We start from the raw sequence: 197,833 nt of genomic DNA, 5'->3' as shown, positions 1-197,833 counted from the left end.
GGCGAGTTAGGGTCATGCAAGCGTCGTGAACGAGCTTGAATACTCGTTTGAGCGATGGGCGCTGGACGGGATTGGGGTCCTTGGCGCGACGTACGGTATTTTCTGCCGCTTTGAGTTGTTCTCTCAAAGCGGCAATTTCTTTTTCTAGCCGCTCGATTAGGTCTGCTTGTTCTTCATTGCTCATATTTTTGTTGTGGTTGGACGCGAGGAGCGTATCCCCAGAAATGCCACTGCGATCGCTACGGCTTACGGGCATGGTTGCTGGGTGAGAAACTAAGACAAAAGGACAGGCATTAATAAGTATTTACTCTTGCTGGAGGCATCTACAAAATGCCTGCTCTTTTTGTTGTCTACCTATGTCTCATTATGATGCCTCAACTTTACAAGTGTCAAGTAGATGCCTCAGATTGAGACTTCAAAATGATAATATGAACTCAAGAAGTAAAAGACAAAAACAGGAGAGTCAGTCACCATTGGAGACTCTAAGAATAGAACGTACAAGGTATAACCAGGATGAATTTGCTATGCGTTGTGGTATTCCAAGAGCTACCTATCAACGCTGGATATCAGGGAAGGCAGAACCTAGATTAACGCTTGTTCAATTGAAAACTATCTGCCATGAACTAGGTATTGAGCGGGTAAACGATCTACCTGATGACTTCGGTCCACCAGGTCGCAGTTCGCAAACCCAATAACAACAAAAAGCCGCTCAAATCTGCTTTCTGATTTGAGCGGTTGTTATTGAACATTTTGAAAGCAGCTTTGATTAGTCCGTACACCTAATAATTATGAGCAAGAAGCACTCAATCAGCCAACTGATAAGGGATGAGGTGGAGCAGCAAGAGCTATTTAAGCTTGATGCCTATACCAGCTATACAACAGACTGGCAGCTAGATACTTGTTCTGGAGCAACCATAATTTCTGCTCCAGAACAAACCCAAAAAGTTGTTCTGGAGCAAGCCCCCCCACCTGCCCCAGAACAACCTGCTCCAGAACAAACCACATCTGCTCCAGAACAAAAACATTGGGTAGAGATTTACTCGCCTTCAAAGCGAAAAAACTACTCTTACTATCGCTATGTATGGATGGAGGGGCGAAAGCTCAAGCACCTGCACATAGGAGGCAGCAGCACAAGCTTGAGGGCGATCGCGCTTAAGGAGAAGGTGTTGGATGCGATCGCGCACCTTAAAGCTCCCCAGGAGATAGTCAAGCTAATCAAAGGTGGCAATGGCTAGTTATTTAGATACAAAGATGTTTACCGAATACGAACTAGCATCAATCTGCTACGATTGCGGATTTTATAGCTACGAACTTATTGAAGGGCTTTGCCCTTACTGTTATGGTGGCGCTCTGGAGAGAGAAGAATATGATGAAGAAGACGATTATGATGAGGACGATCCTTAGATGCGATCCAACGGGTCCGATAATGTAGGTCTAGTCATCACATCTTTATATACGCGGCGATCGCGATAGATCCGCTTTGACCTTATCTGAAATAGGCTCAACTTCTATATGACCTAGCGATTTAAACGTACAAAGGCGCTCGTAAGTATTCTCACCCCGCTCGTCCTTGCCAATGCAACGACTAAACCAAATGGCAGCGGCGAACTTATTGTTAGGGCTGCGGCGAAAGAAAGGCTGCCCGCGCCAATTGACTACAGTAGGACCAGATTCATCCTTTTGAACTACAACCACCCCGATACTCGCCCAATCAAAAGTAGCAAATTGGGAAATATCGAAAACGACATCGGGAGCCTTAGCCGGAAGCATCCTATCTATAAGGAGCGCTATCCGCTCCAAGGTATCGGATACTTTAAGCATCTTTTCCATCATTGCCGTCAGCTTCTCTATGGCATCGGCAATGCGGTTAGTCGCTTCGATTTCCAATCGCTGGTGGTTGATGTAGGTCTGGAACTCTTGCGGGGTCATAGCTTATCTAACGTGCGCGATCACGCTGCTTTTAGTCTATACGGTTTTACAGTAGAGCCAAAGCCGTTTTGATCCGATTGGGGTCGGCATCGATGTAGCGGACCAAAGCTTGCGGGTCCTTGTGCCCGGTGAGCAATTGAATCGTGTGCAAATCGACCCCAGCTTCCCAAAGCCGAGTAATGAAGCTGCGCCGCGTCGAGTGAGTAGAAAAGCCCTTGTGAGAAAGGTTCGCCGCCTCCACCGCGCCTCGTAGCATCAAGTCGGCGGCGCGAAGTGTAATGTGAGTATCGGGAAGAATACGGCTCTCAAACAGCCAACCCTTCGCACTGGTGGGGCGGTAAGCGCTCAAAATTTCGTGCAGCGCTGGGTGAACCGGAACAGTGCGCGTGTGGCGCTTGCCCTTGGTATCGGCTTTGCGGATGCCACTAGGGAAAGTAATGAATTCAAGCGGATTGCCGTTGGCATCAAAAATATCTTCAATTCTTAGCTGCACGATCGCTCCCCAGCGCTCTCCCGTGAACCTAGCGATATCGAGCAGCAACTTATATTTTTTACTTTTCAAGCACTTGCGAATTTTTTGATATTCGACATCGGAAATAATAGCAGCCTGACCGTGACGATTGTTCTTCACTAATTCGACCTTCCACTTTTATCAAATATTCAACTTCTGCTTTTATCTAAATAACAATTAAAAGTAGAACAAACGTCTAAATAACTATTAATTAAAAGCACGTTAAATATAGCTCAGATAACTATCGCAGCGTCATCAGTGATATTCCGGTTTTCCATAAAACTAGAAAGAGTCATCAATTTTAGAGCGCGGATAAACTGGGGCAAATACTTACGTAAATTCGCTTAAATCTATGACGGCTCTAAATATTTCTACCGATATTCCTTCGCAAATCAACACCCTAGAAAAATTAGCAGCCTGGGCAAATCTTGCCTTAGCCAATATCAACCCAGCCCTCACAGCAATTGAAGGAGTAGGCTACACCGAGCGCACGGCTCAAGCAGGCGTATTTTACGTCGCGGCGGACAACAAATATAGGTTGTTGGGTCGCTCCTCAATTCAAATGAGTCCAGACTATTTAGCTGGAGGCGCAAAGATGTGGACATACGCTCAAGAACTCAGTAACACTGCATTGCCAGCCACCTTCAAAGCTAATTAGGGGTAATAAATGCCTCTAACTCCTGACGAGCAGAATTTAGTTAATCGCCTAAACGAGCAATTTCCGCGACCAGGCGATCGCAGTTACGAGCGAGAGTTTCAGGACAATACAGTCGATCGCCAAGTAGACAACTTGATGCGCGATGCGTTAAATCTCAAGAAGTTTAACGATAATCGTCTGACGGTCCCCAGCGATGCCGAATTGCGGTATCGCGCTGGACTTCCCGTTAATGAGCCTATCATTCCCAAGGAACCTTTATCGGAGGGATTGCTGAAGCGCGATCGCCCCAACCCCACCCCGCCAACAACGCCGCCACCAAGCGCAGACGTACCGCCATCGGGACCGAGAACAAGCCCCGCATCGCCGCCGCCCACACCTCGAACGAGCGGCGGTAGTGGCAATGTGGTGAATATGGAAGCCGCTCCACCAACCGCATCGCCCAGGCAAACATTAGCAGGTCCTAACCCCGCACCAGGCGCAAAGCCATCGGGATTACCTGGAGTACCAGGCAGACTAGCTTATCCAGCAGCAGGCGCGGCGGTTGACTTTGCGTTTCGCATTGCAGCAGGGCAGCCATTAGGGCAAGCAGCAGCGGGAGCAATAGGCAGTGGAATTGGTAGCGCCGCTGGCTTTGCCGCCGGAAGCGCCCTTGGTCCGATGGGCGGTTTTTTGGGTGGTATGGTCGGTGGCTACCTTGGCGGTATGGCAGGAAGCGCCTTATACAATTTAGCTTTTCCGTCAACTGCTGAAGCCCCGCGCGGGCAATTCGATCCAAAAGTTGGCAAGTACCCGTTTCAGGGTGGTCAAACGCCAAGGGTACTTTACAATGCTTATCTGGAATACACGATGACGCAGGGCGTAGGGCAGCCCGATAGAGTACAGAAAAGAGAATTTAGTTGCTATGGACCTATTGTTGGGGTTTTCTTTGAATTACTTTCTGATGGAAATTGCGTGTACATAATCAGACATCATGGGACCTTTGCCAGCGGTCCTGTTTCCTTGCCAATGAATAGTTTCATTGCAAACAGCTACCATTTGCAAAAAGCATCTATAGAAATTACCAACATAATTATTCTAGATGGCAGCGCTAATTTAGGTGGAAATCCTCCCTCTTTGCCAATTCCCCAGGATAATCGCACCCCCGACTCGCTAGAGCATCCAGGTAATACAAACTATGCGCCCCCAAGTGCAATTCCTCAAATAATCAATATCACCAACAATAATGTCACTTCCTCCCCAGCGCTCAATAATTACGCTCCTGGTGGATTTCTAAGTAAAGCAGGGGGTACTCCAAGGGGAGATTCGCCCGACTGGATACCTAAAGGAAATCTAGGACCCGAGGAGCATCCTGATTTTTCACCATTGCCTGTTGCGTTATTACCTGATGCTGCACCTAGCGGATCTCCTAGCAGTATTGGAGCGCCTGCATCAGCAACTCAAGGAGTGCCAAATAAATCGCCATTTACTTTTAATCCTGATGGCAGCCTAGAGATTGTTACTCCTGGCAGCCCCACCACTACAGGCAATCCTACAACTAATCCTGCCGATCGAAGCTTCCCAGGAGCGGGATTTCAGCCCACAATCTTACAGCCTAACCCGCTTACAGCCAATCCTGGATTTAGCTCAAGCCCTAACCCCAACACCGCGCCGCCGTCGGGACTGCCAACCACTACTCTTAATAATCCTACGCCCGATGCAGTGCGCCCAACTCCAACTGTGCCGCCGCCAACTCCAACGCCCGCACCTACCCCAACGACAAGCCAACCAGACTTTGACGATCTGAGAAATAAATTAAATCAACTGGAGCTACTGATAGTTGGAGCAACTGTATTGCTCAACCCAATCGCCAACAACACAACACCCGAAGCTTTGCGCGATGCAGCGGAAACCGGAACCTGTCGGACAACACAACCAGGCGGTTGCTCGTACAACATGGTGAACGATGCCGTAAGTAGAGGCAATGCCCCCATCAATGAGAAGTTAAATGGATTGGGGAATTTAGCCAACTTGGCAGCAAACTTAAACGAACTAGCTTTGCTTAAGCCAATCAAAGAAGGCGTGGATCTGGCGAACAATAAACTTGGTCCCTTAATGAAGGGAGCAGATGGAATATCTGGATTTTTGGGCAGGCTTTCCAGTTCTCTCGGCATCGATCGCGCCCTCAACTTAATTGCGATCGCATCCAGCTTGCATAATGCAATGATGCTCAGTGCCAGCCTAAAAATCACATTGCTAGAAGTTTTATCAAGCGTAGGCAACGCTACAGGCTTGCTGCAAACGTCCGAGGGCGACAACGTAGATTTGAATGCCGTGTTTAACCAAGGTATAGAAAAATTCATGACGTTGCTGCTAGGCGAAGAAAACTATGCAGGGTTAAAAGTTGGCTTGCGAAAATACAATGCAATTTATCGCGCCGCAACCAATAGTCTTAATGCTACCGCCCAGATGTTTAATTCGATTGGCGAAGCAATTGAGACGGCAGCGGAATATACGGGAAAAATCGGCAACGCGCTTAGAGCAGCTAGCGTAGTCCGCGAAAATGCCTACAACTTTATGAGCGAACGCATTACCGTTAAAACCTCTAAGTTCATGGTTTTTCAGACCAAAGTTGGCGACGTAACGCAAGTATTAGAAACCATAAACGAGATTGCCGAGAATGTTGTTGAAGGGCAAGAGCAATATACTGAAGCCGTCAAAGCTACCCAAGACTTTAAAAAAGCACTAGCTGATGCGGATAGACCCGAAGCAATTGATAACAAATTGATTAAAGCAGAAGCCGAAAAAATCAAAGCCAATTTAGTTGCAGATCCTACAGGTGAGGACGAAACAGGCTTACTTAGTTTTTTAACCGACCGATAAAGTTATGGCATTACCAGAACCATTTAGCGACATCGAACACCTGCAACTGGTTGTTAGGCGCTATCTCAACAAACAAATCAGAGCAGACTTTAAAGACATATTTGGGGATGGCGACACCTGGGAGCCGGAAGTAGGAACAACTCGCGGCGCAATGCTACGAGCGCTGCTGCACGAAGATAGCGATCCAATTGCCGTCACAACAGTAAGAATGATGCTGTATTACTTTACTTTTGGCAAGGCGAGGGATCTACAAACACCTGTCTACGGCATTCCTACAACTTTCTACCAGCAAGAAGCACTCGTTCATATCCCGCAAATCACGCTGCACTTCAAGGAAGATCTAGAAGATGTAGAGCCAGGTTACTCGCCTGTTGTCGGGGAAATAGCCTTTAGAGTTTCTGGGGAAACACACGAAACAATTACAGAAACTAAATTACGGGTGTTAGCTCAGAGAGTTAAGACTAATTTTGGAGCTAACAACGGGTTTGTCTGGCGTAAGGGAAAAGTAAAGTGCAACTATAGCGATCGCAGCAAACCATACTTCCTGCAAATACTCAGTCGCGATGTCACTCAAGGCAAGCGAGTAATAGAACAAGTATTAGATATCCAGACAGATACACCTGACTGGAAATATTTAAATGTCAGGGAAAATCAAGAAGCATCACAAGCTTACCCAACAATTCCACCAAATAAGCGAATCTTGGGTTCGTCAAGGCGATTGCCAAGACGTAGACCTATAGCTGATGTCCGCTTTGTTAAGGCTGAGTGTCACATTTACGGTATGCCAGTACCCGTAATTTTGTACGACCGTACGAGCATTAATGGCAAGGCTCTAGTCAAATGAAGGTACAAGCTAGAACCCTATAGGGTTCCGGTAAACAAGAACGGAGAAAACTATGAGCTAAGTTTAATGCGTACTTATTAAGCATGAGGTAAAAAGTGTGGCTGTACCAAAATTTCATCGAGTTCTTAGAGGCGAAAGAGGCGAAGCAGCAAAGCAGAAGTATTTAGCGTACCTTAATAGATTAAGCCCAACTCTTGAGGATTCTAAAGTTGGAACTGGGGGCAATAGACCGGAATCTAAAAAGTTGTTTTTACGGCTTTTTAATTACGATCTACCAGGTACTATTTTTGCTGAAGCTAGCGCGACTGTACCCGCTTGGGAGACGGTAAAAGGTGTTACAGCAGTAAACGCTCGCGTTAAGGACAATATAGCAGCCCCAAACGTATCTTTGAAATTCAAGAAAGTTAAGCCTGCTAGAGTAATTTACCGAACGCTCAATGATACTTCGGGGACAGCTTCAACCAGTCATTTAACGGGATTGCGGTATTTAAAATACAACAACAAAACGATCAGTTTTCCTTTTGGTAAAGCTTCAGATACAGACACTTTCGCTGAGGCTGTAGCTGCTTTGAAATTGCAAATTCCTTCAACAGCTAAACCTAGATTTCAAGACGAAGATGCCTAATATATGGATGTATTAGAGCCATTTTTACTAGACTTTAATAGTTCGTCAGAACTCAACAAGTCTGATATCGAGCAAGAGATTATTCGTTTAGACGAACAGCGAAAAATTGCGCTTGCATTATTGAAAGGTGAAGTTCCCTTAGAAGTTTTACTTGATTGCGTAGCTGATTTTAAGATTGATGCTTACGAGTATTTGGATTTAGTAGAAGAAGTTATCGATAGCGTAATTGATAATCAAACTGTTATTGATGATGCTAGCTTGATTTTGCCCTCACTGCCTTAGGTGAAACAAAGCGTGGATTTTGCCAATAACCTCAACTGGGATTTAGTACTGAGGCGCAATTATGTGGCAAATCCCACACCAAACGAGCCACAAGGATTTTTACCAATTCCCCCAATAACAGTCTCAGTAGATCGCTTTACGTTGCTGATTGGGGCAAGTTCCAATTCTGCTAAACCTACATGGCGGTTGGCTGCTTTTGTCAGTCCTCGATTGCTATTTTCTCCTAGCAGCACGTCCGATTACATTAGCGCGGTGCAATCGGAGAAATCGCAAGCAGTTCTGTTGAACAGATTGAATTTAATTGCGTTTACCGACTTTGGTTTGTCTCCTTACCTATTAGAAATTAGTATTCCGCGTTGGTATCGGGAGATCGATTTAGAAATCTGGAAGTACACAGAGAGCGCGACATGAACGCCTTAGTAGTATGGGCGGGGTTAATCGGCAGCGTTTTAGGCATCCTCACTAGCGCGATTGGCATTGCTGCAATATATCGCGGCTCGGTGATCAAAGGCTACGCGGCAGAGCGCGATTTTAATCATCTCAAAACCTATTACCAAAGTTTGGCGGAGGCGTTTAAATTCCAAACCGACACCTTTGAAAAAGAGTTTAGAGAAAGCAGAAAGGATTTAGATACCAGGTGCGATCGCATTGATAAAGACCTTACAGAGATCAAAGCCTTACTATTTTCAGATTTGCGCTCCAGGAAGGAAGATGATTAAGCTCAACAAAAATCAATTAGATTTGCTATCAACCATTTTTGGAGCGTTAGCCGGAATTTGCACGGTACTTACTATTCAACAAGTGGGAAACGCCAAAATTGTGGGTACTATAGGCGGCGTATCTACCGTGCTATTGGGTATCGTTACTCAACGTCCCGCTAGCGCACACCCCACAACTGAGGATGTAGAAGAAAAGGAGAATAAGTGAATCTCGTTTTAGCATCAACGTTAGATAAGTCCTTTGCCAGTTCGATTGTCCGCTGGATGGCAGCAAAGAAGTATCAAGTCTTTACGGGTCCTAGGCGCTATAACATCGTGTATGTTGAGGGCTGCAATGCCGACGGCAGCCTCAACGCCGATCGCCCTAATGAATTTAACGATCGCCGCTTGGTAATCGAGATTGTCGATAAACCTGTCATTCTTGGTAATTGGGATGCAACCACAGAACCAGGTGACTACTATACGCAGCATCCAATGAACAGCAAGGGCGCGGCGCGGATCGCTTTTGGGCAGTACGAAGGCTGGAGTATAGGCTTTCACGGCAAAAGAGACGCGCACGAAGCTTTAGTCCAGGTACTACCAATCGCTGTCTACCGCGACTACAACAAAGACTATCGCCGTACTGGAGATTTTCTCGATCGCGGTTTATTTGGCGTAAATCAGCATTGGGGCTACGACCTACCAGTAACTAAAGTATTCAATGCCTCGGCTGGCTGTTTGGTTGGTCGCACTAGAGAAGGACATAAACAATTTATGCGATTGTTGAAGCAAGATGCTCGATATGATAAGAATTACAAATTTTGGACCACGATTATTCCTGGTGACGAGCTAATCAAACAATTCCCCCTATAGATTTGTGGGGATTCTTATTAATCTTTACGACCAATCAATAGCCGAACTTGAAGTTACAAAGCCTAAAACCTTTACTACATAAGGAAAATCTTTAGATTAGAAAAAGTTATAGCTGTCAAAAGAAATTCAAAAGACTGCTTTTGTTTGTCTACAGAAGTTGTAGGCAATAATGAAGCCATAAGAAAAACCAATTGCAGAAGTAGCAACTTGAACTAAGGAGTCAGCGATTATGAGTTTTATTGATTGCTTGTTTTTGACAGTAGTAAACGCTGCAATTTGCATTGCTTTACCTAAAAGTTTATCTTTGATTCTCGGTCGCAAGCCTAACAGCGCTATTTAGCTATTATTTTTACACTGCCACCAAGCTCTTACTAGCTTAATCTCGTCGTAGGTGTAGCTTTCGCCCAAATGTTCGTATATAGGTCTAAGTGAAGCTGCACCAATGGTTTGAATTGCTTTGATAATGAATTGCTGGCGTACTGGAATTACTAATAAATCTAGCTCTACAGGTTGATTCATCGCAATTAACTCAGCTAAGTGAGTAACAACTGTAGCAATACTTAAGTTACGTTTTTGGGCAATTTCTTCAATAGTTAGTCCTTGTCTGTGTAGTTGTAGAGTTAGTAACTTACTATCAGAAGGGAAAGCAGCGGCTTTTGATGCGCTCGCACTACTACTTTGCATCTGCTGAGTATATTCTTTAATCTCTGCAACAAATTTCTCTCCATATTGGGCTAATTTGTGGCTACCTACTCCAGAAACTTTGCTAAATTCAGCTAAGGTTTGCGGCTGCACTTGTGCCATCATTTTCAAGCTGGAATCGGCAAATACCATGTAGGGAGCTAGCCCTTGTGCGTCAGCTACTTGTTTGCGCAAGCTACGCAACTTTTGAAATAGCATTTCTACATCAGCAGCTTTAATTGAACTACGACTATCTACTTCAGGTTTCGGCGTAGCAGGAACGGCAATAGAGACAGTCTTTTGCTTACGCATTACTTCCCAACTAAGCGCATTTAGCCGCAAAATAGAGTAACCATCAGTAGTTTGCTCTAATAAGCCTTGATGTAACAAACTCCGCCCCAAAAAGCGCCAATCGTCCGCACTTTTGTCTTTACCAATGCCGTACGTAGATAATTTGTCGTGTTCGTACTGCAAAACTTTCTGATTTTTTGAGCCGCGCAGTACGTCTACAATATGAGCCATGCCAAATCTTTCTTTGCAACGAGCAACGCAAGAAAGAAATTTCATAGCTTCGATTGTCCAATCTTCTAATGGTTTGGGGTTGCAGCAGTTATCGCAGTTATTGCAATTGCCCTCAAACCGTTCGCCAAAATAGCCAATTTGGATAGTTCTACGACAAACTGTACCTTGAGCGTAATCGATAATTTGCCGCAATTGTTGTTTAGCTATTCGTTGTTCTTGAACATCAGCTTTTTGCTCGATTAGATACTCAACTGTCTTGACATCGCCGTAGCCAAAAAAGATCGTACACCGCGCTGGTTCGTTGTCTCTACCTGCCCTTCCTGATTCTTGATAATAGCTTTCTAAGTTGCGAGGTAAGTCGTAGTGAATCACAAATCGCACATCTGGCTTATTGATTCCCATGCCAAAAGCGATCGTTGCTACCATTATTCGTACATCATCCCGAATAAAGCGCGTTTGGTTTTGCTCTCTTTCTTCGTCGCTCAATCCTGCATGATAAGGTAATGCTGAAATACCCTCTTGTTGCAACTTTTGAGTGATATCGTCAACTTTGCGGCGGCTGAGACAGTAAATAATGCCCGATCCTTGGCTTTGATTTATCGCTTGCAGTAATTGGCTGTAACTTTGTTTCTGCTTAGGTTGTACTTCGTAGTAAAGATTTGGGCGATTGAAGCTAGCGACGTGGATATTAGGTTTATTTAAGCCTAGTTGTTGAATGATATCTTGACGGACGCGATCTGTAGCTGTTGCCGTCAGTGCTATGGTAGGAACGTCTGGGTAACGTCGGCGCAGCGAATTTAGTTGGCGGTATTCTGGGCGAAAATCGTGTCCCCATTCTGAGACGCAATGGGCTTCATCAATAGCAAAAGTAGAAATACCGACTTGATGCTGTACTAAGTCGAGAAACGGTAAAAAGCGATCGCTTAACAACCTTTCTGGGGCTACGTATAGCAGTTTGACTTTACCATTAAGTATTGCTTCTTCGCGCGATCGCACTTTATAAGCGTTGAGCGTACTATTGAGGAAAGTTGCGCCAATCCCGTTATCGCGCAGGGCTTGCACTTGATCTTGCATCAAAGCAATCAGCGGTGAAACGACTACAGTTAAGCCTTTTTTCAGCAACGCAGGCAATTGAAAGCACAAAGATTTGCCGCCACCAGTAGGCATGACAACTAGCAAATCTTGGTTAGATAATGCTTGTTCGATAATTGGTTGTTGCCCAGGGCGGAAGCTAGTGTAGCCAAAATAATGCTTGAGGGCAGATTCTAGAGAGTCAAACTGAGGCATAGTTGCCGTTGTCAAGAAGATGCTAGTTCTATTTTCGCCTGATAATAGTATTTGGACAGTTTCTTAATTAAACAAATATATGCCGAAAGCAGTTTGGAATGGTACAGTTATCGCCGAAAGCGATCGCACCGAGGTTGTCGAAGGAAATCATTACTTTCCTGCTGACTCGATCAAAAAGGAATACTTCCAAGAAAGCAACACTCATACAACTTGTCCCTGGAAAGGGCTTGCTAGCTACTACAATGTGGCTGTAGACGGGCAAGTAAATAAAGATGCTGCTTGGTACTATCCTAGTGCCAAGGAAAAAGCCAAGAATATTGAGGGTTACGTCGCTTTCTGGCGCGGCGTGAAAGTCGAGTCGTAAGTAGTTGGGGGCGTTATGCCCCCTATAAAGTGCGATCGCAGCATAAGCAAGATGTAGTAATGGGAATAATAAGTTCTATATGAAAACTATTCGGCACTTTACAGCTATTATCGAACGTGAAGGCGATGAATATGTTGCCTTCTGCCCTGAATTAGATATTGCTAGTCAAGGAAACACATTAGAGCGAGCAAAAAGTAACCTAGCAGAAGCTTTAGAGTTATTTTTTGAAGTTGCCGATCCTTTAGAAATACAAAACCGTATTTTTGAGTTAACACAGTAGTTAGCCTAACAACTCATCTACATTTAAATTAATCTCTGGGAAAGCTTGAATAAATAAGCTTTGACCCCTTTGAAAAGTTTGAATATGCTGATAGCCATCAGATGCAGGCTGTCTGTAAACTTCGATATTTTGCCCATTGATATCTACTATCCAAGCTTCAGAGATATTACTAGCTGCATATAAAGGCATTTTGACGCTGCGATCGTAGTCAATAGTAGTATCGGCAACTTCTACTAGCAACAATACATCTTGTGGTTGGGGATGGGCAGTAGCGTAGAAATCAGTGCGGCGTTTGAGCAATGCGATATCTGGTTGAGGTTCAGAATAGTCGCTTAATTGGACTGGATCTTGTGCCGCAACTATAACACTAGCGCCTAGTATTTCGGCAAACAAGTTAATTAGTCGTTTAACTTGGGCAGCGTGAAGAGTACCAATTGGTGACATTTTGATAATTTCTCCTGCTATCAGTTCTACACGCTCATCTTCTTTGAGAATACCTGCCTTCACCATTTGGTGGTAATCCCAGACTGTAAATTGTTTCCTTAGTAGTTCGACAGACATAAATTACCTCATGAATTTGCGATCGCTTTATGGCAATAGCTAAAAATCTCTGCTATGATGGTTAAGCCAAATAAGCGGATGTGGCGGAATTGGCAGACGCGCTAGATTTAGGTTCTAGTTTCGCAAGAAGTGAAGGTTCAAGTCCTTTCATCCGCATTATCTCTCTATTACAGGAAGAAACCAAAGGGATCAGTTTTTATTATTACGCCTGATTGTGGGCTGCAACTGAGCTTCTGGTTTGGAGCGTAGAGGTACTGTTTCTCATTAGGTTTTCCCGACACACAAACGAGCAAAAATTGGCTGGTTAGGGTGCATAGTATCTTAACAAGGCTTGTAAATTAAGGGATTGGGAGCTAACTGCTAAATGCGATCGCTAAGTCCAGTAAAATTAGCTTTTTGATGCAGCATTCCCTAAACAGCAGGCTAAGAAATTAGTATATAGCCTATATTATTACTAATCCTTGACATTTCAGTACGCTTAAAAAATACGAGTATTTTATTTTCTCGGTAAAAATACAAAAATGCCTACTCGCTTAAAAATTTTGAATTTTCCCCTGTAATATTACAGCCGTATATTTACTTATTTGAAATTTCAACTTTATTAAGATTACTACGAATGTAGATGATTTTACAGAAGATAAAGAGCATATCATCACCAATCATCTTGTTTTCGCTATTTATTTTTCTTGTTTGCATTTCCGTACAAACTCTGAAGGCGAGAGCAAAATTCCAAAGTTAAATTTGTATTATAAATCAGTAAAAACAACGTGGTTTACATACTGGAACTAGCTAGAAATAAATATTACTTTCAATAAAATTTTATCCATTTTATAAAACTAGACATAAATTTGAACTGCAATATAAAAATTGAAGCTATGTTTCTAAACGCGTGATTTTTAATGACTAACCGCGCTTACAAGTAAAAATAATAAGTTTTTAGTGTAATTAATAGTTTAGTTTGGCTGCGACGTATCAACGTTGAGCGGTTATGCTTTGCTGCGCGGTAGGTTCACCATATTTAATCTCCCGTTATGTCAGCATCATTAGAATTACAAAAATCTATAGAAATATCACTTCAGAATCTTAAAAATCTAGATGGGCTTAAAAAGCTATTTTGGAGTCAGTTAAATTACGATCGCGTTAATAAAGCACTTTCTCGTCGAGCCTTACCTGTCAAAGTTGATAATGAACTAGAGGAAGATCCATTATTATTAGCTTCTGGGGGAGTCAATAAAGATTTTTATATTATTTATACTCGGCTAAAGTCAGAGCAGCTATCAAGAGAACAAGAAAGAAATATTGTAGACTACCTTTTACAAAAGCATCCATATTCTCTGTTTGTTTTTTCCAATAAAGCACAATCACAATGGCATTTTCTAAACGTTAAATATGACAGTACAATTCAAAGGCGAAAGCTTTTCCGGCGTATTACTGTTGGAGAAGGAGAGCAATTAAGAATAGCAACGGAACAAATAAGTTTACTGGATCTTGAATCTATAAAATCAGATGCATCACCTTTCGACATTCAGCAACGCCATGACGAAGCATTTGATGTTGAGGTAGTCACTAATAAATTTTTCGACCAGTATCGTATAATTTTTGAGAAAGTTGAAAGGCTAATTCAGCCGACTCTTAAAGATGACGAGCGCCGACGGTTATTTACCCAAAAGTTGTTTAACCGTTTGATGTTTATTGCTTTTATTCAGAAAAAAGGTTGGCTGAAGTTTAATGGTAAAACTGACTATTTATCAGCCTTGTGGCAAGATTATCAGAAGGATAACAGTAATAATAAGAATTTCTACCGCGATCGCCTATCGCACCTCTTTTTTGCAGGACTCAATAATCCTCAACAGCAAGACATAGCTGGTATCAATAATGGCGGCTATCTTAAATACTTAATTGGTAGAGTGCCTTATCTAAACGGTGGGCTATTTGAAAGAGACGAAGATGATAAAGACTCTCGAATTATTGTATCAGACGAGTGTGTAGATACTATTCTTCATGACCTTTTTCAGCGCTTTGCTTTTACCGTCACTGAGAGTACGCCCCTAGATGTAGAGGTAGCAGTAGATCCCGAAATGTTAGGAAAGGTGTTTGAAGAGTAGGAAAGGTGTTTGAAGAGTTGGTCACAAATAGACATGGTTCTGGTAGTTATTATACTCCTAAACCAATTGTTTCTTTCATGTGCCGAGAAGCATTGAAGGGCTATCTAAAAACTCAGGTTTCAGGAGAGTTACCGGATGCAATAGATCGATTTGTTGATGACCACGATCCAATAGATTTAGGGAATCCAGAAGCTATTTTAGAAGCATTACGGTGGGTTCGTACCTGCGATTTAGCTTGTGGTAGCGGGGCATACTTATTAGGAATGTTGCATGAATTATTAGATTTACGGCAATGCTTGTTTAATGCTAAAAAGCTTGACTCAAAAACTACATATCAACGAAAGTTAGAAATTATAGAAAATAATATTTATGGAGTAGATATCGATTTAATTGCTGTTAATATTGCTCGTTTAAGGTTGTGGCTATCTCTAGCAGTAGAATATGAGGGAGATGACCCCAAACCATTGCCAAACTTGAAATATAAAATTGAAATGGGAGATAGTTTGATTGCACCTAATCCTAGAAGAGTAAGTTCGATTCAAGACATATGCATCCAGCAATATCGAGATGCTAAAGCTCGTTATATGAAGGCACACTTAGGAGGTGAGAAGAAGGCTTTACAAGAAGAAGTTATAAGACTGAAAACAGAGATTGCCCTATTAACTCATGGTAGCAGTAAAGTATCTGGCTTTGATTGGGCAGTAGAATTTGCTAAGGTATTCGCAGATGGTGGTTTTGATGTTGTAGTAGCGAATCCACCCTATGTCCGGCAAGAATTAATTAAACATTTAAAGCCTACACTACAAAAGGTTTATCCAGACGTTTATACCGGAACCGCTGATTTGTATTGCTACTTTTACGCCCGTGCTTTGGAATTACTACGTCCCAATGGAATGTTAACGTTTATTTCTCCTAATAAATGGTTTCGGGCTAAGTACGGTTCAAAATTACGGCAGTATATTGCTGAAACTTCCCAGGTTCATAGCATTACAGATTTTGGAGAGTTACCAGTATTTAAAAGTGCTGCTACGTTTCCAATGATTTTTATTGCCCAGAATGGAAAAACAGTTAGTAAATCAACTATTTTTACTCAAGTTAAATCTTTAAAATCTCCCTATCCTAATGTTTTATCAGTTATTCGGGAGAGAGGGCAAAGTTTACCACATACAGCTATAAGTGGATCAAATTGGTTACTAACTGACACCACTTCTGCTAATAAACTCAAAAAGATGGAAGCAGCAGGGATTCCATTAGTTGAGTATGTCAATGGTCAGATTTATTATGGTGTCAAGACGGGGTTCAACAAGGCATTTGTTATTGATGAAGCAAAACGAGCAGAATTAATTGCCCAAGATCCTAAAAGTGCAGAAATTATCAAGCCACTAGCTGTAGGTGACGACATTCGCAAATGGCGCATAAACTATCAGAATAAGTGGTTAATATTAACAAAGCATGGTATTAACATAAATGCTTACCCTGCTATTAAAGCTCATTTATCTTGTTGGCAAGCACGGTTAACACCAAAAGAAACGGGAAAAGAATCTCAAGGACGAGCGCGTGGTGATTATAAATGGTACGAACTCCAAGCTAGTCCTGGGGACACACATAGATTTGAGAGAACTAAGATTATGTATCCCGTTATTGCTAAACAATCTCGTTTTACTCTTGATACTAAAGGTTTAGTACCTAACGACAAAGCTTTTATTATACCTGTAAATGATCTTTATCTTCTTGGCGTGCTAAATTCTACCCCTACATGGGTATATCTAAAAAATAGTTGTTCTGTACTCGGTGATGCGGAAAAAGGTGGAAGACTAGAATTAAGAGCAATTTATATAAATAAAATTCCTATACCTAAAGCTTCTGCCACCGAACAAGAAGCTATATCTAAATTAGTACAAAAATGTCTAAATGCTAAAGGAGTTGGATGTGAAGCATGGGAAAAAGAAATAGACGATCGCGTCACTACCCTATACGGACTGTAGGACAATAGAGAAAAGAGTAGATCTCGCCTTCCTTATTAATAATTGCTAAGGTAAAAACCATGCTATCCTCTATAAACTTTTTTGGCGTTGAAGAATACTTGCAATTAGAGAAATCTAGCGAAATTCGTCACGAATATCTTGGCGGTCAAATCTTCGCAATGTCAGGTGGTAGTAAAGAACATAATTTGATTGCTGGAAATATCTACTCTCACCTACGTTCTCATTTGCGGGGTAGTTCCTGTAGCGTCTTTATGGCTGACATGAAAGTCAAGATAGAACTAGCCAATAAAGCAAATGGTATATTTTACTATCCTGATGTTGTAGTTACTTGCAACTCCCAAGACCAAGACCGCTTTTTTTTAAATTATCCTTGTTTAATCATAGAGGTATTATCACCAAGCACAGAAACTACAGACAAACGAGAAAAACTTGTTAATTACCAAACTTTAGAAAGCTTACGAGAATATGTATTAGTATCTCAAGATGAAATCAAAGTAGAAGTTTATCGTCAAGATGCTCAAGGAAATTGGTCAGTGCAAACTTTGAGTAAGGGTGATGACATAGAATTAAACTCAGTAGGGTTAACCCTAACAATGGCAGACATTTACGAAGATGTATTCACTTTTTAAGGTTGAATAAATTATGCAATCGGCTTTACACATCACAACCAAAGTATTACCAGGAAACAAAATAGAAATTCAAATTCCCGAAGCTGCAATCGGCGATCGCGTTGATGTATTTGTCGTTCTACCAGAAAAACCCGAATCTAAACGGCATTGTGTCGTAGATTTAATAGAAGAAATCCGCAGTAAACGTCTCTCCTTCAGAACCACCGAGGATATAGATCGGCAAGTACGAGAGGAAAGGGAATCATGGGACAGCTAGTAATGGCTTCCTCTAGCATTATTTACATAGACACATCTATATTTATTTATACCGTAGAAGGCAATCCTGATTATTATTCACTACTGCAACCACTATGGTCGAAGTTTCAATTAGGTGAAATTGAAATTATTAGCAGCGAACTAATACTTATGGAAACCCTAGTCGTACCCTTGAGAAATGCGAATAATGCGCTGATTGCAGACTACGAACAACTGCTATTGTCATCAGATATGAGACTAATTTCTATTAGTCAATCTGTGCTAAGTCAAGCTGCAACTCTCAGGGCTACTACTAACCTAAAGACACCTGATGCCATTCATGCAGCTACAGCCTTATCTGTAAATTGTACCCAATTTATTACCAATGATAAAGCTTTTCGTAATGTGTCCGGCTTGCCCGTTGTTGTTCTCAGCGAAGTCTTAGCATCTTAAACAGTATTTAATTTAAACCTCAAATATTTATATTTACCCGCGCATTTCAGCCAACTTTTGAGTCAGCCGTTGGCGCGTCCATACTTGCATTTTCCAGTAAAAAATATGCCTACACATGACATTATAGATAACCGCAATCAGAAATTAGTAGATCAAATAAATTGCATTCTCGACTCATCATCAACCGCTCATTTTGCAGTAGGTTATTTCTTTCTTTCTGGCTTTACTGCGATCGCCGATCGCCTGACCAATATAAAAGAACTACGCCTACTAATTGGCAACACCACCAACCGCGAAACTATCGAACAAATCGCCCAAGGCTACCGACAACTAGAATTAATTAGCGATCGCATCGAAGCCCAAACCTACCCCAAACGCACTGAAGTTGAACAAATGACAACGGATACAGCAGCTAATATCCGTTCCAGTATAGAGCTAATGGATCAGACCGATGAAGCTGAGACACTGGTAAAAAACTTAGTGCAGATGATTGAGGAAAAACGGCTTCATGTGAAAATTTACACTAAAGGAACATTACACGCCAAAGCTTATATTTTCGACTACGCTACTGTCTTCAACGAGCGAGGTAGACCCCTAGAACGGTCAGAAAACGGTATTGCTATTGTTGGGTCATCTAATCTTACCCTGTCCGGTATCTCCAATAATACCGAACTCAATGTAGTAATTCATGGCAATAATAATCATGCAGAATTAACCCACTGGTTTGCAGAACTTTGGCACGAAGCAGATGATTTCAACGAAGCCTTGATGCGCGAGATGCAACAGTCTTGGGCTGCTACTCTCGTCCGTCCTTATGACGTTTACATGAAAACTCTGTATGCATTGGTGCGCGATCGCTTAGAAGATACCACGCCAAAAGACATTATCTTAGAAGACGAAATTACCAAACAGTTAGCAGAATTTCAAAAAGTCGCCGTTAATCATGCCATCCAAAACATCCGAGATTACGGCGGGGCTTTTGTTTCTGATGTCGTAGGACTAGGTGAAAGCTTTATTGGGGCAGCAATTGTTAAACGTTTTGAACAAACAGAACGCGCCCGTCCCTTAATAATCTGCCCTCCTCCATTAATCGAAATGTGGGAACGCTACAACGAAGTTTATCAACTAAATGCTCGCGTCCTTTCAATGGGGCTGCTGAAGGAAGATGATGAAAATGGGGTAATGGTTCTTTTAGATGATTTCAGGTATAAAGATAGAGACTTCGTACTAATTGACGAAAGCCATAACCTGCGAAATAACACTACACAACGGTATAAAGTCTTAGAGACATTTTTAGCTGCTGGTAAACGTTGTTGCTTGTTAACAGCTACTCCTCGTAACAAAAGTGCTTGGGATATCTATCACCAACTCAAACTATTCCATCAAGATGACAAAACAGACTTACCTATAGATCCGCCCGATTTAAAAGAATACTTCCGGTTAGTCGAGAAAGGCGAGAAGAAACTACCAGAGTTACTATCTCACATTCTGATTCGACGCACCCGCAATCATATCTTACGTTTTTACGGATTCGACGCAGCAACCCACGATCGTGTAGATCCAACTAACTTTGGCGAGTATCTAAGTGGAAAACGACAGGCTTACGTCATTGTTGGGAGTCAGCATCGCTTTTTCCCTAAGCGAGAACTGGAAACAATTGAATACAGTATTGAGGATACTTACCAGGGGCTTTACCAAGAATTACGTCAGTACATAGGTAAACCACGTAAACGTCAATTAGGTAAACCACCAATTAACGAACTCAGTTATGCCCGTTATGGACTCTGGAATTATGTTTTAAAAGATAAACAGCGGCAAGAACCTTATATTACATTACAAAGGGCGGGCGCAAATTTGCGTGGTTTGATGCGAGTGCTGTTATTTAAGCGCTTCGAGTCTAGCGTTTACGCCTTTCAAGTAACAATTGATAGATTGTTGCTGGTGCATCAACGATTTTTCCACGCACTATCTCAAGGATTTGTCCCAGCAGGAGAAGAAGCACAAACTCTTTTGTCTGAAGATTGCGATCGCGCTGAAGAACAAGACTTGATGGATGCTTTACGTCAAGTCTCAAATAAATACGATCTAGCTGATTTTGATGCCGAAAAATTACAACAGCATATCGAGCATGACATTCATATTCTCAAACAAATTCAGGAATTAGTTGCACAAATTACTCCTGACAAAGACGCTAAATTACAAACCCTTAAAAAGTGGTTATCTAAGCCTCCTCTCCAAGGTAAAAAAAGATTAATTTTTACTCAATATGCTGATACAGCCAAGTATCTGCATGACAACTTAAAAGCGCAAGGCAAGCAAGATGATATCGATGTAATTTATAGTGGTAGCAGCAAGAATAAAGCTCGTGCAGTTGGCAGATTTGCACCTAAAGCTAATAAAGAATACAAATTTAGACTCGGAGAATCAGAACTAAATACCCTTATTGCTACTGATGTTCTAGCAGAAGGCTTAAACCTTCAAGATGGTGACTCAATAATTAACTACGACCTGCATTGGAACCCAGTTAGATTAATTCAGCGTTTTGGTCGAATTGACCGCATTGGTAGCGAGAAAGATATAATTTATGGTTTTAACTTCTTGCCAGAATTAGGCATTGAACGTAACTTAGGTTTGCAGCAGAAACTTAAAAATAGAATTCAAGAAATTCACGATACTATTGGTGAAGACTCTGCCATTCTCGATCGCACTGAGCAACTTAATGAAGAAGCTTTATATGCTATTTACGAGCAAAAAGGCAAACAGTTGAGTCTGTTCGATCCTGAAGAGGAGGAAGAATTTTTAGATTTAAATGAAGCTGAGGAAATTCTTAGGCAGCTACAGAATAACGATCCTGTTGAATTTGAGCGCATTGCTACATTACCCAATGGTATTCGTACAGCTAAGGTATCAATGCAAAAGGCAACATACGTATTTTGTGAAGCATCAGATCCAAATCGACCGCATATTAAAGGCTATCAGCAGTTGTTTTTGGTAGACTCTCAAGGACAGGTAATTTCTAGAGATATCCCTCGTATATTAGGCGCAATTAAGACCGATGTAAATCTCCCCGCTGCTGCACTCCCCAAAAACCACAATACTACTGTCATGCGTGTAAAGCGTCAGTTTGCCGAAGAAGTCAAGCATCGCCAAGCTGAAAAGGAATACAACCAGCGTTTAACTTCGGGGCAAAGATATATTCTGCGAGAACTAAGAATCTATTTTAAGGCGATCGCAGATGAGGAAGTAAAAGCCCAAGTTAATATCTTAGAGCGAGTGTTTCGTGGTTCAATCACTCAAGCAATCAGCCGTGAGATAAATACGTTACGACATAACGGCATAACAGATCGAGATTTATTCAACCAACTATTGAAGATTTACAATCAGCACAATATGCGTGAGTGGTTAAACAATAACAGTATGCCGACACTATCTAATCCAGTCCCTATCATTGTTTGTAGCGAAGCTTTAATTTAAGTTCACTCAATTTTGCCCCGCTTCTGAGAGTTTGCCATTGCCGTAAAAGACGTGAAACACTTTAGCCATAATAGTCAGTTGTCAACTAACTCAACGTTTTTTCTGCACTTGCTGCCATTTTTGTTGCAAATGCTTTAACGGTGGAACTTTACCCCCATAGCGCCAGCTAACATACGCTTTGCAAATTTCCTCAATTACTTGGGCTATAGCTGGGGGTTGTTGTAGTTGTGCGGCTTGAGAGTATTCTAGCGGGGTTTGGTAGGGGGGTTTGCGATCGCCTTTTTGAGCAGTCCAAGCTAGCATTTGTTGATACAATCTTTCCATTTCTGGAAGTTTTGCTAAACGATGGCGGTAGCGCCATGCTTGCAATTGTTGCCAAGCTAGCCAAGATAAAAACCCCATTCCAGTAGCAATAGTTAGCCCTGTTATAATACCTGCCCAACCTTGGGTAAATAGACTTAAAAATAGAGCGATCGCGCCAAATATCCAAGCAAATATATTAGTAAGTAAACCACTAACAGGAGTTGGCAACCAGCCAGCGATCCAAGCCCAAAATTGTCGCAATACGCCGAATGTTTGCGTTTCTTCTACTGAAGGCGGAATTAAGGGATGATTTGGAATTGGATCGAATGCAAACCAGCCATACTTAGGGAAATAAACTTCGCTCATCGCATAAGCATCGGTATTTCGCACTACGTATAGCCCTGTAAATGGGTTAAATTGCCCAGGGCTAAAGCCTGCTACTAACCGCGCTGGGATGCCGATAGAACGCAGCATGATAGTTAAAGTAGTGGAAAAATGATCGGGATAGCCGCCTTGATTTTTAAATAAGAATGTTTCGACTAAATCCTCGTTGTCAGCCAAGGGCGGTAAACCAAAGGGATTGTCAGGAATGGAGTAGCGTTGCTTGAGATACTGAGCTAGATATAAAGTTTTTTCGTATGCTGAGGTTAAGGGTTTAGTCGATTTGGCTACTCTTTCTTGGTTGTAGTTATCTAAAATTTCTAAAGTGCGATCGCGCACCCGTGACAAAATTGCTGGCGGAACTTGCAAATAATAGTCTTGGATACGTTGCGGATAATTATTACCAGCTTGCTGTAAAGACGTGCGATCGCGAAATGGTACTTCTGAAACTACTGTATAAGTCATATCTTCAACTAATCCTACAGGCGCTCGCAAACCTCCTTCTAGATCGATTGCTACTTCGGCTGTGGGAAAATACAGTTGTTTGGGATCGGCTAATGCTGGAATTAAATTCGGCAAGTCTGAGACTACTGTGTAAGTTTGGACTACTTCCTTGGTGCGTCCTCTAGATATTGGCAAAGGTACAGACATTTGGTAAGACCAACTAGAACGAGTAATTTTTTGTACTTGTTCGTTGCGAGAAATCTCCCAACCTTTACCTGTATAGCGATCGAAAGCCAAAACTCGCCAAAATCCCTCAGCTTGCGATCGCACTCTCATCACTATTTTGGGTTTGAGAAAACCCCGTAAATTCTGGTCAATAGTGCTATTAAATCCATAATAAAAGGTATCGTCTAGTTGACCTGGTTGCCTCTGCGTACCGCCTCTTCCAGTTCCATTACCCGTTCCATTACCTTCACGCACGTAGCCAGGATTGGTAATGCTGCGCCCGTCAAACTGCCCTTGATAATTGATAGATTGACTAACTGGAAACGTCCGCAATTGATAGCCTGGAAAGCGGGGTAAAAAGGCAAAAATAACTAATCCTAAGCCCAAAACCACCAAAAATATCAATCCCAAGTTTTTTGCAGTTACAGGTATTTTGGCTTTGAGAGAACTTGCTGGCTGGCGGATACCCAAACGCGAACGATAATCTAAAACTAATATAGGTAGAGCGATCGCCAAAAACACGAGTAATATTGGTGCAAAAGCTAATGTTTGGCTAACAGTACCAGCAACGCCCAATAAAATTAGTCCGATAACAATGGAATAGCCTAAATCTTTACGCCTGGGTAAATCGAAACTATGAAATACCTGGATTTGAATTAATAAATCTGCTAAAACTAGCCTAGTATCGTTTAGATTGCCCAAAATCCGCCCAAAAAAGGCTCCCAAAGCTACTAGCATTCCCAGCGCGATACAGAATTTCAGGGTAATATTGCGATCGCGGCGACGATACCAACTCCAGGATGCGCCAACAATACTAGATGGTATTGCCCATAAGCTATTTTGCGTCTGTGCCGCAATATCGACAGCAATAATTCCTACTATTACCAACGCTTGCACCAATACTCGCAGCCAGATGGAATCTTCGACATCTTTACTAGGTACGTATTGGGGTAATCTTAGCGGCAAGAGCGATCGCATTATTGTTAAGCTACAGGGCGATTCGATAATGGCACATAATTTTAGATTTGCCATTATCTAGGTGTGTCCCTTTTGATAAAACAAGCTATGAACTTAGATCGACAAATTCAATCTTTAATTGATGATGCGCCTGACGATGGCATTACACCGCGCATTGTAAACGCGATCGCACCTGGGCTTAAACAATTAGCTGCAAAGTTACGCCACGAGCAGTATTACATTGTACAAAGCTTAGAGGGAGAATGGGTAGTAACGACAATAAGCGATCGCCAAAAGCCCAAAATCCAACGGTGCGTTATTTACGCCTTTCCCACCCTCCAAGATATCCCTAAAACTACAGATACCCAATTAATTGCTGTACCCATCGCCGTCACCCATATTTTGTTTCAGCTATTATCTTTAGAAACAGTTGATAGCATCGTCTTTTTGGAAATCCCAGGTGACGCTAATACTGGCTATGAGATTAAACGTGCAGATATGCAGAAGTTAGTCCAAGTCCAACTCAATCCAAAATCTCTATTTAACCAAATACCACCCGATATCGCTTAACTTCTAGTACATCCGGCTTAAAACATAGTCAGTCATATCAACCAAAGCTTGCTTAGACTCAGAAGCAGGTAAATCGGCTAAGTGTTCTACTGCTAAATGGGCGTGATGGGCTGCAAGTTCGCGCGACTTCTCAATTCCGTGACTATCTTGAATCAGGGCGATCGCTTGCTCCAAATCCCCCGCTTTTTCAAACTGTCTAGAAATCAATGTTTCTAAATAAGGCTTTTCTGCTAAAGCATACAACGCTGGGGCGGTAAGATTGCCAGAGCTAATATCGGCAAGTGCTGGTTTGCCTAAACTACTGGTAGAACCTGTAAAGTCTAAAATATCATCGACAATTTGGAATGCTAGCCCCCAATGCTTGCCATAACCGTATAAATGTTCGGCTGTTTCTCTAGAAACATCGCTAAGTAAAGCCGCCGCTTTAGCACTGTTGGCGATTAAGGAAGCAGTTTTATAATAACTTTTGTCTAAATAAGCTTCGATTGTTACTTCAGGGTCAAATTTCGTCATTCCTTGCTGAATTTCGCCTGTAGCGAAGTTCATAATTACTTCTGACAGCAGTTTGACGACTTCCAAGTTATCTAAGTTGGCTAAATACCAAGAAGATTGAGCAAATAAAAAGTCTCCAGCTAGCAAGGCTACACCATTACCAAATAGACTATTTACAGTCGGTACGCCGCGCCGCATCTCTGATTCGTCTACCACATCGTCGTGGACTAAACTTGCCGTGTGGATCATTTCAGTAATTTCAGCTAGCCTGCGATGGCGATCGCTTATTTCTTTTCCTGCCATTGTCGCCCGTGCTGCTAGTAGTACAATAGCTGGGCGCACTCGCTTTCCCCCAGCGGCGAACAAGTGTTTGGCGGCTTCGTAGAAAATCGGGTGTCGAGTACCTACGAGCTTAATTAAATTCTCTGACAGCAAACGCAGGTCTGCTTCAACTGGGGAAAAGAGAGAGGTTGCTGAGGTCATAGGTGAGCCGACTCTGAGTTTATTTTACGAAAATTTACATACTCTATACTTATTTTAAGCTATGCGTCGGCTAGGGGGAAGTTGCATTTATAGCTAATTCGTAATTCGTAATTCGTAATTCGTAATTTACGTAGTAACACGCAGGAAACCAGGGGTAATTCGTAATTCGTGATTCGTAATTCGTAATTTACGCAGTAACACACAGGAAACCAGGGGTAATTCGTAATTCGTAATTTACGCAGTAACACACAGGAAACTAGGGGAAGCAGAGGAAGCTTAAATTATTTTCTTCCTTGTCTTCCTTATCCCTACTCTTCTAACTCAAAATTCAAAACTCAAAACTACTTACAACCAATTCTTCGCTAAACTGACATATTGAGAAATTGAGGAACGCTGCACATGGCATCCATCCGCGAGTTGCACCACCAACTAATTAGTAAAGAACGTTCTGCCCAAGAAATTGCCCAAGCAGCCTTGAATCGCATCGCAGCGTTAGAACCAAAATTGCATAGCTTTTTGTGCGTGACAGCAGAACACGCTATATCGCAAGCGAAAGCCGTTGATGCCAAAATTTCTGCTGGAGAAGAAATCGGGCTACTAGCAGGCATTCCTATCGGCATCAAAGACAATATGTGTACTAAAGGCATCCCCACAACCTGCGCCTCGAAGATGCTGGCAGATTTTGTCCCGCCTTACGAATCAACAGTAACGCAAAAATTAGCCCAAGCTGGGGCAGTAACCGTAGGTAAAACAAACCTCGATGAGTTTGCAATGGGTAGTTCTACAGAAAATTCTGCCTATCATGTCACAGCTAATCCTTGGGATATTACGCGAGTACCAGGAGGCTCTTCAGGCGGTTCAGCCGCCGCTGTAGCTGCTGATGAGTGTACGATCGCTTTAGGTTCGGATACGGGTGGTTCTATTCGCCTTCCGGCTTCATTTTGTGGCGTAGTTGGGATGAAGCCGACTTATGGATTAGTATCGCGGTTTGGGTTAGTAGCTTTTGGTTCTTCTTTAGATCAAATTGGACCTTTTGGACGCAGTGTAGAAGATACGGCAATATTGTTAAATGCGATCGCTGGATACGATCCCAAAGACTCAACTAGCCTCAAAGTAGATATTCCTGACTATACTCAATCGTTAAAGCCTGACTTAAAAAATCTCAAAATCGGCATTATTAAAGAGACTTTTGGCGATGGCTTAGATCCGGTAATTGCTACAGCAGTAAATAAAGCTATAGAACAACTCAAACAATTAGGTGCAGAAGTTCGAGAAATTTCTTGCCCTCGTTTCCGTTACGGCTTACCTAGTTACTACATTATTGCGCCTTCGGAAGTATCGGCAAATTTAGCTAGGTATGACGGCGTTAAGTACGGTTTCCGCACGCCAGATCCCGAAAACTTGCTCTCAATGTACACAGATACTCGCGCTGAGGGTTTTGGTACTGAAGTCAAGCGGCGGATTATGGTAGGAACTTATACGCTATCTGCTGGTTATTACGACGCTTACTATCTCAAAGCCCAAAAAGTCCGTACTTTAATTAAGCAAGATTTTGAGAAAGCTTTTGAACAAGTTGATGTTTTAGTATCGCCGACTGCACCAACTACAGCCTTTAAAGCTGGGGAGAAGAATGCCGATCCTTTGAGTATGTATCTCACTGATTTGATGACAATTCCTGTAAATTTGGCTGGTTTGCCAGGAATTAGCGTTCCTTGTGGCTTTGATGATGGTGGTTTGCCAATTGGGTTGCAGCTAATTAGTAATGTATTGCGGGAAGATTTGTTATTTCAGGTAGCTTATGCTTACGAACAGTCTACTGATTGGAAGACGCATACACCACAATTGTCATAAAGAAAAAGGCGAGGAGTGGAAAAATCTCCAGATTTCATTCCTCGCTAGGAGATCGATCTGTGTTGCAAAAATTATGGGTTAAATTGATAGTAGTTACAGGAATTTTAACTGCGATCGCCTATTTGGCTGCTTGTTTCTTGCTTTATTTCCTGCAAACTCGTTTCATTTTCTTTCCCTCATCTGTTATTGAAATAACGCCCAAGGCTTTCAACCGCAAATATCAAGATGTATGGATACCTGTGCTTGCAGCATCAGGTAAGGTGGAAAAAATGCATGGTTGGTGGATTCCCGCAGCTACATCTAATGCTAATGTACTACTTTATCTACATGGTAATGGCGTAAATATTGGGGCTAATGCTGCTCATGCCGATCGCTTTCACCAGATGGGTTTTGCTGTGCTAATAATAGACTATCGCGGCTACGGGCTAAGTGAAGGTAGCTTTCCCACTGAAAAGAGTGTTTACCTTGATGCTACAACTGCGTGGGATTACTTAGTCACACAAAGACATATTCAACCTAGTAATATCTTTATTTACGGACATTCTTTAGGTGGTGCGATCGCAATTGATTTAGCAGTGCAACAACCACAAGCAGCAGGAATAATTATTGAAAGTTCTTTTACTTCTATTCAAAACATAGTAAATATTCGCGGTCAATTTAGATTATTTCCTGTTAATATCATTCTCAATCAGCACTTTGATTCTATTAACAAAGTGAAAGGTTTACAAATGCCAGTCTTATTCATTCATGGTACTGATGACTTTGTAGTTCCAGTTGATATGAGCAAACAGTTATACGCTGCTGCGCCAGAACCAAAGCAGTTAATAATAGTACCAAATGCCGGACATAACGATGTTGCTGAAATTGCAGGTTTACAATACTTCCAAATAGTAAACAAGTTTGTTCGGCTAGCTGAATGATAAAATAAATATATCTGCTTAAGCAGTAATATTTGTATTTATACTTATTATGTCCTTTGTTGGTTTACATATCCACAGCGATTACAGCTTGCTTGATGGTGCTAGTCAATTACCAGCACTGGTAGATCGAGTAATAGAGTTAGGCATGAAAGCGATCGCGCTTACCGATCATGGTGTAATGTATGGTGCGATCGAATTAATCAAAGTTTGTCGCAGTAAAAATGTCAAGCCAATTATTGGCAACGAAATGTATGTAATGAACGGCGATATTGAAAGTAAAGAACGCCGTCGAGTTCCTAAATATCACCAAGTTGTTTTAGCTAAAAATACTCAAGGTTATAAAAACTTAGTTAAGTTAACTACTATTTCTCACCTCAAAGGTATGCAAGGTAGCGGGATTTTTGCCCGTCCTTGTGTTAACAAAGAATTACTCGCACAGTATCGTGAAGGCTTGATAGTTACTAGCGCTTGTTTGGGTGGAGAAGTACCACAGGCAATTTTAGCAGGTAAACCAGATGTTGCTAGAAGAGTAGCACAGCAGTACAAAGATATATTTGGCGATGATTATTACTTAGAAATTCAAGATCACGGTTCGCCAGAAGATCGAATTGTTAATGTTGAAATTATTAAAATTGCCCGTGAATTAGGGATAAAGTTTGTTGCAACTAATGACTCGCATTTTATCTCTTGCTATGACGTTGAAGCACACGATGCGCTGCTATGCATTCAAACCAAAAAACTAATTAGTGAAGATAAGCGGATGCGCTACAGCGGTACAGAGTATCTCAAATCCGCTGAAGAGATGAAACAGCTATTTCGCGATCACTTACCAGAGGATGTAATTGCAGAAGCGATTGCAACTACAGTAGAAGTTGCCGATAAAGTCGAGCCGTATAATATTATGGGGGAATCTCGCATCCCTAATTATACAGTTCCTCCTGGGCATACCGCCGATACATATTTAGAACACGTTGCTTGGCAAGGATTATTTGAACGCTTCAACCGCAAATCCCATAATGAAATCGATCCTGTCTATAGAGATAGACTAGATTACGAACTGAAAATGATGCAACAGATGGGGTTTTCTACCTACTTTTTAGTAGTATGGGACTACATCAAATATGCTAGAGATAATAACATCCCAGTTGGTCCAGGTAGAGGCTGTGTTTTAGGCGATACGAAAGTGATGCTGGCAACTGGCAAAGAAGTTAATATTGAAGACATTCAAATCGGGCAACAGGTAGTAACTCATAAAGGAAATATTTTATCTGTTACTAATACGCACAAATACGAGTGTAACGAAGAAATAGTAAAAATCGGCGTAGCAAATGAAGAATTATGCCTAACGAAAGATCATAAAATCTGGGCAATAAAAGCTGAAAAATGTATTGTAAATAGTGAAAAACAAGCTAACGTATGTAAGCCAAGTTGCACACGATACTGTTCTGCGAAGCCGTATCAAGAGTATCAATTAGAATGGATAGAAGCAGGCAAACTCAGGAAAGATGATTTTGTTGTATTCCCTAGAGTCAAGTCTATAGAAAAAGAAATTAAATTTGATTTACTAGATTTTGTCGAATTAAAATCTTATCTCAAATATGATGCCAATTTTATTTGGTATGAGATTGGCACAAATCATTTACAGACCAAAAAGATTCCTAGACACATAGAATTTAGTGAAAATTTGGCTCGATTACTAGGTTATTACATTGCCGAGGGTTGGTCTAGACTAGGAGAAAGAGAAAATGCTATCGGCTTCGGTTTGTGTAGTGATGAAGTAAATTTTGCCCAAGAAATTACTATACTTTTAGAAAGAATCTTTGGTTTAGAAAGTAAAATAGTTTTTCATCTAACCAAAAAGTCATTACAAGTTCTTAGCTACTCAAGAATTGTTGGTGAGTTTTTAGCAGCTTTGTGTGGAATAGGCGCAAATCATAAGCATATACCTTGGGAAATAGTAACTAAAGGTAACTCAGATTACATCAAGATATTGATTGCTTACATCTTCAGAGGAGATGGTCATTCTGGAACGAAAGATAAGACAATTAATATAAAATGCACAACTACATCGCCTACACTAGCATCGCAACTAAGACTACTACTAGCACGTTTTGGTTATTGGTCATCTATTCTTAAAAGCCAGAAGCGTCACGAAAACTGGGCAGTAGAATACTCAGTTAAATTGTCAGGAAAGCAGCTTTTAAACTGGAATGCTGACTTTATGGACTTTCCTGTTGGTATTAAAACCCAAAGCTTTTATCGCAATGATAGTTTTTATATAGATGAAGACTACATTTACCTGAAAATAAAAAGCATAGATAGAATAAAGCACACAGGATATGTTTATGACATTAGCGTTCCTGGAGATACTTCTTATGTAGGCAACTCCATTGCTATTCATAACTCTGCGGCGGGTTCTTTAGTTGCTTATGCGCTGCGAATTACTAATATCGATCCCGTACATCATGGCTTGTTATTCGAGCGATTTTTGAATCCAGAACGCAAGTCAATGCCAGATATTGATACTGATTTTTGCATTGATAAACGCGACAAAGTTATTGATTACGTAACAGAAAAATATGGCGCTGATAAAGTAGCCCAAATTATTACTTTTAACAGGTTAACATCTAAAGCTGTATTAAAAGATGTTGCTAGAGTGTTGGATATTGCTTATGGGGATGCCGATCGCATGGCAAAATTAATTCCGGTAGTGCGGGGAAAACCGACTAAATTATCGGTAATGATTTCTGATGCTACACCAGAAAAAGAATTTAAGGAAAGATATGAAAGCGATCCTAACGTTCGCCATTGGGTTGATATGGCGCTGCGGGTAGAAGGAACGAATAAAACTTACGGAGTTCACGCAGCCGGAGTAGTAATTTCTTCAGAACCTTTAGATGAAATTGTCCCTTTACAAAAGAATAATGATGGTTCGGTGATCACTCAATACTTCATGGAAGATTTAGAATCGCTGGGACTATTGAAGATGGACTTTTTGGGATTGAGAAATTTAACTTTAATCCAAAAAACTGTAGATTTAATTAAACAAAATAGACATATAGATATCGATCCTGATGCACTGCCTTTAGAAGAAAGAAGAGTACAAAAAATACTTGCTAAAGGTGAAGTAAAAAGAATGCCTAAAGAAGTGCAAAATACTTACAAAATATTGGAAGCAGGCGAATTAGAAGGTATTTTTCAGCTTGAATCTTCAGGGATGAGACAAATAGTTAGAGATTTGAAACCATCTTGCATTGAAGATATCTCTTCTATATTGGCATTATATCGACCAGGACCTTTAGATGCAGGCTTAATTCCTGAATTTATCGATCGCAAACACGGTAGAGCGAAGATAGAATATCAAACTCCTTTGCAAGAATCTATTTTGGAAGAAACTTATGGAGTTTTAGTCTATCAAGAGCAAATTATGAAACAAGCTCAAGACTTAGCTGGGTATTCTTTAGGACAAGCAGATTTACTCAGACGAGCGATGGGTAAAAAGAAAGCCTCGGAAATGCAAAAACACCGAGAAACTTTTGTTGATGGTGCAGCAAAAAATGGAGTAAGAAAGCAATTAGCTGAATTTCTCTTCGAGCAAATGGTAAAGTTCGCTGAATATTGCTTCAACAAATCCCATTCAACAGCTTACGGATATGTAACTTATCAAACTGCTTATTTAAAGGCAAACTTTCCTGTTGAATACATGGCGGCGCTACTCACATCAAATAGCGGCGATACAGATAAGGTACAGAAATACATCGCTAATTGCTTGGCGATGAATATTACTATAGAACCAGTAGATATTAATCGCTCGATTATCGATTTTAAACCTTTAGAAGCAAGTATATTGTTTGGATTTTGTGCAGTACGAAATCTCGGACAAGGCGCGAGTAATTGTATTTTAGAAGCTAGAGAAAACGGCGGCGAATTTAAATCTTTATCTGATTTGTGCGATCGCGTAGACTTACGCACAGTCAACCGCCGCGCTATGGAAACCCTAATTTACTGCGGCGCTTTCGATCGCATCGAACCTAACCGCAATCAATTAATTCACGACTTAGATTTAACCTTAGATTGGGCGCAATCACGCCTCAAAGAACGCGCTAGCGGGCAAGTAAACCTATTTGACTGGGGTGGATTAACAAATAACGAACAAAACACTAATAGCTTTGAAGTAGCGCCTAAAGCCCAGCCAGTAGCCGACTTTTCGCAGCAAGAAAAGTTACACAAGGAAAAAGAGCTACTAGGGTTCTATGTATCCGATCATCCCCTAAAATCAGTACGTTCGGCAGCCCAAGTTTTAGCACCGATTAATCTTACTGACTTAGAAACGCAAAGTAGAAAAGCCCTACTGTGTGCAGTCGTCATTATCACCAGTATTAAACCGATAGTAACTAAAAAAGGCGATCGCATGGCGATCCTCAAACTCGAAGACTTGACAGGGCAAATAGAAGCGGTAGTATTTCCCAGAGTGTACGAGCAAATTGATTCGTTGCTAATTGCTGACGCGCGGTTGATTGTCTGGGGAAAAGCAGATCGTAAAGACGACGACGCGCTGCAGCTAATTGTCGAAAATGCCCAAGCGATTGAAAAAGTAGAAATGTTGATGGTAGAACTAACCATCGATCAAGCAGTTGACTTGCAAAAGCAACAATACCTAAAAAGCATCCTCCAAGAACAATCTGGCGACAAAGATAAAGCGCTAACACCAGTAATTGCGATCGTTACAGCCGCAAATCAGCGCCAGTTAGTCCGTTTTGGTCGTCAATATTGGGTGCAAAACTGTCATACTGCGATCGCTGCCCTCAAAGCTGCCAACTTCTTAGCCTACGCTCAACCTTTAGCACAATAAGTAAAATAGAAGCGATCGCCGACTTCATCAAAAACTCATGGATGACTCAATATTTATTATTTTCATCGCCTTCGGCTGTTTGTGGGCGCTAATGGGAATTGGAATATTAGTGCTATTTTTCCGCAGCGACAAAGAACAAGAAATGCCTTCAGGTAAATGGGGATTGGTAGTTGCTCTACCAATTATAATTCCGATGGCGATCGCTTTTGTCTATGCAGCAATCAATCGCGCTCCAGGCTAATAAAAGTCGCCTGAATCTTTTAAAGACTTAGACGATTTTCAATCTAGCCACCGCCTAGAGCAACGTTGTGGCAGTTTGCGTAGCAGCAATATTGAAAATATCTTTACAAGCGATCGCTAATTTGCGTACTGGATTTGACAACAATTTCTTGAAGTTTATGCGTATTATTTTATCAAAAAAATTTAATACTGACTAGGCAATATTACTTCAAAGCTACTTCTCATATAGGTTTAAATACACAAAAAATCCTCAATATGTACGAGTAATTACAGCAGGCAAGTATAAAGTTGCAGTAAAGCTTAGGGGTAAATACAGATAAAGAGCCAGAATTATGAGATATTTTAGCCAAAGATGACACAATAACTACTCAGAGCTACGAGTATCTACGAATACTGTAGGAACTGAGTAAAGTCGTCGCTAAAATAAAAGTGTGGAGACTTTATGGATCTAAGAGCAACCGCTTTACTTGCAGGCTTGGGAGTGGCGTTAACTATCAGTCAAGCAACACCTAGTACAGCACAGACATTTTCAGGAAATTCTAGCGGTACTTTTGGTACTCCTAATGCAGGATCTTATAGCAATCCAGTGTTTTCCGGCGTTGGAACTAATACATTTAACTGGGGATCGCCAGCAGGAACACCTGCAAATGAACTTAGTTTTACTGGAAACTCGTTTTCTGGCGAGTTAGATTCTTTGTTTGCAGTAGGCGATTTAACTTATTTCAACGGTACAGTTTCTTCAGATACTTTGGTTGATTCCGTACCTCTAGATATTGCCTTAGATTTTGGTCAGCCTGATAAAGCTAGTCAAGTTTTCCGCTTTGACTTCAGCCTATTTAGTACCCTAAATACTGGTACAGATGAGGAGAATGCTGACTTTGTTACTCCCATCAACAGTTTTGGCGATCGCAGTATTAGCTTTGGCGGTACTGAGTACACCTTGCAACTAACAGGCTTTAGCCAAGATGGCGGAAATACAATCGTTGACAGATTCAACGTCTTGGAAAATGAAAGCACTACAGCCGCTATTTACGGCAAAATTACCACTAAACCAGTTCCCGAACCTAGCTCTGTATTAGGTATTTTGGCACTAGGCGCGTTAGGTGGTGGTTCTATGCTCAAGCGCAAGCAACAAAAGAAAGCGGTCAAAATTTAAGTTAAGCTGAAAATTTAGATTGCTTTGGATTATTCGCGATCGCTACAGCGATCGCGAATATTTTTGTTTGAGTTTAGCGATCGCGTAATATTTGCCTAACTTCCATCAAAATTAAGCCCAGCATATTTTTCCCACTACCATCAGCACCGCAACCCCAGTAATAATCTCCTAGTGCATTTTCAACAATCAATTTACCGCCAGTAGATAGTAGCACCTCGCGAATATTGCTATGAGTTTCAAATTTTTTTAACACAGCTTGGCGCATGATATCGTCTTTTACTTGTTCCCAATCAGCACGCAAAGGGCGATCGCGCGATCTTCCCATATTGGCAGCATCCTTTGGTGTTTTTGCTTGTCTAACCTCTTCTAGATAAGGTGTACCAGCAAATTTTTGAGCTTGAAAGTAGTGTTCGCTAGTAATCCACCAAGCATTATCTAACTCAAAACCATGTAAAGAAAAGTTAGAAAAACATCCGTATTGTTCGCGGACGCTATAAAAGTATATTGTCATTAGCAAGTTTTAAGTCTTTAGGCTAAGTCTTCTTTTCGCACTCAAATTTTTCTAAATCGCAAGGAGGAATTTGGTTTGCTGTTAAAGTAATAACTCGTTCGTCTTGCCATACACTGATTGACTGCCCTAATTTGCGGTGCTTTTCTATTGCTTCTGCGATCGCTAACTTCACACCTGCATCAATTTTTTGATGTATCTGAGTTAAAGTTTGTTTATTCATTGGCGATTCTTATCATTTGATTCCAGATTTCAGCTTGATAAATAACTGGTTCTTGTTCGATTCCACAAGCTGCAACTATTTGAGGATTTGTTCGAGAATTATCATATACTATCCAACTATCGCATACTGGTATATACAATTGCTTTAAGTTTTTAATGCCTCTTGTATAGCGGCGACGGATGACAGGCTCAGGAATATTATGTCCGCCGCTTTCTACTCGCCTGCGTACTCGTTCTATAGCTAATTCGGGGCTGCGTAGCCAGAAGAAAATTAAGTTAATATTATAACTTTTCAGCTTAGATTTTTTCAAAAAACTAGCAAAGTGTCGAGCAGCAAGAGTAGTTTCAAAGGCAAAATCAACACCAGATGCAGCAAGCGCTTCTAACCTTGCTAACATTAACCTTCCAGCAAGAATAGCCACCGATTCTGAATTAAACATTGAAAGGCCTGTAGCAATTTCATCAGCATTAACATATTCAAAAACTTCTAAAAAATTTGGCAGTATTATTTGGGCTGTAGTTGTCTTACCCGAACCGTTTGCACCGCCAACTACATAAATATTAGGCATTGTCAATACTTTCAATAAGTTTGTGGCTGATTGAATTAAAAATTTAGTAGGATACGTTTATCTTAATATTTTAATAAAAATGGTTATAGTAACAGAATCAATAGCCCTACCAAGCTTGCCAGAACTAATTGATGGATTGCCAAATTTTTGCGGTTGGGAATCATTAGTAGATGAAGTAGTAAAAAGCGATCGCCCAGTATTTCTACCCACAACTAATCTAAAAGTAGAAAATATCAATGCCTGTTTTGCGATCGCCCTACATATGCAGCAGCCAATGATTCCAGCAGGAAACGATGGCTCATTAATTAGCAATTTGCAATATATGTTCGAGCATCCCCAAGAAGGCGACAACCACAACGCAGAGCCGTTTGCTCATTGTTACAGCCGCATGGCAGATATGATTATCGAACTTGTCGAGGGAGGCAAAAATCCGCGCGTGATGTTGGATTACTCTGGTAATTTGCTGTGGGGATTGCGGCAAATGGGGCGCGGGGATATATTAGAAAATCTCAAACGGATAACTTGCGATCGCACTTACCAGCCTTATGTAGAGTGGTTGGGGACAATGTGGAGTCATGCTGTAGTTCCTTCTACCCCAATTCCCGATATTAAATTGCATATTCGTGCTTGGCAACACCATTTTGCCGCAATTTTTGGTTGGGAAGCTTTAGCACGAGTCAAAGGCTTTTCGCCGCCGGAGATGCATCTACCCAACCATCCAGATACTTTGTTTGAATTTGTCAAAGCACTACTAGATTGCGGCTACCGTTGGCTAATGGTGCAAGAACATTCTGTAGAAACTCTAACAGGGCAACCATTACAGTACAAGCATTTACCGCATCAGTTAGTTGCGCGTAATTCCCAAGGCGAGACGTTGAGTATTACAGCTTTAATTAAGACACAAGGATCGGATACAAAATTAGTCGGGCAAATGCAGCCTTACTATGAGGCAAAAACATTATCAAAACAAGAATTAGCAGGCGTTCAGATACCGCCAATTGTTACGCAGATAGGAGATGGGGAAAACGGCGGCGTAATGATGAATGAGTTTCCCAGTGCATTTATGCAAGCTTGGCAGGAAGTCGGACAAAATGGGATTGTTGGGGCGACAGGGACAGAGTATTTGGAGTTAATTGAGTCAATCGGCTGTAAATCTGATGATTTTCCTACTTGTCAAGCTGTAGGACAACATTATATTTGGCAAAAAGTACAGTCAGCTAACCTAGATACAGTGGATGAGGCGATCGCTCAACTCAAGCAAGAAAACCCCAATTTTCATGTAGATGGCGCTTCTTGGACTAATAATCTTAGTTGGGTAAAAGGCTACGAGAACGTTTTAACTCCAATGAACGAACTTAGTGCGTTGTTTCATAAAACAGTAGATCCGGCGCTTTCGCAGCAAACTAGCTATCGGAAGGCATTGCTATACAATCTGTTGTTGCAAACCAGTTGTTTTCGTTATTGGGGACAAGGTGCGTGGACAGACTACGCGCGGGAAATTTATCGGCGCGGGGAAAAGGCGTTAACAGATAATTTTTAACAACAGCAAGGCGATCGCTGCTCGACTGAGCAACAACATCTTCTTTCAGCATAAACTCTTTGTAAGTATTTTTAGCTGAATATAGATGTGCCTGAATTAGTCCCAATTCTAATTATTCTGTTACTGATTGCCACTAGCGTCGCCTTGGTTTCTCGGAAACTAGGAATACCTTATGTTACGGGATTAGTGCTAGCAGGTTTGCCCATCAATGAGTTATTGTCTCGTCGCGTGGGCTTAGACCCATACCTAGTATTAAATCTTTTTCTGCCAATTTTAATTTTTGAAGCTGGCATTAATACAGATGTCAGCCGCCTCCGCAGCACTTTCAAACCAATTGCCCTTTTAGCTGGTCCTGGGGCGGTAGCAAGCTCTGCTATTATCGCTGTGCTATTAAACTTTGGGCTGAGACTAGACTGGATATCTGCCTCACTTCTAGGCGTAATTTTGGCAAATACAGATACAGTATCGATGATTGCTGTATTTAAAGATATTCCCGTTCCGGCAAGACTTTCTACTATCGTCGAAGGCGAAACTCTATTTAACGATGCCGCCGCTTTAGTTTTATTCAACCTAATTTTAAAAGTATATTCTACAGGCTCCCTAACGTTTGTAGAAGGCATCCAAGAACTGCTATTTGTTGCTTTAGGAGGCAGCTTAGTAGGATTAGTTTTGGGCTACTTGAGCATCCCTGTATTTGCGCGTTTAAACGATCCTTTTAGCAGTCTCTTACTAACTGTTGCCGTTGCATTAGGAACCTCTCAGGTGGGGCAATTTCTTGGTGTGTCTGGTCCTGTAGCAGTTGTTGTAGCTGGGTTAATTTTTGGGAATCTGGGACTTTCTCAGACCGATTCAGCAGGCGATCGCCTATCACTACTAAGTTTCTGGGAATATGCCAGTTTTGGGGTCAACACTTTTATATTTTTGCTCATTGGTATAGAAATAAACCCAGTCACGCTAGGTAAGATTCTGCCAGCAGTTTTATTGGCATTTTTAGCTTATCAAGTAGGGCGCATTTTTACTGTCTACCCCTTACTTGCTGGAGTGCGTTGGATCGATCGTGCCATTCCTTGGCGCTGGCAACACCTACTGTTTATCGGCAATATCAAAGGTTCGCTCTCAATGGCTTTAGCGTTGAGTTTGCCTACCAACTTGCCAGGGCGAGAAAATTTAATTGCTTTAGTTTATGGTTGCGTGTTGGTATCATTGGTAGGTCAAGGCTTGAGCTTGCCCTGGCTAGTAAAACGCTTAAAATTAGCTAAATTTTCCGAAACTCGCCAGCAAATTGAAGAACTGCAAGCCCAGTTAATGACAGGCAAAGCCGCACAAGATGAATTAGATAGCTTATTGAGAGCGGGAGTATTGCCCAAAGCCGTGTACGAAGAAATGCGGGCAAGTTATCAAGTGCGAGTAGCAGGGGCAGAAAAAGCACTGCGAGAAATATATAACCGCCGCCCTGATACACTTGACGCTACTAAAGGCGATCGCTCCTTACTTGATGCTATTCGCCGTCACTTGCTATTAGCAGAAAAAGGAGCTTTAAACCAGGCAAGCCGCAAGCAAATTCTATCTGGCGAAGTTGTGCGATCGCGTTTGCAAAATATTGACGAGCAACTGCTAAAACTAGAAGACGATTAGCAGTGAGTATGGCTGCATCCAAGTTATTTGCAACCTTCGATGAAATCAATAACCTGATGCAGCGAACCTGGCTTTGTAACAATTAATACTGTCGAGCCAGGTTCCAATATAGTATTTCCGTTAGGAATTATCAAATCCTCATGAGGATGAGGTTGATAGCCAATAATCAAAGAACCTGTAGGAAACCGAGAGTCTTGAGCAATTTGGGCAACGCTACGCCCTGCGACATAACAATTATTTGGGATAGCAAGTTTTAGCACCTCAATTTGTCCCTGCTCAAAATGCATGATTGATTCTACTTGAGGATATTCGATCGCATTTACCATAGTTGACACTGCTAAATCTACAGTGCTAACTATATGATTTGCTCCTGCTATCCGTAATGGTTCGCCAAAATCACGGTGACGCATCCGAGCGAGTATATGGGGCGCTCCGTAGTGTTTGGCAAGTGTTACCATAGCTAAATTTAGGGCATCGCTGCGTAATGCCGCTACCACTGAGTCAGCTTTACGAATCCCAGCTTCTAGCAACACTTCTGTACTTACAGCACTGCCTTCAAAAGCCATCACTCCTACTTGTTCGCGGGCATAACGGCAGGCAACGGGATCGAGATCGATTACAGCCACCGTATGACCTAATTCTATAAGTCTGTGTGCTAAACTCAGCCCAATTAAACCGCCGCCACCAATTAGCACGTACATAGATAGGTTGCCTTCTTACGCTCTTAATATTTTGCTTTAGTTTACAAGTTACTAATGTTTTTCGTTGGCTTTAATTTTTAGCTATTATCCTGCAAAGCTTCTGCTATGCGTAATTTAGCAGAACGCGATCGCGGATTACTTGCTATTTCGTCTTCTTGGGCGGTAATTGGCTTTTTTGTAATTACCTGCAATAACGGCGATTCACGCAGGCTGTGCTTGACGATTCGATCTTCCAAGCTATGAAAGCTGATAACGGCAATTCTGCCACCAGGTACGAGAGAAATTGGCGCGCTGTTTAAGAACTTTTCTACTGCTGTTAATTCTTCATTGACTACAATTCGCAAAGCTTGAAATACGCGAGTAGCTGGGTGAATCCTACCATAACGATACTGCTTGGGTACGCAGCGGGCGATCGCTTCTGCTAGTTCTGTTGTAGTTGTAAACGGGCGATCTTCTACTATTCTCCTTGCTATCCGCCGCGATAGTCTCTCTTCTCCATATTTAAAGAAAATATCTGCTAGCTGCTTTTCATCCCAACTATTTACTACTTCTTGTGCTGTCAAATCTCGCCGCCTATCCATCCGCATATCTAAGGGCGCGGTGCTACGAAAACTAAAGCCTCGTTCTGCGGCATCAAGATGGTATGAGCTTACACCTAAGTCTGCTATTATACCATCAAATTTGGCTTTTTTATACTCAAAATCGGCGTAATTAGTCAAAATAAATTGAATGCGACCTTCATATTCAGCAAGATGTAGGGTAGACGCAGCGATCGCCTCTTCATCCCAATCTAAAGCTGTTACCTTAACATCAGGATATGCCTGTAAAATTAACTTGCTATGACCGCCACCACCTACGGTAGCATCTAAATAATGCCCACCAGGACGAATTGCCAAACCTGCAATCAATTCGCGGCTTAAGACAGGTACGTGAATAAATGCCTGCAACTCGTCTGCTTCAATCCCAAGCTCCATATAATTAATAAAGAAATACAAAAATAAACATTAAGCACTTAATATTTATAGTGCCTACTAACTTCAAATTACCGCTAATTTCCGAGCAATTTTGGCGGTTCCATCTAAAATTTGCATTTCAAAGGTAAATGACGAACCTATGGCAAGAATAGAAACTAGAACTGAACCGATGGTTCTCAACATGGGACCTCACCACCCCTCAATGCATGGAGTGATGCGGTTGATCGTAACTCTAGATGGAGAAGATGTAGTAGACTGCGAACCTGTAATGGGCTACTTGCATCGCGGTATGGAAAAAATAGCCGAGAATCGTACAAATATTATGTACGTTCCTTACGTTAGCAGGTGGGACTATGCGGCAGGAATGTTTAACGAAGCTGTTAGCGTTAATGCACCAGAACAACTAGCTGGTATTCCCGTTCCCAAACGTGCTAGCTATATCCGCGTAATTATGCTGGAATTAAATCGGATTGCTAACCATTTACTATGGTTAGGACCATTTATGGCTGATGTGGGCGCTCAAACTCCCTTTTTCTACATTTTCCGCGAACGGGAGATGATTTACGATTTATGGGAAGCAGCTACAGGCTATCGGATGGTAAATAACAACTACTTCCGTATTGGCGGTGTAGCTGTGGATTTGCCTTACGGTTGGGTAGATAAGTGTCAAGAATTTGTCGATTACTTCTATCCCAAAGTTGACGAGTACGAACGCCTAATTACTAATAACCCTATTTTTAGACGGCGGGTGGAAGGTGTTGGCACTATTAGCCGCGAAGATGCTATCAATTGGGGGCTATCAGGTCCAATGTTACGCGCTTCTGGCGTAAAGTGGGATTTACGCAAAGTTGACCACTACGAATGCTATGACGATTTTGATTGGGACGTACAGTGGGAAACAGCAGGAGATTGTTTTGCCCGTTATTTAGTACGGATTCGGGAAATGCGCGAATCAGTCAAGATTCTCAACCAAGCTATTAAAGCACTTCCTGGCGGTCCTTACGAAAACCTAGAAGCCAAACGCATAGCAGCAGGACCAAAATCGGAATGGAATGGTCCTGATTACCAGTACATTAGCAAGAAAGTTGCGCCCACATTCAAAATTCCTAAAGGCGAATACTACGCCCGCGTTGAAAGTGGTAAAGGCGAACTAGGAATTTACCTAGTTGGCGATGATAATGTCTTCCCTTGGCGGTGGAAAATCCGCGCTGCTGACTTCAACAATTTGCAAATTTTCCCTCACATCCTAAGAGGCGTAAAAGTTGCCGATATCGTGACGATTTTAGGTAGCGTCGATATTATTATGGGTTCTGTTGACCGTTAAATAAGGACGAAGGATGAATTTTGATAATTTAGACAATAAATTCCATCCTTCTGATGATTCTAATCCGGTGTTGGGCGATCGCATTATCTCTCGTATCAATGCTAGTCCCCAGCGCCGGATTACTTTTGCCCAATTTATGGAGTTGGCTCTGTACGATCCTCAAGATGGCTATTATGCTAAAAAAGCTGTAGATATTGGGGCGCAAGGAGACTTTTTTACTTCTCCGCATTTAGGAACTGACTTTGGCGAGTTGTTAGCGACTCAATTTGCTCAAATGTGGGAAATTTTGGGGCAGCCTGTACCTTTTACGCTGGTAGAGATGGGCGCAGGGCAAGGAATTTTAGCTGCTGATATTATCAAGTATTTGTATAAAAACTACCAAAGTTGTTTTCAAGCTTTAGAGTACGTCATAGTTGAGCTATCCCCAGGCTTAAAGCAGCAGCAGCAACTATTAAAAGGTTTAGCAGCAGACAAAGTTAGTTGGCGCAGTTTAGAGGAAATAGCTGATAATTCAATCATTGGCTGTATATTTTCCAACGAATTGCTTGATGCTATGCCAATTCACTTATTTTTGCTTGAAAATGGGCAATTAGGGGAAATTTATGTATCTACATCTAACGAAGCAGCTTTTATAGAGATTGTTAGCGCACCTTCCTCACCGCGATTAGCCCAGTATTTTGATTTGGTTGGAGTAGACATAGCGCAAATAGCTAGTAATGGAAGCTATCGCAGCGAGATTAATTTAGCTGCCCTAGATTGGCTAAGTACAGTAGCCCAAAAACTACAGCGTGGGTATTTGTTGACAATAGATTACGGTTACTCGGCTACTCGTTACTATAACCCGATGCGAAGTCAAGGAACTTTGCAGTGCTACTATCGCCACCAACACCACAATAATCCTTATATCAATATTGGGCGGCAAGATATCACTGCTCATGTAGACTTTACTGCATTAGAACGGTGGGGCGATGCGTGTGGGTTGCAAAAACTTGGATTTACTCAGCAAGGATTGTTTTTGATGGCGCTGGGATTGGGCGAACGGATTGCAGCAATTTCTAGCAATACTGGAGATTTGAATCATTTATTACAGCGCCGCGACGCTTTACATCAGTTAATAGATCCTCAGGGATTGGGCGGGTTTGGTGTTTTGCTGCAATGTAAAGGCTTAACTTCACAGGAAATATCAACGCAGCCTACAGGTTTGAGTTGTTAGATTTTGTTGTAGGAACGCAGATGTAGGCGTAAGCCTTGCCGTAGGCTACGCAGATAAACGCAGATGAAAATCGATGCTGTTTGTAGCTGCAGAATCTTAAAACTAGATTAATCGTTCGAGGGTACGAGTCTTTTTTCCTGCACAGTAATTACATTAGTAACTGATATACCAAGGAAAAACTATGACAACTCATGACTTGTTGATGCTAATTGTGCTACTTGTACCTGGAATTTTGCTTTCGGTGGTAATTATGCTGACTTTTGCTGCTGGTGGGTAAAACGTTAATTTGAGTACAGAAGTGCGATCGCGCGTAACCTTACAATCTACGAAAAAGTAAAAGGATGAAAGTTGCTGTATTCAGCACCAAATCTTACGACCGTAAGTTTCTAGAAGCTGCAAACACCGAATACCAACATGAATTAGTCTTCCTAGAACCGCGTTTAACTCCAGAAACGTGTATGTTAGCTGCAGGTTCGCAAGCTGTTTGTGCTTTTGTCAACGATCAATTAGATGCTAAAACTCTAACTGGGTTAGCAAGCCAAGGCATTAAACTAATTGCTTTGCGTTCTGCTGGTTTTAATAATGTAGACATTGGCAAAGCAACTGAATTAGGGATGACTGTTGTTAGGGTTCCAGCTTACTCGCCTTATGCCGTCGCCGAACATACTATTGGCTTAATCCTTACTCTTAATCGGCGCATTCATCGCGCTTATGCCCGCATCCGCGAGGGTAATTTTTCCTTAGATGGACTTTTAGGGTTTGATTTACATGGTAAAACCATCGGTATTATTGGTACGGGGAAAATTGGCACACTTGTAGCGCAAATTTTGAAAGCTTTTGGCTGTAAGTTAGTAGCCTATGACAATTCGCCGAGTTCGCGCTTGTGTCAAGAGTTAGAAGTAGAGTATGTATCGCTGCCTCAACTATTGGCTACTGCCGATATTATTAGTCTGCACTGTCCTTTGATCCCAGACACTTATCACCTAATTAACGCAGAAACGATAGCGCAGATGAAAACAGGTGTTATGCTAATCAACACAAGTCGAGGAGCGTTAATTGATACCAAAGCAGTAATTAATGGCTTAAAATCAGGTAAAATCGGCTATCTTGGTTTAGATGTTTACGAGCAGGAGGGAGACTTATTTTTTGAAGATTTTTCTAATACAGTGATTCAAGACGATCTTTTTGAACGCTTACTCACTTTTCCTAACGTCCTGATAACAGGACATCAAGCCTTTTTCACTGTTGATGCTTTAAATAGTATTGCCAAGACAACCCTGGCAAACATTTCAGACTTTGAACGAGGCATTTGCCCCAATCGAGTTAAAGCTGAAATAGCACCAACTAATCATTAAGGCTGATATAGAATAATCAACTCTAGGAATAGAAATTCTAGTTTTTGCTACTAGCCCTCTCTATCTTCGTGTTGATGAATCGAATTATCGGACTCAGTAAGGTTGAAAGATACCTAAAAACCGTTTTCTCTTTCTGAGGCGGTGCTGATAGCTAGGATATCGCCTAGTAAACGATTTCAAGTTGTCATTCCCCACATAAAAACAGCAAAATTATGGAATCCCAACTACAACAACAAGAATACGCTGATACCACCCGTCCAGAAAATATTGAGGTATCGCAACCAGGAACTATAGTAACGATACCGCCAAGCAGCCAAACTGACAAAAAATTGCAGGAAGTAGGTTCGCAAGTTTCAGAATTTTTAGCAAAGCTACCCAATATTATTGGCAAATTTTGGGCTGATTATAAAGACCCAATTATTAGCCTTGGTCTAATTTTCGCCGCAATTATCACAGTAAAAGTAGTGTTAGCTGTTATTGATGCCCTCAACGACATCCCATTACTAGCCCCTACTTTTGAACTAATTGGTATTGCTTACTCAGCTTGGTTCGTCAATCGCTACTTACTTAAAGCTTCAAACCGCCAAGAGTTAGCGCAAGAGATTGAAAAGCTCAAAGGTCAAGTAGTTGGCAGCCAACAAGTACAATAGTTAGTTTATAGGCGATCGCTTCATATAAGAGCGATCGCCTATCTTATTACCAGTTGTTAGCAAACACAAGCCCCAAATTTATTGGTGGCAAGTATTGATTCATTATTTGCATCCCCGCTCTTTCAAGTATGGGGATTAAATGATAACTGGTCACTGGTCACTGGTCACTGTTATTGGGGTGCGTTGCCCACATATTGAGATTCAATCGGTTCTGCTTGTCCAGCTTGCACCAAAGCTTGATATAACATGGCTGTTACTTCAGCACGACTAGCATTGCGGTTAGGATTGAGTAAATTGCGTTCTGGATAATTAGCGACAATTCCTGCTGCTGTTGCGGCGGCAACTTTTTCCCTAGCATAGTCAGGGATTTGGGCAGCATCTTGATAAGACTGCAAAACTTGTTCGGGAGAGGCGGGCGGTTTTAAACCTAAGCCACTAGCTAAAGCGACAAGCACTTGCACCCTGGGGATTTGTTGAGTCGGGCGGAAAATATTATTGGGATACCCTTCCATAAACCCGCTTCTTGTTGCGCTATTGATAGCTGGAATACCCCAAAAATTAGTCGGAATATCTTTATACTCCGTTGTTCCTGGAACAGGCTTATTGTCAAACGCAGCTTGTACCAAAGCAGCAAATTCAGCGCGAGTTATCGGCTGGTTGGGGCGAAAGAAATCTCCAGCGTAGCCATTAACAACCCGACGGGCAGATAATGCCGTAATATAGGGACGCGCCCAGAAGTCTTGAGGAACGTCAACAAAATTAATTGGAGTTCCTACTTTAGGAGTCGGTGATGCGGCAGGCGTACTAGGTACAGTTGGTGAAGCAGGTGTAATAGGTACGGGAACAATAACCGGAACTTGCCCTCTAGCAGGCGTTCTCGGTTGTACGGGCGTTGGCACTTCTGGCGAATCAGTAGGAGGTACAGGCACTACTCTAGGTACTTCTTCTTCCCTGCCTGTCGCCTCTGGAGAGGGGATAAGTAGCGGCACAGTAGTAGTAGCGCGATCGCCTGATAGAATGCGATTAAAGTTAAATGCATCAGGGTTACGCGCTAGCGACCACCAAATAATTGCCCCAATAGCGCTAAAGGCAACAAAGATGCCGATAAAATCATCAAAGCCCAAAGGAGTATTATCGGATGACTGCGGATCGGGCGGAGGCGAATTTGTCATCTTAAATTATTTAGCAACGAACATAGCCAAATTAAGACACTAATCTAGAGCTTCTGGGTACTCCTTTAGGATAGGTTTTTAGAGAAAATCAAGATTAAAGCACTCTTAACAAGCTAGGAACGCTACTTATCGCTTCTAAAGTGCGTATTTCCTCCAAAGAAGCGTGAAAATCACCTTCTCGGACATCGTGAGTGACGACAACAATCTCTGCTAAATTATCGCGAATACCAGTTTGCACGACTGATTCTAAACTAACTTTGTATTTACCGAAACAAGTTCCCAGTTTACCAATTACGCCAGGATGGTCTTGAGTAAGAAAACGGGCGTAAAAGCGCGTAATTACATCGTGCATAGGAGAAGCTACGCAATAATCTTGATGCGAACAAGTTAATAATGGTTGTGGCTTATTAGTACCTGTTTTTAATACCGCAGCGATCGCTAGTATATCCGATACTACCGCGCTAGCAGTTGCCCCAGCCCCCGCACCAGGTCCAAAAAACATTACTTGTCCAATCGGTTCGCCTTCTACCAAAATCGCGTTGTAGACCCCGTTAATGCTGGCTAAGGGGTGGTTTTGAGGCACTAATGTTGGGTGGACGCGTAAAGAAAGATTAGAGGAATTGGGGATACGTTTGGCGATCGCTAATAATTTAATTACAAAGCCGAGTTTTTGGGCGTAGGCAATATCAGCGCCGCTGACGTTACGAATACCTTCACAATAAACGTCTTGTAACTTGATTCTGCCGCCAAAAGCTAGTGAAGCAAGAATAGCTATTTTATCAGCCGCATCTAAGCCATCGACATCAGCAGTTGGGTCGGCTTCAGCGTATCCTAGCTTTTGCGCTTCAGCTAACACATCAGCAAAATCACTACCTTGTTGGTGCATTGCCGTGAGAATGTAGTTTGTCGTGCCGTTAACGATACCTGTAACAGCCGTAATTCGATTGACACTCAAAGACTGTTTCAATGGTTGAATAACAGGAATACCGCCGCCTACAGCCGCCTCTAACATCACGTAAACACCAGCAGCATTAGCAGCAGTGAAGATTTCATCACCATAACGAGCAATTACTGCTTTATTTGCCGTAACAACGTGCTTTTTGTGACTAATTGCTTTCAGGATCAGCGACCTAGCGGGTTCTATTCCCCCAATTAGTTCTACTACAATATCAACTGCTGGATCGCTAACAATTGCTTCTAAATCTGTAGTCACAACATCTTGAGGTAAGTCCACAGCACGAGACTTGTCTAGACTTTGCACCCCTACTCGATAAATTTCCAATTCCTGCAACAATGGATGACGACCAGTAGCATCTAGCAGCAGTTGAACCGTACCCGTACCTACCGTACCTAATCCCAGGATTCCTACTTTAAAAACCACAAGCCATACACCAAGATCGCCAAAAACAATTGTAGGGCGGGGAACACCCACCCTACTGCTCGTAAAGTAATTTTATTACTTTTAGCTTGTCTCTTAGTACGTTTCTACGTGCCAGCGACCAGCCTTTTTCATTTCCTTTTGGTACTCAATCCAATTTACGCCATCTTTAGCCGCAGCCGCAGAAAGCGCTTCATCAATACCGCCTTCCATACCTTTCAAACCGCAAATGTAACCGTGAGTATTTTCCTTTTGGAACAATTGCCACAATTCATCAGCGTGTTCGGCGACTCGATCTTGAATATACATTCTGCCACCGTCAGGATTTTTCTGTTCGCGGCTAATTGCATAAGTCAAGCGGAAATTATCGGGATACTGCTGTTGGATTTCTTCTAACTCTTCCTTGTAAAGGATATTAGGAGTAGTTGGAATTCCAAACACTAGCCAAGCCATACCTTTAAACTCGTAGTCAGGATTAGCAGCTTTTTCATTTGCCTTAAACATCCGCCACAAATAAGCTCTAAATGGAGCAATACCCGTACCAGTTGCAAACATAACTACATTTGCATCTGTATCTTCAGGCAGAAGCATTTCTTTACCAACAGGACCAGTAATTTTGACATCTGCCCCTGGTTCGAGATGACACAAATGAGTAGAACAAACACCGTAAATAGTTTCGCCTGTTTCAGGGTGCTTGTATTCTAATTGACGCACGCAAAGAGATACAGTTTTATCGTCTACACGATCGCCATGTCGAGTAGATGCGATCGAGTATAGCCGCAATTTTTCCGGCTTACCATTTTTATCCGTACCTGGGGGAATAATCCCGATACTTTGACCTTCAAGATAGCGTAAATCGCCACCAGAAATGTCAAAAATTAAGTGACGGACAGTACCAATTCCGCCTTCACCGACTAACTCATCATTAGAGAGACATTTACCGAGATAAGGAGCATTAGGGCGGTAGATATTAACAGGAACATCTTTATGCTTATCAGCTTTGGGTTTCGCTTGAGTCATGGGCTTGCCTTTTGGTTCTGATTCGGGCTGTAGTCCATTTTCTGCTGATGCTGAGGAATTATTCTGTTCGCTCTTAGCAGTTACGGCAGAGGAATTACCCCGATCGCTTTGAGAAAAGCCTAAATGTCCGTTTGCTGAAGCTGCAACATCCTGAAGTTGGATATTGACAATTTTTCCACCTAGACGAGCAATCCGCTGCATCTCCTGATTCATGCGGCTGTAAGGCACTCTAATAAATACGCTGCCACTTTGACGAATAGGAGGAGTCATGTTGTCAGTTTCTTCATTTTGACGCAGACCCACAACCTCGTAAACAAAAACACGGCTACCAGCTTCCGTATTAGCTGCTCCGTCTGCGGCGCTAGAATTATACATTGCTTAAATCTCTCCGATCCCTACTTAACTTATGAAACTCTTTCTACCTGCTACCAGATTTATAATACCGGATGACCGACTGAAGAATGATTGCAGAAAGTCGCTATTGTAACCATACCAAGGTATGTGCGCGTAGGGAAGAGTACATTTTGCTCCTAGCATTTAGAGCTACATATAAATTAAACAGCAACAATTTTACTTTTTTTTAATAAAAATGTGCAACAAAACCTTAGCATAAGTACAGAGTCAGACAATCGAGCATGACCTGAACGCATTGTATGAGAGATTCTATTTTGGTAGAATTTACACTAACAGTAGTAGTAAATACTTACCACAGTCCAACTTAATTGTTTTTTTTACAAGCAATTATGAGGGTAAACCCATACCCAATGAATAGTCTAGTGGTTAATTGTGGCAAGCGTTCTTCAAACAAAAGGAACGAGAAACAGACACATAGCGTAGTGCTGAATCGAGTCGCAAACTCAACCACAGCAGTGGTATGAGGGCTACATACCTAAAGCGTAGAAAACTTATTGATGGAATCATTTTGTTGTTAGAGGAAAGCTATGACAAGTTCGCTGGATCGCGTAGTATTAATTGGAGTTGCGGGAGATTCAGGGTGCGGTAAATCCACCTTTTTGCGTCGGTTAACCGACTTATTTGGCGAAGAATTTTTAACAGTTATCTGTTTAGATGACTACCATAGCTTAGATCGCAAACAGCGGAAAGAGACAGGAATTACAGCATTAGATCCAAGAGCAAACAACTTCGATCTAATGTACGAGCAAATCAAGGCGCTCAAAAACGGTCAACCGATAGACAAGCCAATATACAACCACGAAACCGGAGCAATAGATCCACCAGAGCGGATAGAGCCAAATCACATCATAGTAGTAGAAGGACTGCACCCCTTGTATGACGAGCGCGTGCGAGAGCTACTAGACTTCAGCGTGTATTTAGACATCAGCGACGAAGTCAAAATTGCTTGGAAAATTCAGCGCGATATGGCAGAAAGAGGTCATCGTTATGAAGACGTACTAGCAGCAATTAACTCTCGCCGTCCAGACTTTACAGCTTACATCGAACCCCAAAAGAAACACGCAGACGTAGTTATCCAGGTATTACCAACACAACTACTCAAAGAAGACAAAGAGCGGAAAGTCTTGCGGGTACGGATGATCCAGAAAGAAGGGATAGAAGGCTTAGAGCCAGTTTACTTATTTGATGAAGGTTCAACTATCCACTGGACACCATGCGGACGAAAATTGACCTGCTCGTATCCAGGAATGCAAATGTACTATGGACCAGATCCTTACAGCCAAGATAACGTCTCAGTATTGGAAGTAGACGGACAGTTCGATAATTTGGATGAAGTCATTTATATCGAGACACACTTGAGCAAGACTTCTACTAAGTATCAAGGTGAAATGACTCACTTGTTGCTTCAGCACCGCGAGTATCCAGGTTCTAATAATGGAACTGGGTTGTTCCAGGTGTTGACTGGTTTGAAGATGCGGGCGATGTATGAGAGAGTGACGGCGAAGGAAGCCAAGATTGCTGCAAAGGTTTAGAAAAAGTAGGGGCGTTAAAGCAGTGACCAGTTATTAGTTATCGGGGTGTAGCGGGGATTTATACCCAATTATCTTAATTAGTAATTGTTTGCTGGTAGCTGTTAATAGCGTCCCTTTTTTAACAGCGACAAGTTATTAGTAGACTGAACGCAGATGCACGCAGATGGATTGACTGTTTACCAACGAAATTGTCTTGATGATTAAATTGGTAACTAGCAACTGTTAACTGTTTGCTGGTCAGTAAGTTAGGGAATTTTAGGTTTTGTACTAGATAATATCTTGCAATTCGTCTAAGCTGACAAACAAACGAAATTAGGGGCGTAGCGAATCCAAACCGACATGACACAAAACCCCACGATTCAAAGCACTAGCAACCTTTCTACTGTTGCCGAACAATTTGCGAGATCGCACAAAATTACCAATATAGATGCTTTTGGTAATGGCAATATCAACGACACGTTTCTAGTTAGTTTAGATTCCCCCAATCAAAAGCATTTTGTCCTGCAACGCATCAATACGCAGGTATTTCGTCAGCCAGAATTGGTGATGCAGAATATGCGTGCTTGTACTAAACATATAAGCGATCGCCTGCATAATCATCCCATAGAACGCCGTTGGGATGTGCCGCGTGTATTATTAACTAAAGACGAATTAGACGGTTTTCAAGACGCTGATGGGTCTTTCTGGCGAGCAATCAGCTTTATTGCCAATTCTAAATCTTTCGATACGCTGCAAAATCTAGAACAAGCTCAAGAAATTGGCTATGCCTTGGGGATGTTTCACAATTTAATTAGCGACTTACCCCCTGAAAAATTAGCCGATACTCTTGAAGGGTTCCATATTACGCCATTATACCTGCAACAATACGATCGCGTTTTAGCCAAGGCAAGTCCAAGCCAATCTCCTGATGTCAATTATTGCCTGCAATTTGTGAGCGATCGCCAAAATTGGGCAAGTATTCTCGAAGATGCTAAAAATCAAGGCAAACTTCCGCTGCGTTTGATGCATGGCGACCCTAAAATTAATAATGTCATGTTCGATGTGACTACAAAAAAAGCGGTCAGCATTGTAGACCTCGACACTGTTAAGCCTGGACTTGTACATTACGATATTGGCGATTGTTTGCGATCGGGTTGCAACCAAGCTGGAGAAGAAACCGAGGACTGGGATAGCGTTCGCTTCGATACAGATATTTGTCGAGGAATTTTACAAGGCTATCTGTCTGTAGCTGATGCTTTTCTTACACCTAACGATCGCGCCTACATTTACGATGCTATTGCTTTGATTGCTTTTGAGTTGGGACTGAGATTTTTTACTGACTACTTAGCAGGGAATGTTTACTTCAAAGTCAAGCATCCGCAACATAATTTAGCAAGAGCGATCGTTCAGTTTAAACTTACTGAAAGCATCGAATCTCAAGAAACAATTATTCGCGCGATCGCCCAAGATAAGCAGTAAATAATGGAACAGACTTTTCTTTTACAACCTTTTCCTTCTGGGCAATCGCTACCCAATCTGAAAATTATAGGACGCATCGAACGCAATGCCAACCGACTTGTCATCTACTATGAACTTGTTGGAGACTTAAAAGATATTGCGATCGCTCTTCCTTGTGATACTCCAGCAAGAAAGCACGAATTATGGCAAGATACTTGCTTGGAGTTTTTTCTAGGCATTGAGAAAAGCGATCGCTATTGGGAATTTAACCTTTCTCCTAGCGGACATTGGAATGTCTATCGCTTTGATGGCTATCGTGAAGGAATGCAAGAAGAGATTGCCTTTAAGATGCTGCCATTTAAAGTCGCATCAGCAGCAGATAGTTCAGAACTTGTTGTCGAAATCGAATTAGATAAAATTGTCTCAAAAGAGAGTGCGATCGAACTTGCTATTACCGCCGTAGTTAAAGACAAAAATGGCGAAGTGACTTATTGGGCGTTGACTCATACAGGTACAGAAGCAGACTTTCATCGCCGCGATAGTTTCATCATTAAGCTCTAAGTTTTAGTTTGCGACTAAAACAGCATCACCAAAACATCCCTAAAATAGTAACTAACTGGTAACTGGTAACTGGTAACTGGTAACTGGTAACTGGTAACTGGTAACTGGTAACTGGTAACTGGTAACTGGTAACTGGTAACTGGTAACTGGTCATTGGTCACTGTTAAAATAGCCTCCATTATCTTATTCCTCCCTCCATGACCGCAAGTATCACCAATCTACCCAGCGTTTACGATCCCACCACTACCGAAGCCAAGTGGCAAAAAATCTGGGACGATCGCCAAGTCTATAAAGCTGACCCCAATCATCCTGGTAAACCTTATTGCATAGTCATTCCCCCGCCTAATGTCACGGGTAGTCTGCACATGGGTCACGCTTTTGAAAGCGCGTTGATTGATGTACTCATTCGCTACCACCGGATGCTAGGCGACAATACTTTGTGGCTACCAGGAACAGATCATGCCAGTATTGCCGTACATACAATCTTGGAAAAACAGCTAAAGCAAGAAGGTAAAACTCGTCAAGATTTGGGACGCGATCGCTTTTTAGAACGGGCTTGGGAGTGGAAGGAATTATCTAAGGGTAATATTGTCAATCAGTTAAAGCGTTTAGGTGTGTCTGTAGATTGGTCGCGCGAACGCTTCACTATGGATGAAGGCTTATCTAATGCTGTGGTAGAGGAGTTTACCCGTCTATACGATGAGGGGCTAATTTATCGGGGTAAATATTTAGTCAATTGGTGTCCAGCTACACAATCGGCTGTTTCGGATTTGGAGGTAGAAAGTAAAGAGGTAGACGGAAATTTATGGCATTTCCGCTATCCCTTAAGCGATGGTTCGGGTTATGTAGAGGTGGCGACAACTCGCCCAGAAACGATGCTAGGAGATACAGCGGTTGCTGTTAATCCTGATGACGATCGCTACCAGCATTTGATTGGTAAAACTTTGCAGTTACCAATTGTTGGGCGCGAAATACCAGTAATTGCTGATGAGTTTGTCGATCCTGCTTTTGGTACTGGCTGCGTTAAAGTAACTCCCGCCCACGATCCTAATGATTTTGCGATGGGTCAGCGTCACAAGCTGCCGATGGTTAATATCATGAATAAGGATGGCACTTTAAATGAAAATGCTGGCGAGTTTCAAGGGCAAGATCGGTTTGTAGCGCGTAAAAATGTTGTTAAACGGCTAGAAACAGACGGTTTTCTAGTTAGAGTAGAAGATTACAAACATAGCGTTCCTTATAGCGATCGCGGTAAAGTACCTGTTGAACCGCTTTTATCTACTCAATGGTTTGTCAAAATTCGTCCCCTAGCTGACAAAACTCTAGAATTTCTAGATAAGCAAAATTCCCCCCAGTTTGTCCCCGAACGTTGGACTAAAGTTTATCGCGATTGGTTAGTAAAATTAACTGACTGGTGTATTTCGCGTCAACTATGGTGGGGTCATCAAATCCCTGCTTGGTTTGCTGTCAGCGAAACAAACGGCGAAATTACTGACGATACTCCGTTTGTAGTTGCTAAAACGGAGGCTGAAGCTAAAGAAAAAGCTAAGGCACAATTTGGGATAGATGTCAAGTTAAAACAAGATCCAGATGTTCTAGATACTTGGTTTTCTTCTGGATTATGGCCCTTTTCTACTTTAGGTTGGCCCCAGCAAACTCAAGATTTAGCTACTTATTACCCTACATCTACCTTAGTTACTGGGTTTGACATTATCTTTTTCTGGGTAGCGCGGATGACGATGCTGGGCGGACATTTTACTGGGGAGATGCCCTTTAAAGATGTCTACATTCATGGCTTAGTGCTGGATGAAAATGGCAAGAAAATGTCTAAAACCGCTGGTAATGGCATCGATCCGCTGTTGTTAATAGATAAGTATGGTACTGATGCTTTGCGCTATACCTTGGTTAAGGAAGTAGCAGGCGCAGGTCAAAATATCCGTTTAGAATACAAGCGCGAAACTGATGAATCGCCTTCAGTAGAAGCTAGTCGCAACTTTACAAACAAGCTGTGGAATGCTTCGCGGTTTGTGATGATGAATCTCAAGGGCTTAACTCCACAGCAATTAGGACAACCGCAAGTAGCAGATTTAGAAGCAGCCGATCGCTGGATTATATCTCGATTTCAGCAAACAGTAGCCCAAACGCGCGATCGCATCGACAATTACGGTTTGGGAGAAGCTGCGAAAGGCTTGTACGAGTTTTTCTGGGGCGACTTTTGCGACTGGTATATTGAGCTAGTAAAGTCGCGCTTGCAAGCAGAATTACCATCTAGTAAAGTTGCAAGACAAACTCTTGCTTATGTTTTAGAAGGAATTTTAAAACTACTGCATCCGTTTATGCCTCATATTACTGAAGAAATTTGGCATACACTAACTCAAATCAGCGATCGCGAAATATTAGGCTTGCAGTTGTATCCTCAAGCGGATGAAGGACTAATCGATCTGGAGTTAGAAAATAGTTTTGCTCTAATTACGACTGCGATCGGCAAAATTCGCAACCTGCGGGCGGAATCTGATATCAAACCAGGGGCGAAGATTCACGTCATACTGCAAAGCGAAAACAACAGCGAACTTGATATTTTGACGCAAATTGGACAAGTTCACATTTTGGATTTGGCGAAAGCAGAAAAATTAGAAGTTCAACCCAAACAAGATACTAACTCCTTAGAAAATGTTATTTCTGGCGTAGTGGGGACAGTTGAAATTTTAATTCCTCTATCTGGAGTCGTTGATGTCAAGGCATTGCGGAGCAAACTAGAGAAGAATTTGGCGAAAATAGAAGCAGAAATTCAATCGCTATCTAACCGCCTCAACAATCCCAAATTCGTAAACAAAGCACCAGAAGAAGTAGTTAAAAGCGTGCGGGATGCATTGCAAGAAGCTCAAACCCAAGCAGAAATACTCCGCGATCGCCTCCGCAACTTGACTGAGTAACCTATCGCTCGTAAAACAATGCTATACCTAGCTTTAGTTCAAAAACAAGAATTGTCCGGTCAAACTCATTTAAACTTGCTAGCGCATCAGCAAGACGAATATAAATGGGAAATTAATGCAGAAGCGAGAGTTTTGCGCGTACCAGAAGCGATCGCTTTACATGAAGGGATGCTAGTCTTGGTCGAACTTTCTTCCCAAGAGGAAATGTTAAGCATCCAAGACGCAACTAATTGGGTACTAGATTTAGTCAAAACCTACTTAACAAGCGGCGTAACCCCAGCATTTTTGAAAGCAGAATCAGAGCGTTCCGAACAGTGGCGACAAACGCTCACTCTGCAAAATCAAGAACTTGCTAGGCGATCGTTAGAAGTAGAAGCTAGAAGAGAACAGATTCAAGCTCTAGAAGAAAGTTTCAAACGAGACAAAGAAAACGAAAACCACGTATAAACTTAACTTCTAAACTTTACCCGCAGGTAAAGCTACTTTTTTCACTTGTCCATTATTAGGATTAACATCGCCTGCCGTCAATACCTCACGAATCAAACGCGCGATCGCTTTACTTGCCAAACGCCCAGCAACTTGTCTGCCAATTTGCTGCACGCCTGGATTTGCCAACAGTTGCGGCACTTGAGAACTAACTTTTGCCGCATCAAAACCGCGTGTTTCTTGTAAAATACTCCAAATACGCTTGATATGCTCTAGAGTTTGTTCTTGTTCGCTAGTAGCTGCAGGAGTTGGATTAACAGCCATAGCAATAGGCTTACCCCAAGAAACATTTTGCAGGCGATCGCGCAACGTATTAGTCACATTGTGCAAAGCATCGCGACTTAAGGCATCGACACTTTTAGCAACTTCATCAATCAAATTATTGCGAATCAAAGCACCGCGTTCTGAAGATAAAAACTCTAACGTCTCATCAAGCACTTGATTGACATTGTAGTCTTGACTATTACGCGCATTTCGCAGCAAGTTCTCCAACCGATTCCAGCGAAAACGCCCATCTTTGAATAACAAGTCTTGCAACGACTCGCGTAATTCTGGCGCTGGATCTGTTAGTAGTCGCTTAGAAATATAGGGATATGCTTCACTTAAAACCTTAAAATTTGGGTCGATATGGATAGCAATACCTTCTAGAGTGACAAGCGATCGAATAATCAATGCATAATAAGCAGGAACGCGGAAAGGATATTCGTACATCAACGCCGATAACTGGTCAGTAATGCTCTTAAAATTCAACTCAGCAACACTAGCACCCAAAGCATTGCCAAAAATCTGCGCTAAAGCAGGCACAATTGGAGTAAGGTCTGTATCCGGCGATAAAAAGTCTAACTTGACATAATCGCGAGCTAACCCCTCAAAATCGCGGTTAACCATGTGAACTACAGCTTCAATCAAGCCATAACGTTGATAAGGCTTAATTTCGCTCATCATGCCAAAATCCAGATAAGCCAACTGTCCGTCAGGAGTAGCTAACAAATTGCCAGGATGAGGATCGGCGTGAAAAAAGCCATGTTCTAGTAACTGACGCAAAGAACACTGAACGCCCACCTCAATAATGTAACGAGCATCAACACCTTGAGCGCGAATAGCTTCCACATTAGTTAATTTCGTACCAACCACCCATTCCATTGTCAGCACGCGGCGGTGAGTATATTCCCAATAGATTTTAGGTACGTAAACATCCTTGAGATGACCGTATAGCTGGGCAAAACGCTCGGCATTTTCACCTTCATTGATGTAATCCATCTCTTCAAAGATGCGTCCGCCAAACTCATCCAAAATCGCTACCAAATCGCTCCGCAACCGCTTCACATTTTTATTTGCCCAAGTAGCCATGCGGCGCAAAATATACAAGTCGACAGCAATAGTTTCTTGCAAATCGGGACGCTGGACTTTAACAGCAACAGTTTCGCCAGTTTTTAGCTTACCCTTATACACCTGACCCAAGGAAGCAGCAGCAATAGGTTGAGGCGACAACTCCGCGTAGATAGCATCAGGGCGATCGCCCAACTCTTCCTCAATAAACTGATAAGCAATATCATTAGAAAAAGGCGGAATCTGATCTTGCAGGCGCGTCAACTCATCCAAATAAGCAGGCGGAACCAAATCGGGGCGAGTAGAAAGAGCTTGTCCAATTTTGATATAAGCAGGACCTAGCTTCGTCAACAAATCCCTTAGCTGAATCGCTCTTTTAGACTGATTTTGTTGACCGACTCCCGTTTGCTTATCCCACCACAACCCCAAAGCAAAACTAAGAGCCGGAAAAAGCACAGTAAAAATGCGACCCAAAACCTGAAAAGGCTTACTCTTGTAGTGAGCAGAGATCGCCACCGGATCGTAACGCAACAACTCCGGTCTAACAACAGCAACCACCCCATCATCATATTCCAGCATTCCTGCATCACCATCAACCGGAACTAACTGCCTAGGAGCATCAACCTGAATTACCGAATCTGTCTTAACGTCCATGAATTTGTAACCGCACTACAGCGACCGTATTAAGTATTGTAACAATTTGTTGTAATAAACTAATTTAATTATTCAACTCCACCTACAGAGCCATAAGTATTTATTCCAAACTTTTATCCATTCTCACCCGCCATAAAAAGAAAATAGTCTAACCCAAGATCGATCTTCAATCTCCCTTGTACCCCTGTCCCCTGCTTCCCCTGCTCCCCCTGCTCCCCTGCTCTCTACCCCTACCATTCGTATAAAATCAAAAATAGCGCCACCCCAAAACCATGCCTCAATTCCAAGACACCTACCAAGTAATAGTAGTCGGAGCCGGACACGCAGGCTGCGAAGCTGCTCTCGCAGCCGCACGCTTAGGCTGTCGTACCCTACTACTCACCCTCAACCTAGACAAAATAGCCTGGCAACCCTGCAACCCAGCAGTAGGGGGACCTGCCAAATCGCAACTCACCCATGAAGTAGACGCACTAGGAGGAGAAATCGGCAAAATCACCGATCGCACCTACCTGCAAAAGCGAGTCCTCAACTCCTCACGCGGACCTGCGGTATGGGCATTAAGAGCGCAAACAGACAAACGCGAATACGCCCAAATCACCAGAGAAATCGTCGAAAACCAGCCAAATTTAACCATCCGCGAAAGCATGGTCATAGACCTAGTAATAGGCGCTAACGACGAAATTATCGGCGTAGAAACATACTTTGGCGTAGCCTTCCAAGCACCAACGGTAATTTTGACTACAGGCACATTTTTAGGTGGTAGAATTTGGGTAGGCAACAAATCGATGCCAGCAGGAAGGGCAGGAGAATTTGCCGCCGAAGGCTTAACAGAAACCTTAAACAAACTAGGGTTTGAAACCGGAAGATTAAAAACCGGAACCCCAGCAAGAGTAGACAAGCGATCGCTCGATTACAGCCAGCTAGAACCACAACCAGGCGACGAAGAAGTCCGCTGGTTTAGCTTCGATCCCTCTGTATGGGTAGAACGCCCGCAAATGCCTTGCTACCTCACCCGTACCACTGCCCAAACTCACCAACTAATTCGGGATAACTTGCATTTATCCCCAGTTTACGGCGGTTGGGTAGATGCTAAAGGACCGCGCTATTGCCCCAGCATCGAAGATAAAATTGTCCGTTTTGCCGATAAAGAAAGCCACCAAATCTTCATCGAACCAGAAGGGCGAGACATTCCCGAACTATATATTCAAGGATTTTCTACCGGATTACCAGAACCAATCCAACTGCAAATGCTCAGGACATTGCCAGGACTAGAAAACTGCGTCATGCTGCGTCCCGCCTACGCTGTGGAGTATGACTACTTGCCAGCAACGCAGTGTTACCCTACCTTGATGACTAAAAAGATTCAAGGGTTGTTTTGTGCAGGGCAAATTAACGGCACAACAGGCTATGAAGAAGCAGCTGCTCAAGGCATTGTAGCGGGAATCAATGCGGCTCTTTACGCCCAACAAAAGGAAATGGTAATTTTCCCTCGCGAGCAAAGTTATCTCGGTACATTGATTGATGACTTGTGTACGAAGGATTTAAGAGAACCTTACCGGATGCTGACTAGCCGTTCTGAGTATCGCTTATTATTGCGGTCTGATAACGCAGACCAAAGGTTAACACCTCTAGGTAGAGAAATCGGCTTAATTGACGATCGCAGATGGGAATTATTTACCCGCAAACAAACTAATATTGCTGCCGAAAAAGAGCGGTTGCACTCAACTCGCCTAAAAGAACAAAGCGATATTGCTAAACTTATTGCCTCAGATACTCAGCAAGCAATCAAAAACTCAATTACTCTAGCCGATTTGCTCCGCCGTCCAGGATTTCATTACGCTAACTTAGAACATTACGGGCTAAGTAACCCCGAACTTAATACAGCAGAAAAAGCAGGCGCAGAAATTGATATTAAGTATTCAGGATACTTGCAACGCCAGCAAAATCAAATAGATGCGATCGCTCGTCACGCCAATCGCCCGTTGCCTAGCGATTTAGACTACTCGATTGTAGAGACTCTTTCTAAAGAAGCAAGGGAAAAACTCTCTAAAGTAAAGCCTTTAACTATCGGACAAGCCGCTAGAATTGGTGGAGTTAACCCAGCCGATGTCAATGCTTTGCTGGTTTACTTAGAATTCCGTTCTCGCAGTGTTACTCCTGCGGCTATTTTGACTTAAAAGCAAGTTTGCTGTCCCCAACGTAGTTTTCCAGGTCCAGGCTCTACACAATTAGTGCTAAAGTTTTCTATTTTTCCACTTGGGAGCAAACCATAGGCATAATACCAATCGGTTCGATACACGGCAAAAATTACCAACCCTACAGAGCTACAGTTATTAATGACTGTAGTAGCAATCGACTTGGTAAACTTACCTGAAGCCATAACTGACTCGGCTGCCGTACCGTCTAGAGCAAAAGTGTATCGATATGGGCGATTAGCTGGATAATCTGAGTAAAGTTCAGGAACATTATCAGCAACATCAATTACAACATCTACATTTCGACCTGTTTCAATCCGCTTTTGAGCAGCCGCAATGGTTGCAGTACAGCGATCGCTTTTTTCTGCTTCCTGTGCTTGTAGGGCAAGTGGTGACATAGAGCTTGAAGCAAATAATCCAACAACAGCAATAGTTTTAAGCATAATTTTCTAGTTTTAGTCAGTTTTTTAACCAAACCTAATCTATTTTGGCTGTCAATCGCTAAAAATAATGTTTTATTAGCATAAAAGTTTATCGCTACAGGATTACAACCCCTCGCGCTTAAATTGCTAGGATGAAAATTGAACCCTTGAAGCTGTGGAGTTGAGTGCAGTGGGATTATTTGATGATTTCAACCGTTTCTTAGAGAGCCGTTTAGAAGAATTTTTGAAAAGTAATCCCCATTTGGAGTTAGAAGCACTCTTAGAACAGTTGCGCGAACAAGAAGAAGATACCTTAAGGCTTATAGCCGATTTGCAACTGCAAGAAAAGCGAAGTCAAGACGAAATTCTCGCTAAAGCCCAAGAAATCCAGCGCTGGCATATTAGAGTAGAAAAAGCGAAAACTGCTAACAGACTAGACTTGGCGGAAGCAGCGCAACAACGAGAAGCTACCCTACTACGGGAGGGAAATCAACGCTGGGGACAAATGCAAGGGCTAAAAGAACGTATCGCTCAAGCAAGAGAACTGCTTACACGCATCCAGCAGCGCCGTCAAGAAGTGCAAACCAAAGTAACTGAGTCTCAAGCAACTCGCAACAATTACCAAGCTTCTCAGCGCTTGGAAACCGCAGGCTGGCATCAAACCCGTACCCCTTACGGCGGACCAGATCCTTTAGATGACGCATTTCGCCGTTGGGAAACTCAAGATGAGCTAGAGCAGATGAAGCGAAATATGGGACGATGAAAAATGCCGCCCCTTACCTATACATATAAGTGTTGATTAATCAAGCTTTTTGGTTGATTGCTCGATCGCTTGTGAATTTATACCATTCATTATCGCCATTGCTTCGTCTTTCAAAGGCAAAAAGAAGCCTAGGCGCTTATTTGCATTAGAAGCGATCGCCAAAAATGCCCCACCTAAAATATAAATTGGTAATGGCAAAGTCAAGTGTTGCGCCCATTGGTAAAGCTCTGCAAGCGCAAACAATACTAGAAAACAGGATAACCAGACTTTCATAAAGTTCTCACTAACTAGCTCAAACTAATATAGCGCTATCCTGTTTGTATGATAAGAATCGGCGATCGCTCTTTATTTTTTCCGGCGGCGCAGTAATTGGAAAAATGGCACTATGCTCAAACCCAGTAAGCTACTTGGTTCTGGTATTGGCTGGGCATAGCGATTCCTCACATTAACAGCAATATCAGGGTTATCGCTAAATACGCCATCAACTCCCAAGTTGTAAAACTGTTCGTACTCTAACTTTGGGTCGCCATTGGGAGCTAAAAAATCGGTATAATCAGTAGCCAAGAAATAGTCTTCGCTGCGGAATGTATAAGGATGCACTAACAAACCAGCAGCATGAGCATCGTCAACTAAGCTAGTAGGATCTAAAAGGATGGTGTCAGCATCGCTAATTTCTCCATCGCCATTAAGATCGTCTGGTTCGCCATCTCCATTTGCATCTATGGTTTGACTAGGGACAATCAATCGTTTCCAAGGACCAATTCCTCGTGCATATTTAGCAACTTCTGTCAAACCCTGCGGTGTTAATAAATCGCCGTAAGTGCGATCGCTTCCACTCGCTACAAAGTCGTAAGGTTGAACTGTGCGATCGTCGTATAATTGCACCAAAGGCACATTAGTTAAAGTATTTAGGTATTGTAGATTGCCAACTTCAAAAGATTGGATAAATACAGGATCGTCCGCTTCTGTTAATCCATTAGCACTAAGAGTTGCTACTAAAGGTTCTTCCAAAGATAATCCAATCGAGTCGAAGTAAGTAGGATGTTTTGTTTCTGGATAAATGCCAATAGTCCTACCAGTTTCTAAACTTTTTTTTTGAGCTAAATCGATTACTTCTTGCAAAGTGGGAACTTGATACAATCCGTCATAGATAGCTGAATCAGGACGTAGTTGCGGAATGCGCTCTTTGGCTCTTAGTGTCTTTAGTTCCGCAACCGTAAAATCTTCAGTAAACCAGCCTGTAACTTTATTACCATCAATTGTCTTGGTAGTTTGGCGATTTTTATATTCAGAACGGGTAGCTACATCAGTAGTTCCAGAAATCTCATTTTCATGACGTGCTACTAATACGCCATCTTTGGTAGAAACTAAATCGGGTTCGATAAAATCAGCCCCCATTTTAATCGCTAGCTCGTAGGATGCTAAAGTATGCTCAGGACGATAGCCACTAGCTCCCCTGTGTCCGATCACAATTGGTTCTGCGCCATTTAACGTCGCTGCAATAGCTCGATTCACACCTAATCCAGTTAAAAGTGTTGATATTAAAAACGTCAAGTGCCAAAGCCGCATAATCTCCTCCTCAAATTTAGCTGCAAAAAACTGTTAGCTATGTATCTTGCTCTCCACCGTAAAGATACTGAGATAGGATTAAGGCTAAATTAATTGCAGTTTAAAGTTGATAGATTTTAGCTTTGGGTACTGTGACTACATCATTATATTTCAACAGTAATACAAATAAAAATGCTGCTGGAAAGTTGATAACTTGCTAGCAGCAAAAGAGTATTCAACTGATTTTAAGAATTAATAGCATTCAGTTAGAGCTATTAACTGCACGTTGAGCAAATTGAGGACAGTAAAACTTCACAGCCAAAGAATTGATAATATTTGATTCTATTAAAGCAATATCTTGATTTCTACGATCTTCGGTGGCGGTAATTTTTTGATACTGTTCTTTTTCAATCCGATCTAAAGGCACTTGATTGTTGAGAGCGCTGCATACACCTTGAGCTACTTTGATAGGAGAGAGAGGGTCTTGTTCAGTATTGGGTGTGACTAGAGTTCTTTGGTTTTGGTAAGCATCTAGCGAATTATTATAACTTTCTAGAAATTTGCGATCGGTATGCGACAGTTGCGTTTTAGTTCCGCCCTCACTGCACAACTGAGTCAAATCCAAAGTTGAGCCACTTGTTTGCTGAATGTAGCAAATAGGATTATTAGTATCTAAGTTAGCAACGATAGGATAATCGGGCGATTCATTTATAGAGACCCCAAAAGCCATATTAGTAGCTACAAATGAACTTTGAGCAACACATACTGCTACAGCACTTAAAGCAAATAATTTCTTAACGCTAGCAACCATATTTGCTACACCTTCACGCTTTTGGTAACGTTGCTGATTATTGGCTCCTCAAGCATATACACCTGGAGAATATGCATTTATGAGCGATCGCTCTGCCCAACTGCTCAGAAAACTTAAACACGCTATGTATTAAAAATTATCAGCAGCTTAGAGTTAAATAGGGAGCAAGTATTATTTGCCCCCATATCCTTATCCATCTCAACTCATCTTTCCAGCTTCGACTATTAAAGGCTCAAGGATTTGAGATAAAGCTGATTGCTTTGTCAGATAAACTCAATTTGAGCCAGATATCTTCCCTGAAACTGAGAACAGGTTTGTCTGAGCAATTGTTCGGACTGGATTGCCACTACTATCAAGTTCTTCAATCCTAAAGACATTGTTGCCAGTTGGACTACCAGTTATTGTATGGTCAACGTTGGGGTCGCCAACATATCCCGGTGGTGCTGCTGGTGCAACTGCTGGGTCCCACACCAACCAAGGTCTACCAACGAGATTTTTTGTTCTGCCTCTATTGCCAGTCGGTGCTAAAACATCTCTAAAATTACACTCTGTTGTAGCTGTAACTACACAACCAAAGTCTTGGTTAAAGCTGATTTCAACTGGTTTTCTACGGTCTTTCTGCGTCGCAGTCAAAGTTTCTTGACCGTAGGGATAAGTCACCCTATATCTTCTGCCATTCACCATACCCAATCCTTGAGCGCGAATGCGGGTGCGATTGAAGACCATTTGATCGCCATCAATTACTTCTTCGTTCGCAAAAGCTGCTTCAGTTGCCAATACTAATGACGCGCTGCCGTTATTTCTTGCTAGTCGAGCTTCAGCAGTCCACCAAAAAGCTTCGTCTGGAAAGTTGGATTCTGCAGGGTTGTCATTATCCACATAAGGCGCTTTTGTTTGGTCGGGTGGCTCGGTCAAACAGTAGTTCGGTGGATTTGGGCGGTCTATACTTCCAGCCAAGCACAAGTCTAGTTGCAACCCATTGGAGTCTTTGTACCATTGGGGAAAGTTGCCTGTTTCTGCGCTAGTTGGACCAACTTCAGACAACTCTGCCAATACTGGTGTAATACCTAAACCCGTAGCAAATGCTACACTTACAATGCCTGTCCAGAGGAATTTAGAGCCTATTTTCATACGTGAGCTAGCTATCGATTTGTGTAATTAAGTACGTGAAGTTTGTGTTTGATTTACTCTTAAAAGAGCGATCGAGCCTGTTATGTGTGTTTATGTCTTTCGGCACAAACATACTATCTCAAAGGACTTTGTTATCTGCACATACATCTATCCTGACAACTGTCTGATAACTGAGTGTCAAAGTTATGTCTAACTTCTGTATATTTTGCTACTTTTGTAGAAATAATGTATAAAAGTTTCAAAACAACTGCAAAGACAGTGAAAAACAGCCTTATCTGAACGTTTGACATTAAACGCTCGTAATATTCGCTCAAGCTCATCTATTTGAATGCGACACCGCAAATTAAAAGATTGGCAAGTGGGCGATCGCGTTTGGCTTAATTTTGAGAGCATACATAAGCTACAGCTAGATGCTTAATAAACCGCTAGGAGTATTAATCTTGAAGAGAATCTAAGCTGGTAGACAGGAACTAGGATCTTTTAGTTAGCTCGATTGACTGCGCGTTGGGTAAATTGAGGACAATAAAACTTTATAGCCAAAGAATTAAGCATATCTGATTCAATCAGAGCAATATTTTGATTTCTACGGTCTTCGGTAGCGCTGATGTTTTGATACTGCTGTTCTTGAATTTGCTCTATAGGTACTTGATTATTGAGAGCGCTACATATATCTTGAGCGACTTGGATTGGAGAAAGTGGATCTAATCGAGCCGCGTCTGGTGTGACAAGATTCCTTTGCTTTTGGTAAGCATTGAGCGAATTATTGTAAGTATCAAGAAACTGGCGATCGATAAGCGACAGTCGCGTTTTAGTTCCATCTTGGCTGCATAACTGACTTAGATCCAAAGTCGAGCCATTTGATTGCTGGATATAGCAGATAGGATTGTCAGCATCTAAACTTGATACGGGATACTCTAATGTTTTATCAACTGGAAGACTAAAAGCTACTTGAGTAGTTAAACCCGATCCTACAACAGTATAGAATGCTACGACGCAATGACAAAATACTTTTTGAATATTATTGCTAGCCACACTTTTACACCTCTAAAATCGTTGTAGCGCGATTAGTTTAAGCATTAAATATCTATTATTATTTATAATAATTAATACACTATTTTAAATTGTGCGTAGAACCAGATTCAGAGACAAATTAGTAGATATTTGTCTAATAAAGTCTGAATTGTTCTCACTACCAGTACAAATACACAAGCGATGTTTTAGGTAGTAATGGTCAAAATAATAACAGGGGGAAAATACAATTTTCCCCTATTTTTTAGCAATGTCAGTTTAATAAACCTCTTGCATAAGTCCATAATTGGATAGATAAAGACAACGAAGAAAAAGCTCCTATTGCCTACTTTTGCAAGAAGCATAATATTGTAGGTTTACTACTGCCAACAACTACAACACTCAATCTGAAATCTTCTAGCTGTTGGCTATTATCATTATGGTGCAGAAAGCTTTCCAGAAACGGAGAACAGGTTTGTCTGCCCAACTAATCTGCGTACAGTCCCATCGGTATTAAGTTCTTCAATCCTAAAAAAGTTATTACCAGTTGGACTACCAGTTATTCTATGGTCAACATTGGGGTCGCCAACATATCCTGCTGGTGCTGCTGGTGCAACTGCAGGGTCCCATACCAACCAAGGTCTACCAATAAGATTCTGCGTTCTGCCTCTATTACCTGTAGGTACTAAAACATCTGCGAAATTACACTCTGCTGTAGGCGTGACTACACAGCCAAAGTCTTCGGTCAAATTAATCTCAGCAGGCTTTCTTGGATCTCTTTGCGTTGCCGTTAAGACTTTTACCCCATAGGGATAAGTTACCCTATACCTGCGGTTCGCAACTAAGCCTAAGCCTTGGACGCGAATGCGGGTGCGGTTAAACACCATTTGATCGCCATCAATTACTTCTTCGTTAGCAAAGGCTGCTTCCGTTGCCAATACTAATAATGCTCTACCATTGTTGGCTGTTATTAAAGCTTCGGCTGTCCACCAAAACGCTTCATCAGGGAAGTTGGAAGCTGCAGGATCGAAGTTATCAACAGATGGTAGATTGTTTTGGTCTGGAGGTTCGGTCAAGCAGTAGTTGGGTGGTTCTAGGCGGTCTATACTCCCAGCCAAACATAAGTCTAGCTTCAACCCAGTTGAATCTTTATACCATTGGGGAAAGTTGCCTGTTTCTGGGCTAGTTGGACCGACTTCAGATAACTCTGCAAGTGCTGGTGTGACACCGAAGCCTGTGACAACTGCCAGACTTGCAATACTCACTTTGAGGAATTTAGAATTTATTTTCATAATTGAGCCTGGCGCTCTTTGTATACTTGATTACACCATATTCGGTAATTATGCGATTGTCAGTATGTTTTATAAAGACTGTATAAAATTTGCGTTTAGCTTTCGTTTTTTATTAGTAATGTTACTTAAACTTAATATTGCTGTGGATATTTAAAATTTAGAAGTAAGTAATATTTAGTTGCTTATCTTAAAGCTATAAATTTACAAGCTTTACCTGTAAATTTAAATACATGACTTTGGAAAAGCGATCGCCTTACAAAACGTAGGAGATAGTTAGTGTTTTGACTATTTGATTGCGAACAACTTTAATGAATAGTCATGTTCGGAATTTACATAGAAAGTATTTTCTAGCTGCCCGATGGGAAAAGGCAAAATTCCAGAAGTTAAACTAAAGTTGGGAATTGTAGTAATTACAGAGGAAAAGCCAGTGTCATCTCTGACACCAGAAATCAGTCAGCGAGTCAGTGAACTGCGAAATCTCGTGCAACAAGCAAGTTATGCATATTACGTCCTCGACAACCCAACTATGGAGGATGCAGTTTACGATCGCTTGTACCGAGAACTGCAACAGCTAGAAAACCAGTATCCAGAAATAATTACTCCAGATAGTCCTACAGGGCGCGTAGGCGAAAAACCAGCTAGTCACTTTACTTCAGTCCAGCACAGGATACCGTTATACAGCCTAGAGAACGCGTTTAACATTGAAGAACTAAAAAACTGGGAAAAGCGCTGGCAACGCTTTGCACCTAGCGTTGGTGCTGCGGAATATGTCTGCGAACTAAAAATAGATGGTTCGGCGATCGCTCTTAGCTACGAAAATGGATTATTAGTCAGAGGCGCAACTAGAGGCGATGGCGTAGCTGGAGAAGACATCACCCAAAACGTCAAAACAATTCGCTCCATCCCCTTACGACTGCAACTAAAAGATTGTCCTCCCTTAGTAGAAGTACGCGGAGAAGCATTTTTACCATTAGATGTATTTCAACAAATCAATCAAGAACGCCGCGAAGTTGGAGAACAACTGTTTGCCAATCCACGTAACGCCGCAGCCGGAACATTAAGACAGCTAGACTCAAGAATTGTTGCCAAACGCAAATTAGACTTCTTCGCCTACACCTTACAAATTCCAGGGCAAGATGACACAAGTATTGCTAGCAGCCAGTGGGAAGCCTTAGAACTACTGCAAAAAATGGGATTTAAGGTCAACCCCAATCGGAAATTATGCCCATCATTAGCAGAAGTAGCTGCCTATTACGACTTGTGGGATACCGAACGGTTAAACTTGCCCTATATGACAGATGGCGTAGTAGTAAAAATCAATTCCTTCAAACAGCAAGAACAACTAGGATTTACGCAAAAATTTCCTCGGTGGGCGATCGCCCTCAAATACGCTGCCGAAGAAGCTCCTACCCGCGTCGAGAACATAACAGTTAACGTCGGACGTACAGGAGCATTAACACCCCTTGCCCAGATGCGTCCAGTCCAGCTAGCAGGCACAACAGTTTCCCGTGCTACGTTACATAACGCAGATCGCATCCGCGAACTAGACATCCGCATAGGAGACACAGTCATAGTCCGCAAAGCCGGAGAAATTATTCCCGAAGTCTTGCGCGTATTGCCCGAATTGCGCCCTGAAGATACGCAACCCTTTCAAATGCCAGCTAATTGCCCCGTATGCAATCAACCTGTAGTACGCACATTAGGCGAAGCAATAACCAGATGCGTCAACGCCTCATGTCCCGCCATTCTCAAAGGAGCGATCGAGCATTGGGTAAGCCGAGATGCATTAGACATTAATGGTATGGGAGAAAAGCTAGTACACCAGTTAGTAGATAAGTCTGTAGTTCATTCCGTAGCCGATCTTTACGAGCTAAACACGCAAAAACTGCAAAGCTTAGAGCGAATGGGCAAGAAATTAGCTGACAAACTGATAGAAGCGATCGCCCAATCCAAAGCAAAACCTTGGCACAGAGTATTATACGGCTTAGGTATCAGGCACGTAGGCAGCGTTAATGCCCAAACCTTAACAGCACAATTTCCTACAGTAGAAAAACTAGCCCAAGCAGAGATCGAAGACATAGCAGCAGTTTACGGCATCGGACCAGAAATTGCTCAATCAGTACACCAATGGTTTCGCATCGCCGCCAATCAAACCTTAATTTCTCGCCTGCAAACAGCCGGATTGCAACTAAGCCAAGCAGAAATTGCTCCCACCACAATGGGCAATCTCACCAACAAAACCTTTGTAATTACAGGCACGCTACCAACCTTAAAACGAGACGAAGCCAAAGAACTGATCCAAGCAGCTGGAGGAAAAGTAACAGATTCAGTCAGCAAAAAAACCGACTATGTAATTGTAGGAGCAGAAGCAGGCTCCAAATTAACAAAAGCGCAACAATTAAACATCCCCTGTTTAGAGGAAGCCCAATTCCTAGAACTACTGAAACAATAAATTTGCTCCCTTTTCTCTCTTGCGTCTTTGCGGTGCGTTATTTAAATGCCACTCCACCAAAACTCTCATAATTGGCGCTTAGGGCTAGCCCTATCACTTGTCTCAGTTTTTCTGTGGGGAATACTACCTCTTGCTCTCAAAATAGCCCTTCAAGCTATAGATGCTTACACCATTACCTGGTTTCGCTTCCTACTATCATTCCTACTACTAGCAACTTATCTAGCTAACCGCCAGCAACTACCCAAAATTAATAACTTGCGATCGCCCACCATTAAACTACTAGCGATCGCCATTATCGGTCTAGCCATCAACTACGTACTATTCGTCCAAGGATTAGCCCTAACCTCAGCCAACAACGCCGAAGTTTTGATTCAAATTGCCCCAGTAGCATTTGGCATCGGTGCGATCGCCATCTTCAAAGAACGATATACAATCCAGCAATGGTTAGGCTTGGGCGTACTAATACTAGGATTTACAATTTTCTTCCACCAACAAGCAAACAATTTAGTTACATCATCTATAAATTATTTTATAGGTAGTAGCTTGCTGGTTATAGCTGCTTTTACGTGGGCGATATATGCCTTAGCTCAAAAGCAACTGTTGCAAAAATTGTCTTCTGCCCAAATCATGCTGTTTATTTATGGCGGTTGTGCGTTGATACTTGCTCCCTTTGCTCACCCTCTGCACATCCTTGCTATGAGTCCTGTCCAATTGGGCGCAATATTGTTTTGTGGGTTAAATACTTTACTAGCTTACGGTGCATTTGCCGAAGCCTTAGAGCATTGGGAAGCTTCAAAAATAAGTGCAGTCACAGCCTCAACTCCTATAGTCACCTATATTGCCGTTTGGCTAGTATCTTCCCTAGTGCCAACATTAATTCCACCAGAACACTTAACATTGCTTGCAGTATTAGGAGGAATCTTAGTTATCGCAGGTTCAGTGACGATCGCCCTAGGTAAAAGTAGCCATACTCCGAAAATAGAGCGTAGCATCGATATAGAATCACAAAAATAGCGATCGCCCATGTTAAGCAAACAAAAGCTAAATTATTCTCCTGTAAACTGGCAAAAATTCAGTCATGCAGCTAAATTTCCGTTAGCGATCGCTATTCCCCTGCTAGTTTCCACAACAGCAGCACTACCACGCCCTGTATTAGCCGCTCAACGTATCTCCATATCTTACGCGCCGATAGAACGCTCAATTTCTATTGATGCGCTAGCAGACTACGCTAAAACAGGCAAATTAGACAACGATTTAGCAGCATATGCTAACTACGCCGGACCTCAGTCAATGGAGAGGTTGCAGCGCGTATTAACGGCTCGAATTGACTTAAGTCCTGTTGCTGTTTCGCAATTTTTCTATACCCCACAAGGCGAAGCTTTGCTGCAACGTTTGGGGCAAATTGTCAAGACAGAATCGCGTTTACCAGGTTTTTACGCTCTACGTTCAGCACTAATTTTAGCTGCTGCCGATCCGCAAGGATTAACGCTGTTGAATGTACTGCGTTACTTTCCCAGCAATAGTATTCGGGTTGATTTGCGGCTAAGTCAGCGCATGGCTGAAGAAATAGAAGGGATAATTAATCAAACAAATAAAGCGATCGCATTAGTTTCCGCACAGTCAACCGCCGAAATTACCAATGCAACCAAAGTTGATTTTTCCCAACTTCCCGATTTGCGTCAGCGCGGAAGTTTTACCTGGAATAAACAAACCCTAACACTAGAAGATAAAAGACGCGATCGCCTTTTCCCTGTCGATATCTATCTTCCCGCTACATCTCGCCCGTCGCCAGTAGTTGTGATTTCTCACGGTTTAGGTTCCGATCGCACTAGCTTTGCATATTTAGCCACACAATTAGCATCTTATGGGTTTACCGTTGCCGTTCCCGAACATCCAGGTAGCAACGCCGAACAGTTGCGATCTCTATTAACAGGAGCAGCAAGTACAGCAGAAGAACCAAGTGAGTTTATCAATCGTCCTTATGACGTGAAATATTTACTCGATCGCCTGCAAGCTTTAAGCAAAACTGATGCTAATTATCAACATCTCGATGTAAATCGAGTTGCAGTTATCGGTCAATCGTTCGGTGGCTACACAGCGCTAGCTTTAGCAGGTGCGCCGCTCAATTTTGAGAAGTTAGAAAAAGACTGTGAAGATAAATCTAGCACTTGGAATGTGTCTTTACTACTGCAATGTCGGGTGCTGCAATTACCTAAGACTCAATACAATCTCAGCGATTCTAGAGTCAGAGCTGCGATCGCTATTAATCCCGTTACTAGCAGCGTCTTCGGGCAATCTAGCCTCAGCAAGATTAAAGTTCCTGTGATGATAGTTAGTAGTAGTAACGATACAGTTGCGCCAGCATTATCGGAACAAATAACACCCTTTACCTGGTTAACTACAAAGGAAAAGTATTTAGTTATGCTCGGAGGTGGAACCCATTTTTCCACAATTGACGAACCCGATCCAACAACAGAACCAGTTGCTTTACCATCGCAAGTTGTCGGACCAAATCCAGCGATCGCTCGTCGTTACATCAGAGCCTTAAGTACGGCTTTTTGTCAAACCTACATTGCCAACGAGCAACAGTACCGCCCTTATTTAAGTGCTAGCTACGCTCAAGCAATCAATCAAAATATTCCTAGCGTTAACCTAGTTCAGTCTTTACCATCCGAACCTTTAGCCCAATTCAATACTACTGCATTAACCCCCAGGTAAGAGGGTGCAGGGGAAGCAGGGGAAGCAAGGGAGGATTTAACTTAATTTGTCTTCCTTGTCCTCCTTGTCCCCTTGTCCCTCAAACTGCCTGATAACTGGGCGAAAGCGTCTGCGCCAAAGGCATCCAATGGAAATAGCGATCGCTTCCTCTTTCTAAGACTATCTTGACTCGTGGCTCTATACTAGGCAGATTCGCCAAAAACTCTACTTCCTGGTTAGAAAGCAGATGCCCTTCAATCATCCACAAAGCTAACCCTTTTGATTTGGGTGGTAGTTGCTCTAAGTGATAATTTACCAAAGGCGGCAAGTAATAAACTCTAATATCTTTCTTGCCTAAATGCGCTGGACGTACTCCATGCACGCCTGTAAGGTACGCCGCTACATCTCCTAGACTTCGGGCTGTGATATGTAGAGTGGTATAACCAGCAGCACGCAGCCGACGCTGATAGCGCCCCTCATAGCCTCCTTCTGGTGGTACATACAAGCCCAGAGCGCCGGACTTTTCCAAATCCCGAATCAATCGCTTGCCAGTAGTAATGAGTGCCATTGCTTCTTTTGTTAATTTGCTTAACATTTTAAGCTGTTAGTACCCCTACTCAATCGCTACTGGTGAAAATAAATATATTACTTGCCAATTTGCGTTTAACAATTTAAACTATTAGATCGTGGTCAAAATTCACAAAGCTTAACTGTTAGCACTTCACTTAACAGCTTGGATAGGCATCAATTGTTGATGACTGTAGCCGCAAGGAGACAAGCTAATAAAAGGTAGCGGCAGTAAAGCTAGAAGTAAAGCCCAAAAACCAGGCTATTTGCAAGTTTTTCACTCAAATAAACTTGCGATCGCCACTAAAATCAAGTGCGGGATACTAAGCGGACTGGTTCGCTTAAGTCCTAAATTATGCCTGGTACTTTGTCAAAGCAGTTTCTCACCTGAGTTAGCAATTGCTTAACAAGCAACAGAAAGTTGGACTGAAGTTTCTACCGAAATTCCGACAAAAACCGCCTGTCACGTTCACAGAAATAGATTACTTGCCCCAGGTCAAGTAATCTTCTGATTTGATGCGATCGGCAAAAAGTTAAACAAACCAGATGTACTTGCGCTCGTAAGTGCAATCTGATTTTTATCCACCCGTGAAAAAAGGAGAGACCAGTTAGCCGTGTCTTTAGGTATCCTTGGCACTAAACTGGGCATGACCCAAGTATTTGACGAGGCAGGAAAAGCAATTCCTGTCACCGTAGTACAAGCAGGTCCATGTACCGTAACTCAAGTTAAAACAAACCAGACCGACGGTTATTCGGCAATCCAAGTCGGATTTAAAGAAGTAAAGCCCAAATCGCTTAACAAACCGGAACTAGGTCATTTATCAAAATCTTCTGCCCCAGCACTGCGTCATTTGCACGAATATCGTGCAGATAATCCCAGTGAATATAGCTTAGGGCAAGAAATTAAAGCAGATATTTTTACTGCCGGACAAATTGTAGATGTAATTGGTGCAAGTATTGGTCGGGGCTTTGCTGGCTATCAAAAACGCCACAACTTCGGAAGAGGACCAATGGCTCACGGTTCTAAAAACCACCGCGCCCCTGGTTCTATTGGTGCAGGTACTACTCCTGGTCGCGTTTATCCTGGTAAGCGGATGGCGGGACGTTTGGGCGGCAAGCGGATCACAATCAATAAGCTCACTGTAATTAGGGTAGATCCAGAACAGAACTTATTACTAATTAAAGGTGCAGTTCCAGGCAAACCTGGTGCATTGCTAAATATCGTGCCAGCCAAAAATCTCAAACGTTCGTCTCAGTAGCAAATAAAAGGAAAAAGCTGATAGCCAAAAGCGCGTAGCCCGAAGCTATTAGGAGGAACCCATTATGGTTGAGTGTGTAGTAAAAAATTGGCAAGGCGAAGAAGTTGGGCAAGCAACTATCGACTTAAAAGTTGCTAGCGACCAAAGCGCTACTCATATTGTGCATCGCGTTTTAGTCCGCCAACTTGCTAATAAAAGACAAGGCAACGCCAGCACCAAAACTCGTGCGGAAGTACGAGGCGGTGGGCGCAAACCTTGGCGGCAAAAAGGAACAGGTCGCGCTCGCGCGGGTTCGATTCGTTCTCCATTATGGCGTGGCGGTGGCGTAACTTTTGGTCCTAAGCCCAGAGATTACGAAACCAAAATGAACCGTAAAGAGCGGCGTTTGGGACTAAGGACAGCTTTCCACAGTCGGATTGAAGACACGATTGTAGTAGAAGACTTTGCATCACAGCTAGCCAAGCCTAAAACCAAAGAATTAATGAATGCGATCGCTCGTTGGGGCGTAGAAAAAGACGCAAAAGTTTTATTGCTAGTAGCAGAGCCAGATTCTAACTTATATCTGTCAGCCCGCAACGTCGAAAAGCTGACAATGCTGCCAGCAAGTCAGTTAAACGTTTACGACATCTTAAAAGCTGACAAAATCGTTGCTACCGCCGCAGCGATCGCCAAAATTCAGGAGGTCTTTAATGACTAAATTTGCCCAGCGCGATCTACCCGACTTAATTCGTCGCCCAATCGTCACGGAAAAAGCCACGCTGCTGATGGAGCAAAACAAATACACATTTGAAGTAACTCCCGAAGCAACCAAAACGCAGATCAAAGCAGCGATTCAAGACTTATTTGCCGTCAAAGTTGTCAAAGTAAATACCATGAACTTACCGCGCAAACAAAAGCGAGTAGGCAAGTTTATCGGGTACAAGTCTCATTACAAACGAGCGATCGTCACCCTAGCAGCAGGCGACGAAGACAAAATCAGACAAGTTTTATTCCCAGAAGTGTAGTTAGTTGTTAGCAAACTAATAACTTAAAACTTAAAACTCAAACCTCAAAACTACTAATTATGGGTACTCGTTCTTATAGACCATATACGCCAAGCACTCGGCAATGCACAGTTTCCGACTTCTCGGAAATTACCAAAACCGAGCCAGAAAAATCGCTAACCACATTCGTCCATCGGGCGAAAGGGCGAAACAATCGCGGTGTAATTACCAGCCGTCGCCGAGGTGGAGGACACAAGCGCCTTTACCGCATCATTGACTTCAAACGCGACAAATTGAATATTCCCGCCAAAGTTGCCGCTATTGAATACGACCCCAACCGCAACGCCAGAATTGCCCTACTTTACTACCAAGACGGCGAAAAGCGTTACATCATCCACCCCGCAGGCTTGAAAGTAGGCGCTACCGTTATCGCTGGACCAGAATCGCCGTTTGAAGATGGCAACGCCCTACCGCTTGCCAACATTCCTTTAGGTACAACCGTCCACAATGTCGAACTTACAGCAGGCAAAGGAGCGCAAATCGTGCGTGCTGCTGGTGCTAGCGCTCAAGTAGTAGCAAAAGAAGGCGATTACGTCACCCTGAAGCTACCTTCAGGTGAAGTACGCTTAATTCGCCGCGAATGCTATGCCACACTCGGACAAGTAGGCAACGCTGAAGCGAGAAACCTCAGCGCTGGAAAAGCCGGACGCAATCGCTGGAAAGGTCGCCGCCCCAAAGTTAGAGGTAGCGTCATGAACCCAGTAGATCACCCACATGGTGGTGGTGAAGGACGAGCGCCAATTGGGAGAGCGGGTCCTGTTACTCCTTGGGGTAAACCTACATTGGGAGCCAAGACACGCAAACCGAAGAAACCTAGCAGTTCTTTGATTATCCGCCGTCGTCGTAAGTCTTCCAAGCGCGGTAGAGGCGGAAGAGAGTCTTAACAGTGACCAGTAACCAGTGACCAGTGACCAGTTAGTTGGTGGCTGTAGCAGAACTATTAAAACCTCAAATCACAACACTTAAATTATGGGTCGTTCACTTAAAAAAGGTCCTTTCGTCGCCGATAGCTTGATGAGCAAAATTGAAAAGCTCAATGCTAAAGGCGAAAAGCAAGTGATCAAAACATGGTCCCGCGCTTCCACAATCTTGCCCCAAATGGTCGGACATACGATCGCCGTCCACAATGGCAGGCAGCACGTACCAGTTTTCTTGAGCGAACAAATGGTAGGACACAAATTAGGCGAATTTGCTCCTACTCGCACGTTTCGCGGTCACTCAAAAAGCGACAAAAAAGCTGGGAGATAAATGAAGCTGGCAGGATGAAGCCTTGAAACTTCATGCTTCAGCCTTAAGGAGAAAATTATGGCTAGTGATACTACAGAAGTAAAAGCGATCGCCCGTTATATCAGAATGTCACCTTTTAAGGTGCGGCGGGTACTCGATCAAATTCGCGGGCGATCGTACAGAGAAGCATTAATTGTTCTAGAGTTCATGCCTTACAGAGCTTGCGATCCAGTGCTAAAAGTCTTGCGAAGTGCCGTTGCTAACGCTGAGCATAACGCCGGACTAAATCCAGCAGAACTGACGATCTCTCAAGCTTATGCCGATCAAGGTCCAGTTCTCAAGCGCTTTCAACCTAGAGCGCAAGGTCGCGCTTATCAAATTCGCAAACCAACGTGCCACATCACTGTCGCCGTTGCTCCGAGCGCACAAAGTAAATAATCGTATACAAAGGACATTTTATTTGTGGGACAAAAGATTCATCCAGTCGGTTTCCGCTTGGGTATCACTCAGGAGCATCAATCGCAATGGTTTGCCGATCCTCAGCGCTATCCTAGCTTGCTGCAAGAAGACCACAAGCTGCGGCAATATGTCGAACAAAAGCTCGGTCGCCTAGCATCGAACAACGCTGGCATCTCTGGCGTAAAAATTTCTCGTAAAGCCGACCAAATCGAAATCGAAGTCAGCACAGCCCGCCCTGGCGTAGTCGTCGGACGTGGTGGAACTGGGATCGAAGCGTTGCGCGTTGGACTCAACGAACTATTAGGTGGCAATCGTCAAATTCGCATCAACGTTGTAGAAGTACCTCAAGTTGATGCCAATGCCTATCTAATTGCTGAATATATCGCCGGACAACTAGAGCGCCGCGTTTCCTTCCGCCGCGTCGTGCGTCAAGCAATCCAACGCGCTCAACGTGCAGGTATTCAAGGTATCCGCATCCAAGTTAGCGGTCGTCTTAACGGTGCTGAAATTGCTCGGACTGAATGGACTCGTGAAGGTAGAGTGCCTTTACATACCTTACGGGCTGACATTGACTACGCTTACTGCACCGCCAAAACAATTTACGGCATCCTGGGCGTGAAAGTGTGGGTCTTCAAAGGTGAAATTATCCCAGGACAAGAACAACAGCCCACTCCAGGCGAAAATACTCAACCGCGTCGTCGCCAACAACAGCGCCGTCGCCAACAATTTGAAGACCGTTCTAACGAAGGTTAATTCAGCTACGTACACACACACTTTTTTGTCATGTTAAGTCCCAGAAGAACAAAATTCCGCAAACAGCAGCGCGGACGCATGAGAGGACTTGCCCAACGCGGCAGCGATCTCAACTTCGGCGATTTTGGTTTGCAAGCTCAAGAACCAGCCTGGATTACATCTAGGCAAATCGAAGCAAGTAGACGGGCAATGAACCGCTATTTGCGTAGAGGTGGAAAAATTTGGATTCGCATTTTCCCCGACAAACCAGTAACTATGCGTCCGGCGGAAACGCGGATGGGTTCGGGTAAAGGTTCGCCCGAATTTTGGGTAGCTGTAGTCAAGCCAGGACGGATTTTATTTGAAATTACTGGCGTACCCGAAGCAACAGCCCGCGAAGCTATGCGCCTTGCTTCTCACAAGTTGCCAATTCATACCAAGTTTATTATGCGCGAGCAGCAGGAAGAGGTATAAATTATGGCACTTCCGAAAATATCTGAAGCTAGAGAACTTAACGACCAAGAACTCGGCGAACAAATTGTCGAAATCAAAAAGCAGCTATTTCAACTGCGGTTGCAAAAAGCAACAAGACAGTTAGAAAAGCCCCACCAGTTTAGACACGCCAAACATCGGCTAGCGCAACTACTAAGTGTAGAACACGAACGCAAACGCGCCGCAAGCGCAGGACAAGAGTAATTATGGCAGTTAAAGAAAGAGTCGGCTTAGTAGTAAGCGACAAAATGCAAAAAACGGTGGTAGTAGCCATCGAAAACCGCTCTCCTCATCCCAAATATGGCAAAATCGTCGTCCGTACCGAGCGCTATAAAGTTCACGATGAGGAAAATCAGTGTGTAGTGGGCGATCGCGTCCGCATTCAAGAAACTAGACCTTTAAGTAAAACTAAGCACTGGACAGTAGCAGAAATCCTCAACCGGACTGTCACGCCTAGCACCCAGGAGGCAAGTCAACCGTGATTCAACCCCAGTCTTACCTCAATGTCGCTGACAATAGCGGGGCAAGAAAGCTCATGTGCATCCGCGTTATGGGCGCAGGCAACCGTCGCTATGGCAGTGTCGGCGATGTGATCGTCGCTGTTGTCAAAGATGCCAGCCCCAACATGGCAGTAAAAAAATCTGATGTAGTTAAAGCCGTAATTGTGCGTACCCGTAAAGGCTTGCGCCGAGATAGCGGTATGAGCATTCGCTTTGATGACAATGCTGCTGTAATTATCAACGCTGACGGCAACCCCAGAGGAACCCGCGTATTTGGACCAGTAGCACGGGAACTGCGCGACAAAAACTTTACTAAAATTGTTTCTCTGGCTCCAGAGGTACTCTAAGCATGGCAATCAAGCAAGCGAAACCAGTTCAACGCACCAAAATGCACGTCAAGACTGGCGATACCGTTCAAGTAATCGCTGGTAAAGATAAAGGCAAAGTTGGTGAAATCGTGCAAACTTACCCCAAAGTTAGCAAAGTGCTAGTTAAGGGCGTAAATATGAAAACCAAGCACGTCAAACCCCAGCAAGAAGGCGAATCAGGGCGCATCGTTACCGCAGAATTTCCCATTCATAGCTCTAACGTTATGCTCTACTCCACCAAGCAAAACGTCGCCAGCCGCGTTTGCTACACAGTAAACGAACAAGGGCGCAAAGTACGGATGCTGAAAAAAACAGGCGAAATTCTCGACAAATAACCACCTCAGTTCTAAGTCTGAAACTCAAAAATACTCCCACCCCTGACCAAGACCAGGGATTAAGACAAAATTATGGCAACACGGCTCAAGACTTTATACAAAGAAACAATTGTTCCGAAATTAGTCGAACAATTTCAATACAACAATATTCAGCAAGTCCCGAAGGTTGTCAAAGTTACAATCAACCGAGGTTTAGGAGAAGCAGCACAAAACGCTAAAGCTCTAGAATCTTCCATCAACGAAATTGCCACCATTGCTGGACAAAAACCAGTAGTGACAAGGGCAAAAAAAGCGATCGCAGGCTTTAAAATTCGTCAAGGAATGCCCGTCGGGTTGATGGTAACTCTCCGCAACGAACGGATGTACGACTTTCTCGATCGCTTAATTAGCCTATCACTGCCCAGAATCCGCGACTTTCGCGGCATTAGCCCCAAAAGCTTTGACGGACGCGGTAACTATACTCTCGGCGTTAGAGAACAGCTAATTTTTCCAGAAGTGGAATACGACAGCATCGATCAAATTCGCGGCTTGGATATTTCAATTATTACTACAGCACATACAGATGAAGAAGGTCGTGCCTTACTCAAAGAAATGGGTATGCCTTTTCGGGATCAATAAATTCGCATAAGAGGAAACGATGGCGGCTAACGACACAATTGCAGATATGCTGACGCGCATCCGCAATGCCAATATGGCGCGGCATCAGACAACAGATGTGCCAGCAACAAAAATCACTCGCAGCATTGCAAAAGTTCTTCAAGCTGAAGGCTTTATTGCTGAAGTCGAAGAAGAAGGAGAAGGAGTCAAGCGCAATTTGAAAATTGCCTTGAAATACAAAGGCAAAAATCGCCAGCCTTTAATTACGGCTTTAACCAGAGTCAGTAAGCCAGGTTTGCGTGTTTACTCCAATCGCAAAGAACTACCAAGAGTATTAGGTGGTATCGGTATCGCTATTATCTCCACATCCAGCGGCATCATGACCGATAGAGAAGCCCGCCGTCAAGGCGTAGGTGGCGAAATCCTTTGCTACGTCTGGTAAATGTACCTTTTTAGTCTCCTGAATAGTGTAAGGAGTTAATGCAATGTCCCGAATTGGTAAGCGTCCAATTACTGTCCCGAACAAAGTCACTGTCACAATTAACGGCTCTAATGTGGCTGTCAAAGGTCCCAAAGGCGAACTCGCCCGCGTATTACCCGCAGCCGTAAGCGTAGAACAAGAAGGCGAAACTCTACTTGTCAAGCGTCGTGACGAATCCCGCACCTCCAGGCAAATGCATGGTTTATCCCGAACATTAGTCGCCAACATGGTAGAGGGAGTATCGCAAGGATTTCAGCGCCGTCTAGAAATCCAAGGCGTAGGCTACCGCGCCCAAGTTCAAGGTCGGAACTTAACATTGAACGTTGGTTACAGCCACCCCGTTCAAATTGAGCCACCAGAAGGCGTACAAATCGCCGTTGAAAACAATACCAACGTAATTGTTAGCGGCTACAACAAAGAAGAGGTAGGCAACACAGCCGCGAAAATCCGCGCCGTTCGCCCGCCAGAACCATATAAGGGCAAAGGCATTCGCTACGCCGGAGAAATGGTCAGACGTAAAGCTGGTAAGACAGGTAAGAAGTAATGAAGCTAACTCGCCAACAATCAAAAGTCCGTCGGCATCGCCGCATTCGTGGCAAAGTCTTCGGCAGCCAAGAACGTCCGCGTTTGGCAGTTTTCCGCTCCAACCAACATATCTACGCTCAGGTAATTGACGATACTCAACACCAAACCATAGCCGCAGCTTCAACTTTAGAGTCAGAAGTCAAAGCGCAAGAATTAGGTGCAAGTCAAGCAGCTTCCACAGCCGTAGGCAAATTAATTGCCGAAAGAGCAAAGCAAAAAGGCATATCAAAAGTAGTCTTCGATAGAGGTGGAAACCTTTATCACGGTCGAATCAAAGCCCTCGCTGAAGCAGCACGCGAAGCTGGATTAGATTTCTAAACAGCAGCAACTATTTACTGAGGAAATATATATGGCAACTGGACGGCGTAAAAGCAACCGGACTAAAGAAAAAGAAACTACTTTTCAAGAGCGCGTTATTCAAATTAGACGTGTCAGCAAAGTAGTTAAAGGTGGTAAAAAACTCAGCTTCCGCGCCATTGTAGCGATCGGTAACGAACGCGGTCAAGTCGGCATCGGCGTAGGTAAAGCTGGCGATGTAATAGGTGCAGTGAAAAAGGGCGTAGCTGATGGCAAAAAGCACTTAATCGACGTGCCATTGACTAAAGCTAACTCGATTCCTCATCCTACTGATGGCATCGGTGGTGGCGCTAAAGTAATCATGCGTCCGGCAGCACCAGGAACAGGTGTAATTGCTGGTGGTGCAGTCAGAACAGTATTGGAATTAGCAGGCATTCGCAATATCTTGGCAAAACAACTCGGTTCCAATAATCCGCTCAACAATGCTAGAGCCGCAGTCAACGCTCTATCTACTCTCCGCACCCTCTCAGAAGTAGCAGAGGAACGTGGCGTACCAATTGAGAACCTTTACAACACCTAATCCCTACAGATAAATGAGACTAAACGATATTAAGCCGCAAAAAGGCTCAAAAAAACGCGGTCGCCGAGTAGGTCGAGGTATTGCCGCAGGACAAGGTGCTAGTGCTGGTGCAGGTATGCGCGGACAAAAAGCCCGTTCTGGTAGCAGTACAAGACCAGGTTTTGAAGGCGGTCAACAACCACTATATCGCCGCGTACCTAAGTTGAAAGGTTTTCCCCTCATCAACCGCAAGCAATACACAACAATTAACGTCAGCAAGCTAGCAGATTTAAGTGCCAATACAGAAGTAACTTTAAACTCCTTAAAAGAAGCTGGGATTGTTACCTCCACCAATAAAGGACCGTTAAAAATCCTCGGCGATGGCGAACTAACTGTAGCGCTAAACGTACAAGCTGCTGCTTTTACAGCGTCGGCTCGTAGCAAAATTGAAGCGGCAGGCGGCAGTTGTCAAATAATATAGATAGGCTAAATTTTTCGCACGCTTTAGCCTGAAAAACCCCCTAGTGCCAAAATAAATAAAAAGGTACTTGTATTATGATTAGCCGCGATAAAGCCCCCACTGCTCAGGAAACTTTTATGCAGATGGCACAAGCAGCCGGACTTAGAGGACGGTTGTTTGTCACCATTGGTATTTTAATTTTGGCGCGTTTAGGCGTATTTTTGCCCATACCAGGTATTAACCGCGAACAGTTTGCCCAAGCTGTTCAAGGAAACAACGCAATTATCGGCTTTCTAGATATCTTTTCTGGAGGCGGTCTATCTACTCTAGGCATTTTTGCCTTGGGCATTTTGCCTTACATCAATGCTTCGATTATTATTCAACTGCTAACTGCTGCTATCCCAGCCCTGGAGAACTTGCAGAAAAATGAAGGTGAAGCAGGTAGGCGGAAAATCTCGCAAATTACCCGCTATGTCTCTCTAGGCTGGGCAGTTTTGCAAAGTATTTTTATTGCGGCAATTTGGGTTAGACCTTTTGCTATCAATCCTGGACCTGCTTTTGTGATTCAAACTGCGATCGCATTAGTAGCTGGCTCTATGTTTGTCATGTGGGCATCAGAACTAATTACCGAGCGCGGTGTAGGTAATGGCGCATCTTTGTTGATTTTTGTCAACATTGTAGCGGCATTGCCCAAATCTTTAGGAGATACAATTACTTTTGCTCAAACTGGCGGTCGGGCTGCAGTCGGTCGAGTAGTTGTCTTGCTATTAGTATTTCTCGTTACCATTGTCGGCATCGTGTTTGTCCAAGAAGCTAGCCGTAAAATTCCAATTATCTCTGCTCGTCGTCAAGTCGGGCGTAGGGTGCAAGAAGAACGTCGCAGCTATTTACCCTTGCAGTTAATTCAAGGGGGCGTAATGCCGATCATTTTTGCCTCTAGTATCTTAATTTTGCCTGCTTTCTTAGCTAATGCTACTGGGAATCGAACTTTGAGCGAAATTGCTGCCAATTACCTCAGTCCTGGCGGTTCTGCACCTTGGGCTTATGCTCTTGTTTACTTAATCTCAATTATTTTCTTTAGTTACTTCTACGCGTCTTTGATTGTTAATCCAGTCGATTTGTCGCAAAACTTGAAGAAAATGGGCGCTAGTATCCCTGGTATTCGCCCAGGTAAGGCAACTAGCGAATATGTAGAAGGGGTATTAAATCGCTTGACTTTGTTAGGTGCTTTGTTTTTAGGCGTGGTAGCAATTATTCCTACTGCGGTAGAAAGTGCTGTCGGCGTACCAACTTTTAGAGGGTTGGGCGCAACTTCTTTATTGATTCTTGTCGGTGTGGCAATTGACACAGCAAGACAAGTCCGCACCTATGTTATTTCTCAGCGCTATGAAGGAATGGTGAAACAGTAGTGACGCGATTGATCTTCTTGGGACCACCAGGAGCAGGTAAAGGCACGCAAGCCCAGGCTTTAGCCAAAAGTTGTCATATCCCCCATATTTCCACAGGTGATATTTTACGCCAAGCCTTGAGTGCTAGGTCGCCTCTAGGCATCAAAGCTCAAGGCTACATGGATAGAGGCGAACTCGTCCCCGACCAATTAGTACAAGACTTAGTTGAGGAACGTCTCAACCAAAGAGATACCCAAGCTGGCTGGATTCTTGATGGTTTTCCGCGTACTGTGAGCCAAGCTGAGTTTTTGGATAGTTTGTTGCAAAAACTCCAGCACCACAACGTGCGGGTTGTCAACTTAGACGTACCCGACGATGTATTGATGACTCGGCTATTAAGTCGCGGACGTAGCGATGATAATGAAGAAGTCATTCGTCGCCGCTTGGAAGTATATCGGGGAGATACTACACCTTTAATTGGCTATTACGGCGATCGCCAACAGCTTGTCTTTATCAATGGCAACCAGTCCCTAGAAGAAGTCAACGCCGCATTACAAAAAGTTGTAGCTAGCTAATCTTTACTCGTTGCCTGGAGCGATAGTTTTATATCTTAAATTTCAACCTTTTGGTCGATAAGATATATTAATTATAGGTTGATTTGTTTTACGCCTTCTTGCTGTATGATAACCAGGCACGATTAGCTGCTTGTAGAGTTGAGGAAAATACCAATTGTCTAAACAAGATTTGATTGAAATGGAAGGTACGGTAACTGATTCCTTACCTAATGCCATGTTTCGCGTAGCCCTTGACAACGGCTTTGATGTTTTAGCTCATATTTCTGGGAAGATTCGCCGCAATTATATCAAAATATTACCTGGCGATCGCGTCAAAGTAGAATTAACGCCCTACGACTTAACCAAAGGCAGAATCACTTATCGTCTGCGGAAAAAATAGCAATTGGGGCTGACCAGCCAATAGCTGACAATAGTCTTGCAAATAAGCGCAAGAAATGGTATAGTACAGAGTTTGTAATAAAGCAACAGCAATGAAAGTTAGAGCTTCCGTCCGCCGAATCTGTGAAAAATGTAGCATCATCCGCCGTCGCGGTCGGGTTATGGTTATATGTTCTAACCCAAAACACAAGCAAAGGCAAGGTTAGATTAACAACTTCATAAAAGAAAAATTAGCTAGTGCAATTGTTTTAACAACGCCAAGTTAGGGAGAAAAAAGCGTGGCACGTATTTCTGGCGTAGACCTTCCCCGCGACAAGCGGGTAGAGATTGGTCTTACTTATATATATGGAATTGGCTTATCTAGATCGCATGACATTCTAGCAGCAACAGGTGTAAACCCAGACACCCGTATTAAAGATTTGAGCGATGCCGAAGTTACAGCCTTACGGGGTGCGATCGAAAGTACCTATCAAGTAGAAGGAGACTTAAGGCGCTTGGAATCAATGTCCATCAAGCGCTTAATTGACATTGGTACGTATAGAGGTCGTCGCCACCGCATGGGCTTACCAGTACGCGGACAGCGCACTCGTACCAACGCCAGAACTCGTCGCGGTAGAAGACAGACCGTAGCTGGTAAGAAGAAAGCACCCAGCGGCAAGTAAATTTTTAGCAATTATTAGATGTAGACTGATATGGCGCGACAAACAACAAAAAAATCTGGTGCGAAGAAGCAAAAGCGCAACGTACCCAACGGCATTGCTTACATCCAGTCCACTTTCAACAACAGCATTGTTACCATCACCGACCAAAACGGCGATGCAATTTCTTGGGCATCTGCGGGTTCTAGCGGCTTTAAAGGTGCGAAAAAAGGTACGCCTTTTGCAGCCCAAACAGCCGCAGAAAGCGCTGCGCGTAGAGCCGTAGACCAAGGTATGAGACAAATAGAAGTCATGGTCAGCGGTCCTGGTTCGGGTCGAGAAACAGCAATTAGAGCATTGCAAGGCGCGGGACTAGAAATTACCTTGATCCGCGATATTACGCCCATTCCTCACAACGGCTGCCGTCCACCCAAGCGCCGTCGAGTCTAGATAAATTCATTGCGGACAACTGAAGATGTCAGCTTGTCCTTTGCAAAGCTAAAAACTGCCCTACCGGAGAATGTTTAACATTTATCGCCAGGGTAGATTTGTCCGTTAATAAAGGCAATCAACTAGCCCCATCGTGGCAGCTAACAATTAGGGAGGTTACTCCGTGGCGCAATATCAAATTGAATGTATCGAGTCTAATACACAGGAAAATCGGAGTCTTTATAGTAAATTTGTCCTGGAGCCTCTCGATCGCGGTCAAGGCACTACGTTGGGTAACGCTCTAAGACGAATTTTACTATCTAATTTAGAGGGTACTGCAATTACAGCAGTTCGGATTGCTGGTGTTAATCACGAGTTTGCCACAATCCCTGGAGTGCGCGAAGACGTATTAGAGATCCTGATGAGAATGAAAGAAATCGTTCTCAAGAGCTATTCCTCCCAGCCGCAAATTGGGCGATTGCTAGTTACAGGTCCAACAACAGTCACAGCCGCTCACTTCGACTTACCTTCAGAAGTGGAAATCGTCGAACCTACTCAGTATGTAGCCACCTTGGCAGAGGGCGCAAAACTAGAGATGGAATTTCGCATCGACCGAGGTAAAGGCTATCGTACAGTCGAACGGGGCAGAGATGAAGCAACATCTTTAGACTTTCTCCAAATCGATGCCGTATTTATGCCAGTACAGAAAGTCAACTACAGCGTTGAGGATGCGCGTGTAGATGGCTCAACCCAAAAAGATCGGCTGATTCTAGAAATTTGGACGAACGGCAGCGTTAACCCCCAAGAAGCCCTTTCTGCTGCCGCTAGTATTTTGGTGGAATTATTTAATCCCCTCAAAGATATTTCTCTAGAGGCAATGAAAGATGAATTGCCTACAGATGACGATCCGACTAGCCAAATTCCCATTGAAGAACTGCAACTATCGGTTCGAGCTTACAACTGTCTCAAACGGGCGCAAGTAAACTCAGTAGCAGACTTATTGGACTATACCCAAGAAGATTTGCTAGAAATCAAAAACTTTGGGCAAAAGTCAGCCGAAGAAGTAATAGAAGCCTTGCAAGTGCGCTTGGGAATTACTTTGCCTCACGAGAAATCAGCAAAACCTAGCTAGTGAGAAATTGCCAGCTATAACCTTACCATTTTACTTTTATGCGTCATCGTAACAGCGTTCAAAAACTAGGTAAACCTGCCGATCAGCGTCGCGCTCTTTTACGCGCTCTCACTACAGAATTAATTCGTCACGGGCGGATTACTACCACCAAAGTTAGAGCTAAAGTAGTGCGCCAAGAAGCCGAAAAAATGATTACCTTAGCCAAAGATGGCTCTTTGGCAGCCCGCCGTCAAGCAATGGGATTTATCTACGACAAACAGCTAGTTCATGCTTTATTCGAGCAAGCACCTAGTCGTTATGGTAGTCGTGCTGGCGGTTATACGCGCATCTTCCAGACCGTACCGCGTCGGGGAGACAATGCGGAAATGGCAATTATTGAGCTAGTGTAGTCATTTAATTGCATGGTTGCCTCACAAGAAGTTGAACCACCAAAACAGCGAGTAGCCTTAGTAATTCAATACATAGGCACTCATTTTCATGGCTGGCAACGGCAACTACAGCAGCGTTCGGTGCAAGCAGAAATCGAGCAAGCGATATTGCAAATTGCAGGGCAGAAAGTTACCTTACACGGCGCAGGAAGAACAGATAGTGGAGTCCACGCCGCTGCCCAAGTTGCTCATTTTGATGTAGTTAGTCCAATCCCGCCCCAACGTTGGGCGGCGGTGCTAAATAGCTACTTGCCTAACGATGTTTTAATTCGAGCATCAGCGGCGGTTAGCGATCGCTGGCACGCTCGTTTTAGTGCCAAATGGCGGCGGTATCGCTATACCTTATATACCGATACTAGACCAAACTTGTTTGTTAGCCCGTTTTGTTGGCATTATTATCATGCACCCCTAGATGAATTGCTAATTCGTGCGGCACTGCAACCGTTGCTGGGAAATCATCACCTAGCAGCCTTTCATCGGGCAGGCTCAAAGCGATCGCATTCTTGGGTAGACGTGCAAGCAGTTGAGTGTCACCGCCAAGATGACTTTATCCATATCGAAATTCAGGCAAATGGATTTTTGTATGGCATGGTACGGCTCTTGGTAGGGTTGTTAGTACAAGTAGGTGCGAAAGAGCGATCGCTAGAAAACTTTACTAAATTATGGCAACAAGAACGCCGCGAAGAAGTAAAGCACGCTGCACCCGCCCAAGGTTTATGCTTACTTAGAGTCGGATACACAGATTTCCCCTTTTCGCCGGAAGTTTGGTACGACACTATGCCTAAGCCTGTATTATCGCCCGGTCAGCAAATGTATGTAGTACGATGAAATACTTATAAATTTTTACACGACACAATAAACCTCATGGAAAAATCTTACCTCCCAACCCAAACATCAATCGAGCGCGATTGGTACATAGTAGATGCAGCCGATCAGCGTCTCGGTCGATTAGCCAGCGAAATTGCTAATGTTTTACGCGGCAAAAACAAACCAGAATTTACGCCCCACATGGATACAGGCGATTTTGTGATTGTAGTTAATGCCGAAAAAGTAGTAGTTACAGGCAAAAAGCGCACGCAGAAACTCTACCGCCGCCATTCAGGGCGACCAGGCGGAATGAAAACAGAGACTTTTGCCAAACTCCAAGATCGGCTTCCAGAGAGGATTGTCGAACACGCAGTCAAGGGAATGCTGCCCAAAAATAGCTTAGGCAAGCAACTATTTACCAAGTTAAAAGTTTATGCTGGTGGCGACCATCCCCATAGCGCCCAACAACCTCAAGAGCTAAAAATTCAAACAATTCCAGGAGCAACTAACTAATGCAAGCAGTAGAAACAAACAGCGGTCGCGCTATGTATCAAGGTACAGGTCGCCGCAAATCATCTGTAGCTAGAGTCCGTTTAGTACCAGGTAGCGGTCAGATGATAGTCAACGACAAACCTGGCGACTTGTACTTTCAGTTCAACGCCAACTACCTTTCTACCGCCAAAGCGCCCCTAGAAACATTAGGCTTAGAAGGCGAATACGACATTTTAGTAAACGCTCATGGTGGCGGTTTGACAGGACAATCGGACTCCATTCGCTTAGGAGTTGCTCGCGCTTTATGTCAACTCGATCCTGAGAATCGTTCGCCATTGAAAAAAGAAGGCTACCTAACGCGCGATCCTAGAGCCAAAGAACGCAAGAAATACGGTCTGCACAAAGCTCGTAAAGCTCCTCAGTTCTCGAAACGTTAATATAGATATAGAGAGATATAAGCAAAATGGCAAAATCAGATATTCATCCCCAGTGGTATCCAGAAGCAAAAGTTTATTGCAACGGCGAAGTTGTAATGACAGTTGGCTCTACCAAACCAGAATTGCACGTCGATGTATGGTCGGGCAATCACCCCTTCTATACAGGCACGCAGAAGATTATCGATACAGAAGGACGAGTAGAGCGGTTCTTACGCAAGTACGGCATGATGGAAGCCGAGCAACCAGCCGACGACAATAAAAAGTAGCCAGGTTAGTCTCTAGCTCGTCTATTAAAGGATTTTGGATTTTTGCTTTAAAAGTCTAAAATCCATCGTTGCTATATTGACTAACTTTACACTTTTAAAAAAGCGATCGCTCTTGTTATGGCTGAAACCTACTTACTAAACAAACTAAAATCTGTCGAGCAAACCTTTAACGAACTCAATCGTCGCCTAGCTGACCCAGATATTGCCACCGATCCAGGTGAAATGCAAAAGGTAGCTAAGGCGCGTTCTTCTTTGGAAGAGGTTGTAAATACTTACGAAGAGTGGAAGACTACTCAAGAAGAATTAAGCGGCGCTCGTCAGGTACACAAAGAATCAGCTAGCGACCCTGAATTGCAAGAAATCGCAGCTTTGGAAGTTCAGGAATTAGAAGCCAAGCTAGAGCAATTAGAAATTCGCTTAAAAGTCCTGTTACTACCCCGCGATCCCAATGATGATAAAAACATCATGCTAGAGATTCGCGCTGGAACTGGTGGCGACGAAGCTAGTATTTGGGCAGGAGATTTGGTGAGAATGTACTCTCGCTACGCTGAAGGACAACGCTGGAAAGTAAAGCTAGTTAGCGAGTCTCTAGCCGAAATGGGTGGCTTTAAAGAGGCAGTATTAGAAATTCAAGGCGACCAAGTTTACAGCAAGCTCAAATTTGAAGCTGGCGTGCATCGAGTGCAGCGCGTACCATTGACCGAAGCTAGCGGACGAGTGCATACTTCTACAGCTACAGTTGCAGTAATGCCTGAAGTTGATGATGTGGAAATTCACATCGATCCCAAAGATATCGAAATGAGTACCGCTAGATCCGGCGGTGCAGGCGGGCAAAACGTTAACAAAGTAGAAACCGCCGCAGATTTATACCACAAACCTACAGGCATTCGGATTTTCTGTACTGAAGAACGCAGCCAATTGCAAAATAAAGAGCGAGCAATGCAAATTTTGCGGGCGAAGTTGTACGAAATGAAGTTGCGCGAACAGCAAGATGCAGTAACTTCCATGCGGCGATCGCAAGTTGGTACGGGTTCGCGATCGGAGAAAATTCGCACCTACAACTATAAAGATAACCGCGTTACCGATCACCGCTTAGGACAGAACTTTGCCCTTAACCCAGTGTTGGAAGGCGATATAGACCAGATGATTCAATGTTGCATCTCGCAAGATCAGCAAGAAAGGTTAGCGGAATTAGCGGCTTCTGGTGCTGGCGTGTAAATGAAAACAGACAGTCTGTTTTATCGCCTTTTTCAAGAGTTTCCAGCAATTTTCTTTGAAATAATTGGTAATACACCACAATTAGCTGATAATTATCAGTTTTCATCTGTAGAAGTTAAACAAACTGCTTTTCGCATCGATGGGGTTTTTCTTTCTAGTCAAGGAGAGGAGAATCCCATTTATTTTGTTGAAGTTCAGTTTCAACCCGATAGAGACTTTTACGCCCGATTTTTGGCAGAGATATTTTTATACCTACGCCAAAATAAACCAGCAAATAACTGGCGGGCTGTAGTTTTGTATCCCAACCAAAATGCAGATATAGCTGATACCAAACACTATCAAGAGTTTTTTGCCAGCGAACGGGTTAGGCGCATTTATCTAGATCGGCTAGAAGCAAGTGCTGACCAATCTATAGGCATTGTTATTGTTAAACTAGCGATCGCTCCACCAACTACCACAGTTGAACTGGCAAGAGAATTAGTTAGTAGAGTCAGGCAGCAAGTAACTAATGACCTACAGCAAAGGCAATTAGTACAATTGATAGAGACGATTCTATTCTACAAATTGCCCACTATGAGTCGGGAGGAGATCGAAGCCATGTTTGAGTTAAGCGATTTAAAACAAACAAAAGTTTATCAAGAAGCTAAGGAGGAAGGTAAACTCGAAGGCATAATCGAAGGCAAACTAGAGTCTGTACCTCGGTTGTTAGCTCTGGGTTTGACTGTAGAACAGATAGCTCAAGCTTTCGGTTTGAATGTAGAGGACGTTAGACGGGCTGCCCAGAATCAAGCAACACAGTAATACAAATGATATTAGTATTCTTGTGTCTGCTATGAGTCAGGAGGAAATGGAAGCCATGTTTGAATTCAGCGATTTAAAACAGACAAGAGTTTATCGAGAAGCCAAGGAGGAAGGCAGGCTAGAAGGCATAATCGAAGCCAAACTTGAAGGCAAATTAGAGCGTGTACCTCGATTATTAGCGTTGGGTTTGACTTTAGAGCAAATCGCGCAAGTGTTTAGTTTAAGTGTAGAGCAAGTTAGAGAGGCTGCACAAAATTATCTAGCAGAGTAAATTTAGGCTAGAAAAGCGATCGCAATATTACATAACTCCTACTATTATTCTTTAAATTTTGTTAAGATTAAGGCGATTAAAAGCGATCGCCTTTTTTAGATTGAGGACTCCCAATGCTGCGACTAGAACATATTAGTAAAATTTACCCGACAGGCGAAGTTCTTAAAGATGTCAATTGGGAAGTTAAACCAGGCGATCGCATTGGCTTAGTTGGCGTTAATGGTGCAGGTAAATCCACCCAACTTAAGATCATTGCTGGGGAAATAGAACCAACTAGCGGCGAAATTATCCGCCCTGCTAGCTTGCACATAGCCTATCTCACTCAAGAATTTGAAGTAGATCCCACACGCACAGTAAAAGAAGAGTTTTGGCGGGCTTTTGGCGAAGCAAATCAAGTACATGAAGCCCTTAATGACGTGCATCGGGCAATGGAAACCGCCGCTCCAGAACAGCTAGATAAACTAATTAACAAAATGGATCGCTTGCAGCGGTCATTTGAAGCTTTAAATGGTTATGGGTTAGAAGCACAAATTGACAAAATTTTGCCAGAAATGGGCTTTGAACCAGCAGATAGCGATCGCTTAGTCAGCGCTTTTAGTGGTGGCTGGCAAATGCGGATGAGTTTAGGCAAAATTTTACTGCAAAAGCCCGATTTATTACTCCTAGACGAGCCAACAAACCATTTAGATTTAGAAACAATTGAATGGTTAGAAAATTACCTGAAGAAATTGATAACGCCGATGGTAATTGTCTCGCACGATCGTGAATTTTTGGATCGTCTTTGCAATCAAATTGTCGAAACCGAGCGCGGTGTTTCTACTACATATTTAGGTAATTATTCAGCTTACTTACAACAAAAAGCCGAAGCCCAAGAAGCTCAACTTAGTGCTTATGAAAGACAGCAAAAAGAATTAGAAAAACAACAAGCGTTTGTCGATCGCTTCCGCGCTAGTGCAACGCGCAGCACCCAAGCAAAAAGCCGCGAAAAACAACTAGATAAAGTAGAACGGATAGAAGCGCCAACTGCTAGCGTCAGAACTTTACATTTTCGCTTCCCGCCCTCACCTCGCAGCGGTAGAGAAGTAGCTTTAATTGAAGAATTAGTTCATCTTTACGATGACAAAGTGCTATTTTTGGGCGCTAATTTATTAATCGAACGCGGCGATCGCATTGCTTTTTTAGGTCCTAACGGTGCGGGAAAATCTACTCTATTGCGCTTGATAATGGGCTTGGAGCCAGCAACAGAAGGAACGGTTAAAATAGGAGAACATAACGTTATCCCTGGTTATTTTGAACAAAATCAGGCTGAAGCATTAGATTTGAACAAAACTGTCATGGAGACAATCCACGACGAAGTACCTGACTGGAAAAATGAAGATGTCCGCACGATATTAGGCAGATTTTTATTTAGTGGCGATACAGTCTTCAAGCAAGTTGAGGCTTTAAGTGGAGGCGAAAAAGCCCGTTTAGCTTTAGCAAAAATGCTACTCAAGCCAGCTAATTTTTTAATTTTAGACGAGCCAACTAACCACTTGGATATCCCAGCTAAAGAAATGTTGGAAGAGGCGATTCAAAACTATGACGGTACAGTAGTTATTGTTTCTCACGATCGCTATTTTATTTCTCAAGTAGCCAACAAAATTGTTGAAATCCGCGATGGAGAATTCCGCATCTATCGGGGGGACTATCATTACTATTTAGATAAAATAGTAGAAGAAAAAGAGCAAGCAAGACTTGCGGCGATCGCTGCTGAAAAAGCGGCAAAAAAAGCGGCAAAAGCTACAGGAAAACGTAAATAAAGTTACTTATGGAGAAAAAAGGATTGTCAGCAAGTAAATTAGGCTAGCTCGTAAATCAGCAGAAATACAGTGAAATCAGGCGATCCCCAAGTTAATCGAGAACTAACAGTAATTAGAAATAAGAAAACAAATAAAATATCAAAAAAATCTCAAAAAATCGCTTGCGGTTGGTAGCAGCAATGGTATTATTGCGGTGAGTTAAAAAATATTAAATAAGGGTAAAATACTATGACCCAAGCACCTGTCGCTCCCGTGGTGCTAGTCATTTTAGACGGGTGGGGCTACCGAGAAGAGGCAGACGGCAACGCGATCGCAGCGGCGAAAAGTCCTGTAATGAAGAGCCTCTGGGCTGCTTATCCTAGAACCTTAATTAGAACCTCTGGCAAAGCTGTCGGCTTACCTGACGGTCAAATGGGTAACTCAGAAGTAGGACATCTCAACATCGGTGCGGGGCGGGTAGTACCGCAAGAACTAGTGCGGATATCGGACGCAGTTGAAGATGCTTCTCTACTACAGAACCCAGCATTAATACAAATTTGCCAAGAAGTGCGCGTTCGCCAAGGCAAATTGCATTTAATTGGGCTAACTTCAGAAGGTGGAGTGCATTCCCACATCAGCCATTTGTTAGGATTGCTTGACTTAGCCAAAAAGCAAGCAGTTCCAGAAGTATGCATTCATGCCATTACTGATGGGCGCGATACAACGCCAACAGAAGGTGTAGAAGCGATCGCTCAAGTGCAAAAATATATTGACTCTGTAGGGATTGGGCGGATTGTCACCATTAGCGGTCGTTATTACGCAATGGATCGCGATCGCCGTTGGGATCGGGTGAAACGCGCCTACGATGTAATGACGCAAGATGGCGAAGGCGATGGGCGTTCTGCAGTAGAAATAGTGCGATCGTCTTACGCTAAAGAAGTAACCGACGAATTTATCGAGCCAATTAGAGTAGCACCAGGAGCAGTAGAAGCGGGTGATGGCGTTATCTTCTTTAACTTCCGTCCTGACCGCGCCAGACAGCTAACTCAAGCTTTTGTTAATCCAAAATTTGACGGCTTCGAGCGCCAGTACATTAGTCCTTTGGCTTTTGCTACATTTACGCAATACGAGCCAGATTTACCAGTAAAAGTTGCCTTTGAACCGCAAAACTTGAATAACATTTTGGGTGAAGTTATCGCTCAACAAGGTTTGAAGCAGTTTCGCACTGCTGAAACTGAAAAATACGCCCACGTTACATATTTCTTCAATGGTGGTTTAGAAGAACCATTTGAAGGCGAAGATCGCGAACTGGTAATGAGTCCAATGGTAGCAACTTACGATCGCGCTCCCGCTATGTCAGCAGAAGCAGTTACAGATGTAGCAACTGCGGCGATTAGAAAAGCCATCTACTCGCTAGTAGTAATAAACTACGCTAACCCAGATATGGTCGGGCATACCGGACAGATACCCGCGACAGTTCAAGCAATTGAAACAGTCGATCGGTGTTTGGGGCGCTTGTTAGCAAGTATCAGCCAAGTTGGCGGAACGGCGATCGTCACTGCCGATCATGGCAATGCTGAATATATGCGAGATACACAAGGCAATCCTTGGACTGCTCATACGACTAACCCAGTACCCCTAATCGTAATTGAAGGGGAAAAAGCCAAAATACCCGGACACGGCACAGAAGTACGATTGAGAAGTGATGGAGCGCTATGCGATATTGCACCGACAATTTTAGAAATTTTGCAATTACCCCAACCTGCCGAAATGACTGGACGCTCTTTAATTGAGCCAGTGGAGTTTCAATTGCAAGCAAATCGCACTCCAGTACAAGTTACTTTGTAGTTGCACAGTTGAACTACTAGGTTAAAATTTGAAGGAAAGCAGATTGCAATTATAAGTGGATCTGCGAAAATTTTTGGTTAAGGAACTCGCGCTCATGACAGTTTATAAGGTTGTAGAAGCAATCTGGGCGATCTCTGCCGTAGGTTTGACAATTTTAGTGTTGTTACACAGTCCTAAAGGTGATGGCATTGGCGCAATTGGCGGACAAGCCCAGTTATTTAGCAGCACTAAGAGTGCAGAAACAACATTGAATCGCATTACATGGACGCTAACGGTAATCTTCTTGAGCTTGACAGTAGTTCTAAGTGCAAATTGGCTACCTAGATAACTTTGAAGCACAGTGCCTCTAAAAAGTGCGATCGCACAGCAAAAAAGCGATCGCCGCTAGTTTGGCGGCGTTTTGTTGTATTGGGACTTTTAATTAGCACTTGTTTATTAGTAATTTTGATTCGCGTCCCTTTAAGTACGGCTCAAGAACATAAGTTAGAAGCAAAACTAGCAATTTTGACAGCTAGCCAAAGCCATCCTTTACCGTTTACTTTGGCACAGTGGCAAGATCCGCAAAATAGTGGCGACTACTTCTTTGAAGTCAAAATGACAGAAGTAGGTTATTTGGTATGGTCGCAGTTTCCGATCAAAGTTTATATACAGCCATATAACCAATCAGATCGATTGTGGATTGAGCCTGTAATCCGAGCAGTCCAAGAGTGGAATTATTTTTTACCTTTGCAGGTGGTTGATAATTTTCAAACGGCAGATATTAGAATTGTGCCTAAAGTTCCACCATTGCAGACGACAAATTTTCTGCGGGCGCGATCGGCACAAACTCGTTACCAGTTATATGTCAACTCCTCAAAACCTGCAGCTATTTTGTCTCACTACTGCACTATTTTATTAAATCCCCGTCAGTCAAGCAGATACATTCAAGCTGCGGCTCGTCACGAACTCGGTCATGCGCTAGGAATTTGGGGACATAGTCCAGAAGCTACTGATGCTTTGTATTTCTCCCAAGTTTCCGACATAGTTCCAATTTCTAGTAGAGATATAAATACCCTCAAGCGAGTATATCAACAACCAACCCGCTTAGGCTGGCAAGTTGCTGCCAACTCTCAGCCCTAAACTCAAAATTCAAAATTCAAAACTCAAAACTATTCTATATTCCTACACTTACTCGCCGTTGCTCCAAAACTTGACCGTACAACTGCTCCAAGCAAGTAATGTTGTAGTTAAGAGTGTAGCGCTCCAATACTCTCTGTCGGGCTTTTTTGCCCAGTATCGGCGCTAATTCAGGATGATCTTGAAATAAAGGCAGCAACGTCCGCAACTGCGAGCCAACTCGGCGCGTATTTAGTAATACTCCTACTTCTTCTAATACTTCCCCATCAGCACCTACATCCGTTGCCAAACAAGCAAGTCCACACGCCATTGCTTCTAATAAAGACAATGACAAACCTTCTACTAACGAAGGCAAAATGAACACATCCGCCCCTCTAAGAATTTCAATCCGCCGCTGTTCGTCGGCGACAAACCCCAGCCAAATGATGCCATGCTCAGAGCCATAAAAGGGCTTTAGAGAAGCCGTTAAAGGACCGTCTCCTACAATCAGCAATTTGCTATCTGGTTTCATCTCCGCCTGCTTCCAGGCTCTTAGAAGTGCCTCTACGTTCTTTTCTGCAGCTAGTCGTCCTTGATAGACAAATAAGCGTCGAGCGTTAAATTCAGCTTTGAGAGCCGAAGCACCTGGAGAATATCTTAGGACATCTACGCCATTGGGAATTACTGCAACATTGTTTGCTGGTACGCCTAAACGAGCTAAAACTTCTCGCTGCACTTGGGAAAAAACAATTGTGCGATCGTAGTTAACCAAAAACGGCGCGTAGAGTTGGTAAGCCAAAAGCTGCGTTCCCGATTTTAACTTTGCTCCCTTACCCGCGAAGGGTGTATGGAAGGTAGCAACTAGAGGTAAGTTTAGTTCGGCGCAGATTTCTGGTAAGAGAAAATCTAAAGGCGACAAAGTTAGCGAAGCATGAACTAAGTCTGGCTTTAGCTGGCGCAAGGATTCTGTTAAAACTTTAGTCGCTTTAAACGAGGGAATAGTATAAACCTGAGATTTATACAAGAAAGGTAAGGGAACTTCAGCACAGTCAGACTCGCTATCTCGATTTGCTTCTTCTTGGGCAAAATGAAGAAAGCTTACTTGATGTCCTCGGTCTAACAGAGCATTAGTAATTTCTCTCCCATAAGTGACATTGCCACAAAAGGGTGATTTTTTTCCAAGCCAGGCAATATGCATTCTTTAAGCACTTTGAATCTAGAGACTTTGACGATCGCAAGTACATCGCCAAATTTCAGTTATTTACAAGTATTTAGTACAACTTATCGCTCTAAATCAAGTAAATTTTCTGTTTCTGTACGGCAAATATACCAGGTTAAGAGGCTACCTGCGATCGCAATTGCTGCCAAACTCAAAAAAACTGCCTGCAAGCCAATAAAAGTTTCGGCTACTCCTGCTAAAGCTAAGGGCAAACTCAAAGCAATATTTATGACATTATTTTGCAATCCAAACACTTTTCCGCGCATTTCTGGCGGGGTTTCTTTTTGGATTGTAGTTTGCATGGGAATAGCAACTAACGCTGCAAATACGCCTAAAAGGGCAATTGAAACTAGCACAATCCAAAGCTGATGAGTAAACACAGATAAGCTAATTAAGCAAGCAGCCATGCCTATTGAGCCATACAAACTTAACGCAATTGGTGCAAATCGCTGTCCGTATTGTCCGAGTAGAGTAGCTCCCGCAGCGATTCCTACACCGCCTGCAGCTAGCAAAAAGCCAAATTGAGAAGATTTTAAACCAGGAATTACTTCTGCCATTCGCACTGCTAGAACAGCTAAGGCGGCAAAAATAGAAAATAGAATAACTAATTGAATTAAAGCTGTACGAATGCGATGATTTTCATTTAAATAGCGCAAACCGTCGCGTAAATCTTGAAAAACGTGGTTTTGCTCTTGTTCTAGTGGTTGTGGTTTTTCCCCGGTTTTTAGCAATACAAGTAATAAGCCTGCGATCGCATAACTACCGCCTACTACCAATTCTTTACCAATTCCGACACCTACACCTAGTTGATTGGTAATTGTATCGGCGATCGCCAACAGCGGTTCTCCAACTGCAAACCCAACGATTACCAAAGCCATCATCGTTGTTGTATATAGCGAGTTAGCCGATAGTAAATGACGATGTTCTACTATCAAAGGAATTGCGGCTTGTTCGGCTGGAGCAAAAAACTGTGTCAGGGTAGAAATTAAGAATGAAAGTAATAGTAAAATCCCAAATCCCATCGGCAACCCAGCAAACGTACGCCAATCTTGAGTCATCCACAGTAATACAGGAATAGCCAATACTAATGCACCGCGTAGCAGATTTGTAACTACAAGTACCGCTTTTTTCGACCAGCGATCTACAAATACACCAGCTAGCGAACCAAATAACACGGCGGGGATGGTAAAAGCCATCATAATTGCCGATACCCAACCGCTAATGCTTTGATCGTTGGCTTGAAAGCGACTGGAAATAATTGCAATCATCAATACCAAATAAACTTTATCTGCCAACTGCGAAAAAACTTGACCGCTCCACATTGCTAAAAAGTTGCGATTTCTCAAAACTGGGAGAAATCCAAGTTCTTGAGTTTCTTGTGTTTCTTCTGGAGCTATATATGATTGACTACCTTCTATATTTGGTTCAGCAGCCATTTCTGTGTCTTTGGTTAATTCATTTAGCTCTGCTACTGTGGGCATTTTTCCTGTTTCTGTTTGTTCGCGATCGCAAGAACCGTTATTTGAGGGCATTTTTGGATAGTTTTCGCCTGCTGTCTTTGGTGACATCTGACTAGGTTTAACAGTAGATGGGTACTGAGAATAATCTTGTCCTCCATAGCTGCTATGTTTGCCAATCAAGCTAGGAGATGGAGCGATCGTGGTATCTAGATCGGATGGTTGCATCATTGTTGGGGGACAGAAGGCGGCAGGAAGGCGAAGTAACTATCAATTAAAGCAGCAGAGCGGATCGGGCGATCGATATGGTATTCAACGTATTGACGTAGAATTTGCTCGATTGTTAGCCAACTAGAAGCAGATTTTTGACTAATTTCCGCTGTTGCTAATTGTTGCAGCAAAGCAAGTTCTGTAGCATTAAAGCGGGTAGTTAGTTGGAGTTGCGATCGCGGATGGATTTGATAGTAGCTGGTACTTTCGGCTACTACAGCATTTTTAGCAGCGATCGCATTTTGCATTGCCACTTCTTTATTTTTTGCTTGCGACTTCTCCCAAGCTGATAAGCTGACTGTACCACCTGCGGGGATGCTAAAACCTACTTGCCAATTGGGATTGTCAAAATCTGGAGTAATTGGTTTTTGACTCAACTGGCAGGCTTGAACTTGTGGCGCAATGCCAGCGAGTGCTAAAAGGTGAAAGATGGCATGGCTGAGATTTGCTAAAACTAGGTACTCCGAGTTACTAGGTAACTGCTCCAAACGAGTAAGATGTTCGCTAAGTAAGCAAAATAATTCTTCTTGGGGTTGTTCGCTCAAAGCTTGACATATTACTATTTCTGCCATGTATTGACTAGCAGCAAGTTTTCCCAAGTCTTTGCTCAATCGAGGATAAGTTTCGATAGTTTCGGCTTGAGTAATTTTATCGAGCGACTTTCCTTGAGCTATTAATAGTTCGTTCACTACAAACAAACTACTTCTACCACTTAAGCTAGAGTTATGCTTGCGCGCTCCTGGTGCTACTGCTTTGATTAAGCCATATTCTCGCGTCAATATAGTTATTAGGCGATCGCTTTCGCCCAATGGCATACTTTTAAGGTTAATTCCAATAGCTTTATAAGTTCGGCTCATAACTAGGAGTAGGGTGCAGAGCAATTGACTAATGTATTTTTGCTAGCCTTTTGCTTCTATATCCAGGTTATCGCGCTGGCGGAGCAAATCAACACCGCGAGACGTACCTAATCTGGTTGCACCTGCCACAACTAAGTCCAAAGCTTGTTCAATTGTAAGAATACCGCCTGATGCTTTGATGCCTATACGCTCTTTAGCTACTTCTTTGAGCAACTTTACATCTGCCACAGTTGCACCCCCATTCCAACCTGTACTTGTTTTCAGATATGCTGCACCTGCATCCATACATATTTCCGCAGCTAGGCGTTTTTCGGCATCTGTCAGCAGAGTAGTTTCCAAAATTGCTTTAACAGTTTGTCCTGTTTCTTCGCATATTTCAGCAATTTCTTGGTTTAATTGGTCTGTTTTGCCAGCTTTCACCCAGCTTAAGTTAATTACTACATCTAACTCTGTTGCACCGTTTTCTACTGCTTCTCGCGCTTCGTAGAGTTTAGTTGTAGATGTACTTGCGCCGCTAGGAAAACCAATTACAGTACATACTTTTGGATTCTTCCTTTGGAGGAGTTCGGCTGCTTGACGCACATAGATGGGATATACGCAAACCGCCGCAAACTGATATCTATCTGCTTCTTGGCATAATTTGTCTATTTGTTCTGGTGTTGCTAAGGGATTGAGTAGCGTGTGATCGATTAAAGGAGCAATATCAATATCTGCGTAATCTGCTGCCATTGCCGTTCCTTACACCCGTATATTATTAAATTTTATCAAAAAACTTAACTTAATATACCGCTCGTCGTTAGAAATGTTGTTGCACTGAAGTTGAAGATTAACAGTTCAAAGCAACTTGAATTTGCTACTTATTGGGAACTTTAATGAAGCATTACTTTATTTATTCAAATCTATACAAATAATTAAGTACTCTAAGGCATAATTACGATCGTCAGGAAGAAATAAGTTAAAAAAATAGTATAGTTCACTATGCATCGTGTTACCAGATATTAATATTGCCGATTTACCATCGGTACATTTGTTAGACAAAAACAATCTACCTAATTGCGCGGCTATATATTTTGTATCTGATAGTAAAGGTCAGATTATTTATATTGGCAGAGCAGGAAATTTAGTAGCACGATGGAGAGATCATCATAGGTTCATTCAACTTAAAAGGTTCAATCGGAAGAACCCTCTCAGCATTAGCTGGTTAACTTGTAGTAACGATATTAATACGCTGTCCAATTTAGAAAATGAATTTATAAAGTTATATAAGCCTCCTTTAAATTGGTCAAAAGTAGTCACACCTGTAAGAAAAATTACTCCAGTTGAAACAGCGCTACAACAAAGTCTCCAGCAACTAGCAAAGTTAAATACTGTGGTTTTTGGATTTGACCCTATAGCTGGAGAAAAACCACCTACTATATATTTAGAGTATCCAGTTTATGGTAGACGTGGAGTATCAGGTAGTATCCGTACTGCATTACGCAACATTAATAAGAAAGCTAGTTCATTGAAGTGGAAAGAATACAATACAGAGCCTAAGTCTTTAGGGAAATTTGGTTACTGGGAAACTGAATATAACGGTATAAGAATAGATTTGAGTCCAGTTGAAGGCTTAGTTAACATAATGCAAGGCGTAACTCGTAGAACCGTTGCAGGAGTGGAGTTTATAGCTCTTAGCGCGTCGCAGATAGAAGCAATTATAAAAAGCGCACCCAATTTTAAAGAAGATTATCCAGGATTAGAAGCAGTAGAAGAAGATCCTATTCCTATGGAGTTTGCTAGTAAAAGCCAGCTTTGTAATGGGAATAATAAAAGTGTTATTGAAATTGAACCTTGGGAAGAGTTAGAACCGATGGCTGAAGGTGAAGTTAGAGTAATGAATCGTCAGTTTTTGCACGTTGATGGTGTAGAAGTAGAAATTTGTACTGATGATAAAGGTAGATATTTTGTTAGACATAATGTTTACTGGTGGATAACACAAGGAAACAAAAATCCTAATATAGAACGCGATTGTGTTGTAGATGTTTTGAAGCGACTTGTAGAAGGATTACCTACTATTAGATGGTGTGGTTATAGATTTAGACTTGAGACTATATTCTTTAGTGAAGATGATGTAGAAGTAAGAAGCATATTACTACCATTAGAAATGTTTGAAGACTTGATGAAACATCCAAACTCTATGTTTGCTGGTAAGCTTTTACAAGAGATTGCGAGCGGTGAGTATAAACCAAAACCAGAGGATTCACGGTGTATAAAAATGTGCCTCTGGCTAAAACAAAATTCACTATTTCCACTACTAGAAACAGAGAATAGCTAAAATAATTATTCAGATATATAAAATTTCTAAATAATGAGTGCAGTAAGTTAACTCTTGGTTGCTGTAGAAGGTTGGAAAGGTGTATATCTTCCCCCCAACGCTTCTACAATCGTGCGCGTGTTGCTCTCAATCATTTTGATGTACGAATCGCCGTCGCTACCTGGTGCGCCGATAGAATCAGAGTAAAGACTGCGCGGCGCTAATTTTGCCCCAGATTCTTGCGCTACAGTTTTAATCAAGGCTGGGTTGATGGTAGTTTCTGCAAAAATTGCTGGTACGCCAGTCTGTTTAATAGAATCAGATAATTTCCTTACTGTTTGAGCGCTGGGTTGCTCTTCGGTACTAATGCCGATCAATGTGCCAAAAACCTGCAACCCGTATGCTTTAGCATAGTATTGGAAGGCATCGTGTGTTGTAACTAATCGCCGATTATCTTTGGGAATGGTTGCAATTTGTTGATTTGTCCAACTATCTAATTGCTTTAATTGTGCGGTAAATTCAGCCGCATTTTGCGTAAATTCTGCTTTGTCTGCTGGCGATAGTTTTGTTAATTCATCTCGAATTGCATTTACCATTACGATCGCATTTTCCACATCTCCCCAGACGTGCGGATCGGGTACTGTCTTCCCTTCTTTGTCTAGCTGCAATGGCTTGACAACTTCTCCTACAGCAAGTTTACGCGCGTTGATACCTGCTGCGTTCATCATCTTAATTAACCCTGGCTCTAAATTGTAACCGTTGTAAATAATTAAGTCTGCTTTCTCAAAGGCAATACTATCTTTGGGTACGGGTTCGTAAACGTGCGGATCTGCGCCTGGTTGCAAGATTCCTGTCAACTCAATTTCATCGCCTCCTACCCGTTGCGTCCAATCGTTAATTACCGTACTTGTAGTAACTACGTTCGGTTTGCTGTTGTTATTGCTACTTTGCGACGCACTACAAGCGCTCAAATATAGTCCTAGTATTACTCCTACAACTTTTTGCCACTTGGGGAACTTTCTACCCTCAGACTGAGCGATCGCTTTCATCGGCTTGATACATTAGTTTTCATATTCTTTTCATTTTTTAGCCTATACTGTTTTCATATTCTTTTCATTTTTATTTATTAACTGCTAAAACACTATGCAAACATTTACCAGCAATGAATCTAGACAAACTCATCCTATGAATTCTAGTGCCGCAATCACAGTTAGCCATTTGGGAGTCAACTACCGCAACGTGCAAGCTTTGGAGGATGTCAACTTTATTGCCCATCCAGGCAAGCTAACAGGTATTATTGGTCCTAACGGTGCGGGAAAAAGTACGCTAGTTAAGGCGATGTTAGGCTTAACTCCAGTAAATAGCGGTATTGTGCTGTATAAAGGTAAACCGCTAATCGAGCAACTCAGTCAAGTTGCTTACGTACCGCAGCGATCGCAAATAGACTGGACTTATCCCGCTACGGTGTCTGATGTTGTCTTAATGGGAAGAGTTAGAAAAGCTGGTTGGTTTCGTCGCTTTTCCAATGTCAGCCGTCAAGTTGCAGCCGCAGCGCTAGAACGAGTCGGCATGAGCGAATATAAAAATCGCTCGATTGGACAGTTATCAGGCGGACAACAACAGCGCGTATTTATTGCTCGTGCTTTGGCTGAAGAAGCAGAAATCTTTTGCTTTGACGAACCTTTAGCGGGAATTGACAAGAAGACTGAAGCAGTTATCTTTGATATTTTTCACGAACTAGCTGATGCTGGCAAAATTGTTTTGGTGGTTAACCACGATTTAGGAGAAGCGATTACTCATTTTGATGACTTAATTCTATTAAACACCGAATTAATTGCTAGTGGTTCTCGTGCATCAGTATTGCAACCAGAAAATATGAGTCGCGCTTATAGAGGACAAGTAGTTTTCTTCAATGGGGAAGCGGCTTGATGCTAGAGGCTATAATTGAACCATTGCAATATAGTTTTATGCAGCGATCGCTAGCGATCGCTGTTTTGGTAGGAATTATCTGTGCTGTTGTTGGTAGTTACCTGATGGTACAGCGCTTGGCGTTGTTGGGAGATGCGATTAGTCATTCTGTATTACCTGGACTTGCGATCGCTTTTATTGTTGGTGCTGATATATTTGTTGGTGCGTTTATTGCCGGAGTTCTTAGCACTGTCGTAATTACAATTATTCGCACGCGATCGCCTATTAAAGAAGATGCAGCAATGGGAATAGTTTTCTCTGCCTTCTTTGCTTTGGGCATAACCTTAATTACAATTGTGCAAAAGGACAATAAAATTGACCTCAATCACTTCTTATTTGGCAATATATTGGGCGTAACTGCTCTAGAAGTCAGAAATACGGCAATTATCTCGGCATTTGTAATTGCTGTTGTAGTTTTGCTGTATAAAGAACTATTATTCTATACCTTCGATCCGTTAGGCGCTCAAGCAGCGGGATTGCCTGTAAATCTGCTCAATTTTGGCTTGATGGTACTGATTGCGCTGACAATTGTGGCAAGTTTAAAGGCAGTAGGCGTAATTCTGGTTTTAGCTTTACTTATTACCCCAGGCGCAACGGCATATCTGCTAGTCAAACAACTCAATCAAATGATGATTTTGGGTGCTGTAATTGGCGTTGTTGCTAGTATTTGGGGTATGTATATCAGTTACTTCTTTAATTTACCCTCTGGTCCAGCTATCGTTTTAGTAGCATCGGGATTTTTTACATTGGCATTGTTATTTAGTCCCAGCCAAGGCATTCTTACTTATCCGCAGTCTAGTTCGGCTAGCCTACCTCTGTGGAGAGAATTGAAAACAATTATGCGCTTAAAGTAAGCCAGCTTTTGTCAATTTCTCAATCGCAGATTATAATAGAGATATACTGCACGGGGCTTTAATGGTTTCGACAGGTTGGCGAAAGCTACTCTGTGATACAGGTCGAGAGCGAGTCTCCTCTCGCAAATCAAAGACTCAAAAAAAAGTAAATGCGAACAACATCGTTCCTTTCGCTCGTAAAGCAGTTGCAGTAGCCTAAGTTAAAAACTTCTACCGTAATTTGTGAGCGTCTGTAGTTTGACTCCGTTAAGGACTACAGACCAACCCTCAACGGATGCTCTAGTTAGCGTTCTCTGGTTGGCTGACTAGCTAAGACTAAACCAGTGCATCCCATCGTTCGGGATAATGAACGGTTCCCTCCTTGAGGATTAGATAGGATAAGCCTGTGAATGAACGGGGAGTCAATACCCAGACTGGACACGGGTTCAATTCCCGTAAGCTCCATAAATGAAAATCCACCTAGTTATAGGTGGATTTTTTATTACTCCTGGCGTTCTAATAAACTTGGGATACCAGTAGAATGCCAAACTCGCTTGAACTGTTGCGGTTGCGTAACTCGCCACGTCCACAAACCGCCACCAATTAAAGCTGCGCTCGCAACTATTCCCCCAAAGCGCTGCAACCTCCGCCTTTGGAATATTTCATTAGTTAGCCAATTGCTAGTAGCTTTAAGGTTGCGAACTGGAGTTGGTAACAACTGCATATAAGTAGCTTGGCGGATTGAATGACCGACTTTACCTTTAATTTGGACGATATCGAACAAATTTGCCGCACTTTCACCCAATCCTAACTTTAATAAAGTTCCGCGTATATTAACCCTAGCAGCCACAGGGCGATCGCCCGTTACTAATGCTTGCAAATTACGGGCGATCGCTTCTCCTTGTTGATAAGCAACTTGGGCTGTAGGTGGTAAGGAATCGGCTGTCGCACAATCTCCACCAGCAAATACTTCAGGAAAGTTTGGTAGTTGCAAAGTAGGCGTAACTTGCAATTTACCTTGTTTGTCGCGATGGCTAATAGGTAAAGATTGAATCAAGGGATGAGTTTGAGTACCCGCCGTCCACACGATTGTCGCTGCTTGTAATGATTCAGTGCGATCGCCACGTTTAAATTTTACTTGTTGCGGCTCTACAGCAGTAATTTCTGCTTCTGTTAGTAGTTCTACAGCAACAGTACGTTGTTGCAGCGATGTTTCAGCAGTTTGACGCAGACTATTGTTAATATCTCCTTTGAGAATTTCTGTACCTCGATTAATGAGGACAATCCGCAACTGGCTAATATTACCTTCTAATCGGGCGTACCATTTGGGCAACAAATCGGCTAGAGTTGCAGCTAATTCTACTCCCGAAGGACCTGCTCCTAAAATAGCTACTGTAAGTAAAGTTTGCTGCGCGGTTGATGCTACTTGAGTCGCCCTCTGCAAACAATCGCGTAAATGCCTACCTAAAGCGATCGCATCTTCTCCACTGCGAAATGGCAAGCAGTTGTCTTTTGCACCCGCAATTCCTAAATAACCTGTAGTGCTACCCAAAGCTAAAACTAAATTTTGATAGGTGTAGCGCAATCCAGAGATAAGTTGCACTTGCTGGTTATGCAAATCAATTGCTTGTACGGTATCTTGAATGAACACCACGCCGCTGCGATCGGGTAGTAATTCTTCATAGCGCGGACATACCAAATCGATATTCATTTCGCTACTAAGAAACTCGTACAGCAAAGGTTTAAATACAAACCGCTCATGAGAGTCAATCAAAATAATCCTTAAAGGATAATTAGCTTTGCTCAAGTGCAAAGCAGTAAATAGCCCAGTAAAACCGCCACCTAAAATTACAGTTGGGAAAGAGGACTCCATGAGCTTGCTAATATCTATGCCTTTAACATTAGCGCATAGGCAAAGGAACCCACTTTTGGAAGCCGTCTAAGTGATTCCAATAAGCCAAATATCCTGTCAGCGCCCAGATTAAAGCAGCTATAATCAGCACGACTGCGCCAACTAGCCGCCAAGTACGGTTTGTTTTCAAGTACAAAGTTGGTGCAGCCAAAACGCCTCCTAATCCTGTCAAAATGAAGCCAATACCCGAAAGTAATGGCTGCTGTGTTTGTCCGAGATTGAGAATGCGTACGCCAATTACAACCGCAGCTAAACCCGCAAAGAAGGCGTAAATAGCAATAGTTATTAGATCCCAGCCTTGAGATAAGGCGATCGCAGTTGCAATATACAACATCCCCAACATTACTGTTGTTTCGCCAAATGAGATATTGAAACTACCCCGAATTGGCCAAGTCCAAATCATGTGCAAACCAGTTGATAGGGCGATCGCTCCTGTGATGCCAAAACCAGGTATCCACTTTTTTTGCTGCGGATCGTCAATACCTGCATATACATAGTAAGCCAGTAAAACTAGCCCCGCTACCATGTTAATCAACATCAATGTGATGTAATCAATAAACACGATTTACCTCTTAGTTTCTTGAGTAACTGATAGAGATATTTTTACCTGTTTTATTTGCCAGCAGAATCTTACCCTTTACATATTATTTCGTATAGTAATAATACATTTTTCCCAAATTTTGAGTATTCCTACTCTTTAACTAGACAAAGCAATGCTCGATTGGTTGGCTTTTTACCTTACTTAGATAAGCAAAGAGCGGCAATTGGCGATCGTAAGAGTGCGAACATTAAATTTGTAACTAAAACTTAAAGATTAAAGCTTTCAGTTGTTAACAGCGTATCTCTACGCTTATTGCATCCGCATAATTACAGACTTAGGAAAAATCTTCTCAAAATATTCAGTGATACCCACCAAGCAATTTAATCTGCGATTATGGCAATCTTTAAAAAGTAAACAAGGCAAGGGAGAAATAATTCCTTGCCCAGCCTCAATTCTATAAGATTTTCATTATGCCCTCACCATATAGCCCCATTAACTTTCCTCTTTGGCAATTTCTCCAACAGCCTGTATTTAGCGCCGAAACTAAATTAATATTAAATCCACGCCAGTTTGAATATCTATACAGAATTGAACTTTTAGAACGTTGTTTTGCTCAAGAGGCAAATTCAGTCAATCGCAATTTAACCGAGTAACCTATAACTTACTGTATGTTGAACTAATAAAACGCCTCACTAAATAATAGTTGGGCGTTTTGCTACTGTTAGACGATCTCCTAAATTACAGTCTGTTGCTTGAATTTTGCTTTATGCCTTAACTGTAATGTCACTACATAGGGCGCTCTCTAAATTCAGTTTTTATACATACATAAGCTACAAGCTAAGGTAGATACCATCTAGCGAGCAATCAAGATTTAACGTCTGCACGCAGACTAATTTTTGTGTTTTATTGTTTCTAAACTGTATAACTTCTTACCCTTTTGATTGAATAACCCTCAATCTTAACCAATTCTTTACACAATCTCAATTAAGAATTGGTTAAGCTTAACTTAACTTTCAAAAAATAAATATTTTCTCCACAGTATGGAGAGCAAATTTCCTGTAGCTAAACGAATAACGCTGGGAAAAGAAGGAGAAGTTAGTGATTAGCGAAACTGAGAAGAGAAGAACAGAAAAGCCACTAGGAATTTACTTAGTAGAAGCTGGAATTATTACACCAAAGCAAGTGAAAATAGCTCTAGAAGAACAAAAGCTATCTCAAGATCGACGTTTGGGAGAAATTCTGGCAAGTCATGGCTGGGTAGAACAGCAAACAATTGACTATATAGTAGAAAAAATAATTTTGCCAGAAAGGCAAACTCAGGCAAAACAATTGTCTTACTCTGGCGCGTATCAAAGCGATCGCTTAAAATCAGTTGTACGCAGTGATGCAGAAGTAGAAAGTTATAGCGCACAGCAGCTACCGTCGCGTAGCCGCGAACTAAAGTTATTGCTTTATCCTCACCGCATTACTCGTTTTCTACTTGTTGTTATATTTTGTCTAGTTGCTGTTAGTTTTTTCTTTAAATTTACTCAGTATTATTTGCAAGACTATCTTTTGCGGGATTTGCTAGCATCTCTATTTGACATCAATGGAGAACAAAATTTCCCAGCGCTTTACTCTTGGTCGGCGCTACTATTTTCGGCTATGTTGCTGGCAACGATCGCGCAAATAAAAAAAATAAATGGCGAAGGTTATGTTTTGTACTGGAAAGGTTTAGCAATTATCTTTGCTTTTCTGTCCATTGATGAAGCTATGAGCATTCATGAAAAATTTATGGACCCTCTGCAGGCTAGATTCAACACAAGTGGAATTTTTCACTACGCTTGGGTAATACCTGCAGGCATATTAGTAATTATCTTTGGATTAACATTTTATAAATTTTTTGCTGCTCTCCCATCCAAAACGAAACGCTTATTTTTGATTGCTGGTGTTGTTTACGTTACAGGAGCATTGGGTTTAGAAATGGTTGCTGGTATCTACGCTGACGGTCGCGGCGAACAAAATATTGTTATCGCGGCGCTGACTTCGATTGAGGAGTTTATGGAGATGTCGGGAATAGCTATTTTTATTTATGCACTCCTTACATATATCAATACCCACCTCAAAGGTTGGAGTGTGAAAATCGAATGTGCGAACAAACTAGATACAGGAGCGCAGTTGTAGGCAAAAATCAGTCTTGATAGTTAAGAACTAAATTGTCGCGGTGAACGACAGTCTCGGCAGCCGCGTAACCCAAGATAGTAGAGATTTCACGAGAATGCCGCCCTAAAATCTTCTGTAGTTCGGCACTGCTGTAGTTAACAATGCCTCTAGCGATCGCTCTACCTTGCATATCGCATAATTCTACAGCTTCTTGACTATCAAACTCGCCGCTGATAGCCATAACTCCCGCAGCTAGTAAAGATTTACCTTCCTGAGCAATTGCTGTGACTGCACCTTTATCTAGGGTAAGTTTACCCATAGGAATTAAACCGTAAGCAATCCAGCGCTTACGCGCTCTATTTGGCTGTGATTGTGGTTCAAACTGAGTCCCTAAAGGTTCTCCCTGCAAGATTTTACAGATATTGTGGGGGAATCTGCCTTCAGTAATTACGGTACGTACGCCTGCTGCTGTAGCAATCCGCGCTGCAGCAATTTTTGTTGTCATCCCACCCGTTCCCCATTGCGAACCGCGATCGCTTGTTTTTACCTGCATTTGGGTTAATTGCTCGATATTTTTGACTAAAGCGATCGGTTGGGCATCAGGAAAAGAACGCGGATCGGCAGAATATAAGCGATCGACATCGGTTAATAAAAATAGATAATCTGCTTCTACTAAACTTGCAACTAGCGCTGAGAGCGTATCGTTATCGCCAAACTTTAATTCATCGACTGCTACCGTATCGTTTTCGTTGACTACAGGAATTACTCCTAGTTTGAGCAGTTCAGCAAATGTATGGTAGACGTTGACATAACGGCTGCGCGATACTAAGTCACCGCGAGTTAGTAGGACTTGAGCGATCGGTTGTTGCAGAGTATTAAATAGATCGTCATATACCCGCATCAATCGTCCTTGACCTACGGCGGCTACTGCTTGTTTTTGGGCGATCGCTTTTGGGCGTTCTGTTAGCCCCAAACGGGCGCATCCTACTCCTACCGCGCCTGAAGAAACCAAAATTACTTGATGCCCTTGTTGCCGCAACTGGCTTAAGATTTCCACTAAGGTAGCGATCGTTGCTAAGGCTAGTTGACCTGTTTGCGGTTGCGTCAAGCTAGAAGTACCAATTTTGATAACTATCGTTTGCGGCATAAAATATTTTTGAGTATCGGATCTAAATTTTAAAACTTTCTTTCCCTGCCTTTCTTGCTACCCAAACGTAAAGCGCCAGTTCCTCTATATAAGTTGAGGCTGACGCTTTACAAAGTTATCGATCGGTATTTATAGCTAGGGTCTTTATTGGGCTGACCCCATTTCAACTGTATCTATTATTACAGATTCTCTAATTTGAATGAAGGCGCGTAATATTTTCTTTATATTTTGTAAGTTATGTCCTATTTCTTTAACTTTTGTTGCTTGGGGATAATTGAAGCACCTAATAATTGAGACACCAAAACCTCGAAACTACGGACTGGGTGAGAACGTACAGCTTCACCCGCATCAACAATTGGTTCGACCAAAATAGTAAACATCCCTAGACGATTGCCTGCTAGCACGTCAGTAAATAAGCGATCGCCTACCATTGCTACTTCATTTAGAGGCAAATTCATCCCCGTTACTGCTTGCCTTAACTTCCGTCTTGAGGGTTTAACAGCGCCCAAGATGTACGGTAAATCGAGAGAACGAGCAATGCCACCAATTCGTGCATCGCTGAGGTTATTACTAACTAGCCATAGCTTAGTGACATTCCGCGTTTGTTCTACCCATTCTCGCAGTGCCGAAGAAGCCTCGCTGACTCTTACAGGTACTAGCGTCTCATCTACATCCAACACCAGCCCTTTGAGCTTGTATTGCTCGATAATGTCTGGTGTCAAACTTAAAACTGAGCTTTGCAAAATTAAATCGGGCTGTAAGAGTTCGTGCCAAGCCATAGCAGGTTCTAAGTTTTGGTAGGGAAAGAAAAAAATTAGTTGGCTGACTGTTGCTTGCGGATCGCTACTTGGGCGGCAGTATGTTCGCTTAAAGTACGGCTAAATACGTGAGTGCCATCGTAACGGGCAACAAAGTAGAGGTAAGAAGTATCTTCGGGTGCAAGGGCTGCTTTTAGACTAGCAATTCCTGGGCTAGCGATCGGTGTAGGCGGTAAGCCTGGATTGACATAGGTATTGTATGGCGAAGCGACTTTTATTTGAGCAAACGTTAAAGGTTGGTCAACTGTTTGCCGAATATTGAGAGCGTATTCGACAGTTGGATCTGTTTGCAAGAGCATTCCTTTACGCAGTCTAGCCGTAAATACCCCAGCAATCCGCGATCGCTCTTGGGGAATGACAGCTTCTTTTTCGACAATACTACCCAAAGTTACCCACTCTAACAAGTTAAGATCGGTTTGACTTTTTTGTGCTTCGTAAACGGGCAAAGCTACTTGTTGAAATTGATTGAGCATTTGCTGGATGATGACTTTGGGCGTAACGCTATCGCCATTTAGCTTGTATGTGTCGGGATACAAAAAGCCTTCTAAATGCGGCAAATTATCAGGCAACCAGGGGTATTCGCTGCGGGGAATTTGACTTGCCTCAGTCAGAAAGTCTTGGGCTGAGAAGAAACCTTGTTTTTCAAAGTATTCTGCCATTTGCCTGAGCGACCAGCCTTCAGGAATGGTATAAGATAGCTGAGTAACTTCGCCTTGCCAAATTTTTTGGGCAATATCCTGCATCGGTTGATTGGGAGACAGTTGGTAGTTACCAGCTTTAAATCCGCCTTGGGGGTTTTGCCACTGCAGCCATCGCGCCCACATATTCCAAGCTTGACTCGAACGAATTAACCCTGCCGTTTCTAACTGATGACCAATTTGTTGCGCTGCCGTTCCTGACTTAATATGCAGCGGTACTGTTTTTGTCGCTGATGGCACGATCGCTTGTGCGGGAGCGATCGCGTTATTCCACCAGTTCCAACTTGCCCAAGTACCCAGTCCTAGCGCTGGTACAAGCAATAGGATTGACCATTTGAAAGCTTTTTGCATTGCTGTCATTGTCCTAGCTGCTATGTATAACTACTATTGTTTTGGTGCTATTCCATTTCATCAAACAATTGTTCTTCAAGCAGTGGTTGAACTTTACTAAATTCTTGCTGAGAAAGCAGTTCAGGTTGACCGGAGTCGTTCATTTTCGCAAAGAACAACAATGGATCGAGGGGTGTATAAATTGCATACTCTCGATCTTCATGGTAGAAAGTTGCTAATAGTTGCAATTGTTCTGGTTCTAGCTCTGCACCTTCCTCCTCAATTTCTAGAGTAAATAATTCTGATTCTTCAACTGAGGGCAATTCTCCTGCAACTGTGAGCGCAAAGGCAGTACGTTTGAGGATTAAATTTTGTTCGGCAAGCACTGCTTCGGCTGTAGAAAATATTTCGTCAATCGTCTCTTCGTCTTCGATGGGAACTGCTTCTTCCTCTTCGCCATCAGAATACCAAGCAAAAATTTCAATCGCCGAGTCGACGGGAAGTAGCAGCACGTACTCTCGATCCCCTACAAAAAGCGATCGCTCGATATAACAGGGAAGCGATCGCCCAGATTCATCTGTTAATGTGATGGAAGCTGCTGAGGAGCGATCGTTTTCTTCAGGGGATGGAGATGAAAACATAGACGAGATAAGGGACTGTCAAAGTATTACTAACGCATAGCTCCCAATCAACTTGAGGGTAAATCGGGCGCTATTTGTCAGCTTTCAGGATATCACGGGATGCGGTTCAATCGTTAAGCAGTTGTCACGTTATGGGTGCATCTAACACCTGTAATGCTGCTCTACGGGCATCTAGCCAGCGTTGAAGAATTAAGGCAGCAGCTTGGCGATCGATTATTCCTTTATCGTAAATAGGGGACTTTTGCTGCTTGCCAATTAGCTGTTCTGCTTCGATTGAGGTTAAACGTTCGTCTATATATTCCAAAGGCAAGTTTAGTGCTTGAGCAAGTCTATGGGAAATTTTTTGCACCTGTTTGGCTTGAAAACCCAACTCGCCATTCATGGTGTAAGGTAAACCGATAACTAGAATTTGCGCTTGGCGCTCTTGAATAATAGCTTGCAAGCTAGCAACATCAGCAACGAAAGATGTCCGCACAATCGTAGTTAAACCTGTAGCAATTAAGCCCGTACCATCGCACCCAGCTACGCCAATGCGTTTTTTGCCGATATCTAATCCCAGCGCTGAGATTTTTGATTGCATAGTTTTTCTGCCAAGCGATCGCTAAGTTACTCAACTAAGTAGTTTGGCGATCGCTTGTGCCTTTATTCTTGTTCTAATTGTGGTGGTAACTCTGGGTTATTTTGTTCGGGTAAAGCACTTAAATTAGTACCTTCAGGCATTACTTCAATCGGCGACAACTGTTGTTTTGGTTGCCCTAGCCAAGACATACCTCCAGCTACAGGCTTGCGTGCGGGTTGGAAACCTTGCAGAACTTCCGACCATTGCAACCCTTCTAGGGAAACAAACTTAGTCTCGCGCAGCTTGTGATACACCGACCGCGACATCATTAAAGTATGTTCCATCCGTTTAGCGCCAATTTGTTCTAAATAATCTTCTCTTTCTTGTTGATAATCTGCTGAAGCTAGCTGCAAAGACTGAGGCGGCAAGTCTTGAGCAATCCGCGCTAGTTGAGATAGCAGTTCGGGGTACAGCCAAGTATAAGCAGGATGAACCGTTAAAGTTGCTACGTGCGGTTGCTTACCTTTACGATCCATACGCACTTGAAAATAGCCAATTGCTGCTTTGCGTTGGGGTTCAAACACGTAGCCGCTGACAACTTCAGTTTTGTTTAGCCACTGTTTGAGGGCATCAACCAAACCACCTAGCAAACTCGTTTTAAAATCTTCTGTAGTGCGATCGAATACTTGCCGCACCAAAGGAGGCATAGCAGCCGTATCTAATTGATATAGCAATTGAGCATCAGCATTACTTACAGGCAGAAGATTGGGCAAATCTGGTTCGCGCAGTGCCAATTCTTGTAATAAATCTGGTTCAATTTGCCAATAAGTGTGTTGAGCCAGAGTTTGAAAACCATTTTGACGATAGAGCGCCAAAGATTCTTTATCGTTAACATCAACTTCTAATAGCCAAGTACGCGCCTCACCAACAGCCTCAAAACAGTAGCGCAGAAGCCCCGATCCAACACCATGAGCGCGAGCTTGAGCAGTAGCTAAAACTTTTTGCACCCGCCACGTACTGCGGGTACGATTGAAAGGTGAAATTTGGATTGCACCTTGAACGCACCGAGCTTGTTCGGCTACATACAAGCAAAAACGGTATTGTAAAGGACTGGGGAACAGATTCAAAAACTTCAAAAGTCCATACCAACGGCGCAGCAAACGTAGTTGACCTTGAACTTCAGGGTGAGCGATCGCGCTATCTGACTCGAACGACTCATTGCAGAGACGTTCAATTCCTTCGATATCCCGGCGCTGAACCGCACGGATAACAACGTTTAGATTCTGGGGAAGCACTGAAGTCATGATTCGTCTGGTCGCAATTCCAGTCTGAATTAAACAAGTATAAATTCGTTAGTTTAACTATTTTAACGGCTTTCTTTGTCACTACCGCCGATCTAAAGATTGATTTCTCAACACGGAAAATTTATAGCTGATGCAAAAAAGCAAACCTTGTAGCTAGCAACCATCCTAAGCCTACAAGGTTCCCTGATATTTATGCAAGAAATAAAACTAAATAACTTGACGAGAAACTATTTTTTCAATATCAGCCTGAGTTTGATGAAGTAACTGTTCGCGGCTATCAACAATAGTTTGACCGAGAGTAGGAACCAAATTGCGAGCTTGTAAAGTCATATGTAATTGCAGATGAGCAACGTATTCACTAAAATCTTCCCGAACCAAATTTGTTGGTATAGCCTTCGATTGAATTGCCACAGTATTCTCCTTAACGTAATCTAGATCGGCGATGCATTCTCCACATCCGAAGTTATCACGGGATATTTACTATTTTGACAAAATTGCAATCAAGCGTAACGTTTGCTTTACGTGCGACTCCAAGCATTCCAACTTCAAGCCTAGCAAGCTGATACCCCTAATTTTAGGCTTTTGACTTTGTACTAATACCCGCACGCAAGCCGATCGCAATTTTACTATGTTGTTCGATCTGCCCCATCACCTGCTTGGCTCTAGCAATTACCACTCCAGGCAAACCCGCCAACCGTCCCGCCTCAATGCCATAAGAACGATCCGCTCCACCAGGACGAACTTGATGCAAAAAGATAATTTGGTCGGTTAGCTCCTTAACCGTCACTTGATAATTAGCCACATTCGGCAACAGCGAAGCCAACTCATTCAACTCATGATAGTGAGTAGCAAAAATAGTTCGCGCCCCAATTTCCCCCGCCAAATACTCAGCTACCGCCCAAGCAATCGACAGCCCGTCAAAAGTAGCAGTTCCGCGCCCAATCTCATCTAACAACACCAAAGAGCGAACAGTAGCATGATTGAGAATATTTGCAGTCTCATTCATCTCCACCATAAAAGTAGACTGACCAGTAGCCAGGTCGTCCACAGCCCCAACGCGAGTAAAAATGCGATCGCACACTCCCAGTTTCGCCATCCTAGCCGGAACAAAGCTCCCTACCTGAGCCATTAACTGAATCAATCCTACCTGGCGCAAATAGCAACTTTTGCCACTAGCATTAGGACCAGTCAACACAATTAAATCTGGCTTTATCTCGTCGTTTTCATGGTTCGCGTTATCCCATCCTAACCAAGTAGAGTTAGGTACAAAAAATCCAGCAGGTAAAGACTGTTCTACTACCGGATGACGACCATCGACAATTTCAATTTCCCGTCCCTCAACCATTTCAGGACGACAATAACCTTGATACACAGCTACCTCAGCTAGCCCGCATAATACATCAGCCGCAGCCACAGCACGAGATACGTTGCGAATTACCTCAGCTTGCAACCCTACATCTATCCTTAACTGGGAAAACACCTCATATTCCAGCCGATTTAGGTCATCCCGCGCTGTTAAAATCCGCGCCTCTTTCTCCTTCAAATCTGGCGTAATGTAACGTTCTTCATTCGTCAGCGTTTGCTTGCGGATGTAGTCGCTAGGAACTTGGTCAGCTTTAGAGCGAGAAATACTAAGGTAATAGCCAAAAGTCTTATTAAAACCAACTTTAAGAGTAGGAATACCAGTTCTTGCTTTTTCCTCTACTTCCAAGTTAGCAATCCATAGCTGGTCTTGTTCTACAGCATGACGCAGATTGTCTAATTGCTCGTTGATACCACTGCGAATTAAGCCGCCTTCAGTTAGATAAAGTGGTGGAGACTCAACTAAATGGGCGTGAATTTGATGTCCGAGTTGCTCTAAAATTGGCGGTACTTTCTGCAATGCTTTAAGATAAGGCGATCGCGCATTTTCAACTAACCTGGCAATTTCCGGCAATCGCAGCAATGAATCTGCCAAAGCAACTAAATCGCGCGCGTTAGCACTACCGGAACCAGCCCGCCCTGTCAGCCTTTCTAAATCGTATATTTGCCTTAATAGTTGCCGTAAATCGTGCCGCAGGGCAGTATCTTCGACTAATTCAGCAATAGTCTCTTGTCTTGCCCGAATACCCTTAATATCTAGTAAAGGTTGCAAAAACCACCTTCGCAAAGCTCTACCGCCCATTGCCGTACAAGTACGATCTAACGCCCATAGCAATGAACCGTGTAAAGTACCATCGCGGACAGTTTGCATAATTTCTAGATTGCGGCGGCTTTGGCTATCGACAATCAAGTAATCGCTAATTGTATAGCTGCGTAATAATTGCAGGGCGACGGGGTTTTCTTTTTGCGTAGCTTCTAAATATTCCAATAAGCCGCCAGCGGCGCGGACAGCAAGCGGCAGGTGTTCGCAGCCTAGTCCTTCTAAACTACGCATTTTGAAGCGCTGTAAGAGCCTCTGTCTAGCTTCAGCGTGGGTAAAGGGTGTTTGCGATCGCAAAGCATAGCAAAAGGCAGTAGGCAAGCAGCTTGGTAAATGCTCGGATTTCTCTCCAGGTCGCAATAAACTACCTAAATCTGGGACATTTGTGGGGTATAATACTTCAGATGGCTGCAAGCGCATTAATTCTTGGGTTAGCTGCTCTAGGCTGCTTGCTTGGGTAGTGAGAAATTCTCCGGTGGAAATGTCGGCGTAAGCTAAACCCCAATGTTCGCCAGCGATAACGACAGCCGCTAAAAAGTTGTTGCGACGGGCGTTGAGCATTCCTTCGTCGAGTAAAGTTCCAGGAGTTAGTACCCTTGTTACTTCTCGCTTCACTTGCCGATTTTGGGCTGCTGCGGTGGCTGCATCTTCTACTTGGTCGCAAATGGCTATGGCGTACCCTTTTTCTACGAGTAGGGCGCAGTAGCGGTCTATGGCGTGGTGAGGAACTCCTGACATTGGTACTCGCCCGATTTCTTTGCCTGCTTGAATGCTAGTTAAGACGAGTTCTAGTTGTTCGGATACTGTGCAAGCGTCTTGAAAAAATACTTCGTAAAAGTCGCCTACTCGATACAGTAGCAGTGCGTGACTATACTGCTCTTTGATTTCGACGTAATGCTGCATCATCGGGCTAAGTTTTTTGATGTCTAGCTGCCGATAGTCAGCGTTATGCAGTTGCGGCTTGCCTTGGTTGAAGTCTGGTGAGGATGCAGAGGGCGGAACGTTCATGGATCGAAATATACAGTTGGCTTGATTATTTGAATTTACCGCAAGGCTTTGGTTAACAAACCGCCAAGGCAAAGGAGAGTGTAACTATTGGTGGGTGATTTGGCGAAATTGGTGGAGTAGTTGATTGAATAGTGGGCGATCGCTCGATCTATACTCAATGTTATCGATGCTTGCTATTGGCTTGATTTCCATCATTGTTGCAGCTAGGAATGCTGCATCAAAGTTTTCTAGTTCTGCTGGTTTGATGTTGCGTTCGATTACTTCGATGTTTGAGTCTTGAGCTATATCTATTAGTGTACTGCGGGTAATTCCTGGGAAGATGTTGGGGTTTAGTGCTGGTGTGATGAGTTTGTCTTGTTGTAAGAAGAAGATATTGGCGGCGCTTGCTTCTGTAATCAGACCTTTTGAATCAAGCATGATAGCATCGTTGAAACCGTCTTTTTCTGCGGCGCGACGGCTGAGGTAACTATTTACGTAAGTTCCGCATATTTTCCAGGTTACGGGAATCGCACTACCAGAAACTCGCTCGTATTTGGAGATGTGACAGTGCAAAGGTGTAGTTACGTCGCGGGCAATAGTTACTGCTAAGATGGTTGCATCTACGGGCATGGTATCGTTAAAGTTTAGATATGCACCGCTACGGTAAATTATTGGTCTAATATAGTAATTTTTAGGCGGTATTGCTTCTAAAAGAGCTAATAAGCCAGAATTTAGCTCTGCGTTTGACCAGGAAAACTCTAAGCCCATCTGCGTAGCACCATGACGCAAACGGTCTAAATGTGCTTCTAAGCGGTGGATGTAATAATGGTCTTGGTTCCAGTAAGCCATGATGCCATCAAATACGCCTACGCCTAAATGGAGGGAGTGGCTGGCTATGGATGGGGCAGCTTGTTCGCGTTCGACGAGTTTACCATTATGCCAGGCGATCGCGGCAGGAACGAATGTCATTTAATTTTCAGATAGTTTTGACTTTTGAAAATCTAACAAAATCTTTTGCACAGTAGGCACTAATGGATATACGCCTTCAGCTTTTTGCGAATGGCGACTACCCTGTTTTATCTGCTCAATTGTTGCTAAATCCATGTCCCAACCTTCATGTAAAACTAGCTGATTTAGTTCTACCGTTAGCGGTGCGTGATAAACGTGACGAACTGCTTGAGCATCAGGGTAACATCCAAATTTTAATAAGTTTAGTGGTATATAGCCGATTTCTTCTAACAATTCTCTTTGCAAGGCGATATCTGGGTTTTCGCCAGGTTCTAGATGTCCGCCAAATAATCCCCAATGTCCTGGATGGACTATGTTGGGGATATTGTCGCGCAGTTGCAGCAGAAATTGGTTATTTTGATAGAGGATAGCGATCGCTACGTGGACTGAATTGCTCATAATTTACCAAATTTATTTTGGTAGAAGTCCCTTAATTTATTAATGGTTAAAAACAAAATATTTTCGTGATTAAATCCCCAAGGGTTCATTGATGGGGATTAACTGGTCACTGGTCACTGTTAAGATGCTGGGGTCTGTTTTGTTCTTTCTTGTTCCTCTATATAAAAGTCTCCAAGTTCTTGTCTGTCTAAAGGAATACTTTGGTAGCGCAAATTACCTTTAATTAATACTCTATCTGCTTTGCTTAAGCCTGCTTGACTTGTTATTACCCAAACTGTACCGCTGGCATCTTGCAGTTGATACGCTTGCCAAGGTTCCATTAACGGCACAATATCAGTTACTTGTCCTTGGAGATTAACTATACCTTGCTGTTGAGACGATTTAGCATCGCTAATATTAGTAATGTTATTTCCCAGCCCAAAATTAATCCCATTGGTAGCTTGTGCCAAACTCGCACAGCCACTTAATCCACCAACGAGTAAAAGATTAAAAAATATTAGAGATTTTGCTGTAAATTGCCTCATTGCCTTTTGCTACAAATATATTTACACACTCAATAGGTGCGATCGCAACTTTAATTAAGTCGGTTCCTAGTCAATGGTTCTAAATTGCTAACACACCCTCAAAGTAAATGCCAAAGCTAAAAAAAGGGCAAAATACTTTTGCTGCACTTAAAAAAATGCTAATTGATTAAATAGTTTTTGTTAGAAATCTTTGTGTAATCTTAATGAGTACAACAACTAATAACTTACTTGATGGCAAAGCTTTAGCCGAACGTATCCAAAGTCAGCTAAAAGCGCAAATAGAAGCTCTCAGCCCGCAAATCGGACGTTCGCCGGGTTTAGCGGTGGTCATGGTCGGCGATAATCCTGCTAGCGCCGCCTACGTGCGTAATAAAGAACGAGCGTGTGCTAATGTGGGGATTGCATCTTTTGGGCAGCATTTTCCGGCTGATACAAGCCAACTAGAACTAGAACAAGTAATTCACGCCCTCAATCAAGATGAACGAGTAGACGGTATTTTAGTTCAGTTACCTTTACCCGAACACTTAGATTCGGTTGCTTTGCTACACCAAATTGAACCAAATAAAGATGCTGATGGATTGCATCCTCTAAGTTTGGGGCGACTGGTGCGCCAAGAACCAGGTTTGCGTAGTTGTACGCCTGCTGGGGTTATGCGCCTATTGCAAGAATATCAAGTTGACCTCAAAGGCAAACAAGCAGTAGTTGTAGGTCGGAGTATTTTAGTAGGCAAGCCTTTGGCATTGATGCTATTAGAGGCAGATGCTACAGTAGCGATCGCTCACTCTAAATCTCACGACCTCCAATCTATTACCAAGCAAGGTGATATCCTCATCCCTGCTGTTGGTCGCCCTGGTTTAATTACTGCTGCAATGGTGAAACCTGGGGCTGTTGTTGTCGATGTTGGTATCAGTCGGGTTACGGATGCTAATGGTAAAAGTCGTTTGGTTGGCGATGTTGACTTTGACTCGGTGCAGAAAGTGGCGCAATTGATTACTCCGGTTCCTGGTGGTGTAGGACCGATGACTGTAGCTATGTTGCTGCAAAATACTTTTAACAGCTATTGTCAGCTTCATGGCATAAGTGTCTAAAATTTTGTACTGCAAAATTCCCCAAAGCCCGTAAAATTGTTACGGGTATCACAGCAGCGATATAAGGAATCAACGGATGGTAGCAACGGATAATCTGCAAATGAATTCAGGACAAGCCCCGTTTAACCTATCAGCCTATCTACAAGAGCAACAAACTATTGTAGAAGCAGCTTTAGACCGTGCGATTCCTGTTATTTACCCAGAGAAAATATACGAAGCAATGCGCTACTCGCTGTTAGCTGGAGGTAAGCGCCTGCGTCCGATTCTTTGTCTCGCTACTTGCCAAATGGCAGGCGGTAACACAGAAACATCTTTGCCTACAGCTTGTGCGCTGGAAATGATCCATACTATGTCATTAATCCACGACGATTTGCCAGCAATGGATAATGACGATTATCGCCGAGGTAAACTTACCAATCACAAAGTTTATGGTGATGATATTGCCATATTAGCTGGCGATGGCTTGCTCGCTTATGCTTTTGAATTTGTTGCCGCTAATACGAAAAATGTACCTGCCGAACGAGTTTTACAGGTAATTGCCAGGCTAGGAAAAGCAGTAGGTGCAGCAGGATTAGTTGGGGGTCAAGTAGTTGACCTCGAATCAGAGGCAAAAACAGATGTGTCGATAGAGACTTTAAACTTTATTCACAACCATAAAACTGCGGCTTTGTTAGAAGCTTGTGTAGTTTGTGGAGGTATTTTGGCAGGAACGTCAGCAGAAGACTTACAGCGTTTATCTCGCTATGCTCAAAATATCGGTTTGGCGTTTCAAATTATTGACGACATTTTGGATATCACTGCTACCCAAGAAGAACTAGGCAAAACAGCCGGAAAAGATTTGCAGGCGCAGAAAGTTACCTATCCTAGTTTGTGGGGGATAGAAGAATCAAAAAATCAAGCTCAACAATTAATTTCCTCAGCAATCTCACAGTTAGAGCCATTTGGAGACAAAGCTACACCGCTAATTGCGATCGCTCACTATATCACTAGCCGCACTCACTAACCGCCAAAAGTCAAATATCTATAAATTTTCTCGACCCTTTATTCTCTCAATGAAATACTATGCAGGACTTTGGCGACATTCTAAATAACAGCGTACTATTTATTGCTGCGATCGCTTGTCTTATTGCTCAAGCTATCAAGCTAATTGTTGACGTAGCCAAAAATCGTAAATTGAATGTCCGCGTTCTGACTACTACTGGCGGAATGCCTAGTTCCCATTCTGCATTAGTTACTTCTTTAGCTACTGGTGTAGGACAAACATCCGGTTGGGCAAGTCCTGAATTTGCGATCGCAACTATTTTTGCCATTATTGTAATGTACGATGCTGCTGGCGTGCGTCAAGCCGCAGGTAAGCAAGCCCGCATTCTCAATCAAATGATTGATGAATTATTTAGCAAAGACCACGAATTTAACGAAGATAAGCTTAAAGAATTACTCGGACACACGCCTTTTCAAGTAATTGTTGGTTCGGCGCTTGGTATTACTATTTCTTGGCTGGCTGCACCCGCTTATTAAAATTCAAATCCGTTCTTACAAGGGATGGATTAAACGCAAGTAGGTGGTTTTGATTTGCTACGCTTTTGCTTGCTTTTTTTAATAAGTTCACCCTTATGCTTGTCAACAATTTCTATATCAGCCAACTTGATAGATGGACGGTCTGGAAAGTCGACTACAAGCTTTAGTTCGCCTCCCATTGCTCCCACATACTCTCGTATTGTTGATACTAATTGGTCTTTTCGTTTTTCAGTTCGCGAGATGCTTGCTTGACCAACTTCGAGGATATTAGCAATATCTTCTTGAGTAAAAGAAAGCGATTTTCTCAGTTCACTTAATGACATTGCTTTTTCTTCAGCTTCAAGCTCTTTTGCTCTTGCCTGTATTCTTTGGACTCGTTCTGCTGGTAGACTTTCTAGCATTTCCTTCAGAGTTGTTCTCATTGCACGCTTCTTTCTCTAAATCTAGTAAATGATGTTTAAATCGCTTATCTGCTTTTCTTATCAGTTGCTCATAAAAAAAGTCTTGACTTATCCCTGATTTGTCACCTGCAACCAGTAAAATTGCTCGTCGTCTTGGGTCAAAAGCAAACGCCACGCGCCAAGTTCCAGCAGCAGCATCAAAGCGCAATTCTTTCATGTTTGGGTAAGACGAACCCTTAAGCGTATCAACTGCTGGTCTTCCTAAAAGGGGTCCACGCTCCTCCAAACGAATAGCTATGGCAAGTAACTCGTCTTGTACTTTTGTGTCTAACTCTTCAAACTCTGCTTTAAAATCTTCATAAAACTCGACGACCCATTGCATCAATATTGCTAACCCTTATTATGCATTATAAGACATATGCCTTCAAGAGTATATTGAACCTCTAGCAAAAGTATATGGCGAATGGAATTCGTGACTACACAAACAAAGTCCGCCTGCGCGGACTACTAAATTTTTGAACAAATTGCTACACATATAGGCTTTCGCAAGAAGTCTACTATGTAGGCATACTAAGTTGGGAAACTACCCAAATACTTCTAATCTATTAAGTCTTGGAGCTAGCTTAGGTGCGCGTCTCTGTCTAGAGGATGTCCTTAATTTTATATGCAGGTGAAAAATAAATTATCAGACAACTGAGGCTAGCGATGCTAGGGGAGCGGGGATAGTATTGGAAGGAGCAGTAAATTCTCCTGTTAGTACGTATTCTAGGCGCAGTTTCAGCCAAGTAATAAATTCAGGATTGGTAGAGATAATTGCTGCTGCTGGTTGAGGACATTTAGCTTTAATTTCTGCCATTTCTGGCGCTGCTAAAAATGCTGGCTGCTTGACTAACCAAAAATCGATTTCTTTCTCGTTTTCGTGGTAGTGACGAGTACGTTCTTTTAATACTTCGTCTGTAGGTTCTTCTTCTAACAAAAAGTGTTCGCTGGCTAAAACGTAGTAGTAAGTTGTCATTTTTTAAATTATTTCCTTAAATTTTTACCTGACAAGCAAAACCCGCAGTTAAGCGGGTTGCAAACGTATTATATTCAAATTAGCGATCGCTTATCAGATATTTAGGCTCTTACTCAAGAATAAGTGCAACACTGGTCACTGGTCACTGAATACGCATTGCCTGTTTCATTTCTCTTACCGCTCTTTCCATCCCTACTAAAGCAGCACGACTAATAATTGTATGACCGATATTTAGTTCTTCCATCCCTGGAATACAAGCAACAGGGTAAACGTTCCAATAAGTTAAGCCGTGACCTGCATTAACTCTCAAACCTGCTTCTATTGCTTGCTTGCAACCTTGAGCTAATATTTCTAATTCCTTTTTACGGCTAGCTTCATTTTTCGCTTCCGCATACTGTCCAGTATGCAATTCAATAAATTTAGCCTTTACCTTGACAGATGCATCAATTTGTGCATGGTCGGCATCAATAAATAAACTAACGGGAATATCAGCAGATTGTAATTTACCTACTATTTCACCAATGCGATCGCTTTGACCGACTATATCTAATCCGCCTTCGGTCGTTACTTCTTCCCGTTTCTCCGGCACTAAAGTAACGTAATCAGGTTTAATATCCAAAGCTATAGCTACCATCTCATCAGTAGCAGCCATTTCTAGATTAAGATGCGATCGCACAGTTTGCCGCAGTAAGCGGACATCCCTATCTTGAATGTGTCGCCTATCTTCGCGCAAATGCACCGTAATTCCATCAGCACCGCCTAATTCTGCCAACACCGCCGCCGCCACAGGGTCAGGTTCTACCGTCCGCCGCGCTTGTCTGATTGTTGCAATATGATCGATATTTACTCCCAAAGTCAGCAATTTTTATTTCTCCTTTTAGGTGCGATCGCATTTTACGATAGCGTCTCGTGCGCTACAAAATAAATAATAGGCTCTAATACATTTGTTCTATGAACCTGAAACTTTTAGCAACAGCCACTATCCTTGCAGCCACTAGCTTAATTGCACCAGTAAAAGCGCAAGAAACAGCACCATCTACTCCCACAAATCAAACTCCCACCACTGCACCAGACAACCAAGTATTAAACGCTTGTGTCGAAAATCGTGCAGAAACCCTACCCTTACCATTTAGCGATGTACCAAGGGATCATTGGGCATTTAAAGCAGTAATGACCATGCACTACTGCGGAGCATTCCGTCAAGCAACACCACGCGATGCGTTTGACAAACTCCAACCGACACCCAGCCAGGCGCAACCGCAGACAGAGAGACAATCTTAGGCAGGGGGAGCGGGGGGAGCAGGGGGAGCAGGGGAGGCAGGGGGAGATGAGCTTGCTAATATTAGATTCAACTCTCTAATGTTCTTCCTTGTCCCCCTTGTCCTCCTTGTCTCCAAAATTAGGCAACAGCTAAGTCAGAATTAGCTTGCTCCTCCAACATCTCAGGCGGAACGCCCTCTTGAACTAACGTCGGTTGCTTGTTATCTGGCTTTAACAAACCGCCAATCATCGCAAACATTGCATTTACCTTGCGCGTGCGCCAGTCGGCTATAAGCTTATCCGCATCCGCAGCGCTCATTCGTCGCTTCAGCGCTTCATACAGGTATGCTGCATGACCTGTTTCATCGTTAGCAATACTAAGTAAGCTTTTCTTGAGATTGCGGCTAGTTTGCTCGTCCTCTGGGAGAACTTTCGCCATCCGTGCAAAATCCTTACTGGCATCCAACTCTAAAATATAGGTACTAGCAATAAATACATTCCAGTCGATTACATCTGGTTTGAGTTGCTCGGAAGTATAACCCTCAAAGAAAGCATCAAAAAATGGGCTGCGCTGACGCTCTTTAGTTGTCTTCTCTGGTTTTTTTGGCTGATTTTTAAAGTCAATGACTTGTTTATTTAATTGCTTCAAGGCGTGAGCAAAGATTTGTCCGTGTCTGTTTTCATCAGCGGCGTGTTTAGTTAGTTTTTCGGCTAACCAAGTATCGCCCTCGGCTTTTGCCCGTGCGCTGAGTGTTTCTAGCATCGGTACAGCACCAGATTCAGCGAGTTGAAACCCTGCTAGAGTATTAGGGCGTGTTAAAGGGTCGCGGATTGATTTTGCTAAGAAATATGCCACGCCGCTAGAACCAAGTAGATGCAAAACGTGAGTAGATAAGCTCATGTAAGTGTAAGTTTATGCTTGTGTAAGGAGTCCACATCACCTATGCTAGCGATCGCCTGCTAAAATTGCACCACTAGGTTTGTGTAGATAAAGCGATGCTTGGCAGGTTATTTTTAGGGTTACTTACAGTTTTCGTTGCTTTTGGCTTATTTGCCTGCAATCCTCAATCTAGGGCAAATCAATACTCTGTTGAGCGTGTCAGCGATGGCGATACTCTAACTGTTGTAGATGCTACGGGAACTAATGTTAAAGTCCGTTTTGCCTGCGTGGATGCTCCCGAAATTGCCCATACCAAGGCTGAGAAGCTAAGTAAAAAAGCTGTAGATAAAGACCAGTTTAAATGGGGAAATCAAGCTCAAATGCGCGTCGAACAGTTGCTCAAGCAAAAAGGCGATCGCGTAACTTTAACTGTAACTGATACTGACCGCTATGGGCGTAAAATTAGTGAAGTCCGTTTAAGCGATCGCACTTTAATTCAAGAAGTCTTAGCCCGTGAAGGTTTGGCTTTAGTTTACCGTCCCTATCTCAAAAATTGTCCTAGTGCAACGGTAGTAGAACAAGCTGAAACAGAAGCTAAAAATCGTCGTTTAGGCATTTGGAGCGACCCCAAATTTGTCGAACCTTGGGCATATCGCAGTCGCAAAAGCTAAATAAAATTTATTAAACTCTCTGGAAAAAATTTTATTTTTGGCTTTCTAACTACTATACAAAATTGGGGCTTGACAGTATAATTAAATAATGGAAATATAACTTTCAATAGGATTTAAGCACAGATTTCTATTATAAAGTAAATTTATCACAAGTCAAGGTACAAAAGCAAGAGCCTTAATAACTATTTTTATAACTTATAACTTCATAAATTGAGTAACAATTAGGTGATATTTTAACTAATTCAAATAATTAGGCAAGAGAGTGTTACTCACGACAAGAGAAGTTAGCAAAGATTTATCAGGCAGTAATTCAGACAATAATGCTGAACAGTTTAGTTAAGCTAAAATAGACTTTTTACAAAAGTATTAAATGCCCAGCAAAAAGTACGCTGGGGGAGAACGAGATAAGACTGGTAGGAATTGTCGAGGTGCTAACTGGCGGGATGAAGTCGATATAGAAATTATCTACCATCAAGCCGACTTTTCCAACTCCTACTTCGATTCCAGTGGGTTTAGCGGATGTGACTTGAGTTTTAGTAAATTCCTTTATGTCCGTATGTATGAAGGGGGTTTTGCCGATTGCTATATGCCAGGGGCTAATTTTACCTATGCTACGTTCGGACAAGTTGTCTTTAACGATGTCGATCTTAGATCTGCTATCTTTAAAAACACCGATCTTGTTGAAACCAGTTTTAGAAGATGCAACCTCGCCTATGCCGATTTTACTGGGGCTAGGGAATTTTTTCGACCCTTCAAAGAATGCCTCATTTATGAAACTATCATGCCCGACGGTAGTATTCGCACTGATGATGTTTAAACTTATTTCAGCTAGCTCAGCTACTTCTAAATAAAAGCAAAAGACATATACCATTACCAAATGAGTTAATAGTAATACTTAAGTTTTTTTGAGATTTCTACTTACAGGATTGAACCAGTTTTCCAGACGACTAAAAGCTTGAGAAGAAAGCAAAGTCAAGCACAGGTAAATTACAGCAACAGCAGCATAGATTTCAAAAGAGCGATAATTTCCGGCAACAATCAACTGCCCGTTGCGAAACAACTCCTCAAAGCCAATTACAGCCACCAAGCTAGTATCTTTAAGCATACTAATAAACTCATTACCCAAAGGCGGGAGCATCCGGCGGAAAGCTTGGGGGAAGATAATATAACGCATAGTTTGGGTAGAACTCAAACCCAAAGACTCAGCCGCCTCAGATTGTCCTAACTCAATAGATTGAATCCCAGCGCGGACAATTTCAGCAATATAAGCCGCACTATTAAGACTTAAAGCAATTACAGCAGCAGTCCAACGATTAAAACTGAAACCTAAACCAAGTTCTTGAGCGATCGCTGGAATGCCAAAATAAATCATGAAAATCTGCACCAGCAAAGGCGTACCTCGGAAAAAATCTATGTAAGCCCTAGCAGCCCAACGAACAGGTAAAATCTTAGAAAGGCGAACAATCCCTAACAAAGAACCACCCACCAAGCCCAAAATCACAGATAAAGCCGTAAGTTGCAGCGTTACTAAAGCACCGCGTAATAACAAAGGTAATGCAGTTGCGATCGTACTAATAGTAGTAAATAAAGCTGAAACACCACTAGCAGATTGATTTTGAAAAGGCAAGCGATCGGGTAAAGGTAGAGGTTCAGCACCAAACCACTTTTGGTAAGTTTGTGCGTAAACACCATTTTCTAGCAGCCTCGTCAATCCGCGATCGATCGGCGCTAAATTAGGCGAATTTTTAGGAGTAGGAAAGCCAAAATACTCTTCTGTCAGCAAATTGCCAACTACCTTCACACCCTGCACGTCCCCAGAAGTAAGCGCATACAAAATTACAGGCTGATCGTGCAGCAACGCATCCACATTACCATTAATTAACTCGCGAATCGCCGTCGGTGCATCATCAAAACTTCTTACTTCCGCCCCTGGAACAGCCGCCGCCTTTTCCGCCCCAGTAGTGCCAATTTGCACCGCAATCCGCTTATTTTTTAAACTATCAAAACTCGTAATATCCCGATTATTAGCACGAGTTGCGATCGCCAAACCCGACTTAAAATAAGGACGAGAAAAAGAAACAGTCTTAGCCCGTTCTTCAGTAATCGTCATCGCCGCCACAGCAGCATCAATAGTTCTAGCTTGCAAAGCCGGAATCATCCCAGCAAAAGGCAGATTTTGGTATGTAATCTTAAAACCAGCCTCCTTACCAATTGCATTCATCAAATCCACATCAAAACCCTGCAACTCCCCTGATGGTGACAAAAACTCAAAAGGAGGATAAGTACCTTCTACAGCAATAGTAAGAGTGCGATCGCCAGCACTAGAACTAGAATTAAAACTACAACCAGCGATCGTCAAACAAACCAACCAAACAAAACCAAATCGCACCCAACCCCAAACTCTCTTTCTCTCTGCGCCCTCTGCGCCTCTGCGGTTCGTAAAAAACATATATAACTCTAAAAATTATGGAAAAAGCGATCGCCTTTCAAAACCTAGAAAAAAGCTTCGGTTCCCTAAAAGTCCTCCAAGGAGTAACAGGCGAAATAGACAAAGGAGAAGTAACAGCAATCATCGGTTCGTCAGGTTGCGGTAAAAGCACCCTATTACGCTGCTTCAACCGCCTAGAAGCCATCAACGGTGGCAGCCTAACAGTTAATAATATAGACTTATCACGCCCTAACCTGAACTACAAACAACTGCGCCAACTGCGAACGCAAGTAGGCATGGTATTCCAGCAATTTAACTTATTTCCCCATCTGAGCGTACTAGAAAACCTCACCCTAGCACCGCGCCAAGTATTAGGTAAAACCCAGAAAGAAAGCGCCCAACTAGCCGGAACGTATTTAGACAAAGTAGGCTTATTTGACAAAGCATCAGCCTATCCAGAACAACTGTCAGGTGGACAAAAACAGCGAGTTGCGATCGCCCGCAGCTTATGCATGAACCCGCAAATTATGCTCTTTGACGAACCTACCAGCGCCCTCGATCCAGAACTTGTAGGCGAAGTATTGCAAGTAATGCAACAACTAGCAGCCGACGGCATGACAATGGTAGTAGTAACTCACGAAATGCAATTTGCTCGTGAAGTCGCCAATCGAGCTATCTTTTTAAACAAAGGCAAAATAGAAGAACAAGGAAACGCCCGCGAAATTCTTACTAATCCTGAAAGCGATCGCTTGCGAACATTCCTCAGTCGCCTCAATACACAAGTTACCAGTAATGCTTAATTTTGCTGCAAAGATTGGGTAAATGCGATCGTTGCATCATATTGATCGGGCATATTGAGAAAGCGAGTAAATGAATCTATATCTAGTTCGGGTAGAAACTCACTTCTATCTACCTGTTCGTATTTACCAGCGTGTAGGTGAAAAATACACACTCGCTGCTTTTGATAAAACCAAACTTCAGGGATACCCCAACGCCTGTATTTTTCTAAATTATTGACACCGCCACTAGCAATAACTACTTCAATAGCAATATCTGGTATAGGCTTAATCGCATCCAGGTTATAAGACTCGTCAGGTTCTCCTCTAGCGCCTTCCTCACGACTACCTAGAGTATATCCACCTGTTCTGTAAAAACGTCTTCCTATATGACGTAGGTAAGTTTCTAATAGTAAACCTACACTACCTTTCGATTGTTCGTGTTCTGGCGAGGGTGTCATTATATCTAGCGTTCCGTCTAAATAAGTCAAACGTACTTTTGTTTCTTCCAGCAAAGATGCGATCGCCTCAAATTTCTCCCAGGAAATATCGTATAGAGTAATAATTGCATCCCGATCGCTAGTTTTTAGTTGTTCCAGCATTGGTTTAACTCCTTAAGATTGCGGGATAAATTCAACCCCGAATACCTCAGCAAAAGCCTTGGCTACTTGCAAGCGTACCTCGTCTAACTGAATATCTGGAATCCATTGCGCCATACTCCCTACCGACTTATCAGCAATCCCGCAAGGCACAATTTTTTCAAATCCAGATAGATCGGGACATACATTCAAAGCAAAGCCGTGCATAGTCACCCAACGACTAACTTTAATGCCGATCGCACCTACCTTGATTCCGTCTATCCAAACGCCTGTTAAGCCAGCAAGGCGATCGCCTTTCAACCCATAAACTGCCAAAACCTTTATCAGCACTTCTTCTAGCTGTCTCAAATACCAGTGCAAGTCTTGACGGTAATATTTCAAATTCAAAATCGGATAGCCTACCAACTGACCAGGACAATGATAGGTTACTTCACCACCCCGCTCTACTCTATACACCTCAAAATCATTTTTGTCAAGCTCAAATTTAAGAAAATCCAAGCTAGCACCTTGTCCTAGAGTATAAACTGGCGGATGTTCTAGCAAGATTAAGACATCATGCAAAATAGAGTTATAGACACGCGCTTGCAACAGTGACTTTTGCCAATTCCAAGCATCGCAATATGATACTAAGCCTTGGTTGTATAAGTAACAGCAGCGGTGTTGTTGCTGAGGTAGAGTGTTAATCAAAGGTTTATTACTCGCGATCGCTATAAAAATCAAGCGTAATTGTCATTAAATTTGAGTTTAAATCGTGGCGATAAAATCAAGAATTGTCAACAGATGCAAAATATTTTAAAGAGAGGGCAAACATAACTGTTTTACAGAATACAAAGTGGTAGTGTGAATATATGACCTCAAATAGGCAGGGAGGAAGCTTTTTCTAACCTAACCGCGCACTTAAACAACGGGGGTTGAATGCAAAGTATTAACATCTATACAGTTAATCAAGTGCCTGAACCAAGCCCGATCGCGATTAAAAGCTACATACCTCGATTGCTACTTTATTGCACCGGATACAGGAAGATCGCTGCGATTTCCAGATGATGTAAGCTGGTAGATTTTAGTAGCTAAAAGTGTAATTTTAAGCTTTGTTGTGCGTGGTAACACTAGCAAGTTATTTAAATTGTCATCTCGTGCTAGAAAAGCACATACAGGCATCGCACCATATAGACGAGTGGAAGTTGGAATTAGTAGCAATTTTCACATAGCTTTGCCTTTGAAATAAATCCAAATTTGCACAGGCAACTTAGCGGAGAATAAAATATGAAGCTTGTCATTCACGGCAAAAATATTGAAATTACAGATGCAATTCGCGAGTACGTCCATCAGAAAATAGAAAAGGCAGTAAATCACTTTCAAGGCTTAACAACAGAAGTAGACGTACATTTATCAGTAGCCCGCAATCCGCGCATCAACAGCAAGCAAGCCGCAGAAGTGACAATTTATGCCAACGGGAGCGTAATTCGTGCAGAGGAAAGTAGCGAGAACTTGTATGCAAGCATAGATTTAGTAGCCGATAAAATTGCCCGTCAGTTGCGTAAGTACAAAGAAAAACGCTACAACAAGAAAACCCACTCCGCACCAGTACCAGAAGTAGAGGCAGAATTGCAAACGCCATTAGTACCAGATTTAATTGGCGATCGCACTCCACAATTACCAACTGAAGTAGTCCGCACTAAGTATTTTGCCATGCCGCCGATGACAATTACCGAAGCACTAGAGCAGTTACAGCTAGTAGATCACGATTTTTATATGTTCTGCAACGCCGAAACAGGTGAAATCAATGTTATCTACGAACGCAATCATGGCGGCTACGGAGTCATTCAACCCCGTAACAACGGACATACCAACCACCAAAACGGCAAAGCCGCCAGTACCACAAAAACAAAAGAAAAATCCCAAGTCAGCAAGTAGAGACGTAGCACTGCTACGTCTACCAGCTACGTACAAGTGCAAAGTCTAGCAAATAGGGAGATAGGGAAACGTAATTAAATGATTTTCTCTACCTCCCCTGTACCCATAGCCCATTTCAAGCCGCTTGCAGAGTTTTTAAGGATTCTTCAATGTGTCCTTTGAAATTAAACTGGGAGTTGAAAATATGCTGCACCACTCCTTCGGTATCTATCACGTAAGTTACGCGCCCTGGTAGCAATCCCAAAGTAGACGGTACGCCGTAAAGCTTGCGTACTTGATTGCCAGTATCGCTTAACAAAGTAAAAGGTAGTTGATATTTAGCTGCAAATTTCTGGTGTGATTCTGGAGAATCAGCACTTACGCCGATAACTTCCGCACCAGCAGTTGTAAATACATCATAGCGATCGCGAAACTCGCAAGACTCCTTAGTACACCCTGGCGTATCATCTTTAGGATAAAAGTAAAGTACAACTGACTTTTTACCGCGAAAATCCCCCAAACTAACTGTTGCACCTGATTGCGAAACAAGAGTAAAATCTGGCGCTGTATCTCCAACTTTGACTGCCATAAGTATTTAAATATTAACTTTTGTAATGCTAGCGCGAATAGTAGTGACCAGTAAACAGAGACCAGCGACCAATGGCTAATTCAATCCTTGTTAAACTGGTGACTAGGTAGATAAGCAGAATCTTTAAATTATCTAGTTGTTATCCTAGATAGAAAGCAGAATATAAGTTAAAAATAGATCGATATTGGGCATTATAGTAGAGAATTTTCATCAAAGTACCTCAAGCAGGGTAGAGCAATGAATAAGCCTCAATTCTTCAAAACAGGACTTCAACTTACTACAATCGGATTAGCTAGCATTCTAGCTGTTGCCATTCAACCTAGTTTTGCTGTTGAGACATCGCCTGCAACTAACACAACCCAACCTGCTACCAAAAAACTCCAAGAAGCACAAGCGTTTAACGATCGCGGTGTAGATTTAGCCGAAGAGGGAAAATACAAGCAAGCGATCGCCGCTTTCCATCAAGCAATTAAAATTTATCCTAGCTTTGAAAATGCCCACAATAACTTAGGGCTAGCTTTAGGTAGCCAAAATAAATTTGCCGAAGCCGCCGCTGCATTTAAAAAAGCCCTCGCTATCAATCCCCAAAATATCGAAACTTATAATAATTTAGGCATCGCATTAGGTAGTCAAGGCAACTTCAAAGAAGCTGTAAGCGCCTTTAATACTGCAATTCAAATCAATCCCCAAGAACCAACATCCCATCAAAACTTAGGTGTAGCATTTTGGAGTCAAGGCAGAATGCAAGATGCGATCGCCTCTTTGCAAACAGCCAAACACTTATATACAAACCAAAATAGAACAGAAGGCGCACAGCAAGTAGAACAAATTCTCCAGCAATTGCGATCGCGCTAAAAATAAAGAGTGCTAGAAAATTCCAGCACTCTTGACAAACAAGCATTAATGTGAGTTTTTAGCCTAATGCTTCTGCACCACCAACAACCTCAAGGATTTCTTGAGTAATTGCGGCTTGACGAGCTTTGTTGTAAGACAAAGACAAATTACCAATTAGTTCTTTAGCATTGTCGCTAGCGTTGTTCATCGCTGTCATCCGTGCTGCTAGTTCGCTAGCGGCTGATTCTTGCAATGCTCGTAATAGCTGGTTATTCAAGTACAAGGGTAACAAAGCATCGAGAATTTGGACTGGATCTTGCTCGAACAACATATCGCGGGGGAAAGGACGAGCTTGAGTAGTAACTTTCTGTCTTTCTACTTCAAATTCGCCGCCACGAGTTGTCAGTCTAAAGATTTCGTCATCGGCTGCCTCCAAACCTTGCGGATCTAATGGTAATAGAGTTTGGACTACTGGGCGAGAACTAATCAGCGAGACAAACTTGGTGTAAACTAGCTCGATTCTATCTACACTCTCAGATAGAAATAGAGATAAAAGTTCGTCAGCAATATTAGAAGCTTCAGCCGCAGTTGGGATTTGCTCTAAACCAGTGTAAGTACCTTCAATCGGTTGATCGCGGCGTTGGAAGTATTGAGTTGCTTTGCGTCCAACCAAGATAAACTTGTAGTCGCGTCCTTCAGCTTTGAGTTCCTTAGCGCGATTTTCGGCGCGGCGGATGACGTTACTGTTGTAACCACCGCACAAACCGCGATCGCCTGAAATAACCAACAAACCGACAGTTCCGACTTGGCGCTGTCTAAACAAAGGTAAATTTGCTTCTTCAAACTTAAGCCGTGTTTGCAAACCGTACAATACTTGTGCCAAGCGATCGGCAAAAGGACGAGTTGCAATCACCTGTTCTTGCGCTCGGCGGACTTTAGCTGCCGCTACCAAGCGCATTGCTTCGGTGATTTTTTTAGTATTTTTAACTGAATTGATGCGATCGCGAATTGCTTTGAGATTAGCCATATTTTTATTGCCTCTAATCGCCAAGAGCTACTAGCAATCAAACTAATAGCTCTTTGCCAACATCCTTATGCAGTTGCCATGAAGGTTTGCTTGTACTCGACGAGCGCTTCTTTCAAGATTTTTTCCGCTTCATCGCCTAGTTTCTTCTCATTACGGATTAGTTCGCCGTACTGAGGCTTGCTATTTCTCAAGTATTCGCGCAATCCTTGCGTGTAGCCAGCAACTTTTTCTACAGGGATATCATCTAAATAGCCGTTGATACCAGCGTATAGAATCGCTACTTGCTCGTTTACTGGTAGCGGTGAGTATTGCGGCTGCTTGAGCAATTCTTGCAAGCGTCTACCGCGTGCTAGCTGATTTTGCGTTGCTTGGTCTAAGTCTGAAGCAAATTGAGCAAATGCAGCCAAATCGTCGTACTGAGCGAGTTCTAGCTTAATTTTTCCAGCTACTTGCTTCATTGCTTTAGTTTGAGCGGCTGAACCTACCCTAGATACCGAAATACCAGGGTTAACAGCAGGACGCAAACCAGAGTTGAACAAGTTGGAAGATAAGAAGATTTGTCCGTCAGTAATCGAAATTACGTTGGTAGGAATGTATGCCGATACGTCGCCTGCTTGGGTTTCGATAATTGGCAATGCTGTCATGCTACCTTCACCGAGTTCTGTACTCAATTTAGCGGCACGCTCTAGCAAGCGAGAGTGGATGTAGAATACATCTCCAGGGTAAGCTTCCCGTCCTGGTGGACGACGCAGTAACAAAGACATTTGGCGATAAGCTTGAGCTTGCTTAGACAAGTCATCGTAGATAACTAGAGTAGCTTTGCCTTTATACATGAAGTATTCGGCTAAACTCGCCCCTGTATATGGAGCCAAGTATTGCAATGTTGCCGGATCGTTAGCGTTAGCTGCAACTACAATGGTGTAATCCATCGCGCCTTTTTCTTGCAGCACGTTAACTACGTTAGCTACAGTAGATGCTTTTTGTCCGATCGCTACATAAACGCAAACTACATCTTCGCCTTTTTGGTTGATGATCGTATCAACAGCAATAGAAGTTTTACCTGTTTGGCGATCGCCAATAATTAATTCTCTTTGTCCTCTACCAACTGGAATCATCGCATCAATCGCGGTAATCCCTGTCTGCATTGGTTCGTACACCGAGCGACGCGCAATAATCCCTGGTGCTGGAGATTCAATCAAGCGGGTTTCGCTAGTTTGGATATCGCCTTTACCATCCAAAGGACGAGCAAGTGCATCTACAACTCTGCCGATCATCGCATCCCCTACAGGAATTTGAGCGATTTTTCCCGTCGCTGTAACTGAACTACCTTCTTGAATATCGCGTCCTTCACTCATCAACACCGCGCCCACGTTGTCTTCTTCTAAGTTCTGGGCGATGCCAATTGAGCCGTCTTCAAATTCTAATAGTTCGCCTGCCATAGCTTTTTCTAAGCCATAGATGCGGGCAATACCGTCCCCTACTTGCAATACAGTACCAACGTTAGCGACTTTAACGCCTTGGTCGTACTGCTCGATTTGCTGCTGAATAATGTTGCTAATTTCGTCGGGTCTAATACTGATGCTCATGTTTTTTTCTTAGGTGTGAGAAATTTTCCAGGCTGTAAACTTAAGTTGCACTTGTTAAGCGCAAAGCTAGGCGGCGCAGTTGACCTCTTAAACTAGCATCAATGACCTGAGAGCCAACTTTGATAATTACACCACCAATCAAATCTTTGTCGATCTTCATATCTAGCTCGACTTCTCTAGCGTTGGTCATTGCTACAACTTTATCTTTTACTGCTTGTTGTTGTTGCTCAGTTAGTTCGACTGTCGATGTTACTTCAGCTAGAACTGTTTGATTCAACTGCCGCAGTAAATTGAGATATTGCTGGCAAATTCCTTCTAATAGCAAGATCCGCCGCCGATCTACCAAAATCAGCAAGAAGTTACGGAAATAAGGATGAACGTCACCAGCTATGCGTTCGAGTACGCCCTTTTTGTCGGCATCTTTGACAAAAGGATTGGCAAGAAAATTCTGTAATTGCTCGGAATTTTTGAGTAAGTCGAGCAAAGATCGAACATCTTCACCAATGCGATCGCTCAAATTATTCGCTTTCGCTGTTGACATCAATGCCTGCGCGTAAGGCTCTACTACCTGAGAACTAATTGTGCTGCTACCCGCCATTACCTACCCCCCAAGAGCGCTATGCTGCGATCTACTAATTTTTGTTGAGCAGAGCCATCTACTTGAGTTTGTAGCTGTGATTCTACCTTTTCTAGCGCTTTGGCTACTACTTGCTGCCGTAATTGGGCGATCGCTCTATTTCTTTCGCTGTCCAAATCTTGCGCTGCTGTTGCTCTCATTTGCTCGACATCTTGCGCCGCTCGTGCCAAAATTGCTTCTTTCGCTGATTGCGCGTTTTCTTCAGCATTTTTGCGAATCTTTTGCGCTTCTGCTTGCGATTGAGTTAGCTTTTCTTGCGCGTCAGCTAGTGCTGATGCTGCTTCGTTAGCGCTTTTTTCTGCCTCTGTAATTGCTGCTTCAATGCTGATGCGGCGATCGTTCAACGTCTTTGTTAAAACTTTCCGCCCAAAGAAAACTAATACGCCAATTAGCAGTGCTAAGTTGATTAGATTGGTTTCTAAAATGTCAAAATTTAGACCAAAACCACCTTCTGACGCTTCTGCGTGGGCTGCACTCGCTTCTGCAGCCAGTAAAAAAATTCCCATCATACCCATTTACAACTGCCCTATGCTCGATTTAATTGTTTTATTTGAGTAAAGCAGGCTCTAATAGCTTGTCTATAATCTGCCGACTGAGGGAATCTACCTGTTGCTCCAAAGATTGCATCGCTTCTTGCTTTTGCTGGTCTATTTCGCGCTGGGCTGCTTCTCTTTGACTTTGAGCTTCTCTTTGCGCTTCAGCAATTTTCTGGTCGGCAATTTTTTGAGCTTCAGCTTGCGCCGCTGCAATCGTCGATTGTGCTTGCTTGCGAGCTTCTGTTAGCTGTTGCTTGTATTGATTTGCCAACTGCTCGGTTTTCGCCAAGCGTTCCTTAGACTCAAGTTTATTATTGCGAATATAGTTACTGCGCTCGTCTAGCACTTTAGACAGTGGCTTATAGAAAATTACATTCAATAGAGCAGCTAGTAGTAAAAACTGTAATGCCATTAAGGGCAAAGTAGCGTCAAAGTCAAACATTTCTTCCCTCTGTGGCTAGATACCTAGGATTAATTGCCAGCGACATCATCCAACCTTGAATAAATTCGTAAAAACCCCATAGTTAAATAGGGCTAAATCCTCCAATTTTAGAGACGCGATGTTTCGCGCCTCTAAGCCAACTCCAACTTTTAGGAAAAGGGGTTAGCAAATAGCAATACTAGGGCAATTACTAGACCGTAAATGGTAAGAGATTCCATGAACGCCAAGGTTAACAGTAAAGTACCGCGAATTTTTCCTTCTGCTTCAGGTTGACGAGCAATACCTTCAACAGCTTGCCCTGCTGCGTTTCCTTGTCCAATACCAGGACCAATTGCAGCTAAACCGATTGCGAGAGCAGCAGCGAGAACTGAAGCAGCAGAAACTAATGGATCCATGATGATTTTCCTTACCTAAAGTACAAAACTAAAACTAATGAACTGTTGACTAAATGCGCTTTGTTCGCGCTGCACTACAAAACAGTGCTATCTACTGAGGGCTAAGATGACTTAATGCGCCTCATGCTCTTCTCCGCCATGCCCTTCGAGTGCTTCGTGGATGTACGCTGCTGCTAATGTGGCAAATACCAAGGCTTGAATGGCGCTGGTAAATAAGCCCAAAGCCATAACTGGCAGAGGTACAAACAACGGAACTAATAGCACTAACACTGCAACTACTAATTCGTCCGCCAAGATGTTACCAAATAGACGGAAGCTTAGGGAAAGAGGCTTGGTGAAATCTTCTAATATTGCGATCGGCAATAGAATCGGTGTTGGCTCGATGTACTTGGTAAAGTATCTCAAGCCCTTCTTACTAAAGCCCGCATAAAAGTATGCTAAAGAAGTCAGTAAAGCCAGCGCTACTGTGGTATTGATATCGTTAGTTGGGGCTGCTAATTCGCCTTCAGGAAGCCTAATTAACTTCCAGGGAATTAAAGCACCAGACCAGTTCGATACGAAAATGAACAGGAACAAAGTACCAATAAAGGGAACCCAAGGACGGTACTCTTTCTCGCCAATTTGGTTTTTTGCCAAATCTCGAATAAATTCCAAGGCATATTCCATAAAATTCTGGATACCTGTAGGAATTTTCTGGATATTTCTAGTTGCAGCTAAAGAAGCTATGACTAGAATGCCAATTACAAACCAAGATGTGAGAAAAACTTGCCCGTGAAGTTTCAAATTGCCTAGTTGCCAATAGAAGTGATGACCTACTTCTAAGGAAGCCAGGAATTTATAGTTAAAGGTGTTTAACACACTACTGTTGAGCATTTCCATTTAGGGAATCACCATAAATCGAGGGTTGGAGAATGCAGTCTGCCGCGATCGCACTTTACCTATTTCAGGTCAGGGGGCAATACCGCTCGGATCGTATAAACTATCAGCGTAGCTTTATAAGTCAAAAACCCTAAGAATATCGGCAAAACTTGCAATTGATCCCATTGAGTTGCAATTACTATTAACCCAATAAACAAAGCAAATCGCGTCTTACTTAGTTGGTTTTTTTCCCCGCCAAGTTGCTCAACGTCTTTACCCAACATTCTCAAGTAAACCACACCTGTGCACGCCCCGATCAGATAATTTAGGGCAACGTTCAGGGAGTAAAATATCCACACAAAGATAAAAATAATCCCTGTGATAACAAGAGTAATTGACAACAATTCTTGCGAAAGTTGATAGAACTCTTGCATCGAGCTAGATGCTTTTGCTTGGGCATCGGTCGGAGAATTTTCTCCCGTTTCAGGCGTAGTGTTTGACGATTCGTTTGACAAGCTCACAGGACTCGCAAACCAGCATAGGTAATTGACTTGACTCACATAAGAGCCAGAAAAGATCGTAACACGTTGCGGTAACAATCCTTAAAAATAATTAATGCGGTGTTAGCAAAATTAGTTGTTGACTTAAAAGCGATCGCACTCCAGCTAGATCGAACTGCACGTTTTTCAATATTTCGCCGATATTGTGACTAGAATTGCGATCGCAAGCTTTTAAAAACTCAAATTCTTGTTCTCTCAAGTTCACAATCTGATAATCGTAGTTAAACAAGCATTTACTAGCCCAACCATCTATACAAGGATGAAGTTCGGGAATTGCCGCTAACAGCGCTTCATCTTTCGACCAATCATTTTTAGGTAATGGCGCACGTCCTAAGAAAAACTCGTAATGAGTTACTTCTGGATCTAATAATTCAATCAAACGGTATCTAGCGCGGCTATCCAACGCGAAGGAACGTTCCATCAACTCCGGTTCTTTACCCAAAAGCCTTTCTAACTGCCAAAAATTAGGATTGGAAAAACCTAAGAAATCTAGCCCTGAAGCATCAATTAATTCAAACAGAGTTTCGATATTGTAATCAATTTCTTGGGGATGAACGTACATATCAGCAAAACATTCATCGCGCTGGTTTTCCATTGACCAACGTTCTTTTTCTCTCTTGACAATTCGATTGTTTTCTGGTAATGCTGCAAATAATTTGCGTCCAACTTGAACGCCATCGCGGTAATCGCCTTTTTTATCAGCTTGGAGTAGAGCGATCGCGCGTTGCATCAATTGTATTTCCCAGCGTCCTATTTCTCCATATACGAAGATATGCATCAACCCACCAGGCGCTAGCTTTTTAGCTAAAGATTGAATCCCGCGTATCGGATCGTCTAAATGGTGCAAAACGCCAACGCAGTTAATTAAGTCAAATTCACCAGGTAACTTGTCAGCGTCATACAAACTAAGTTGCTGAAATTCAACGCGATTAGCACCCGATCTTTGACAGCGTTCTTTAGCTACAGCTAGAGTACCAGCACTTAAGTCAATTCCAACTACCTGAGCGTGGGGGTTCAAATGGACTAAATACTCAGTCCCCACACCAGAACCACAACCAGCATCGAGAATGCGGATATCTTGCTTTTGGGGCTTTTGTCCAGTACAAAAACCATAAGCAGCCAACCAATTCCAGCGCCAATTATAGCCAGGTGGCGGCTCATCTAGAATTGGTTCTGGAGGAAAAGGATAAGTATCGTAGAGTTTAGCAACAGCAGCGCTAACGCTTTGGGAATCTGACATAGTGAGAAAAGTTGCAGCATTCCGTAGTTTAGCGAATCTCCGCCTCCCAAGGCTAATAATTAAATTATGAGTAAGCGTATTGTTATTTCTACTTATGGCTCTTTAGGAGATTTATATCCTTATATGGCGATCGCTGTAGAGTCAAAGCGCAAAGGACATCAGGTAGCGATCGCCACTAGCGAAATTTATCGCGCTGCAGTTGAAGCAGAAAATCTCACATTTTACCCTGTTAGACCAAACATATCGGATTTAAATCCTGAAGAAGCCCAAGAAGCTATCAAACGGGCTATGGACTCGAAAAAAGGAACGGAGTACGTTTTACGTGAGTTAGTTTTGCCTTACCTGCAAGACAGCTACAACGATATAATGCAAGCTGTACCCGGTGCTGACTTGCTAATTACTCATCCTATAAGTTTCGCTGGGGTTTTAGTAGCGCAAAAAACAGGCATACGTTGGCTCTCTAGCGTATTGTCGCCAATATCCTTTTTGTCTGCATACGATCCATCAATTTTATCAAGTCAACTAAGTGTAGTTTCCCTAAGACGATTGAACCCTGCAATTAATAGTATTTTGCTTAATCTTGGTAAATTTAGCATCCGCTCTTGGGGCGAACCAATACAGCAATTTAGAAAGCAGTTAGATTTACCACCCGTTAAAGATCCTTTCTTTCAAGACCAACACTCACCAGATTTAGTATTAGCTTTATTTTCCCCAATTTTTGCTCAACCTCAAAAAGATTGGTACAAGCATACTTATGTAACTGGATTTCCCTTTTACGATCGCCAAGGCGCAGAACTATCACCAGAATTAGTAGAATTTCTCAATCGAGGAGAACCGCCGATTATTTTTACCTTGGGTTCAGCAGCGGTAAATGATGCAGGTAACTTTTATATAGAAAGTGCGATCGCAGCTAGACAATTAGGATGTCGTGCTGTCTTGCTAATTGGCGAAGATAAGCGCAACCAAGTACCAGAAAATTTGTTATCTAAAGACATTGTTACTTTCAGCTACGCACCATACGCGAAAATATTTCCCCATGCAGCAGTTATCGTGCATCAAGGTGGAATTGGGACAACTGCTGAAGCCTTGCGATCGGGTCGTCCTATGCTATTTATGCCTTATAGTCACGATCAACCAGATAATGCAGCACGCGCCGAACGTTTAGGTGTAGCTCGTATTATTAAACGTAGCAAATATCAAGCAAATTCGGCTGCGGCGGAGTTAAAACAGCTATTAAATGAGCCAAAGTACGCCCAAAAAGCAGCGGTAATAGGGCAGCAAATACGGGCGGAAAATGGTGTAGAGAAGGCTTGCGATCGTATTGAAGCGTATTTGAGTTGACCTGAACTTAATTCAGCTAAAAAATCGGTTGCTAAAATTGACAACGTGTGGAGTGAATGTTTTGAATGCCTACTGATGCTCAATTGAAAGGTTTATATCGTATTAGCTATCGGTTGACCTACGTCATGCTCCAGCCTATACATTTAGTTTGTATTGATAATCGCACTTTGAGTTTATACATCCTAGCTGGAGTTACTGAAAACTTAGAATTTCAAGTTACACCAAATGGAGAGATATTTTAATGAATCAGATCGATTATGCAGCAATGTCTGACCAAGAGTTAAAGCAATACTTTCTTCAGCATCGTGAGGACAAAACAGCACTTCAAGCATATCTAAATAGGCTCAACGAACGTCCGCGCCAATTCATTACAATAGTAGACGATCCTGACTTTGATTCTAAACTTCAAGCAGCAATTGAGCAGAAAATGCAGCAAACCAAAGATGACAAAGATGAATCAGCAGTTTAGTTACCGTTACTAAACAGGCTCTCCATCTTCAAGCGTATATAGATCCGGTTCTGCGTACAAGAAATCAAAACTGCCGCCGTTTTGAGCAATTTCCATTAGCTCAGAGGTTTTAGGCTCTGAAACTTTATGAAAAAGTTTTGCCTCCAGAAGCATTCTTTCTTCTGGCGAAAGGGACAAAATCACTCGGATTAAAGAATCAACTAGATTAGCGTTCATTACTGTTGTTCCAATATTTAAGTAATATCCAAATTTTTATTAATACTTTAGCGTTCCTAATTAGCGCCACTACAGTTCTAACCAACTTTTGCAGGCAAGCGTCTGATTTGTTGTTTTTGCTAACCAAATAGCGATCGCACTTCTAGACCGATACCTTTTTGTAACAATCGCTACAAAGTACCTCAAGAATTCTGGGAAATCTACACACTTCTTAATATTCAAGCGGAAAGCACTCAAAACGTTTTAATCTAGGAACTGACCGAGTTAACTTTAGGCGATAATTGCTGGCTGGCAGCAAGTAGAAAAATCGAGTTCCTTTGACGGGATATAAGGGTAAAAACAGAGATTTGTCAAGACCTAGAGTAACTTTTAAGGAAGTTTACTGGCATCCTGGTCAGACTTAACACAGTAAAGAATATGATGGGAGTTTTAAAAAAAGCATGAGTGTTAAGGCAAGTGGTGGAAGCTCAGTTGCGCGTCCGCAACTATATCAAACACTGGCAGTCGCAACAATCAACCAAGCGGAACAACAAGACCGCTTCTTAGAGCGAGGCGAACTGAACGCACTGTCAAACTATTTTGCTTCGGGAACGAAAAGATTAGAAATTGCCGAGACACTAACTAAAAATTCAGAACTAATTGTGTCTCGCGCCGCCAACCGCATCTTTGTGGGCGGTTCGCCAATGGCTTACCTAGAAAAACCCAAAGAAGTAGAACTAGCAACAGTAGGGGCAAAAGACGATCTAAAAACAGGAATGCAATTAGGGAACATAACCTATGTAGAAAATCGTGGTGGTTTTCTAGAAGGGTTGCGATCGCTATTTAGTTCCTCACCTAGCGGTGCTACACCTCCAGGTTTTAGACCGATTAACGTTGCTCGTTACGGTCCGAGCAATATGCAAAAGTCCTTACGGGACTTGAGTTGGATGCTGCGCTACGCAACGTATGCGATCGTAGCTGGCGACCCCAACATTATTGCTGTCAACGTCCGAGGACTAAGAGAAATTATTGAAAACGCTTGTTCTGGTGAAGCGACAATCGTTGCTTTACAAGAAATCAAGCAAGCATCGCTGTCTTACTTCCGTAGGGATGAAGAATCTGCAAATATTGTCAGTCAGTACATGGACGTACTGATTACAGAATTTAAAGCACCAACACCTTCAGACAAACTGCGCCAACGTCCTTCAGGCGACCAACAAGGACTACAACTGCCCCAAATTTACTTCAATTCTGCCGAGCGCCGACCAAAATTTGTTATGAAGCCTGGTTTGTCCGCAGGGGAAAAACAAGAAGTTATTAAAGCAGCTTATCGGCAAATCTTCGAGCGCGATATTACCCGCGCTTACAGTCAGTCGATATCTTACTTAGAATCCCAAGTCAAAAACGGCGACATTTCCATGAAGGAATTTGTGCGTCGTGTGGGTAAGTCTCCTCTTTACCAAAAACAATTTTTTCAGCCATTTATAAACAGCCGCGCTTTGGAACTTGCATTCCGTCACTTCTTGGGTAGAGGTCCTTCTAGCCGCGAAGAAGTACAAGACTATTTTGCGATCGTTTCCAAAGGCGGTTTACCAGCCCTAGTTGATGCTCTAGTAGACTCTAAGGAATACGCCGACTACTTTGGCGAAGAAACTGTACCATACCTGCGGGGATTGGGACAAGAAGCCCAAGAATGTCGCAACTGGGGAGCGCAGCAAGACTTGTTAAACTACAGCGCACCTTTCCGTAAAGTGCCGCAGTTTATCACTTTATTTGCTTCCTACGAAAAGCCGCTACCAGACCAACATCCTTATGGTTCTGGCAACGATCCCTTAGAAATTCAATTTGGGGCAATTTTCCCGAAAGAGACTCGCAATCCCAGCACCAGCCCTGCACCATTTGGTAAAGATACCAAGCGGATTTTGATTCACCAAGGTCCAGGCATCAACAACCAAAACAGCAGTCCTCAGTCACGCGGTGAGTTTCCAGGTTCTCTTGGTCCTAAAGTATTCCGGTTAGATCAACTTCCTGGTACTAGCGGCAGAAAATCGCCTAAAGGATCGAGCGTTAAGTTCTCCGAAAGCTCTACTCAAGCTGTAATTAAAGCTGCTTACCTGCAAGTATTCGGGCGGGATGTATATGAAGGACAACGCCTAAAAGTTGCGGAAATTAAACTAGAAAATGGCGAAATTCCAGTACGGGAGTTCGTGCGTCAGCTAGCTAAATCCGATTTATTCCGTAAGCTGTACTGGACTTCTTTGTACGTTACTAAGGCAGTTGAATATATCCACCGCCGTTTATTGGGTCGCCCAACTTACGGACGGCAGGAAATTAACAGCTACTTTGATGTCTGTGCCAAAAAAGGCTTCTATGCTTTAATTGATGCCTTGATTGATAGCCCAGAATACAGCGAAGCTTTTGGCGAAGATACCGTTCCTTACGAGCGCTATCTAACTCCTGGTGGTGTTGCGCTTAGATCCTTAAGAGTTGGCAGTATCAATGAAGATATTGTTAGCGCTAAGGTAGACACCGAAGAAGCACCACGCTTTGTCCAGTTGGGCGAAGTCACGGAAATGCGGACTCAACCAGATATCGAATCCCGCATTGCTCAGGGCGTAAACAAGCAGCGCGAACAAACTAAAGTCTTCAAGCTAACCAATACCAGCGATAAGGTAGGCGTTCAAACTGCGATTCGGGCTGCTTATCGGCAAATCTTCGAGCGCGATGTCGAGCCATATATTGCTCAAAATGAATTCACAGCTTTAGAAAGCAAGCTGGGTAATGACGAAATTAACGTTAAGGAATTTATTGAGGGCTTAGGTTGCTCAAACCTTTACATCAAAGAGTTCTACACTCCTTACCCCAATACCAAGGTAATTGAGCTTGGTACTAAGCACTTCTTAGGACGCGCCCCCAAGAACCAAGCAGAAATTCGGGAGTACAACCAAATCCTTGCTTCTGCAGGTATTCGCGGCTTCGTCAGCGCGATGGTAAATAGCTCTGAGTACATTCAAGTATTCGGCGAAGATACCATTCCTTACCGCCGCTTCCCGACACTACCTGCTGCTAACTTCCCGAATACAGAGAAGTTGTACAACCAGTTAACGAAGCAAAGCGAAGATATCGTTGTCCCCAGCTTTGAACCAGTACAGACCAAGATAGCGACCGATAAAATGCCGATGATGGCAAAAGCGATCGCTGATATGGCTTATACTGCTCGTCAAGTCGATCGAAGTCAGCCTTTATTTATCGAACTCGGTCGCTCTTACAATGACGGTCGCGGTCAATCTGTTGAGGTAGGTGTAGGTACAACTCGTCGCAAACCAGCGCGGATTTATCGCATCACTAACGGTACTAATTCGACTCAAGAAACTCAGAAAGCTATCGATGCCATTTACTGTCAAGTTATGGATATCTTTAGCGGTCAAGTTCCTGATGGGCTAAGAATTTCTGACTTAGACAGCAAACTGCGTAATGGCGAAATCTCTGTAAGAGAATTTGTCCGCGATTTAGCAAGTTCTAATACTTATCGTCGGCGTTTCTACACTCCTTACCCCAATACCAAGGTAATTGAGTTCTTGTTCCGCCATATCTTGGGTCGCGCTCCTGCAACTCAAAGCGAGATTAGGCAATACAACAAGTTACTAGCTGATGGTGGACTTAGAGCGGCTGTAGATACAATGGTCAATAGCCCAGAGTACGCGCAATACTTTGGCGAAGACGTTGTTCCCTATCCACGCTTCCCATCCCTACCTGCTGGTAACTACATCGGTAGCGTAAAAGCTGCTGCTGACCTAGTTAAGCAGTCTTGGTCGGATTTATCGCCTTCGTCGATTACTCAAGGTACAGGGCGCTAAATTGCCTTAAAGTTTAAATAATACAGCCCGATGTGCGATCGCCTATCGGGCTTTCTTTGCTTGACTACCCAAAAAATAGCTTCGTAATATACCAGCTTTCTCCGTAATTTAGCGGAGAATGAGATTAAAAAAATCTGTAATTGTTCTCGTTCATGAAAGAAATATTAAAAAGTATTAAGAACTGAGTCAGAACGCGAACAGAATGCAGGAGAATGATTGCGGAAGGTAACTGAAATTAAAAAACTTGAGTAACTTAAAGTACGCAAGTGACCTAAATTTAGGTAAACTCAGTTAGTTAAATAAGCCTAAGCCAGTTTAAATAAACTTGGTTCATTTTTTTGGAGGAATCGGTTAATGAGTATCGTCACGAAGTCGATCGTGAATGCGGATGCCGAAGCTCGCTACCTCAGCCCTGGTGAGCTAGATCGGATCAAGAGCTTTGTTACAAGCGGCGAACGCCGTCTACGTATTGCTCAAGCTTTGACAGAAAACCGCGAGCGGATTGTTAAGCAAGCTGGCGATCAATTGTTCCAAAAGCGTCCTGACGTTGTATCTCCTGGTGGCAATGCATACGGTCAAGAAATGACTGCTACTTGCTTGCGCGATATGGACTACTATCTCCGCCTCATCACATACGGAGTAGTAGCTGGCGACGTTACACCCATCGAAGAAATCGGTGTAGTAGGCGTTCGTGAAATGTACAAGTCACTAGGTACTCCAATTGAAGCCGTTGCTGAAGGCGTACGCGCAATGAAGAACGTTGCTACTTCAATGATGTCAGGTGAAGATGCTGCTGAAGCTGGCTCTTACTTCGACTACTTAGTCGGCGCTATGCAGTAAGTTGTTGAATCAACTACTGATTATAAAAACTGCAAGACAGTTGGAAATTAAGGAATCAAGACCATGCAAGACGCAATTACCTCTGTAATCAACTCCTCAGACGTTCAAGGTAAATACTTGGACAACTCCTCAATGGAGAAGTTAAAAGGCTACTTCCAAACTGGCGAATTGCGCGTACGTGCAGCCAGCACAATCAGCGCTAACGCCGCTGCAATTGTTAAAGAAGCAGTAGCTAAGTCCTTGTTGTACTCGGACATCACTCGTCCAGGTGGCAATATGTACACAACTCGCCGTTATGCTGCTTGCATCCGCGATTTGGACTACTACCTCCGTTACTCCACCTACGCTATGTTAGCTGGAGATCCTTCGATTCTTGACGAGCGCGTACTTAACGGCTTGAAAGAAACTTACAATTCCTTGGGTGTACCCATCGGCGCAACCGTACAGTCAATCCAAGCAATGAAAGAAGTTACTGCTAGCTTAGTTGGTCCTGACGCTGGTAAAGAAATGGGCGTTTACTTCGACTACATCTGCTCTGGCTTGAGCTAATTGTAGATACCTGTAATAGGTAGAGATCGTAAATAGTCTTTAATCAAGGTCTGGGAGTTGGTTGTGAGTGCTAGAACGTTTTGTCGCTTGTCTTGACTGTATTAGTCAAAGAGTGTTAGCGGTCTAGTATTGATAGTTAACTCCCAGCCTTCGATTTTTAGGGGCAAAAGTAGGGTAAAAGCGATCGCCCAACACTTTACTTAAAAACAATTGAAATCAAAATTTTCTTAAGTTAATTCAGGAGATAGCAACCGATGCGAATGTTTAAAGTTACTGCTTGCGTTCCTAGCCAGACACGTATTCGCACGCAGCGGGAATTACAAAATACATATTTTACTAAACTCGTTCCTTATGACAACTGGTTCCGCGAACAGCAGCGCATTATGAAGATGGGCGGCAAAATTGTCAAGGTAGAACTAGCTACAGGTAAGCCTGGAATGAACACTGGCTTGGCTTAATTAAAAACTAAGTTTGCTGTTATATATTTGTTGGGAGGCAATTTGTGCCTCCTTTTTTTGAACGCAGATGCACGCAGATAAACGCAGATAGATTTTGTAAGTAGATTATTAAACAATACTTGCGCTTTTGAGTGTGAGAGTGTAAAACTCCTATTGTTGTCAACCCATTTTTTGCGCTGCTGTGGAGTTACGCCAATTAATTCCGTTATTCGATGCCTCAACCTTAAAGTGGGCTAGCCGAGCAAGATTGTTGCGCTGGCTGACATTGTTATGGGTGCTAATCGGGTTAGTAATTTTGTTTTCAGCTTCTTATGCTGTCGGAGAAGCTGATTTTGGCGATGGTTTGTACTATATCAAGCGTCAACTTATCTCTATAGTTATTGGCTTAGTCATCTTTAATTTTGTCGTTCATTCTCCATTGCAGCGCATTCTAGGCGTATCTCACTGGTTTGTACTGCTATTTCTTGCCCTAATTTTTGTCACCTTAATTCCAGGATTGGGAACAAATACTAATGGTGCTGCGCGTTGGCTGCCAATAGGTTCCTTCCAGCTTCAGCCTTCGGAATTAATTAAGCCGTTTTTGGTCGTACAAAGCGCTCGTGTTTTTGGGCAATGGCAGCGTTTAAGATGGCAATCTCGGCTAATTTGGCTGGGAATTTTTGCTTTGGTGCTAGCAGGTATATTGTTGCAGCCAAATTTGAGTACCACTGCATTATGTGGCATGGCTTTGTGGCTAATAGCGCTAGCGGCTGGATTGCCTTACATTTACTTAATTGCAACGGCTATGGGTGGGGTAATGCTTGCCTATGCCAGTATAAGCTTGAGAGACTATCAAAAGCGGCGGGTGATGTCTTTTCTCAATCCTTGGGCAGATCCGATGCAAGATGGATACCAGTTGATTCAAAGCTTGCTAGCAATTGGTTCTGGTGGTGCTTGGGGAACGGGATACGGGCTATCGCAGCAAAAACTCTTTTATCTACCGATTCAATATACAGATTTTATTTTCGCCGTGTTTGCTGAAGAATTTGGCTTTGTTGGCTGCTTGCTATTTCTGTTACTGCTAGCAACTTATGGTACTTTGGCGTTAATTGTTGCTTTTAAAGCTGAAAATGCAGTACACCGATTAATAGCGATTGGAGCAATGATTTTTATGGTCGGGCAATCGTTGTTAAATATTGGCGTAGCTTCTGGTGGTTTGCCAACTACAGGGTTGCCTCTACCTTTAGTTAGTTACGGTGGTAATTCTGTAATAGCTAGTTTGCTGATAGCTGGGTTGTTAGTGCGGGTAGCAAGAGAAAGTAGCGAGGCAAAAGTTGTCTCTTTACCAAGGCGAAGTGCTAATAATGGGCGATCGCATTTAGTCTAGTCAGAAAGGTATTTCGTCTTCTGGTTCTGGTTCAAATAAGTTTTCTCGGCTGTACCTGTCGCCGATTATTTTTGGTTCTTTTTCGGTGTCTACTTGCACGACATAGTGGTTATAAAGCCTATCTTGAACAATACGAAGCATTTCTTTATCAGTTCTATCGTTGTACGCAGCCCACTGAGTCAGTTTGACGCAGATTCGCTCTAAAAGTTTAAATGAAGTGTTGGGATGACAAGCAAGCTTATAAACCATGTTCCGATCGTTAAAAGCATCTTTATATTCACGTTCGCGTTTATCAAAATCATGATTGTATTTGGGAACGTAGTAACAATCTACTGTTTTCTCTAAAACTTCGGATGGAGTATAGGGATAGTCAATTAATAGTTTTTGAAATCGGTAATCTTCAGCAAGTTCGTTCAATAAATCAATTGGTGTCCCTAACTTCTTTTGCATGAATAAAACTATGTCCAAGGCTTTTTTAGAAACATCAGAGCGCTCAATTACTATATTCCGTATTGCAGGGGAATTATATCCTGCAAGATACTCCACTGTTGAAGGTAAAATTATAGGATTTTTAAGTATTTTTCTAAGTGCAGGCTCATCATACGAAGAACGTGCCATTTTATCTAAAAGAATTGGTGACTTCTGGACAATAGGATGCTCGACAAGTGCTGGACTAACCGCACCGTTTTCAGCTAGTTTTTCTATCATCCTTAGAGAAAGATTTGGGAGATGGGAAAATCCCCACAACAGTTCCTCACAACCAATGGATAAACATAATAATTCTTCCAAATAGGCTATGGGCATACTTGAATTAGTAAGCACCTCGTAGGTAAGATGAAGAGGAAAATTGCCATCACGCCAGTGCCAATTTGTTACCACCATGCTTTTGAGAGTATCAATTGGTGTATTAATATTTCTAGCTACAGCACAACAAATAGTTTCATCATGCTTTTCTGTCGCGGCTAGTTTTGCTAATACTTCTGGATTGGTCTTAGTGCTACGGGCTAGAGACAAACGCACAAATCGACTATCAGGTTCTTCAAGTAGTAAAAGATTAAAAACAGGATTTTCGAGAATTTGATCGGGAAATTCCTCACCTAATTTCATCAGAATATCGACTGGGGTATTAGGATTACTTGCTACTAGAGAACGGATCTCAAAATCAGAATTATTGCTTAACTCAGTCAATAAGGCGGGTGAACTTGAGGAATTACTAGCAATTTTTTTAAGCTCGCGATCGCAAAAATCCACCATTTTATCTTATTCTCTTTCAGCAACTTGTCGATGGCGATGACGAAAATATGGCTGTAAAACTTCTTCCTCTGCATCATCACTGTAAGCAGCGTTAATTTTCTCTAACAGTTGTTCGTTTTGATAGCTGCGGACAAATTCAGCTATAGTAAGCTCCATTATCCCACTGGGAGAAACTTGTAACTCGCTAGCGAGCGCTTCTACTTCCTGAAACAATGACTCTGGCATGGAAATGGCTGTCTTTACATTTGCCATAGATTTATACTTAAATATTTGAGTATTATATAACTTTCTATCTATCTAATAAAGTATAAATAGTTACATCTAATTACATTTACTTGACTTTATCAACTAAGTTAAAATTGAGCAGTAACAAGCAATACCTGCTGGATAGTCATGCTAGATACATTGCAAAATCAACTATACGAACTAGAACAGTTTGCCGATAATCTAGTTTCTAGCCAACTCATACATCTTAGCTGGGCAAGTATTGCCATCATTTTTACTGCTGGATTGCTGACGAGCTTAACTCCTTGTATGCTGTCGATGCTGCCGATTACAATTGGCTATATCGGTGGCTATGAAACCAAAAATCGCCTGCAAGCTGCGATCGCATCTACGTGGTTTGCCCTAGGTCTTGCAACTACATTAGCAGTCTTGGGCGTAGTAGCAGCATTGGTCGGACAAGTTTACGGGCAAATAGGTATTGGTTTGCCTATTATAGTTAGCATTATTGCGATTTTGATGGGCTTAAATTTACTGGAAGCTTTACCTTTACAATTACCTTCATTTGGAGGTACAGATTGGGTTTCCAAAGATTTACCCCCAGCAGTGCGTTCTTATTTAATTGGTTTAACCTTCGGTGTAGTTGCTTCGCCTTGCAGCACGCCAGTTTTAGCAACTCTACTTGCTTGGATTGCGACCACAGGCGATCTAGCTTTAGGTGCAGGATTGCTACTTGCTTATACAGCAGGTCACGTTGCACCGCTAGTATTAGCTGGAACATTCACAGCAACAATTAAAAAACTGCTAGAGTTGCGGCGGTGGTCGGGATGGATTAACCCAGTAAGTGGGGCTATCTTAGTAGGATTTGGTGTATTTTCGCTATTATTGCGGATTCCCGCAGGAATATTTTAAATAAATGACTTTAGAAGAAACATCTTTAGCAAAATCGTCTATATGGTCTGCTCCTCAAAAGTTCTTCAAACAGGAGTTTTTGCCCGTACTAACAGATTTACGCTTGGCGATTTTGTTGCTCTTGGCGATCGCACTTTTTAGTATTACTGGTACTGTAATCGAACAAGGACAGTCACCCGCCTTTTACCAAGCTAACTATCCTGAAGATCCAGCCTTGTTTGGTTTCCTTAGCTGGAAAGTTCTTTTAGCTTTAGGTTTAGACCATGTATATCGAACTTGGTGGTATCTATCTTTATTAATATTGTTTGGCACGAGTTTGACAGCTTGCACCTTTACCAGACAACTACCAGCCCTCAAAGCATCTCGGAAATGGAAGTTTTACGATAAAGCCCGTCAGTTCCAAAAACTAGCTTTGAGTGCAGAACTAGAAACAGGAACGCTAGCTGAACTAACTCAAATCCTCAACAACCGTCGCTACAAAGTATTTGCAGGTGAAAATAACAACTTATACGCCCGTAAAGGCATCGCCGGAAAGCTTGGACCGATTATAGTTCATATCGGCATTGTTGTAATTCTTGCTGGTGGGATTTGGGGCGCAATGACTGGATTTATCGGTCAAGAAATGGTCCCTAGCGGTGAAAACTTTGCCGTCCAAAATATTGTAGATGCTGGACCTTGGGCTGCACCGCAAATTCCTAAAGACTGGTCTATGCGCGTAAATCGGTTTTGGATCGACTATACGCCCAGCGGCGGTATCGACCAATTTTATTCCGACCTATCAGTTCTAGACAAACAAGGACAAGAAGTTAAGCGCAAAACAATTTTCGTTAACGAACCTCTGCGTTATAAAGGTGTAACTTTTTATCAAACAGACTGGGGAATTTCTGGGATTCGCGTTCGCTTAAATAAAAGCCCTGTTTTGCAGCTACCAATGGCAAAACTAAATACCAACGGACAAGGCAGAATTTGGGCGACGTGGATACCAACCAAACCCGATTTGAGTGAAGGCGTATCTCTACTAGCTAGAGACTTACAGGGAATGCTACTGCTATACGACACCAAAGGGCAGCTAGTTTCTACTCTCCGCGCCGGAATGTCTGCGGAAGTTAATGGCGTAACGCTGAAAATTGTCGAACTTATTGGTTCTACAGGATTGCAAATCAAAGCCGACCCCAGCGTACCAATTGTTTACACTGGCTTTGCTTTATTAATGATTGGTGTAGTTATGAGTTATGTTTCTCACTCGCAAATTTGGGCTTTGCAAGCAGATGGGCGTTTTTATGTAGGCGGTAGAACTAATCGAGCGCAAGTAGCCTTTGAACAAGAAATGCTCGATATATTGGCTCAAATTGCTCCTCAGCCGCAAGAAAAAGAAACAGAAAAAGCGATCGCATCTTAGACAGATGATGAAGCTGACTGATAGCGATAGCTATACTAAGATCGTACTTATTGGCAACTCGTAATGGTCACGCTTCAGCTTCGCCAACTGGTCGTTTACCCAGGTCAGCGCATTCAGCTTCAAGAGGTCAAATGGGACGAATTTGAAGCTATTTTAGATGAGCTAGGCAATAAACGCGCTTGTCGAGTTGCTTATAGTGATGGAATTTTAGAAATTCGGATGCCTTCACCAAAACACGAAAAAGCTAAGGTTTTGATTGGCGATATGGTCAAAATTCTTCTAGAAGAGCTTAATGTAGATAATGAGTGTTTTGGTTCTAGCACATTTAAGCGTCAAGATATGGCGAAAGGAGTTGAACCGGATGACTGTTTTTATATAGAAAATTTTGCTCAAATGATTGGCAAAGATCGAATCGATCTAAGCATCGATCCACCTCCAGATTTGGCGATTGAAGTAGATGTTACATCCAAAACTGAACTTGATGCTTATCAATCACTTGGAGTTTTAGAACTGTGGCGGTTTGAGGATGGACAACTGCGAATCAGTCTATTGCAAAATGGGCAGTATCAAGATGCAAATTTTAGTCCTCACTTTCCTAATTTTCCCATCATTGACGGTATTTCTCTGTTCCTTACTCGCAGTCAAACAGAAGGACGAAGCCAGACTCTAAAAGCCTTCCGTCAGTGGGTACGCGAATTTACTCAAGGTCGATAAAGCGCGATCGCGTTTACTCAATATATCCTCCCAAAGACCCTATACAGGCTTCTGGTGACGCACTTCAATTACTGTATGTACGTTACCGCGTGGCGAAAAATCTCCTTTAACATAAGCTTCTAAGGGGTCGCAAGCTGCTACAAAGTCATCTAAGATTTGATTAATTGATTCTTCGTGCGAAATATAGCGATCGCGATAACTATTGATATACAGCTTAATTGCCTTCAATTCCACTACCGATTTGTCGGGAACGTAGGTGATGTAAATCGTCGCGAAATCTGGATAACCTGAAAACGGACACTTACAGGTAAATTCTGGTAGCGTGACGTGAATATCGTACCTCCGCCCTACACGCGGATTGGGGAAAGTTATCAGTTTCCCTGTCTCAATCTCGCGTTCGCCATATTTCAGTTCAACTGTGGGGGATTGAGTTTCTGCGCTCGATTGCTCGGATAATTCCTGCACAGATAATGAGTTATCGATCATTTCTATAGTTTTATAAGACTAATTTTCTTGTTCCCAGTCTGGACATTGCTCGTCTTCCCACCCATATGGATGCATACCGCAAACTAACAAGTTTCCCGAATAAACTTGACCGTGATAGTTAGCGCAGCCAATACAAGCAGGGTGACGTTCGACAGTGGGAGTAACTTGGTAGGGAAAAGTCTGCTCGAAATCATCTAGCAAATCGTCACCGTAGAGATCGAACAAAGGTTCAGCCCAATCATTTAAATACTGATCGATTTCTGTAACAATTGTTTGCTGTACTTCTTGAGCGATCGCTTCTGATAGCTCAAACATTGCATCCCATACGCCTGTAATATCTGAGAAAAACTGGTCTACTTCCTCAGTAACGTTTTCTACTATCTCAAAGAATTCTTTTTGCCACTTTTCCATAGATTTGTGGGCATTTATTGACTAAATATTTTACTTGCAGCGATCGCTACGTTCTATATATAACTAAAATTTTCTACTTATTGCTATTTATCGCGCTTAAGATTTTTTAATTCTTCTTGCAATCCCAGCACTTGTTCGCGTAGCTTATCTACATCCTGAACTTGCGAGCGCGAGGTAGGTTCGTCATCAGAAAGAATCTCAATCCGGCGAGGTTCCGCAGGCGAACTATTGGTACTTGTACTACCTGCTTCTGGAGTTTGCCCAGCTTTTTGCATCATATCTTCAACAAACTTTTTGGCTTCTTCGGTATTCATTTCGCCACGAGCAACCATTTCGTCTGCTAGTTTCTGAGCTTGCGATCGCAGTTCTGAGAATTTGCCCCCTGCTTTTTCGCCTGCATAAGAAGCCAAACCAACACCAAGATAAAAAGCTTTTTGTACGATATCTCCAAAACCAGGCATGGTGAAAGCTCCGTATCCTTTGAACCAAGGGACCCGGATTCCACGCCTACCACAAGCATCCCGTATTGCTGCTACCTTCCGGTCCTGACAAGATTTAGGCGTTGCGATCGCATGGGTCCAGGTCTAAATTTGATTGTAGCATCGATAATAACGGTGCTGCACAACTCTGCTCATGAATTCACCCAAAAATCTTTTTTTTATTGCTCTACTACCGCCACAAGAAGTCAGCGATCGCGCTCATGCTATTAAGCAACACTTTGCCGATCGTTATAATAGTCGTGCAGCCCTCAAATCTCCCCCTCACATTACTCTGCAACCGCCGTTTCCACTGCTAGATGAGGAAATTGCGCCGTTAAGAGGCTGCTTGAGCAAGTTTGCTAATTCTCAAGCTAGAGTAAAAGTAACGCTTGATGGCTTTGCTGCTTTTCCGCCGCGAGTTATTTATATCAATGTTGTCAAAACTCAGCCTTTATTAGAATTGCAAAGCAATTTAGCCTCAACGTTAGCAACCGAGTTAAAGATTATTGATGCTAAAGCTAAAAGTCGCAGTTTCTCTCCACACATGACTGTTGGTTTTAAAGATTTGAGCAAACCAAACTTTAAAGCTGCGTGGGCAGAATTTCAACACCAGCAGTTAGATTATGAATTTGTAGCTAGTGACTTAACGTTACTCAAGCATAATAGTAAGAGGTGGGAAATTGAAGAGCAGTTTCCTGTTGTTAAAGCCTTGAATAATCAAACCGATTCCTTGTAGTGCGATCGCAATTGTAGGGTGCGTTTTGAAAACGCACCCTACTCATTTCGTATGTTTACTTAGGGCGATGCACGATTTTTTCCCACAAGCGTCGTTTGCCATTAGGATCGATGCCAAATAGGCGCACGTAATCATCTTCATGATCGAGCAAACATGACTCGATTGCAATTATTGCTTCTGATTCGCCAGTAATAATTTGCCCGCAACTTTGCCACGAATTCATGGCAAACCTGCGCTTATCTACAAACTCAACTCCGATGTGATAGCCTTGTGTCAGATCTCTACGCAGCCGCTCTAGAGTTTCTAGTCCGATGCGATCGCTTAACACCTCATTGTAGTTAGCTAGCGGATTGAAGTAATTATCAGAGTAATGAAATTGTCCTGCTTGCTGCTTTGGTTCTGTTTGCAGTTGTACCGGCTGTTTTGGTGTGGGTGGTGCAGGTCGATCGTTATTTGCGCCTGGAGAATTATTATTAGGGCGATCGCCATTTCCTAGCAATGCTTGATTGTATTCCCTAACTAAACCGGAATTTTGGACTTGCTGTTGCTCTTTGACCATCATATTGGCATATTCCAGCAAGCGCGGCAGTTGAAAATTAGGCTTACTGAAGTTAGGCTTTCCTTCAGCGCTATTAACTACCCGCAGCGATACTTTTTCAAAACCAGTATTGTGAATAAAGTCGCGGATTTGTTCGTCGTAGATGCGCGATCGCAGCGCACTAAAGAAATCCACTGGTTGATTGACAAATGTATCTACAAGTCTTTCAATATCCCCACTTGGCAGATTATCCTGCTCAAATATACCTTTAACAATGCCTACCTTATCTGCGCGATCGGGTAGCCAATAAAACTTTTCCATCCGCCCGTCACGAATTAGCGGTGCGTACAGCGTAGAAAAGTCATTACCCGTAACAATAATTGGCACTCTATGCAACGGTGTCGCGTCATAACTTCCAGGCAATTGCACGTCTGTGGGATTGTCGGCAATATTCATCAAAGTGCCGTTTACCAACTGCGTATTAACCGTATATTGCGTACCGCCATCAAACCTACCTGCACCTGCATCCAAGTCATTGATCATCAATACGCACATCTTACCGCGCACCTTAATTAATTCTGCGGCTTCTCGATAGCGCAAGCGAATTAATCTAGCCGGGTCGCCTGCATCTGGGCTTTCTAACTCCCCAGCCGACATATGAATAGCTTCAACGCCCATGCGCTCAAAAACTAACTCGCATTGAAAAGACTTGCCTTCACCTTTACGCCCGTGAATGCCAAGAATTAGCGGTACGCGCACTCCAGGAAGATCGAGGAAATTTTTGGTAATGTGAACTGCTAATTTATCTAGAAAGCGTGGAGAAATGTAATAACTCATATATTAGGAAGTTGCTTAGTCCTGGCTCTACTTATCAATATTAAGATTTTCTGACTTCTGAATTACTTCGCGTCTTAAATGCTTGGCTACACTTCGCGAACGTGCCTTTGTAATTTGTATCCCCTTTAACTGCACGTAAGCCTTGATACCAATAAATAGGAGGGGCAGACGATATAAGTCCACCTCTCCTATTTGAACTAATCACAAATTATTTGCCTAGTTCCCAATTATGTGCTCAAACTTAAGACTTAGACTTAGCGTGGCTTATGCACGATAAAGCTGAGAACTTGGCACTGCTTGATATTGTCAAAGCCTACAACTCTAACATAGCAATTGGAATACTCAGAACGGCAAGCTCTAACTTCGCTTAATACCTCATCTGTGCCTCTAGCACCAAACAAAGGTAACTTCCACAAAGTCCAGAAGAATACTGTTGGATCTGAATTTTCGTTAAATTCGACAGCCGGAATATAGCCTTTGTCGAGAATGTATTGGATTTGCTTGGCGATTTGCTGATCGCTTAAAGGCGGCAAGTAAGAAAGAGTCTCGAACCGCTGCTGTTTGGGTAGAGTTTGCATAGCTTAGACAGGGTGTGTTGCTTAAAAAAACGATTGAGATGGAACTTAACTAGATGGATTATCTACATTTGGCTCTGAGCCAATTTGCGATTCTAGGTTGGGGCTAGGGCTAGCTGTATCTATCTGCGTCATGCGTTCTAGATACTGGCGGCGATGTTCCATATTCGCTGCCTGAATTCCGGTACGAACCATCTCTGGCAAAAAGTCAGCTATTTCCTCAGCTAAGTGCGCCCTGACTGTCAAGATCCGAAAAGCTAATTCTTGCCTTTCCCGCAATAAAGCTTGGATATAAGCTTCTCCATCTTGAATCCTCTCTCTTGATGAGAAGTTATGCAGCCAAAAGCTTGTAGGCGGATCGGTTTCGCTTAACTGACCTATAACTGTACGCACTGCCTGATAAGTCAGGTAACTTTGCAGCGTCTTAGCTGTATTTTGAGCAATTTGTTTGAGATCCATACAAGCGCCCCAGCCTTTAAATAGTTATGAATTATGAGTTTTAAATTTTAAGTTAAAACTCAATTTAAAACTCAAAACTCAGAACTTAGATCAGACTGTATCCATTGCTTCAAACTCGAACTTGATTTCCTTCCAAAGTTCGCAAGCTACAGCAAGTTCGGGACTCCATCTACAAGCTTCGCGGATAACGTCGTTACCTTCACGAGCTAGGTTACGACCTTCGTTACGAGCTTGGATACAAGCTTCTAGGGCTACGCGGTTAGCGGTTGCTCCAGGAGCATTACCCCAGGGGTGTCCTAATGTTCCACCACCAAACTGTAATACTGAGTCATCGCCGAAGATTTCTACCAATGCAGGCATATGCCATACGTGGATACCACCAGAAGCAACAGCCATTACACCACCCATAGAAGCCCAATCTTGAGTGAAGTAAATACCGCGAGACTTATCTTGCTCGACGTAGTTTTCGCGGAGCAAGTCTACAAAGCCCATCGTGATACCGCGTTCGCCTTCTAACTTACCTACTACAGTTCCGGTGTGAATGTGGTCGCCACCAGACATCCGCAAGCACTTAGCTAATACGCGGAAGTGAATGCCGTGATTTTTTTGACGGTCGATTACAGCGTGCATAGCGCGGTGAATGTGCAACAAAATACCGTTGTCGCGACACCAACGAGCCAATGTAGTATTAGCTGTAAAACCTGCTGTCAAGTAGTCGTGCATGATGATGGGCATCTTGAGTTCTTTAGCAAACTCAGCCCGCTGCAACATTTGTTCGCAAGTAGGAGCGGTGACATTGAGGTAATGTCCTTTGATTTCACCTGTTTCTGCTTGGGATTTGTGAATCGCATCTGCTACGAATAAGAAGCGATCGCGCCACCGTTGGAATGGTGCAGAGTTAATGTTTTCGTCGTCTTTGGTGAAGTCCAAACCACCGCGCAGACACTCATATACTGCCCGACCGTAGTTCTTCGCCGATAAACCTAACTTAGGCTTGATCGTACAACCTAGCAAGGGACGACCGTATTTGTTCAATTTGTCCCGCTCAACTTGAATGCCGTGAGGAGGACCTTGGAATGTCTTGAGGTAAGCAACTGGAATCCGCAAGTCTTCCAAACGCAATGCGCGCAATGCTTTAAACCCAAATACGTTACCTACAATTGAGGTCAACATATTGGTTACAGAACCTTCTTCAAACAGATCCAAAGGATAAGCAACGTAGCAAATATACTGGTTGTCTTCACCTGGAACTGGCTCAATATCGTAGCAACGACCTTTGTAGCGATCTAGGTCTGTCAGCAAGTCTGTCCATACAGTTGTCCATGTACCTGTAGAAGACTCAGCAGCTACGGCTGCGCCTGCTTCTTCTGGTGGTACTCCTGGCTGGGGAGTCATGCGGAATGCTGCCAAAAGATCTGTATCTTTTGGTGTATAGTCGGGCGTGTAATAAGTTAGACGGTAATCCTTAACTCCAGCTTGATATCCAGCTTTTGTCTGAGTTTTCGTTTGAGCGTAAGACATATTTTCCTTCTCAAGAAGTCAGTCGCTTCCACTTAAGTTGTTAGTTGCAAGCTGTTTTACAGCATATCAATATTTGAATAAGTTAATATTTTAATTTACTCAACAAAACTATAAAAATATTTTATCATTGTTGCATTTTATAAATTTATATTGTATTAGGCGAACAATGTATTGACAAAATTACCAAGGTGCGATCCCAAAACAAATCTAAACTTCAGTTGGGCGATCGCTCTTTAGGTGGTATGACAGAATTTTTGGCATGATGAAGCTATGAGACAAGGGGACAAGGAAGGCAAGTAAGTTAATTTTCTTATCTCCCTTGTCTCCCCCATCTTCCCCTCTCCTTGTCTCTCTCTCCATCTCACTCTAAGCAGCTATGGCAATTACTACCCAACAACTAACTCAATGGAAGCAACAGGGGCGACCAATTGTGGCGCTGACAGCTTGGGATTATGCCATAGCGCGATCGCTAGATGCTGCTGAGGTAGACCTAATCTTGGTCGGAGACACTTTAGCAATAGTTTTGGGCTACGAAAATACCCTACCTGTGACCCTAGAAGAAATGATTCACCACGCTAAAGCAGTACGCAGAGGTGTAAAACGAGCTTTAGTAGTAGTTGATTTACCATTTTTGACTTATCAAGAAAGTCCACAGCAAGCCATGCGCTCTGCAGGACGAATACTGAAGGAAACAGGCGCTCAAGCAGTGAAGTTAGAGGGTGGCTATCCAGCAATAGTGCAAACTGTAGCCCAATTAGTCCAAGCTGGTATTCCCGTACTCGGTCATGTCGGATTGACACCGCAATCTATTCATCAAGTAGGATTGCGCCAGCAAGGCAAAACCGAGGAAACTGGAGAAAGAATTTTGCTCGAAGCGATCGCTCTAGAACAAGCTGGAGCTTTTGCGATCGTTCTGGAACACATACCAGCGCAACTAGCATTGCAAATTACCCAAAAACTGACGATTCCCACAATTGGGATTGGTGCAGGACCGCATTGCAACGGACAAGTATTAGTTACATCCGATTTGCTCGGTCTTTCGGAAAAACTGCCACCTTTTGCCAAAACTTACGCCAATTTGAAAGACACAATTTTGCAAGCAGTGCAAAACTACAGTCAAGATGTACGGGAAGGCAAATTTCCTTAGCGTAGAGGCAATTATTGCAATTACCCCTACATTCACTAAGAAATTATGCGATCGCTATGAATTGGCAAAGTGCAACAATTGACATCATTTAAGCAGACTTTACCCCACTGCAACGCCCAACGCACAAGAGACACGCGGTTATCTGTCTCTGTTTTGGTCAAAATGTTACTAATGTGATTGTCAACAGTACGCTTGCTAATTTCTAGCTTTTCAGCTATCTCCTGGTTAGTTAAGCCAGCAGCTACTAGATCGATAATTTGCATTTCTCGCTCGGAAAGAGAAGCAGGCGTAGGCGATTCTGTACTAGCCATGACTTATTTTTATCCTTTTAGTATATTTACTTAGACTTCTTCTTTAATTCTAGAGGATGCTTGTAGAGTCAGACTTTGCGGTTGAGGCAATCTTCAGGCAATTTTTTAGTTTTTTTTTATTGTGACTATGTTTCCTAACCTAATTAAGCAAAAAATCTTAGTATTAATTTTTACCTGGCTGCTACTGCTATATTTGCCTCAAGATTGGTGTTTTGCCTTAGATAACAGTGCTGCTAAAAAAGTTGAGAACAATGCTCCAGCGCCAGTTCAGACACGCCCGTTACTAGATACAACGACAATTCCAGCGGAGAAAGTAAATAAGTTTGTTCAAGCCTATTTGCAAGTTTGGCAACTAATATCGCAACGCCAAGGAGAACTACAAGCAGCGGAAACCGAATTAGAATCGCTGAGAATAGAGCAAGATGTAGAAGCAAAAGCATCAGCCATCATTACTCAATCAGGTTTAACCAAGCAAGAATATTTACAGTTGCTAGGACTTGCTAACGTAGATCCAGAATTTGGCGAACGAGTAGCGATGCAATTACAGGAAGCTAGACAATAGACCTCTTGCATAATTCAACAGACAAGGGATATAATGAAGAGTTCGGGAGAAAAACATAGGATTGCCAATCTACAGAGCATTGCCTACTTTTGCACGAAGTTTAATAAGTTTGAGGTTTGAGCCAGTGAGTTTTGAGTTGATTAAGAGTAGTTGGGAGTTTTGGTAGTAAATGAGGGCGGATTCGTCAGATAATAGCTGTGTTCTGCTGTGCTATCTGGAATGCCGATCATGAGCAATCCCCGCGTACTTTGCCTCGGTGAAATTTTATTCGATCTGCTAGCCGATCAAAAAGGGCGATCGCTCGCTCAAGTTGAATCTTGGACTCCTTACCCAGGCGGCGCACCAGCAAATGTTGCCTGTGCTTTACCCAAATTAGGTACGAGTTCTGGATTTATTGGCTGTGTTGGCGAAGATGATGCTGGAAATCAATTAGTCGAAGTATTGCAAACAGCAGCAGTAGATATTACAGGCGTACAGCGCTGTAGCGCACCTACTAGGCAAATTTATGTCGAACGCACAGAAACAGGCGATCGCATTTTTGCTGGATTTGGCGACTTAAATACTAGCGACTTTGCCGATACCCAGTTGCAAGCGGCGCAAATCCCAGAGAAACTATTTACAACTGCAGATTTCCTTGTCCTAGGGACAATCGCTCTTGCCTATCCCCACAGCCGTCAAGGCGTACATCGTGCCTTAGAACTAGCAGAGCAGTACGATGTCAAAGTAGTTTTAGATGCGAACTGGCGACCTGTATTTTGGCAGCAAGACTTCGATAGTGTCAAGCAAATCATGCAAGCAGCGTTCAAGAAAATAGATTTTCTCAAACTATCTAAAGAAGAAGCAGAACTGCTATTTGACACGAGCGATCCAGGCGCAATTACATACCGCCTAGATTTAGTAGAAGGAGTAGTAATTACAGATGGCGATCGCGGCTGTAGTTACTGTTTGTCTGAAAATGAAGGTAAGTTGCCTGCTTTTTCAATTCCAGTTGTAGATACAACAGGCGCAGGCGATAGTTTTGTTGCAGGTTTCGTACATCAACTATGCCAGTTAGGCATAAGCAGCCTCGCTAACCCAGACACAGCAAAACAAGTAGTCAACTATGCTAATGCTGCTGGGGCGTTGACTACTTTAAAACCAGGTGCGATCGCATCTCAACCTACAGCTAGTGAAGTCGAAGCTTTTTTGCGATCGCCAAAACTTGCTTAAACAAGTTCATTAGTTGCTGTTGGTTGAGGTTCCATTAGGCGAAGTAGAGTTACTATTGCCGTTAGGGTTGCTATAAATCGAATTAGAGTTGGAATTGGTAGAACTGCCGTTAGGATTGCCATAAAAGCTAGAGCTATTGTTAGAACTCCCGTTCGGTCTACCATAAATTGGACTGCTACTAGAACTACTGTTATTTGAACCACCGCTAGGACGGTTCAAGTTAGAACTGCCAAAGTTGGGAGTGTTATTAGGAGTATTTAAAGCTCCATTAGGACGGTTATAATTGGCTGCTCCGCTAGGGCTATTAAAACTATTAGCAGGGCTATTTAAAGCTCCACTAGAGTTTGTAGATGTACCGCTAGAACTATTTGGAGCGTCGGTCCGCTGTCTATAAGTTCCAGTGCGACTATCGAAAACCTCATCGTTGGGACTGGTATAAGTTCCACTGCGACTATCAAACGTAGGACTTGATACAGACGCATCAGGGCTTGTAGTTGTAGCATTACCGCTCGGTGGTGCGATCGGACTTGCTGGAGTCGTTAAGGTAGATGTAGAACCTCTAGGTGTTGTCGGGCTAATTGGAGCTGTCACAGTAGAGGTTGACCCACTGGGAATCGTCAGAGTAGATGTAGGACCTCTAGGTGTTGTTGGGCTAATTGGAGGTGTCACAGCACCAGGACTACCAAAACTCCGATTAGTAGCATTACCCCCAGGTACAAGCAAAGGACTTGCTGGTGTAGCTAGCGGGCTAGGAGTAGTCCCGCCTGTCGTCGTTCCTCCTGAAGTATTTGTACCCGTACCAGGGCTAGGAGAAGCTGTACTACCATTAGGAGCAATTGCACTCCCGCCCGTAGTTGTTCCAGGTGCGCCATTAATAGGTGGAGCGCTACCAGGTGCATTAGGAAGACTAGGTGCAACTGTAGTATCTAAGCCTGTAGAAGGTGAGAGCGGAGGTAAAGGTGATGAGGTTAGAGGACTAGGTGCAACGGTAGTCCTATTGCTAGGTATTTGATTAATAGTTGCAGAACGAGGATTTTTCTGTTGAGAAATTACAGCCGCACCGATAATCGCAACAACTCCAACAATTCCAGCCAAGCCAGCTATTTTTTGATTTTGGCTGAGGCGATCGAAAGAATACTTTAAGTTTTGCATATTTGTCTTTGCGTCTCTTTACATTCTCCTGGTTCCAGACTAGAGCGGTACAAGCCTGCATCCACCTATCTAAAGGAGGATGCGACATATACTGAAATATGTAGCTCAAACGCTTCACTCTAATTCGTAATTCGTAATTCGTAATTCGTAATTGAAGAGGTATTACATAGACACTAATACAACAAGCTAGGTGCATTGTTCCTGGCGCGAGCGTCGTAATGCGCGAATTATTTTGGTCATGGGGAAGCCCGCATAATGTAGAGACGTTGCACTGCAACGTCTCTACAACGTTAGGCATTTATCCAATAAATTCGCGCGGGTCGGTAACATAACCAGTCAACGCCGAGGCTGCGGCTGTATAAGGCGAAGCTAGATAAATCTGTGCCGTTTTCTCGCCCATCCGACCAGGAAAATTACGATTGGTAGTAGATACACAAACCTCAGCGCTGTTCATCCGTCCAAAGGTATCTTTGGGACCGCCAAGACAAGCCGCGCAAGAAGGAGCCGCAGGTTCAATGCAACCAGATTCTAAAAAGATTTCTGACAGAGTTTGTCCGTCATACTTATAAGTAAACAAATCCTCATAGACCTTTTGCGTTGCTGGTACTAAATAAGTAGGTACTTTCACCTTTTGCCCTTTGAGAATTCTTGCTGCATTCACAAAATCTGTCGTCTTACCACCCGTACAAGAACCAATATAAACGCGGTCAATCTTGACATCGCTACATTCACGCGCCAAAGCTCGATTATCTGGTGAGTGAGGTTGAGCCACTACAGGCTCTAGTTCAGCCACATTGTAGGACATATCGCTATAAAACTTGGCATCAGCATCAGTATAAACTGCCTCAAAAGGCTTATCGCTGCGCGATCGCACATAATCAAATGTCGTCTTATCTGCAGCGATTGTGCCATTTTTGCCGCCAGCTTCAATCGCCATATTGCACAGCGTCATTCTCTCTTCCATTGTCAAGCGCTCAATGGTGTCGCCAGCAAATTCCATCGTGCGATAAGTTGCTCCTGCTACGCCAATATCGCCAATAATCTGCAAAATTAAATCTTTAGCTAGCAGGTAATCGGGCATTTCACCATTCAGGACAAAACGCATAGTTGCAGGAACTTTAATCAGTAGTTTCCCCGTACCCATAATAAAACCAGCATCGGTATTGCCAATTCCCGTCGCAAATTGACCGAAAGCACCAGCATTACAAGTATGCGAATCAGTCCCAAACAATACTTCCCCAGGACGGGTATGACCTTCTTGGGCTAAAGCAATGTGGCAAACACCTTTATAATCTGGATTAGCTTTGAAGTTGCCTTTATCTGTGATGTCATAAAAGTATTTGATGCCTTGCTCTCGTGCAAAGTCGCGTAAGATATCGACATTGCGGTTAGCTCGTTCGTCTGCGGTAAAAATATAGTGGTCGGGAATTAACACGATCTTTTCCGAGTCCCATACCTTAGCATCAGCACCAAACTCGCGCTTGAATACGCCGATAGTACCAGGACCGCAAACATCGTGAGTCATTAATAAGTCAACATCAACCCAAATATTCTGTCCTGGTTCTACAACAGACTGACCAGAAGCTTTAGCCAAAATTTTTTCAGTTAGGGTCATTCCCATAGTATTTTTTGTGTCTCTCTTGTAAGCTGCAAAATTTAGGAATTTTCGGCGTTGGACTTGAAATACCGATCGCGCTGGCGTAATAAGTTATTCTATCAATTTCTTTTCGGCAATTGGGTTGATGTCAAGTAACAGCAATTCTATTTACACTACAAATTAAAAAACTCAGCCCCCTAAAATTTTTAAACATCCCTATGCTTTTTACACTGTTGTTGCTTAAAAAAAACTGTTTTTTGCATTTAGGTTGAGTAGCATTTTATACTCTATTGACTGAAGTAAAATCTTCTGAAAGAATCGCTCTGTGAAGCTAACTTCACAACAATTGCTTAAAAATTTTACAAAACGTTCAGTGTTTTCAACATACGTAAAGCAGAAGGAGAGCAACTACATTAGGATTATTCGTGGATGGATTAATTTTTAGTAGTTAGCTAACTGAAATTAGCAAAGTCCCCGAAGTAAAATCTGGCGATCGCCCTCAAGTTGACTGCTACCAATTAAACTGGCACTGTGTACAATAAGATTCAATCATTTCGCCCTAAAATTAATCTTTGCTCCACCATATCAAACCTCAAAACAGGGCTGAGTAAAAGCGAGACAGTCAAGCTACGCAGTGCAGCCTTTCTAGCGGTCACTGTTACCCTAGCTAGCTTGCTAGGAGCGCTATATACAGTATCGTCAAATCTTTTATTAAGTAACGTCAAAGTTGCTGAGGAACACAGCGCCCGTCAAAGTGTTAATGAGGCTGTGCAACAGTACGCTAAAAGTGGAACTGATATTTATTACACAAACCTCGTATGGTCTAAGTGGGACGAGACTCATAATTTCATTGAGCAGCCAAACAAAGACTATATCGCGAACAACTTCAACCCACAAATATTATCTAGTTGGAAACTTAACCTAATAGCATTAGTACATAAAAGCGGTCGAGTAGTCTTTGCTCAAGCGGGTGGCGAACATAATAAAAAATTTATCTCGATTCCTCAATCGCTCAAACAACACATCCATACTAATGATTTGCTTTTACAGCAACCTAACTCTAATCAAGAGGTAACTGGCTTTTTATTGTTACCAGAAGGGTTAATGTTAATCGCTTCCTTGCCAATTGTGCATGATGATGGTCAAGGACCTAGTTGCGGGGCTTTCATTATTGGACGCTACGTAAAAACTACTCAAATAGCTAAAAGTCTTGCCGATACTACTGAAGGGTTGCCTAGCGTATATGCAGCTAACTCTAAAACAATACCGCCAGATTTTCAAGCGGCGCGTTCTAGTTTGTCCGAGCAACAGCCGATAGTCGTGCGATCGCTCAACCAACAAAAAATAGCCGCATACACTTGGCTCAAGGATATCTATGGCAAGCCTATCTTACTATTACGAGTAGAAAAAGAGCGACAATTTTATCAGCAAGGCAAAAACAACCTGCACTACCTGCGTGTTGCCCTGCTATTTCTAGCAATAGGATTTGGCAGTATAACCTTGCTGCTATTAGATCGACTAATAATTTTTCAGTACAAGCGCCAAGAAAGCGAAGCCCGTTATCGGATTGTCGTCGGGCAAGCTTCAGAAAGTATTTTTTTGGTAGATGCACAAACCAAACACTTTATCGAAGCAAACCAAGCATTTATACAACTAATTGGTTACAGTTGCACAGAACTACTTAACTTAACCCTCAATGATGTAGTGGCACTAGAAAATAGCCAAAACTTAGAGCAAATGTTTGCTCAAGCAGATCGTTTGCATGGTTTTCATCAGTACCGCCGCAAAGATGGCAATCTCGTTGATGTAGAAGTAAGCATTAATATAATTTTTTATGCTGGCAGAAAAGTTGTTTGTCATGTAGTGCGCGATATCACCGAGCGCAAGCAAGCAGAAATGGCTCTATTAGAAAGCGAACGGCGTTTGGCTTGGCAAGCTAGCCACGATGCTTTGACTGGACTTGTCAATCGCAGACAATTCGATCGCTATTTAGAACAAGCATTAAACAACGCCAAACTCTCTGATACTTCCTATTGCTTGTGTTATTTAGATTTAGATCAATTTAAAGTCGTCAACGACACCTGCGGACACATTGCTGGCGACGAACTCCTGCGCCAAGTAACTGCTTTGCTGCAAGCGCAAGTGCGTTCCGTTGATATTCTCGCCCGCTTGGGTGGAGATGAATTTGGGCTGCTGCTACACGATTGTAATTTAGAACAAGCTGCATCTGTTGCCAATGCTTTGCGCGAGAGTATTGAAGCTTTCCGCTTTATCTGGGAAGACAAAACTTTTAGAATTGGTGTCAGCATTGGCTTAGTTGGCATGGAAAACGACGATCGCAGCCTAAGCAAAATTTTGAGCGCCGCCGATGTAGCTTGCTACGCTGCTAAAAACCAAGGGCGCAATCGGGTACATATCTATCAAACAAGCGATCGCAATCTAGCACAGCAGCAAGGCGATATGCAGTGGATTGCCCGGATCGATCGAGCTTTAGAAGAAAATCGTTTTTGCCTTTATTACCAATCAATAGTACCAACCTCACCTCATGCACCAGGTGGGGAACACTACGAAGTTTTACTTAGGCTGCGCGACGAGCAAGGCGAACTCGTACCGCCAATGGCGTTTATTCCCGCAGCGGAGCGCTATAACCTCATGCACGTTATAGATCGTTGGGTAATTCGCACGTTGTTTGCTACCCAGGCTCCACATTATCGGCAAAGTTGGCAGCGCTCTACTCTAGAGCGCTACGAATGCTTATATACTATCAACCTCTCTGGGGCAAGTATCAACGACGACTCATTTATTGAATTTCTGCATCAGCAAATATTAATGCATCAAATTCCACCGCAGGTACTTTGTTTTGAAATTACCGAAACTGTAGCAATTACTAATTTGACTAAAGCAATTAATTTCATGCAACAATTCAAGCGTCTTGGCTGTTCATTTGCTCTAGACGACTTTGGTTCGGGGATGTCATCGTTTGGTTATCTCAAAAATCTCCCTGTAGATTATCTCAAAATCGATGGTAATTTCGTCAAAGACATTCTCACCGATGCTACAGATTTAGCCATGACCGAAGCAATTAACACAGTCGGTCATGTGATGGGCATCAAAACGATCGCCGAATTTGTAGAAAACGAGGCAATTCTAGACAAACTCCGCGCATTAGGAGTAGATTACGCCCAAGGCTACGGTATCGCTAAACCAATGCCCCTACCGACTGCACAACTTTGCTCAGATTACATCATTCCCGATGCATCCGACCTAGAAGCAGCTACATACCACTTGAGTTTAGAAGAAATATTTGCCTCTAACAACCTACCATAGCTCTAACGATCGCTATTAACTGGTCAAGCCGCAAAAAGGAGCAAGAAAACCATAAATTACGAATTACGAATTACGAATTACGAATTATTTGGTCACTGGTCATTTGCATTTCTGCCAAACCTAAGTAACGTATGCCCTCTGGTGTAATTTCAAACCGACAAGGCAATACTTCTAAACCAAGAGCGATCGCATCTCTGAGCAACTTACCATAAATAGGATCGGCAGCGTCACCAGGAGCAAACACTTTGCAGTCACCGCGATTGATAAAGTACAGCATTACCGCCCGTGCTTGAGGTAACAAAGCTGTAAGTTCTCGTAAGTGCTTTTGTCCTCGCGTTGTCTCTGTATCGGGAAATAAAGCTAGTCGCCCTTGCGCCCAAGTTGTACTTTTGACTTCTATATATATTGGTTTTTCTATATCCTTACCTGCAAGCAAAAAATCTACTCGGCTTTTTTTATCCTGTCCGTAAGGAACTTCAAAGCGAATTTGCTCGTAGCTACCCAATTGCGGGAACATATACTGAGCTAATGCCAACTTAGTAATCCGATTGGGCATGGCAGTATTTACTCCTACCCAAGTAGGCTCGTTGTCTTCTACCAAAATCATCTCCCAAGTATAGGGCAGCTTGCGTGTAAGACTGCTACTTAAGGAAACTTGCACTGCACTACCTGGAGTATTCATCCCAGTCATCGGTCCGGTATTTGGACAATGAGCAGTAATAACTTCCCCTGTCAGAAGCTCAATATCTGCAAAAAATCGCTTGTAGCGTTTCAGTAAAATACCTGGATAAAGAGGTGGATATAAATATAACCAATTATTCATTTTTTCCAGCAATTTTATTGGTTTGAGCGTTCATATTATCGTTTTTTCTGCTTAAGAAGTGAAGAAATAATTGGTATTTACCTATATATCTATGTATTGGCGAGCCGAGCTAAAAACTAGCTCAATTACTGATGAGAAAATAGCTTCAGCAATTTAAACGCATTAAATTTTACTTAAAAAAATGTTTTTAATTATACATTGTTGTATTTCTTAACATACATAAATAAAGTATTTTTTTGATACTCAGTATGTATGACTGTAGCTAGTTAACAGTTTTGAGTATTCTGTTTTGTAGTATGTGCGAGCGAACCGTAGAAACAACTAATGTATAATTTTTAGCTCTCTAAAAACCGCTTGTTATCGAGATTTATCTAACTTATAACTGAAATAACTCAAATTAAACATGGTTTATGCCTTCACTTATTAATAGCTTAATATCTATTAAGTTATGAGTTAATAATTTTTTAATAAACAACTTTTTTTTACATCATCACTACTTAGTCAGCGCCTCATGCACATTTGCTTTGTAATGTAAAGGAGTCTCAATTTCCTCTTCTTTAGGGTAGAGTTTATTTTCGAGTTTCATTTGTACGAGGAATAAAATGGGGCAACCAAAAGAAGGTCACAAATTAATGCTGCTAGCATTACGTCTTAGCAACAAAAAGCTTAATTTCTGCCTCAAAAATGTAGCTGGGCTAGCACTAAGCATGATGTGGATAGCCGCAATTACCAATTCAGCACAAGCAGCACAAGAAAAGGCACGACGTGCTGATGACTTCGTAAATTCAATAGGAGTCAATACGCATTTATACTATGACGCATCAATTTATTACAAAAGGTACAACGACCTAATCAAACCCAAGTTGTTAGAATTGGGCGTTCGTCATATCCGCGACGGTTGTACGCGCAACTATAACGGTTATATGACTAGACTCAAAGAACTTAAAAATTTAGGTATTCGCACGACATTAGTTTGCGATCCGCGCTATCTGTCAGCATCATCTGCGGTAAGTTTAGTTAAAGAAATTGGTACAGATGTTATTGAATCTGTGCAGGTAACTAATGAATACAACCTCAGCGGTGATGGTAACTGGGCGAACAATCTGCGTAACTACCAAAAGCAGTTGTGGCAAGGAATGAAAGGAAGCTCAAGTACAGCAGGTATAAAAATTTACGGTCCTGCTTTATCAGGGGCATCAGCCTATTCTACCCTGGGTGACATGAGTGCTTATCAAGACTATGGCACGATGAATAACTATATGTCAGGACGCAACCCTGGAAATAGTGGTTGGGGTGGCGGTGGTTATGGTAGTCTTGATTGGAACGTGCGATCTGCTAAAAAAGCTAGCCTTTCTAAACCAGTATTAACTACAGAGACAGGCTATCACAGTGTAGTTTCTACCTCAAACGGGCATCGAGGCATTCCAGATGACGTTGCTGGCAAGTACACCCCGCGCCTAGCTTTAGTCCAGTTTAATTACGGCATTCCTCGGACATTTATCTACGAGTTCCTCAATACTTATTATGACCCAGGCTCTTTGTACATGAATTTTGGGTTGTTGCGTAACGATGGTTCGCAAAAACCCGCCTATGGGGCGCTGAAAAATTTGATTAATTTGTTGAAAGATCCAGGAGCTAGCTTCACACCTGGAACTTTAGATTACGTTCTTGGTGGCGACACTACTAATATCCGCCGCACGCTGTTGCAAAAAAGAGATGGTAAGTTCTATCTAATTTTGTGGAAAGAAGCGCTTGGGTATAACGTGGATACCAAGAAATATATTTCCGTTCCTAGTCAAAAGGTGACTGTGACTTTAAACACTTCTATCAGTAAGGCAACTACCTACATACCGAACGACTCGGCTAACTATAAGTCTTCTCAAACCTATCCCAAACAGCTTAGTATTGACGTACCCGATCGCGTAGTTGTAATTAAGTTAGAAAAGTAAGCAAATAAAAAAGGTTAAACGAATAGCTGTACTCATTTAACCTTTTTTGCTTGTTGGCAGCAGACTTATTTCAAGGCTAGATAGTCGTCGAATGATTGATAGCCTGTCTCTGGCTTGTACAAATGGCAAGTATCGGTAATTTGCTTCATCAAAGCCCAAGAGAAGTTGCACTCGTCATGAGTGTAAAGTCCCCAATTTTGCTGAATGCTGTCATAAGCCAAGCGCAAATTGTAAGAGGGAATCGCAGTCGATATATGGTGGGGAACATGAACATTGATATCGTGGCATAGAAACTCTACCCAGCAAGGATAATTGCAGTGAACTGTACCAGATAATTGCGCGATCGCCACTTGCCATTTACTATCTTCTACAAACGCTATATCTGGCGCAGTATGATGAACATAAGTAAACGTACTCATCCAAAAATGGTACACCAACCAAGGCATCAACCAGAATTTTACTAATCCCCATAAGCCTACAGTAGCGATTAATGTCGGGAAGGCGATCGCAGCAAAAATTGCCACTACAGTTATAGATAATTTAACTTTGGAGCGATCTTTGGCGGCAAATTTGTCTAAGTTAAAGTGAGTCATTGCCCAATGTGCGATCGAACCTAGCCACCACAAGCGATTGACGGCAAATCCCTGAAAAACTTTTTGCCTAATATTTCCCCAACTTTCATACTCTTGGGGCGTAATCGGTCGCCAAGCATTATCTCGATCTAAGTTATTAGTATAAGCATGGTGGTGGTTGTGCTTTATTCTCCAGCTATGGAAGGGATAAATTAGTGGCAGCATAAATAAATGTCCCACCAAATCGTTTACCCAACGGCGTTTAGCAAAAGAACGATGTCCGCAATCGTGTGCAATTACAAAAAAGCCAGTTAACCCCGTACCTGTAAAAATCCACGCTAAAGGCAATAAATACCAGGGCGATAAAGCAATCCCCGCGTATCCCAAACTAACTAAAAGTAAATTAATCGCCGCTTTTGACCAAGCTTTGCGGCGATTCTGTTGAAAACACTCTTTGGGCAAGGTGTTGATAATATTTTTGAGGGTAATGTCCGCTTTAGGAACGGCAAGTTCTATTTTCTGGAGTTCGTCAATCGATGTAGTCATGAATACCTAAAAAAACACACTCTTCGCCAGCAAATAACTGTTTTCATGTCATTTGCTGATGAGACTCGCACTCAGAAGCGTCTTATAATAGAGCAGCAGCAAGATAAAGCTTAGGAGTTATGCCCCCAGCTATTACATCTAACAGCTAGTCACTTTCAAGAAATCTTCTATTAAGATATTTTAAGTTATTTTAAGTCCCAATATAACCAAATCTCGTTTAATTTCATCAAGTTCTGCTACTTGAGGCAAATGTCCCCAAACTTGGAAATTAAACAACTCAAATAACCGCAAACTAGGATGATTGTGGGCAAAAATAAAGCCTAAAAGCGTCTGCAAGCCCAAGCTAGGACTGTAGTCAATAGCTTGGCTAAGAAGTTGGTACGCCACGCGCTGACGTTGGTAAGCTGGATCTACATATATACTAATTTCTGCAGTTGCACGATAAGCTGGTCGTCCGTAAAATGGGCTAAAACTTAGCCAGCCAGCAATTTCTCCTTTTTGTTCCATTACCCAAATTGGGTATGTATGGGGAGAATGTTGCTCGAACCACTCTTGGCGGCTATCAACTGATATAGGGTTAAGATCGGCAGTTGCTAAACGGCTAGGAATTGAGGCATTGTAGATTGAGACGATCGCATAAAGATCGGTGGCAACAGCGTTCCTGATATACATATTAGAGGTAAATAAGATGAATCGGGCGATCGCTAGCAACTCCGCGCAATGGGATGCGGAACTTTACGACAATAAGCACGAATTTGTTTCACAGTTAGCTACAGATTTAGTAGAACTATTATCGCCCCAACCTGGAGAACGTATTTTGGATCTTGGTTGCGGTACGGGACATTTAACTGACAAAATTGCCTCTAGCCAAGCCGAAGTTGTAGGAATTGATAGCGCTGCAACTATGATTGAAAAAGCGCAGCGCAATTACCCTAATATACGTTTTGAAGTAGCAGATGCAGCAAATTTAGTATATACAGAGCAGTTTGACAGTGTATTTTCTAATGCTGTGCTGCATTGGATTAAGCCACCAGAAGCAGTTATTTTAGGTGTTTGGAATGCACTTAAGCCAGGCGGAAAGTTTGTTGCTGAGTTTGGCGGAAAGGGAAATATTAATTCAATTCTTACTGCCTTAAATAATGCTATTAATTCATTAGATTTGTCTAGCGATCGCGAATTAAATAACAACTATTTTCCTAGTATTGCTGAGTATGGTACTTTACTAGAGAATCAAGGTTTTAAATTTACATTCGCTAGCTTATTTGACCGTCCTACTCCATTAGCAGATGCAGAAGCAGGAATGTCTAATTGGCTAAAAATGTTTAGAGGTCAATTATTATCTACTTTTGCTGAAAACGTACAAGCAGAGATTATCGCTAAAGTTGAAGAACAATTACGTCCATCTTTATATAAAAATGGTCAATGGTTTGCAGATTACCGCCGCATTCGTATAGTTGCAATTAAAGATTTATGTATTTGAGATTAAGGTGGAAATGGGGAGCGATCGCCCTATTATTTATCTTTTTAATTAGCTGCAATCCTATAGTTAATAAATCGTCAAATTTAACAGTATCCGCTGCTGCTAGCTTGCAACAAGTAATGACAGAAATCCAACAAGCTTATATTGCTACGCAGCCGAATGTCAGGATTATTTATAACTTTGGTTCTTCTGGTTCCTTGCAACAACAAATCGAACAAGGAGCAAACGTAGATATATTTATTTCTGCAGGTACTCAACAAATGAATGCACTAGCCGATAAGGGTTTAATCATAGCTGATACGAGGAAAAATTTATTAACCAATCAAATTGTTTTGATTGTTCCCAAGGGAAATCAAGGGATTTCAGGCTTTCAAGATTTAGCAAGCGATCGCATTACAAAAGTTGCTATAGGCGAACCCAATAGCGTACCTGTAGGAAAATATGCAAAAGAAGTTTTAACCCGTTTTAAAATATTCGAGCAAGTTGAAAATAAACTTATTTTTGCTAAAGATACTAGACAAGTTCTAAACTATGTAGAAACAGAGAACGTTGATGCAGGTGTTGTTTACTTAACTGACGCTAAATCGTCAAACTTAGTTGATATTGTTGCAACTGCGTCAAACTCATTTCATTCTCCTGTAGTATATCCAATAGCAGTAATAAAAAATAGTAAAAACACTATCGCAGCCAAAGATTTTATTCAATTTTTAGATAGTAAAGCAGCTAGAAGTATTTATAACAAATATGGCTTTAATAAACCGAATGTAGAAGCAAATAAATAGAGACAAATTCTATTTGCTAGGTAATTTTAGATGAATTTCGATTTATCTCCACTATGGATATCACTTAAAACTACTTTAACAGCAACAACAATCACTTTTTTTATAGGAATTAGTGCGGCTTGGTGGGTATTTAATTATCGCGGCAAAAACAGAAATTTAATTGATAGTTTACTTACTTTGCCTTTAGTTTTACCACCTACAGTAATTGGCTTCATTTTACTATTGCTGCTAGGTAAAAATGGTTTGGGGCGATTATTACAACACTTTGGTATTACCTTAATTTTCACCTGGTATGCAACTGCGATCGCAGCTACAGTTGTAGCCTTTCCCCTAATGTACAAAACAGCATTAGGCACATTCAAGCAAATAGATGCCAATTTGCTAGCAGCGGCGAGAACTTTAGGCGCATCTGAGTTACGAGTATTCTGGCAAATTGCTTTACCTCTAAGCAAATCGGGAATTATTGCCGGAACAATTTTAACTTTTGCCCGCGCATTAGGCGAATTTGGGGCAACATTAATGCTAGCGGGTAATATTCCTGGCGAAACTCAAACGATTCCGACAGCGATATTTTTTGCAGCAGAAGGCGGTGAAATAGATCGCGCCGTAATATGGGTATTAGTTATCATCGCTATTTCTCTGGTAGCAACATTAGCTTTAAATGCTCAAGAAGATAGCAACCAAAAGAAACAAGCACCAAAGCGGTACTTATTGCCAAGTGAAAGAGAACTAAATGCCGTCAACAAATCTTCAGCTTCTTTAACAGTAGATATCCACAAACATTTACCCAATTGGACATTAACCGCCGATTTTAGCGCCGATAGTTATCCTTTGGGCATATTGGGGGCTTCAGGCGCGGGGAAAAGTATACTATTGCGTTGTATTGCAGGCTTAGAAACACCGAATGCAGGCTGTATTACTTTAGGCGATCGCATTTTATTTGATGCCAAAACACATATTAACTTACCTAGCTGCGATCGCCGCATCGGCTTTGTCTTCCAAAACTATGCTTTATTCCCTCACCTAACTGTCTGGGAAAATATCACTTTTGGTATCCAAAACTTGCCCAAAACCACCCGCAACCAGCAAGCAAGTCAATTAATTGCTTTAATGCACCTAGAAGGACTGCAAAACCGCTATCCTGATAACTTATCAGGCGGCGAACAACAGCGTGTTGCATTAGCGAGGGCTTTAGCAGTGCAACCACAAGTCCTTTTACTTGACGAACCATTTTCTGCTTTAGATACTCATTTACGCAGCCAGCTAGAAAAGCAGCTAATTTCTATCCTCAGCCAATATCAAGGTGTAACGCTATTTGTTACTCACAATTTAGAAGAAGCTTACAGGGCGTGCAAGAACTTGTTAGTGCTATCATCAGGTAAAATAGTTGCTAATGGCTCAAAAGAGCGGATTTTTGAACGTCCTGGCACGTATTTCGTTGCCCAGCTAACCGGATGTAAGAATTTCTCTGTTGCGCGTGCAATTGCACCGCAAAAAATCCAAGCTTTAGATTGGGGATGTACGTTAGACGTTATCGAACCTATCCCCAACCAATTGCAGTATGTAGGGATTCGCGCTCACCAGTTAATATTCTCAGCAAAAAGCGATCGCCCCAACACTTTTCCTTGCTGGGTGGTGCAAACTAGCGAAACACCCCACCGCATGACAATTTATCTCAAGCTACATCAGCCGCCCCATCACCAGGACGATTATCACCTGCAAGCAGAAGTATTTAAAGAAAAGTGGGCAAATTTGAAAGATAAACCCTTACCTTGGCATATTTATCTAGATCCAGGGCGATTATTTCTAACTACCGAATAATATTTAAATTTCATGAATATCCTGAGATTGCAGAGCGATCGCTTTATTGTGACTAATATCAGCTTCTTCCTGTCTGCCGATTTGCTCTAAAGCTACGCCTCGGTTATACCATCCCCAATAATTATCAGGTTGCAGTTCTAGCACTTTATCAAAAGCTGCGATCGCCGCCTCATAACAGTCTAACTTTCCTAGCGCTAAACCCATGCTATACCAAGCTTTACCGGAATCTGGCTGGACATCTAAAGCTCTTTGAAAACTATCAACAGCTTTTTCATAACTGCCCCAATCGCTCAAAATTAAGCCCCGATGATACCATGCTAAAAACGAATCTGGCTTAAATTCAATTGCCCGCTCGAAACTATTAAATGCTTCCTCAAACCGCTTCAACTGCCCTAAAGCCGTACCTCGATTGTACCAAGCCCAATAAGCATGAGGTTGGAGTTGCAAAGCGCGATCGAAACTAGCAACAGCTTTTTCATAACAGCCGCGATCGCTCCACGTAATGCCCCGATTGTGCCAAATTGTAGAGTTATCAGGACTAAACTCTAGCGCCCTATCAAAACTATTGATAGCCTCATCATAGCGACCTAACTTCCCTAGCGCTATACCGCGATTGTGCCACAACCAGCAAGCATCAGGGCGAATTATCAACGCTTTATCAAAGCTAGCAATTGCTTCAGTGTGTCTACCCAGACTACCTAAAGCAAAACCGCGTTGCGACAAAGCTTCGCTATAATCAGGTTTACATCTTAGCGCCCGATCGAAACTGGCGATCGCTGATTCGTACTTTTCTGCTTTAATTTGGTGTACGCCGTGATGAAAAAGAAATTCTGCTTCCAAGCTAGGGGTAAGTCTCATAAAATTTGGCATCATACTTAAGGATGATTTTATTCTCTAAGATTCCCAAAAAATGACCACGATCGATCAACAAAATTCAGAATTTCGCATCGAACGCGATTCGATGGGCGAATTGCCAATCCCCAACAGTGCTTATTACGGCATTCAAACTGTGCGGGCGATAGAGAATTTTCCCATTAGCGGCATCAAACCTTTGCCTACTTATGTAGATGCTTGCGTAATCATCAAAAAAGCTACAGCCCTTACTAATAGCGAACTTAGTTGCATTCCCGCAGACATTGCTCGCGCGATCGTCCAAGCGGCGGATGAAGTATTATCTGGTAAGATGCGCGATCAGTTTGTGGTCGATATATATCAAGCTGGCGCGGGAACTTCTCACCATATGAATATTAATGAAGTTCTCAGCAATCGGGCTTTAGAGATATTAGGCGATCGCAAAGGCAATTATCAACGAGTTAGCCCCAACGATCATGTCAATTACGGACAGTCTACAAACGATGTTATCCCTACAGCAATTAGAATCGGCGGCTTGCTAGCCCTAGCACACACGCTATATCCAGCTTTAGAGGAAGCGATCGCATCCTTAAATAATAAAGCTATAGAATTTCAAGATATAGTCAAATCTGGCAGAACTCATCTGCAAGATGCAGTACCAGTCAGGCTAGGCGAGAGTTTCCGCGCTTGGGCGCAAATTCTCATAGAGCATCAAAATAGACTTAAATTAGCAGCAGAAGACTTAACAAAACTAGGATTAGGCGGAAGTGCAGCCGGAACGGGTTTAAATACTCATCCTCAGTATAGCGATCGCGTTGCCCAAATACTATCAGAACTCCTAAGTCACTCCTTAAAACCAGCACCGCATTTAATGGCAGCAATGCAAAGCATGGCTCCATTTGTCAACGTTTCCGGTGCTTTACGCAACTTAGCTCAAGACTGTGTCAAAATATCTCACGATTTGCGGTTAATGGATTCAGGACCAAAAACTGGATTAAAAGAAATTCAATTGCCACCAGTACAGCCAGGATCGTCCATTATGCCAGGGAAATACAACCCTGTAATGGCAGAAATGACATCAATGGTATGTTTTCAGGTAATGGGATATGATAATGCGATCGCATTTGCCGCCCAAGCAGGGCAATTAGAGTTAAATGTAATGATGCCGTTGATTGCCTACAACCTCATTCACAGCATCGAAATATTAGGTAACACCATTAATGCCCTAACAAAACGTTGCATACAAGGAATTACAGCTAATAGCGATCGCTGTCTGGCTTACGCTGAAGGTAGTCTTGCTTTAGTTACAGCCTTAAATACACACATTGGTTATTTAAATGCCGCCGCAGTTGCCAAAGAATCACTAGAAACAGGTAAATCTTTGCGGCAAATTGTTCTAGAACGCGGTTTGATGAGTGCAGAGGAATTAGCTAAGGTATTAAACCTAGAACAAATGAGTGCGATGCCTACCTCAAATCCATAAAATATAAAAATTATGAATAAACCCTGCGTCAGTCTAATTCGCGCTGAATCTTACGATTTAGAATGCCTATCTAGAAATTTAGAAACCTTACTAGCTCCGCTAGGCGGGATCGAAGCTATTGTAAAAACAGGCGATCGCGTTTTACTCAAACCCAACCTATTAACTGGGGCGCGTCCTGGAAAAGAGTGTACCACTCGCCCAGAATTAGTGCATGCCGTAGCCCAAATGGTAATAGATGCAGGCGGTAAACCATTTTTAGGCGATAGCCCTGCTTTTGGTAGTGCTATGGGAGTAGCAGCAGCAAATGGTTACTTACCAATAATTGAGAAATTAAATTTACCAGTAATCGACTTTCACGGACAACGCTATCAAACCGCAGGCGAATTTAACCATCTGTTGCTATCAAAAGAAGCAATGGAGGCGGATGTCGTCATCAACTTGCCTAAAGTCAAATCTCACGCGCAATTAACACTAACACTGGGCGTAAAAAACCTATTTGGCTGCGTTCCTGGCAAGATGAAAGCATGGTGGCACATGGAAGCTGGCAAAGATCGTGACAGATTTGGGGAAATGCTAGTTGAAACAGCAAAAGCGATCGCCCCAAACTTGACAATTCTTGACGGCATCATCGCTCATCAAGGCAATGGACCTAGTGGCGGAGAACCGCGTCATTTGGGCATTTTAGGAGCAGCAAGCAATGTATTTGCGCTTGATAGAGTAATGGTATCTATCCTCGGTGTCGAGCCTTTTGCAGTGCCGACAATAGCCGCCCAGCAGCGTTTGGGACTTATAGGAGAACTAGCAGATATTGACTTTCCGCTTCTGCAACCTGCCGACTTACAAATTCACGATTTTTTGCTACCAGATAAGCTGATGCCGATTGATTTTGGAATGCCGCGCGTGGTTCAGTCTACTTTTAAGCACCTGTATATTAGATTTATTAAGGAGCCGATGACTAAATAATTCGTAATTCGTAATTCGTAATTCGTAATTTAAAGATATTTAATTTTTAATGGAGAACGATAAAAACGCCAAGCATCGCTCAAATCCTCTGATTGCTGAGAAACCGCCTTAGTTTGGCGGTTTTTTTATGAAGTTATGCGATCGCCTATATTTTTGGCTGCAAGTTGGGAAAACTAAGTCAGTCAAGCAGTAAATACGTGCTGATAGGAAGTTTTTTGACTTGAGATTGTTTGCTAGCAGACAGTCTTACTCAAATAACTAGCTAAAATAGTAATAGCAGGGTAGTGGCAACCAGAAAAAATACTTTTCTCATTGCCTCCCTGGGTTGAGTGGTAGGTTCGCAAATTTATATGGATTCAAGTAGTACCCCGTCTGTCAACTCCTCAGTAAGAGCTTCTCATCGGTTGGCAGACATTACAGGAACGGCGATCGCTTTAGTGACTTTGATAGTACCTTTGTGGGTAATCGGTCATTATTCATCAAGCCGTGCGATCGGGGAAGTACAACCAATTACCTATCAAAGAACTGTGACCAAATAATTCGTAATTCGTAATTTAAGAAGGTACAAGCAAGCGACGTTTTAGGAAAGAGGATTCTTGCCAAAAGCTCGTGTTCCCAAATTTATTTATGGGAAATCAAGAAATTAATTCATTATGTAAATCCCCGCTCTTTTAAGTATGGGGATTAACTGGTCACTGGTCACTGGTCACTGGTCACTGTTAACAGCGCCCATTTTAGCCTAGAATGCGTTTCCAGGGGAGCATTAAGCAAATGCTCCCTTCTAAGTTTTGTCAAGTGGAGAAATTCAGTGGATCTAAACCGCATTCCAGCCCAACCTAAACCAGGTTTAATTAATGTCTTGATTGAGATTGCTGCTGGTAGCAAAAATAAGTACGAGTACGATAAAGATTTACAAGCCTTTGCTTTAGATCGAGTGCTTTACTCATCAGTGCAATACCCTTACGATTACGGCTTCGTGCCGAATACTTTGGCTGATGATGGCGATCCGCTTGATGGTATGGTATTGATGGACGAGCCAACATTTCCAGGCTGCGTAATTGCCGCGCGACCAATCGGTATGTTAGAAATGATCGATGGTGGCGATCGCGATGAAAAAATTCTCTGCGTTCCTGACAAAGATCCGCGTTACGCTCACGTTCATTCTCTCAAAGATGTAGCACCGCACCGCTTAAACGAAATTGCCGAGTTTTTCCGCAGTTACAAAAACTTGGAGAAAAAGGTAACAGAAATTCGCGGTTGGCTAGATGTAGAAGAAGTTATGCCTTTGGTAGAAAAGTGCATCCAAGCAGGTAGCGAACAAGGACGCGATTCAGACTCAGAAACTACATAAGATTGCGGGAAATTTAGCCTACACTAAAAAATAGCTAGGGGAGTTAACAGTGACCAGTGACCAGTGACCAGTGACCAGGTAAAAGAGAAATAGGAAAATACTCTTTTCTAAGTAGCTGATAGCTAAGAACTGCTGATGGTGAGATAGTTAGTAGCTCGGACAATTAACAGTCACTAGCTATTAGTTCTTAACTGGTAACTGGTAACTGGTAACTGGTCACTGTTAACTCTTCCCCTTTTTGTCCCTTGAGTAAAGTAACGAGCTAGTAAATCAACAACTTAAAACTCAAAAATCAAAACTACTCTATGCATCGTACATTTTTGGCAGCCAAAATTCATAGTTGCACTCTGACAGCGGCGAATCTGAACTATGTAGGTAGCATCAGCATCGATCGCACTTTATTAGATGCTGCAGGAATTTTACCTTACGAGCAAGTGCAAGTAGTCAATGTAGCGAATGGAGAACGATTAATTACCTATGCGATCGCATCTCCAGCAAACTCTAGAGCTATAGAATTAAATGGAGCAGCAGCAAGACTGGGAATGCCTGGCGATCGCATAATCATTATGACTTACGCTCAGTTTAGCAGTGAAGAACTCCAAACTTACTGCCCGACAGTCGTTTTGGTAGACGGACAAAATAAGCTTGTGGAAGTACGTCGCTATGATGAACTGCTAGCTACCGTGTGAAAAGCTTTAGTTAAAAATGCTGGGAACTAAAGGTTGCAGTAAATATTAAATAAGTTTGAAGAAGCAATAGCGACTTCAAAGAGACTATAGCGATCGAGTATATTGGGAAAACAAGATTAAAAAATCGCTACTCATTGAGGAGGCGCTATTAGATTGTTAGCTTTTAGCAAAATAGCTGTTTGTTCGTAGTTAACGAAATACCTAATTGCTAAAACCTGACAGCACATACTAAACAGTTTGTAGGATGCAATGACCAAGCAACACCGCACCGTTTTGATTGTTGATGATTTTCCTCCAGATCGAGAAGTTTATAAACGGTATCTGCTAGCAGATGCAGAATTTACCTACACAATCGTGGAAAAAGAGTCAGCAGCAGGTGGGCTAGCATTATGTCAAGAGCAAGCTGTAGATGGAATATTGCTAGATTTTGGATTGCCAGATTTAGATGGATTAGAATTTCTGGGTGAATTAAAAGAGCAAGTAGGCGATCGCACTCCCCCAGTAATTATGATTACAGGGCAAGGAAACGAAGAAGTAGCAGCCCAAGCAATTAAAAACGGCGCAGAAGATTATTTAGTCAAAAATCATATAACAAGCGATCGCTTGCAGCTAGCAGTACGCAATGCGATCGAAAACTACAGGTTGCGGCAAAAATTGCAACGCAGTGAAGCTCGCTTCCGCACGTCGGTAGAAAATATGCTTGACTGCTTTGGCATTTATTCTGCTGTGAGAAATGAAGGTGAAGAAATTGTAGACTTTCGCATCGACTACCTCAACGCCGCAGCCCTAGAAAGCAATTGCATGAGTAAAGAGCAGATCGGGCAAAGCTTAGGAGAACTGCTACCAGCCCACTATCAAAGCGGATTATTTGCCCAATACTGTCAGGTAGTGGAAACAGGCGAGCCATTAATTAAAGAAGCGCTAATTTATAGCGATAAGTTCGGCGATCGCTATTTAACTAAATTTTACGATCTACGGGCAAGCAAATTAGATCGCGGAGTGATCGTTTCTTGGCGAGACGTTACAGAACGCGAACAAGCTGCAGCAGACAGAAAGCAACAAATCGAGCAAGAAAGAATTATTACCCAAATAGCCCAGCAAATTCGCGCCTCGCTCGACTTAGAGGCAGTATTGCAAACGACTGTAACCGAAATTCGCCAATTTTTGCATACCGATCGCGTCATTATTTTTCAAGTGCAAGCAGATGGAGGCGGTACAGCAATAGTTGAATCTGTGGGTGAAGGGTGGCGAAGTCTCTTATCATCAAACTTTTACGATCCATGCTTTGCCGATCGCTATATTGAAAACTACCGCCAAGGACAAATTTCCACAAAAACAGATATCTACGCCCCTGACATCGATCCATGTTATGTCGAGCTACTGCAACAGTTTCAAGTGAGAGCTTGCTTGGTTGCACCCCTAATTCAAGGCGAAGTCTTGTGGGGATTAATTATCGCTCATCATTGCGCCGCGCCGCGCCAGTGGCAACAGTTAGAAATAGAATTGATCCAGCAGCTATCAACTAGCATTAGTATTGCCATTGGGCAGTCAGAACTCTACCAAAAAGTTCAAAACGAATTAAAAGAGCGGCAAAAAGCAGAAATAGCCCTGCAACAGCAAACAGAACGCGAACGGCTAGTAAATGAACTCGCCCAGCGAGTAAGGCAATCGTTAGATTTAGAAATAGCCCTTGAGACTACTGTTGTTGGAGTGCGGAAATTTTTAGGATGCGATCGCGTATTTATTTATCGCTTTGCCCCTGACTGGAGCGGAACTGTAGTTGTAGAAGCAGTAGAACAAGGATGGCGGGTTCTCAAAGATGCTGTAATTGAAGATACGTATTTTAGCCAAACCAAAGGTGAAGACTATCGCCAAGGGCGCATTCAAGCTGTAACAGATGTATACGCAGCTAATCTAGCGCCCTGCCACGTAGAAATGCTCGCTCAATTTCAAATCAAAGCAAATCTAGTAGTACCGATATTGCAAGGCGAAGTATTGTGGGGTTTATTAGTTGCCAATCAATGCTCTGCACCTAGAAAGTGGGAATCAATTGAAATCGAACTGCTGCAACAATTAGCAACGCAAGTAGGAATTGCCATTCAGCAAGCCGACTTATTTAGCCAAGTTTCTAGCCAACTTCAAGAGCGGTTGAAAGCAGAAGCAAGCTTGCGCGAGAGCGAAGCAGGGCTGCGCCTAGCTCTAGAAGCCGCCCAAATGGGAACTTGGAACTGGAACATCCAAACAGGTCAAATTCAATGGTCGGCGAACATGGAAGCCTTATTTGGATTAGCTCCAGGAGAGTTTGATAGTTCTTTCGAGATGTTCGTCTCTAGGTTGCACCCTGAAGATTGCGATCGCGTCTTAGCAGCAATCAAGCACTCTGTAGATACAAAAGCAGAATACAACATTGAATTTCGGATTGTTTACCCTAACGGTCAAATTCGCTGGGCGCAGAGCAAAGGACAGGTATTTTACGATGATGGCGGGCAACCCTTGCGGATGGCTGGTGTCGATTTGGACATCACTAAGCGCAAGCAAACTGAAACAGCTTTGCAAGAAAACGAAGCATTATTTAGAGGCTTATTTGAGTCTGACTTGATGGGGATTGTGTTCTGGAATATGGCAGGTCAAATTACTGATGCCAACGATGCTTTTATCCGCATGACAGGCTACAGTCGCGCCGAAATGCAAGCAGGCAAAATCTTCTTCGACGATATTACCCCGCCAGAATATCAGGAAATAGAAGCAAATAAGTTCGAGATGCAATCTACAGGTTGTTACCATCCGATAGAAAAAGAGTATATTTGCAAAGATGGTACGCGGCTACCAATTTTAATCGGCTGTGCTTTTTTGCCAGGATACCCAGATCGCGGTGTGGCTTTTGTATTAGATATCAGCGAACAAAAGCATTTGAAGCAAGAACGGGAAGTTTTACTAGCAAAAGAACAAGCAGCACGGGCAGAAGCAGAAGCCGCCAACCGCAGTAAAGACGAGTTTTTGGCAGTGGTATCTCACGAACTAAGATCGCCTTTGAATGCAATTTTGGGCTGGGCAAAGTTACTGCGGACACGCAAATTCGATCGGGTAACTACCGAACGGGCGCTGGAAACTATTGAAAGGAACGCTCAAACTCAAGTGCAGTTGATTGAAGATTTGCTCGATGTTTCGCGGATGATTCGCGGCAACTTGCAGCTAACTATGGCTCCCGTACAATTAGCTACGTTGCTAGAAAATACTATTGATAGCATGAGTTTGATGGCGCAAGCCAAACAGATTCAACTTAGCTCCCAAATTGAATATAGCCAGGTGCAAGTATGGGGCGATCTTAGCCGCTTGCAGCAAATTATTACCAATTTAGTTACAAATGCCATTAAGTTCACTCCAGAGCGGGGGCAAGTAGAAATTTCTCTGCATACAGATGGTTCCTACGCTCAAATTCAAGTAAAGGACACGGGTAAAGGCATCGCGCCTGAGTTTTTACCCTATGTATTCGAGCGTTTTCGTCGTGCCGATAGCTCGACAAATCGCGCTAAAGATGGGTTAGGATTAGGGCTGGCGATCGCCAGTCATTTAGTAGAGTTACATGGCGGAACGATTTTTGCTGACAGTCCTGGCGTAGGATTAGGAGCAATATTTACGGTTACATTACCTATCCTTACCTCAACTAATTCAACTATTACGCCAGCAGAATTAGAAAATCAAATGTCATCTCCTTTAACTGGCGTTCGGATTTTGGTTGTAGATGATAATTTTGATAGTCTAGAATTTATTGCCTTTACCCTGGAAGAAGCTGGCAGCACAGTTAAAACTGCTGAATCTGGAGAAGCAGCATTAGCAGTTTTAGTGCAATTTCAGCCAGATATTCTCGTCAGCGACATTTCCATGCCAGAAATGGATGGTTATACACTGCTACGTCGAATTAGAGAACTTACGTTAAATAGACCAATAGGTGCGATTGCTGTTAGTGCTTTTGCTAAGGAAGAAGATCGCCAAAAGTCAATAACTGCTGGCTTTCAAAGCCATATCACTAAACCAGTGGAGTCATCAGAATTAGTTAATGCAATTGCTAGTTTGATGGCAACTTATAATTTAGAACTAACCTGCAAGTAGCCGCGCCATCTTTACCAATGAATGACAATCAAGCGATCGCCACAGAAACAATCGATCTGACAAATTGCGATCGCGAACCTATCCACATTCCTGGACTTATTCAACCGCATGGGGTGCTGCTAGTTTTGCAGGAGCCAGAATTAAAAATCATTCAAGTTAGTGCTAATTCTGACTTGCTGCTAGGGCGATCGCCAGAACAATTAGTTAACACTGCATTAGTAGATTTACTTGGCAAACAGCAAATTCAGGCAATTTATCAATTTTTACAGGCAGATTTTGAAAACGTTAATCCGTTAAAGATAGCTATTGAAGCTCAAAATAAAACTAGCTTCTTTGATGGGATTATTCACAAATTTGATAGCAATCTAATTTTAGAATTAGAGCCAGCTAAAACAGAAAATCATACCGAATTTTATAAATTTTACAGTTATGTTAAAAGCACTATTGATAAATTGCAAAGCGCAACAAACATAGAGCAGATTTGTCAAGATATTGTTAAAGAAATTCGTAAATTAACGCAGTACGATCGCGTTATGGTTTATCAACTAGATGCAGACGGAGCAGGCTGCGTAGTTGCGGAAGACAAGCGATCGGACATAAAACCTTATCTAGGATTGCACTACCCAGCAACAGATATTCCCGAACAGGCAAAACAATTATATACTCTTAACTGGCTGCGTTTGATCCCTGATGTTAATTATCAAAGTGTAAAAATTATTCCGCAGTTAAATCCAGTTAATAACAGCCCCGTAGATTTAAGCCTAGCAGTGCTAAGAAGCGTCTCGCCAATACATATTGAATACCTGCAAAATATGGGCGTGCGGGCTTCTATGTGCGTGTCCCTAATGAAAGATAAGCAACTATGGGGATTAATTGCTTGCCACCATCAAGAACCCAAATATATTAGTTATGAAGTGCGGACAGCTTGCGAGTTTTTAGGTAAAGTTATGTCGATGCAATTGGTAGCAAAAGAAGAAAACCAAGACCTCGACTATAAAATGAAATTGAAATCGATAATGTCAAAATTTATCGAATCAATCGGACTGCAAAATAATTTGTTTGATGGCTTAGTAGCACTCAAAGAAAATTTATTAGAACTAGCTGGCGCTCAAGGGGTAGCAATTTGCTGGGATGATGAATTTTGTGTTGCAGGCAAAACCCCAAATCCAGAGCAACTGCGCGACTTAATGCAGTGGATAGAAACCAAACAAGACAATTTATTTCATACCAATGCTCTATCTCAAGTTTATCCAGTTGCAGCAGAATACAGTGATGTTGCTAGCGGATTAATAGCCTTAGCCATATCGAGAGTAAATAGAAACTATATTTTATGGTTCCGCCCAGAAGTAGTCCAGACAGTTAATTGGGGTGGAAATCCCCACAAACCCCTTGAAGTAGATGAAGACGGGGGATTGCGACTAACGCCGCGCAAGTCATTTGAATTGTGGCAAGAAACAGTTAGAGCTAAATCTTTGCCTTGGAAACCATGCGAACTTGAGGCAGTTTTGGAATTAAGAGGCGCAATTGTCAGTATCGTACTCCGCCAAGCTGATGAATTAGCAAAAATCAATATCGAATTAGAACGCAGCAATACAGAACTAGATGCCTTTGCTTATATTGCTTCCCATGACTTAAAAGAGCCGCTTCGGGGCATACATAACTACTCTAATTTTCTCATTGAAGACTACGCTCAGATTTTGAACGAGGAAGGCGTATCTAAGTTGCAAACCTTGGTACGCTTAACTCAGCGCATGGAAGACTTGATCAATTCGCTATTGCATTTTTCGCGGTTGGGAAGAGTAGAATTAGCAATTTCTGCCACTGACTTGAATATAGTTGTGCAACAAGTTTTAGATTTATTAAGCGCTCGGATTGAAGAGACAAGCGCCAAAATTGATATTCCCAGAGCGCTACCGATAATAAATTGCGATCGCGTCCAGGTAACAGAAGTATTTAGTAACTTAATAAGTAACGCAATCAAGTATAGCGATCGCCCGCAAAAATGGGTAGAGATTGGCTACCTCGATGCCGAAACAGAATCGCCTATAGTTTTCTACGTCCGCGACAACGGTATTGGCATCAAAGAACGTTACCTAGATAGTATATTTCGCATCTTTAAGCGTCTACACGGGCAAAATCAATACGGAGGCGGTACGGGTGCGGGCTTAACTATTGTTAAAAAAATTGTCGAGCGTCATGGCGGTAAAATTTGGGTAGAATCTACCTACGGACGAGGTAGTACGTTTTACTTTACCTTGCAAGCTTGAGCTAATTCATGACACCAAATCTTGCTGAGTCATTGTTAGTGATTGAAGACAGCGATGAAGATTTTGTAGCCTTCGTGCGCGTCGCCCGCAAATCGTCAATTACAAATCCGATTTACCGCTGCTGTGATGGGGAGGATGCATTAGACTTTCTCTACCATACAGGTAAGTATGTAGATGCTAGCAAAGCACCGCGCCCAGCAATGATTTTGCTCGATCTCAATTTGCCAGGAATGGACGGACGAGAAGTTTTATGGAATGTAAAGCAGGACCGGGACTTACAATTAATTCCGATTGTAGTTTTTACTACATCGTCTAATCCGACAGATGTGGAAACTTGCTACCAAAAGGGTGTCAATGGTTACATTGTTAAGCCCATCGATACTACAAGGCTAATTTGGACTGTGCAGCTATTTATCAATTATTGGTTCGAGGCTAGCGTTTTACCCCATCAAATAGAGGGATAGCAAAAGAGAGTAGACCTCTTGGATAAGTCCATTAATTTCAACGGACAAGGAAGCAAGGGGAGCAGGGGAGCAGAGGAGAAGATGGATTGCTAATTTACAGAGCGTTGCCTACTTTTGCAAAAAGTCTATTTTTAGTTGCGATCGCTACAAATTCACTGGTTCTGCAAGTATTGATGAACGATTGCCACAGCTTGCTCTACACCATTTTCACTGCTAATTTTCCGACCGAGCAAAGCGGCTTTTTGTTGCATCTGTGTATCGCTGGTAGCGACTTTAATTGCATCTGCGAGTGATTCAACTGTCAATTGTTTTCTAGGAATTGGTTTTGGACTGACTCCAAGCCGATACAAACGATTAGCCCATCCAGCTTGATCTGCGAAATAAGGAACAACTACGGCAGGAATCCCAGCGCGGCACACAGCCGCCGTTGTGCCTGAACCCCCGTGATACACAACCGCTTTTACTTGGGAAAATAACCAACTATGGGGAACTGCATCAACGATAAAGATTTGTGCTTTTAGATCGTCGGGAATTTTTATTTTTCCTAGTCCACCCCAACCCGAAAGAATAACTGCACGTTGCTTTGATGCTAAAAGTGCTGCTAGCACAATGTTGGTTAATACTTCAGAACTTGCATCAATCATACTGCCAAAGCCAACGCAAATAGGTGTTTCTCCAGCGTCTAAAAATTGAGTGAGGGCGGCGGGAGGTTCGTAGTGTTCTAAGCGATCGAGAAACCACACCCCAGTTAGGTAAATTGAACTACTCCAGTCTTTAGGTTTGCTGACAAGAGACGGGCTAACTCCATACAGGATAGGCAAAAAAGAGAGATAGCGGGGGCGATCGCGTCTAAAGCGTGGACCGAGTGCTGGCAGTTTTGGCAAGCCCCATGCTTTTCTAACGCTGTTAGTAACTGCGCGACCTTGCCATGTCGATAAAAGTTCTATCAAAATATAGCTGCTATAGTTGAGCCAACCTTTGGCTAGATTCGCCTTGGGTTCTTCACTAAATTTGAGAAAAGGGAAACTCCGAGTAGCACTGAGGGGAATTGTTGAAGCTAGAAAAGTGGGAACCTCTAATCGTTCCGCAACATGATATCCCCAAATTGCCAAATGATTAAAAATCAAGACCTCTGTTCCTTCAGCCGCAGCCAGCGCATCGTTCATTTGCTGTTTTAATAAGTCATCTTCAATTAACTTGGCAGTTTCGCCTTGCAGTATCTTCTGTCCTGATTCTGAACTTAGCAAGAGGCGATAATCTCCAGCGATCGCCGCAAAATCTAGACCTAAACCACGCACAAAATTTTCAAAGTTATAATTTGTCGCAACTGTAACTTGATGCCCAGCTTGCTGCAATCCTAAAGCCAACGCACAGTACGGGTAGATATCTCCGGTTGAACCAATTGCTAAAACTGTAATTTTATGCGATTGAATCATTTGACCTGTTAGTTCGATATTAAGCTTGAGAAGTCTGCAAAAGTTTGAATAGTTACGAGCAGCAACTTAACTGCTTATTAAACAACGTTAAACGGTTGATTGTGGCAAAGCGGCGAAGTTTTACAGCCAAGTTCAGACCATTCGCCCACAGGATTTTTGAACTTCACCAAGTTTTTCATTTATGTATAGAACCTTGAAATCCATTCTTCCTTAACTTGACTCACTACCGATGAATCTTTGAGCAATTTTAATTAAGATTTATGAATTAGTGAATAGAGGTGCTTGAGTGGGCAGCGAGCAGGAAACAGCAAACAAAGAAGGCGCTTTAGTAGAGTTAGAACACCTCAGTAAGACGTTTCAAGAAGGCGAAACGCAGCGCACAGTGTTAGACAGAGTGTCGCTGACAATCTTACCTGGAGAATTTATTGTGCTATTGGGAAATAGTGGTAGTGGTAAAAGCACATTGCTCAATCTCCTCAGCGGAATTGACCAACCCGATCGCGGCGTAATTAAGATTAACGGGCTAGCGATCGCCGAAATGAACGAGCGATCGCGCACGCTATTGCGTCGAGATCGCATCGGTTTTGTGTTTCAATTTTTTAACTTGATTGCCACGCTCACCGTTTTAGAAAATATCACGTTGCCGCAGGAACTTGCAGGAAAATCGACCAAAGCAGCGCAAGCATCCGCACTCAGACTGTTAGAACAAGTAGAATTGGGCGATCGCCAAAATACATTTCCCGATAAGCTGTCGGGCGGACAACAGCAGCGCGTAGCGATCGCCCGCGCCCTCGCTCACAATCCGCAACTTGTGTTAGCTGACGAACCAACTGGAAATTTGGATGCAGAAACAGGTAAAAAAGTGCTGCAAATATTACTAGACTTGACGCGCAAAACAGGGAAAACGTTAATTATGGCAACTCATAATCCAGAGATTGCCAAATTCGCCGATCGTGTGCTGCGGGTGCAAGATGGGCAACTAATACCAGTGGCTATCGAGCCTGACAAGCTAACTGAAGTTGCTGCGTGAAAAAATCAGCTATGATATCAACTTCTCCCACCGCCATTACTTCTAATCGCCCGTTGTGGCGACTTGCTTGGCAAAGGCTCAAACTCCGCCCTTTACCTTATATTCTCTGCGTTCTGGGCATTGCCCTCGGCGTGGCGATGATGGTGTCAATCGATTTAGCCAACGGTTCTGCACAAAGAGCATTTTCCCTTTCCACCGACGCGATTACTGGAAAAGCTACCCATCGGATTGTCGCGATCGCACCAACTGGAATTGATGAAACAGTTTACGCCCAAATTAAGCGTCAATTTAGCCAGATCGATGCCGTCCCCATCGTCGAAGGTTATGCCAAAGTAAATGAATTAGGCAGTCAGCCATTGCGCTTAGTTGGTGTAGATTTATTTGCAGAATCGCCGTTTCGGGGCTACTTCGATGATGTAGGCAGTAGCGGCAATGGATTTGTCAGATTTTTGAGCGAGCCAAATGCGATCGTGCTGGCAAAAGAAACTGCCGATCGCTATAACGTGCATTTGGGCGATCCACTCCACCTAGACATTGCTGGGCAAGCAAAAACAGTCAAATTAGTAGGAACAGTTGCAACTAGCGATGCCCTCAATCGCCGCGCGTTGAGCAATTTTCTGTTCGCGGATATTGCTACGGCGCAGGAGATATTAGGACAAGTCAGACGCTTGAGCCATATTGATTTGATTGTGCGCCAAAGTGAAGATTTAGATGCGATCGCTAGCACCTTACCATCGGGAATTCAGATAGAAACCGCTGAGGCACAAAAGAACGCAGTCCAACAAATGACAGCAGCGTTTGAGTTAAATTTGACGGCTCTAAGTTTGCTGGCGTTGGTAGTGGGAATGTTTTTAATTTATAACACTGTTACTTTTAGCGTCGTGCAGCGTCGCCCGTTGTTTGGTATTTTGCGTTGTATTGGCGTTACTCAACGCCAGCTATTTACACTGATTTTGGCTGAAGCAGCGATTTTTAGTATTGTCGGCTCAATTATTGGTGTCGGTTTAGGCATTGTGCTGGGGCGCAGCATTGTCGGCTTAATCACCCAAACTATCAACGACTTTTACTTTATTGTCACCGTCCAGCAAGTCACCTTGTCTAACCTAACAATTGCCAAAGGATTAATTATCGGCATCGCCTCTGCACTGCTAGCATCAGCATTGCCTGCAATTGAGGCAATGAATTCAACTCCTAGTTTGACGCTGCAAAGATCGACTTTGGAAAGTAAAGTGCGATCGCTACTGCCTATTTTAGCGATCGCGTGGTTGGGCATAACCGCAGCTGGAATTGGCTTATTAAGGTGGCAATCTGGCGGCTTAATCGCAGCATTTGGGGGCTTATTTGCAGTGTTATTAGGTGCAGCACTTCTGACACCGCCGTTAATAACCATACTGATGCAGGGATTGGCAGCAATTGGACAGCAAACGCTGGGGATTTTTGGCAAGTTAGCGCCACGCGATATTTTGCGATCGCTCAGTCGCACGTCTGTCGCGATCGCTGCATTGATGGTTTCTGTTTCTGTCATTGTTGGCGTGTCGATTATGGTTGGTTCGTTTCGCGGTACTGTGGTGCAGTGGTTGGATCAAACTTTGCAAGCAGATATTTATGTTTCGCCGCCTACTACAACTGCAAATCGCGTATTAGGCAAAATTGAGCCGTCAATTGTCCAAGAAATAGAGACATTTCCAGGTATTGCTAAAGCCGTGACGTACAACGATGCAGACGTGCAGGTAGTAGATTACAACAAGCAAGTTAAGCTAATTGTTGCCGATGGGGATGTATCTCAAGGCAAACGTCCTTATGCCTGGATTCGCCCTGACATTGGCAAAGATCCTTGGAATGCTCTGGATGCAGGTAGAGGTGCGATCGTTTCCGAAGCCTTGCTTTTGCGGGAAAACGTTTCTGAACCACCCGAAACAATTACGCTGCTAACACCCGAAGGCGATCGCACGTTTCCCATTTTGGCAGTTTACTACGATTACTCATCCGATCGCGGCACAGTTATTCTCGACAACGATTTATACGAGCAGTTTTGGCATGATGCTAGCATTGCTTCGTTGGGGTTATTCGTGCAGCCAAATGTAGATGTGGAAACTGTGGTTGAAGCGATTCGCGAGAGATTTAGAGAGCGACAAAGCCTGTCTGTACAGTCAAATGTGACATTGCGACAAGGATCGTTAGAGATATTCGATCGCACATTCGCTATCACCGATGCGTTGCGCTTGCTGGCGGTTGTAGTGGCATTTATTGGCGTTCTCAGTACATTGATGAGTTTGCAGCTAGAAAGAACGCGCGAAATCGGCATTCTGCGGGCGATTGGCATGACACCGCGCCAGTTGGGAGCCTTGACGCTACTAGAAACTGGGTTGATGGGGGCGATGGCAGGAATATTTGCTATGCCCTTGGGGTATGCGTTGGCATGGATTTTGATTTATGTCATTAACGTGCGATCGTTTGGTTGGACATTACAAATGGCGCTGGAAGGGCGATATTTCGCTCAAGCATTGTTGGTGGCGATCGTTGCCGCATTGCTAGCTGGAATGTATCCAGCGTTTCGCTTGGGAAGAATGAATATTGCAACTGCGGTGCGACAAGAATGAGATTTATATTGATTCTGTTTGTTTTTTGTATTTCTTTATTTGTGCAGCAACCAGTTTGGGCAAGTAGCACTCAATTAGAGTGGTTAGATTTGCCTGCAAGTTCTACTGGTTTTCGCAAAGCCATGACACCGCGAGAATGGCATTTTCCCGCAGATTTTGGACCTCACAATGAGTATCAAACTGAGTGGTGGTACTACACGGGAAACTTAGCAACTCAAGAAGGTCGTCCATTTGGCTTTCAACTGACGTTTTTTCGGCAAGCATTAACATCGCAGCCAGAAATTACACTTTCCCAATTGCGGAGCAATCAGATTTATTCGGCACACTTTACAGTTAGCGATATTCAAGATCGACACTTTTACTCATCCGAGCGATTTAGTCGCGCAAATATCGAGCTTGCTGGTGCAGAAAGTATGCCGTATCATGTTTGGCTGCAAGATTGGTCAGCAACCGAACTAGAGCCAGGTAAAGTGCGCCTGCAAGCCAAAGCGGTAGATACCGCGCTGGATTTAGTCGTAAGTCAAAATTTACCGCCAATTTTACAAGGCGATCGCGGCTTGAGCGTGAAAGGATACGAGCCTGGAAATGCGTCCTATTACTATTCTTTGGTACAACAGCCGACAACGGGAACGCTAACGATAAATAACAAAATCTACACCGTAAATGGAATTAGTTGGAAAGACCATGAATATTCAACCAGTGCCTTAACAGCAGGAACAATAGGCTGGGATTGGTTTTCTATGCAGTTTGATAATGGAGCAGCTTTGATGCTCTATCTATTACGCCGTGAAGATGGAACGCTAGAATCAACCTCGGCTGGAACTTTTATTGCCGCCGATGGTACGACACAGCCACTAAGCGCTCAAGATTGGACGGTGAATGTACTAAATACTTGGAAAAGCACCAAGAGTAAAGCCGTTTATCCGGCAAAATGGCAGATTGAAATTCCCAAGTTAAATTTGACAGTGCAGGGAAAATCGATGCTTGCAGATCAGGAGTTAAATACTTCTACTGCGACATATTGGGAGGGTGCGGTAGCGTTTACAGGTAGTTGGCAACAACAGCCGTTACGCGGGAAAGGCTATGTAGAATTGACTGGATACGCCAATCGATTAGATAGCCTATTAGCCGAACGCACACCTTGAGCGAGTGAGTTGTTGTATATACAGGCGCTTTTTTGTTGATGTATGTTTGGATAAAAGCGATCGCTATCTTAGTATAAGAGCCTAAAAAGTATTTAAATCGACCATTTTTGAGTTATCAAGTTAGGCACTTGGTTAAAGTCTTGCAAATTTATAGTTACAAGAATTCCATTGTGAGCCAAAGTGATTGAGGCAATACGTAGGTCTTGTGTCCCTACTTTAATCCGTTGAGCCTTGAGCGATTGATAAATTGCACAAGACTCGGCATTGTATTTAAGTACCTGGAATTCAGACAGCAGCATTATTGTCTCTACCAAACGTTGATATGCATTCGTTAACGCCGACCCATCTTTTGATTTTGCTTCCGCTACCTGTGCTAAACGCCTTTTTACTTGCTCTTCAACATTAATTGCGGTTGTTGCTATTTGTTCAGAATTTGCTTGTAATTGAGCAATGACTTGTGGATGATTGCGTCCATACAAACTCAAGTGGTCTGTATCTAGAATATGAGCCTATCCCACTAATATAAAAATCTGAGCTAGAATCAACGTAAAGGAGAAATAGACAGAACAAAGAAGAAGGAAAATGGCAGGTAGGTTTGAGGGGTTGAGCGACTTGGAATGGAAGTTATT

200 protein-coding genes, 1 tRNA gene, 2 other RNA genes and 4 pseudogenes are annotated in these 197,833 nt (G+C 42.7%); 125 read left to right on the top strand and 82 right to left on the bottom strand.

Annotated features, from left to right (window positions below):
• A pseudogene (locus UH38_RS09125) lies at positions 1 to 256 on the bottom strand (hypothetical protein); the annotation flags it as partial.
• A gap of 172 nt (positions 257 to 428) precedes the next feature.
• On the opposite strand from UH38_RS09125, the gene UH38_RS27625 reads away from it, so the two are divergent.
• From UH38_RS27625 to UH38_RS26700, 3 genes are all read left to right on the top strand, one after another.
• A complete protein-coding gene (locus UH38_RS27625) occupies positions 429 to 695 on the top strand; it encodes a helix-turn-helix domain-containing protein (RefSeq protein ID WP_045054334.1) in 267 nt (88 codons plus the stop codon).
• Positions 696 to 788: 93 nt separating this feature from the next.
• A complete protein-coding gene (locus UH38_RS09115) occupies positions 789 to 1,235 on the top strand; it encodes a hypothetical protein (protein ID WP_144405654.1) in 447 nt (148 codons plus the stop codon).
• On the top strand, positions 1,228 to 1,404 hold the full coding sequence (locus UH38_RS26700; protein WP_160295940.1) for a hypothetical protein: 177 nt from the start codon (positions 1,228 to 1,230) through the stop codon (positions 1,402 to 1,404). The genes UH38_RS09115 and UH38_RS26700 overlap by 8 nt, the downstream gene beginning before the upstream one ends.
• Before the next feature lie 45 nt (positions 1,405 to 1,449).
• On the opposite strand, the gene UH38_RS09110 is transcribed toward UH38_RS26700, so the two are convergent.
• Together UH38_RS09110 and UH38_RS09105 are read right to left on the bottom strand one after the other, a co-directional pair.
• Positions 1,450 to 1,929: a single-stranded DNA-binding protein gene (locus UH38_RS09110; protein ID WP_045054332.1), complete on the bottom strand. Its 480-nt coding sequence runs from the start codon at positions 1,927 to 1,929 to the stop codon at positions 1,450 to 1,452.
• A gap of 46 nt (positions 1,930 to 1,975) precedes the next feature.
• Positions 1,976 to 2,560 (bottom strand): tyrosine-type recombinase/integrase, encoded by a 585-nt coding sequence (locus UH38_RS09105; RefSeq protein ID WP_045054331.1) that lies wholly within the window; start codon positions 2,558 to 2,560, stop codon positions 1,976 to 1,978.
• 232 nt (positions 2,561 to 2,792) lie between these two features.
• On the opposite strand from UH38_RS09105, the gene UH38_RS09100 reads away from it, so the two are divergent.
• The 9 genes from UH38_RS09100 to UH38_RS09060 all read left to right on the top strand — a co-directional run bounded on the left by UH38_RS09100 (position 2,793) and on the right by UH38_RS09060 (position 9,279).
• On the top strand, positions 2,793 to 3,098 hold the full coding sequence (locus UH38_RS09100) for a hypothetical protein (RefSeq protein WP_045054330.1): 306 nt from the start codon (positions 2,793 to 2,795) through the stop codon (positions 3,096 to 3,098).
• A 9-nt stretch (positions 3,099 to 3,107) separates the two neighbouring features.
• Entirely contained in the window at positions 3,108 to 5,957 is a 2,850-nt protein-coding gene (locus tag UH38_RS09095; RefSeq protein WP_045054329.1) for a hypothetical protein, read from the top strand.
• Between the two features lie 4 nt (positions 5,958 to 5,961).
• Entirely contained in the window at positions 5,962 to 6,801 is an 840-nt protein-coding gene (locus tag UH38_RS09090) for a hypothetical protein (RefSeq protein ID WP_045054328.1), read from the top strand.
• Between the two features lie 97 nt (positions 6,802 to 6,898).
• Positions 6,899 to 7,426, top strand: a complete 528-nt coding sequence (locus UH38_RS09085; RefSeq protein ID WP_045054327.1) for a hypothetical protein — start codon at positions 6,899 to 6,901, stop codon at positions 7,424 to 7,426.
• 3 nt (positions 7,427 to 7,429) lie between these two features.
• Entirely contained in the window at positions 7,430 to 7,708 is a 279-nt protein-coding gene (locus tag UH38_RS09080; protein WP_045054326.1) for a hypothetical protein, read from the top strand.
• Between the two features lie 12 nt (positions 7,709 to 7,720).
• Complete coding sequence (locus UH38_RS09075) at positions 7,721 to 8,119, top strand: hypothetical protein (RefSeq protein ID WP_144405653.1); 399 nt, start codon at positions 7,721 to 7,723, stop codon at positions 8,117 to 8,119.
• Positions 8,116 to 8,427: a hypothetical protein gene (locus UH38_RS09070; protein WP_045054324.1), complete on the top strand. Its 312-nt coding sequence runs from the start codon at positions 8,116 to 8,118 to the stop codon at positions 8,425 to 8,427. Before UH38_RS09075 ends, UH38_RS09070 begins: the two co-directional genes overlap by 4 nt.
• Positions 8,420 to 8,635 carry a hypothetical protein gene (locus UH38_RS09065; RefSeq protein WP_045054323.1) on the top strand — a complete coding sequence of 72 codons (216 nt, stop codon included), beginning with the start codon at positions 8,420 to 8,422 and terminating at the stop codon, positions 8,633 to 8,635. Before UH38_RS09070 ends, UH38_RS09065 begins: the two co-directional genes overlap by 8 nt.
• Entirely contained in the window at positions 8,632 to 9,279 is a 648-nt protein-coding gene (locus tag UH38_RS09060) for a hypothetical protein (protein ID WP_052672312.1), read from the top strand. The genes UH38_RS09065 and UH38_RS09060 overlap by 4 nt, the downstream gene beginning before the upstream one ends.
• A 336-nt stretch (positions 9,280 to 9,615) precedes the next feature.
• Here UH38_RS09060 and recQ read toward each other — a convergent pair whose 3' ends face one another.
• Positions 9,616 to 11,769, bottom strand: a complete 2,154-nt coding sequence (gene recQ / locus UH38_RS09050; RefSeq protein WP_045054321.1) for a DNA helicase RecQ — start codon at positions 11,767 to 11,769, stop codon at positions 9,616 to 9,618.
• 79 nt (positions 11,770 to 11,848) lie between these two features.
• Here recQ and UH38_RS09045 point away from each other — a divergent pair, with 79 nt between their 5' ends.
• Both UH38_RS09045 and UH38_RS09040 read left to right on the top strand, forming a co-directional pair.
• Positions 11,849 to 12,133 carry a DUF427 domain-containing protein gene (locus UH38_RS09045; RefSeq protein ID WP_045054320.1) on the top strand — a complete coding sequence of 95 codons (285 nt, stop codon included), beginning with the start codon at positions 11,849 to 11,851 and terminating at the stop codon, positions 12,131 to 12,133.
• A gap of 79 nt (positions 12,134 to 12,212) precedes the next feature.
• Positions 12,213 to 12,413, top strand: coding sequence for a type II toxin-antitoxin system HicB family antitoxin (locus UH38_RS09040; RefSeq protein WP_045054319.1), 201 nt, complete (start codon positions 12,213 to 12,215; stop codon positions 12,411 to 12,413).
• On the opposite strand, the gene UH38_RS09035 is transcribed toward UH38_RS09040, so the two are convergent.
• On the bottom strand, positions 12,414 to 12,974 hold the full coding sequence (locus tag UH38_RS09035; RefSeq protein WP_045054318.1) for a Uma2 family endonuclease: 561 nt from the start codon (positions 12,972 to 12,974) through the stop codon (positions 12,414 to 12,416).
• Positions 12,975 to 13,048: 74 nt separating this feature from the next.
• Here UH38_RS09035 and UH38_RS09030 point away from each other — a divergent pair.
• The 6 genes and pseudogenes from UH38_RS09030 (at position 13,049) to UH38_RS09005 (ending at position 21,854) form a co-directional block, all read left to right on the top strand.
• Positions 13,049 to 13,130: transfer RNA gene (locus tag UH38_RS09030), tRNA-Leu, on the top strand.
• An 875-nt stretch (positions 13,131 to 14,005) separates the two neighbouring features.
• Positions 14,006 to 17,064: pseudogene (locus UH38_RS28435) on the top strand (Eco57I restriction-modification methylase domain-containing protein).
• Between the two features lie 59 nt (positions 17,065 to 17,123).
• Positions 17,124 to 17,693, top strand: coding sequence for a Uma2 family endonuclease (locus UH38_RS09020; RefSeq protein ID WP_045054317.1), 570 nt, complete (start codon positions 17,124 to 17,126; stop codon positions 17,691 to 17,693).
• 13 nt (positions 17,694 to 17,706) lie between these two features.
• Positions 17,707 to 17,949 (top strand): hypothetical protein, encoded by a 243-nt coding sequence (locus tag UH38_RS09015; RefSeq protein WP_045054316.1) that lies wholly within the window; start codon positions 17,707 to 17,709, stop codon positions 17,947 to 17,949.
• Positions 17,937 to 18,380, top strand: a complete 444-nt coding sequence (locus UH38_RS09010) for a type II toxin-antitoxin system VapC family toxin (RefSeq protein ID WP_045054315.1) — start codon at positions 17,937 to 17,939, stop codon at positions 18,378 to 18,380. The genes UH38_RS09015 and UH38_RS09010 overlap by 13 nt, the downstream gene beginning before the upstream one ends.
• Before the next feature lie 105 nt (positions 18,381 to 18,485).
• Positions 18,486 to 21,854 (top strand): helicase-related protein, encoded by a 3,369-nt coding sequence (locus UH38_RS09005; protein ID WP_045054314.1) that lies wholly within the window; start codon positions 18,486 to 18,488, stop codon positions 21,852 to 21,854.
• 90 nt (positions 21,855 to 21,944) lie between these two features.
• Here UH38_RS09005 and UH38_RS09000 read toward each other — a convergent pair whose 3' ends face one another.
• Positions 21,945 to 24,185 carry a transglutaminase TgpA family protein gene (locus UH38_RS09000; RefSeq protein ID WP_045054352.1) on the bottom strand — a complete coding sequence of 747 codons (2,241 nt, stop codon included), beginning with the start codon at positions 24,183 to 24,185 and terminating at the stop codon, positions 21,945 to 21,947.
• Between the two features lie 87 nt (positions 24,186 to 24,272).
• Between UH38_RS09000 and UH38_RS08995 the strand changes: the two genes are divergently transcribed.
• Positions 24,273 to 24,734, top strand: coding sequence for a hypothetical protein (locus UH38_RS08995; RefSeq protein ID WP_045054313.1), 462 nt, complete (start codon positions 24,273 to 24,275; stop codon positions 24,732 to 24,734).
• Between the two features lie 3 nt (positions 24,735 to 24,737).
• Here UH38_RS08995 and sds read toward each other — a convergent pair whose 3' ends face one another.
• Positions 24,738 to 25,709: a solanesyl diphosphate synthase gene (gene sds / locus UH38_RS08990; protein WP_045054312.1), complete on the bottom strand. Its 972-nt coding sequence runs from the start codon at positions 25,707 to 25,709 to the stop codon at positions 24,738 to 24,740.
• Between the two features lie 399 nt (positions 25,710 to 26,108).
• On the opposite strand from sds, the gene gatA reads away from it, so the two are divergent.
• The 5 genes from gatA to UH38_RS08965 all read left to right on the top strand — a co-directional run bounded on the left by gatA (position 26,109) and on the right by UH38_RS08965 (position 34,728).
• Positions 26,109 to 27,560 (top strand): Asp-tRNA(Asn)/Glu-tRNA(Gln) amidotransferase subunit GatA, encoded by a 1,452-nt coding sequence (gatA, locus tag UH38_RS08985; RefSeq protein ID WP_045054311.1) that lies wholly within the window; start codon positions 26,109 to 26,111, stop codon positions 27,558 to 27,560.
• A 59-nt stretch (positions 27,561 to 27,619) separates the two neighbouring features.
• Positions 27,620 to 28,480, top strand: coding sequence for an alpha/beta hydrolase (locus tag UH38_RS08980; protein WP_045054310.1), 861 nt, complete (start codon positions 27,620 to 27,622; stop codon positions 28,478 to 28,480).
• Between the two features lie 49 nt (positions 28,481 to 28,529).
• Positions 28,530 to 33,332, top strand: a complete 4,803-nt coding sequence (gene dnaE / locus UH38_RS08975) for a DNA polymerase III subunit alpha (RefSeq protein ID WP_082065347.1) — start codon at positions 28,530 to 28,532, stop codon at positions 33,330 to 33,332.
• 37 nt (positions 33,333 to 33,369) lie between these two features.
• Positions 33,370 to 33,573 carry a hypothetical protein gene (locus UH38_RS08970; RefSeq protein ID WP_045054309.1) on the top strand — a complete coding sequence of 68 codons (204 nt, stop codon included), beginning with the start codon at positions 33,370 to 33,372 and terminating at the stop codon, positions 33,571 to 33,573.
• 441 nt (positions 33,574 to 34,014) lie between these two features.
• Complete coding sequence (locus UH38_RS08965; protein ID WP_045054308.1) at positions 34,015 to 34,728, top strand: PEP-CTERM sorting domain-containing protein; 714 nt, start codon at positions 34,015 to 34,017, stop codon at positions 34,726 to 34,728.
• 73 nt (positions 34,729 to 34,801) lie between these two features.
• Here the strand turns inward: UH38_RS08965 and UH38_RS08960 are convergent, their stop codons facing one another.
• Genes UH38_RS08960 through UH38_RS08950 form a run of 3 tightly spaced genes read right to left on the bottom strand, consistent with a single transcriptional unit; the run spans position 34,802 to position 36,027 of the window.
• Complete coding sequence (locus UH38_RS08960) at positions 34,802 to 35,239, bottom strand: NADAR family protein (protein WP_045054307.1); 438 nt, start codon at positions 35,237 to 35,239, stop codon at positions 34,802 to 34,804.
• 22 nt (positions 35,240 to 35,261) lie between these two features.
• Positions 35,262 to 35,459 carry a hypothetical protein gene (locus tag UH38_RS08955; protein ID WP_045054306.1) on the bottom strand — a complete coding sequence of 66 codons (198 nt, stop codon included), beginning with the start codon at positions 35,457 to 35,459 and terminating at the stop codon, positions 35,262 to 35,264.
• Entirely contained in the window at positions 35,452 to 36,027 is a 576-nt protein-coding gene (locus UH38_RS08950) for a zeta toxin family protein (protein ID WP_045054305.1), read from the bottom strand. The genes UH38_RS08955 and UH38_RS08950 overlap by 8 nt, the downstream gene beginning before the upstream one ends.
• A gap of 79 nt (positions 36,028 to 36,106) precedes the next feature.
• On the opposite strand from UH38_RS08950, the gene UH38_RS08945 reads away from it, so the two are divergent.
• The gene (locus UH38_RS08945) at positions 36,107 to 37,567 is read left to right on the top strand and encodes a glycosyl hydrolase family 57 (protein WP_144405652.1); all 1,461 of its coding nucleotides are present in this window, start codon (positions 36,107 to 36,109) and stop codon (positions 37,565 to 37,567) included.
• 81 nt (positions 37,568 to 37,648) lie between these two features.
• Positions 37,649 to 39,202, top strand: coding sequence for a cation:proton antiporter (locus UH38_RS08940; RefSeq protein WP_045054304.1), 1,554 nt, complete (start codon positions 37,649 to 37,651; stop codon positions 39,200 to 39,202).
• Positions 39,203 to 39,225: 23 nt separating this feature from the next.
• On the opposite strand, the gene UH38_RS08935 is transcribed toward UH38_RS08940, so the two are convergent.
• Both UH38_RS08935 and rsmH read right to left on the bottom strand, forming a co-directional pair.
• A complete protein-coding gene (locus tag UH38_RS08935; RefSeq protein WP_045054303.1) occupies positions 39,226 to 39,903 on the bottom strand; it encodes a potassium channel family protein in 678 nt (225 codons plus the stop codon).
• A 77-nt stretch (positions 39,904 to 39,980) separates the two neighbouring features.
• The gene (rsmH, locus tag UH38_RS08930; RefSeq protein ID WP_045054302.1) at positions 39,981 to 40,877 is read right to left on the bottom strand and encodes a 16S rRNA (cytosine(1402)-N(4))-methyltransferase RsmH; all 897 of its coding nucleotides are present in this window, start codon (positions 40,875 to 40,877) and stop codon (positions 39,981 to 39,983) included.
• Positions 40,878 to 41,016: 139 nt separating this feature from the next.
• Between rsmH and UH38_RS08925 the strand changes: the two genes are divergently transcribed.
• From UH38_RS08925 to UH38_RS08910, 4 genes are all read left to right on the top strand, one after another.
• A complete protein-coding gene (locus UH38_RS08925) occupies positions 41,017 to 42,201 on the top strand; it encodes an NAD(P)H-quinone oxidoreductase subunit H (protein WP_045054301.1) in 1,185 nt (394 codons plus the stop codon).
• Positions 42,202 to 42,214: 13 nt separating this feature from the next.
• Entirely contained in the window at positions 42,215 to 43,414 is a 1,200-nt protein-coding gene (locus UH38_RS08920) for a class I SAM-dependent methyltransferase (RefSeq protein ID WP_045054300.1), read from the top strand.
• A gap of 341 nt (positions 43,415 to 43,755) precedes the next feature.
• On the top strand, positions 43,756 to 44,769 hold the full coding sequence (locus UH38_RS08915; RefSeq protein ID WP_045054299.1) for a 2-hydroxyacid dehydrogenase: 1,014 nt from the start codon (positions 43,756 to 43,758) through the stop codon (positions 44,767 to 44,769).
• Between the two features lie 212 nt (positions 44,770 to 44,981).
• Positions 44,982 to 45,419, top strand: coding sequence for a CAAD domain-containing protein (locus tag UH38_RS08910; RefSeq protein ID WP_045054298.1), 438 nt, complete (start codon positions 44,982 to 44,984; stop codon positions 45,417 to 45,419).
• 170 nt (positions 45,420 to 45,589) lie between these two features.
• On the opposite strand, the gene UH38_RS08905 is transcribed toward UH38_RS08910, so the two are convergent.
• The 3 genes from UH38_RS08905 to petH form a co-directional block, all read right to left on the bottom strand.
• A complete protein-coding gene (locus UH38_RS08905) occupies positions 45,590 to 46,591 on the bottom strand; it encodes an S-layer homology domain-containing protein (protein ID WP_045054297.1) in 1,002 nt (333 codons plus the stop codon).
• A gap of 94 nt (positions 46,592 to 46,685) precedes the next feature.
• On the bottom strand, positions 46,686 to 47,972 hold the full coding sequence (locus UH38_RS08900; RefSeq protein WP_144405656.1) for a homoserine dehydrogenase: 1,287 nt from the start codon (positions 47,970 to 47,972) through the stop codon (positions 46,686 to 46,688).
• A 93-nt stretch (positions 47,973 to 48,065) separates the two neighbouring features.
• Positions 48,066 to 49,364 (bottom strand): ferredoxin--NADP reductase, encoded by a 1,299-nt coding sequence (petH, locus tag UH38_RS08895; protein WP_045054295.1) that lies wholly within the window; start codon positions 49,362 to 49,364, stop codon positions 48,066 to 48,068.
• Positions 49,365 to 49,930: 566 nt separating this feature from the next.
• On the opposite strand from petH, the gene UH38_RS08890 reads away from it, so the two are divergent.
• From UH38_RS08890 to UH38_RS08880, 3 genes are all read left to right on the top strand, one after another.
• Positions 49,931 to 50,935: a phosphoribulokinase gene (locus tag UH38_RS08890; RefSeq protein WP_045054294.1), complete on the top strand. Its 1,005-nt coding sequence runs from the start codon at positions 49,931 to 49,933 to the stop codon at positions 50,933 to 50,935.
• 339 nt (positions 50,936 to 51,274) lie between these two features.
• Positions 51,275 to 52,393 carry a phosphotransferase enzyme family protein gene (locus UH38_RS08885; RefSeq protein WP_045054293.1) on the top strand — a complete coding sequence of 373 codons (1,119 nt, stop codon included), beginning with the start codon at positions 51,275 to 51,277 and terminating at the stop codon, positions 52,391 to 52,393.
• Entirely contained in the window at positions 52,394 to 52,933 is a 540-nt protein-coding gene (locus UH38_RS08880) for a DOMON-like domain-containing protein (RefSeq protein ID WP_045054292.1), read from the top strand. It abuts the gene before it with no gap.
• Positions 52,934 to 52,947: 14 nt separating this feature from the next.
• Here UH38_RS08880 and UH38_RS26695 read toward each other — a convergent pair whose 3' ends face one another.
• The gene (locus UH38_RS26695) at positions 52,948 to 53,112 is read right to left on the bottom strand and encodes a hypothetical protein (RefSeq protein ID WP_045054291.1); all 165 of its coding nucleotides are present in this window, start codon (positions 53,110 to 53,112) and stop codon (positions 52,948 to 52,950) included.
• 18 nt (positions 53,113 to 53,130) lie between these two features.
• Between UH38_RS26695 and UH38_RS08870 the strand changes: the two genes are divergently transcribed.
• Together UH38_RS08870 and UH38_RS08865 are read left to right on the top strand one after the other, a co-directional pair.
• Complete coding sequence (locus UH38_RS08870; protein ID WP_045054290.1) at positions 53,131 to 55,866, top strand: valine--tRNA ligase; 2,736 nt, start codon at positions 53,131 to 53,133, stop codon at positions 55,864 to 55,866.
• Positions 55,867 to 55,884: 18 nt separating this feature from the next.
• Positions 55,885 to 56,313 carry a DUF2090 domain-containing protein gene (locus UH38_RS08865; protein ID WP_045054289.1) on the top strand — a complete coding sequence of 143 codons (429 nt, stop codon included), beginning with the start codon at positions 55,885 to 55,887 and terminating at the stop codon, positions 56,311 to 56,313.
• Between the two features lie 9 nt (positions 56,314 to 56,322).
• Here the strand turns inward: UH38_RS08865 and UH38_RS08860 are convergent, their stop codons facing one another.
• Positions 56,323 to 58,335: an ABC1 kinase family protein gene (locus UH38_RS08860; RefSeq protein WP_045054288.1), complete on the bottom strand. Its 2,013-nt coding sequence runs from the start codon at positions 58,333 to 58,335 to the stop codon at positions 56,323 to 56,325.
• Positions 58,336 to 58,607: 272 nt separating this feature from the next.
• Here UH38_RS08860 and mnmG point away from each other — a divergent pair, with 272 nt between their 5' ends.
• On the top strand, positions 58,608 to 60,512 hold the full coding sequence (mnmG, locus tag UH38_RS08855) for a tRNA uridine-5-carboxymethylaminomethyl(34) synthesis enzyme MnmG (protein ID WP_045054287.1): 1,905 nt from the start codon (positions 58,608 to 58,610) through the stop codon (positions 60,510 to 60,512).
• Here the strand turns inward: mnmG and UH38_RS08850 are convergent.
• A complete protein-coding gene (locus tag UH38_RS08850; RefSeq protein WP_045054286.1) occupies positions 60,509 to 60,973 on the bottom strand; it encodes a hypothetical protein in 465 nt (154 codons plus the stop codon). The two genes, mnmG and UH38_RS08850, sit on opposite strands and share 4 nt — an antisense overlap.
• A gap of 169 nt (positions 60,974 to 61,142) precedes the next feature.
• Here UH38_RS08850 and UH38_RS08845 point away from each other — a divergent pair, with 169 nt between their 5' ends.
• Positions 61,143 to 61,715, top strand: coding sequence for a TIGR04376 family protein (locus UH38_RS08845; protein ID WP_045054285.1), 573 nt, complete (start codon positions 61,143 to 61,145; stop codon positions 61,713 to 61,715).
• A gap of 36 nt (positions 61,716 to 61,751) precedes the next feature.
• Here UH38_RS08845 and UH38_RS08840 read toward each other — a convergent pair whose 3' ends face one another.
• The 6 genes from UH38_RS08840 to UH38_RS08815 all read right to left on the bottom strand — a co-directional run bounded on the left by UH38_RS08840 (position 61,752) and on the right by UH38_RS08815 (position 67,505).
• Positions 61,752 to 61,988, bottom strand: coding sequence for a hypothetical protein (locus UH38_RS08840; protein ID WP_045054284.1), 237 nt, complete (start codon positions 61,986 to 61,988; stop codon positions 61,752 to 61,754).
• Positions 61,989 to 62,060: 72 nt separating this feature from the next.
• A complete protein-coding gene (locus tag UH38_RS08835; RefSeq protein ID WP_045054283.1) occupies positions 62,061 to 63,284 on the bottom strand; it encodes a glycerophosphodiester phosphodiesterase in 1,224 nt (407 codons plus the stop codon).
• Between the two features lie 241 nt (positions 63,285 to 63,525).
• A complete protein-coding gene (locus UH38_RS08830) occupies positions 63,526 to 64,074 on the bottom strand; it encodes a hypothetical protein (RefSeq protein WP_045054282.1) in 549 nt (182 codons plus the stop codon).
• Positions 64,075 to 64,347: 273 nt separating this feature from the next.
• Complete coding sequence (locus UH38_RS08825) at positions 64,348 to 65,205, bottom strand: hypothetical protein (RefSeq protein ID WP_045054281.1); 858 nt, start codon at positions 65,203 to 65,205, stop codon at positions 64,348 to 64,350.
• 480 nt (positions 65,206 to 65,685) lie between these two features.
• The gene (locus UH38_RS08820) at positions 65,686 to 66,237 is read right to left on the bottom strand and encodes a DUF732 domain-containing protein (protein ID WP_045054280.1); all 552 of its coding nucleotides are present in this window, start codon (positions 66,235 to 66,237) and stop codon (positions 65,686 to 65,688) included.
• A gap of 413 nt (positions 66,238 to 66,650) precedes the next feature.
• Positions 66,651 to 67,505 carry a hypothetical protein gene (locus UH38_RS08815; RefSeq protein WP_045054279.1) on the bottom strand — a complete coding sequence of 285 codons (855 nt, stop codon included), beginning with the start codon at positions 67,503 to 67,505 and terminating at the stop codon, positions 66,651 to 66,653.
• Between the two features lie 358 nt (positions 67,506 to 67,863).
• Between UH38_RS08815 and ligA the strand changes: the two genes are divergently transcribed.
• Genes ligA through UH38_RS08800 form a run of 3 tightly spaced genes read left to right on the top strand, consistent with a single transcriptional unit; the run spans position 67,864 to position 72,675 of the window.
• Positions 67,864 to 69,957 carry an NAD-dependent DNA ligase LigA gene (ligA, locus tag UH38_RS08810; RefSeq protein WP_082065346.1) on the top strand — a complete coding sequence of 698 codons (2,094 nt, stop codon included), beginning with the start codon at positions 67,864 to 67,866 and terminating at the stop codon, positions 69,955 to 69,957.
• A gap of 45 nt (positions 69,958 to 70,002) precedes the next feature.
• A complete protein-coding gene (locus tag UH38_RS08805) occupies positions 70,003 to 70,971 on the top strand; it encodes a DMT family transporter (RefSeq protein WP_045054278.1) in 969 nt (322 codons plus the stop codon).
• A gap of 9 nt (positions 70,972 to 70,980) precedes the next feature.
• Positions 70,981 to 72,675, top strand: coding sequence for an alpha/beta hydrolase (locus UH38_RS08800; RefSeq protein WP_082065345.1), 1,695 nt, complete (start codon positions 70,981 to 70,983; stop codon positions 72,673 to 72,675).
• Between the two features lie 79 nt (positions 72,676 to 72,754).
• Here the strand turns inward: UH38_RS08800 and ndhN are convergent, their stop codons facing one another.
• Positions 72,755 to 73,222 carry an NAD(P)H-quinone oxidoreductase subunit N gene (gene ndhN, locus UH38_RS08795; RefSeq protein ID WP_045054347.1) on the bottom strand — a complete coding sequence of 156 codons (468 nt, stop codon included), beginning with the start codon at positions 73,220 to 73,222 and terminating at the stop codon, positions 72,755 to 72,757.
• Between the two features lie 613 nt (positions 73,223 to 73,835).
• On the opposite strand from ndhN, the gene rplC reads away from it, so the two are divergent.
• From rplC to UH38_RS08615, 37 genes are all read left to right on the top strand, one after another.
• Entirely contained in the window at positions 73,836 to 74,480 is a 645-nt protein-coding gene (rplC, locus tag UH38_RS08790) for a 50S ribosomal protein L3 (protein ID WP_045054277.1), read from the top strand.
• A 64-nt stretch (positions 74,481 to 74,544) separates the two neighbouring features.
• A complete protein-coding gene (gene rplD, locus UH38_RS08785; protein WP_045054276.1) occupies positions 74,545 to 75,177 on the top strand; it encodes a 50S ribosomal protein L4 in 633 nt (210 codons plus the stop codon).
• Positions 75,170 to 75,484, top strand: a complete 315-nt coding sequence (locus UH38_RS08780) for a 50S ribosomal protein L23 (protein ID WP_045054275.1) — start codon at positions 75,170 to 75,172, stop codon at positions 75,482 to 75,484. The genes rplD and UH38_RS08780 overlap by 8 nt, the downstream gene beginning before the upstream one ends.
• 59 nt (positions 75,485 to 75,543) lie before the next feature.
• On the top strand, positions 75,544 to 76,407 hold the full coding sequence (gene rplB, locus UH38_RS08775) for a 50S ribosomal protein L2 (protein WP_045054274.1): 864 nt from the start codon (positions 75,544 to 75,546) through the stop codon (positions 76,405 to 76,407).
• A gap of 85 nt (positions 76,408 to 76,492) precedes the next feature.
• Positions 76,493 to 76,771, top strand: a complete 279-nt coding sequence (gene rpsS / locus UH38_RS08770) for a 30S ribosomal protein S19 (protein WP_045054273.1) — start codon at positions 76,493 to 76,495, stop codon at positions 76,769 to 76,771.
• Positions 76,772 to 76,828: 57 nt separating this feature from the next.
• A complete protein-coding gene (gene rplV, locus UH38_RS08765) occupies positions 76,829 to 77,188 on the top strand; it encodes a 50S ribosomal protein L22 (protein ID WP_045054272.1) in 360 nt (119 codons plus the stop codon).
• A 24-nt stretch (positions 77,189 to 77,212) separates the two neighbouring features.
• A complete protein-coding gene (gene rpsC, locus UH38_RS08760; protein ID WP_045054271.1) occupies positions 77,213 to 77,962 on the top strand; it encodes a 30S ribosomal protein S3 in 750 nt (249 codons plus the stop codon).
• A 30-nt stretch (positions 77,963 to 77,992) separates the two neighbouring features.
• Positions 77,993 to 78,415 (top strand): 50S ribosomal protein L16, encoded by a 423-nt coding sequence (gene rplP / locus UH38_RS08755; protein WP_045054270.1) that lies wholly within the window; start codon positions 77,993 to 77,995, stop codon positions 78,413 to 78,415.
• 3 nt (positions 78,416 to 78,418) lie between these two features.
• Complete coding sequence (rpmC, locus tag UH38_RS08750; RefSeq protein WP_045054269.1) at positions 78,419 to 78,637, top strand: 50S ribosomal protein L29; 219 nt, start codon at positions 78,419 to 78,421, stop codon at positions 78,635 to 78,637.
• Positions 78,638 to 78,639: 2 nt separating this feature from the next.
• The gene (rpsQ, locus tag UH38_RS08745) at positions 78,640 to 78,915 is read left to right on the top strand and encodes a 30S ribosomal protein S17 (RefSeq protein WP_045054268.1); all 276 of its coding nucleotides are present in this window, start codon (positions 78,640 to 78,642) and stop codon (positions 78,913 to 78,915) included.
• Positions 78,912 to 79,280 (top strand): 50S ribosomal protein L14, encoded by a 369-nt coding sequence (gene rplN, locus UH38_RS08740; RefSeq protein WP_045054267.1) that lies wholly within the window; start codon positions 78,912 to 78,914, stop codon positions 79,278 to 79,280. Before rpsQ ends, rplN begins: the two co-directional genes overlap by 4 nt.
• Before the next feature lie 2 nt (positions 79,281 to 79,282).
• Positions 79,283 to 79,636 (top strand): 50S ribosomal protein L24, encoded by a 354-nt coding sequence (gene rplX / locus UH38_RS08735; RefSeq protein WP_045054266.1) that lies wholly within the window; start codon positions 79,283 to 79,285, stop codon positions 79,634 to 79,636.
• 69 nt (positions 79,637 to 79,705) lie between these two features.
• Complete coding sequence (gene rplE / locus UH38_RS08730; RefSeq protein WP_144405651.1) at positions 79,706 to 80,254, top strand: 50S ribosomal protein L5; 549 nt, start codon at positions 79,706 to 79,708, stop codon at positions 80,252 to 80,254.
• A gap of 19 nt (positions 80,255 to 80,273) precedes the next feature.
• On the top strand, positions 80,274 to 80,675 hold the full coding sequence (gene rpsH / locus UH38_RS08725) for a 30S ribosomal protein S8 (RefSeq protein ID WP_045054264.1): 402 nt from the start codon (positions 80,274 to 80,276) through the stop codon (positions 80,673 to 80,675).
• Positions 80,676 to 80,718: 43 nt separating this feature from the next.
• Positions 80,719 to 81,258 (top strand): 50S ribosomal protein L6, encoded by a 540-nt coding sequence (gene rplF, locus UH38_RS08720; RefSeq protein WP_045054263.1) that lies wholly within the window; start codon positions 80,719 to 80,721, stop codon positions 81,256 to 81,258.
• Complete coding sequence (gene rplR, locus UH38_RS08715) at positions 81,258 to 81,617, top strand: 50S ribosomal protein L18 (protein ID WP_045054262.1); 360 nt, start codon at positions 81,258 to 81,260, stop codon at positions 81,615 to 81,617. The genes rplF and rplR overlap by 1 nt, the downstream gene beginning before the upstream one ends.
• 31 nt (positions 81,618 to 81,648) lie before the next feature.
• Positions 81,649 to 82,176, top strand: coding sequence for a 30S ribosomal protein S5 (gene rpsE, locus UH38_RS08710; RefSeq protein ID WP_045054261.1), 528 nt, complete (start codon positions 81,649 to 81,651; stop codon positions 82,174 to 82,176).
• A gap of 13 nt (positions 82,177 to 82,189) precedes the next feature.
• Positions 82,190 to 82,636, top strand: a complete 447-nt coding sequence (rplO, locus tag UH38_RS08705) for a 50S ribosomal protein L15 (protein ID WP_045054260.1) — start codon at positions 82,190 to 82,192, stop codon at positions 82,634 to 82,636.
• 74 nt (positions 82,637 to 82,710) lie between these two features.
• Positions 82,711 to 84,024, top strand: a complete 1,314-nt coding sequence (gene secY / locus UH38_RS08700; RefSeq protein WP_045054259.1) for a preprotein translocase subunit SecY — start codon at positions 82,711 to 82,713, stop codon at positions 84,022 to 84,024.
• Positions 84,024 to 84,578, top strand: a complete 555-nt coding sequence (locus UH38_RS08695) for an adenylate kinase (RefSeq protein ID WP_045054258.1) — start codon at positions 84,024 to 84,026, stop codon at positions 84,576 to 84,578. Before secY ends, UH38_RS08695 begins: the two co-directional genes overlap by 1 nt.
• A 154-nt stretch (positions 84,579 to 84,732) precedes the next feature.
• Positions 84,733 to 84,957: a translation initiation factor IF-1 gene (gene infA / locus UH38_RS08690; RefSeq protein WP_045054257.1), complete on the top strand. Its 225-nt coding sequence runs from the start codon at positions 84,733 to 84,735 to the stop codon at positions 84,955 to 84,957.
• Between the two features lie 91 nt (positions 84,958 to 85,048).
• Complete coding sequence (gene rpmJ / locus UH38_RS25315) at positions 85,049 to 85,162, top strand: 50S ribosomal protein L36 (RefSeq protein WP_072044902.1); 114 nt, start codon at positions 85,049 to 85,051, stop codon at positions 85,160 to 85,162.
• Positions 85,163 to 85,234: 72 nt separating this feature from the next.
• Entirely contained in the window at positions 85,235 to 85,618 is a 384-nt protein-coding gene (gene rpsM / locus UH38_RS08685; RefSeq protein WP_045054256.1) for a 30S ribosomal protein S13, read from the top strand.
• A 30-nt stretch (positions 85,619 to 85,648) separates the two neighbouring features.
• Positions 85,649 to 86,044: a 30S ribosomal protein S11 gene (rpsK, locus tag UH38_RS08680; protein WP_045054255.1), complete on the top strand. Its 396-nt coding sequence runs from the start codon at positions 85,649 to 85,651 to the stop codon at positions 86,042 to 86,044.
• A gap of 163 nt (positions 86,045 to 86,207) precedes the next feature.
• Positions 86,208 to 87,155 carry a DNA-directed RNA polymerase subunit alpha gene (locus tag UH38_RS08675; RefSeq protein WP_045054254.1) on the top strand — a complete coding sequence of 316 codons (948 nt, stop codon included), beginning with the start codon at positions 86,208 to 86,210 and terminating at the stop codon, positions 87,153 to 87,155.
• 38 nt (positions 87,156 to 87,193) lie between these two features.
• Positions 87,194 to 87,544 carry a 50S ribosomal protein L17 gene (rplQ, locus tag UH38_RS08670; protein WP_045054253.1) on the top strand — a complete coding sequence of 117 codons (351 nt, stop codon included), beginning with the start codon at positions 87,194 to 87,196 and terminating at the stop codon, positions 87,542 to 87,544.
• 12 nt (positions 87,545 to 87,556) lie between these two features.
• A complete protein-coding gene (gene truA, locus UH38_RS25875) occupies positions 87,557 to 88,411 on the top strand; it encodes a tRNA pseudouridine(38-40) synthase TruA (RefSeq protein ID WP_045054252.1) in 855 nt (284 codons plus the stop codon).
• A 36-nt stretch (positions 88,412 to 88,447) separates the two neighbouring features.
• Entirely contained in the window at positions 88,448 to 88,903 is a 456-nt protein-coding gene (gene rplM, locus UH38_RS25870; RefSeq protein WP_045054251.1) for a 50S ribosomal protein L13, read from the top strand.
• Positions 88,903 to 89,319: a 30S ribosomal protein S9 gene (gene rpsI / locus UH38_RS08655; protein ID WP_045054250.1), complete on the top strand. Its 417-nt coding sequence runs from the start codon at positions 88,903 to 88,905 to the stop codon at positions 89,317 to 89,319. Before rplM ends, rpsI begins: the two co-directional genes overlap by 1 nt.
• Before the next feature lie 26 nt (positions 89,320 to 89,345).
• Positions 89,346 to 89,585: a 50S ribosomal protein L31 gene (rpmE, locus tag UH38_RS08650; protein WP_045054249.1), complete on the top strand. Its 240-nt coding sequence runs from the start codon at positions 89,346 to 89,348 to the stop codon at positions 89,583 to 89,585.
• A 117-nt stretch (positions 89,586 to 89,702) separates the two neighbouring features.
• Positions 89,703 to 90,803 (top strand): peptide chain release factor 1, encoded by a 1,101-nt coding sequence (gene prfA, locus UH38_RS08645; protein WP_045054248.1) that lies wholly within the window; start codon positions 89,703 to 89,705, stop codon positions 90,801 to 90,803.
• Positions 90,804 to 91,604 carry an Rpn family recombination-promoting nuclease/putative transposase gene (locus UH38_RS08640; RefSeq protein ID WP_045054247.1) on the top strand — a complete coding sequence of 267 codons (801 nt, stop codon included), beginning with the start codon at positions 90,804 to 90,806 and terminating at the stop codon, positions 91,602 to 91,604.
• Between the two features lie 55 nt (positions 91,605 to 91,659).
• Positions 91,660 to 91,875, top strand: coding sequence for a hypothetical protein (locus UH38_RS08635; RefSeq protein ID WP_235355137.1), 216 nt, complete (start codon positions 91,660 to 91,662; stop codon positions 91,873 to 91,875).
• Positions 91,876 to 91,988: 113 nt separating this feature from the next.
• Positions 91,989 to 93,674 (top strand): ABC-F family ATP-binding cassette domain-containing protein, encoded by a 1,686-nt coding sequence (locus UH38_RS08630; protein WP_045054245.1) that lies wholly within the window; start codon positions 91,989 to 91,991, stop codon positions 93,672 to 93,674.
• A gap of 228 nt (positions 93,675 to 93,902) precedes the next feature.
• Positions 93,903 to 95,501, top strand: a complete 1,599-nt coding sequence (gpmI, locus tag UH38_RS08625; protein ID WP_045054244.1) for a 2,3-bisphosphoglycerate-independent phosphoglycerate mutase — start codon at positions 93,903 to 93,905, stop codon at positions 95,499 to 95,501.
• A gap of 94 nt (positions 95,502 to 95,595) precedes the next feature.
• A complete protein-coding gene (secG, locus tag UH38_RS08620) occupies positions 95,596 to 95,829 on the top strand; it encodes a preprotein translocase subunit SecG (RefSeq protein ID WP_045054243.1) in 234 nt (77 codons plus the stop codon).
• Positions 95,830 to 95,831: 2 nt separating this feature from the next.
• Positions 95,832 to 96,620: a peptidase gene (locus UH38_RS08615; RefSeq protein WP_144405650.1), complete on the top strand. Its 789-nt coding sequence runs from the start codon at positions 95,832 to 95,834 to the stop codon at positions 96,618 to 96,620.
• A 34-nt stretch (positions 96,621 to 96,654) separates the two neighbouring features.
• Here the strand turns inward: UH38_RS08615 and UH38_RS08610 are convergent, their stop codons facing one another.
• The 5 genes and pseudogenes from UH38_RS08610 to deoC all read right to left on the bottom strand — a co-directional run bounded on the left by UH38_RS08610 (position 96,655) and on the right by deoC (position 101,128).
• A complete protein-coding gene (locus UH38_RS08610; RefSeq protein ID WP_045054242.1) occupies positions 96,655 to 97,794 on the bottom strand; it encodes a glycosyltransferase family 4 protein in 1,140 nt (379 codons plus the stop codon).
• A gap of 83 nt (positions 97,795 to 97,877) precedes the next feature.
• Positions 97,878 to 99,503 (bottom strand): MFS transporter, encoded by a 1,626-nt coding sequence (locus UH38_RS08605; protein WP_045054241.1) that lies wholly within the window; start codon positions 99,501 to 99,503, stop codon positions 97,878 to 97,880.
• Positions 99,500 to 99,691, bottom strand: a pseudogene (locus UH38_RS28125) (DNA repair protein RecO); the annotation flags it as partial. The gene UH38_RS08605 and the pseudogene UH38_RS28125, both read right to left, overlap by 4 nt.
• A 129-nt stretch (positions 99,692 to 99,820) precedes the next feature.
• Positions 99,821 to 100,399 (bottom strand): annotated as a pseudogene (gene recO / locus UH38_RS28120) (DNA repair protein RecO); the annotation flags it as partial.
• 42 nt (positions 100,400 to 100,441) lie between these two features.
• Positions 100,442 to 101,128, bottom strand: a complete 687-nt coding sequence (deoC, locus tag UH38_RS08595; protein ID WP_045054239.1) for a deoxyribose-phosphate aldolase — start codon at positions 101,126 to 101,128, stop codon at positions 100,442 to 100,444.
• Between the two features lie 256 nt (positions 101,129 to 101,384).
• Here deoC and UH38_RS08590 point away from each other — a divergent pair, with 256 nt between their 5' ends.
• Positions 101,385 to 102,713 (top strand): GIY-YIG nuclease family protein, encoded by a 1,329-nt coding sequence (locus UH38_RS08590; RefSeq protein ID WP_200892361.1) that lies wholly within the window; start codon positions 101,385 to 101,387, stop codon positions 102,711 to 102,713.
• 47 nt (positions 102,714 to 102,760) lie between these two features.
• Here the strand turns inward: UH38_RS08590 and UH38_RS08585 are convergent, their stop codons facing one another.
• Positions 102,761 to 103,741, bottom strand: a complete 981-nt coding sequence (locus UH38_RS08585; RefSeq protein ID WP_045054237.1) for a metal ABC transporter substrate-binding protein — start codon at positions 103,739 to 103,741, stop codon at positions 102,761 to 102,763.
• A gap of 94 nt (positions 103,742 to 103,835) precedes the next feature.
• Between UH38_RS08585 and UH38_RS08580 the strand changes: the two genes are divergently transcribed.
• The 3 genes from UH38_RS08580 (at position 103,836) to ssrA (ending at position 105,961) form a co-directional block, all read left to right on the top strand.
• Positions 103,836 to 104,621 carry a metal ABC transporter ATP-binding protein gene (locus tag UH38_RS08580; RefSeq protein ID WP_045054236.1) on the top strand — a complete coding sequence of 262 codons (786 nt, stop codon included), beginning with the start codon at positions 103,836 to 103,838 and terminating at the stop codon, positions 104,619 to 104,621.
• A complete protein-coding gene (locus UH38_RS08575; protein ID WP_045054235.1) occupies positions 104,621 to 105,514 on the top strand; it encodes a metal ABC transporter permease in 894 nt (297 codons plus the stop codon). The genes UH38_RS08580 and UH38_RS08575 overlap by 1 nt, the downstream gene beginning before the upstream one ends.
• Before the next feature lie 52 nt (positions 105,515 to 105,566).
• Positions 105,567 to 105,961: a transfer-messenger RNA gene (gene ssrA / locus UH38_RS25170) on the top strand.
• Positions 105,962 to 105,995: 34 nt separating this feature from the next.
• Here the strand turns inward: ssrA and UH38_RS08570 are convergent.
• Both UH38_RS08570 and UH38_RS08565 read right to left on the bottom strand, forming a co-directional pair.
• A complete protein-coding gene (locus UH38_RS08570) occupies positions 105,996 to 107,366 on the bottom strand; it encodes an NAD(P)/FAD-dependent oxidoreductase (RefSeq protein WP_045054234.1) in 1,371 nt (456 codons plus the stop codon).
• 28 nt (positions 107,367 to 107,394) lie between these two features.
• Entirely contained in the window at positions 107,395 to 107,967 is a 573-nt protein-coding gene (locus tag UH38_RS08565) for a DUF981 family protein (protein WP_072044901.1), read from the bottom strand.
• Positions 107,968 to 108,416: 449 nt separating this feature from the next.
• Between UH38_RS08565 and UH38_RS25305 the strand changes: the two genes are divergently transcribed.
• On the top strand, positions 108,417 to 108,599 hold the full coding sequence (locus UH38_RS25305; protein WP_082065344.1) for a hypothetical protein: 183 nt from the start codon (positions 108,417 to 108,419) through the stop codon (positions 108,597 to 108,599).
• Positions 108,600 to 109,044: 445 nt separating this feature from the next.
• Positions 109,045 to 110,109 (top strand): hypothetical protein, encoded by a 1,065-nt coding sequence (locus tag UH38_RS08555; RefSeq protein WP_045054231.1) that lies wholly within the window; start codon positions 109,045 to 109,047, stop codon positions 110,107 to 110,109.
• A gap of 7 nt (positions 110,110 to 110,116) precedes the next feature.
• Here the strand turns inward: UH38_RS08555 and proB are convergent, their stop codons facing one another.
• The 11 genes from proB to UH38_RS08500 all read right to left on the bottom strand — a co-directional run bounded on the left by proB (position 110,117) and on the right by UH38_RS08500 (position 120,685).
• A complete protein-coding gene (proB, locus tag UH38_RS08550) occupies positions 110,117 to 111,235 on the bottom strand; it encodes a glutamate 5-kinase (protein ID WP_045054230.1) in 1,119 nt (372 codons plus the stop codon).
• Between the two features lie 242 nt (positions 111,236 to 111,477).
• Entirely contained in the window at positions 111,478 to 112,014 is a 537-nt protein-coding gene (locus UH38_RS08545; RefSeq protein ID WP_045054229.1) for a YqeG family HAD IIIA-type phosphatase, read from the bottom strand.
• 35 nt (positions 112,015 to 112,049) lie between these two features.
• Positions 112,050 to 113,111 (bottom strand): endolytic transglycosylase MltG, encoded by a 1,062-nt coding sequence (gene mltG, locus UH38_RS08540; protein WP_045054228.1) that lies wholly within the window; start codon positions 113,109 to 113,111, stop codon positions 112,050 to 112,052.
• Positions 113,112 to 113,149: 38 nt separating this feature from the next.
• Entirely contained in the window at positions 113,150 to 113,722 is a 573-nt protein-coding gene (locus UH38_RS08535) for a DUF3727 domain-containing protein (protein ID WP_045054227.1), read from the bottom strand.
• A 124-nt stretch (positions 113,723 to 113,846) separates the two neighbouring features.
• On the bottom strand, positions 113,847 to 114,302 hold the full coding sequence (gene ruvX, locus UH38_RS08530; RefSeq protein WP_045054226.1) for a Holliday junction resolvase RuvX: 456 nt from the start codon (positions 114,300 to 114,302) through the stop codon (positions 113,847 to 113,849).
• 62 nt (positions 114,303 to 114,364) lie between these two features.
• Positions 114,365 to 115,585 carry a GNAT family N-acetyltransferase gene (locus tag UH38_RS08525; protein WP_045054225.1) on the bottom strand — a complete coding sequence of 407 codons (1,221 nt, stop codon included), beginning with the start codon at positions 115,583 to 115,585 and terminating at the stop codon, positions 114,365 to 114,367.
• A 207-nt stretch (positions 115,586 to 115,792) separates the two neighbouring features.
• Positions 115,793 to 115,996: a hypothetical protein gene (locus UH38_RS08520; RefSeq protein WP_235355135.1), complete on the bottom strand. Its 204-nt coding sequence runs from the start codon at positions 115,994 to 115,996 to the stop codon at positions 115,793 to 115,795.
• Positions 115,997 to 116,159: 163 nt separating this feature from the next.
• A complete protein-coding gene (gene mutS, locus UH38_RS08515) occupies positions 116,160 to 118,775 on the bottom strand; it encodes a DNA mismatch repair protein MutS (protein WP_072044899.1) in 2,616 nt (871 codons plus the stop codon).
• Positions 118,776 to 118,859: 84 nt separating this feature from the next.
• The gene (locus tag UH38_RS08510; RefSeq protein WP_045054224.1) at positions 118,860 to 119,723 is read right to left on the bottom strand and encodes an aminotransferase class IV; all 864 of its coding nucleotides are present in this window, start codon (positions 119,721 to 119,723) and stop codon (positions 118,860 to 118,862) included.
• On the bottom strand, positions 119,724 to 120,161 hold the full coding sequence (locus tag UH38_RS08505) for an NUDIX hydrolase (RefSeq protein ID WP_045054223.1): 438 nt from the start codon (positions 120,159 to 120,161) through the stop codon (positions 119,724 to 119,726).
• A 119-nt stretch (positions 120,162 to 120,280) separates the two neighbouring features.
• Positions 120,281 to 120,685, bottom strand: coding sequence for a hypothetical protein (locus UH38_RS08500; RefSeq protein WP_045054222.1), 405 nt, complete (start codon positions 120,683 to 120,685; stop codon positions 120,281 to 120,283).
• A gap of 203 nt (positions 120,686 to 120,888) precedes the next feature.
• Here UH38_RS08500 and folD point away from each other — a divergent pair, with 203 nt between their 5' ends.
• The 3 genes from folD (at position 120,889) to UH38_RS08485 (ending at position 123,291) form a co-directional block, all read left to right on the top strand.
• Positions 120,889 to 121,773, top strand: a complete 885-nt coding sequence (gene folD / locus UH38_RS08495; protein WP_045054221.1) for a bifunctional methylenetetrahydrofolate dehydrogenase/methenyltetrahydrofolate cyclohydrolase FolD — start codon at positions 120,889 to 120,891, stop codon at positions 121,771 to 121,773.
• A gap of 76 nt (positions 121,774 to 121,849) precedes the next feature.
• On the top strand, positions 121,850 to 122,776 hold the full coding sequence (gene crtE, locus UH38_RS08490; RefSeq protein WP_045054220.1) for a geranylgeranyl diphosphate synthase CrtE: 927 nt from the start codon (positions 121,850 to 121,852) through the stop codon (positions 122,774 to 122,776).
• 59 nt (positions 122,777 to 122,835) lie between these two features.
• Positions 122,836 to 123,291, top strand: coding sequence for a divergent PAP2 family protein (locus UH38_RS08485; protein ID WP_045054219.1), 456 nt, complete (start codon positions 122,836 to 122,838; stop codon positions 123,289 to 123,291).
• A gap of 29 nt (positions 123,292 to 123,320) precedes the next feature.
• On the opposite strand, the gene UH38_RS08480 is transcribed toward UH38_RS08485, so the two are convergent.
• From UH38_RS08480 to UH38_RS08465, 4 genes are all read right to left on the bottom strand, one after another.
• Entirely contained in the window at positions 123,321 to 123,614 is a 294-nt protein-coding gene (locus UH38_RS08480) for a helix-turn-helix domain-containing protein (protein WP_326938688.1), read from the bottom strand.
• A 16-nt stretch (positions 123,615 to 123,630) separates the two neighbouring features.
• Complete coding sequence (locus tag UH38_RS08475; protein WP_045054217.1) at positions 123,631 to 124,074, bottom strand: type II toxin-antitoxin system RelE/ParE family toxin; 444 nt, start codon at positions 124,072 to 124,074, stop codon at positions 123,631 to 123,633.
• Positions 124,075 to 124,377: 303 nt separating this feature from the next.
• Positions 124,378 to 124,707, bottom strand: a complete 330-nt coding sequence (locus tag UH38_RS08470; RefSeq protein ID WP_045054216.1) for an MgPME-cyclase complex family protein — start codon at positions 124,705 to 124,707, stop codon at positions 124,378 to 124,380.
• Positions 124,708 to 124,849: 142 nt separating this feature from the next.
• A complete protein-coding gene (locus tag UH38_RS08465; protein ID WP_045054215.1) occupies positions 124,850 to 125,569 on the bottom strand; it encodes a pyridoxine 5'-phosphate synthase in 720 nt (239 codons plus the stop codon).
• 89 nt (positions 125,570 to 125,658) lie between these two features.
• Between UH38_RS08465 and UH38_RS08460 the strand changes: the two genes are divergently transcribed.
• On the top strand, positions 125,659 to 125,988 hold the full coding sequence (locus tag UH38_RS08460; RefSeq protein ID WP_045054214.1) for a hypothetical protein: 330 nt from the start codon (positions 125,659 to 125,661) through the stop codon (positions 125,986 to 125,988).
• 118 nt (positions 125,989 to 126,106) lie between these two features.
• On the opposite strand, the gene UH38_RS08455 is transcribed toward UH38_RS08460, so the two are convergent.
• Complete coding sequence (locus UH38_RS08455; RefSeq protein WP_045054213.1) at positions 126,107 to 126,868, bottom strand: ferritin-like domain-containing protein; 762 nt, start codon at positions 126,866 to 126,868, stop codon at positions 126,107 to 126,109.
• 95 nt (positions 126,869 to 126,963) lie between these two features.
• Between UH38_RS08455 and UH38_RS08450 the strand changes: the two genes are divergently transcribed.
• Together UH38_RS08450 and UH38_RS25300 are read left to right on the top strand one after the other, a co-directional pair.
• The gene (locus UH38_RS08450) at positions 126,964 to 127,518 is read left to right on the top strand and encodes a thermonuclease family protein (protein ID WP_045054212.1); all 555 of its coding nucleotides are present in this window, start codon (positions 126,964 to 126,966) and stop codon (positions 127,516 to 127,518) included.
• 370 nt (positions 127,519 to 127,888) lie between these two features.
• Complete coding sequence (locus UH38_RS25300; protein ID WP_072044898.1) at positions 127,889 to 128,335, top strand: pentapeptide repeat-containing protein; 447 nt, start codon at positions 127,889 to 127,891, stop codon at positions 128,333 to 128,335.
• Positions 128,336 to 128,413: 78 nt separating this feature from the next.
• On the opposite strand, the gene UH38_RS08440 is transcribed toward UH38_RS25300, so the two are convergent.
• On the bottom strand, positions 128,414 to 129,967 hold the full coding sequence (locus UH38_RS08440) for an ABC transporter permease subunit (RefSeq protein WP_045054210.1): 1,554 nt from the start codon (positions 129,965 to 129,967) through the stop codon (positions 128,414 to 128,416).
• Positions 129,968 to 129,984: 17 nt separating this feature from the next.
• Between UH38_RS08440 and UH38_RS08435 the strand changes: the two genes are divergently transcribed.
• Positions 129,985 to 130,746, top strand: coding sequence for an amino acid ABC transporter ATP-binding protein (locus UH38_RS08435; RefSeq protein WP_045054209.1), 762 nt, complete (start codon positions 129,985 to 129,987; stop codon positions 130,744 to 130,746).
• Here the strand turns inward: UH38_RS08435 and UH38_RS08430 are convergent.
• Together UH38_RS08430 and lipB are read right to left on the bottom strand one after the other, a co-directional pair.
• Complete coding sequence (locus tag UH38_RS08430) at positions 130,743 to 131,324, bottom strand: Uma2 family endonuclease (protein WP_045054208.1); 582 nt, start codon at positions 131,322 to 131,324, stop codon at positions 130,743 to 130,745. The genes UH38_RS08435 and UH38_RS08430 overlap by 4 nt on opposite strands.
• 12 nt (positions 131,325 to 131,336) lie before the next feature.
• Positions 131,337 to 132,005, bottom strand: a complete 669-nt coding sequence (lipB, locus tag UH38_RS08425) for a lipoyl(octanoyl) transferase LipB (RefSeq protein ID WP_200892368.1) — start codon at positions 132,003 to 132,005, stop codon at positions 131,337 to 131,339.
• A 579-nt stretch (positions 132,006 to 132,584) separates the two neighbouring features.
• Here lipB and hpf point away from each other — a divergent pair.
• Positions 132,585 to 133,235 (top strand): ribosome hibernation-promoting factor, HPF/YfiA family, encoded by a 651-nt coding sequence (hpf, locus tag UH38_RS08420; RefSeq protein ID WP_045054207.1) that lies wholly within the window; start codon positions 132,585 to 132,587, stop codon positions 133,233 to 133,235.
• Positions 133,236 to 133,350: 115 nt separating this feature from the next.
• On the opposite strand, the gene UH38_RS08415 is transcribed toward hpf, so the two are convergent.
• Complete coding sequence (locus UH38_RS08415; RefSeq protein WP_045054206.1) at positions 133,351 to 133,803, bottom strand: peroxiredoxin; 453 nt, start codon at positions 133,801 to 133,803, stop codon at positions 133,351 to 133,353.
• A gap of 237 nt (positions 133,804 to 134,040) precedes the next feature.
• On the opposite strand from UH38_RS08415, the gene UH38_RS08410 reads away from it, so the two are divergent.
• On the top strand, positions 134,041 to 134,658 hold the full coding sequence (locus UH38_RS08410) for a tetratricopeptide repeat protein (protein ID WP_045054205.1): 618 nt from the start codon (positions 134,041 to 134,043) through the stop codon (positions 134,656 to 134,658).
• A gap of 58 nt (positions 134,659 to 134,716) precedes the next feature.
• On the opposite strand, the gene UH38_RS08405 is transcribed toward UH38_RS08410, so the two are convergent.
• The 9 genes from UH38_RS08405 to UH38_RS08365 form a co-directional block, all read right to left on the bottom strand.
• Positions 134,717 to 135,664 carry a F0F1 ATP synthase subunit gamma gene (locus UH38_RS08405; protein WP_045054204.1) on the bottom strand — a complete coding sequence of 316 codons (948 nt, stop codon included), beginning with the start codon at positions 135,662 to 135,664 and terminating at the stop codon, positions 134,717 to 134,719.
• A gap of 65 nt (positions 135,665 to 135,729) precedes the next feature.
• A complete protein-coding gene (gene atpA / locus UH38_RS08400) occupies positions 135,730 to 137,250 on the bottom strand; it encodes a F0F1 ATP synthase subunit alpha (RefSeq protein WP_045054203.1) in 1,521 nt (506 codons plus the stop codon).
• A 40-nt stretch (positions 137,251 to 137,290) separates the two neighbouring features.
• Entirely contained in the window at positions 137,291 to 137,848 is a 558-nt protein-coding gene (gene atpH, locus UH38_RS08395) for an ATP synthase F1 subunit delta (RefSeq protein ID WP_045054202.1), read from the bottom strand.
• Entirely contained in the window at positions 137,848 to 138,402 is a 555-nt protein-coding gene (locus UH38_RS08390) for a F0F1 ATP synthase subunit B (protein WP_045054201.1), read from the bottom strand. The genes atpH and UH38_RS08390 overlap by 1 nt, the downstream gene beginning before the upstream one ends.
• A 31-nt stretch (positions 138,403 to 138,433) precedes the next feature.
• A complete protein-coding gene (locus UH38_RS08385; protein WP_045054200.1) occupies positions 138,434 to 138,865 on the bottom strand; it encodes a F0F1 ATP synthase subunit B' in 432 nt (143 codons plus the stop codon).
• A gap of 149 nt (positions 138,866 to 139,014) precedes the next feature.
• Entirely contained in the window at positions 139,015 to 139,260 is a 246-nt protein-coding gene (gene atpE / locus UH38_RS08380; protein ID WP_008233924.1) for an ATP synthase F0 subunit C, read from the bottom strand.
• A gap of 111 nt (positions 139,261 to 139,371) precedes the next feature.
• Positions 139,372 to 140,139, bottom strand: coding sequence for a F0F1 ATP synthase subunit A (gene atpB / locus UH38_RS08375; RefSeq protein WP_144405649.1), 768 nt, complete (start codon positions 140,137 to 140,139; stop codon positions 139,372 to 139,374).
• A 59-nt stretch (positions 140,140 to 140,198) separates the two neighbouring features.
• Entirely contained in the window at positions 140,199 to 140,639 is a 441-nt protein-coding gene (locus UH38_RS08370; RefSeq protein ID WP_045054199.1) for an ATP synthase subunit I, read from the bottom strand.
• Positions 140,640 to 140,730: 91 nt separating this feature from the next.
• Positions 140,731 to 141,918, bottom strand: a complete 1,188-nt coding sequence (locus UH38_RS08365; protein ID WP_045054198.1) for a class I SAM-dependent methyltransferase — start codon at positions 141,916 to 141,918, stop codon at positions 140,731 to 140,733.
• Between the two features lie 66 nt (positions 141,919 to 141,984).
• Here UH38_RS08365 and UH38_RS08360 point away from each other — a divergent pair, with 66 nt between their 5' ends.
• The 3 genes from UH38_RS08360 (at position 141,985) to UH38_RS08355 (ending at position 143,728) form a co-directional block, all read left to right on the top strand.
• Positions 141,985 to 143,259, top strand: coding sequence for a glycosyltransferase (locus tag UH38_RS08360; protein WP_045054197.1), 1,275 nt, complete (start codon positions 141,985 to 141,987; stop codon positions 143,257 to 143,259).
• Positions 143,260 to 143,324: 65 nt separating this feature from the next.
• Positions 143,325 to 143,501, top strand: a complete 177-nt coding sequence (locus UH38_RS27140; RefSeq protein WP_200892358.1) for a DUF6888 family protein — start codon at positions 143,325 to 143,327, stop codon at positions 143,499 to 143,501.
• Positions 143,501 to 143,728 (top strand): DUF6887 family protein, encoded by a 228-nt coding sequence (locus tag UH38_RS08355; RefSeq protein WP_045054196.1) that lies wholly within the window; start codon positions 143,501 to 143,503, stop codon positions 143,726 to 143,728. The genes UH38_RS27140 and UH38_RS08355 overlap by 1 nt, the downstream gene beginning before the upstream one ends.
• A 9-nt stretch (positions 143,729 to 143,737) precedes the next feature.
• Here UH38_RS08355 and UH38_RS08350 read toward each other — a convergent pair whose 3' ends face one another.
• Positions 143,738 to 143,944, bottom strand: a complete 207-nt coding sequence (locus UH38_RS08350; RefSeq protein WP_045054195.1) for a hypothetical protein — start codon at positions 143,942 to 143,944, stop codon at positions 143,738 to 143,740.
• Between the two features lie 440 nt (positions 143,945 to 144,384).
• On the opposite strand from UH38_RS08350, the gene UH38_RS08345 reads away from it, so the two are divergent.
• The 5 genes from UH38_RS08345 to UH38_RS08325 all read left to right on the top strand — a co-directional run bounded on the left by UH38_RS08345 (position 144,385) and on the right by UH38_RS08325 (position 150,993).
• Complete coding sequence (locus UH38_RS08345) at positions 144,385 to 147,780, top strand: phycobilisome rod-core linker polypeptide (protein WP_045054194.1); 3,396 nt, start codon at positions 144,385 to 144,387, stop codon at positions 147,778 to 147,780.
• A 354-nt stretch (positions 147,781 to 148,134) separates the two neighbouring features.
• Positions 148,135 to 148,620, top strand: coding sequence for an allophycocyanin subunit alpha (apcA, locus tag UH38_RS08340; RefSeq protein ID WP_045054193.1), 486 nt, complete (start codon positions 148,135 to 148,137; stop codon positions 148,618 to 148,620).
• A gap of 63 nt (positions 148,621 to 148,683) precedes the next feature.
• Positions 148,684 to 149,169 (top strand): allophycocyanin subunit beta, encoded by a 486-nt coding sequence (apcB, locus tag UH38_RS08335; protein ID WP_009634168.1) that lies wholly within the window; start codon positions 148,684 to 148,686, stop codon positions 149,167 to 149,169.
• 254 nt (positions 149,170 to 149,423) lie between these two features.
• A complete protein-coding gene (locus tag UH38_RS08330) occupies positions 149,424 to 149,627 on the top strand; it encodes a phycobilisome linker polypeptide (RefSeq protein WP_045054192.1) in 204 nt (67 codons plus the stop codon).
• Between the two features lie 181 nt (positions 149,628 to 149,808).
• Positions 149,809 to 150,993, top strand: a complete 1,185-nt coding sequence (locus UH38_RS08325; RefSeq protein ID WP_045054191.1) for an FtsW/RodA/SpoVE family cell cycle protein — start codon at positions 149,809 to 149,811, stop codon at positions 150,991 to 150,993.
• Here the strand turns inward: UH38_RS08325 and UH38_RS08320 are convergent, their stop codons facing one another.
• Both UH38_RS08320 and UH38_RS08315 read right to left on the bottom strand, forming a co-directional pair.
• Positions 150,994 to 152,247, bottom strand: a complete 1,254-nt coding sequence (locus tag UH38_RS08320; protein WP_045054190.1) for a hypothetical protein — start codon at positions 152,245 to 152,247, stop codon at positions 150,994 to 150,996.
• 6 nt (positions 152,248 to 152,253) lie between these two features.
• The gene (locus UH38_RS08315; RefSeq protein WP_045054189.1) at positions 152,254 to 152,499 is read right to left on the bottom strand and encodes a hypothetical protein; all 246 of its coding nucleotides are present in this window, start codon (positions 152,497 to 152,499) and stop codon (positions 152,254 to 152,256) included.
• 141 nt (positions 152,500 to 152,640) lie between these two features.
• On the opposite strand from UH38_RS08315, the gene UH38_RS08310 reads away from it, so the two are divergent.
• From UH38_RS08310 to UH38_RS08300, 3 genes are all read left to right on the top strand, one after another.
• Positions 152,641 to 153,381: a cytochrome c biogenesis protein CcdA gene (locus UH38_RS08310; protein WP_045054188.1), complete on the top strand. Its 741-nt coding sequence runs from the start codon at positions 152,641 to 152,643 to the stop codon at positions 153,379 to 153,381.
• A 4-nt stretch (positions 153,382 to 153,385) separates the two neighbouring features.
• Entirely contained in the window at positions 153,386 to 154,780 is a 1,395-nt protein-coding gene (locus UH38_RS08305; protein ID WP_045054187.1) for a cytochrome c biogenesis protein, read from the top strand.
• Between the two features lie 63 nt (positions 154,781 to 154,843).
• Positions 154,844 to 155,494, top strand: coding sequence for a Uma2 family endonuclease (locus tag UH38_RS08300; RefSeq protein WP_045054186.1), 651 nt, complete (start codon positions 154,844 to 154,846; stop codon positions 155,492 to 155,494).
• A gap of 39 nt (positions 155,495 to 155,533) precedes the next feature.
• Here the strand turns inward: UH38_RS08300 and queF are convergent, their stop codons facing one another.
• From queF to ffs, 4 genes are all read right to left on the bottom strand, one after another.
• On the bottom strand, positions 155,534 to 155,980 hold the full coding sequence (gene queF, locus UH38_RS08295; RefSeq protein ID WP_045054185.1) for a preQ(1) synthase: 447 nt from the start codon (positions 155,978 to 155,980) through the stop codon (positions 155,534 to 155,536).
• Between the two features lie 18 nt (positions 155,981 to 155,998).
• Positions 155,999 to 156,391, bottom strand: coding sequence for a hypothetical protein (locus UH38_RS08290; RefSeq protein WP_045054184.1), 393 nt, complete (start codon positions 156,389 to 156,391; stop codon positions 155,999 to 156,001).
• An 83-nt stretch (positions 156,392 to 156,474) separates the two neighbouring features.
• Positions 156,475 to 156,852 carry a phasin family protein gene (locus UH38_RS08285; protein ID WP_045054183.1) on the bottom strand — a complete coding sequence of 126 codons (378 nt, stop codon included), beginning with the start codon at positions 156,850 to 156,852 and terminating at the stop codon, positions 156,475 to 156,477.
• 27 nt (positions 156,853 to 156,879) lie between these two features.
• Positions 156,880 to 156,976: signal recognition particle sRNA small type (ffs, locus tag UH38_RS25165), an RNA gene on the bottom strand.
• A 48-nt stretch (positions 156,977 to 157,024) separates the two neighbouring features.
• Between ffs and UH38_RS08280 the strand changes: the two genes are divergently transcribed.
• Positions 157,025 to 157,606, top strand: coding sequence for a 2'-5' RNA ligase family protein (locus UH38_RS08280; protein ID WP_045054182.1), 582 nt, complete (start codon positions 157,025 to 157,027; stop codon positions 157,604 to 157,606).
• Between the two features lie 55 nt (positions 157,607 to 157,661).
• Here UH38_RS08280 and UH38_RS08275 read toward each other — a convergent pair whose 3' ends face one another.
• The 4 genes from UH38_RS08275 to UH38_RS08260 form a co-directional block, all read right to left on the bottom strand.
• Positions 157,662 to 158,981, bottom strand: a complete 1,320-nt coding sequence (locus UH38_RS08275; protein ID WP_045054181.1) for an AAA family ATPase — start codon at positions 158,979 to 158,981, stop codon at positions 157,662 to 157,664.
• Positions 158,982 to 159,235: 254 nt separating this feature from the next.
• On the bottom strand, positions 159,236 to 159,559 hold the full coding sequence (locus UH38_RS08270) for a ribulose bisphosphate carboxylase small subunit (RefSeq protein ID WP_045054180.1): 324 nt from the start codon (positions 159,557 to 159,559) through the stop codon (positions 159,236 to 159,238).
• A gap of 45 nt (positions 159,560 to 159,604) precedes the next feature.
• Positions 159,605 to 160,015 carry a RuBisCO chaperone RbcX gene (gene rcbX / locus UH38_RS08265; RefSeq protein ID WP_045054179.1) on the bottom strand — a complete coding sequence of 137 codons (411 nt, stop codon included), beginning with the start codon at positions 160,013 to 160,015 and terminating at the stop codon, positions 159,605 to 159,607.
• 90 nt (positions 160,016 to 160,105) lie between these two features.
• On the bottom strand, positions 160,106 to 161,536 hold the full coding sequence (locus tag UH38_RS08260; RefSeq protein WP_045054178.1) for a form I ribulose bisphosphate carboxylase large subunit: 1,431 nt from the start codon (positions 161,534 to 161,536) through the stop codon (positions 160,106 to 160,108).
• 376 nt (positions 161,537 to 161,912) lie between these two features.
• Between UH38_RS08260 and panB the strand changes: the two genes are divergently transcribed.
• Positions 161,913 to 162,683, top strand: a complete 771-nt coding sequence (gene panB / locus UH38_RS08255; protein WP_045054177.1) for a 3-methyl-2-oxobutanoate hydroxymethyltransferase — start codon at positions 161,913 to 161,915, stop codon at positions 162,681 to 162,683.
• 35 nt (positions 162,684 to 162,718) lie between these two features.
• Here panB and pedR read toward each other — a convergent pair whose 3' ends face one another.
• Positions 162,719 to 162,994: a photosynthetic electron transport-dependent transcriptional regulator PedR gene (gene pedR, locus UH38_RS08250; RefSeq protein ID WP_045054176.1), complete on the bottom strand. Its 276-nt coding sequence runs from the start codon at positions 162,992 to 162,994 to the stop codon at positions 162,719 to 162,721.
• 127 nt (positions 162,995 to 163,121) lie between these two features.
• On the opposite strand from pedR, the gene UH38_RS08245 reads away from it, so the two are divergent.
• Both UH38_RS08245 and UH38_RS08240 read left to right on the top strand, forming a co-directional pair.
• Positions 163,122 to 163,556: a DUF4168 domain-containing protein gene (locus UH38_RS08245; protein ID WP_082065343.1), complete on the top strand. Its 435-nt coding sequence runs from the start codon at positions 163,122 to 163,124 to the stop codon at positions 163,554 to 163,556.
• A gap of 228 nt (positions 163,557 to 163,784) precedes the next feature.
• Positions 163,785 to 164,765 carry a carbohydrate kinase family protein gene (locus UH38_RS08240; RefSeq protein ID WP_045054175.1) on the top strand — a complete coding sequence of 327 codons (981 nt, stop codon included), beginning with the start codon at positions 163,785 to 163,787 and terminating at the stop codon, positions 164,763 to 164,765.
• Positions 164,766 to 164,774: 9 nt separating this feature from the next.
• Here UH38_RS08240 and UH38_RS08235 read toward each other — a convergent pair whose 3' ends face one another.
• Together UH38_RS08235 and UH38_RS08230 are read right to left on the bottom strand one after the other, a co-directional pair.
• Positions 164,775 to 165,917 carry a hypothetical protein gene (locus UH38_RS08235; protein WP_045054174.1) on the bottom strand — a complete coding sequence of 381 codons (1,143 nt, stop codon included), beginning with the start codon at positions 165,915 to 165,917 and terminating at the stop codon, positions 164,775 to 164,777.
• Positions 165,918 to 166,215: 298 nt separating this feature from the next.
• The gene (locus tag UH38_RS08230; protein ID WP_045054173.1) at positions 166,216 to 167,538 is read right to left on the bottom strand and encodes a 3-isopropylmalate dehydratase large subunit; all 1,323 of its coding nucleotides are present in this window, start codon (positions 167,536 to 167,538) and stop codon (positions 166,216 to 166,218) included.
• A 507-nt stretch (positions 167,539 to 168,045) separates the two neighbouring features.
• On the opposite strand from UH38_RS08230, the gene UH38_RS08225 reads away from it, so the two are divergent.
• Complete coding sequence (locus UH38_RS08225) at positions 168,046 to 170,841, top strand: bifunctional diguanylate cyclase/phosphodiesterase (RefSeq protein ID WP_052672311.1); 2,796 nt, start codon at positions 168,046 to 168,048, stop codon at positions 170,839 to 170,841.
• 70 nt (positions 170,842 to 170,911) lie between these two features.
• On the opposite strand, the gene sfsA is transcribed toward UH38_RS08225, so the two are convergent.
• Positions 170,912 to 171,664 carry a DNA/RNA nuclease SfsA gene (sfsA, locus tag UH38_RS08220; protein WP_045054172.1) on the bottom strand — a complete coding sequence of 251 codons (753 nt, stop codon included), beginning with the start codon at positions 171,662 to 171,664 and terminating at the stop codon, positions 170,912 to 170,914.
• A gap of 602 nt (positions 171,665 to 172,266) precedes the next feature.
• Between sfsA and UH38_RS08215 the strand changes: the two genes are divergently transcribed.
• The gene (locus tag UH38_RS08215) at positions 172,267 to 173,613 is read left to right on the top strand and encodes a hypothetical protein (protein ID WP_045054171.1); all 1,347 of its coding nucleotides are present in this window, start codon (positions 172,267 to 172,269) and stop codon (positions 173,611 to 173,613) included.
• Between the two features lie 65 nt (positions 173,614 to 173,678).
• On the opposite strand, the gene UH38_RS08210 is transcribed toward UH38_RS08215, so the two are convergent.
• Positions 173,679 to 174,731, bottom strand: coding sequence for a fatty acid desaturase (locus UH38_RS08210; protein WP_045054170.1), 1,053 nt, complete (start codon positions 174,729 to 174,731; stop codon positions 173,679 to 173,681).
• 180 nt (positions 174,732 to 174,911) lie between these two features.
• On the bottom strand, positions 174,912 to 175,403 hold the full coding sequence (locus UH38_RS08205) for a GNAT family N-acetyltransferase (protein ID WP_045054169.1): 492 nt from the start codon (positions 175,401 to 175,403) through the stop codon (positions 174,912 to 174,914).
• Between the two features lie 16 nt (positions 175,404 to 175,419).
• Here UH38_RS08205 and UH38_RS08200 point away from each other — a divergent pair, with 16 nt between their 5' ends.
• Genes UH38_RS08200 through modB form a run of 3 tightly spaced genes read left to right on the top strand, consistent with a single transcriptional unit; the run spans position 175,420 to position 178,814 of the window.
• Positions 175,420 to 176,211 (top strand): class I SAM-dependent methyltransferase, encoded by a 792-nt coding sequence (locus UH38_RS08200; RefSeq protein ID WP_045054168.1) that lies wholly within the window; start codon positions 175,420 to 175,422, stop codon positions 176,209 to 176,211.
• The gene (modA, locus tag UH38_RS08195; RefSeq protein WP_052672310.1) at positions 176,202 to 176,993 is read left to right on the top strand and encodes a molybdate ABC transporter substrate-binding protein; all 792 of its coding nucleotides are present in this window, start codon (positions 176,202 to 176,204) and stop codon (positions 176,991 to 176,993) included. The genes UH38_RS08200 and modA overlap by 10 nt, the downstream gene beginning before the upstream one ends.
• Before the next feature lie 30 nt (positions 176,994 to 177,023).
• Positions 177,024 to 178,814, top strand: coding sequence for a molybdate ABC transporter permease subunit (gene modB, locus UH38_RS08190; protein WP_045054167.1), 1,791 nt, complete (start codon positions 177,024 to 177,026; stop codon positions 178,812 to 178,814).
• A 3-nt stretch (positions 178,815 to 178,817) separates the two neighbouring features.
• On the opposite strand, the gene UH38_RS08185 is transcribed toward modB, so the two are convergent.
• The gene (locus tag UH38_RS08185) at positions 178,818 to 179,672 is read right to left on the bottom strand and encodes a tetratricopeptide repeat protein (protein ID WP_052672309.1); all 855 of its coding nucleotides are present in this window, start codon (positions 179,670 to 179,672) and stop codon (positions 178,818 to 178,820) included.
• Positions 179,673 to 179,724: 52 nt separating this feature from the next.
• Here UH38_RS08185 and UH38_RS08180 point away from each other — a divergent pair, with 52 nt between their 5' ends.
• From UH38_RS08180 to UH38_RS08150, 8 genes are all read left to right on the top strand, one after another.
• The gene (locus UH38_RS08180) at positions 179,725 to 181,149 is read left to right on the top strand and encodes an aspartate ammonia-lyase (protein WP_045054166.1); all 1,425 of its coding nucleotides are present in this window, start codon (positions 179,725 to 179,727) and stop codon (positions 181,147 to 181,149) included.
• A 12-nt stretch (positions 181,150 to 181,161) separates the two neighbouring features.
• Entirely contained in the window at positions 181,162 to 182,112 is a 951-nt protein-coding gene (locus tag UH38_RS08175; RefSeq protein ID WP_045054165.1) for a DUF362 domain-containing protein, read from the top strand.
• 350 nt (positions 182,113 to 182,462) lie between these two features.
• Positions 182,463 to 182,651, top strand: coding sequence for a hypothetical protein (locus tag UH38_RS25295; RefSeq protein WP_072044897.1), 189 nt, complete (start codon positions 182,463 to 182,465; stop codon positions 182,649 to 182,651).
• Positions 182,652 to 182,920: 269 nt separating this feature from the next.
• Positions 182,921 to 183,463: an inorganic diphosphatase gene (locus UH38_RS08170; protein WP_045054164.1), complete on the top strand. Its 543-nt coding sequence runs from the start codon at positions 182,921 to 182,923 to the stop codon at positions 183,461 to 183,463.
• Between the two features lie 305 nt (positions 183,464 to 183,768).
• On the top strand, positions 183,769 to 184,152 hold the full coding sequence (gene panD, locus UH38_RS08165) for an aspartate 1-decarboxylase (protein ID WP_045054163.1): 384 nt from the start codon (positions 183,769 to 183,771) through the stop codon (positions 184,150 to 184,152).
• 249 nt (positions 184,153 to 184,401) lie between these two features.
• A complete protein-coding gene (locus tag UH38_RS24735; protein ID WP_052672308.1) occupies positions 184,402 to 188,262 on the top strand; it encodes a GAF domain-containing protein in 3,861 nt (1,286 codons plus the stop codon).
• A 17-nt stretch (positions 188,263 to 188,279) separates the two neighbouring features.
• On the top strand, positions 188,280 to 190,529 hold the full coding sequence (locus UH38_RS08155) for an ATP-binding protein (RefSeq protein WP_045054162.1): 2,250 nt from the start codon (positions 188,280 to 188,282) through the stop codon (positions 190,527 to 190,529).
• 8 nt (positions 190,530 to 190,537) lie between these two features.
• A complete protein-coding gene (locus tag UH38_RS08150) occupies positions 190,538 to 190,993 on the top strand; it encodes a response regulator (protein ID WP_045054161.1) in 456 nt (151 codons plus the stop codon).
• A 152-nt stretch (positions 190,994 to 191,145) separates the two neighbouring features.
• Here UH38_RS08150 and UH38_RS08145 read toward each other — a convergent pair whose 3' ends face one another.
• Complete coding sequence (locus UH38_RS08145; protein WP_045054160.1) at positions 191,146 to 192,429, bottom strand: glycosyltransferase; 1,284 nt, start codon at positions 192,427 to 192,429, stop codon at positions 191,146 to 191,148.
• Between the two features lie 286 nt (positions 192,430 to 192,715).
• On the opposite strand from UH38_RS08145, the gene UH38_RS08140 reads away from it, so the two are divergent.
• Genes UH38_RS08140 through UH38_RS08130 form a run of 3 tightly spaced genes read left to right on the top strand, consistent with a single transcriptional unit; the run spans position 192,716 to position 197,204 of the window.
• Positions 192,716 to 193,459, top strand: a complete 744-nt coding sequence (locus UH38_RS08140; protein ID WP_045054159.1) for an ABC transporter ATP-binding protein — start codon at positions 192,716 to 192,718, stop codon at positions 193,457 to 193,459.
• 11 nt (positions 193,460 to 193,470) lie between these two features.
• On the top strand, positions 193,471 to 196,059 hold the full coding sequence (locus tag UH38_RS08135; protein WP_045054336.1) for an ABC transporter permease: 2,589 nt from the start codon (positions 193,471 to 193,473) through the stop codon (positions 196,057 to 196,059).
• On the top strand, positions 196,056 to 197,204 hold the full coding sequence (locus UH38_RS08130; protein WP_045054158.1) for a lipocalin-like domain-containing protein: 1,149 nt from the start codon (positions 196,056 to 196,058) through the stop codon (positions 197,202 to 197,204). The genes UH38_RS08135 and UH38_RS08130 overlap by 4 nt, the downstream gene beginning before the upstream one ends.
• 92 nt (positions 197,205 to 197,296) lie before the next feature.
• On the opposite strand, the gene UH38_RS08125 is transcribed toward UH38_RS08130, so the two are convergent.
• Positions 197,297 to 197,689, bottom strand: coding sequence for a type II toxin-antitoxin system VapC family toxin (locus tag UH38_RS08125; RefSeq protein WP_200892355.1), 393 nt, complete (start codon positions 197,687 to 197,689; stop codon positions 197,297 to 197,299).
• Between the last annotated feature and the right edge of the window lie 144 nt (positions 197,690 to 197,833).

This window comes from Aliterella atlantica CENA595 (genome assembly GCF_000952155.1).
Classification (GTDB): Bacteria; Cyanobacteriota; Cyanobacteriia; order Cyanobacteriales; family Chroococcidiopsidaceae; genus Aliterella; species Aliterella atlantica.
This window is presented reverse-complemented; position numbering and strand designations above follow the sequence as displayed.

Excerpts from the sequence above, each read along its gene's own strand:
- UH38_RS27625 (WP_045054334.1), top strand. The coding sequence starts at position 429 with ATGAACTCAAGAAGTAAAAGACAAAAACAGGAGAGTCAGTCACCATTG.
- UH38_RS09115 (WP_144405654.1), top strand. The coding sequence starts at position 789 with ATGAGCAAGAAGCACTCAATCAGCCAACTGATAAGGGATGAGGTGGAG.
- UH38_RS26700 (WP_160295940.1), top strand. The coding sequence starts at position 1,228 with ATGGCTAGTTATTTAGATACAAAGATGTTTACCGAATACGAACTAGCA.
- UH38_RS09110 (WP_045054332.1), bottom strand. The coding sequence starts at position 1,929 with ATGACCCCGCAAGAGTTCCAGACCTACATCAACCACCAGCGATTGGAA.
- UH38_RS09100 (WP_045054330.1), top strand. The coding sequence starts at position 2,793 with ATGACGGCTCTAAATATTTCTACCGATATTCCTTCGCAAATCAACACC.
- UH38_RS09095 (WP_045054329.1), top strand. The coding sequence starts at position 3,108 with ATGCCTCTAACTCCTGACGAGCAGAATTTAGTTAATCGCCTAAACGAG.
- UH38_RS09090 (WP_045054328.1), top strand. The coding sequence starts at position 5,962 with ATGGCATTACCAGAACCATTTAGCGACATCGAACACCTGCAACTGGTT.
- UH38_RS09080 (WP_045054326.1), top strand. The coding sequence starts at position 7,430 with ATGGATGTATTAGAGCCATTTTTACTAGACTTTAATAGTTCGTCAGAA.
- UH38_RS09070 (WP_045054324.1), top strand. The coding sequence starts at position 8,116 with ATGAACGCCTTAGTAGTATGGGCGGGGTTAATCGGCAGCGTTTTAGGC.
- UH38_RS09065 (WP_045054323.1), top strand. The coding sequence starts at position 8,420 with ATGATTAAGCTCAACAAAAATCAATTAGATTTGCTATCAACCATTTTT.
- recQ (WP_045054321.1), bottom strand. The coding sequence starts at position 11,769 with ATGCCTCAGTTTGACTCTCTAGAATCTGCCCTCAAGCATTATTTTGGC.
- UH38_RS09045 (WP_045054320.1), top strand. The coding sequence starts at position 11,849 with ATGCCGAAAGCAGTTTGGAATGGTACAGTTATCGCCGAAAGCGATCGC.
- UH38_RS09040 (WP_045054319.1), top strand. The coding sequence starts at position 12,213 with ATGAAAACTATTCGGCACTTTACAGCTATTATCGAACGTGAAGGCGAT.
- UH38_RS09035 (WP_045054318.1), bottom strand. The coding sequence starts at position 12,974 with ATGTCTGTCGAACTACTAAGGAAACAATTTACAGTCTGGGATTACCAC.
- UH38_RS09020 (WP_045054317.1), top strand. The coding sequence starts at position 17,124 with ATGCTATCCTCTATAAACTTTTTTGGCGTTGAAGAATACTTGCAATTA.
- UH38_RS09015 (WP_045054316.1), top strand. The coding sequence starts at position 17,707 with ATGCAATCGGCTTTACACATCACAACCAAAGTATTACCAGGAAACAAA.
- UH38_RS09010 (WP_045054315.1), top strand. The coding sequence starts at position 17,937 with ATGGGACAGCTAGTAATGGCTTCCTCTAGCATTATTTACATAGACACA.
- UH38_RS09005 (WP_045054314.1), top strand. The coding sequence starts at position 18,486 with ATGCCTACACATGACATTATAGATAACCGCAATCAGAAATTAGTAGAT.
- UH38_RS09000 (WP_045054352.1), bottom strand. The coding sequence starts at position 24,185 with ATGCGATCGCTCTTGCCGCTAAGATTACCCCAATACGTACCTAGTAAA.
- UH38_RS08995 (WP_045054313.1), top strand. The coding sequence starts at position 24,273 with ATGAACTTAGATCGACAAATTCAATCTTTAATTGATGATGCGCCTGAC.
- sds (WP_045054312.1), bottom strand. The coding sequence starts at position 25,709 with ATGACCTCAGCAACCTCTCTCTTTTCCCCAGTTGAAGCAGACCTGCGT.
- gatA (WP_045054311.1), top strand. The coding sequence starts at position 26,109 with ATGGCATCCATCCGCGAGTTGCACCACCAACTAATTAGTAAAGAACGT.
- dnaE (WP_082065347.1), top strand. The coding sequence starts at position 28,530 with ATGTCCTTTGTTGGTTTACATATCCACAGCGATTACAGCTTGCTTGAT.
- UH38_RS08970 (WP_045054309.1), top strand. The coding sequence starts at position 33,370 with ATGGATGACTCAATATTTATTATTTTCATCGCCTTCGGCTGTTTGTGG.
- UH38_RS08965 (WP_045054308.1), top strand. The coding sequence starts at position 34,015 with ATGGATCTAAGAGCAACCGCTTTACTTGCAGGCTTGGGAGTGGCGTTA.
- UH38_RS08960 (WP_045054307.1), bottom strand. The coding sequence starts at position 35,239 with ATGACAATATACTTTTATAGCGTCCGCGAACAATACGGATGTTTTTCT.
- UH38_RS08955 (WP_045054306.1), bottom strand. The coding sequence starts at position 35,459 with ATGAATAAACAAACTTTAACTCAGATACATCAAAAAATTGATGCAGGT.
- UH38_RS08950 (WP_045054305.1), bottom strand. The coding sequence starts at position 36,027 with ATGCCTAATATTTATGTAGTTGGCGGTGCAAACGGTTCGGGTAAGACA.
- UH38_RS08945 (WP_144405652.1), top strand. The coding sequence starts at position 36,107 with ATGGTTATAGTAACAGAATCAATAGCCCTACCAAGCTTGCCAGAACTA.
- UH38_RS08935 (WP_045054303.1), bottom strand. The coding sequence starts at position 39,903 with ATGTACGTGCTAATTGGTGGCGGCGGTTTAATTGGGCTGAGTTTAGCA.
- rsmH (WP_045054302.1), bottom strand. The coding sequence starts at position 40,877 with ATGGAGCTTGGGATTGAAGCAGACGAGTTGCAGGCATTTATTCACGTA.
- UH38_RS08925 (WP_045054301.1), top strand. The coding sequence starts at position 41,017 with ATGGCAAGAATAGAAACTAGAACTGAACCGATGGTTCTCAACATGGGA.
- UH38_RS08920 (WP_045054300.1), top strand. The coding sequence starts at position 42,215 with ATGAATTTTGATAATTTAGACAATAAATTCCATCCTTCTGATGATTCT.
- UH38_RS08915 (WP_045054299.1), top strand. The coding sequence starts at position 43,756 with ATGAAAGTTGCTGTATTCAGCACCAAATCTTACGACCGTAAGTTTCTA.
- UH38_RS08910 (WP_045054298.1), top strand. The coding sequence starts at position 44,982 with ATGGAATCCCAACTACAACAACAAGAATACGCTGATACCACCCGTCCA.
- UH38_RS08905 (WP_045054297.1), bottom strand. The coding sequence starts at position 46,591 with ATGACAAATTCGCCTCCGCCCGATCCGCAGTCATCCGATAATACTCCT.
- petH (WP_045054295.1), bottom strand. The coding sequence starts at position 49,364 with ATGTATAATTCTAGCGCCGCAGACGGAGCAGCTAATACGGAAGCTGGT.
- UH38_RS08890 (WP_045054294.1), top strand. The coding sequence starts at position 49,931 with ATGACAAGTTCGCTGGATCGCGTAGTATTAATTGGAGTTGCGGGAGAT.
- UH38_RS08885 (WP_045054293.1), top strand. The coding sequence starts at position 51,275 with ATGACACAAAACCCCACGATTCAAAGCACTAGCAACCTTTCTACTGTT.
- UH38_RS26695 (WP_045054291.1), bottom strand. The coding sequence starts at position 53,112 with ATGGAGGCTATTTTAACAGTGACCAATGACCAGTTACCAGTTACCAGT.
- UH38_RS08870 (WP_045054290.1), top strand. The coding sequence starts at position 53,131 with ATGACCGCAAGTATCACCAATCTACCCAGCGTTTACGATCCCACCACT.
- UH38_RS08865 (WP_045054289.1), top strand. The coding sequence starts at position 55,885 with ATGCTATACCTAGCTTTAGTTCAAAAACAAGAATTGTCCGGTCAAACT.
- UH38_RS08860 (WP_045054288.1), bottom strand. The coding sequence starts at position 58,335 with ATGGACGTTAAGACAGATTCGGTAATTCAGGTTGATGCTCCTAGGCAG.
- mnmG (WP_045054287.1), top strand. The coding sequence starts at position 58,608 with ATGCCTCAATTCCAAGACACCTACCAAGTAATAGTAGTCGGAGCCGGA.
- UH38_RS08850 (WP_045054286.1), bottom strand. The coding sequence starts at position 60,973 with ATGCTTAAAACTATTGCTGTTGTTGGATTATTTGCTTCAAGCTCTATG.
- UH38_RS08840 (WP_045054284.1), bottom strand. The coding sequence starts at position 61,988 with ATGAAAGTCTGGTTATCCTGTTTTCTAGTATTGTTTGCGCTTGCAGAG.
- UH38_RS08835 (WP_045054283.1), bottom strand. The coding sequence starts at position 63,284 with ATGCGGCTTTGGCACTTGACGTTTTTAATATCAACACTTTTAACTGGA.
- UH38_RS08830 (WP_045054282.1), bottom strand. The coding sequence starts at position 64,074 with ATGGTTGCTAGCGTTAAGAAATTATTTGCTTTAAGTGCTGTAGCAGTA.
- UH38_RS08825 (WP_045054281.1), bottom strand. The coding sequence starts at position 65,205 with ATGAAAATAGGCTCTAAATTCCTCTGGACAGGCATTGTAAGTGTAGCA.
- UH38_RS08815 (WP_045054279.1), bottom strand. The coding sequence starts at position 67,505 with ATGAAAATAAATTCTAAATTCCTCAAAGTGAGTATTGCAAGTCTGGCA.
- ligA (WP_082065346.1), top strand. The coding sequence starts at position 67,864 with ATGGGAAAAGGCAAAATTCCAGAAGTTAAACTAAAGTTGGGAATTGTA.
- UH38_RS08805 (WP_045054278.1), top strand. The coding sequence starts at position 70,003 with ATGCCACTCCACCAAAACTCTCATAATTGGCGCTTAGGGCTAGCCCTA.
- UH38_RS08800 (WP_082065345.1), top strand. The coding sequence starts at position 70,981 with ATGTTAAGCAAACAAAAGCTAAATTATTCTCCTGTAAACTGGCAAAAA.
- ndhN (WP_045054347.1), bottom strand. The coding sequence starts at position 73,222 with ATGGCACTCATTACTACTGGCAAGCGATTGATTCGGGATTTGGAAAAG.
- rplD (WP_045054276.1), top strand. The coding sequence starts at position 74,545 with ATGGTTGAGTGTGTAGTAAAAAATTGGCAAGGCGAAGAAGTTGGGCAA.
- UH38_RS08780 (WP_045054275.1), top strand. The coding sequence starts at position 75,170 with ATGACTAAATTTGCCCAGCGCGATCTACCCGACTTAATTCGTCGCCCA.
- rplB (WP_045054274.1), top strand. The coding sequence starts at position 75,544 with ATGGGTACTCGTTCTTATAGACCATATACGCCAAGCACTCGGCAATGC.
- rpsS (WP_045054273.1), top strand. The coding sequence starts at position 76,493 with ATGGGTCGTTCACTTAAAAAAGGTCCTTTCGTCGCCGATAGCTTGATG.
- rplV (WP_045054272.1), top strand. The coding sequence starts at position 76,829 with ATGGCTAGTGATACTACAGAAGTAAAAGCGATCGCCCGTTATATCAGA.
- rplP (WP_045054270.1), top strand. The coding sequence starts at position 77,993 with ATGTTAAGTCCCAGAAGAACAAAATTCCGCAAACAGCAGCGCGGACGC.
- rpmC (WP_045054269.1), top strand. The coding sequence starts at position 78,419 with ATGGCACTTCCGAAAATATCTGAAGCTAGAGAACTTAACGACCAAGAA.
- rpsQ (WP_045054268.1), top strand. The coding sequence starts at position 78,640 with ATGGCAGTTAAAGAAAGAGTCGGCTTAGTAGTAAGCGACAAAATGCAA.
- rplX (WP_045054266.1), top strand. The coding sequence starts at position 79,283 with ATGGCAATCAAGCAAGCGAAACCAGTTCAACGCACCAAAATGCACGTC.
- rpsH (WP_045054264.1), top strand. The coding sequence starts at position 80,274 with ATGGCGGCTAACGACACAATTGCAGATATGCTGACGCGCATCCGCAAT.
- rplF (WP_045054263.1), top strand. The coding sequence starts at position 80,719 with ATGTCCCGAATTGGTAAGCGTCCAATTACTGTCCCGAACAAAGTCACT.
- rplR (WP_045054262.1), top strand. The coding sequence starts at position 81,258 with ATGAAGCTAACTCGCCAACAATCAAAAGTCCGTCGGCATCGCCGCATT.
- rpsE (WP_045054261.1), top strand. The coding sequence starts at position 81,649 with ATGGCAACTGGACGGCGTAAAAGCAACCGGACTAAAGAAAAAGAAACT.
- rplO (WP_045054260.1), top strand. The coding sequence starts at position 82,190 with ATGAGACTAAACGATATTAAGCCGCAAAAAGGCTCAAAAAAACGCGGT.
- secY (WP_045054259.1), top strand. The coding sequence starts at position 82,711 with ATGATTAGCCGCGATAAAGCCCCCACTGCTCAGGAAACTTTTATGCAG.
- rpmJ (WP_072044902.1), top strand. The coding sequence starts at position 85,049 with ATGAAAGTTAGAGCTTCCGTCCGCCGAATCTGTGAAAAATGTAGCATC.
- rpsK (WP_045054255.1), top strand. The coding sequence starts at position 85,649 with ATGGCGCGACAAACAACAAAAAAATCTGGTGCGAAGAAGCAAAAGCGC.
- rplQ (WP_045054253.1), top strand. The coding sequence starts at position 87,194 with ATGCGTCATCGTAACAGCGTTCAAAAACTAGGTAAACCTGCCGATCAG.
- truA (WP_045054252.1), top strand. The coding sequence starts at position 87,557 with ATGGTTGCCTCACAAGAAGTTGAACCACCAAAACAGCGAGTAGCCTTA.
- rplM (WP_045054251.1), top strand. The coding sequence starts at position 88,448 with ATGGAAAAATCTTACCTCCCAACCCAAACATCAATCGAGCGCGATTGG.
- rpsI (WP_045054250.1), top strand. The coding sequence starts at position 88,903 with ATGCAAGCAGTAGAAACAAACAGCGGTCGCGCTATGTATCAAGGTACA.
- rpmE (WP_045054249.1), top strand. The coding sequence starts at position 89,346 with ATGGCAAAATCAGATATTCATCCCCAGTGGTATCCAGAAGCAAAAGTT.
- prfA (WP_045054248.1), top strand. The coding sequence starts at position 89,703 with ATGGCTGAAACCTACTTACTAAACAAACTAAAATCTGTCGAGCAAACC.
- UH38_RS08640 (WP_045054247.1), top strand. The coding sequence starts at position 90,804 with ATGAAAACAGACAGTCTGTTTTATCGCCTTTTTCAAGAGTTTCCAGCA.
- UH38_RS08635 (WP_235355137.1), top strand. The coding sequence starts at position 91,660 with ATGTTTGAATTCAGCGATTTAAAACAGACAAGAGTTTATCGAGAAGCC.
- UH38_RS08630 (WP_045054245.1), top strand. The coding sequence starts at position 91,989 with ATGCTGCGACTAGAACATATTAGTAAAATTTACCCGACAGGCGAAGTT.
- gpmI (WP_045054244.1), top strand. The coding sequence starts at position 93,903 with ATGACCCAAGCACCTGTCGCTCCCGTGGTGCTAGTCATTTTAGACGGG.
- secG (WP_045054243.1), top strand. The coding sequence starts at position 95,596 with ATGACAGTTTATAAGGTTGTAGAAGCAATCTGGGCGATCTCTGCCGTA.
- UH38_RS08610 (WP_045054242.1), bottom strand. The coding sequence starts at position 97,794 with ATGCATATTGCCTGGCTTGGAAAAAAATCACCCTTTTGTGGCAATGTC.
- UH38_RS08605 (WP_045054241.1), bottom strand. The coding sequence starts at position 99,503 with ATGATGCAACCATCCGATCTAGATACCACGATCGCTCCATCTCCTAGC.
- deoC (WP_045054239.1), bottom strand. The coding sequence starts at position 101,128 with ATGGCAGCAGATTACGCAGATATTGATATTGCTCCTTTAATCGATCAC.
- UH38_RS08585 (WP_045054237.1), bottom strand. The coding sequence starts at position 103,741 with ATGAAAGCGATCGCTCAGTCTGAGGGTAGAAAGTTCCCCAAGTGGCAA.
- UH38_RS08580 (WP_045054236.1), top strand. The coding sequence starts at position 103,836 with ATGCAAACATTTACCAGCAATGAATCTAGACAAACTCATCCTATGAAT.
- UH38_RS08575 (WP_045054235.1), top strand. The coding sequence starts at position 104,621 with ATGCTAGAGGCTATAATTGAACCATTGCAATATAGTTTTATGCAGCGA.
- UH38_RS08570 (WP_045054234.1), bottom strand. The coding sequence starts at position 107,366 with ATGGAGTCCTCTTTCCCAACTGTAATTTTAGGTGGCGGTTTTACTGGG.
- UH38_RS25305 (WP_082065344.1), top strand. The coding sequence starts at position 108,417 with ATGCCCTCACCATATAGCCCCATTAACTTTCCTCTTTGGCAATTTCTC.
- proB (WP_045054230.1), bottom strand. The coding sequence starts at position 111,235 with ATGCCGCAAACGATAGTTATCAAAATTGGTACTTCTAGCTTGACGCAA.
- UH38_RS08545 (WP_045054229.1), bottom strand. The coding sequence starts at position 112,014 with ATGGCTTGGCACGAACTCTTACAGCCCGATTTAATTTTGCAAAGCTCA.
- mltG (WP_045054228.1), bottom strand. The coding sequence starts at position 113,111 with ATGACAGCAATGCAAAAAGCTTTCAAATGGTCAATCCTATTGCTTGTA.
- UH38_RS08535 (WP_045054227.1), bottom strand. The coding sequence starts at position 113,722 with ATGTTTTCATCTCCATCCCCTGAAGAAAACGATCGCTCCTCAGCAGCT.
- ruvX (WP_045054226.1), bottom strand. The coding sequence starts at position 114,302 with ATGCAATCAAAAATCTCAGCGCTGGGATTAGATATCGGCAAAAAACGC.
- UH38_RS08525 (WP_045054225.1), bottom strand. The coding sequence starts at position 115,585 with ATGACTTCAGTGCTTCCCCAGAATCTAAACGTTGTTATCCGTGCGGTT.
- mutS (WP_072044899.1), bottom strand. The coding sequence starts at position 118,775 with ATGAACGTTCCGCCCTCTGCATCCTCACCAGACTTCAACCAAGGCAAG.
- UH38_RS08510 (WP_045054224.1), bottom strand. The coding sequence starts at position 119,723 with ATGACATTCGTTCCTGCCGCGATCGCCTGGCATAATGGTAAACTCGTC.
- UH38_RS08505 (WP_045054223.1), bottom strand. The coding sequence starts at position 120,161 with ATGAGCAATTCAGTCCACGTAGCGATCGCTATCCTCTATCAAAATAAC.
- UH38_RS08500 (WP_045054222.1), bottom strand. The coding sequence starts at position 120,685 with ATGAGGCAATTTACAGCAAAATCTCTAATATTTTTTAATCTTTTACTC.
- folD (WP_045054221.1), top strand. The coding sequence starts at position 120,889 with ATGAGTACAACAACTAATAACTTACTTGATGGCAAAGCTTTAGCCGAA.
- crtE (WP_045054220.1), top strand. The coding sequence starts at position 121,850 with ATGGTAGCAACGGATAATCTGCAAATGAATTCAGGACAAGCCCCGTTT.
- UH38_RS08485 (WP_045054219.1), top strand. The coding sequence starts at position 122,836 with ATGCAGGACTTTGGCGACATTCTAAATAACAGCGTACTATTTATTGCT.
- UH38_RS08480 (WP_326938688.1), bottom strand. The coding sequence starts at position 123,614 with ATGTCATTAAGTGAACTGAGAAAATCGCTTTCTTTTACTCAAGAAGAT.
- UH38_RS08475 (WP_045054217.1), bottom strand. The coding sequence starts at position 124,074 with ATGCAATGGGTCGTCGAGTTTTATGAAGATTTTAAAGCAGAGTTTGAA.
- UH38_RS08470 (WP_045054216.1), bottom strand. The coding sequence starts at position 124,707 with ATGACAACTTACTACTACGTTTTAGCCAGCGAACACTTTTTGTTAGAA.
- UH38_RS08460 (WP_045054214.1), top strand. The coding sequence starts at position 125,659 with ATGAACCTGAAACTTTTAGCAACAGCCACTATCCTTGCAGCCACTAGC.
- UH38_RS08455 (WP_045054213.1), bottom strand. The coding sequence starts at position 126,868 with ATGAGCTTATCTACTCACGTTTTGCATCTACTTGGTTCTAGCGGCGTG.
- UH38_RS08450 (WP_045054212.1), top strand. The coding sequence starts at position 126,964 with ATGCTTGGCAGGTTATTTTTAGGGTTACTTACAGTTTTCGTTGCTTTT.
- UH38_RS25300 (WP_072044898.1), top strand. The coding sequence starts at position 127,889 with ATGCCCAGCAAAAAGTACGCTGGGGGAGAACGAGATAAGACTGGTAGG.
- UH38_RS08440 (WP_045054210.1), bottom strand. The coding sequence starts at position 129,967 with ATGTTTTTTACGAACCGCAGAGGCGCAGAGGGCGCAGAGAGAAAGAGA.
- UH38_RS08435 (WP_045054209.1), top strand. The coding sequence starts at position 129,985 with ATGGAAAAAGCGATCGCCTTTCAAAACCTAGAAAAAAGCTTCGGTTCC.
- UH38_RS08430 (WP_045054208.1), bottom strand. The coding sequence starts at position 131,324 with ATGCTGGAACAACTAAAAACTAGCGATCGGGATGCAATTATTACTCTA.
- hpf (WP_045054207.1), top strand. The coding sequence starts at position 132,585 with ATGAAGCTTGTCATTCACGGCAAAAATATTGAAATTACAGATGCAATT.
- UH38_RS08415 (WP_045054206.1), bottom strand. The coding sequence starts at position 133,803 with ATGGCAGTCAAAGTTGGAGATACAGCGCCAGATTTTACTCTTGTTTCG.
- UH38_RS08410 (WP_045054205.1), top strand. The coding sequence starts at position 134,041 with ATGAATAAGCCTCAATTCTTCAAAACAGGACTTCAACTTACTACAATC.
- UH38_RS08405 (WP_045054204.1), bottom strand. The coding sequence starts at position 135,664 with ATGGCTAATCTCAAAGCAATTCGCGATCGCATCAATTCAGTTAAAAAT.
- atpA (WP_045054203.1), bottom strand. The coding sequence starts at position 137,250 with ATGAGCATCAGTATTAGACCCGACGAAATTAGCAACATTATTCAGCAG.
- atpH (WP_045054202.1), bottom strand. The coding sequence starts at position 137,848 with ATGGCGGGTAGCAGCACAATTAGTTCTCAGGTAGTAGAGCCTTACGCG.
- UH38_RS08390 (WP_045054201.1), bottom strand. The coding sequence starts at position 138,402 with ATGGGTATGATGGGAATTTTTTTACTGGCTGCAGAAGCGAGTGCAGCC.
- UH38_RS08385 (WP_045054200.1), bottom strand. The coding sequence starts at position 138,865 with ATGTTTGACTTTGACGCTACTTTGCCCTTAATGGCATTACAGTTTTTA.
- atpE (WP_008233924.1), bottom strand. The coding sequence starts at position 139,260 with ATGGATCCATTAGTTTCTGCTGCTTCAGTTCTCGCTGCTGCTCTCGCA.
- atpB (WP_144405649.1), bottom strand. The coding sequence starts at position 140,139 with ATGGAAATGCTCAACAGTAGTGTGTTAAACACCTTTAACTATAAATTC.
- UH38_RS08365 (WP_045054198.1), bottom strand. The coding sequence starts at position 141,918 with ATGTCAGATTCCCAAAGCGTTAGCGCTGCTGTTGCTAAACTCTACGAT.
- UH38_RS08360 (WP_045054197.1), top strand. The coding sequence starts at position 141,985 with ATGAGTAAGCGTATTGTTATTTCTACTTATGGCTCTTTAGGAGATTTA.
- UH38_RS27140 (WP_200892358.1), top strand. The coding sequence starts at position 143,325 with ATGCCTACTGATGCTCAATTGAAAGGTTTATATCGTATTAGCTATCGG.
- UH38_RS08355 (WP_045054196.1), top strand. The coding sequence starts at position 143,501 with ATGAATCAGATCGATTATGCAGCAATGTCTGACCAAGAGTTAAAGCAA.
- UH38_RS08350 (WP_045054195.1), bottom strand. The coding sequence starts at position 143,944 with ATGAACGCTAATCTAGTTGATTCTTTAATCCGAGTGATTTTGTCCCTT.
- UH38_RS08345 (WP_045054194.1), top strand. The coding sequence starts at position 144,385 with ATGAGTGTTAAGGCAAGTGGTGGAAGCTCAGTTGCGCGTCCGCAACTA.
- apcA (WP_045054193.1), top strand. The coding sequence starts at position 148,135 with ATGAGTATCGTCACGAAGTCGATCGTGAATGCGGATGCCGAAGCTCGC.
- apcB (WP_009634168.1), top strand. The coding sequence starts at position 148,684 with ATGCAAGACGCAATTACCTCTGTAATCAACTCCTCAGACGTTCAAGGT.
- UH38_RS08330 (WP_045054192.1), top strand. The coding sequence starts at position 149,424 with ATGCGAATGTTTAAAGTTACTGCTTGCGTTCCTAGCCAGACACGTATT.
- UH38_RS08320 (WP_045054190.1), bottom strand. The coding sequence starts at position 152,247 with ATGGTGGATTTTTGCGATCGCGAGCTTAAAAAAATTGCTAGTAATTCC.
- UH38_RS08315 (WP_045054189.1), bottom strand. The coding sequence starts at position 152,499 with ATGGCAAATGTAAAGACAGCCATTTCCATGCCAGAGTCATTGTTTCAG.
- UH38_RS08310 (WP_045054188.1), top strand. The coding sequence starts at position 152,641 with ATGCTAGATACATTGCAAAATCAACTATACGAACTAGAACAGTTTGCC.
- UH38_RS08305 (WP_045054187.1), top strand. The coding sequence starts at position 153,386 with ATGACTTTAGAAGAAACATCTTTAGCAAAATCGTCTATATGGTCTGCT.
- UH38_RS08300 (WP_045054186.1), top strand. The coding sequence starts at position 154,844 with ATGGTCACGCTTCAGCTTCGCCAACTGGTCGTTTACCCAGGTCAGCGC.
- queF (WP_045054185.1), bottom strand. The coding sequence starts at position 155,980 with ATGATCGATAACTCATTATCTGTGCAGGAATTATCCGAGCAATCGAGC.
- UH38_RS08290 (WP_045054184.1), bottom strand. The coding sequence starts at position 156,391 with ATGGAAAAGTGGCAAAAAGAATTCTTTGAGATAGTAGAAAACGTTACT.
- UH38_RS08285 (WP_045054183.1), bottom strand. The coding sequence starts at position 156,852 with ATGCCTGGTTTTGGAGATATCGTACAAAAAGCTTTTTATCTTGGTGTT.
- UH38_RS08280 (WP_045054182.1), top strand. The coding sequence starts at position 157,025 with ATGAATTCACCCAAAAATCTTTTTTTTATTGCTCTACTACCGCCACAA.
- UH38_RS08275 (WP_045054181.1), bottom strand. The coding sequence starts at position 158,981 with ATGAGTTATTACATTTCTCCACGCTTTCTAGATAAATTAGCAGTTCAC.
- UH38_RS08270 (WP_045054180.1), bottom strand. The coding sequence starts at position 159,559 with ATGCAAACTCTACCCAAACAGCAGCGGTTCGAGACTCTTTCTTACTTG.
- rcbX (WP_045054179.1), bottom strand. The coding sequence starts at position 160,015 with ATGGATCTCAAACAAATTGCTCAAAATACAGCTAAGACGCTGCAAAGT.
- UH38_RS08260 (WP_045054178.1), bottom strand. The coding sequence starts at position 161,536 with ATGTCTTACGCTCAAACGAAAACTCAGACAAAAGCTGGATATCAAGCT.
- panB (WP_045054177.1), top strand. The coding sequence starts at position 161,913 with ATGGCAATTACTACCCAACAACTAACTCAATGGAAGCAACAGGGGCGA.
- pedR (WP_045054176.1), bottom strand. The coding sequence starts at position 162,994 with ATGGCTAGTACAGAATCGCCTACGCCTGCTTCTCTTTCCGAGCGAGAA.
- UH38_RS08245 (WP_082065343.1), top strand. The coding sequence starts at position 163,122 with ATGTTTCCTAACCTAATTAAGCAAAAAATCTTAGTATTAATTTTTACC.
- UH38_RS08240 (WP_045054175.1), top strand. The coding sequence starts at position 163,785 with ATGAGCAATCCCCGCGTACTTTGCCTCGGTGAAATTTTATTCGATCTG.
- UH38_RS08235 (WP_045054174.1), bottom strand. The coding sequence starts at position 165,917 with ATGCAAAACTTAAAGTATTCTTTCGATCGCCTCAGCCAAAATCAAAAA.
- UH38_RS08230 (WP_045054173.1), bottom strand. The coding sequence starts at position 167,538 with ATGGGAATGACCCTAACTGAAAAAATTTTGGCTAAAGCTTCTGGTCAG.
- sfsA (WP_045054172.1), bottom strand. The coding sequence starts at position 171,664 with ATGAATAATTGGTTATATTTATATCCACCTCTTTATCCAGGTATTTTA.
- UH38_RS08215 (WP_045054171.1), top strand. The coding sequence starts at position 172,267 with ATGGGGCAACCAAAAGAAGGTCACAAATTAATGCTGCTAGCATTACGT.
- UH38_RS08210 (WP_045054170.1), bottom strand. The coding sequence starts at position 174,731 with ATGACTACATCGATTGACGAACTCCAGAAAATAGAACTTGCCGTTCCT.
- UH38_RS08205 (WP_045054169.1), bottom strand. The coding sequence starts at position 175,403 with ATGTATATCAGGAACGCTGTTGCCACCGATCTTTATGCGATCGTCTCA.
- UH38_RS08200 (WP_045054168.1), top strand. The coding sequence starts at position 175,420 with ATGAATCGGGCGATCGCTAGCAACTCCGCGCAATGGGATGCGGAACTT.
- modA (WP_052672310.1), top strand. The coding sequence starts at position 176,202 with ATGTATTTGAGATTAAGGTGGAAATGGGGAGCGATCGCCCTATTATTT.
- modB (WP_045054167.1), top strand. The coding sequence starts at position 177,024 with ATGAATTTCGATTTATCTCCACTATGGATATCACTTAAAACTACTTTA.
- UH38_RS08185 (WP_052672309.1), bottom strand. The coding sequence starts at position 179,672 with ATGAGACTTACCCCTAGCTTGGAAGCAGAATTTCTTTTTCATCACGGC.
- UH38_RS08180 (WP_045054166.1), top strand. The coding sequence starts at position 179,725 with ATGACCACGATCGATCAACAAAATTCAGAATTTCGCATCGAACGCGAT.
- UH38_RS08175 (WP_045054165.1), top strand. The coding sequence starts at position 181,162 with ATGAATAAACCCTGCGTCAGTCTAATTCGCGCTGAATCTTACGATTTA.
- UH38_RS25295 (WP_072044897.1), top strand. The coding sequence starts at position 182,463 with ATGGATTCAAGTAGTACCCCGTCTGTCAACTCCTCAGTAAGAGCTTCT.
- panD (WP_045054163.1), top strand. The coding sequence starts at position 183,769 with ATGCATCGTACATTTTTGGCAGCCAAAATTCATAGTTGCACTCTGACA.
- UH38_RS24735 (WP_052672308.1), top strand. The coding sequence starts at position 184,402 with ATGACCAAGCAACACCGCACCGTTTTGATTGTTGATGATTTTCCTCCA.
- UH38_RS08155 (WP_045054162.1), top strand. The coding sequence starts at position 188,280 with ATGAATGACAATCAAGCGATCGCCACAGAAACAATCGATCTGACAAAT.
- UH38_RS08150 (WP_045054161.1), top strand. The coding sequence starts at position 190,538 with ATGACACCAAATCTTGCTGAGTCATTGTTAGTGATTGAAGACAGCGAT.
- UH38_RS08145 (WP_045054160.1), bottom strand. The coding sequence starts at position 192,429 with ATGATTCAATCGCATAAAATTACAGTTTTAGCAATTGGTTCAACCGGA.
- UH38_RS08135 (WP_045054336.1), top strand. The coding sequence starts at position 193,471 with ATGATATCAACTTCTCCCACCGCCATTACTTCTAATCGCCCGTTGTGG.
- UH38_RS08130 (WP_045054158.1), top strand. The coding sequence starts at position 196,056 with ATGAGATTTATATTGATTCTGTTTGTTTTTTGTATTTCTTTATTTGTG.